The organism is Bartonella sp. LJL80 (assembly GCF_054871565.1).
Genome location: NZ_JBTXLM010000002.1, coordinates 1 through 230,686 on the forward strand (window position 1 = coordinate 1; position 230,686 = coordinate 230,686).

The 230,686-nt window shown below is 49.0% G+C and carries 200 protein-coding genes, 1 pseudogene and 1 riboswitch; of the genes and pseudogenes, 116 read left to right on the plus strand and 85 right to left on the minus strand.

The window, feature by feature from the left end; genetic code table 11:
* Window positions 1-385 precede the first annotated feature (385 nt).
* The 8 genes and pseudogenes from ACYSNS_RS04295 to ACYSNS_RS04330 all read left to right on the plus strand — a co-directional run bounded on the left by ACYSNS_RS04295 (window position 386) and on the right by ACYSNS_RS04330 (window position 6,252).
* The gene (locus ACYSNS_RS04295; RefSeq protein WP_461721916.1) at window positions 386-901 is read left to right on the plus strand and encodes an Hcp family type VI secretion system effector; all 516 of its coding nucleotides are present in this window, start codon (window positions 386-388) and stop codon (window positions 899-901) included.
* Between the two features lie 164 nt (window positions 902-1,065).
* Entirely contained in the window at window positions 1,066-3,336 is a 2,271-nt protein-coding gene (locus tag ACYSNS_RS04300) for a type VI secretion system Vgr family protein (RefSeq protein ID WP_461721917.1), read from the plus strand.
* 14 nt (window positions 3,337-3,350) lie between these two features.
* Window positions 3,351-3,404: pseudogene (locus ACYSNS_RS04305) on the plus strand (hypothetical protein); the annotation flags it as partial.
* A complete protein-coding gene (locus ACYSNS_RS04310; RefSeq protein ID WP_461722382.1) occupies window positions 3,390-3,725 on the plus strand; it encodes a PAAR domain-containing protein in 336 nt (111 codons plus the stop codon). The pseudogene ACYSNS_RS04305 and the gene ACYSNS_RS04310, both read left to right, overlap by 15 nt.
* Window positions 3,726-3,769: 44 nt before the next feature.
* Window positions 3,770-5,047, plus strand: coding sequence for a hypothetical protein (locus tag ACYSNS_RS04315; RefSeq protein WP_461721918.1), 1,278 nt, complete (start codon window positions 3,770-3,772; stop codon window positions 5,045-5,047).
* Entirely contained in the window at window positions 5,044-5,487 is a 444-nt protein-coding gene (locus ACYSNS_RS04320) for a hypothetical protein (RefSeq protein WP_461721919.1), read from the plus strand. Before ACYSNS_RS04315 ends, ACYSNS_RS04320 begins: the two co-directional genes overlap by 4 nt.
* 38 nt (window positions 5,488-5,525) lie before the next feature.
* On the plus strand, window positions 5,526-5,786 hold the full coding sequence (locus ACYSNS_RS04325; RefSeq protein ID WP_461721920.1) for a hypothetical protein: 261 nt from the start codon (window positions 5,526-5,528) through the stop codon (window positions 5,784-5,786).
* Between the two features lie 28 nt (window positions 5,787-5,814).
* Window positions 5,815-6,252, plus strand: a complete 438-nt coding sequence (locus tag ACYSNS_RS04330) for a hypothetical protein (RefSeq protein WP_461721921.1) — start codon at window positions 5,815-5,817, stop codon at window positions 6,250-6,252.
* A gap of 147 nt (window positions 6,253-6,399) precedes the next feature.
* Here ACYSNS_RS04330 and ACYSNS_RS04335 read toward each other — a convergent pair whose 3' ends face one another.
* Window positions 6,400-8,649: an ATP-binding cassette domain-containing protein gene (locus tag ACYSNS_RS04335; protein WP_461721922.1), complete on the minus strand. Its 2,250-nt coding sequence runs from the start codon at window positions 8,647-8,649 to the stop codon at window positions 6,400-6,402.
* 131 nt (window positions 8,650-8,780) lie between these two features.
* On the opposite strand from ACYSNS_RS04335, the gene ACYSNS_RS04340 reads away from it, so the two are divergent.
* Window positions 8,781-9,530, plus strand: coding sequence for a MerR family transcriptional regulator (locus ACYSNS_RS04340; RefSeq protein WP_461721923.1), 750 nt, complete (start codon window positions 8,781-8,783; stop codon window positions 9,528-9,530).
* Here ACYSNS_RS04340 and ACYSNS_RS04345 read toward each other — a convergent pair.
* The 8 genes from ACYSNS_RS04345 to ACYSNS_RS04380 all read right to left on the minus strand — a co-directional run bounded on the left by ACYSNS_RS04345 (window position 9,517) and on the right by ACYSNS_RS04380 (window position 17,799).
* Entirely contained in the window at window positions 9,517-10,458 is a 942-nt protein-coding gene (locus ACYSNS_RS04345) for a PLP-dependent cysteine synthase family protein (protein ID WP_461721924.1), read from the minus strand. The genes ACYSNS_RS04340 and ACYSNS_RS04345 overlap by 14 nt on opposite strands.
* A gap of 10 nt (window positions 10,459-10,468) precedes the next feature.
* On the minus strand, window positions 10,469-11,356 hold the full coding sequence (locus ACYSNS_RS04350) for an ABC transporter substrate-binding protein (protein ID WP_461722383.1): 888 nt from the start codon (window positions 11,354-11,356) through the stop codon (window positions 10,469-10,471).
* A 68-nt stretch (window positions 11,357-11,424) separates the two neighbouring features.
* Entirely contained in the window at window positions 11,425-12,375 is a 951-nt protein-coding gene (locus ACYSNS_RS04355; RefSeq protein ID WP_461721925.1) for an ABC transporter substrate-binding protein, read from the minus strand.
* Window positions 12,376-12,413: 38 nt separating this feature from the next.
* Complete coding sequence (locus ACYSNS_RS04360) at window positions 12,414-14,210, minus strand: amino acid ABC transporter permease/ATP-binding protein (protein ID WP_461721926.1); 1,797 nt, start codon at window positions 14,208-14,210, stop codon at window positions 12,414-12,416.
* Window positions 14,211-14,222: 12 nt separating this feature from the next.
* Window positions 14,223-14,792, minus strand: a complete 570-nt coding sequence (locus ACYSNS_RS04365; RefSeq protein ID WP_461721927.1) for a GNAT family N-acetyltransferase — start codon at window positions 14,790-14,792, stop codon at window positions 14,223-14,225.
* 13 nt (window positions 14,793-14,805) lie between these two features.
* On the minus strand, window positions 14,806-15,408 hold the full coding sequence (gene msuE / locus ACYSNS_RS04370; protein WP_461721928.1) for an FMN reductase: 603 nt from the start codon (window positions 15,406-15,408) through the stop codon (window positions 14,806-14,808).
* Window positions 15,409-15,434: 26 nt separating this feature from the next.
* The gene (locus tag ACYSNS_RS04375; RefSeq protein WP_461721929.1) at window positions 15,435-16,766 is read right to left on the minus strand and encodes an LLM class flavin-dependent oxidoreductase; all 1,332 of its coding nucleotides are present in this window, start codon (window positions 16,764-16,766) and stop codon (window positions 15,435-15,437) included.
* Between the two features lie 28 nt (window positions 16,767-16,794).
* Entirely contained in the window at window positions 16,795-17,799 is a 1,005-nt protein-coding gene (locus ACYSNS_RS04380) for an MsnO8 family LLM class oxidoreductase (protein WP_461721930.1), read from the minus strand.
* Window positions 17,800-18,024: 225 nt separating this feature from the next.
* Here ACYSNS_RS04380 and ACYSNS_RS04385 point away from each other — a divergent pair, with 225 nt between their 5' ends.
* Complete coding sequence (locus tag ACYSNS_RS04385) at window positions 18,025-18,369, plus strand: DUF3088 family protein (RefSeq protein ID WP_461721931.1); 345 nt, start codon at window positions 18,025-18,027, stop codon at window positions 18,367-18,369.
* 158 nt (window positions 18,370-18,527) lie between these two features.
* The gene (locus ACYSNS_RS04390) at window positions 18,528-19,475 is read left to right on the plus strand and encodes a HEPN domain-containing protein (protein ID WP_461721932.1); all 948 of its coding nucleotides are present in this window, start codon (window positions 18,528-18,530) and stop codon (window positions 19,473-19,475) included.
* 26 nt (window positions 19,476-19,501) lie between these two features.
* Here the strand turns inward: ACYSNS_RS04390 and ACYSNS_RS04395 are convergent, their stop codons facing one another.
* The 13 genes from ACYSNS_RS04395 to ACYSNS_RS04455 form a co-directional block, all read right to left on the minus strand.
* Window positions 19,502-21,163, minus strand: a complete 1,662-nt coding sequence (locus ACYSNS_RS04395) for an AAA family ATPase (protein WP_461721933.1) — start codon at window positions 21,161-21,163, stop codon at window positions 19,502-19,504.
* Window positions 21,164-21,204: 41 nt separating this feature from the next.
* A complete protein-coding gene (gene trhP, locus ACYSNS_RS04400) occupies window positions 21,205-22,542 on the minus strand; it encodes a prephenate-dependent tRNA uridine(34) hydroxylase TrhP (protein WP_461721934.1) in 1,338 nt (445 codons plus the stop codon).
* A gap of 181 nt (window positions 22,543-22,723) precedes the next feature.
* Window positions 22,724-23,731, minus strand: coding sequence for an ABC transporter ATP-binding protein (locus ACYSNS_RS04405; RefSeq protein WP_461721935.1), 1,008 nt, complete (start codon window positions 23,729-23,731; stop codon window positions 22,724-22,726).
* A gap of 1 nt (window position 23,732) precedes the next feature.
* Window positions 23,733-24,521 carry an ABC transporter permease gene (locus ACYSNS_RS04410; RefSeq protein WP_461721936.1) on the minus strand — a complete coding sequence of 263 codons (789 nt, stop codon included), beginning with the start codon at window positions 24,519-24,521 and terminating at the stop codon, window positions 23,733-23,735.
* Window positions 24,518-25,342, minus strand: coding sequence for an ABC transporter permease (locus ACYSNS_RS04415; protein WP_461721937.1), 825 nt, complete (start codon window positions 25,340-25,342; stop codon window positions 24,518-24,520). The genes ACYSNS_RS04410 and ACYSNS_RS04415 overlap by 4 nt, the downstream gene beginning before the upstream one ends.
* A complete protein-coding gene (locus ACYSNS_RS04420) occupies window positions 25,339-26,139 on the minus strand; it encodes an alkaline phosphatase family protein (RefSeq protein ID WP_461721938.1) in 801 nt (266 codons plus the stop codon). The genes ACYSNS_RS04415 and ACYSNS_RS04420 overlap by 4 nt, the downstream gene beginning before the upstream one ends.
* A gap of 56 nt (window positions 26,140-26,195) precedes the next feature.
* Window positions 26,196-27,257: an ABC transporter substrate-binding protein gene (locus tag ACYSNS_RS04425; RefSeq protein ID WP_461721939.1), complete on the minus strand. Its 1,062-nt coding sequence runs from the start codon at window positions 27,255-27,257 to the stop codon at window positions 26,196-26,198.
* A gap of 157 nt (window positions 27,258-27,414) precedes the next feature.
* Window positions 27,415-27,915, minus strand: coding sequence for a hypothetical protein (locus ACYSNS_RS04430; RefSeq protein WP_461721940.1), 501 nt, complete (start codon window positions 27,913-27,915; stop codon window positions 27,415-27,417).
* 164 nt (window positions 27,916-28,079) lie between these two features.
* The gene (locus ACYSNS_RS04435) at window positions 28,080-33,716 is read right to left on the minus strand and encodes an autotransporter outer membrane beta-barrel domain-containing protein (protein ID WP_461721941.1); all 5,637 of its coding nucleotides are present in this window, start codon (window positions 33,714-33,716) and stop codon (window positions 28,080-28,082) included.
* A 451-nt stretch (window positions 33,717-34,167) separates the two neighbouring features.
* A complete protein-coding gene (locus ACYSNS_RS04440) occupies window positions 34,168-35,193 on the minus strand; it encodes a sulfate/molybdate ABC transporter ATP-binding protein (protein WP_461721942.1) in 1,026 nt (341 codons plus the stop codon).
* A gap of 13 nt (window positions 35,194-35,206) precedes the next feature.
* Complete coding sequence (gene cysW, locus ACYSNS_RS04445; RefSeq protein WP_461721943.1) at window positions 35,207-36,085, minus strand: sulfate ABC transporter permease subunit CysW; 879 nt, start codon at window positions 36,083-36,085, stop codon at window positions 35,207-35,209.
* Window positions 36,072-36,944, minus strand: coding sequence for a sulfate ABC transporter permease subunit CysT (gene cysT / locus ACYSNS_RS04450; protein ID WP_461721944.1), 873 nt, complete (start codon window positions 36,942-36,944; stop codon window positions 36,072-36,074). Before cysT ends, cysW begins: the two co-directional genes overlap by 14 nt.
* Before the next feature lie 2 nt (window positions 36,945-36,946).
* Window positions 36,947-37,978 carry a sulfate ABC transporter substrate-binding protein gene (locus ACYSNS_RS04455; protein WP_461721945.1) on the minus strand — a complete coding sequence of 344 codons (1,032 nt, stop codon included), beginning with the start codon at window positions 37,976-37,978 and terminating at the stop codon, window positions 36,947-36,949.
* Between the two features lie 434 nt (window positions 37,979-38,412).
* Between ACYSNS_RS04455 and ACYSNS_RS04460 the strand changes: the two genes are divergently transcribed.
* From ACYSNS_RS04460 to ACYSNS_RS04485, 6 genes are all read left to right on the plus strand, one after another.
* Window positions 38,413-38,736, plus strand: a complete 324-nt coding sequence (locus ACYSNS_RS04460; protein WP_461722384.1) for an XdhC family protein — start codon at window positions 38,413-38,415, stop codon at window positions 38,734-38,736.
* Window positions 38,733-39,419: an XdhC family protein gene (locus ACYSNS_RS04465; protein ID WP_461721946.1), complete on the plus strand. Its 687-nt coding sequence runs from the start codon at window positions 38,733-38,735 to the stop codon at window positions 39,417-39,419. Before ACYSNS_RS04460 ends, ACYSNS_RS04465 begins: the two co-directional genes overlap by 4 nt.
* A gap of 9 nt (window positions 39,420-39,428) precedes the next feature.
* Window positions 39,429-41,057, plus strand: coding sequence for an NTP transferase domain-containing protein (locus ACYSNS_RS04470; RefSeq protein ID WP_461721947.1), 1,629 nt, complete (start codon window positions 39,429-39,431; stop codon window positions 41,055-41,057).
* 208 nt (window positions 41,058-41,265) lie between these two features.
* Complete coding sequence (locus tag ACYSNS_RS04475) at window positions 41,266-41,745, plus strand: (2Fe-2S)-binding protein (protein ID WP_461722385.1); 480 nt, start codon at window positions 41,266-41,268, stop codon at window positions 41,743-41,745.
* Window positions 41,742-44,015: a xanthine dehydrogenase family protein molybdopterin-binding subunit gene (locus ACYSNS_RS04480; protein ID WP_461721948.1), complete on the plus strand. Its 2,274-nt coding sequence runs from the start codon at window positions 41,742-41,744 to the stop codon at window positions 44,013-44,015. Before ACYSNS_RS04475 ends, ACYSNS_RS04480 begins: the two co-directional genes overlap by 4 nt.
* Before the next feature lie 13 nt (window positions 44,016-44,028).
* Entirely contained in the window at window positions 44,029-45,315 is a 1,287-nt protein-coding gene (locus ACYSNS_RS04485; RefSeq protein WP_461721949.1) for a c-type cytochrome, read from the plus strand.
* Here ACYSNS_RS04485 and ACYSNS_RS04490 read toward each other — a convergent pair.
* On the minus strand, window positions 45,309-46,202 hold the full coding sequence (locus tag ACYSNS_RS04490; protein WP_461721950.1) for a LysR substrate-binding domain-containing protein: 894 nt from the start codon (window positions 46,200-46,202) through the stop codon (window positions 45,309-45,311). The two genes, ACYSNS_RS04485 and ACYSNS_RS04490, sit on opposite strands and share 7 nt — an antisense overlap.
* Before the next feature lie 103 nt (window positions 46,203-46,305).
* On the opposite strand from ACYSNS_RS04490, the gene ACYSNS_RS04495 reads away from it, so the two are divergent.
* From ACYSNS_RS04495 to ACYSNS_RS04535, 9 genes are all read left to right on the plus strand, one after another.
* Window positions 46,306-47,295 (plus strand): aldo/keto reductase, encoded by a 990-nt coding sequence (locus ACYSNS_RS04495; protein WP_461721951.1) that lies wholly within the window; start codon window positions 46,306-46,308, stop codon window positions 47,293-47,295.
* 5 nt (window positions 47,296-47,300) lie between these two features.
* On the plus strand, window positions 47,301-47,777 hold the full coding sequence (locus ACYSNS_RS04500) for a (R)-mandelonitrile lyase (RefSeq protein WP_461721952.1): 477 nt from the start codon (window positions 47,301-47,303) through the stop codon (window positions 47,775-47,777).
* Window positions 47,778-47,781: 4 nt separating this feature from the next.
* Window positions 47,782-48,885: an alpha/beta hydrolase gene (locus ACYSNS_RS04505; RefSeq protein WP_461721953.1), complete on the plus strand. Its 1,104-nt coding sequence runs from the start codon at window positions 47,782-47,784 to the stop codon at window positions 48,883-48,885.
* Between the two features lie 32 nt (window positions 48,886-48,917).
* Window positions 48,918-49,322, plus strand: coding sequence for a carboxymuconolactone decarboxylase family protein (locus ACYSNS_RS04510; RefSeq protein ID WP_461721954.1), 405 nt, complete (start codon window positions 48,918-48,920; stop codon window positions 49,320-49,322).
* A complete protein-coding gene (locus ACYSNS_RS04515) occupies window positions 49,319-49,900 on the plus strand; it encodes a flavodoxin family protein (protein WP_461721955.1) in 582 nt (193 codons plus the stop codon). Before ACYSNS_RS04510 ends, ACYSNS_RS04515 begins: the two co-directional genes overlap by 4 nt.
* A 66-nt stretch (window positions 49,901-49,966) precedes the next feature.
* Window positions 49,967-50,608, plus strand: coding sequence for an NAD(P)H-binding protein (locus ACYSNS_RS04520; RefSeq protein ID WP_461721956.1), 642 nt, complete (start codon window positions 49,967-49,969; stop codon window positions 50,606-50,608).
* Between the two features lie 287 nt (window positions 50,609-50,895).
* The gene (locus ACYSNS_RS04525; protein WP_461721957.1) at window positions 50,896-51,345 is read left to right on the plus strand and encodes a (2Fe-2S)-binding protein; all 450 of its coding nucleotides are present in this window, start codon (window positions 50,896-50,898) and stop codon (window positions 51,343-51,345) included.
* A 13-nt stretch (window positions 51,346-51,358) separates the two neighbouring features.
* Window positions 51,359-53,602 carry a xanthine dehydrogenase family protein molybdopterin-binding subunit gene (locus ACYSNS_RS04530; RefSeq protein ID WP_461721958.1) on the plus strand — a complete coding sequence of 748 codons (2,244 nt, stop codon included), beginning with the start codon at window positions 51,359-51,361 and terminating at the stop codon, window positions 53,600-53,602.
* 39 nt (window positions 53,603-53,641) lie between these two features.
* Window positions 53,642-54,961, plus strand: a complete 1,320-nt coding sequence (locus tag ACYSNS_RS04535; RefSeq protein ID WP_461721959.1) for a c-type cytochrome — start codon at window positions 53,642-53,644, stop codon at window positions 54,959-54,961.
* Between the two features lie 24 nt (window positions 54,962-54,985).
* Here ACYSNS_RS04535 and ACYSNS_RS04540 read toward each other — a convergent pair whose 3' ends face one another.
* Both ACYSNS_RS04540 and mgtA read right to left on the minus strand, forming a co-directional pair.
* Window positions 54,986-55,702 (minus strand): MgtC/SapB family protein, encoded by a 717-nt coding sequence (locus ACYSNS_RS04540; protein WP_461721960.1) that lies wholly within the window; start codon window positions 55,700-55,702, stop codon window positions 54,986-54,988.
* A 246-nt stretch (window positions 55,703-55,948) separates the two neighbouring features.
* Complete coding sequence (gene mgtA / locus ACYSNS_RS04545; protein WP_461721961.1) at window positions 55,949-58,654, minus strand: magnesium-translocating P-type ATPase; 2,706 nt, start codon at window positions 58,652-58,654, stop codon at window positions 55,949-55,951.
* 441 nt (window positions 58,655-59,095) lie between these two features.
* On the opposite strand from mgtA, the gene ACYSNS_RS04550 reads away from it, so the two are divergent.
* From ACYSNS_RS04550 to ACYSNS_RS04560, 3 genes are all read left to right on the plus strand, one after another.
* A complete protein-coding gene (locus ACYSNS_RS04550; protein WP_461721962.1) occupies window positions 59,096-59,278 on the plus strand; it encodes a hypothetical protein in 183 nt (60 codons plus the stop codon).
* Window positions 59,279-59,342: 64 nt separating this feature from the next.
* Window positions 59,343-60,356 carry a sensor histidine kinase gene (locus ACYSNS_RS04555; RefSeq protein WP_461721963.1) on the plus strand — a complete coding sequence of 338 codons (1,014 nt, stop codon included), beginning with the start codon at window positions 59,343-59,345 and terminating at the stop codon, window positions 60,354-60,356.
* Window positions 60,346-60,963 carry a response regulator transcription factor gene (locus ACYSNS_RS04560; protein WP_461721964.1) on the plus strand — a complete coding sequence of 206 codons (618 nt, stop codon included), beginning with the start codon at window positions 60,346-60,348 and terminating at the stop codon, window positions 60,961-60,963. The genes ACYSNS_RS04555 and ACYSNS_RS04560 overlap by 11 nt, the downstream gene beginning before the upstream one ends.
* Before the next feature lie 111 nt (window positions 60,964-61,074).
* Here the strand turns inward: ACYSNS_RS04560 and ACYSNS_RS04565 are convergent, their stop codons facing one another.
* Window positions 61,075-61,689: a carboxymuconolactone decarboxylase family protein gene (locus ACYSNS_RS04565; RefSeq protein ID WP_461721965.1), complete on the minus strand. Its 615-nt coding sequence runs from the start codon at window positions 61,687-61,689 to the stop codon at window positions 61,075-61,077.
* A 300-nt stretch (window positions 61,690-61,989) separates the two neighbouring features.
* Between ACYSNS_RS04565 and ACYSNS_RS04570 the strand changes: the two genes are divergently transcribed.
* Together ACYSNS_RS04570 and ACYSNS_RS04575 are read left to right on the plus strand one after the other, a co-directional pair.
* Window positions 61,990-62,883 carry a LysR family transcriptional regulator gene (locus ACYSNS_RS04570; protein WP_461721966.1) on the plus strand — a complete coding sequence of 298 codons (894 nt, stop codon included), beginning with the start codon at window positions 61,990-61,992 and terminating at the stop codon, window positions 62,881-62,883.
* A gap of 137 nt (window positions 62,884-63,020) precedes the next feature.
* Window positions 63,021-63,782 carry a glucose 1-dehydrogenase gene (locus ACYSNS_RS04575; RefSeq protein ID WP_461721967.1) on the plus strand — a complete coding sequence of 254 codons (762 nt, stop codon included), beginning with the start codon at window positions 63,021-63,023 and terminating at the stop codon, window positions 63,780-63,782.
* A 202-nt stretch (window positions 63,783-63,984) separates the two neighbouring features.
* On the opposite strand, the gene ACYSNS_RS04580 is transcribed toward ACYSNS_RS04575, so the two are convergent.
* The 5 genes from ACYSNS_RS04580 to ACYSNS_RS04600 form a co-directional block, all read right to left on the minus strand.
* The gene (locus tag ACYSNS_RS04580) at window positions 63,985-65,316 is read right to left on the minus strand and encodes an ATP-binding protein (RefSeq protein WP_461721968.1); all 1,332 of its coding nucleotides are present in this window, start codon (window positions 65,314-65,316) and stop codon (window positions 63,985-63,987) included.
* Window positions 65,310-65,963, minus strand: coding sequence for a response regulator transcription factor (locus ACYSNS_RS04585; protein WP_461721969.1), 654 nt, complete (start codon window positions 65,961-65,963; stop codon window positions 65,310-65,312). Before ACYSNS_RS04585 ends, ACYSNS_RS04580 begins: the two co-directional genes overlap by 7 nt.
* 3 nt (window positions 65,964-65,966) lie before the next feature.
* Window positions 65,967-67,613 carry a phosphoethanolamine transferase gene (locus tag ACYSNS_RS04590; protein WP_461721970.1) on the minus strand — a complete coding sequence of 549 codons (1,647 nt, stop codon included), beginning with the start codon at window positions 67,611-67,613 and terminating at the stop codon, window positions 65,967-65,969.
* 8 nt (window positions 67,614-67,621) lie between these two features.
* Window positions 67,622-68,404, minus strand: a complete 783-nt coding sequence (locus tag ACYSNS_RS04595; RefSeq protein WP_461721971.1) for an acid phosphatase — start codon at window positions 68,402-68,404, stop codon at window positions 67,622-67,624.
* Window positions 68,405-68,597: 193 nt separating this feature from the next.
* The gene (locus ACYSNS_RS04600) at window positions 68,598-69,548 is read right to left on the minus strand and encodes a LysR substrate-binding domain-containing protein (RefSeq protein WP_461721972.1); all 951 of its coding nucleotides are present in this window, start codon (window positions 69,546-69,548) and stop codon (window positions 68,598-68,600) included.
* Between the two features lie 106 nt (window positions 69,549-69,654).
* On the opposite strand from ACYSNS_RS04600, the gene ACYSNS_RS04605 reads away from it, so the two are divergent.
* From ACYSNS_RS04605 to ACYSNS_RS04625, 5 genes are all read left to right on the plus strand, one after another.
* Window positions 69,655-70,824 (plus strand): M20 aminoacylase family protein, encoded by a 1,170-nt coding sequence (locus ACYSNS_RS04605; RefSeq protein WP_461721973.1) that lies wholly within the window; start codon window positions 69,655-69,657, stop codon window positions 70,822-70,824.
* A gap of 37 nt (window positions 70,825-70,861) precedes the next feature.
* Window positions 70,862-71,644, plus strand: a complete 783-nt coding sequence (locus ACYSNS_RS04610) for an ABC transporter substrate-binding protein (RefSeq protein ID WP_461721974.1) — start codon at window positions 70,862-70,864, stop codon at window positions 71,642-71,644.
* 130 nt (window positions 71,645-71,774) lie between these two features.
* Window positions 71,775-72,461 carry an ABC transporter permease gene (locus ACYSNS_RS04615; RefSeq protein ID WP_461722386.1) on the plus strand — a complete coding sequence of 229 codons (687 nt, stop codon included), beginning with the start codon at window positions 71,775-71,777 and terminating at the stop codon, window positions 72,459-72,461.
* Window positions 72,461-73,171 (plus strand): ABC transporter permease, encoded by a 711-nt coding sequence (locus tag ACYSNS_RS04620; RefSeq protein WP_461721975.1) that lies wholly within the window; start codon window positions 72,461-72,463, stop codon window positions 73,169-73,171. The genes ACYSNS_RS04615 and ACYSNS_RS04620 overlap by 1 nt, the downstream gene beginning before the upstream one ends.
* Window positions 73,172-73,322: 151 nt before the next feature.
* Entirely contained in the window at window positions 73,323-74,114 is a 792-nt protein-coding gene (locus ACYSNS_RS04625) for an ABC transporter ATP-binding protein (RefSeq protein WP_461721976.1), read from the plus strand.
* An 18-nt stretch (window positions 74,115-74,132) separates the two neighbouring features.
* On the opposite strand, the gene hutC is transcribed toward ACYSNS_RS04625, so the two are convergent.
* Together hutC and ACYSNS_RS04635 are read right to left on the minus strand one after the other, a co-directional pair.
* Window positions 74,133-74,879, minus strand: a complete 747-nt coding sequence (gene hutC / locus ACYSNS_RS04630; RefSeq protein WP_461721977.1) for a histidine utilization repressor — start codon at window positions 74,877-74,879, stop codon at window positions 74,133-74,135.
* A 77-nt stretch (window positions 74,880-74,956) separates the two neighbouring features.
* On the minus strand, window positions 74,957-76,303 hold the full coding sequence (locus tag ACYSNS_RS04635; protein ID WP_461721978.1) for a formimidoylglutamate deiminase: 1,347 nt from the start codon (window positions 76,301-76,303) through the stop codon (window positions 74,957-74,959).
* Window positions 76,304-76,392: 89 nt separating this feature from the next.
* On the opposite strand from ACYSNS_RS04635, the gene hutI reads away from it, so the two are divergent.
* The 6 genes from hutI to ACYSNS_RS04665 all read left to right on the plus strand — a co-directional run bounded on the left by hutI (window position 76,393) and on the right by ACYSNS_RS04665 (window position 83,841).
* The gene (hutI, locus tag ACYSNS_RS04640; RefSeq protein WP_461721979.1) at window positions 76,393-77,655 is read left to right on the plus strand and encodes an imidazolonepropionase; all 1,263 of its coding nucleotides are present in this window, start codon (window positions 76,393-76,395) and stop codon (window positions 77,653-77,655) included.
* Between the two features lie 33 nt (window positions 77,656-77,688).
* Window positions 77,689-79,224 carry a histidine ammonia-lyase gene (gene hutH, locus ACYSNS_RS04645; RefSeq protein WP_461721980.1) on the plus strand — a complete coding sequence of 512 codons (1,536 nt, stop codon included), beginning with the start codon at window positions 77,689-77,691 and terminating at the stop codon, window positions 79,222-79,224.
* 2 nt (window positions 79,225-79,226) lie between these two features.
* On the plus strand, window positions 79,227-80,015 hold the full coding sequence (gene hutG, locus ACYSNS_RS04650) for an N-formylglutamate deformylase (protein ID WP_461721981.1): 789 nt from the start codon (window positions 79,227-79,229) through the stop codon (window positions 80,013-80,015).
* Window positions 80,016-80,032: 17 nt separating this feature from the next.
* On the plus strand, window positions 80,033-81,712 hold the full coding sequence (gene hutU, locus ACYSNS_RS04655) for a urocanate hydratase (protein WP_461721982.1): 1,680 nt from the start codon (window positions 80,033-80,035) through the stop codon (window positions 81,710-81,712).
* A gap of 109 nt (window positions 81,713-81,821) precedes the next feature.
* Window positions 81,822-83,219 (plus strand): amino acid permease, encoded by a 1,398-nt coding sequence (locus ACYSNS_RS04660; protein ID WP_461721983.1) that lies wholly within the window; start codon window positions 81,822-81,824, stop codon window positions 83,217-83,219.
* 46 nt (window positions 83,220-83,265) lie between these two features.
* Window positions 83,266-83,841, plus strand: coding sequence for a HutD/Ves family protein (locus ACYSNS_RS04665; RefSeq protein WP_461721984.1), 576 nt, complete (start codon window positions 83,266-83,268; stop codon window positions 83,839-83,841).
* Window positions 83,842-83,894: 53 nt separating this feature from the next.
* Here the strand turns inward: ACYSNS_RS04665 and ACYSNS_RS04670 are convergent, their stop codons facing one another.
* Window positions 83,895-84,830 carry a LysR family transcriptional regulator gene (locus ACYSNS_RS04670; RefSeq protein WP_461721985.1) on the minus strand — a complete coding sequence of 312 codons (936 nt, stop codon included), beginning with the start codon at window positions 84,828-84,830 and terminating at the stop codon, window positions 83,895-83,897.
* 141 nt (window positions 84,831-84,971) lie between these two features.
* On the opposite strand from ACYSNS_RS04670, the gene ACYSNS_RS04675 reads away from it, so the two are divergent.
* Together ACYSNS_RS04675 and ACYSNS_RS04680 are read left to right on the plus strand one after the other, a co-directional pair.
* Window positions 84,972-86,108 carry an iron-containing alcohol dehydrogenase gene (locus ACYSNS_RS04675; RefSeq protein ID WP_461721986.1) on the plus strand — a complete coding sequence of 379 codons (1,137 nt, stop codon included), beginning with the start codon at window positions 84,972-84,974 and terminating at the stop codon, window positions 86,106-86,108.
* Between the two features lie 77 nt (window positions 86,109-86,185).
* Window positions 86,186-87,514 carry an MFS transporter gene (locus tag ACYSNS_RS04680; protein ID WP_461721987.1) on the plus strand — a complete coding sequence of 443 codons (1,329 nt, stop codon included), beginning with the start codon at window positions 86,186-86,188 and terminating at the stop codon, window positions 87,512-87,514.
* A 167-nt stretch (window positions 87,515-87,681) separates the two neighbouring features.
* On the opposite strand, the gene ptsP is transcribed toward ACYSNS_RS04680, so the two are convergent.
* Together ptsP and ACYSNS_RS04690 are read right to left on the minus strand one after the other, a co-directional pair.
* Window positions 87,682-89,949, minus strand: coding sequence for a phosphoenolpyruvate--protein phosphotransferase (gene ptsP / locus ACYSNS_RS04685; protein WP_461721988.1), 2,268 nt, complete (start codon window positions 89,947-89,949; stop codon window positions 87,682-87,684).
* Window positions 89,950-90,063: 114 nt separating this feature from the next.
* The gene (locus ACYSNS_RS04690; protein WP_461721989.1) at window positions 90,064-91,317 is read right to left on the minus strand and encodes an aspartate kinase; all 1,254 of its coding nucleotides are present in this window, start codon (window positions 91,315-91,317) and stop codon (window positions 90,064-90,066) included.
* 186 nt (window positions 91,318-91,503) lie between these two features.
* Between ACYSNS_RS04690 and ubiG the strand changes: the two genes are divergently transcribed.
* The gene (ubiG, locus tag ACYSNS_RS04695) at window positions 91,504-92,250 is read left to right on the plus strand and encodes a bifunctional 2-polyprenyl-6-hydroxyphenol methylase/3-demethylubiquinol 3-O-methyltransferase UbiG (RefSeq protein ID WP_461721990.1); all 747 of its coding nucleotides are present in this window, start codon (window positions 91,504-91,506) and stop codon (window positions 92,248-92,250) included.
* A 25-nt stretch (window positions 92,251-92,275) separates the two neighbouring features.
* On the opposite strand, the gene ACYSNS_RS04700 is transcribed toward ubiG, so the two are convergent.
* Genes ACYSNS_RS04700 through ACYSNS_RS04710 form a run of 3 tightly spaced genes read right to left on the minus strand, consistent with a single transcriptional unit; the run spans window position 92,276 to window position 93,725 of the window.
* Entirely contained in the window at window positions 92,276-92,701 is a 426-nt protein-coding gene (locus ACYSNS_RS04700; protein ID WP_461721991.1) for a DUF1178 family protein, read from the minus strand.
* Window positions 92,698-92,958 (minus strand): glutaredoxin 3, encoded by a 261-nt coding sequence (gene grxC / locus ACYSNS_RS04705; RefSeq protein ID WP_461721992.1) that lies wholly within the window; start codon window positions 92,956-92,958, stop codon window positions 92,698-92,700. The genes ACYSNS_RS04700 and grxC overlap by 4 nt, the downstream gene beginning before the upstream one ends.
* A gap of 44 nt (window positions 92,959-93,002) precedes the next feature.
* Window positions 93,003-93,725 carry a ComF family protein gene (locus ACYSNS_RS04710; protein WP_461722387.1) on the minus strand — a complete coding sequence of 241 codons (723 nt, stop codon included), beginning with the start codon at window positions 93,723-93,725 and terminating at the stop codon, window positions 93,003-93,005.
* Between the two features lie 171 nt (window positions 93,726-93,896).
* Between ACYSNS_RS04710 and ACYSNS_RS04715 the strand changes: the two genes are divergently transcribed.
* Complete coding sequence (locus ACYSNS_RS04715) at window positions 93,897-94,778, plus strand: methyltransferase domain-containing protein (RefSeq protein WP_461721993.1); 882 nt, start codon at window positions 93,897-93,899, stop codon at window positions 94,776-94,778.
* Window positions 94,779-94,841: 63 nt separating this feature from the next.
* Window positions 94,842-95,558: a glutathione S-transferase family protein gene (locus ACYSNS_RS04720; RefSeq protein ID WP_461721994.1), complete on the plus strand. Its 717-nt coding sequence runs from the start codon at window positions 94,842-94,844 to the stop codon at window positions 95,556-95,558.
* Between the two features lie 87 nt (window positions 95,559-95,645).
* Here ACYSNS_RS04720 and ACYSNS_RS04725 read toward each other — a convergent pair whose 3' ends face one another.
* From ACYSNS_RS04725 to ACYSNS_RS04750, 6 genes are all read right to left on the minus strand, one after another.
* Window positions 95,646-97,037, minus strand: a complete 1,392-nt coding sequence (locus ACYSNS_RS04725) for an L-cystine transporter (RefSeq protein ID WP_461721995.1) — start codon at window positions 97,035-97,037, stop codon at window positions 95,646-95,648.
* Window positions 97,038-97,190: 153 nt separating this feature from the next.
* A complete protein-coding gene (locus ACYSNS_RS04730) occupies window positions 97,191-97,448 on the minus strand; it encodes a hypothetical protein (RefSeq protein WP_461721996.1) in 258 nt (85 codons plus the stop codon).
* A 176-nt stretch (window positions 97,449-97,624) separates the two neighbouring features.
* Window positions 97,625-98,050 carry an 8-oxo-dGTP diphosphatase MutT gene (gene mutT / locus ACYSNS_RS04735; protein ID WP_461721997.1) on the minus strand — a complete coding sequence of 142 codons (426 nt, stop codon included), beginning with the start codon at window positions 98,048-98,050 and terminating at the stop codon, window positions 97,625-97,627.
* Window positions 98,047-98,838 (minus strand): GNAT family N-acetyltransferase, encoded by a 792-nt coding sequence (locus ACYSNS_RS04740; protein WP_461721998.1) that lies wholly within the window; start codon window positions 98,836-98,838, stop codon window positions 98,047-98,049. The genes mutT and ACYSNS_RS04740 overlap by 4 nt, the downstream gene beginning before the upstream one ends.
* Window positions 98,819-100,057, minus strand: a complete 1,239-nt coding sequence (argJ, locus tag ACYSNS_RS04745; protein ID WP_461721999.1) for a bifunctional glutamate N-acetyltransferase/amino-acid acetyltransferase ArgJ — start codon at window positions 100,055-100,057, stop codon at window positions 98,819-98,821. Before argJ ends, ACYSNS_RS04740 begins: the two co-directional genes overlap by 20 nt.
* A gap of 108 nt (window positions 100,058-100,165) precedes the next feature.
* Window positions 100,166-101,119 carry a peptidylprolyl isomerase gene (locus ACYSNS_RS04750; RefSeq protein WP_461722000.1) on the minus strand — a complete coding sequence of 318 codons (954 nt, stop codon included), beginning with the start codon at window positions 101,117-101,119 and terminating at the stop codon, window positions 100,166-100,168.
* A 426-nt stretch (window positions 101,120-101,545) separates the two neighbouring features.
* On the opposite strand from ACYSNS_RS04750, the gene secA reads away from it, so the two are divergent.
* The 3 genes from secA (at window position 101,546) to ACYSNS_RS04765 (ending at window position 106,425) form a co-directional block, all read left to right on the plus strand.
* Window positions 101,546-104,263: a preprotein translocase subunit SecA gene (gene secA, locus ACYSNS_RS04755; RefSeq protein ID WP_461722001.1), complete on the plus strand. Its 2,718-nt coding sequence runs from the start codon at window positions 101,546-101,548 to the stop codon at window positions 104,261-104,263.
* A 74-nt stretch (window positions 104,264-104,337) separates the two neighbouring features.
* Window positions 104,338-105,957 carry a phosphoethanolamine transferase gene (locus ACYSNS_RS04760; protein WP_461722002.1) on the plus strand — a complete coding sequence of 540 codons (1,620 nt, stop codon included), beginning with the start codon at window positions 104,338-104,340 and terminating at the stop codon, window positions 105,955-105,957.
* 51 nt (window positions 105,958-106,008) lie between these two features.
* Window positions 106,009-106,425 carry a Fur family transcriptional regulator gene (locus tag ACYSNS_RS04765; RefSeq protein ID WP_461722003.1) on the plus strand — a complete coding sequence of 139 codons (417 nt, stop codon included), beginning with the start codon at window positions 106,009-106,011 and terminating at the stop codon, window positions 106,423-106,425.
* A 21-nt stretch (window positions 106,426-106,446) separates the two neighbouring features.
* Here ACYSNS_RS04765 and ACYSNS_RS04770 read toward each other — a convergent pair whose 3' ends face one another.
* A complete protein-coding gene (locus ACYSNS_RS04770) occupies window positions 106,447-107,271 on the minus strand; it encodes a bifunctional allantoicase/(S)-ureidoglycine aminohydrolase (RefSeq protein ID WP_461722004.1) in 825 nt (274 codons plus the stop codon).
* Window positions 107,272-107,520: 249 nt separating this feature from the next.
* Here ACYSNS_RS04770 and prfA point away from each other — a divergent pair, with 249 nt between their 5' ends.
* On the plus strand, window positions 107,521-108,600 hold the full coding sequence (prfA, locus tag ACYSNS_RS04775; RefSeq protein ID WP_461722005.1) for a peptide chain release factor 1: 1,080 nt from the start codon (window positions 107,521-107,523) through the stop codon (window positions 108,598-108,600).
* Window positions 108,593-109,456 carry a peptide chain release factor N(5)-glutamine methyltransferase gene (prmC, locus tag ACYSNS_RS04780; RefSeq protein WP_461722006.1) on the plus strand — a complete coding sequence of 288 codons (864 nt, stop codon included), beginning with the start codon at window positions 108,593-108,595 and terminating at the stop codon, window positions 109,454-109,456. The genes prfA and prmC overlap by 8 nt, the downstream gene beginning before the upstream one ends.
* 312 nt (window positions 109,457-109,768) lie before the next feature.
* On the opposite strand, the gene ACYSNS_RS04785 is transcribed toward prmC, so the two are convergent.
* The gene (locus tag ACYSNS_RS04785) at window positions 109,769-110,797 is read right to left on the minus strand and encodes a trans-3-hydroxy-L-proline dehydratase (protein WP_461722007.1); all 1,029 of its coding nucleotides are present in this window, start codon (window positions 110,795-110,797) and stop codon (window positions 109,769-109,771) included.
* A gap of 186 nt (window positions 110,798-110,983) precedes the next feature.
* Here ACYSNS_RS04785 and ACYSNS_RS04790 point away from each other — a divergent pair, with 186 nt between their 5' ends.
* A complete protein-coding gene (locus tag ACYSNS_RS04790; RefSeq protein WP_461722008.1) occupies window positions 110,984-111,679 on the plus strand; it encodes a GntR family transcriptional regulator in 696 nt (231 codons plus the stop codon).
* 224 nt (window positions 111,680-111,903) lie between these two features.
* Here ACYSNS_RS04790 and ACYSNS_RS04795 read toward each other — a convergent pair whose 3' ends face one another.
* Both ACYSNS_RS04795 and ACYSNS_RS04800 read right to left on the minus strand, forming a co-directional pair.
* Window positions 111,904-118,827, minus strand: a complete 6,924-nt coding sequence (locus ACYSNS_RS04795) for an inverse autotransporter beta domain-containing protein (RefSeq protein WP_461722009.1) — start codon at window positions 118,825-118,827, stop codon at window positions 111,904-111,906.
* A gap of 205 nt (window positions 118,828-119,032) precedes the next feature.
* Window positions 119,033-120,247: an MFS transporter gene (locus ACYSNS_RS04800; protein ID WP_461722010.1), complete on the minus strand. Its 1,215-nt coding sequence runs from the start codon at window positions 120,245-120,247 to the stop codon at window positions 119,033-119,035.
* 553 nt (window positions 120,248-120,800) lie between these two features.
* A riboswitch (cobalamin riboswitch) is annotated at window positions 120,801-121,008 on the plus strand.
* Between the two features lie 338 nt (window positions 121,009-121,346).
* Here ACYSNS_RS04800 and nrdH point away from each other — a divergent pair.
* The 4 genes from nrdH to nrdF are packed head-to-tail and all read left to right on the plus strand — an operon-like array spanning window position 121,347 to window position 125,085.
* Entirely contained in the window at window positions 121,347-121,568 is a 222-nt protein-coding gene (gene nrdH, locus ACYSNS_RS04805) for a glutaredoxin-like protein NrdH (RefSeq protein ID WP_461722011.1), read from the plus strand.
* Between the two features lies 1 nt (window position 121,569).
* On the plus strand, window positions 121,570-121,965 hold the full coding sequence (nrdI, locus tag ACYSNS_RS04810) for a class Ib ribonucleoside-diphosphate reductase assembly flavoprotein NrdI (protein WP_461722012.1): 396 nt from the start codon (window positions 121,570-121,572) through the stop codon (window positions 121,963-121,965).
* Window positions 121,950-124,100 (plus strand): class 1b ribonucleoside-diphosphate reductase subunit alpha, encoded by a 2,151-nt coding sequence (gene nrdE, locus ACYSNS_RS04815; protein ID WP_461722013.1) that lies wholly within the window; start codon window positions 121,950-121,952, stop codon window positions 124,098-124,100. Before nrdI ends, nrdE begins: the two co-directional genes overlap by 16 nt.
* 10 nt (window positions 124,101-124,110) lie before the next feature.
* Complete coding sequence (nrdF, locus tag ACYSNS_RS04820; RefSeq protein ID WP_461722014.1) at window positions 124,111-125,085, plus strand: class 1b ribonucleoside-diphosphate reductase subunit beta; 975 nt, start codon at window positions 124,111-124,113, stop codon at window positions 125,083-125,085.
* Between the two features lie 54 nt (window positions 125,086-125,139).
* Here the strand turns inward: nrdF and nadC are convergent, their stop codons facing one another.
* From nadC to ACYSNS_RS04840, 4 genes are all read right to left on the minus strand, one after another.
* Window positions 125,140-125,991 (minus strand): carboxylating nicotinate-nucleotide diphosphorylase, encoded by an 852-nt coding sequence (gene nadC / locus ACYSNS_RS04825; RefSeq protein WP_461722015.1) that lies wholly within the window; start codon window positions 125,989-125,991, stop codon window positions 125,140-125,142.
* A gap of 19 nt (window positions 125,992-126,010) precedes the next feature.
* The gene (locus ACYSNS_RS04830) at window positions 126,011-127,543 is read right to left on the minus strand and encodes an L-aspartate oxidase (RefSeq protein ID WP_461722016.1); all 1,533 of its coding nucleotides are present in this window, start codon (window positions 127,541-127,543) and stop codon (window positions 126,011-126,013) included.
* On the minus strand, window positions 127,540-128,508 hold the full coding sequence (nadA, locus tag ACYSNS_RS04835) for a quinolinate synthase NadA (protein ID WP_461722017.1): 969 nt from the start codon (window positions 128,506-128,508) through the stop codon (window positions 127,540-127,542). Before nadA ends, ACYSNS_RS04830 begins: the two co-directional genes overlap by 4 nt.
* 65 nt (window positions 128,509-128,573) lie before the next feature.
* Window positions 128,574-129,467 (minus strand): NUDIX hydrolase, encoded by an 894-nt coding sequence (locus ACYSNS_RS04840; protein WP_461722018.1) that lies wholly within the window; start codon window positions 129,465-129,467, stop codon window positions 128,574-128,576.
* Window positions 129,468-129,840: 373 nt separating this feature from the next.
* Between ACYSNS_RS04840 and ACYSNS_RS04845 the strand changes: the two genes are divergently transcribed.
* The 3 genes from ACYSNS_RS04845 to ACYSNS_RS04855 all read left to right on the plus strand — a co-directional run bounded on the left by ACYSNS_RS04845 (window position 129,841) and on the right by ACYSNS_RS04855 (window position 133,422).
* Window positions 129,841-131,373, plus strand: a complete 1,533-nt coding sequence (locus ACYSNS_RS04845; protein ID WP_461722019.1) for a class I SAM-dependent methyltransferase — start codon at window positions 129,841-129,843, stop codon at window positions 131,371-131,373.
* A gap of 197 nt (window positions 131,374-131,570) precedes the next feature.
* The gene (locus ACYSNS_RS04850; protein ID WP_461722020.1) at window positions 131,571-132,386 is read left to right on the plus strand and encodes a UDP-2,3-diacylglucosamine diphosphatase; all 816 of its coding nucleotides are present in this window, start codon (window positions 131,571-131,573) and stop codon (window positions 132,384-132,386) included.
* Window positions 132,387-132,390: 4 nt separating this feature from the next.
* Window positions 132,391-133,422, plus strand: coding sequence for a glycosyltransferase family 4 protein (locus ACYSNS_RS04855; protein WP_461722021.1), 1,032 nt, complete (start codon window positions 132,391-132,393; stop codon window positions 133,420-133,422).
* Window positions 133,423-133,518: 96 nt separating this feature from the next.
* Here the strand turns inward: ACYSNS_RS04855 and ACYSNS_RS04860 are convergent, their stop codons facing one another.
* The 7 genes from ACYSNS_RS04860 to ACYSNS_RS04890 all read right to left on the minus strand — a co-directional run bounded on the left by ACYSNS_RS04860 (window position 133,519) and on the right by ACYSNS_RS04890 (window position 144,428).
* Window positions 133,519-133,824, minus strand: coding sequence for a hypothetical protein (locus tag ACYSNS_RS04860; RefSeq protein ID WP_461722022.1), 306 nt, complete (start codon window positions 133,822-133,824; stop codon window positions 133,519-133,521).
* Window positions 133,825-134,102: 278 nt separating this feature from the next.
* On the minus strand, window positions 134,103-135,593 hold the full coding sequence (locus ACYSNS_RS04865) for a UdgX family uracil-DNA binding protein (protein WP_461722023.1): 1,491 nt from the start codon (window positions 135,591-135,593) through the stop codon (window positions 134,103-134,105).
* On the minus strand, window positions 135,535-136,764 hold the full coding sequence (locus tag ACYSNS_RS04870; protein WP_461722024.1) for a putative DNA modification/repair radical SAM protein: 1,230 nt from the start codon (window positions 136,762-136,764) through the stop codon (window positions 135,535-135,537). The genes ACYSNS_RS04865 and ACYSNS_RS04870 overlap by 59 nt, the downstream gene beginning before the upstream one ends.
* Before the next feature lie 141 nt (window positions 136,765-136,905).
* Window positions 136,906-138,264 carry a Na+/H+ antiporter NhaA gene (gene nhaA / locus ACYSNS_RS04875; RefSeq protein WP_461722025.1) on the minus strand — a complete coding sequence of 453 codons (1,359 nt, stop codon included), beginning with the start codon at window positions 138,262-138,264 and terminating at the stop codon, window positions 136,906-136,908.
* A 532-nt stretch (window positions 138,265-138,796) separates the two neighbouring features.
* On the minus strand, window positions 138,797-140,491 hold the full coding sequence (locus tag ACYSNS_RS04880) for a hypothetical protein (RefSeq protein ID WP_461722026.1): 1,695 nt from the start codon (window positions 140,489-140,491) through the stop codon (window positions 138,797-138,799).
* Between the two features lie 16 nt (window positions 140,492-140,507).
* Window positions 140,508-142,559: a hypothetical protein gene (locus ACYSNS_RS04885; protein WP_461722027.1), complete on the minus strand. Its 2,052-nt coding sequence runs from the start codon at window positions 142,557-142,559 to the stop codon at window positions 140,508-140,510.
* Window positions 142,560-142,715: 156 nt separating this feature from the next.
* Window positions 142,716-144,428, minus strand: coding sequence for a SulP family inorganic anion transporter (locus ACYSNS_RS04890; protein WP_461722028.1), 1,713 nt, complete (start codon window positions 144,426-144,428; stop codon window positions 142,716-142,718).
* Between the two features lie 134 nt (window positions 144,429-144,562).
* Here ACYSNS_RS04890 and ACYSNS_RS04895 point away from each other — a divergent pair, with 134 nt between their 5' ends.
* The 12 genes from ACYSNS_RS04895 to ACYSNS_RS04950 all read left to right on the plus strand — a co-directional run bounded on the left by ACYSNS_RS04895 (window position 144,563) and on the right by ACYSNS_RS04950 (window position 156,326).
* Window positions 144,563-145,987: an MFS transporter gene (locus ACYSNS_RS04895; protein ID WP_461722029.1), complete on the plus strand. Its 1,425-nt coding sequence runs from the start codon at window positions 144,563-144,565 to the stop codon at window positions 145,985-145,987.
* 77 nt (window positions 145,988-146,064) lie between these two features.
* Window positions 146,065-147,837 carry an SLC13 family permease gene (locus tag ACYSNS_RS04900; protein WP_461722030.1) on the plus strand — a complete coding sequence of 591 codons (1,773 nt, stop codon included), beginning with the start codon at window positions 146,065-146,067 and terminating at the stop codon, window positions 147,835-147,837.
* Window positions 147,834-148,979 (plus strand): FUSC family protein, encoded by a 1,146-nt coding sequence (locus ACYSNS_RS04905; RefSeq protein ID WP_461722031.1) that lies wholly within the window; start codon window positions 147,834-147,836, stop codon window positions 148,977-148,979. The genes ACYSNS_RS04900 and ACYSNS_RS04905 overlap by 4 nt, the downstream gene beginning before the upstream one ends.
* 105 nt (window positions 148,980-149,084) lie before the next feature.
* Window positions 149,085-149,756 carry a tetratricopeptide repeat protein gene (locus ACYSNS_RS04910; RefSeq protein WP_461722032.1) on the plus strand — a complete coding sequence of 224 codons (672 nt, stop codon included), beginning with the start codon at window positions 149,085-149,087 and terminating at the stop codon, window positions 149,754-149,756.
* A 3-nt stretch (window positions 149,757-149,759) separates the two neighbouring features.
* Window positions 149,760-151,187 (plus strand): ribosome biogenesis GTPase Der, encoded by a 1,428-nt coding sequence (der, locus tag ACYSNS_RS04915; RefSeq protein ID WP_461722033.1) that lies wholly within the window; start codon window positions 149,760-149,762, stop codon window positions 151,185-151,187.
* A gap of 455 nt (window positions 151,188-151,642) precedes the next feature.
* Window positions 151,643-152,905 (plus strand): cell wall hydrolase, encoded by a 1,263-nt coding sequence (locus ACYSNS_RS04920; RefSeq protein WP_461722034.1) that lies wholly within the window; start codon window positions 151,643-151,645, stop codon window positions 152,903-152,905.
* Between the two features lie 244 nt (window positions 152,906-153,149).
* Window positions 153,150-153,569 carry an AtpZ/AtpI family protein gene (locus tag ACYSNS_RS04925; RefSeq protein WP_461722035.1) on the plus strand — a complete coding sequence of 140 codons (420 nt, stop codon included), beginning with the start codon at window positions 153,150-153,152 and terminating at the stop codon, window positions 153,567-153,569.
* An 11-nt stretch (window positions 153,570-153,580) separates the two neighbouring features.
* Window positions 153,581-154,339 (plus strand): F0F1 ATP synthase subunit A, encoded by a 759-nt coding sequence (locus ACYSNS_RS04930; RefSeq protein WP_461722036.1) that lies wholly within the window; start codon window positions 153,581-153,583, stop codon window positions 154,337-154,339.
* A gap of 57 nt (window positions 154,340-154,396) precedes the next feature.
* Window positions 154,397-154,627 (plus strand): F0F1 ATP synthase subunit C, encoded by a 231-nt coding sequence (locus ACYSNS_RS04935; RefSeq protein ID WP_461722037.1) that lies wholly within the window; start codon window positions 154,397-154,399, stop codon window positions 154,625-154,627.
* A 169-nt stretch (window positions 154,628-154,796) separates the two neighbouring features.
* A complete protein-coding gene (locus ACYSNS_RS04940) occupies window positions 154,797-155,363 on the plus strand; it encodes a F0F1 ATP synthase subunit B (RefSeq protein WP_461722038.1) in 567 nt (188 codons plus the stop codon).
* Window positions 155,364-155,375: 12 nt separating this feature from the next.
* Window positions 155,376-155,855, plus strand: a complete 480-nt coding sequence (locus ACYSNS_RS04945) for a F0F1 ATP synthase subunit B (RefSeq protein ID WP_461722039.1) — start codon at window positions 155,376-155,378, stop codon at window positions 155,853-155,855.
* A 192-nt stretch (window positions 155,856-156,047) separates the two neighbouring features.
* Entirely contained in the window at window positions 156,048-156,326 is a 279-nt protein-coding gene (locus tag ACYSNS_RS04950) for a YodC family protein (protein ID WP_461722040.1), read from the plus strand.
* A gap of 125 nt (window positions 156,327-156,451) precedes the next feature.
* Here ACYSNS_RS04950 and ACYSNS_RS04955 read toward each other — a convergent pair whose 3' ends face one another.
* The 5 genes from ACYSNS_RS04955 to ACYSNS_RS04975 all read right to left on the minus strand — a co-directional run bounded on the left by ACYSNS_RS04955 (window position 156,452) and on the right by ACYSNS_RS04975 (window position 163,960).
* Window positions 156,452-157,363, minus strand: coding sequence for a bestrophin family protein (locus tag ACYSNS_RS04955; RefSeq protein WP_461722041.1), 912 nt, complete (start codon window positions 157,361-157,363; stop codon window positions 156,452-156,454).
* 400 nt (window positions 157,364-157,763) lie between these two features.
* Window positions 157,764-160,058 carry a glycine--tRNA ligase subunit beta gene (gene glyS / locus ACYSNS_RS04960; RefSeq protein WP_461722042.1) on the minus strand — a complete coding sequence of 765 codons (2,295 nt, stop codon included), beginning with the start codon at window positions 160,056-160,058 and terminating at the stop codon, window positions 157,764-157,766.
* Window positions 160,058-161,002 (minus strand): glycine--tRNA ligase subunit alpha, encoded by a 945-nt coding sequence (locus ACYSNS_RS04965; RefSeq protein ID WP_461722043.1) that lies wholly within the window; start codon window positions 161,000-161,002, stop codon window positions 160,058-160,060. The genes glyS and ACYSNS_RS04965 overlap by 1 nt, the downstream gene beginning before the upstream one ends.
* Window positions 161,003-161,169: 167 nt before the next feature.
* Window positions 161,170-162,918, minus strand: coding sequence for a tetratricopeptide repeat protein (locus tag ACYSNS_RS04970; protein WP_461722044.1), 1,749 nt, complete (start codon window positions 162,916-162,918; stop codon window positions 161,170-161,172).
* 106 nt (window positions 162,919-163,024) lie between these two features.
* The gene (locus ACYSNS_RS04975) at window positions 163,025-163,960 is read right to left on the minus strand and encodes a polyprenyl synthetase family protein (RefSeq protein ID WP_461722388.1); all 936 of its coding nucleotides are present in this window, start codon (window positions 163,958-163,960) and stop codon (window positions 163,025-163,027) included.
* 256 nt (window positions 163,961-164,216) lie between these two features.
* Between ACYSNS_RS04975 and ACYSNS_RS04980 the strand changes: the two genes are divergently transcribed.
* The 6 genes from ACYSNS_RS04980 to moaB all read left to right on the plus strand — a co-directional run bounded on the left by ACYSNS_RS04980 (window position 164,217) and on the right by moaB (window position 167,998).
* Window positions 164,217-164,441: a putative signal transducing protein gene (locus tag ACYSNS_RS04980; RefSeq protein ID WP_461722045.1), complete on the plus strand. Its 225-nt coding sequence runs from the start codon at window positions 164,217-164,219 to the stop codon at window positions 164,439-164,441.
* On the plus strand, window positions 164,434-165,219 hold the full coding sequence (locus ACYSNS_RS04985; RefSeq protein ID WP_461722046.1) for a tRNA1(Val) (adenine(37)-N6)-methyltransferase: 786 nt from the start codon (window positions 164,434-164,436) through the stop codon (window positions 165,217-165,219). The genes ACYSNS_RS04980 and ACYSNS_RS04985 overlap by 8 nt, the downstream gene beginning before the upstream one ends.
* A gap of 89 nt (window positions 165,220-165,308) precedes the next feature.
* Window positions 165,309-166,160 (plus strand): S49 family peptidase, encoded by an 852-nt coding sequence (locus ACYSNS_RS04990; RefSeq protein WP_461722047.1) that lies wholly within the window; start codon window positions 165,309-165,311, stop codon window positions 166,158-166,160.
* Window positions 166,161-166,356: 196 nt separating this feature from the next.
* On the plus strand, window positions 166,357-166,542 hold the full coding sequence (locus tag ACYSNS_RS04995) for a hypothetical protein (protein ID WP_461722048.1): 186 nt from the start codon (window positions 166,357-166,359) through the stop codon (window positions 166,540-166,542).
* A 2-nt stretch (window positions 166,543-166,544) separates the two neighbouring features.
* On the plus strand, window positions 166,545-167,471 hold the full coding sequence (locus ACYSNS_RS05000) for a 4-(cytidine 5'-diphospho)-2-C-methyl-D-erythritol kinase (protein WP_461722049.1): 927 nt from the start codon (window positions 166,545-166,547) through the stop codon (window positions 167,469-167,471).
* Window positions 167,468-167,998: a molybdenum cofactor biosynthesis protein B gene (gene moaB / locus ACYSNS_RS05005; RefSeq protein WP_461722050.1), complete on the plus strand. Its 531-nt coding sequence runs from the start codon at window positions 167,468-167,470 to the stop codon at window positions 167,996-167,998. Before ACYSNS_RS05000 ends, moaB begins: the two co-directional genes overlap by 4 nt.
* A 132-nt stretch (window positions 167,999-168,130) precedes the next feature.
* On the opposite strand, the gene ACYSNS_RS05010 is transcribed toward moaB, so the two are convergent.
* Window positions 168,131-168,637, minus strand: a complete 507-nt coding sequence (locus tag ACYSNS_RS05010; protein WP_461722051.1) for a hypothetical protein — start codon at window positions 168,635-168,637, stop codon at window positions 168,131-168,133.
* A gap of 135 nt (window positions 168,638-168,772) precedes the next feature.
* Between ACYSNS_RS05010 and ACYSNS_RS05015 the strand changes: the two genes are divergently transcribed.
* From ACYSNS_RS05015 to ACYSNS_RS05050, 8 genes are all read left to right on the plus strand, one after another.
* A complete protein-coding gene (locus ACYSNS_RS05015) occupies window positions 168,773-169,924 on the plus strand; it encodes a PA0069 family radical SAM protein (RefSeq protein ID WP_461722389.1) in 1,152 nt (383 codons plus the stop codon).
* Between the two features lie 173 nt (window positions 169,925-170,097).
* Window positions 170,098-170,769, plus strand: coding sequence for a ribonuclease HII (locus ACYSNS_RS05020; RefSeq protein ID WP_461722052.1), 672 nt, complete (start codon window positions 170,098-170,100; stop codon window positions 170,767-170,769).
* Complete coding sequence (locus ACYSNS_RS05025; protein WP_461722053.1) at window positions 170,766-171,725, plus strand: L-threonylcarbamoyladenylate synthase; 960 nt, start codon at window positions 170,766-170,768, stop codon at window positions 171,723-171,725. Before ACYSNS_RS05020 ends, ACYSNS_RS05025 begins: the two co-directional genes overlap by 4 nt.
* Before the next feature lie 4 nt (window positions 171,726-171,729).
* On the plus strand, window positions 171,730-173,139 hold the full coding sequence (locus ACYSNS_RS05030) for an FAD-binding oxidoreductase (RefSeq protein ID WP_461722054.1): 1,410 nt from the start codon (window positions 171,730-171,732) through the stop codon (window positions 173,137-173,139).
* Window positions 173,140-173,287: 148 nt separating this feature from the next.
* On the plus strand, window positions 173,288-173,830 hold the full coding sequence (locus ACYSNS_RS05035; protein ID WP_461722390.1) for a DUF6101 family protein: 543 nt from the start codon (window positions 173,288-173,290) through the stop codon (window positions 173,828-173,830).
* Between the two features lie 85 nt (window positions 173,831-173,915).
* Window positions 173,916-174,323: a GNAT family N-acetyltransferase gene (locus ACYSNS_RS05040; protein ID WP_461722055.1), complete on the plus strand. Its 408-nt coding sequence runs from the start codon at window positions 173,916-173,918 to the stop codon at window positions 174,321-174,323.
* 3 nt (window positions 174,324-174,326) lie between these two features.
* Window positions 174,327-174,887: a YcxB family protein gene (locus ACYSNS_RS05045; protein ID WP_461722056.1), complete on the plus strand. Its 561-nt coding sequence runs from the start codon at window positions 174,327-174,329 to the stop codon at window positions 174,885-174,887.
* Complete coding sequence (locus ACYSNS_RS05050) at window positions 174,888-175,433, plus strand: YcxB family protein (RefSeq protein ID WP_461722057.1); 546 nt, start codon at window positions 174,888-174,890, stop codon at window positions 175,431-175,433.
* 39 nt (window positions 175,434-175,472) lie between these two features.
* Here the strand turns inward: ACYSNS_RS05050 and purD are convergent, their stop codons facing one another.
* On the minus strand, window positions 175,473-176,750 hold the full coding sequence (purD, locus tag ACYSNS_RS05055) for a phosphoribosylamine--glycine ligase (RefSeq protein WP_461722058.1): 1,278 nt from the start codon (window positions 176,748-176,750) through the stop codon (window positions 175,473-175,475).
* 91 nt (window positions 176,751-176,841) lie between these two features.
* On the opposite strand from purD, the gene ubiA reads away from it, so the two are divergent.
* Entirely contained in the window at window positions 176,842-177,858 is a 1,017-nt protein-coding gene (gene ubiA, locus ACYSNS_RS05060) for a 4-hydroxybenzoate octaprenyltransferase (RefSeq protein WP_461722059.1), read from the plus strand.
* 342 nt (window positions 177,859-178,200) lie between these two features.
* Here the strand turns inward: ubiA and pdxH are convergent, their stop codons facing one another.
* Window positions 178,201-178,824 carry a pyridoxamine 5'-phosphate oxidase gene (gene pdxH / locus ACYSNS_RS05065; RefSeq protein WP_461722060.1) on the minus strand — a complete coding sequence of 208 codons (624 nt, stop codon included), beginning with the start codon at window positions 178,822-178,824 and terminating at the stop codon, window positions 178,201-178,203.
* A gap of 11 nt (window positions 178,825-178,835) precedes the next feature.
* Between pdxH and ACYSNS_RS05070 the strand changes: the two genes are divergently transcribed.
* The 3 genes from ACYSNS_RS05070 (at window position 178,836) to ACYSNS_RS05080 (ending at window position 181,064) form a co-directional block, all read left to right on the plus strand.
* Entirely contained in the window at window positions 178,836-179,354 is a 519-nt protein-coding gene (locus ACYSNS_RS05070; protein WP_461722061.1) for an RT0821/Lpp0805 family surface protein, read from the plus strand.
* Window positions 179,355-179,625: 271 nt separating this feature from the next.
* Window positions 179,626-180,549 carry a DnaJ C-terminal domain-containing protein gene (locus ACYSNS_RS05075; RefSeq protein WP_461722062.1) on the plus strand — a complete coding sequence of 308 codons (924 nt, stop codon included), beginning with the start codon at window positions 179,626-179,628 and terminating at the stop codon, window positions 180,547-180,549.
* 26 nt (window positions 180,550-180,575) lie between these two features.
* On the plus strand, window positions 180,576-181,064 hold the full coding sequence (locus tag ACYSNS_RS05080; RefSeq protein WP_461722063.1) for a copper chaperone PCu(A)C: 489 nt from the start codon (window positions 180,576-180,578) through the stop codon (window positions 181,062-181,064).
* A 26-nt stretch (window positions 181,065-181,090) separates the two neighbouring features.
* On the opposite strand, the gene hemA is transcribed toward ACYSNS_RS05080, so the two are convergent.
* Complete coding sequence (gene hemA, locus ACYSNS_RS05085; protein WP_461722064.1) at window positions 181,091-182,332, minus strand: 5-aminolevulinate synthase; 1,242 nt, start codon at window positions 182,330-182,332, stop codon at window positions 181,091-181,093.
* Window positions 182,333-182,376: 44 nt separating this feature from the next.
* Complete coding sequence (hemB, locus tag ACYSNS_RS05090) at window positions 182,377-183,351, minus strand: porphobilinogen synthase (protein WP_461722065.1); 975 nt, start codon at window positions 183,349-183,351, stop codon at window positions 182,377-182,379.
* 285 nt (window positions 183,352-183,636) lie between these two features.
* Between hemB and fabI the strand changes: the two genes are divergently transcribed.
* Together fabI and ACYSNS_RS05100 are read left to right on the plus strand one after the other, a co-directional pair.
* Entirely contained in the window at window positions 183,637-184,455 is an 819-nt protein-coding gene (fabI, locus tag ACYSNS_RS05095; RefSeq protein ID WP_461722066.1) for an enoyl-ACP reductase FabI, read from the plus strand.
* A 4-nt stretch (window positions 184,456-184,459) separates the two neighbouring features.
* Complete coding sequence (locus tag ACYSNS_RS05100) at window positions 184,460-185,053, plus strand: histidine phosphatase family protein (RefSeq protein WP_461722067.1); 594 nt, start codon at window positions 184,460-184,462, stop codon at window positions 185,051-185,053.
* Window positions 185,054-185,284: 231 nt separating this feature from the next.
* Here ACYSNS_RS05100 and ACYSNS_RS05105 read toward each other — a convergent pair whose 3' ends face one another.
* On the minus strand, window positions 185,285-185,539 hold the full coding sequence (locus tag ACYSNS_RS05105) for a DUF1344 domain-containing protein (protein WP_461722068.1): 255 nt from the start codon (window positions 185,537-185,539) through the stop codon (window positions 185,285-185,287).
* A 457-nt stretch (window positions 185,540-185,996) separates the two neighbouring features.
* On the opposite strand from ACYSNS_RS05105, the gene aroC reads away from it, so the two are divergent.
* The 3 genes from aroC to ACYSNS_RS05120 are packed head-to-tail and all read left to right on the plus strand — an operon-like array spanning window position 185,997 to window position 188,476.
* A complete protein-coding gene (gene aroC / locus ACYSNS_RS05110) occupies window positions 185,997-187,091 on the plus strand; it encodes a chorismate synthase (protein ID WP_461722069.1) in 1,095 nt (364 codons plus the stop codon).
* A 10-nt stretch (window positions 187,092-187,101) separates the two neighbouring features.
* Window positions 187,102-188,214: a 3,4-dihydroxy-2-butanone-4-phosphate synthase gene (ribB, locus tag ACYSNS_RS05115; RefSeq protein WP_461722070.1), complete on the plus strand. Its 1,113-nt coding sequence runs from the start codon at window positions 187,102-187,104 to the stop codon at window positions 188,212-188,214.
* Window positions 188,215-188,221: 7 nt separating this feature from the next.
* Window positions 188,222-188,476, plus strand: a complete 255-nt coding sequence (locus ACYSNS_RS05120) for an exodeoxyribonuclease VII small subunit (protein WP_461722071.1) — start codon at window positions 188,222-188,224, stop codon at window positions 188,474-188,476.
* A gap of 144 nt (window positions 188,477-188,620) precedes the next feature.
* Here the strand turns inward: ACYSNS_RS05120 and ACYSNS_RS05125 are convergent, their stop codons facing one another.
* A complete protein-coding gene (locus tag ACYSNS_RS05125; RefSeq protein WP_461722072.1) occupies window positions 188,621-189,100 on the minus strand; it encodes a DedA family protein in 480 nt (159 codons plus the stop codon).
* Between the two features lie 459 nt (window positions 189,101-189,559).
* On the opposite strand from ACYSNS_RS05125, the gene dxs reads away from it, so the two are divergent.
* The 3 genes from dxs to ACYSNS_RS05140 are packed head-to-tail and all read left to right on the plus strand — an operon-like array spanning window position 189,560 to window position 193,480.
* On the plus strand, window positions 189,560-191,482 hold the full coding sequence (gene dxs / locus ACYSNS_RS05130; protein ID WP_461722073.1) for a 1-deoxy-D-xylulose-5-phosphate synthase: 1,923 nt from the start codon (window positions 189,560-189,562) through the stop codon (window positions 191,480-191,482).
* Between the two features lies 1 nt (window position 191,483).
* The gene (locus tag ACYSNS_RS05135) at window positions 191,484-192,230 is read left to right on the plus strand and encodes a TlyA family RNA methyltransferase (RefSeq protein WP_461722074.1); all 747 of its coding nucleotides are present in this window, start codon (window positions 191,484-191,486) and stop codon (window positions 192,228-192,230) included.
* Window positions 192,227-193,480, plus strand: a complete 1,254-nt coding sequence (locus tag ACYSNS_RS05140; protein ID WP_461722075.1) for a class I SAM-dependent RNA methyltransferase — start codon at window positions 192,227-192,229, stop codon at window positions 193,478-193,480. The genes ACYSNS_RS05135 and ACYSNS_RS05140 overlap by 4 nt, the downstream gene beginning before the upstream one ends.
* A 103-nt stretch (window positions 193,481-193,583) precedes the next feature.
* On the opposite strand, the gene ACYSNS_RS05145 is transcribed toward ACYSNS_RS05140, so the two are convergent.
* From ACYSNS_RS05145 to ACYSNS_RS05160, 4 genes are all read right to left on the minus strand, one after another.
* Entirely contained in the window at window positions 193,584-194,807 is a 1,224-nt protein-coding gene (locus tag ACYSNS_RS05145) for a YeeE/YedE family protein (RefSeq protein WP_461722076.1), read from the minus strand.
* Between the two features lie 92 nt (window positions 194,808-194,899).
* A complete protein-coding gene (locus ACYSNS_RS05150; protein ID WP_461722077.1) occupies window positions 194,900-195,700 on the minus strand; it encodes a penicillin-binding transpeptidase domain-containing protein in 801 nt (266 codons plus the stop codon).
* Window positions 195,701-195,853: 153 nt separating this feature from the next.
* Window positions 195,854-197,266 (minus strand): metalloprotease TldD, encoded by a 1,413-nt coding sequence (gene tldD, locus ACYSNS_RS05155; protein WP_461722078.1) that lies wholly within the window; start codon window positions 197,264-197,266, stop codon window positions 195,854-195,856.
* A gap of 111 nt (window positions 197,267-197,377) precedes the next feature.
* A complete protein-coding gene (locus tag ACYSNS_RS05160) occupies window positions 197,378-197,869 on the minus strand; it encodes an invasion associated locus B family protein (RefSeq protein ID WP_461722391.1) in 492 nt (163 codons plus the stop codon).
* Between the two features lie 350 nt (window positions 197,870-198,219).
* On the opposite strand from ACYSNS_RS05160, the gene ACYSNS_RS05165 reads away from it, so the two are divergent.
* The 6 genes from ACYSNS_RS05165 to rnhA all read left to right on the plus strand — a co-directional run bounded on the left by ACYSNS_RS05165 (window position 198,220) and on the right by rnhA (window position 203,506).
* Window positions 198,220-199,695: a cbb3-type cytochrome c oxidase subunit I gene (locus ACYSNS_RS05165; protein ID WP_461722079.1), complete on the plus strand. Its 1,476-nt coding sequence runs from the start codon at window positions 198,220-198,222 to the stop codon at window positions 199,693-199,695.
* Window positions 199,696-199,921: 226 nt separating this feature from the next.
* Window positions 199,922-200,866: a heme o synthase gene (locus ACYSNS_RS05170; RefSeq protein WP_461722080.1), complete on the plus strand. Its 945-nt coding sequence runs from the start codon at window positions 199,922-199,924 to the stop codon at window positions 200,864-200,866.
* Window positions 200,867-200,868: 2 nt separating this feature from the next.
* Window positions 200,869-201,018, plus strand: a complete 150-nt coding sequence (locus tag ACYSNS_RS05175) for a hypothetical protein (RefSeq protein WP_461722081.1) — start codon at window positions 200,869-200,871, stop codon at window positions 201,016-201,018.
* A 24-nt stretch (window positions 201,019-201,042) separates the two neighbouring features.
* On the plus strand, window positions 201,043-202,098 hold the full coding sequence (ispH, locus tag ACYSNS_RS05180; protein ID WP_461722082.1) for a 4-hydroxy-3-methylbut-2-enyl diphosphate reductase: 1,056 nt from the start codon (window positions 201,043-201,045) through the stop codon (window positions 202,096-202,098).
* Window positions 202,098-203,057, plus strand: a complete 960-nt coding sequence (locus tag ACYSNS_RS05185; RefSeq protein WP_461722083.1) for a homoserine kinase — start codon at window positions 202,098-202,100, stop codon at window positions 203,055-203,057. Before ispH ends, ACYSNS_RS05185 begins: the two co-directional genes overlap by 1 nt.
* 2 nt (window positions 203,058-203,059) lie before the next feature.
* A complete protein-coding gene (rnhA, locus tag ACYSNS_RS05190) occupies window positions 203,060-203,506 on the plus strand; it encodes a ribonuclease HI (RefSeq protein WP_461722084.1) in 447 nt (148 codons plus the stop codon).
* An 85-nt stretch (window positions 203,507-203,591) separates the two neighbouring features.
* On the opposite strand, the gene ACYSNS_RS05195 is transcribed toward rnhA, so the two are convergent.
* On the minus strand, window positions 203,592-204,413 hold the full coding sequence (locus tag ACYSNS_RS05195; RefSeq protein WP_461722085.1) for a protein-disulfide reductase DsbD domain-containing protein: 822 nt from the start codon (window positions 204,411-204,413) through the stop codon (window positions 203,592-203,594).
* A 119-nt stretch (window positions 204,414-204,532) separates the two neighbouring features.
* Between ACYSNS_RS05195 and ACYSNS_RS05200 the strand changes: the two genes are divergently transcribed.
* Window positions 204,533-205,117: a YqgE/AlgH family protein gene (locus tag ACYSNS_RS05200; protein WP_461722086.1), complete on the plus strand. Its 585-nt coding sequence runs from the start codon at window positions 204,533-204,535 to the stop codon at window positions 205,115-205,117.
* Between the two features lie 205 nt (window positions 205,118-205,322).
* Here ACYSNS_RS05200 and ACYSNS_RS05205 read toward each other — a convergent pair whose 3' ends face one another.
* From ACYSNS_RS05205 to thrC, 4 genes are all read right to left on the minus strand, one after another.
* Complete coding sequence (locus ACYSNS_RS05205) at window positions 205,323-208,169, minus strand: EAL domain-containing protein (protein ID WP_461722392.1); 2,847 nt, start codon at window positions 208,167-208,169, stop codon at window positions 205,323-205,325.
* A gap of 35 nt (window positions 208,170-208,204) precedes the next feature.
* Window positions 208,205-208,834: a GNAT family N-acetyltransferase gene (locus tag ACYSNS_RS05210; protein ID WP_461722087.1), complete on the minus strand. Its 630-nt coding sequence runs from the start codon at window positions 208,832-208,834 to the stop codon at window positions 208,205-208,207.
* Between the two features lie 25 nt (window positions 208,835-208,859).
* On the minus strand, window positions 208,860-210,143 hold the full coding sequence (locus ACYSNS_RS05215; RefSeq protein WP_461722088.1) for a M16 family metallopeptidase: 1,284 nt from the start codon (window positions 210,141-210,143) through the stop codon (window positions 208,860-208,862).
* An 82-nt stretch (window positions 210,144-210,225) separates the two neighbouring features.
* Window positions 210,226-211,623 carry a threonine synthase gene (gene thrC, locus ACYSNS_RS05220; protein WP_461722089.1) on the minus strand — a complete coding sequence of 466 codons (1,398 nt, stop codon included), beginning with the start codon at window positions 211,621-211,623 and terminating at the stop codon, window positions 210,226-210,228.
* Between the two features lie 192 nt (window positions 211,624-211,815).
* On the opposite strand from thrC, the gene ACYSNS_RS05225 reads away from it, so the two are divergent.
* Window positions 211,816-212,358 (plus strand): hypothetical protein, encoded by a 543-nt coding sequence (locus ACYSNS_RS05225; RefSeq protein ID WP_461722090.1) that lies wholly within the window; start codon window positions 211,816-211,818, stop codon window positions 212,356-212,358.
* 45 nt (window positions 212,359-212,403) lie between these two features.
* Window positions 212,404-213,255 (plus strand): nitrilase-related carbon-nitrogen hydrolase, encoded by an 852-nt coding sequence (locus ACYSNS_RS05230; RefSeq protein ID WP_461722091.1) that lies wholly within the window; start codon window positions 212,404-212,406, stop codon window positions 213,253-213,255.
* Between the two features lie 11 nt (window positions 213,256-213,266).
* Here the strand turns inward: ACYSNS_RS05230 and ACYSNS_RS05235 are convergent, their stop codons facing one another.
* Window positions 213,267-213,959, minus strand: a complete 693-nt coding sequence (locus ACYSNS_RS05235; RefSeq protein WP_461722092.1) for an HAD family hydrolase — start codon at window positions 213,957-213,959, stop codon at window positions 213,267-213,269.
* A gap of 389 nt (window positions 213,960-214,348) precedes the next feature.
* Between ACYSNS_RS05235 and ACYSNS_RS05240 the strand changes: the two genes are divergently transcribed.
* The gene (locus ACYSNS_RS05240) at window positions 214,349-215,482 is read left to right on the plus strand and encodes a DNA methyltransferase (RefSeq protein WP_461722093.1); all 1,134 of its coding nucleotides are present in this window, start codon (window positions 214,349-214,351) and stop codon (window positions 215,480-215,482) included.
* A 225-nt stretch (window positions 215,483-215,707) separates the two neighbouring features.
* On the opposite strand, the gene mutY is transcribed toward ACYSNS_RS05240, so the two are convergent.
* Window positions 215,708-216,769, minus strand: a complete 1,062-nt coding sequence (gene mutY / locus ACYSNS_RS05245) for an A/G-specific adenine glycosylase (RefSeq protein ID WP_461722094.1) — start codon at window positions 216,767-216,769, stop codon at window positions 215,708-215,710.
* Between the two features lie 404 nt (window positions 216,770-217,173).
* A complete protein-coding gene (locus ACYSNS_RS05250; protein ID WP_461722095.1) occupies window positions 217,174-218,496 on the minus strand; it encodes an MFS family transporter in 1,323 nt (440 codons plus the stop codon).
* A 291-nt stretch (window positions 218,497-218,787) separates the two neighbouring features.
* Between ACYSNS_RS05250 and ACYSNS_RS05255 the strand changes: the two genes are divergently transcribed.
* From ACYSNS_RS05255 to ACYSNS_RS05290, 8 genes are all read left to right on the plus strand, one after another.
* Entirely contained in the window at window positions 218,788-219,546 is a 759-nt protein-coding gene (locus ACYSNS_RS05255; protein ID WP_461722096.1) for a glycosyltransferase family 25 protein, read from the plus strand.
* Window positions 219,547-219,548: 2 nt separating this feature from the next.
* Complete coding sequence (locus tag ACYSNS_RS05260) at window positions 219,549-220,526, plus strand: NAD-dependent epimerase/dehydratase family protein (protein WP_461722393.1); 978 nt, start codon at window positions 219,549-219,551, stop codon at window positions 220,524-220,526.
* On the plus strand, window positions 220,523-221,044 hold the full coding sequence (locus ACYSNS_RS05265) for a DUF721 domain-containing protein (protein ID WP_461722097.1): 522 nt from the start codon (window positions 220,523-220,525) through the stop codon (window positions 221,042-221,044). Before ACYSNS_RS05260 ends, ACYSNS_RS05265 begins: the two co-directional genes overlap by 4 nt.
* A 104-nt stretch (window positions 221,045-221,148) precedes the next feature.
* Window positions 221,149-221,808 carry a DsbA family protein gene (locus tag ACYSNS_RS05270; RefSeq protein ID WP_461722098.1) on the plus strand — a complete coding sequence of 220 codons (660 nt, stop codon included), beginning with the start codon at window positions 221,149-221,151 and terminating at the stop codon, window positions 221,806-221,808.
* A gap of 74 nt (window positions 221,809-221,882) precedes the next feature.
* A complete protein-coding gene (gene smc, locus ACYSNS_RS05275) occupies window positions 221,883-225,341 on the plus strand; it encodes a chromosome segregation protein SMC (protein WP_461722099.1) in 3,459 nt (1,152 codons plus the stop codon).
* A 188-nt stretch (window positions 225,342-225,529) separates the two neighbouring features.
* Complete coding sequence (gene ppdK, locus ACYSNS_RS05280; protein WP_461722100.1) at window positions 225,530-228,190, plus strand: pyruvate, phosphate dikinase; 2,661 nt, start codon at window positions 225,530-225,532, stop codon at window positions 228,188-228,190.
* 22 nt (window positions 228,191-228,212) lie between these two features.
* Entirely contained in the window at window positions 228,213-228,965 is a 753-nt protein-coding gene (locus ACYSNS_RS05285; RefSeq protein ID WP_461722394.1) for a polysaccharide deacetylase family protein, read from the plus strand.
* A gap of 18 nt (window positions 228,966-228,983) precedes the next feature.
* Window positions 228,984-229,769 (plus strand): DUF1499 domain-containing protein, encoded by a 786-nt coding sequence (locus ACYSNS_RS05290; protein WP_461722101.1) that lies wholly within the window; start codon window positions 228,984-228,986, stop codon window positions 229,767-229,769.
* On the opposite strand, the gene ACYSNS_RS05295 is transcribed toward ACYSNS_RS05290, so the two are convergent.
* Window positions 229,754-230,659, minus strand: coding sequence for an MBL fold metallo-hydrolase (locus ACYSNS_RS05295; RefSeq protein ID WP_461722102.1), 906 nt, complete (start codon window positions 230,657-230,659; stop codon window positions 229,754-229,756). The genes ACYSNS_RS05290 and ACYSNS_RS05295 overlap by 16 nt on opposite strands.
* Window positions 230,660-230,686: the final 27 nt, after the last annotated feature.

Consider the following 230,686-nt stretch of genomic DNA (forward strand, 5'->3'; position numbering starts at 1 on the left):
ATATGGTGCCGTTTTTGGCATTGTGACTGCCACTTTTGGCAAAGTATTGGAATTGTTTGGTAATTCATGTGTTTTTGGTTGATTTTGTTGGTTTTTTACTGTTTTGAAATGCCAAAATTGGCATGATGAATGTTAAGTGTTGTTTTCAGTGAAGCTCTCGGCGTTTAAATAATAGCTTCTTGTTTCCAATGACTTGTGATTTATTTCGGCGTTTTTTGTCTGTTCTTCTCAAACTGGCATGGTTCCTGCTTTTTGATTGGTAGGTGGTGACACAGATGCTGCAGATCAATTGTGATTGCAGGATGTGTGTCAGACCACTCACAATGGGCTTTTGGGGAAAACCATTGGCCTGATGATCAAACAGTCATTTCTAAGGAAGCAAACCATGCCAACACCGGCCTATATTAAAATTGAAGGTGCAACCCAGGGTCTTATCACTCAAGGGGCGGCCACCGAAGACTCCATCGGCAACATCTGGCAGGAAGGCCATGAGGACGAGATTCTTGTTCAGGCGATCGACCATGTGATCACCATTCCACGTGATCCACAGTCGGGCCAGCCATCGGGACAACGCGTGCATAAGCCATTTAAGTTTACCTCGCCGCTCAATAAGGCAACGCCGTTGCTTTACAACGCGTTGACCTCGGGCGAGATGCTGACCACCTGCGAAGTGCATTGGTTCCGCACCAATACCTCTGGCAAGCAAGAGCACTTCTTCACCACTAAACTGACAGATGCGCTGATTGTCGATGTTGATTGTGACATGCCGCATTGTCAGGATCCCAAAAATGCCGACTTCACCCAGCTTGTGACGGTGTCGCTAAGCTATCGCAAGATCGAGTGGGAGCATGTGGTTGCAGGTACTTCGGGTGCCGACGACTGGAGATCACCGAAGGTTTAATTGGCAAGGCCAGCATCCGCGCAAAGGCGAACCTTTGCGCGGATGCTGCAATACTTTTTGCCCGATGTGATCGTCGCATAGGTTTGTGGGCAATGAATAGGCCCGACAATGAACAAGACCGGACAGGGTAAGATTATCCTTGATCCATGTCAGGAGAAGAATGAATGAGTGCCATACCGCAATTGCCTATACAGATGCAGGATCAGGATATTGCCTTTAGCTACTGGATGAACGAGGCGCAAAATGACAAGTTTGTTGTCACGGCCTTTGCGGTCGATGAAGCCGTCTTCGGCATGACACGTATTGAAGTGATGCTGTCATCGGATGATGATAATATCGATTTACAGAATCTGATGGATAGCCCCGGCACGCTGACGGTTCATCATAAATATCTTGAGACACTGCGTCACTTCTCCGGCGTTGTTGTGGAGGCCGAGCGGGGCGACAGCGGCCATCACCGCACGGCTTACCGTCTTGTGCTGATGCCAAGCCTTTATCGTTTGGACCATGGTTCTGATTGTCGTATCTTTCAGCAGAAAAAGGTCAGCGAGATTATCAAACAACTGTTCCAGGAACATGAGATCGAGAATGTGATCTGGGATGTTGATGATAGCGGCCATCAGACACGGGAATATTGTGTGCAGTATCGTGAGAGCCATCTGGCCTTCGTTGAGCGCATTCTGGCGGAAGAAGGCATGTTCTATTATTTTGAACATGGCAAGGAAGGCGAACTCAAGCTGATTGTGTCGGATAATCCCGCCAGTCCATCGGCTTGTCCTGGACAAAAGGAGATTGAATATAATGCACTTGCATCAGGGGCGGTGAAGGGCGTTTACTGTTCCTCGCTGACCTATCGCGAGAAGCTGCGTGCAACCACCATGGTGCAGCGTGACTATACGTTTAAGAACCCGGCCTATAATCAGGAACATAAAGAGCGCACCCCCAATCCCAATGGCGAGAAGAAGGATTACGAACTTTATGACTATCCCGGCCGCTACAAGGCCGATGCTGCGGGCAAACCCTTCACCCGTTATAAGCTCGAGGCAGCCCGCGTTGATGCCTCGCTTGCTTACGGCATCTCGAACGCTCCGCATTTGCTCACCGGCCATGCGGTTGATTTGCAAGAGCATCCAGACAAAAAGCTGAACCAGAACTGGCGTTTGCTGACCATCCGCCATGAAGGTGTGCAGCCACAGGCGTGGATGGAAGACGGGCAGGGCGCGCCGATGGCGGATACGGGTCTGGTGGCACCAGGCTTGCCGGGCACAGAGCTTTCCGGCCTTGCCTTTGGCACGACATCGTCGATGAGCCCCAATCTTCTTAAGCAGGCGCTGAGCCGTCGCATGAACTTAGCTGTGCAATCAAGTGAGGGGGAGGATGCCAAGCTTGCCACCACTTATGCCAATGCCTTTACAGCACAGCCGTCAAAACTTCCCTATCGAGCACCGCAGTCGGTCAAGCCGCTGATTGACGGCCCGCAGATTGCCATCGTTGTCGGCCCTCCGGGAGAAGAAATCTTTACCGACAAATATGGTCGTGTCAAAGTCCACTTCCCATGGGACCGCCACAAGGAACCCAATGCAGAAGACTCATCATGCTGGATCCGTGTGTCGATGAACTGGGGTGGCGGCAAATGGGGCCATGTGGCGCTCCCACGCATCGGCCACGAAGTCATCGTCGACTTCCTCGAGGGCGACCCCGATCAGCCGATTATTACCGGCAGGACTTATCATGAAGTGAATATGCCGCCCAATACGTTGCCAGAATTCAAAACACGTATGGTGCTGCAATCCAAAACCCACAAAGGTGACGGCTTTAATGAATTGCGCTTTGAAGATGAGAAAGGCGAAGAGGAAGTCTGGTTCCATGCTGAAAAGTATCATAATGCCGTTGTGAAAGATAATGAAACGTGGCTGATTGGTGCCAACCGTCATAAACGTGTGGACGGCTCACAATCGGAAAGTATTGGCGGTTCTAAAGATATTGAGGTGTCAGGCTCTCATACAGAAGCAATAGCTGGTTCCATGAGCCTGATGGTTGAGGGCTCTAAAAAGCATGAAGTGATTGGCGATGAAACGTCAATTGTGCATGGCGAGCAGGCTGACCTGACAAAAGGCAACTGGACCAAACGCGTTGAGCGCAATATCCGCATGGAGAGTGAAGCACATCAGCAATATAAGGCTCCGGGCACGATATTTGTCGATGCAGGCGATAAAGTTGTCTTGCGTGCGGGCTCGGTGATTTCGCTAAATGTTGGCGGCAATTTTATCCGCATTGATGACAGTGGTATTATCATTGAAGGCACGGTTGTTAACATCAATACGGGCGCGGGCTCACCAGCAAAAGGCATGGAGGTGCCGATGATTGAACCGCCGGAAGCCGACAAATATCAGGGCCCTTATGCTGAGCGCTATCAGCGGTCATTCAAGAAATAGGGTAGGATGAGGAGGTCTTTATCATGGGTTTACCTGCTGCAAGATTAGGCGACATAGGTTCTGGCCATAGTTGCCATTTTCCACCATCGCCTGCGGTTGAAGGTAGTCCGAATGTCATCATCAATGGGCGTCCTGCTGTGCGCAAGGGGGACGCTTATGCCGCTCATGGCTGTAATGTCTGTCCAGCCCCACCCCATGGCCGGAAACTGGCAAAGGGGTCACCAACGGTGTTCTTCAATGGCAAACAGGCGGGGCGCATTGGCGATCCGATTGATTGTGGCGGCGTTGATCAGACAGGCAGCCCCAATGTGTTTATTGGTGCATCCAGCCCTCCCGGTAGCCGAAAGCCTTTCCGTGAGAAATGCCCTTATGCCCATGAGGCAGAATGATGGGGGCAATGCAGTGGGTGCTCTGAGGCAGAAAGAATTATCCAATGAATGAAGATGATTTTAAAGTAAAATATTCAGATTCACCTTTTGCGCCTGATTGGGCACGTGATCCGGCCTTGCGAGCAAACAAAGGTACAGACTTAGATAAACCTATGCCACAAGCCGATGGTGCTGATCCTATATTGCATGATGGGCAAGCCAACAAGAATGGTGAAACGGCGAAGCCAACGTCTTCTGATGAACCATTCCGCCCAACGGTTGAACAGATTGAAGAAATTCTCTGGAAAGAGGCTGATGATGATGTGCGTGTTTATTGCATCATGGATGGCTATTGGGCAGAGGGGCTCTATGGGCGTCTTCTGAACAGCCCCGACATCTCATGGGCACATATGTTCCAGGGTGATGTTGCCACCCGCAATGTACAGCAGGCTCCGTTTATCATTGCGCTCAAGCGCGGGCATAAGCTGACCAAATGGCTCATAGAAGAAGGTTGGGGGCAAGGTTGGGGCATCTACTTCACTGCTTCCACGCATAAAGCACATCTGCTTTATGGCAACCCGCGCATTCACGACAAACGCTTTCTGCATTCCAATGAAGAGCAGCTGAAGCTTGGTAACCTCACACAAGGCCCCGAAGACCCCTTATGGAAAATGCGTCGTCATTTCAGACAGTTCTCTGACGTCTATCTCGAAAGCGAAAACAAAATCGTCGATTTTAGATATTATGATCCATGGGTGACAGGTATATTTATTAAAAATTGTAGCGTAACAGAAAAAAAGAAATTCTATGGTCCTGTATCTACTATTTCTTCAGATTTTTATGTCGATCGTCAACGTAAAGATATAGATTCAATTATGTGTATCTTTCATGAAAAGAAATATGAATTGATAGATATTCAGAATGAAACAACTTTATTAAAAAAGTTTACTGATAATGATATTAAAATAAAAAATATAATACATCATAATGGACTAAATACTATTCAAAATAACCTAATTGTTTCATTTGAGGATGCAGCTTTAGAAGCATTGTTGTTCAGTATGCGTGCAAAACTTAAAGATGAAAAATCATTAAGGAATTTTCGCACGGATGTTAGTGATGTTGGGATGAACCAGGTCTACGAAATTTGCAATCGGAATGATCTCATTCAAAGTAATTGTATATATGTGTCTCTTGTTTACGTCGGTGTTTTTGGAGTTGAAAGATTGGAAGTAAATATAAAAAAATGGCTAGTCGAAGGTGTTCAACCAAACATATTGCCAAGTGTACTTATCAATTTTGCACGATATTATGGAGCCAATTATAGGAAATTGAATGCATGACAGATGAATCTAATATTTCTACAAATGCTAACGAGCCTAATGAGGAATTACCAAGTGCAAAAGACGCAATTGAATCAATCATCAATTCACCAGACGACTTTGATGCATCAAATCCATATCCTCCAAAACCTGCAAAAGATATAAAAACAAAATGTAAAAAACCTCTTTTACTATTTGTTGGTGGAGCAGCCGACTTTATGATTAATGAGAATATGAAAAAAGTATATGAAAAATATAAAAATTTTGAATTATTTCATAATGATTATCAGCATATAGAGTATTGTTCACATACGGCATGGCCGACAAAGGCACAATATATAATCAACCTTTATGAAAAGAAATTCGGCGGAGTAATCTGTTTAGTGGGGCACTCGTGGGGGGATGTGCTGTGGTGCAAATCGCCCTTAAGATGCAGGAAGCAGGGCAAAGAGTTAAGTTGATTGTAACTTTAGATCCCATTGGAACATGGTCTGCAAGAATGAGTAAAGTCATTCATACTGACAAGAAAAAGGGAATTACAACGACAAAGATTCATAACTATGATGAATGGAAAAATTATTATATCGATTACAATGACAGCGACACCAAATATAAACGGTTTTTACCGATTGACCCCAATGGCGTTGCCATGAAAGGTGGTCCTATGATGAGAATTGATCAATCAAATGTGGTTAATCTAAGTACTGTTGGTAGAACAGGTTTTGAACATGCTTTGGCAAGAGATATGTTTTCTTATTAATATAACGATGTGGAGAACGTAGTATGCGATGGTTAATTATGATTTTTATAATGGTTTTTTAATAAGCTGTTCAAAAGAAAGATTTACGTTAAGAGAAGGATATAAGTTAGGGAATGTTATATCTTTAAGCACGCCAATGAAGGATGATTGCCAAAGATCGTCAAGTCAAGAAAAGTGCAAAGCCTATGTGACATGCAGCATACACGACATGATTAAAAGTAGAAAAATAAAACCCTATATCGATTTTCTTTCTGATGAGAATAGAAATAACAACCGTAAAAAATTAGAAATTCTTTTCTATCCAGATCTATATCCCGGAACCTATAAAAAAGTTTGGAATATAATTGGAGCGAATGATTTTCATCCTGAGCAAACACTTGAGAGAGAACGTATAGAAGCTGTAGCCATCATGAAACGGTGTGGGGCGGAAAATGGAATTGATGTTGATGCTATTTATCGGCAATAGCATATTCGGTGTACCGTTAAATTAGATTATTAGTTACGCTTGATCCAGTTGGAACCGTGTTGGCTCGTAAGAGTGGAGATAATGTTACTGATAAAAAAATGGCCACACCAAAAAAAATAAAAAATTGATAGGTCCTGATCCTAGTTTTTAAGCGACACTTTTGCGCAGCCATTGGGCAGTGAGGGAAGCACCGTTGTTGATTAGTCCATTTGGCGGCCCTTCATAAAGGAGTTTGCCGCCAAAGCGACCGCCTCCGGGGCCGATATCAATGATCCAGTCGCTTTGCGCAATCAATTGCAAATCGTGTTCAATAACAATCACGGTGTTGCCTTCGTCAACAATCTTGCGCAGTAAATGGAGCAGGTTATCAATATCTGCCATGTGCAAGCCGCTGCTGGGTTCATCCAGAAGATAGAGCTTATTTTGTGCTTCTAGACTGCTTGCAAGTTTCATTCGTTGTAATTCGCCACCTGAAAGCGTGCTCGTCGATTGGCCTAAGGTCATGTATCCCAAACCAACTTTTTGCAAAATGAATAGCTTTTGCGCTATTGCCGCGGAGTCGAAGAAAGCCACGGCTTCATCGCCGGTCATAGCTAAAATGTCTGAGATATTTTTACTTTGGTACGTATAGGCCAACGCTTCATTACTGTAACGTTTGCCCCTGCATTCTTCGCAGATTACGATAACAGGATCAGCGAATACCATATCTGCTTCAATGACGCCTTTCCCTTGACAATTTGGACACTGCCCGAGCGAATTGAAACTGAACATCGATGCTTTGACGCCGGTCTTATTGGCAAACTCCTCGCGGATAGAATCCATAATTCCGAGATAGGTTGCGAGATTGGAACGGTTTGAGATGCCAACCGGTTTTTGATCCAGTATTGTCGCGTCAGGATATTGCTGTGCAAGCTCGCCAAGGATCAGCGAGCTTTTTCCAGAACCGGAAACGCCCGTCACGGTTGTCAACGCGCCTACAGGTATGTTGACTGTTATATGGTCAAGATTGTTTAGTGTCGCATTGCGAACCGTAAGATATTTTTCTGTCACAAACACTTTTTCGGATAAAGTAAGCGGTTTCTGCAGCCATTGCGCGGTCACGGAGTGCTTGCACGATGGCAACTGCGCAAGCGATCCCTGATAAATCAGCTGGCCACCTCCAATGCCGGACGAAGGCCCGATATCGACGATTTCATCTGCCGCTTGAATGATAAGCGGTTCATGTTCCACGACAAGAACCGAATCTCCTTTGTCACGAAGCAATTTCAAAATTTTGATAATTTTATCTATGTCATGAGGATGCATCCCCGTACTTGGTTCGTCCAATATGTAGGTCATCCCGGTTAGGCTGCTGTTCAGATATTTAACCAGCTTTAACCGTTGGGCTTCACCACCGGACAACGTATCCGTGCGCCGATTGAGTGTTAGATATCCCAGACCAAGATCAACAATTTTATCCAATACCGGTGCAATTTCCGCTTTTAATGAGCGACCGATTGGACTGTCTACAGCATCAAGAAAACCGATAACGTCGATAATTTCCAGATCAAAGACGTCAGCGATATTGCGACCTGCTATTCGTGAATTGAGTGCGGCACTATTGAGCTTCTTTCCATGGCATTCCGGACATGGCGCAATAGACACAACTTTCTGAACGGCGCTTCTGACTGATAGGCTGGTTTTGGAGATATCTTTATTTAAGTATAACCTGTTGAAACGATCAACGATACCTTCATACCAAACACCACTCGGATCGTTTTCGATAATGACCTTCCGTCCAGAGCCATGGAGTAAATTAAACCATTCTTCCGGCGTATAGTCTTTCAGTGGTTTATCATTATCAAAAAAACCAGAATGGCCATATAAACGCCATTGCCAAGTGTTTCGCCCCCAAGGTTTGAAACGGATTGCACCGTCGTTGAGTGATTTGTTTTTATCCAATAAAGCATCTAGATCAAGCGTCACGGTTTCACCAATGCCCTTGCAAGTCGGGCACATGCCGCGCGGTGTGTTCGACGAATATGCGGTAGCAACACCGGCACTTGGTGTTCCACAACGCGAAAATAAAAGGCGCAAAAGTGGCGCGATATCGACTAGTGTTGCGACGGACGAGCGTGAACCGCCTGCGACTGGTTTTTGGTTGACCACGATAGAAGGGGTTAGATTTTCCATCAATGCGGCCTTAGGCCGTTCATAAAGGGGGAGTTTATGCCTGATATAGAGCGGGAAGGTATCATTTAGTTGACGTTGGGATTCTTTGGCTATCGTACCGAACACCAAGGATGATTTTCCTGAACCTGAAACACCGGTGAAAACGATAATCTTGTTCTTGGGAATGCTTATGTCAAAACCTTTCAGGTTGTTTTCTGCGGCGCCCTTTATTGTGATCGGTTGCATGACATGCGGCTCCATTCGCGTTGGGATTGAGTTTATTGATAGGCTTGCCAAATTGGCAAACTGGCTTGTAAACTTTGAAGCCGCTTTAAGGTCAACGTGCAAAATGATTGGAATGGGCAATGGCAGGCTCTATGAAGATAAGTGACGTTTCAAAATCACTGGGCATACCAGCTTCAACCTTGCGTTACTGGGATAAGGAGGGGCTTATTCGATTTGAACGTGACGAAGATAATAATTATCGCCGTTTTTCTTTTCAGACCATGTTGAATATATGCGAAATCATGTTACTTCGCAGTCTTGAGCTTCCATTGCCAGCAATCAAGTCTGCGGAAAAAGCAAATCCAGATCAGCTGCTGACGCTGCTTCAAGCCACAAAGATCGACCTTGAGAGCAAGTTGCGCTACTATGAGCGTGTTATTGCCAAAATCAAAAAGCGACAACAGAAATTTGAACAATTCAAACAACTGGAAACTGAACCGATCCGAGAAATTATAGGAAGAATTCCGTCCATTCATGCCTTTGATTTTCGCGATCAACAGATGGTTCAAATGTATCTTGATGATCCGAGCTTATCTGCCGATATCCTGAGGGAACGTTCGAAAAATGCTTTCCAATGTGGCCTTTTCGTCGATGATGAGCACCATCAAGGGAAGATCCTACGTGCAGGTGACAAAGGTGATAAACCCTATCTCTACGGCCTCTTGTGGATGAACCGCGCAGAACAAAGTAATGCCGACGAATTTCGAAAGGCTGCGCCGTATGGCCGGTGCAGGCAAGCCGAAGTTATCTGCAAATATCTGGTGTCGGCCCGCGCGGAAAATGGTGAGTATCGAAATTATTTTGAAGCTTGGATGGAGTTGGATGCGGTTAGCAGCGGCTGAGATAACGCTCACCGCTATCAGGCATGATGGCGACAATCAGCTTACCGGCATTTTCCGTGCGTTCAGCCAATAATGTCGCGGCATGCAGGATGGCACCTGAAGATACACCGACGAACACGCCTTCGTCGCGGACGAGGTGCAAAGCGGTTTGGCGGGCTTCTTGCGTCTCAACAGCGATAATTTCATCAACCATCTGGCGATTGAAATTTTTAGGGAGCGATTCATGCGGCACCTCGCTGACTTTATGAACACCGTCAATCTCATCGGGATAGGGGTTGTCATCAGTCGGTAAAGAGCTTTCCGCCGGTTCTGCTATGACTATCTTTATCGATGCTTTTCGCGATCGCAAAAATTGTCCGATACCTGAAGCTGTCCCACCTGTGCCCATGGCGCAAACCAGAATATCAACTTCGCCGTCGGTGTCGTGCCAGATTTCTGGACCCGTTGTTATAATATGTGCATTGGGATTAGCAGGATTCGCCAGTTGATCGATGAAAAATGCGGCTGGATTTTCTTCCTGAATGCGGTACGCAATTTTATCTAAGGCTTCGGGATCCATAAAAAATGCATTTTCAACGGTAACGATTTCAGCTCCATAGATTTTAAGAAGTTTGATCTTGTCCACGCTGATATTGTCACTCACATAAAACTTTGTGCGATAACCTTTAGCCGCAGCGACAGCAGCCATCGCGATACCGGTATTCCCGCTTGTTACGTCGACAATCGTATCACCTTTCTTCAGAAGTCCACGCTCTTCCGCATCCTGGATCATGCTGAAAGCCGCTCGATCTTTGATGCTTCCAGCAGGGTTCAAATATTCGATTTTAGCAACGATGCGGGCATTCAAATGTCGTTTTTGCGTGTAATTTCGTAATTCGAGCAAGGGCGTTTTGCCGATAAGTTCAGTTAGATTGTTGAAAATTCGCATCACGACTCCTTCAGTTCTCGGGCAAACCAGCGGGGTTTGTTTCAGCTTTTTGCAAAGCTTCATCCCCTAGGTGCCAACGGTCGAGTATTTTTTGGTAGGTGCCATCGGCGATAAGACCATTGATCGCAAGTGTAACTGGCTCAGCGAGTCCACTTCCCTTGCGTGTGACAACTGCAACGTCCGAACGGTCAGGCCAGCCGGCGCTTAACGTTCCAACACCGCGCAGATTGCCATCCCGCAATGACATATAAACAAGCTGGGCATTCGGCTGCACAATAACGTCAGCTCTGCCCGATTTTATGGCAAGAAGACTGGCAGCGCTATCATCGTAATATTGAAGGGCAATAGGTTGCAAACCAGCTGCCTGAACCTCATCGTTCCAACGCAGCAGAATGCGTTCCTGATTGGTCCCTGCACCGACGATGACACGCAGACCTGCAAGGTCTTTTGGTGCGCTGATTGATTGGATGGCACTGTCTTTTTTTACGTAAAACCCGTGTAGTCCCTGGCGGTAGGTAGAAAAATCATATTTCTTCTTACGGGCTTCGGTAACGCCGATATTGGCCATTGCCGCATCATATTTTCCAGATGTTAAACCTAGTGACCAGTCGATCCAGGTAATGGGGACGAGCTGCAAGTCGAGTCCTAGACTTTCGGCAATGGCAGAAGCAAAATCAGCCTCCGATCCAACCGGTGTTCGTGCATCTTGTGCATAGAATGAAAGAGGCGGATCGCTCGGTGCAACGGCGATAGTCAATTTACCTTTGGACACAAAAGGAAAGTCTTTCGGAAGGGCTTTGATGGCCGATTCATTTCTACCGACATGTATGCGGTTAAGCTGTTCGGGTGTTGTATCAAAAAATGGTTCAGCCTGTCCGTTTTGTGCCAATAGACTCATAGCTGTCAGAGAAAATGCTGCGAGTATGGAGTGCCATTTCTTCCAATATGTCGACATTGCCGCGCTCCTTATGGCTTAACCGGTTTTGGCAAACCGGGCGGATTGATCTGCGACTGCTCGACCGCTTCTTCCTGCAAGTTCCATCTTTGCAAAATCTTTCCGTAGGTTCCCTCAGTAATAAGATCATTTAAAATATCAGCCATCGGTTTGGTCAAAGCACTATCTTTCGGTAGGGCAACGGCAATTTCTGCTGTCAACGGCCAACCGCCATTAACTGTACCTACCAATCGGGTTTTGCCAGTCTTTGCCGCGATATAAGACTGCATGGCGTTTACGCTGAAAATGGCATCGGCTCGATCACTATCAAGAGCGAGCGTTTGCAAGGCTTTGTCGTCATAATACTGTACCTCCACAGGCTTCAGGCCGGCGGCGATGTTCTGTCGATCCCATTCCAACAGTATCTTTTCTTGATTGGTGCCCGCATCGGTAATAACCCGCAGCCCAGCAATGTCTTTTGCTTGTTTTATCTCCTTGATGGGACTTGAGTTTTTGACATAAATACCGATGACATCATGACGATAAGTCGCAAAATCAAACTTTTCCTTACGCTCTTCGGTAACGGTAATATTGGCAATGACAGCATCATATTTGCCGCTTGCCAGACCTAGCGGCCAATCCGCCCAGACGATTTCAACAACCTCTAGCTTTTTTCCCATGCGTTTGGCGATTGCCGATGCAAGGTCCATATCGAGACCAATCAAGGTTTTGGCATCCGTAGCATAATCATGCAAAGGCAAACTGCTCGATGTATTGGTGGCGATGGTGAAGGTATCCTTTTTTACAAAAGGTACCTTAGCAACTTCATCCACACGTTGTTGACTTGTTGTGGTCTCGGGGCGTCCTGCCTGCTCAGGTGTTTGATCAATATTCACGGGCGTGGCCCACGATGATTGGTTGAACAGCGTGCCTATTGCCAATATTCCTGCGGTTAAAATCTTGGTTTTTGGAAAAAAAATCATAGTAAATCTCCTGAGCGAACACGCATTTGTATCGTCGCTTATTGCAGCACTTTGTCGAGGAAGCTGCGTGTGCGTTCATGTCTTGTATGGTTGAAAATGTTATCAGGACTGCCTTTTTCGAGAATCCGACCGGCTTCCATGAAAATGACTGTATCGGCAATTTCGCGCGCAAATGCGATCTCATGGGTTACAACAATCAAGGTCGATCCGGTGCGGGCCAATTCCTTTATCACATCCAAAACTTCACCCACCAATTCGGGGTCAAGCGCAGATGTCGGCTCATCAAAAAGTAAAACACGCGGCCGCAATGCCAAAGCACGCGCAATGGCAACACGCTGTTGTTGCCCGCCTGAAAGCTGACGCGGATAGGCTTGTGCCTTGTCCAGAAGTCCTACCCGCGCCAGAAGATCAATGGCGTCCTGCACCGCTTGTTCACGCGGCTGTTTCTTCACCTGTATCGGCGCTTCAATAATATTTTCGAGAACGGTGAGATGAGGAAAGAGATTGAAATTCTGAAAAACCATCGCAATATCGGCGCGCTGTTTGAGTATATCTTTCTCTTTCAATTCAAACAATCTGTTGCCCTGCTTGCGATAACCTACAAGCTCGCCATCAACATCGATGAAACCGCCATCCACCCGCTCCAAATGGTTGATTGTGCGCAGCAGCGTAGACTTACCTGATCCTGACGGCCCTAGAATAGCCGTGACACTGCCAGCTTTGATATTGATATTGATGTCATCCAATACTTTGTTTGTACCGAAATATTTTGACACATTGTGGATGTTGACACGTGCACCATTACCGGAATGGATGTCGCCAAATCCATTATGCTGTGTGTGCAGTACGCCAGATTCTACCTCGCTTAGCCGTTTGGAAATGTGTACTTGATCGTCTTTGGAACGGCGGAGTAATTTTGCAAATGGCAGCGCTACAGGATTGCGAACGGCACCTCTGGAATAGTAGCGTTCAATGTAATATTGCGCGAGCGAAAGCACGGTCATGATGATAAGATACCAAACGGTTGCAACCATTAGCAGCGGGATGACCTCCAGATTGCGCCGGTAGATCACCTGTACCGTGTAAAACAGCTCGGGCAACGCCAAGACATAGACCATCGAGGTGCCCTTGGCCAAGCCTATGATTTCGTTAAAACCCGTTGGCAGGATAGACCGCATGGCCTGAGGTAACACGATACGGATTGCTTGCCGCTTTTTCGACAGGCCAAGGGAAGCGGCAGCTTCATGCTGGCCTTGATCGACAGAAAGAATACCACCCCGGACAATTTCGGCAAAAAAGGCCGATTGGTTCAAGGTCAAGCCGATAAATGCCGCGGCAAATGGTGTCAGAAGCGATACCATAGGATAATTAACCAGCACATCGCCATTAAACGGGTTGGCAATGCGAATGCTTTCATAGAGATAACCGAGATTATTGAGGATGAGTAGCAGCACAATCAAAGGCACGGAGCGCAACAACCAGATGTAAGACCATGAAAGGCCTGCCAGCAATGGCGATCGGGATACCCGCGCCAGAGCAAGGAGTGTGCCGAGAAAGGAACCTGAGATGGCGGCAAGTATCGTTAAAAGGATTGTGCGTCCAAGGCCGACAAGAACAGGCTCCGAGAAAAACCATTGTGCAAATACCGGCCAACCCCAACGCTCATTGGTAAGGATGGAAGATAGAATAAGCCCAATGACAATGACGGCGAAAACCGTTCCCGCCATACGCAGGGGATAGCGAGCGGGGACGACCTTGTAATCGGAATAATCTTGACTGTCGGTTTTACCGTGAAGGGAAATGTCCACAGCGGCCAGTTCAGTTGTCGTTGACATGGGCACGTTTCCTTATAAGGCCGGAAGCTGTAAGTGGCGTTCGGCGTGATTGTGCGTGGCTGCGCGCAGCAATTTTGCATTTTCGCTTTGTAAAACCAGATGCGTGATATCTTTCTCGAACGGCAAATGGCGATAGGCTTCCCAATCACCTTGCAGATCAAACAGGTTGGTATAGCCATGCTTTAGATAAAGCCCTACCGCTTCTGGCTGCCGAAAGCCTGTTGTAAGATAAAGCCGATGATATCCTTGCAAGGCGGCCTGATTTTCCAATTCAGCCAGAATTCGCGCGGCAAGACCCTGCCTTCGATAACGATCAGCAGTCCAAATGCGCTTTAACTCGGCTGTTTGTTGGTCGAAAAACTTGAACGCACCACCGCCAATCGTCTCATCCCCACGCATTAACAAAAGGAAATTGCCTGTTGGTGGAGAAAATGCCGCCGGTGGGTATCTGTCCAACTCGGCAGCTGCACCTTGTTCGTCATAAAACGTTCCATAGCGGCTGTCATATTCATGTAAAAGAGCATCACGAAGCGGCTTGGCTTTCGGGTCATCGGTCGTGGTATAAAGAAAATAATCGAGCATGTTGCATTCTCCTTTAGGCCACGACGCTGATGGGCGAAGCATCGAGACCCGACACATGTGTCGAAAAACGCGTTGGTTTATGCGCTTTTGGTGGCAGGAATGGCGCAAGCTGGCTGATGGCCTTATCAATGCGGAGCAGCAGATCGGCTGTTGCGATTTCACCGCTATCGTTAAAGTCGCGTGCGGCTGCATAAATGGCCGTTGGAAGACTATGTGCCATGAAAAATCCGAAGAGTGGCCGCAGCTGGTGTTCCACCATCAGCGCGTGGCGGTCTCCACCGCCAGAGGCCGCAAGCAGAATTGGCTTGCCATAAAGCAGCTCCGGTTCGATCAGGTCGATAAAATGCTTGAATAGGCCGGGATAGCTGCCCTTATAAACAGGGCTGCCAATGATAAGGGCATCGGCAGACGCCAATTCGTCAATGATGTTGCGTGCGCCAAGGGCAAGTTCGCAAGTACGCTGCGCTATGCCGAGCGACGGCCCGACATCGCTCATGTCGTAGAAAGTGACTTCAGCATCATAATGGCGCGCGGCCTTTTGTCCGATCTCGTGCAACAAAGCGCTGGTTTTTGAAGGCCTGCTCGTGCTGCCGGAAAAGGCAATAATCTTACTCATAACGGTAATTCCTTGTACAGCCTGTTTCAAGCGGCCTGAATGGCGCGCTGCGTTGCATAACGGTTTTGTGGAATGGAAAGCCCGAGGTTTTGCCGCAGTGTAGTTTCTGGCAAAATTCCATCAAAATAACCGCGCTTTTCAAGTCTTGGCAGTATTTCCGACGAAAAATCGTCGAAGCCCTGACCGCTGACCATCATCGTCAGGATGAAGCCGTCGGCTGCTCCACTTTCCACCCACTGGATGATCTGTTCGCTTACATCATCGTAAGTGCCGATAAAGTCGCCGCGTTGCGTTGTTTCATTTAGGGCAACATCACGCAGGGTAAGGTTTTTTTTGACCGCTTCCCGTTTGATACGGTCGGTCGTCGAACGGAAGCTGTTTTGACCAATGTCACCAATGTCTGGAAATGCACTGTCGAGATCGTATTGGCTGAAGTCGTGATGATCGAAATAGCGCCCGAGATAGGCAAGCGCATCATCAATATTGACGAGGTTCCTTATCGCCAGATACTTTTCTTCCGCTTCTTCTCTTGTGCGGCCCACAATGGGGTTGATGCCCGGGAAAATTTTCACGTCATTGGCAGACCGGCCATGCCCAATAGCGCTATCTTTAATGCGTTTAGCATAGACCTTGGCATCGTCAATATTCTGGATATGGGTGAAGACCGCTTCGGCATATTTCGACGCGAAGTTGATGCCGGATTCCGAGGCGCCCGCTTGGAAAATTACCGGTTCTCCCTGCGGCGAACGTTGAATGTTCAACGGCCCTTCAACCGAGAAAAACCGGCCTTGATGATCAACACGATGCATTTTTTCAGGCGTGAAAAATTGCCCCGTTTCGCGGTTGCGGATAAAGGCGTCATCTTCCCATGAAGACCACAGGCCTTGCACGACATCAATATATTCGCTGGCAATTTCATACCGCAAACTATGTTCAGGGTGGGGGCGGCCATAGTTTTTTGCCGTGCCCTCCAGCGGGGTTGTAACAATGTTCCAGGCTGCGCGGCCGCCGCTTAAAAGATCAAGCGAAGCAAACTGGCGTGCCACCGTGTAAGGGTCGCTATATGATGTCGAAACCGTGCCGCCAAGCCCGATTTTGGATGTGTGGCCTGCAATAAGGGACAGCAGGGTCAACGGCTCGAAGCGATTGAGGAAGTGCGGCAAGGACTTTTCGTTGATGTAAAGTCCGTCGGCAACAAAAACAAAGGCCAGTCCAACTGCTTCAGCACGTTTTGCAAGGTCTAGATTATATGCCAGATTAACACTGGCATCAGCCGGTACAGAGGGGTGCCGCCACGAGTTCATATGGCCGCCAGCACCGTGAAGCATAATCCCGAAATTGATTTTCTGTTTGGTCATGTCTTTGTCCTCATTCTTTGGGTTGCGGTCAGGCAGCAATCTTTTCTTGCGCAAAGGCGAGCGAGCCTATGGCGTCAATGCGTTCTTCGACACTTGTTGCTGGCAGCTCCAACATGAACTCGCCAATGCCATATTGACGATGCAAGGCTTGCAAGGTGCGGTTGACTGTTTCAGCCGTTCCCGCAATCACCTGCGTACGGTGCTGCTCGATGGTGTAATCCGAACGACCGGAAAGCCTGCCGAAATCCTCGGCTGCGGCTTGCGTGGTGAGTGAAAACGTTTTTCCATCTGAAAAGTGGATCTTATAGATAAAGATAGCGTCGGCACGTTCCTTGGCGTCTTTCTCGCTTCTGCCAACAACAGCAGCCAGCGCCAGTTGTGGCACGCCGCCGCCGGTGGCTTTGCGATAGGCGGTAACGGTGTTCTTCAACTTTTCGTCGCTGCCATTGAGATGCCCGGCATAACTTAACTGCCAGCCAAGACGGGCGGCAAGCTTCGCACTTTCAACGCTTGCGCCCAGCAGAAAAGCCCGCGCTTTGGTTTCCGTACGTGGTGTGGCGGCCAATCCTTGAAAACGCCCCTCGGACACTTCCTCTCCGCCTAGAAGCTGGTTAAGAAGCTCCACTTTTTCGTCAAAGGTAATGCGCGTTTCATCACCGAATTCGGCCTGCAAAGCCTTGGTGGCATGGGGCAGGCCGCCCGGTGTCTTGCCGATACCAAGGTCGACACGCCCCGGTGCCAAGGATGAAAGCACGTTGAAAACTTCGGCTACTTTATACGGGCTATAGTGCTGCAACATCACACCGCCGGAACCGATGCGGATATGTTTGGTTGCTGCAAGCAGATAGGCAACCAGAACCTCTGGCGCACTGGATGCAAATTCCTTGGAATGGTGATGCTCTGCCACCCAATAGCGTCGAAAACCTGCAGCCTCGGCGGCTTGCGCAGTTCTAACCGCATTGGCCAACGCATGGACGCCGCTTTTATCGGCTTCCAAAGGGCATTTATCCAAAAGGCTCAAATCATAAACCATGCGTGTTCTCCTGCCGTTTTATTGTGTGCCGCACAGGGCATCCGAAATATATTTTATAATTGGCGGATTTTGAGCGATTTGATAGCGTGGAAATTCTATTAAAAATGCATAAAGTAAAAAACATTTTCTGTTTTTTACCATTATTTAAATATCAAGGCTTATATGAACTTGCATTTAAAATGTATAAGATGAAATTTGGAGAATGAATTTCAAGGCGAGGCTGTCATGGCAAAAGATATTCTTTATTTATTACCTAGCGCATTTAAAGATGATAATATTCCCGACAAGATATTCTTTTGTCCGCACTGTCTGCCGGTGGAGGGCGCACTTTCTGTTTATAAAGACAAGCTGAACGATATCGATGTGCGTTATGCCGACTTTCCGCGCCCGCGCCAAGAGGTGATCGCCATTGCGGGCGAGGCGCATCAGGCGCTGCCATTGTTGATCCTGGGGAAGGGCCGCACCACCAGCCATAAGACAGGCGAGCATGATGGCCACCAGCTGGTTGCCGGAAGCGCGCCGATTTTGGCCGCATTGGCTGAACTTTACGGCATTCCGGTCAGCCACTGAAACAAGTGGCAATCAGGCATTAAAACTGCCGGTCGCATGTGCAGATCAGAAGTGCGAAAGCATAAAGCGGTGTGTAGCGTATTCAGCCATTGTTTTTCGCGGCAAGCTTATGCTTATATCAACGCATGATTTCAGATTTTGGATTCTTGGAAGAAAAGTTGAAACACTTGCCGCCGCGCAAACGGCGCGAGTTGACTTATATTGCCAAACTTCTGTTTGACGAATTTGAACGGGCGCAAGCGGAGCGCCTGCCACCTGACACACCGAAAGGTCGCATTCATAAACTGGTGCTGTATGGCTCATACGCCCGCGGTGGCTGGGTGGAAGACCGCATCAGCGGCTATTATTCAGATTATGATTTGCTGGTGGTGGTCAATCAGGAAGAATATGCCAAGCCCGATTACTGGTATGATGCAGAAGAACGACTGCTGCAAGAATCGACCATTACCAAGCGCATTAAAACGCCGGTGGAACTGATCGTCCATTCCATTTACGATGTTAACTGCCAGCTTAAGGTGGGGCGACCTTTCTTTCTGGATATTCTCCGTGATGGCATCATTCTTTATGAAGCCAACAGTGTTCCGTTCAGTAAACCCGGTGAAATGAGCGATGAGCTGAAACGCTCTGAATCGGTGAAATATTTCAATGAGTGGTATACCTCCTCACTAGCCATTTTTGACAATGCCAAATATTCATTGGCAAAAGCACTGCAAGAACGCAATGAAACCACCAAAACTGCCTTCCTTCGCAATGCTGCTTTTTTAGCGCATCAGGCGACAGAACGAATTTATCATTGTTTACTGCTGACGGTGAAGCTTTACAGCCCGAAGCTGCATAATATCGGGCGGTTACGCAATCTGGCAAACGAGGCGGCACCGGAGCTTATTGGCGTTTGGCCGCGTGACACGAAAATAGCGCGTTACAGATTCAACCTTCTGCTCCGCGCTTATGTTGAGGGGCGCTATTCGCCCCACTATTTCATTACACCGGAAGAACTTGAATGGCTTTTCTGTCGCATTGAATATTTACAGACAAAGGTCAAAGAAATCTGCGAAGCCCATCTAGCAATCGGTGCAAGTAAGCCTAGAAGCAGTGACGACGAGTAGGAATTTTATTTAATAATTACGGAAAACTAAACAGCTTTAATGGTTGGTAAAATAGCTTTTATAACCTTTACCAAAGCTGTATTTTGATCACTTTTTAAGGTTCGCATAAGCCAACTAAGGAAAGCGTCTTTACTACAACTTCTTAGAACAGACGCTGCATCTTTTATCAGACCCTTGTTGTCATATAGTTTTAAAACATCTGTTAAATTTCTATTTTTGATAGCTGTATCTAAATCATTTTTGAATTGCGAAATAACGTCATTAAGTTTCAAATCGTACGTTTGTTTTATTACATAATCTTCAATGTTATCGTCATTGCTTTTTTCAGATATATGAATATTCTTTAAATTGGCATGCAAATACCTATTGATATAGCGATTTACACTGAGTTTGATATTTTTTGTTTCTTTGATTCTTTCGAAGAGAAGGTTTGATAATTGTGCTAGTTTATCTTCCAATTCCTGACCATCGAAATTCTCATATTTCAGAATAGCACGACTGACTTCTGGCAATAAAATGATATTCTCAATTTCATTGACGGGAAGTGTATAAACACCCTTATCTTCTAAATATTTCATATCAGCATCATTACGGTGGTCATTATCAACCAATCCAGCACAGGTTATGCGTGTTAGACTAGGATTGGCCCTCATAGTGCTGACCGCATGTATGACCTCACCACATGAAGAACGTGTGATAACTGTCCATTCAGGATAACAACTTCTATAAAGCGCAATATCAAGGCTTTGTTGATCGCCTTCAACAAATAGAATTGGTTGTCGACTACCTAAAATTAAAGTTGTTAATTCTTCACTGAAACCGGTATTGTCAGGAACCTCTTCAATATTCCATGCTCGTGATGGCTGCGATCGATAATCACGAATAACAAGTTTTTTAGCAGACCTTAAAGCCGCGAATTCCAAATCATGCGTTATAAACAGAAAGGCGCAATCTGGTCGTATCGCTTCTAACTCATCCCAAAGTTTTGACATAATAGAGCGATGTATGTGTAATTCAGGTTCATCAATGATAATGAGTTGGCCTTCATTTGCGGCCAAAACCTGCCCAATCATGTAGAATAAAGAACGCTCCCCATCGCTCATTTCAGACGCGCTATATTTTAGTTCAGTATTAGGAACAACAACGTTGATGTCATCACCTGTTATATCAAGTTGTCTGTTAGGTAGTAAGCGTGACCAAATCCCTTCAAGAATTTCAAATTTTGTAAGCTGAGTATTTAAAGTATTTGGATTTTCGTTTTTTCTAGCTGACTTATGTGTCTTCAGTGCGACATTGTTTTGCTCTGCAAAAAGAACTTGTAATAACTTATCAAAATCATCAAGAAGAATTGTTGCTTCTTTATGATTCCATCTTTGAGATGCTCTGTAATTCATAAAGCTTGTAGAAATGTGTTCATTATCTATTCCAACAAATAGTTTATTTCTAGCTTCTTTTTCACCTAATTTTGGTACGTTAGGGTTTAAATTTATTGCTCGATGTGCAGATATTCGATGAGCAAGTGACCCCAATTGATTTTCTATGCTCACAGCCAACCTAGTTTTACCACTGCCATTAGCACCAACCATAATAACAGACTGTCCAAGTTCAACGTCTATTAGTTGATCAATAGTCTCAACAGAGTCTGCTGTAAAAGTAGGTACCTTAAATGTGATGGCTGCTTTTTCCATAATTTCCCCCTCAAATCTATTTTAGCAAACGACAAATATATTTAAACATACCGCATGAGAAGCGCGCAGTATAGGTTCACATCGTCAGGAATAGGAATGTAGACGATATGGCCGTCACCGGGGGCCACGTCTATGTCCTCATTCTTCTTATTCTTCAGCGTTTCAATGGTGAAGTTGATGTTGCCCTGCGGGGTCATCATTTCCACCTTGTCGTTCAGCGCAAAGCGGTTTTTCACGATCACTTCGGCCAAGCCGTTTTTACGCTCGCCAGTAAACTCGCCGACAAATTGCTGGCGGCCGGTGAGTGATGAACCTGTGGCATAATGCTGATATTCTTTGTGTTTATGGCGCTGCAAAAAGCCTTCGGTATAGCCACGGTGGGCCAGCGATTCCAAAACCACCATCAAATTATCATCAAACGGGCGGCCAGCCAGCGCATCGTCGATGGCCTTGCGATACACCTGTGCGGTACGCGCCACATAATAATGCGACTTGGTGCGGCCTTCAATTTTCAGCGAATGCACGCCAATTTCCACCAGCTTCTCAACATATTGCACGGCACGCAGGTCTTTTGAATTCATAATATAGGTGCCGTGTTCATCTTCAAACGCGGTCATTTCGGCTTCTGGCCGGTTGGCTTCATGCAGCACAAAAACCTTGTCGCTTGTGGCACCTTCACCTAAAGTCGGGGCATTCTCTTCCTCAACCGTTTCTTCTGCCTTGACGATCTCGCCAAGCTCGTTTTCCGTGCCTTCTTCCACACCGTATTTCCAGCGGCAGGCATTGGTGCAGGTGCCTTGGTTGGCATCACGGTGGTTGATATAGCCAGAAAGCAGGCAGCGGCCGGAATAGGCCATGCAAAGCGCGCCATGCACAAACACTTCCAGTTCAATTTCCGGCACATGCTCGCGGATTTCTTCAATTTCCTTCAACGACAATTCCCGCGAAAGGATGACGCGCGTCAGGCCCATTTGTTTCCAGAACTTCACTGTTGCCCAATTGACAGCATTGGACTGCACAGACAAATGGACATCCATATGCGGGAAGTTTTCCCGCACCAGCATAATCAAACCGGGGTCTGACATAATCAGTGCATCCGGCCCCATATCGACAACCGGCTTCAACTCGCTGACAAAGCTTTTCAGCTTGCTGTTATGTGGCGCGATATTGACCACGACATAAAACTTTTTGCCTTGCGCATGGGCTTCATCAATGCCGATTTTCAAGTTTTCAGCATGGTTGAACTCGTTATTGCGCACGCGCAAGCTATAGCGCGGCTGGCCGGCATAAACCGCATCTGCGCCATAGGCAAAGGCATAACGCATGGATTTCAGGGTGCCGGCAGGGCTTAACAGTTCTGTTTTATGGGATATCGACATTCTAACTCACGGGGATTCATTTTTGCCCGTTGTTTAGCAGAACTACACCCGCCCTTCAACCGTACGATACATGTCGTTTGCCGTGTCCGCAAAGGCACAGCTAACACGCATCTGGTAGTAGGCCATATCCGCTTAATCCAATTATGCCTGACCTTGAACCATTATGCATCGATGCAGCGGTTCACTGCACCGGCAAATGGTGGATATCCCGTTGCTCGCAAGACAATATAATCTTGCTGCCCTGTTGCGGCTGGCGCAGATCAAACCGGTTGATACGGTCATAGCGCAATTCCAGATCGCAATACCGGATATTGGTGCGCAGAAGCTGACCCATAATCTGCACATCCATAACTTCGCCTTCCAATGTCAAAGCGGCATTTTCGTCTGTGCCCTCGCGGAAGCTGGCGGGGTGGATGACCAAAGCATCCTTATGGTTCTGTCCCGTCAGGCGCGTTGCATGATGGGCTGGTATGATATTGGCATCGCCAAGAAAACCAGCAACAAAAAGGTTTTTCGGCCGATAGAAGATATTTTGCGCTGTGTCGCTTTGCATGATCTCACCGCGATCAAGAATGGAGATACGGTCTCCCAGCATGAGCGCTTCTTCCTGATCGTGGGTGACAAGGATAGCCGTGAGGCCAAACTGGCGCTGCATACGCTTGAGGTCTTGTTGCAGTTTTTTTCGTATTTGCGCATCCAATGCCGATAGTGGCTCATCAAGTAAAAGCAGCTTCGGCTCTAGAATAAGCGCGCGCGCTAAAGCCACACGTTGTCTTTGCCCACCCGACAAGTTGGCGGGCAGGGCGTTGGCGTGTTCTGTCATGGCGGTCATATCAAGCATGCGATCAACTTGGTCGATAATCTGCGCCCTTGGGGTTTTCTTTTGCTTTAACCCGAATGCCAGATTTTCGCGTACCGTCATGTTGGGAAAAAGCGCGTAATGCTGAAACACCATTGCAAGGTCGCGGTCTTTCGGTTGTAGCAAGTCAAGCCGTTTGCCCGCCATGGTTATGGTGCCGCCCGATATGGGCTGTAAACCGGCAATACTGCGCAGCAACGTTGTTTTGCCGCAGCCCGATGGCCCAAGCAGCACATGAAATTCACCTTCGGCAATATCAAGATTGATATTGTCCAGAATAGTTTTTTCGCCATAGCGCGAATTGAGATGTTCGATAATAAGGCCCGACATGTCAAGCGCTCCTTGATAAGCGTTGTTTGATAAAAAGGGTTACTGCCGTCATGAAAAGCAGGAAGCAGAAATAAAGCAGTGTCATTGCGCTGGAGAGGCGTCCGCTATCGGCGCGATGGGCGTAGATGTATATCTGCAATGTTTCAAACTGACCGCCGACCAACAAATTGGCATAGACAAATTCGCCCATCAATATGCTGAAATTGAGCAATACAGCCAATAGCAATGCTGGCAGGATAAGCGGAATGATGACCTTTGCAAAAATTGCTTCGTCCGATGCGCCCGTAAGGCGTCCGGCATCAAGATAGTCTTTTACCGTAATGCCGTTCAGGGCGTTTTTTGTCGACACATAGAGCATTGGAAAGCAGATCGGCACATAGGCAAAAACCAATATCCACAATGTGCCATTGATCTGCAAAGGTGGCACGGAAAAGATTTTTAGATAGCCGACAACGAGCACCACAGCCGGCACGGCATAAGGCAGGATAACAAGGCGTGCAAGCCAGCGGTCCAACGCTGGCCAATAGACATGGCCAACCAAAACTGCCGGAATGATAAGCACGATCGAAAGCGCTATGGCAAGACCTGCTACGGCGACACTGCGCAGCAAAGCCGCTTGGAACCTTGGCTCATAGACCACTTCGGTCAACCATGACGATGTAAAGCCTGTTGGCAATATGGTTTGTGACCATTGAGTGGATACGGCATTGATTGCCAGTGCCAAAAGCGGCAACAACATCAGACCGGTTAATACAAGAATGGACGATTTGGCCAGAAAAGATTGTTTCATTTCATCGTCCTCTGGCCTTTGATCAATTGGCTGATGCCGATGGGTACGAGCAGCAGAACGAGCAGGCAAACCGATAGAGCATTGGCAAGGCCGGGATTTGCAAACACATCACCGGCCACAAGCTCGCCGATGCGTACCGTTACAATACGCGCCGATGTGCCGATAAGCGTAAAAGCAGTTGCATAAGTGCCCATGGCGTTGGCAAACAGCAAAATGGCAACAGCAATCAACTGTCGTGAAACAACAGGCAGTCCTATTGCCCGCCAGAAGCGGAACTTTGATGTTCCGATAAGGTGCGCTGCTTCCTGAATGTCGGGTGACAGTGAAATAATGACAGGCAGAATAAGTACAATGCCAAGCGATATTTGAAAGAAGGAGTAAGTAAGAATAAGACCGCCGAAGCTGTAAATGTTGATTTCATCGACCAAGCCAAGATTGATGAGCGCCTGTGTCAGGATGCCGTTGACACCCAAAAGAATTATGAAGGCCATAACGGCGGGTACGCCGGCGAAGTTTGCGCCGAGATTGGCAAGTGCCGTCGCGATATTCTGCGAGCGGGCGGATGCAGCCCTCAGGCTGATGCAGATGGGAATTGCAAAAGCCATGCCGATGAGTGTGGTAAGAATTGAAAGTTGTATCGTGCTGATAAAAGAGTTTAAGTAAAATTTTGAACTAAGGATACGCGTATAAAATGCCAGACGGTCGCTATGATGACCTATCGAGCCGGCAAACACACTGAAAAGCGGCAAACCGATAATAACGGCCAAAAACAGCAGAAGGGGGAGTGCATAAAGCCGCATATATTTTGGTGCGCCAATCACATTATATTCCCTTCAAAAGGTGCCATATGGGTGCTTTCGATGCCCAAAAGCTGACAACATAGATCGGCGATCTGTGTTTGGGAAAAAAGAGAGGGGTCGGAAAGCTTGAAGCCGAATGTATAAAACGGCACTTCCGATTCAGACGGCAGCGGGCCGGCATGGTTTCCATCGTCACCCATGCCGTGATCAGCGGTGACGATGATCTTATAACCATCTTCCAGCCATTGCGGCATGTATTGCGCCAGAAGGTCTGCCGCATTGCGCGCCTTGTTGCGATAGGACGGCGAGTTGCCGCCGTTTTTATGGCCGCTATCGTCGATATTCATAGGGTGCAGCAACAAAAAATGTGGTGAGAACCGGTCAAGCAGCGTCTGCGCGTCGGCAAACAAGTGACTGTCGGGATAGGTATCCTCCCAATAGAACATGCCGTGTTGGATTGCGCTATTTCCGTTGATTAAGAGGCGGTCTTTTTGCGGATTGAATGGGGAAGAGACATATAATTCGCTGACCCAATGATAGGCTGCCGCCGCCGTAACCAGACCGGCCTGACGGGCGAGTGAAAAAACGCTTTCTCCATTGGAGCGACGATTGATAGTGTTGCTGACAACACCGTGGTCAACAGGCGTTCGCCCTGTCAAAATGGTTTCATAGAGGGGACGGGATATGGCAGGCAGTTCGCTTTGCAGCTTGAAAACATGGCCGCGCTCCTGACGTACCATCGCTTCAGGATAACCGAGGCATTCGCGCGCCGTATCGTAACGCAATCCATCCAGAACAATAAGAATGACTTTTGACATGATTTGACCTTTTCAGGAGCTGGATGGCGGCTTAATCCATCCACCCCATTTTTGCTTTACATCTCGGACATAACGTTTTCTTGCCATAGCTGGCTGATGCCGGGTGCTGTCTTTTGCCAAAGCGGAGAGTTGATTGGTCGGGCAGCTTTGTATTGTTCCGAAGGGAGCATTTTTGCCGCGGCATCTTCTGGCAGTTTAATATGATCAATACGGATAGGACGGGCATAGCCACGCGCCAAATTGATTTGTCCATCATCCGATAGGATATATTCCCGCGCAAATTTTGCAGCGTTGGGATGCTTGGCATATTTATTGATAACTGTTGCATAGCCAGACGTAACCGAACCGTCGGATGGAATGATCACTGTGTATTTGCCATTCCCGACCATGTCGCGATAGTTGAGCGCGTTAAAATCCCAAAGTGCGGCCACCTGTATCTCGCCGCGTTCCATGCTTGCCGGTGTAACCGAGTTGGACAAAAGCCGTCCCTGTTTGGCGAGGTCTGCAAACAGTGCAATACCGGGTTCGAGGTTGTCTTCGCCGCCACCCATGGCGATTGCCGCGGCTAGAATGCTCGCATTCTCCTGCGCACCGCTGCCAACCTTATTGATGGAAAACTTGTAATTGCCTTTACGGATATCGGCCCAGCTTTTAGGCGGATTTGGCAAGTCGCTTGCAACGATAAATGCGATTGTGCCGGTATATCCAAGGACCCATTTTCCCTCAGGGTCTTTTGCCCAATCGGGGATCTGTTCCCATGTCGAGGGCTTGTAAGGCATGACCAGATCACGCGATGCGGCTATCGGCCCGAATTCAATACCGACATCGCCAATATCGGCAGATGCATTTTCTTTTTCGTTCTCAAATTTTGAAAGCTCTTCAGCGGAACTCATATCGGTATCGAAGTGAGCGATGCCATACTTGGTTTTTAGATCCGCCCACGTACCTTTCCAATTTGCCCAACTGTCGGGCATTCCAACAGAATTGACAGTTCCTTCCTTCTTTGCAGCTTCAACAAGCGCAGAAACGTCGGCACGGGTAACCGTGTTGAAGGCGCATAAAACTGCCAATGAGGTCAAAGAAAGTCGTGCGAAAAAGCCGGTTTTGGTGCGTAGCATTATCAATCCCTTGGTTGAAAATGACGCCGCGGCTAAGAGTCGGGCGGCGCCGATAGGCACCGCTTCGCATTTTTATGTTACACTTATTTGAATGAATTGTTTCAGTTTTATGAAGGAAAGATTGCGGTTCGATTGGTTTGCTTCGAAAAACTCCCGCCTATTCGTATAGATACGCCCATTGGAGCAGTGCCTGGCGCTGCCTGCGGCGACAAGAAAAATCATCCGGATCACAGTTTTTTTTGATCTGTGCAACATGCCGGTTCATTAATCGCCACCGTTTTATTTGACGTTTATCTTCTGTTTCCAATCGCCGTCCTAAAAAATAGCGGCAGTACCACTGGAACCATCCACGTGGGTCGTCTTCGTAAATCCATCCCTTTTGACGCCAATAAGATAAAGGTTTTCCGGCCAATACACCGTAATAGTTCAATTCGGCATTGCGTCCTTCAGGTGATAATTTTGCCTCGTCAAACCAGTCTTTTGGAAATTCGTCTTTGCAATCCGTCATATATTTCCCACCCATTACCCCCATTTGCAACATTTGCTTCGGCGTAAGGTAAGGCTTGAAATCAGGGTCGAAGTCTTCACCTTGGGCGCATGTCAGTTTGTATTTGTAACCTTTTTGCATTTTATCGTTGACGGTGATCCATTGAACCATGATGGGCTCCCATATCTTTGTGTTCCAGTAGAAGATGATCTTAATGATCAAAAAGGCAAGGTCTTATCCATCCTATCACACAGCAAGAAGCGCATGTATCAATAGCAGCTGAATGCGATGCGGCGATTGAGAGGATGCTTGTTCGGTTGCGTTCGGGTAGGCTATTAGAAACGTGCGCGTAAACCCAAAGTCCCGTTTAAGCTATAGTTGCTATCGGGATTGTCGAATGCGCTTTTGACGTTTGCTTCGCCATAAAGAGACCATTTATCTGCTTGCCAATTATAGCTTCCACCAAGGCTTAAGCCAGCTTGGAAATCATCATTCGTGTTACGAAAAGACGTTCTTGATACCTCGACTTCGGTCCCATCAAGAAACTCATAATAAAGGTTGACCACACCGTATAAAGACATCCTCCGATCATCACCTGCTGTGGTGCGCCAAGCGCTGTTTTTTGAAACTGCAATCCCGGTACGACTTTCGAGACTATCGCCATTTTTCAGCGACACTTTCGTGTTCAGGCCATCGCGGAAACTATCGAAGTCAACCGTGGAATAGGATAATTGCACTTGCGGGATAATTGCCCACGCCCCTGTCAGGTCATACTGATGGCCAGCTTCGATCGAAAAGCCGTATCCGAATCCTTGTTTCCCATCGACATCCGATAAAGTGTAACTATGTGAGTTGAAGTCCGTTTCAAACCATGTCGCTTGCGATTGCAAATCCATATAGCTCCCATCAAAGCCATACCATGTTGCCGCGAACCCGAAGCCGTAGCCACTGGATTCAACTTTGCCTCTACCGTCATCCGAATGAATGTCAGCTTCGGCGCGACCATAATGGAACATGAATGATCCAATAAGGCTGCCACGCATGCTTTCGCTCAAAACACCGTCCAGTCCCGCCTGCATACGCCACAAATCCAGATCATAATTTTGCTGTGTCGTTGATTTGTCAGGCGACGCTTTGCCGGTACTTCCTTCCATACGACCCCAAAAACCGCGATGTTCGATGAATTTGGATGCTTGTTCGCTGGGGCTTTGACCAGCATTGCTGCTATCGGACACACCATCTGCCCAAAAACGATTACCGACGCGCTGCTGCAAAGTCGACAACCTGTTTAATGACATCAAAACTTGCGGATAGGCTTCGTAAAGCGGTGTTGATGGTCCATAAGACGGCTTGTTTACGGAACCGTCGCCACCATCATGACCGCCGTTGGTGCTACCTCCGCCGTCAGACCCACCGCCGCCATCGACTACATATTCGCCTGAGCGCAGATACCAATCGGATGCGTTATCACTATCTCCGTAAACGTCCTTCCCGCTCGAATTTTTCGCCGTTCCACGATAGAGCAGATAGGCATAAGCGGTATCTGAACCCGCCACGGCCATGACCCCATCACCGCGCTGATAACCTCTACCCCAACCGGAACCAATCGTAAAATTTCCTTGATTTGTGGTCGCACCGTTGATGGCATCAATCAGCTTGATACCGTCTTTGTTGGTTATCGCACTTGTGGTACCGGGTATCAGATCTTCAATGTAGAGCGTCGTCGTTCCCGTCACCGTCCCGCCATCAATGATCAACCTGTCGGAAGATGATCCATCACCACCGAGTTGTGTATTCATTCTTATGGATCCACCTTGGCCGTGATAATCACCGATAACAGTAAGCCTATCGTCATAACCGTTTCTTCCGCTACGACTTAAGTCGATCAAACCACTATTGATGAATGTGGTTTGTCCATTCGTGCTTGATATCGTCTGGTGATCGTTGCTGCCACCATAGAAAGATTGATTGATGACCAGCGTGCTTCCTGCCTGCAAATCAACATTAAGCCCGTTTGTTCCGACCATGTCATCGACAAGCGTAAATTCGGTGCCGGATTGGAACCGGATTGTACGCCAGTTATTGCCAATATTCGTGCCACGGCTGATATCGTCGGCACTAAAGGACCCACCACGCATTTGTGTGTTTGCAATCGTCAGCGTGTTGTTTTTGCCGCTTCCCGCCAAGGCGTGGCTGAATTTTGTGGTATCAAGCGCACCAGTTATAAGCGCTTGATCCCCATCACCACCACCAAGATCAAAGCCACCATCCCAGCTGCCTCCTGACCATGTAAGTTGATCTCGGCCGTCGCCCGCCTGCAACAGGCCGCGCACATGCATATCCGCATTGGTGAAGAGATATGTGTCGCCCAGATCACTTCCCTGAATAGCCAATGTGTTTGAAGAATTGGCAAGAATACTGCCACTATTGATGAAAGTGATCCCTTTCGATGCGGTTAAGGCACGATTGGACAAATCAACGAGCAGGGCATTGCCACTTCGCGATTCAATGGTTCCGGCATTATGCGCTCGTGACGCAGTACCAGCGAGCCATCCAATACCTGTAGCTGTTTCGTCCATACGTATCGTTGAAACATTCACAACCTCACCGGATGTATTGGTGCGCAATCCTGTCGCGCTATCGGAAACGTTGATTGTGTAGCCGCTCCCCACCACAGTGTTTGATCCTAGAACAGGATCTGACAAAGCGGCAGAACGGAAGTCATAACCGACACCAGCCGAGCCGACATTAATCGTGACCTTGGAGTTTTGTGTGACGTTGTTTTCGTCTGTGTATTGTGTCACCAAGCCAACAGCGGTGCGAATACCAGAACCGCTGCCCAACACATCAATCGTTGTATCCTTGAAGGCAATAAAGGCGGCATAATTGGGATCGCTGGACGTCATATTATTTTCAACGCCATTTCCTGTGCCGCCAGCGCCCACTGTAATGTGGTCGACGCCAAGCACGATACCTTTGGCATCAGCACCCATCAACACACCATGCGCCGAACCGTTGACACTAATTTCACCTTGGCTTCCGGATGCATTCAGAAACGCGTTATTTTCCAAAAAAATTCCGGCTGTTCCATCCTCTACGGTAATGCGGCTCTTGTTGATAATGTTAGCCGCTGTATCGCGCCCTGCAACGCCCTCGACATGAAGACCAATTCCGTTTGAAACTATAATGTCGGCATTGTTTTCCAAGCGTCCGCCTTCAATTACATGGATACCCGTAGCATTGATGCCATTACTTAACGAGATCGAACCCTGGTTGATCAAAAGTCCACTATTTCGCGTGATGAAACCGGTAACGTTTTCGGCATTGCTATCGATTTTGGCATAATTGACCAGTTTGGTCGTACTGTCTTCCCCGCTGGCATAGCTGGTGTCGAGTTTATGGTAACGACCATCAACCACACCGCCGACAGCACCGTTTCCCTGCAAATAGATTTCGCGCTCGACGCTATTGTCGCTTATTTGTCCGAATGCGCCGCCATTAATGTAAACACCGATGGCGTCTGCGCCTGCTACCGTCAAACGTGCATCCTTGGTCAGGATATTGGTTTGGGTACCATCTGCAAGGCGTCCAGCGCCTTCCAATATAACGGAACCTTGAGCGGTGGCACTTAATTGTTCGCCATTTCCTTCAAAAGTTGCACCGCCATCCAGACGGAATAACACTGAATCCGTCGTGGATACATCCATCAACTTCGTAGCATTAACGATCTTGCTTTCGGCGCCATAGATATAAAATCCGATTTGTCTTTCACCGCCGATAAATTGCGGGGTGGCACCTGCATTTACATTGGCAAATCCGCCATTGCTTACATAAACGCCAATGGCGCCATCGCCTGAAAGGCTGATCTTGCCATCAATGTCGGCATAAGCATAATGACTGTCATCCTGCCTTCCTTCGACCCAAACACCATAGTTGCGCAAAAGCGTATCGCCCTGCGTAGCTCCCGCTACATTGATCACGCTATCCTCAGTCAATGTTACCTTCGCACTTCTGTTCGCTCCGTCAACATCAAGAGAGGCAACATAAACCCCGATACCGTTACGACCATTCAGGCTGATTGTTCCATTATTCGCGACCGTATTCACATTGCCGTTGTTAATGGCCAGAAGCCCATAATTGCGCGCACCATCAGTTTCCTGGCCCAGCGCCGTTGCAACATCGCCATTGATGGAAATAGTACCATTATTGACCACGTTCAAAAGTGCGGAATCGTCGATCGCTGCCATAGCTATGGCATTTTGCATTTTTGTTCCGATAATGATGGAACCATTATTGATGGCGCTGGCATTTTCCGATGCCATGATACCGTAGAATTCAGCATTGTTGCGATTGCTGGTGTCAACCGTTGCTTCTGGATTGCTGGAATCATATTGGGCCGACCTGCCTATATAGATCGTACCATCGCTATTGTTGGTGAATTGGGAATATTGATAGCTTATGGCAACGCCGATATAGCGGCCATTCAATCCGTCATTATTGACGCCGACATTGATGATGCCATTGTTTGTACCAAAGCCGACGAGACGTAGATACATTCCGTTGCTATAGGCAAAGTTTATATCTGGCGTACGATTTGCCGCAACATTGATAATGCCGTTATTGGTGATATTTCCGCCGTAATAAGCCTCGACACCGGAACCATAGGCAAATTCTGTGCTATCGATAGTTGTATCTTCAGCATAAGTTTTGCGATAGGCCGCATTGATAACGCCATTATTCGTACCGATAGAATCCTGGACTAGAATGACAGTAGAGTTGCCACGGGCCGATACGATCCCGCCAGCCTCGATTTCTGCAATGCTATTAGCGCCTTCTGCTACCATGGCGCCGGTTTTTTCTCCGGAGTCAAACAGAACTTCCAGCTCGCCGCCACTTTTCACAACGATCTTTCCACCATTGCTGGCATACATGGCCCGAGTATCGCCGTTTGCTTGAAAGATATCATCATCGGCAGGAATGTCGTATCCGGGGCCGGTGACCGGTATTTTTTGCTCGGTCGGCTGTGCGGCAGCGAAAGCGGCATCATAGGCCGCCTGACTTTTGAGGGCGGTATATTGTGGGTCCTGTAAAGCGTCGACAAGCTCGCTATTATAGGCGATCAAATCTTGCGTGGTTTGCAATATGCGTGTTTGTCCGCGATAGTCGGTAAAACTATGGGGAAAAACAGGAACACTGATTTCATTTTGTATGGTTTGCGGGGTGATGGCATAAGCACGTGACTCGAACGAATTGCGGGACTGCCATTCAACGACACTTCCGACACCATCTGCCCAGGTCAGATTGGAATCTTTTAGTGTGAGATAGGTTGTTTGTGGAGCGCCACCCGCGTAATTGCCCTTATAGTCGTCAAGAGCCACGGTCAGATGACCACCGTTTTCTGCTTTACCGAAACCCGATTGTATATATTGATCGCTGTTGACCGCTTGGGTGACAATGACACTGCTATCGCCCCAATCCGAAACTTGGAAAGACGAATTGGTATAGACATTGACAGTCAAAGCAACGCCACCGCTATCAACGACGTTGATAACGCCGTTGGCCGAGCCTATATCGAGCTTCGTCTGCCCCTGCGCACTCGGGTCATAGGTCGAAAGCTTGTCGATGCCGGTAATACCGCTATTGCCAATTTTTATGCCGGAAAGATCGCCCGTGATTGTCAGGTTTTCACCGGAGCCGGATACAAGTGCCGCGCCAGCATAATGGTCACTCGTTTGCGGATTGAAGGTGTCATTGCTGACAGTACAATTGTTGCCGGTTGCCGCGGTACCTCCCGTCCAATTGGCCCCCATATTACATGATGATGCGGCATGGGCATAAAATGACATCGATGTCGATAGAAGTAATGTAAGGGACATAATTGCCAAGACGTTGCAAGCCGACTTATTCCGCACGTCTAACCGTGTTTGTGCATCAACCGTGATGTGCAAAGCCTTCGGCTTTTCAATATCCATTCTATATTCCCGCATTTACATTGCCCAAGTAACCAGCTGGCATGGAGCGGTTATGCTGCACGATATCATTAGGTTTTGATAGGAATATCTGCAAAAACCCGCTATGCTCAGGCTTTGCATGAATTGGGGTATATAGATACACTTCATCCATCCTTTTTAACCCCAGATGTGATGCCCCGCCGCATACTGAACTGTCGTAACATCGTAAAGAGATAAAAACAAGCTGACGAAAAGTCACATCCCAACGTTTTTTTCAGTGTTATTCTGCAGGGTTATTTCACTGAGTTCATGTCGGGCCATTTGCCTAGATGAGAAATTCTTCAAGCAAATGGTTTTTACATCGCGGAAGGGAAAACAGACCAGCAAGGAAATCTAACGCGTTAGACTTTGGCCGTCATAACGCATTTCGTCTTGCATAACATTGACTTATCAAAGAAAGATTTTTGTCGGATCAGAACAATTTCCAATATCGCGGACGGAAGCGTATGGTATCGCCTGTTTTAAACTTGCGATCCAAATTCAATTCTATTTCACATTGATTACCATCTTGCATGCGCAATTCCGCACGGCGCGTGCCACCGACACGACGTTGAGCCGCTAGTGTTCCTTGTAGCCCCGGTTCATCTGCGTCGAGCAATATGATGTCATGTGGTCGAAAATGCAGGTTTTGTCCCCTTGTCATCTCCGGTGCATCAAGTCCGGTTGGAGCGCCGTTATACAGAATTTTTCCATCTACACAATTGATCGGCAAACGACTGGATTCACCAATAAACTTATAGACGAAAGCACTAAGGGGGTCGTCGTAAATCTGATCAGCTGTTCCGATCTGCTCAATCTTTCCTTTGCTCATCACCACAACGCGATCTGACAATTCGAGCGCTTCTTCCTGATCATGGGTTACAAAAACTGTTGTGTGGCCGGTCTGCTCGTGAAGCTCACGCAGCCATTGGCGTAATTCGCGTCTGACCTGCGCATCAAGTGCACCAAAAGGCTCGTCGAGCAATAGCACACGCGGCTCTATTGCCAATGCACGCGCTAATGCCACACGTTGCCTCTGTCCCCCGGAAAGCTGGTGCGGATAACGTTTTTCAAGGCCGCTAAGTTGTACAAGATCAAGAAGTTCCAGTGCGCGTTTCTTGATATCCGTTTTGGAAGGGCGTGTAGCAGATGGCCTCACCTTAAGACCGAAGCCGATATTCTCCGCGATTGTCATATGTTTGAAAAGCGCGTAATGCTGAAAAACAAAACCGACATTCCGTTGCTTGACTGGATGGTGGGAGGCATCTTCACCAGCAAAGAAAATGGCACCATCCGATGGAAAATCCAATCCTGCAATAAGACGTAGCAAAGTCGTTTTTCCGGATCCCGAAGGGCCAAGCAAACCGATCAGCTCACCGGATTGAATATCAAGAGAGATGTCATGAAGGGCGCTCGCTCCACCGAATTCTTTCGAAATATTTTTAATTTGAACATCCATGGAAAAGCTTCCCTTAATGCGCCGATCTGGCACTGCGGCTATAGATCTTTTCAAGCAGCGTTTTTATGATCAGTGTTACAAGAGCGAGGCAAGCTAGAAGCGATGCTACTGCAAAGGCTGCCGCGTAATTGTCGTAATAAAGAATTTCCACTTGTAGCGGCATGGTTACGGTTTCGCCGCGCAATTTTCCTGACACCAGTGCAACCGCACCAAATTCACCCATCGCACGCGCATTGCAGAGCAATATGCCATAAAGCAGCCCCCAGCGAATGTTTGGCAAAGTAACATAAAGAAAGGTTTTAAAACCGCTTGCGCCAAGCGAGAGTGCGGCCTCTTCATCGCCGGTTCCTTGATCTTGCATAAGCGGTATCAGTTCTCGCGCGACAAAAGGGAAGGTAACAAATAATGTTGCCAGCACGACCCCAGGAACCGCAAAAAGAATTTGAAACCCATCAGCGCGTAACCAGTTGCTGAAAGATTGTGGGAAAAACTCCAGAAACCAACTTTGCGGACCAAACAACAATACAAGTGCGAGGCCGGCCACAACGGGTGATACGGAAAAAGGCAGATCAATAAGCGTAATCAAAAATGTTTTGCCACGAAACTCAAATTTCGTGATCGCCCAAGCGGCAAATATGCCGAAAACAGTGTTGATCGGTACCGAGACAAGGGCAACGATCAAGGTAAGTTTGATGGAAGAGAGGGATTCCGGATCACGGATGCTGTCGAAGAAGAAACTCCAGCCAAATCGCAAAGCCTCATAAAAAATGAGGATAACAGGCATAAACAGGACTAGTGCCAAGAACAACAAGACAATCAGTATAGCGCCAAAACGGACAAAGGGTGTTTCGCCCGCAGGATCAGCGAATAAGCGGCGTTTAGGCTTGTCCATAACGCCTCCTGTTCCAACTTTGCAAAAGATTGATCATCAACAAAACACAAAAAGACAACAGGAGAAGCATGACGCCGATCGTAGCAGCATTTGCATAACGGTTGGGCGACGTTCCTTCGAGTTGAATGACAATCATCAATGGAGCGATTTCTGTTTTAAAAGGCAGGTTGGCTGCAATAAAAATAACCGAACCATATTCACCAATAGCGCGTCCAAATGCTAACGCAAAACCCGTTAGCACTGACGGCAGAACTGCTGGCAAAATTATTTTGCAGAATGTTGTCAGTCGGCCAGCGCCGAGGCTTGCTGCGGCCTCTTCAACTTCACGATCAAGTTCGCTAAGCGCCGGCTGGATACTGCGCACAACGAAGGGCAAACCTATAAAGACAAGTGCAATGATGATGCCGGTAGGCGTATAGGCGATAGCAATGTTGTATTTCGCAAAAATTGCCCCGATCCAACCGTTTTTGGCATAAAGCGCAGTCAATGACAGTCCGGCAACTGCGGTGGGCAATGCAAAAGGCAAATCTATACTGGCATCAACGAAACGTTTTCCCGGAAAATCATAGCGGATAAGAACCCAAGCAACAAGAAATCCAAATATGACATTAATGATCGCGGCGGTTAAAGCCGTCCACAGACTCAACCAAACCGCTAGAAATATCCGCTCATTGGTCAGGATAGCGCCTATTTCGTGCCACGATAACGAAGCAGACTTAATAAAGATTCCGGCCAAAGGAATGAGAATAAGAAGGCTGAGATAGCTCACAGTGATGCCAAAACTCAGACCGAAACCGGGAAGCACGCTCGGTGCTTTCCAGTTCCTCAAGTGCTTGCCAGAATCTCTGCCTGCCTGCATTACTAGCGCCCTTGCGCGTATATCTGATCGAAGAAACCACCGTCACCGAAAAACTCCGGTTGGACTTTTCGCCAACCGCCAAAATCGTCGATCGTCACGAGTTTGACATTGGGAAAGCGTTTCAACAAGGCTGGATCAACCAAATCAGGATTGGATGGCCTATAGTTGTTCTTGGCGGCTATGGTCTGCCCCTCAGCGCTGTAGAGATAGTCGAGATAGGCTGTTGCGAGCTTGCGTGTACCGTTGGCATCGACATTGACATCAACCAGCGCAACCGGCGGCTCGGCAAGAATGGAGATTGATGGGACAACAATGTCAAAAGCATCGTTTCCTTCCTCGGCCAATGACAGAAGGGCTTCATTTTCCCAAGCGAGAAGGACGTCACCCATACCGCGCCGCACAAATGTCATCGTCGCCCCGCGCGCACCGGTATCGAGTACAGGAACATGCTTATAGAGATCACGCACATAGTCACGTGCTTTTGTTTCATCACCCGGATATTTTTCCTGCGCCCACGCAAGTGCTGCCAACAGGTTCCAACGCGCGCCACCGGATGTCTTGGGGTTTGGCGTTATGACCTCGACATTTTCGCGTACGAGGTCATCCCAGTCCTTGATGTTTTTAGGATTTCCCTTGCGAACAAGAAAGACAATCGTAGATGTGTAAGGCGCATTGTTGTGGGGAAATGTCCCACGCCAATCGCTTCGGATTTTTTTGGTTTCATCTGCAATGGCATTAATATCCGCCTCTAATGCCAATGTGACGACATCAGCGTTCAGGCCATCGATAACGGTGCGTGCTTGAGCACCGGAACCACCGTGAGTTGCCCTTAATGTAATGTCTTCGCCGGTTTCTTTTTTCCAATGTGCTTTGAATGCATCATTATATTCACGGTAGAGTTCTCTTGTCGGATCGTAAGACACATTTGTCAGTGTGGATTGTGAAGATGCCGTAAAGCTGTACAAAATTGAAACTGCAGCAAGCAATCCGGTTACGGTGCGTCTATTGAAAAATCCCATTGCGCGTCCTTTCATTTTATACCCTCAGATTAACAGTGGTAGAATAAAACAAAACGATAATCCTACTAATTTTATCGGATTAATAAAAATAATTTTCCGAAAGAAAAATCAGTTTAAAGACTATGCAATATACTCCACCCTCTGTTGACCCGACTGCAATAAACAAAACGTCTTTTTTATTTTTTTATCCATTTAGCATATTTGTTGGTAGCCGGGCAATGATCCATGTCATACGCTGAGAGAGGTAGGGTGTGGTTTCTAAATTCTGTCGCCTAAAACCGGTATGGTTTTCAGAGTGGATAGATAACGAAAGCGCGAAAAAGTGATGCGGTATTCTACCATCCAGGGAATTGTCTATTCGTTTTGCTGTGGTAAACCGGTGTCATGAAAACTTTTAAAATATATTTCCACACAGCCGAAAGATCTAAACCAGGCGAGGTTTCTTCATGATGCAGCGCCAATCCGTAGATGCTTTGGAAACCGCGGTGCAATGGCGGCAAAATGGCGATGAAGTTGCTTTGGCAACGGTCATAGAAACTTGGGGTTCGGCGCCAAGAAAAGCGGGAGCACATCTTGCTATCAATGCAAACGGTGATTTTATGGGATCTGTGTCAGGTGGCTGTGTGGAGGCAGAGGTTATTGCACAAGCATTGGACGTTCTGAAGTCGGGCCATTCGACGGTGCTCGAATTCGAGGTTGCCGACCAAACCGCATGGAAGGTTGGGCTTTCATGCGGCGGCACGATAAAAATACTGGTCGAGTGTGTAAAATGATAACACTTTCGGATATCGAGCGCTTAAATCTTTTGCGCCTTCAACGGCGTCCGGTTTTTGTTGTGCACGATTTCGCCCATGATTTAAGCACGGTCTACGCAGAAGACGATGTACTGCCCGATAATCTCATTCCGTTTTTGAACGATGTGAAACGCAAAGGGCAGGCAACCTTATTAAAAAGTGGCGGATTAGATTATTTTATCACGCCCTATTTGCCCTTACCGCGCATTATAATTGTAGGTGCAGTCCACATTGCACAGTTTTTAGCTCCCATGGCACGTCAATGTGGCTACGATCTCGTTGTATTGGACCCTCGGCAGGGATTTGCATCGTCGACAAGGTTTCCCGATACGCTTCTCGCGCCTGTTTGGCCGATAGAATATTTCGGCCAACATCCCATTGATCCCTATGATGCACTGGTTGCGTTGACCCATAATCCGGATATAGATGATGAAGCCATTATCCATGCCATAACCAATAATGCATTCTATATTGGCGCTCTCGGTAGCCGCAAAACCCATGCAAAAAGACGTGAACGTCTTGAGCAGGCTGGTTTGTCGGTAACGCAACTCGACACTATTCACGCGCCGATCGGTCTGGATATAGCGGCGGTTACGCCGCAAGAAATAGCCGTTGCGATTGTGGCCGAAGTCATCCAGTGCTGGCGAAAGCCGAAGGATTAGGCGAGGAAGATGATGGAATTTGGCATGGTAGGGCTGTCGCAAGCCGAAGGGCTTTATCTGGCCCATACATTGCAAACCAATGGACATCCGATCAAAAAAGGTACGGTCCTTGCTCAGTCGCATCTTCATGAATTGGCTCAAGCAGGCATTCATGAAGTTTACGCAGGCATTTTGCCAGAAAGCGAAGTCGACGAAAATGAAGCCGCGCAGTTTTTATCTCCGTTTTTGGCCAATGGTTTTCGGCCTTCGCGCGCGGCAACCGGTCGGGTAAATTTTCATGCTCAAACAGCCGGGCTATTTGCTGTCGATAAAACAATCGTTGATGGTTTTAATGCGATTGATCCGGCGTTAACCCTCGCAACCATTCGCCCTGATACCGCCGTTCTTGATGATGAAATGGTGGCGACATTAAAAATCATCCCGATGTCCGTTGAAAAACGCGTGTTGTATCGCGCCGCGGAATATTTGGAGAATAGGACTCTCTATCGGCTCGCGCCGTTTATAGCGCATGAAGTGAGCTTGTTTGAAACTGTCTTGAGTGATGGAAAGGCGACGCTACAGGAAAAAACCGTAGATGTTTTGAAGCAACGGTTGTTTGCATCCGCAAGCCAATTAAAAGAGGTGCACACGGTTTCCCATGATCCCGATGAATTGGCCCAAGCTTTGCAGCGCAGTGCAGGCGCGGTGACGCATTCGCCGCGGCTGATGATTATCTACGGTGCATCGGCCGTTATCGACGATAATGACGTTATTCCATCAGCGATACGTAAGGCTGGCGGCATAGTGATCAGGGTCGGTATGCCGGTTGAGCCAGGAAATCTCCTTGTTATAGGCAAGATAGGCGATATTTGGGTTATCGGAGCGCCGGGCTGCTCGCGCAGCATAGCGTTCAACGGTTTGGATATTGTACTTCATCGACTATTGGCAGGGCAAAATATCAGCACATCGATGGTGGCGCAAATGGGGGTAGGAGGGCTTTTGAACACACAGAAAGCGCGCTTGCGCGTGCAGAAGGAAACACCTCCTGAAAATATTCGCGTTGCAGCCATCATACTGGCAGCAGGCGGTTCCACGCGCATTGGCAATCCTGCCCGCCACAAGTTATTAGCAAAATTGAATGGTGAAACACTCATTCATCGGGTCACTTCTTCGGCTCTGCAAAGTCAGTGCGCACAAGTCACACTTGTAACGGGATATCGTCATGCTGATATTGCGGCGGCAGTGGCCGATCTCCCCATCGGCAATGTCATCAATCCGGCCTATCAAAATGGCATGGCGGGTTCGATCGTCGTCGGGGTTGACGCGACCGATCTGTCTAAGGCATCAGGTATTTTAATCATGCTCGGCGATATGCCGACCATCACATCGGTGATGATCAACCGGTTGATCGATGTTTTCGTTGAACATAGGGGGCAAGCCATTATTCGAGCTGTTTATGCTGGAAAACGTGGCAATCCCGTTATACTGCCGAAGGTCATGCGGGATGATCTGATGCAGCTGCGCGGTGATGTCGGCGCGCGCGCTTTAATTGAAAAGGCAGATTTACCGATCATTGATGTCGATATCGGAGAAGCGGCGCATATTGATGTTGATACAGCCGATGCGGTTGCAAAAATTGGCGCGGTTTTTGACGTCTGAAGAAAAACGCGATTGCGCGATCAATATGATTTTACTTGTTCGTGATCGATCGTAGCGATAACCTTGCAATATGGTGTTTAAAGCTAGAACGGCCCGATGCAGGCTCGTTCCCGAATCCATCATGAAAAATCAAATAAGATTGAAGGTTCTGACTGTTTCATAACGGTGAGCTGCTATGGAACGGGCTGAACGATCGCAGGAATTTATGATGATTGTTACAATAAATGGTGTTGCAAAGAATTTCGATAATATCGATGGGAATACGCCGCTTCTTTATGTTTTAAGAAACGATATGGAGTTGAACGGCGCCAAGTTTGGTTGTGGCCTGGGCGAGTGTGGCGCTTGTACCGTTTTGATTGAAGGCAAGGCGGCGCGTTCTTGCCAGATACCGATTGCAACATGTGCCGATAAAAACATCGTCACGTTGGAAGGTCTGGCCGGCAAAAATGGCAACCATCTCCATCCGATTCAACAAGCCTTTATCGAAGAGCAAGCAGCACAATGTGGATATTGTACCAATGGTATGATCATGACGCTCGCAGCTTTGTTTCAGCGTAATCCGCAGGCCGATGAAGAAACAATCAAGAATGAGTTGGCTTTCAACCTGTGCCGATGCGGTTCCCATATTGAGGTGCTGCGCGCAGCCAAACGTGCCAAAGAGCTGATTGCCGCTGGAGCAGGCCAATGAAAACGCTGAATACGACACGCCGCCGCTTTTTACAATTGGGTGGAATTCTTTTGGTCAGTAACGCTTTACCGACCATTTTCCAGCAGGGAAAAGCCTTGGCCGCTGACGCTTCGACAACAGCCAGTCTTGATATTCCATTGGATAGGGTCAGCAGCTTTATTGCAATCGGCGCGGATGGAAAGGTTACTGCGTTCAATGGCCATGTCGATTTGGGAACGGGCACGCGAACCGCCTTGGCACAAATTATCGCCGACGAGTTATCGGTTGATTTTGCAGATGTGACAATGGTGCTGGGGGATACAGCGCGTACGCCAGATCAGGGCCCGACCATTGCCAGTGCCACCATCCAGGTATCCTCTATTCCCATGCGTCAGGCGGCCGCGCAGGTTAAGCAACTTTTACTGAAATTTGCCAGTGAATCCCTTAAAATGCCAATCGGACAATTAACCGCGAAGAATGGCCGTGTTATCAGCAGTGACGGAAGCGGGGCTGACGTTGGCTATGGCGAGTTGATTACTGGCAAAGATTTGATGTTGCCGTTGGATGACAAGATCACGTTGACAACCGACTATCATTACATTGGCAAACCGGTTAATCGCGTTGATATCCCCGCTAAAGTGACAGGCGGCGCATCCTATGTGCATGATGTCAGGCTTCCGGGCATGTTGCATGGTCGGGTTGTACGTCCGCCTTTTGCCGGAGCTGACAGCAGCGCACCTTACGGCAATTCTTTGGTTTCCATTGATGAGAGCTCCATTGCACATATTGACGGTATCGTAAAACTGGTTGTCATCAAGGATTTCATAGGCATTGTTGCACAGCGCGAGGAACAGGCAATCGCTGCAATGCGCTCATTGAAGGTCACTTGGAAAGATTGGTATGAAATTCCCGATCTTTCGCCTGAAGGTTTGCATCAGACATTGATTGATGTGAAGAAAAATCCACGCCAGCTTCGTAAGGATGATGGTGCAGATCAGGCTTATGCGCAAGCAAAAGTCCAACTGGATAGAGACTATGTGTGGCCCTATCAGGCTCACGCATCCATCGGCCCTTCTTGTGCGGTTGCAGATTATACGGGTGACATTGTCACCGTTTGGTCGGGCACGCAAAATCCTCACGATCTGCGTAAAGACATCGCCCATTTGCTTGGCTTCGATGTGCATAACGTTATCATCCATCGTGAAGAGGCTTCAGGGTGTTATGGGCGCAATTGTGCCGATGACGTCAGTGCCGATGCTGTCTTACTGTCAAAGGCAGTGGGCAAACCAGTGCGTGTGCAGTTGATGCGCGAGCAGGAATTCGGATGGGAACCAAAAGGAACAGGCCAACTGATCCGCATTCGCGGTGGATTGGATGAAAGCCACAAAGTTACCGCCTATCATATGCGCACCTGTTATCCATCCAATAACGCAATCACACTGCCGCTTTTGCTTACCGGCGTTGTGCCCAATAAGGCTGATGTGCAGCAAATGGGCGACCGTACGGCAATTTGTCAGTATGAATACCCTAAGATGGATGTGGTTTGTGAGGATACGGCACCGATTGTCCGAGCATCATGGCTGCGGGGTGTTTCGGCTTTGCCGAATGTTTTTGCCCATGAATCTTGGATTGATGAAGCAGCCTATCTAGCGCAGGAAGATCCGATTGCTTATCGCTTGCGCTATCTACACGACCAGCGTGCCATCGACATGATAGAGGCGCTTAAAAAACGCGTTGATTGGCAAGACGGCCCGCGCTTTGCCAAAGGCCGGCAGGATGCTGAAACCGTATCGGGCCGTGGTTTTGCCTATGCCCGTTATTTCCATAGTAAATTTCCCGGATTTGGCGCTGCATGGGCTGCATGGGTTGTCGATCTTCAAGTCAATAAAATTAGCGGTCGCATCAAGATTGATAAGATATCGGTTGCCCATGACTGCGGCTTGATGATCAATCCTAACGGAGTGAAACATCAGGTTCATGGCAACATCATCCAATCAACTGGACGTATTTTAAAAGAATATGTCACCTTCAACAAAACTTCGGTCACTTCATTGGAATGGGGGGGCTACCCGATCCTGCGCTTCGACGAATTGCCGGAGATTGATATTCTTCTGCTTGATCGCCCGCAAGAACCCTCAATGGGGGCTGGAGAATCGGCGTCGGTACCAAGTGCGGCCGCCATTGCCAATGCTGTCTTTGATGCGGTGGGTATACGCCTGACGGAGGTTCCCTTTACGCCGGATCGTGTCTTGAAAGCTTTACACGACAGCAGTCAAGATAGCCGCGGTTGATAGGGGTGATGTAATGAATAAGTTTAAAAAAATAATATTTTCAGGACTTGGCATAGCCGTTATTGCTGTGGGGGCCGGTCTTGCGTTAAGTCATCAATCCGTTCTTGAACCCATCACTTCAGTCGATAAATCAGCGTTTTCGCCTGAACTCATTGCTAAGGGGAAGACACTTTACGATCTGGGCGATTGTACCGTTTGTCATACGAAAAAAGGCGGAACAGTCAACGCTGGTGGTTTCGCTTTCGTCACGCCGATGGGGACAATCTATTCGACAAATATCACACCGGATCCGACCTATGGTATTGGTCGTTGGTCGTTTGCCGCTTTTGAACGGGCAATGCGTGAAGGGGTCAACCAGCAGGGCGAATACCTTTATCCTGCTTTTCCTTATACATCATTTACCCATACCAGTGACACGGATTTGAGGGCGCTTTATGCGTATTTGATGACGCGTGAACCTGTTGCTGAAGCCGCACCTGCTACGGATATGATGTTTCCATTCAGCATCCGGCGCGGCATGTATTTATGGAATATGGTTTTTCTCGACAAGGGTGAGTTGCAACCCGTGTCTGATAAGTCTGAAAACTGGAACCGCGGACGGTACCTAGCAGAAAGTCTTGGCCATTGCAGTGCCTGCCATACGCCAAGAAATTTTGCGCAGGCGGAAAAAGGCGGAAAAAATCATCTTGGCGGCGGTGTTGCTGAAGGTTGGCTTGCTCCTGCTTTGAATGGAACATCGCCCGCACCCAACCAATGGACAAAAACGGATTTTCTCGATTACATGAAGAGTGGTTTTTCAGCACGTCATGGTGTTGCAGCGGGGCCAATGGGGCCGGTTGTCGCTGAAGGTCTATCCCAAATCAGCGAAGCAGATCGCGAAGCTATCGCAGATTATCTGGTGTCATTCCAGCCAAACGGCCAACGCGACGAAAATGGGCTGCATATAGCTAGGCAAGAACACGAAACCGAATTATCTGTCGATGATTTGGGTGCGCGTATCTTTACCGGTTCTTGTATGGCCTGCCATGCGCAGAGCCAAGGTGCACAACTTTATGGCACGCGTCCCTCACTGGCTTTAAATACGCATTTTTACGTTGATGACCCGAACAATGTCATTCGTGTTGTTCTCAACGGTATTCAAAAACCGGCAACGGAAGATATCGGTACAATGCCCGCGTTCAAATACAATTTGAACAATGAGCAAATCAGCGCGGTGTTGAACTATGTTCGACAAAATTATGCACAGAGACCGGCTTGGAAAGACTTGGAAAAGAAAGTGGAAACACTGCGAAATCAATAGGTTTGTTTAAAACGCAGTGCATCCACAACAAGAGAAAGAGCCGGAGACAACTGTTTCCGGTTCGGGTAATACAGGTGATATCCGGTAAAGGGTGCACACCAGTTTTCCAACACACGGATGAGGTCGCCGCGTTCGATATATGGTCTCACATAATCTTCTGGCATGTAGGTAAGCCCATGGCCGCTCAACGCCGCGTGAAGCCGGAGACTGAGATTGTTGAACGTTAGTTGCCCGGCAACTCTAACGCGTATCTCACGATCATCTTTGTCAAATTCCCACTGGAATAGGCCGCCTGTTGTACTTGATCGCATATTGATGCAATTGTGATGGACAAGGTCTTGCGGCGTTTGCGGCTTTTTATATCGCGTAAAATACTCCGGAGAACCGACCACAGCCATTTCCATATCACGGCCGATCTTGACCGCAAGCATATCCTTATCAATCTGTTCGCCCAATCGCACACCGGCATCGAAACGGTCTTGAACAATATTGATTAATCCATAATCAACGATGATTTCGATGTTGATATCCGGGTGCTGCCTTAAAAAACTGTCTAACGCCGGTTGCAATATGGTCACTGCGGCATGTTCCCCAGCGGAAATGCGCACCGTGCCAGCCGGCCGTTCGCGCAATTGTTTGAGGTTGACAATTTCAGCCGCGATATCGTCAAAACGAGGTTCAAGCGTTGCCAGAAGTTTTTCCCCTATTTCGGTTGGCGCTACGCTTCTTGTTGTTCGCGTAAGCAACCGTAAGCCCATTCGCTCTTCCAATGCTTTAACCGTTTGGCTGAGCGCCGATTGCGATATGCCCATCTTGGCAGCGGCTTTGGTAAAGCTTTTTACCCGTGCAACAAGCGCAAAAGCAGCCAGATCATTGTAGTTTTCCATGCTTATTCATTAGTCCTGCTTATAAGCCCAATCATATTATTGCATATAATAATGGGTGGGAAAAGGCACTAGATTATAGGCAGTTAACGAATTGAGGTAAAAAATGAAAAAACGTTTGTTAGGTGCAAGTGGTCTTGAAGTCTCTTCTTTGGGACTTGGTTGTATGGGGCTTAGCCATGGTTATGGGCCGCAAACCGAACGGTCGCAAGCTATAGCGCTCATTCGCGCGGCCTATGAAAAAGGTGTCACTTTTTTTGATACTGCCGAAGTTTACGGCCCCTATGTCAACGAGGATGTAGTCGGTGAGGCTTTGGAACCGTTTAGGGATGAGGTTGTAATTGCGACCAAGTTTGGATTTACATTTGGTGATGACAACAAGCAACAAATATTAAATAGCCGCCCTGACCATATTTTGCAGGTAGTGGACCAGTCATTGAAGCGGTTGCGGACAGATGTCATCGATCTTTATTATCAACACCGTGTCGATCCCGATGTACCGATTGAGGACGTTGCCGGTACGATCAAGGATTTGATCAAAGCCGGAAAAGTCAAGCACTTCGGGCTTTCCGAGGCAGGTTGCGAAACAATCAAGCGTGCCCATGCGGTACAACCCGTTGCAGCATTGCAAAGTGAATATTCAATGTGGTGGCGGGAGCCGGAAAAAGAAATTTTGCCGCTGTTGCAGGAACTTCAAATTGGCTTTGTTCCGTTCAGTCCGCTTGGCAAGGGTTTTTTAACGGGTACGATTGCGGCAAAAACCACATTTGGCCAGGATGATTTTCGTTCTGTCGTTCCACGGTTCTCTCCGCAAGCACTGGAGGCCAACCAGGGATTGATTGATGTTGTGAAGACCATCGCGAATGATTTGGATGCGACGCCTGCGCAAATTGCTCTCAGCTGGTTGTTGCATCAGAAGCCATGGATTGTGCCGATCCCAGGTACGACGAAGCTTTCCCGTCTGGATGAAAATTTAAAGGCCAGCGAAATCAATCTGACGGCACAAGCACTGGAAAAAATCCATACAGCGCTTGAACATATCACCATTCAAGGGGACCGATACCCGCCTGCACTTCAAGCACGGGTAGGGCGCTAAAGCTGATGAAAAGTGCAATAGCCGGTTTAGCTTTATTATTTGGCGCAACAACAGATAGTTTTGCGGATGATTTAATCATCTCAAATACTGGCTCACAGGAACCGGTTATTGCCTCGTCTGATCATTTTACCGGGCGCGCTTGGGTTGATGGTGGCTTTAAGCGCGCCGATCCGTCGCGTATAGGCGGTGGTATTGTCACGTTTGAACCTTCAGCGCGCACCGCATGGCACACTCATCCATTAGGGCAGACGCTCTTCGTGACTGCCGGTGTGGGGCTGGTTCAGGAATGGGGAAAGCAGGTTCACAGGATCAAAACCGGCGATGTCGTATTCATCCCGCCAAATGTGAAGCATTGGCACGGTGCAAGCCGAGGAAGTGGCATGACCCATATTGCCGTTGCAGAAGCGTTGAACGGTCAAACAGTGGCGTGGCTGGAACATGTCGATGATGAACAATACCGGCGAGCAAACATTGAGGAATAGAAAAATGGCAAATGTAAATACAGCTATGAAAAGACGTGAATTTTTAGGAGCATCTGCGGCCGCGTTAACGGGCGCCTTGGCCGCAAATGCGGTTTCCGCAGCGGTCGCTGTCGCCCAAACGGCACCTGTGCCAATTAAAACAGAGCCAATGGTTATCGGCTATAAAAGTGACAAGATCACGATTGAACGCGTACGCTATACCGCGCGCAATACGCAAACGGAAATTGTGGCCAATTTATTCAAGCCGGCTGGCTTCAGCAATACTAAAAAATATGCCGCCATTGTTGTCGTCCATCCTAATGGTGGCGTTAAAGAACAAACGGCAGGTCTTTATGCGGCTCATTTGGCTGAGTTGGGCTTCATAACACTCGCATATGATTCAACTTATCAGGGTGAAAGCAGTGGCCTACCGCGCTTGATGGAAAATCCGCCCCAGAGAGTAGATAATATCAGCGATGCTATCGATTACGTCTCAACGCTATCATTCGTCGATCCAGAACGTGTCGGAGTGTTGGGTATCTGTGCCGGTGGCGGATATGCGATGAGCGCCACCCAGACAGATCTGCGCATTAAAGCGGTTGCAACGATCAGTATGTTTGATATGGGCGAAGCCCGTCGTGAAGCCATGGGTGCGCTTTCTTATGATGCCCGTATGGCGAGACTGAAGGAGGCTGCGGACGAACGTAGCAAAGAAGCCAATGGCGGTGTGCCAAGACTGATCAATATTGTACCGGATTCGCCCGAAGCATTTACTGATACGACACCTGTTTCCTATCGTCAGGGCTATGAATACTACCGTACGCCGGAGCGGGCCTTGCATCCCAATTCCCCCAATCGCTATGTGTTTTCAAGTTTGCCGCAACAGATGGCTTTTTTCCCATTTAGCCAGATCGAAACCATTTCACCTCGCCCTATTCTAGTGATAGCCGGCTCGGAGGCGGATAGTAAGTTCTGGAGCGATAAAGCCTTTGAAAAGGCGAAAGAACCCAAAGAACGCTTTGTTGTGGAAGGTGCTACCCATATCGATATGTATGACCGGATGCAGTTTGTCACGCCTGCGGTGGAACGGTTGAATAGGTATTTCTCGCATTATTTGCAAATGAGCTGATTTTGCCATCACCGTAAGAAGGAATATGCCAAATGGTAGGAAAAACGGTCGCGCTTGCTACATCGGTGCTTTTGTCAATCTCAACCATACAGTCTGTGAAAGCGGAAGAACAAAACCCGCAACCGACAAGGGCGCAGATGTTGATGGGCCAGACCGCACCCAAATTCGCCGATTTAACGGACAAGGTTCTTTACGGTGACATATGGGAACGGCCTGAACTTTCAAAGCGCGATCGCAGTCTTATAACCGTAGCGGCTCTAATCGCAATGAATAGGCCTGAGCAATTACGATCCCACCTGAATGTTGCGCGCCAAAACGGTGTAACCGAGGCAGAACTGGTCGAAACAATAACACATCTAGCCTTTTATTCGGGCTGGCCGAATTCCGTGACAGCAGTCGGCGTTGCCCGTGAAGTTTTTGCGCAGGATCAACAATGAAATCCAATAAAAGACAATTTCTCAAAGCGTTGGCTTCTCTGCCATTCTTGAGCGCAGCCCCTGCCACGATAGCCGAGTCCAGACTAACGAAAAATATGACAAAAATTTTGATTGTAAGTTATTCGCGTACAGGAAATACGGCTGTTATAGCCAATCACATTCAAAACAGGCTGGGCTGCGATAGTATTGAGCTCAAAGCCAATCCAGACTATCCCGATGATTATGATCAAACGGTTGCGCAAGTCCGTGCGGAAAATGCCCGGGACTTCAGTCCACCGCTGAAAGATAATCTACCGGATCTATCATCATATGATACGATTATCCTTGGATCGCCTGTTTGGGCTAGCCGGCTTGCCTTGCCGGTCAAAACCTTCTTGAGGGAACATGATCTTAGCGGGAAGAAAATTTGTCCGTTTGTTACTTACATTGTTAGCAGCCGTGGTGGTGAATGCCGCGAACAAATCCTGTCTATGCAACCAAATTCTAGTGTCGGAACCTTGCTGACGGTGCTTGGTGAAGACGCCGCTAATGCCGAAAAAGATATTGCGGCTTGGCTTCTGCAAAATGCCCTAGTGTGACCATTTAAGGCTGAATTTATTTCCAGTCTCTGTTGAGCAGTTGATTCATATTGAAAGGTTAAACCAATGAATATTCTTATCCTTGGTGCAGCAGGGCAGATCGCGCGTATTTTAACCCAAGACCTGCTTAGACAAACCGACCATAGGTTGAAGCTTTACGCACGTAATGCATCACGCAGGCTTAAGCTCAGTGATCCTTCGCGGGATGAGCTCTATGACGGCGATTTTCTTGATGCGACAGCATTGCTGAACGCTATGCATGATGTTGATATTGTATACATAAATGACATGGGCACCATTGCTGCAACACAGATGATCGTAGAAACCATGCAAGCCGCCGGTGTCGAAAGGGTTATTGCGGCTTCAATTCTGGGTATTTACGACGAAGTCGGAGGTGCCTTTAGAAACTGGAACAATAGTATGATCGGGGGAGCGGGTACGGAGCGACAAGCACGGTCGGCAGAGGTTCTCGAAAACTCCAACCTGGATTATACATTGTTACGCTTGACTTGGCTTTATAATGATGAAGACAATCGTCGTTACAGCCTGACGCAAAAGGGTGAACCATTTATCGGCGCACAGGTAACGCGACAGGCTGTAAGTCAGCTTATCGTCGATATCATAGAATGTCCTGACCGTCGCTTTAGTCGCAGCAGCATCGGCGTAAGCGAACCCGATACCGATTGGCCAAAGCCCTCTTTTTATTGATCGCATTGAAAATATCTCTCAAAATACAAAACAGCTTGCGTTAAGGGGATCGCGATTGTTCTACACCGTTCATGACCAACCACCAATGCTTGTTATGCCTCCTATCGGTTTATGAAATGATGAACGTCATCAACTATTGAATTTCCTTCATAACGACATGTTGAATGCCATGGCTTTTCTTTTGTGCGATAATAATTATTGAGGTCAATGTTGAAGAGGTGGACGCCTTTTCTATCTCATAACCATGAGAGCGACAAACGCTCAATTTGCAATACAGGGTGGAGCTTATGAATATAAATGTAAATGGTATCGACCATCAACTAGATGTAACGCCGGATACACCTCTACTGTGGGTTTTGCGTGACTATCTCGGTTTGACAGGCACAAAGTTTGGTTGTGGGCTTGCACAGTGCGGCGCATGTAATGTGCTTATCAACGGCACGCTCTCACGCTCCTGCGTTGTGCCAGTCGGGACGATTATGGGACAAAAGGTAACAACGATCGAGGCGATCGAACAAGACCCGATCGGCAAACGCGTTGTCGCAGCATGGATTGAAGAGCAGGTTCCACAATGCGGGTATTGCCAGTCAGGCCAAGTGTTGACAGCGACTGCTTTATTAAAAGAAAAAGCTTCTCCCACCGATGATGATATTGAAAACGCTATGATAAACTTATGTCGGTGCGGCACTTATAACGCCATGAAGGCGGCGATCAAGCGCGCTGCCAAAGCTGCGTGAAGGAGCAATGGACATGGCGCATTCAGATAACGAAAATCTTTTACTGTCAGATTATCAAAAATTACCTTTCAAAGTCTCTCGACGGTCCTTTCTGGGTGGGACAGCGGCAGCTTTTATCCTTGGTATTGCCCTGCCGAAAAATATTGCCCGTGCGCAGTCAGATGGCGCCACCGTTGTGCCAGGACGTAATGTTTCAGCTTTCCTGAAGATTGATAACAATGGTTCCATCCATTTTCAGTGCCCTTTTATCGAGGGTGGGCAGGGGATTTATACCGGAATGGCGCAAATCGTTGGCGAAGAACTGGATGCCGACCCCGCAACCTTTATCGTTGAATGTGCACCGCCCGGTGCAGATTATCTTGTGATGAATGGCGGCGGTATGCGTATTACCGGCGGTAGCATGTCGGTACGGACTAGCTACGATACCATGCGCAAACTTGGTGCTTATGCGCGTCATATGTTGCTTGATGCGGCTTCACGCATTTGGGGCGTTGATATCGCGACCTTAACCACGCAACCGGGCAAGGTATTGCATGCTGCATCTGCCAGAGAGCTGACTTATGGTGAATTGGCAGAATCTGCGGCTTCTAGCCCTATACCGAGCGATGTAACCGTGAAAGACCCATCAACATTTCGCTGGATTGGAAAGCCCGTCAGGCGGTTGGACGTAGCGGAAAAGGCGACTGGAAAAGCTGTCTATTCCATTGATGTCAAAGTGGATGGTATGCTTTATGCAGCTGTTCAACATGCGCCGCGTTTTGGCATGCAGCCTGGGACTATTCGCAATAGCGAACATATCAAGGGGCAGACTGGCATTCGCCTTGTTAAGGTTCTGGATGGTGCTGTCGGCGTTGTTGCAGATCATTGGTGGCAAGCAAAAAAAGCTGCTGAAAGTTTGCAAATCGACTGGTTGGAGCCTGAAAAATCCGCCAAACATGCCATGCCCGCAGACTACTCTACTGAACAATTCCGCAGGATGGCAATCGATACCAGAGAGGCCGGCCTTGAAGCGGAAAAGCATGGCGACCCCGACAAAGAACTTTCAGCAGCAGCGAAAATTGTCGAGGCTGTCTATGATGCACCTTACATTCTTCATGCACAACTGGAGCCACCATCTTGCACAGCGCGCTTTAACCGCGATGGAACATTGGAATTGTGGATGCCAAATCAGGCGCCGGAAACCTTTCAAAAAGCCGCCGCTGACACTGCCGGTCTGCCGGTAGAGAAGGTGATGATCCACTCCCCCCTGATCGGCGGGTTCTTTGGCAGACATTTTTTATATTCTTTTGGCGGGAATCCTTTTCCGCAAGCAATTGCTCTCGCCAAGGCTGCCGGACGACCAGTAAAGTTGATCTGGTCGCGAGAAGAAGAGTTCTTACGGGATACGCATCGCCCGATGGGCATTGCCCGTTTTAAAGCTGGCTTGGATGCCCAAGGTGTACCGATGGCACTGCGTGCCGATGTGATCGGTGAAGGTCCCGGCTTCTCGATGAGTGGTCGTCCATCCGCTACAGCCATTGACCCAAATGGCGTAGAGGGCATGGTTGACAAGCCTTATGCAATTGCCGATCGGGCCATATATCAGATACCGCTGCCGCATGTGCCGACTATTGGTTATTGGCGTTCGGTAGGCCACTCTATGAATGATTTTCTCTATGAAACATTCTTTGACGAAATGGCCGATGCTGGCAAGAATGATCCATATGCTTTGCGTCTCTCATTGCTTGGAAAAAGCCCGCGGCATAAAAAACTTCTAGAGGCGGTTGGTGCCCTTTCGGGTGGATGGAAACGCGGGCCCTATAGAGCAGAGGACGGAACGACGCGGGCCAGAGGCGTAGCAATGGCTTCCCCTTTTGGGACGGAGGTGGCAACAATCGCAGAAGTATCGCGTGAAAACGGAAAGATTGTTGTTCATAATGTCTGGATTGCGATTGATCCAGGGAGCATCGTCAATCCGGCAATTATCGAGGCGCAGATGAATTCGGCTGTAGCGATCGGCCTATCGATAACGCTGTTTGAAGAGGTCATTTATGAAAACGGTATGCCGACGGCGCGGAACTATGACCGTTATCCAATTTTGACATTGGCTGATATGCCTGCCGTTCATGTCAAAATTATCGAAAGCGGAGAAAAGATGGGCGGTATCGGCGAGCCGGGTGTGCCAGGCGTTCCACCTGCGGTCGTCAATGCACTCGCCGCACTGACAGGAAAAAGAGCACGGCGTTTGCCCCTATCTCGGATGAATTATGATCAATAGCAACGACCGGTATTCAGCTATGGGAGGCGAGGAACAACAGTGAAAAAATTATCGGTTATATTGATCATTCTACTGGTCGTAGCAGGTGCTGCCTATTGGTATGCGGCAACGATACCTGCTTCACCATTTGATGAAGCCTTAGTTGCGGCGGAACCGACAGAAGTCGCTAAAAACGAATATATTGTGCGGCTCGCAGACTGTGTGGCCTGCCACACTACGGAAAGCGGAGCGCCCTTTTCCGGCGGTTTAGCCATGGGTTCGCCTTTGGGTAAAATCTATTCAACAAATATAACGCCGGATAAAGAAACCGGTATTGGCAATTTCAGCCTTGCTCAATTTGACAATGCAGTGCGGCGCGGTGTTGGAGCGGATGGCCGCCGTCTATATCCTGCTATGCCCTATCCGTCTTATGCCAAATTAACGGATGCGGACATCAAGGCTCTTTATCGCTACTTTATGGATGAGGTACCAGCCGTCAAACAAGTCAATCAAAAGACGGAGATACCTTGGCCGTTGAATATTCGCTGGCCCATTGCTTATTGGAATTTGTTATTCGCTGCAAAAGCTCAATATGAAAACAGGTCTGACAAGAATGAACAGTGGAACCGTGGTGCCTATCTTGTACAGGGAGCGGGGCATTGTGGTAGCTGCCATACACCCCGTGGTCTAGCCTTTCAAGAAAAAGCCTACGATGATCGTGACGCTAATTTCCTCTCCGGTGCCTTGTTGGATGGATGGTATGCGCCAAGTCTGCGTAACGATGACAATACCGGTTTGGGACGCTGGAGTGAGGGCGATATTGTTGCCTATCTCAAGCAGGGTAGAAATGCCCATGGTGTGGTGTTCGGCTCGATGACGGATGCTTTCAACAATTCGACCCAGTTTATGACCGATAATGATCTTGCAAGCATTGCGCATTATTTGAAGTCGCTTCCCGGTGACGAAAAGCGCGATGGTGCAAAATGGCAATATTCCGAAAAGATTGTCGGTGAGCCGGATGCAGGCCATAAGATCTACCGCAATAAGTGTAGTTTCTGTCACGGTGTCGATGGAAAAGGCAGGGGAGAATGGCTGCCGCCTGTGACTGGTACAAGCGCGGTCCTCGCTGCACAGAATGCGTCGATCATCAATATTACGCTTAACGGTTCGCCACGCCTTGTCGCGGACGGATTGGCTGATTCCTACCGTATGCCGCCGTTTCGCGATCAATTGAGTGATAAGGATATAGCCGATGTATTGAGTTACATTCGTACGTCTTGGGGACATGATCGCGCCATGGTAACAGCAGAAGATGTCAAAGCGTTGCGTGCCCGTACCGATCCCGCCAGCGCAAATGTGCATATTTTGCAGATGCGTTAAATCTTGGCGATGGAAAGCAGCGTATTACTCTCGGGTGCTGCTTTCCCAATTGGCGTGATACACATCCTTGCGCTTTTCGAGCGCGTCTACGACAGCCTCGATTTCCTTTTTATCAATAGCGGTACTGATGAGCGTGGCAACCAGTTCAACACGGTCATCGGATAAATCGAAGAACTCGACATCGCTGACAGGGTATTGTGCCTTTTCAAGCATATCAACAACCAATTCACGCAACATCGGCGCTGCTTTGCGTTGTACACTTAAACGAATTTCGAATGTTGATTCCCCGGTTTCTTCATTGATAGGAATACGGTTGATTGCATTGACCAGACGCCGCAGAAAAGTATTCCCGAAGATAACGAAAACTGTCAGAAGGGCAGCTTCTGCCAACATGTTTCCGCCGGCACAGCAACCAACGGCGGCAGAACACCACAGTGTTGCGGCAGTATTCAATCCGCGAACATTCATGCCTTCTTTCATAATGACACCGGCACCCAGGAAACCGATGCCGGAAACGACGTAGGAAATCACGCGCACGGCTTCTGCATTGCCCGCCATTCGCTGACCAAGGTCGACAAAAGCGGCAGCACCGACTGCCACAAGGACATTTGTACGCAGTCCGGCGGTGCGCTGACGGTATTGACGTTCAGCACCTATCAAAGTGCCCAGAATAAAAGCAGTGCACATTGAAAATGCCGTGTCCACAAAGGCCAACAGGGAAAAATTCTGTATGAATTGCACGGTGCAGCCTTTCTTATCGTCTTAGCAGTTTGATGGCTTGCTTTTCCAACAAGCGACAGAAAGAAAAAATCGTTGGCAGATAATGTCTGCCGCAGCGATATGAAACAAATATGTACAGGCTGATTTGTCGTATCTTTCGTGCGCTAGAGAATAGGGTGGATGCAGCAAGACGTATCGGGAAATCAGTAAGGGAGTAGGGCGCTTTTGACGCCCCACTCCATTTCAAAAAGGCTCGAAGCCTGTTCATCAGAACCACTGGCCGAACTTTTTGATATAAAACGTCTTCATGCCTTGGGCGACACAGCAATAGGCAAACAGTGTTGCAACAAGCCAAGGGAAATAAGACCAAGGTAGCGGTTGTAACCCGATGAAGTGACCAAGCGGTGAAAATGGAATGTAAATCCCAACCACCATCACCAGCCCAGTCATTAACATAACAGGCAGGGCCGCCGTGCTTTGAATGAAAGGTATCTTCTGGGTGCGAAGCATATGGACAACGAGCGTTTGTGACAAAAGACCTTCAATAAACCAACCGGATTGAAACAATGACTGCATTTCGGGTGTGTTGGCCGCGAAGACAAACCACATCAAGGCAAAGGTTGTTATATCGAAAATCGAAGAGGTCGGGCCGATGAACAACATAAACCGGCCGATGTTGCGCGCACTCCATTTGCGTGGTTTTGCCAGAAACTCTTTATCCATTTTATCCCAAGGCAACGATAGTTGAGAAATATCGTAGAGTAAGTTCTGCAAGAGAAGATGGATAGCAAGCATAGGCAGAAACGGAATGAAGGCACTGGCGACCAGAACGGAAAACACATTGCCGAAATTCGAGCTTGCCGTCATATTAAGATACTTCATAATGTTGCCGAAGGTTTCGCGTCCTTTGATGACCCCTTCTTCCAGCACCATCAGGCTTTTTTCCAATAAGATGATATCAGCGGATTCCTTGGCAATATCGGCACCACTATCCACCGAAATACCAACATCTGCATCGCGCAATGCCGGCGCATCATTGATGCCATCACCCAGAAAACCAACCGTGTGACCATTGGCTTGCAAGGCTTTAAGCACTTTCGATTTTTGTAAGGGTGATAGTTTGGCAAAAACCGTACGCTGTTCCACTTCCTGTTGCAATTGCTGTTCGGTCATCGCCTCGACGTCGCGCCCCAATAGGGCTTCACCAGGCTCAAGCCCAACCTCGCGGCATACTTTAGCTGTTACGATGGCATTATCACCCGTCAAGACCTTTACACCGACGCCATTTTCGCGCAGGGCGGCAATAGCAGGGCGGGCAGTCTCTTTCGGTGGGTCGAGAAAGGTAAGAAAGCCCTCGATGATAAGGTCCTTCTCAAAAGCGGCGCTATAAAGCTCCGCTTTTTCGTCGCCACCGAGCGCTTTTGATGCAACAATCAGAACGCGAAAGCCGTCTTCGTTGTAATGCTGCGACAACGCCAAGAGCTTCTTTTTTGTCGGCGCATCAAGCTTTTGTACCTGGTTGCCCTCGCGCACGCCCACTGAAACTGCGAGCATTTCCTCAACAGCGCCTTTGCATACCAGAAGATGTTGGTTTTCCGTGTCTTCCAGAATGATGGAAAGACGCCGCCGCTGGAAATCAAAAGGTATCTCATCAATTTTGCGATAGGCACGAATTGCGGTATTATGGTTGAACCTTTCACCCAAATGAACGACAGCCTGATCCATGAGGTTGCGCATACCGCTTTGATGAAATGAGTTAAGCCATGCAAGCTCAAAAACACGGTCATTTGTTTTCCCTTCGAAATCGACATGGTGCTCAAGAATGATTTTATCTTGGGTCAATGTTCCGGTTTTATCGGTGCAAAGAATATCCATGGCACCAAAATTCTGAATTGCGTTGAGCCGTTTGACGACCACTTTGCGCCGCGCCATGGAAACTGCGCCTTTTGCAAGATTGGAGGAGACAATCAATGGCAACATTTCGGGCGTTAAGCCAACAGCCACGGCAACAGCAAACAAAAAAGCCTCAAGCCAGTCGCCTTTGGTTAGTCCGTTCACGAGAAAAACAATCGGCACCATCACCAGCATGAAGCGGATAAGCAACCAGCTGACGGAATTGACACCGCGGTCGAACGCGGTTTGTGCCCGCGAGCCGACGATAGATTTAGCCAGTGAACCGAAATATGTCCGTGGTCCTGTAGAAACAACCAAGGCCCGCGCTGTACCGCTAACCACATTTGTGCCCATCAGACAAATATTGGGAAGATCCAACAGATCCATTTGGTCTTTTACCGCACTTCCGGCGTGTTTTTCAGCCACGGCACCCAAAGTGTCGTATTTTTCGACGGGCAACGCTTCTCCGGTTAATACCGCTTGCGATACAAAAAGATCGCGTGAATCGATCAACCGGATATCTGCGGGGATCATATCGCCGGCAGATAGCTTCACAATGTCTCCGGCTACAAGTTCACGCATCGGGATTTCATGCTGTACTGGCTCTGCACTGTTATTGTCACGACGAAAAACAGTTGCAGTTGTGCGCACCATTGCTTTTAAGGCTTCGGCGGCTTTGTTGGAACGATATTCTTGCCAGAAGCGTAGTAGACCGCTGATTAACACCATGGTGACAACAATGATAACACCGGTCAGGTCAGTTTCTTCACCTGCGCGATATGGCAACCAGAAATCCGTAAAAAACTGTATTGCAGCCAGCATCATTAACACGCCGATAAACGGGTTTTTGAAAGCGATCAAAAGCTGCACAAAGGCATGCGGTGGACGATCATGGGCAACTTCATTCGGGCCGTCATGCGCCAGTCTGGCCGCTGCATCCGGTGTTGTCAGGCCGTCGAGGCTTGCACTGACATTGAGAAGACTGGTTTCCAGATTATTCTGTGCTTCTCGCACAACACGCATGGAAAGCGAGTTTTTTTTCAGCTGGGTGGAGGGATTTGTAGCGTTGGGATTGCTCATGGCAATATACTCCTGTCGCATAAAAACAGCGACAGGAATAATGATAAAGGACTATGCCACTATCATTATAACTGCGCTGTTTGTTCTGCCTAAAGTCTTTCTGGTGTTATGAATTTCAAACGGCTGACAACACGGGCAAGTGGTGTCAGCCCTAATACTGGAAGGATCGTCCATGCTTGCCTCCTATTGTTGCGGGTTGTTTGTCGTTGGTAAGGTTAGAACTTTTGTCTGGAAGACAGGAGCCTATCTCGCATTGCGAAGGCCTGAAGACAATTATCTATTTTGGTATCAATGATATACCAAAGTATAGGTTTTCTATGCCTGTGTACAATTGCCAAGCGAGCCTGGATGGCCGATGATTATTATAGGCATCAAATGGTCGCGCAATTGCGTGAAGGCCGTATCAAACCAATTTTATCGAAAGAGTGGAGGTTTAGATCAATGATGGATAAAGCTATAGCCACCATTTCCAATGAAACCATATTCATTCTAGTTGTTGGCCTTTTCGGCTTTATGACAATCATGCGCGCGTTTATCTTGCGGTGGTCAAGCGCCGCCTTGATCGCTGAAAACAATGATGGACAATTATCCGATGAGCAGGATAATGCATTAGCCCATCCATGATCACCAAAGGAACAGTCTGCTGAATTTCCGCACCATCCTGAAAATTCTGGTTTTAATCGTCATCTTGGCGTCGATATTTGTCTTTGATACATTATCGCGTTTGGAAATTGCTGCGGCCGTTTTTTACATCACCGTCATACTCGTGGGCGCGCGTTTTACCTCTATACGCGGTGTCGTCGTTCTTTGCATCCTATGCACAGTGCTGACAATTCTGTCGTTTCTTCTGACAAAGACAGGCGTTTTTGAAGCCGGCCTTATTAATTGCGTGATAGCTTTAGTGGCCTTGTATTTAACAACCTATATCGTGTTGCGGACCCAAACAGCTGAAAAACGCGCAATCCATGCCACCCAACAGATGACGCGCATGGCGCGCATACAAAGTTTGGGAGAATTGACGGCTTCTATTGCTCATGAAATCAATCAGCCTCTGGCGGCAACAACAGCCAGCGCAGATGCGTGTCGCAATTGGCTTGTCCGCGATAGGCCCGATGTTGATAGGGCCATTCAAGCCCTGGAGCGTATCAGTCGCGAAACGCGTAGGGCGTCAGATGTCATTGAAAGAGTGCGCCGGCTATCCAAAAATGAAATCACGCAAAAAGAAATCGTCAATCTAAACGACATTGTGGCGGAAACGGTTGCGCTTTCAAAGGCACTCCTAGAGCATCACGATATTGAGTTGACATGGAACCGTGCCGACGAACTCCTCATCGTTGAGGCAGACCGTGTGCAATTGATGCAGGTTATTGGCAATCTGTTTTTAAACGCCATTGAAGCATTGCAACCACGTATCGTCGCTGATCGGTACGTGACCATAAAAACCTATAAGCAAAACTCAAAAGCCTATGTCAGAATGACTGATACAGGAATTGGCCTGAGTGACAGTGATTTGAAACATATTTTCGACGCATTCTGGACCAAGCGCGAAGGTGGTACGGGATTAGGGTTGACGTTATGCCGCGCTATTGTTGAAGCGCATAAAGGTCTTATCACCGCCAGCGCCAATCCTCATGGGGGCGCAATCTTTGAATTGATATTGCCCTGTTTATCTGAGAATGAGAGCCGTCGCCATGGAAGCTAAAATTGTCTACATTATCGATGACGATGTTTCCGTGCGCGAAGCACTGGCCGACCTTTTGGCATCTGTCGATATTGCGACACAAAGTTTCGAAAATATCGAGGCTTTCTTGCAGGCAGAAAAACAGGCAGCGATATCCTGTCTTGTTCTTGATGTACGCATGCCGGGACAAAGCGGTATGGATTTTCATCATCAAATGAAAGAGAGCGGTATTGAAATTCCAGTCATCTTCATCACCGGACACGGTGATATCCCTATGTCCGTCGCTGCAATCAAGCGTGGAGCCATCGATTTTTTAACCAAACCATTTCGCGAACAGGATATCCTTGAGGCAATACACCGTGGCTTGAAAGCCAGCCAATACCTTGCGAGGCAAAAAGGCCAAAGAATCCGCATAGAAAAGAAATATGATGCACTCAACGCTGGTGAAAAAGCGGTCATGGCCTTGCTGGTCAAGGGATATATGAATAAGCAGATAGCGGCAGAACTCAACGTCAGTGAGATAACCGTCAAGGTCCGCCGCTCTAATGTGATGCAGAAGATGAAGGCCAAGTCTTTTGCCGAACTTATTCGGATGGGCATCGCTATGGAAACAGCAGGTGAGAGTTGACGGCAATGGATGCGTGTAGCGTTTTAATGACCGCAGACTACACGCATCAATCCTTTATCTTATCACGCCTATTTAACCGAGGACGGGTTTCTTATAAACTGTTTGGCAATGCTAAAGCTGGTTCAGGACAGTTTCCGCCCGAGTGCCGACGTCCGCGCCAAGTTTCTCATTCAGGATAGATACGATCTGCCGCAACTGATCTCTACTGAGACCCGTATTTAAACCAATTCCGTAATGGCTTTGCAGTTGCGACTCCAGACCGGGCAATGTCGCCAAAATGGCGATGGTCGCCACTTCACGCGTTTGGTAATCCAATACATCGCGCGCAAAAATATCACCGAAGAGATGGCTTTTCAAAAATTGATCGATGATGGGGGCAAATGTGTAAAGTGGACCGGAGACTGGTTGCCCGACCACCTTGGTTTGGATTTCGGTCCCTAATTCCAGCATCGACACGTTTGGTGCAATGGGTGAGGCATCTAGGCCTTGCTTGTCTGACTTGCCGGCTGCCTGCCGCGTTTCCAGAACCTGCATCAGGGCGGTCAAACCATTCAGGCTGCGCGGGAAACCGGCATAAGCGTAGGTCTGAACCAGCGCTTCCTTGACTTCGTTGACGGCGACACCTTCGTCCAAGGCTTCGTTAAGAGCGGTCTTAAGATTTGTAATGTCGCCGATGGCGGTAAACGCAACAATGGGAATGATGTTTTTTTGTGTTGTGTTCAGCATTGTAACACCTTCTGTCTTTGAAAAAGCTGGATAGGAAAAAATAATAAAGAAGAGCACCAAGATATTTTTTGCTGCTGCACGCTTGCAGAAAGTCATGCCAATTGCTCCTCTGTTTTGTCATGTCCAATAGGGCAGCGGTTGAGCTGTTTCATATTGTTCGTGTGTTAAGTCATGACGGATATTTAACGACGAACATGATCGTCTTTAAAGAGCGTTATTCAGCAAGGTGCTATGAATGTCATTCATGAATGGCCGTGATATAGTCGCGCCATATTTTGTATGTGATGCAGGACAAACCTTATGTTGCGCGAAAATATTCATGATTTGATGTCTTTTTTTATTGTCGCTCAAGAAAAAAGCTTCACCCGGGCCGCAAGCAGAATAGGCGTTTCACAGTCTGCTTTGAGCCATGCCATGCGTGCGCTGGAGCAAAGGCTTGGCATGCGCCTTCTCACCCGTACGACGAGAAACGTATCGCCGACGGAAGCTGGAGAGCGATTGATAGAAGAACTTGCGCCTATGGTAGAGATAATGCAGCAAAAGCTTGATGCATTAAATAGTGCGAGCGATCAACCCCGCGGCAAGATCCGGCTCACTACCGTAGACTATGCCGCGACCTATGTTCTTTGGCCTAAATTGCGTAAGTTTCTGCGCGATTATCCCGAAATCGAAGTCGAGGTTTGTATTGATTACGGGCTAACGGACATCGTCGAAGGTCGTTTCGATGCCGGTATAAGATTGGGTGAACATCTGGCAAAGGATATGATCGCGGTGCGTATCGGGCCAGACCTTCGTATGGCGGTTGTTGCCGCACCATCCTATTTCGAGACGCACGAAAAGCCAAAAAGTCTGCATGACTTAACCGAACATGATTGTATCAATCTCCGCCTTCCGACATCTGGAGGTCTCTATCCATGGGAATTCGACATAGACGAGCGCGCTGTCAAAGTCAGGCCGAAGGGACGATTGATATTCAACACCTATCCGCATTTGCTGCAAGCAGCGCGCGATGGTTTTGGCTTGGCCTATGTGCCAGAAGAAGAGGTGCTTGCCGACATTTCTGCCGGAAAACTGGTAAGAGTCCTTGATGAATTCTGTCTACCATTTCCCGGCTATTACCTTTATTATCCCAGCCGCCGCCATCATGCCCATGCGTTTCATTTGCTCATAGATGCTTTGCGTCATCGTGACTGAAATCTGCGTTGAAAAAATTAAATCAAAGCGCATTCATGTCTGTTGTTTATAGCAACAATGAGCGAGGACTACCTAATCCATCATCCTGTCTGGCTATATATTTGCTGCAGCAATCACAAAAAGAGAAAGTAGCTAACATGACAAAAGAGTTTGAAGGCAAAGTCGCTTTGGTAACAGGTGGTGCGATGGGGATGGGCTTTGCTACAGCAGCCCTTTTTGCAAAGAAGGGTGCTTCGGTGGCATTGGCCGATAAAGACATTGTTGCAGCCAAAGCCGCAGCGGATGCGCTCAATCAGCAAGGCTACAACGCTATCGCGATCGCATGCGATGTTGCGGATGAAGAGCAAGCAAGTGCTATGGTTGCTGAAACAGTCACGCAATTTGGTCGTCTTGATGCTGCCTACAATAATGCTGGCATACAATGCCCGATGAATGAAACGGCAGATGTTCCCGCCGTCGACTTCGACAGAACCATACGTGTCAATCTGCGCGGCGTTTGGACAGCAATGAAACACGAATTGCGTGTCATGCGTGCGCAGGGAAGTGGGGCTATTGTAAACTGTTCTTCATTGGGCGGGCTTGTGGGGTTGCCTGACAGGGCTGCCTATCATGCATCAAAATTCGGCGTTATTGGTTTGACCAAAAGTGCTGCACTCGAATATGCCGCGCGCAACATACGGATCAATGCCGTTTGTCCCGGCATTATAGAAACCCCGATGGTTGCCGATATGTTGGAAACGCAAACAGACGCACTGGAGGCGCTGATTAAGCTCCAACCGATTGGCCGTCTTGGGAGGGCCGAAGAGGTTGCAGCCGCCGTCGTTTGGCTCTGTAGTGCTGAGGCAAGCTTTATCATCGGGCACGCTCTTGCTGTCGATGGCGGATACACTGTGCCTTAGCGGCAGCACCTCTTCATTGAAATGATATGGCACGATTGAACGCTTTTCGACCTGATGCTATCCGGCCGGCGCGTCTCAAGTTTTTGATTTGTCGCGGTATCTTATCCGATTGATGATTTACATCGATCGGGAACCGCTCTAAACAGCAAAGAGATGCGCGAAAGAAAGTGAAAAGCAAACATTCACTGTGGTAAAACGCTCGCTATCTTATGTTTATCGTGACCTGAAAACCTTGATCACTCCCCGCTCGCGGCGAAGCGTAGTCAACCTCGATATTCATTGAACTTGTGAGCGCCTGAACGATAGAGAGGCCCAAACCCGAGCCTTCTCTGCTATCATCTCCGCGATAAAAGCGCTGTCCCAGAAGTTGCAAACGTGTTTCTGGGACCACGTCACAATCATTTGCAATCGTAATTCTATCTTGATCAATAATGACCGAAACTTCGGTGGATTGCGGGCTGTAATTCAAGGCATTCTCGAGCAGATTGCGGATGATGATACCAAAGGCGTCGCCGTTCAACCTTCTGTTTAAAGTGGTGACATTAAATGTGGTCTGCAAACGCCCTTTTGCCATATTGGCACGGCTGAAATCTTCAATCACGGCATGAATATAAGGAATGAGATCTACCATTCCTTCGCTGGCGCCAACCTGCGCATCGGCGCGGGCGAGCTGCAAAAGCTTTTCGCTTAAGCGGCGCAGCCGTTGCAAAGACGTTTCCACTTCCAGAGCCCGGTTGTGATAGCGTTTTGGTATTTCTTCGATCAACACCTGGGTGTGGGCGAGCGCCGCTGCAATAGGTGTACGGATCTCATGGGCGCTATTTGAGGTAAATGACCGTTCAGATTCCAATGCAGCTTTTAGTCTGCCAAGCAAACTATTGACGGAACTGATAATGGGTAGAAATTCGTCCGGCATGGTGGCAGGCTCGATTGCCTGCATATTGCCTGTATCTTTTTCTGCAATACTTTCACTTAACCGTTGGATTGGGCGAAGTTGTCTTTTCAACAAAAATCCGATAGCAAAAACGCTGAGTGGAATAAGCAGCAAAGCCGGAATAACCATGGCAGTCATGGCTTCTCTTGCAGCTTCACGTCGTTCAGAAAGTCTGTCGGCAACCTGTATGAGATAATCGCCATCACGGCTCATCAGAGAGTAGACACGCCATTTCGCGGTTTTGAAAAAACCTGTTTCAAGCGGTGCGCCATAGGCATGGGATGGCGCGTCTTCTGAACGCATTACCAGCTTTCCCGTTCGATCCAACACTTGATAGGTTGTATATTCCGAAGGCGTTGAATGGTTATCTGTTCTCACCAAGAGATCGGCATTATCTTCATTTTCGCGCACATCTGAAAGTGCCAAAGGCAACAGCCGTTCAGCTGTCACCTGCAACGTCCCGTCGAAAGATTCACCGTATTCTTCATACATGACGAAAGCGGCCATCGAGCAAGCGACGATCCAGAAAACCAGATTGGCACATGTCACCGAGATGATCAGGCGTTTCGTCAGACTTTTGCCACGAGGCGGCTTCAACACAGACTATATCCTCGACCATGATGGGTTTTGATACGGTTTTTTCCGATTTTCTTGCGTAACCGGCTTATATAAACTTCTACCGTATTGCTTTCGATTTCTGAACCGAAAGCATAGATTGTTTCTTCAATTTGTGCCTTTGTAACCAGCATATTGGGATGACGCGCCATGTGTTCGATAATGGCCCATTCACGGCCCGACAATTCCACTTCTCTTTCGGCAACATAAACACGTTTGTTGTCCATGTCGATTGTCATGTCATCGATAGAGGTTTCTGATTTTGCCTGTCCAACCATGCGCCGCGCTACTGCCCCCATGCGCGCTGTCAGCTCATGAAGATCAAATGGTTTGACCAGATAATCGTCGGCACCGCTATTCAAACCGTCAATCCGGTCACTAATCTGGTCGTGTGCTGTCAGGATGACAATCGGCGTCGCATTGTTTTCAGATCGCATTTTTTTCAAAAAATCAATGCCGCTGCCATCTGGAAGCCGCAAATCCAGAAGAATGAAGCTGTAGTCTGTGGTTGCTGCAGCCGAGTAGGCATCTTCAAGATTTTGTGCCCAATCGACAGCATGGTTTTGTTTCGTCATGTGGTCACGAACGGCACGCCCTAGGGACTTGTCATCTTCTATCAAAAGTACGCGCATTTTTTATCTATCCAGCGCCACATTGTTGGTCTTGCATTTGGCAAACATATCCAGCTTGCTGTCCTTAAGCGATGTCTTGACGTTCATCATCGTCAGAACCGAGGGAAACAGATTATCATGCGATAAGGGCTCAAAGCTTGAATCTTTCTTTACACAACTCATATCGGTTGCCATAGTAGCAGCGAAAGGCTTCGACATCCACAGCACGAAAGGGATATGTGTTTGCTGGCTGGGCGCGAGTGAATAGGGCATGCCGTGAAGATAGAGTCCGTTTTCACCCAGCGATTCACCATGATCCGACATATAGAACATGGCTCCGTCAACCTTTTCAGAACGGGCCTGCAATTTATCAATAATAGCGCTTAAAAAATAATCGGTATAAAGAATGGTATTGTCATAAGCGTTGCGGATCTCTTCAGGTTTGCATTTGCTGAATTCTAACCCGCGACAATCGGGTTGGAAACGTCGGAAAGCCTCAGGATAGCGTTTGAAATAAGCGGGCCCATGGCTGCCGAGCTGGTGAATGAACAGGACACTGTCTCCTTTGATGTTATCAAGCCAGCTGTCGAGTTTGTCCAGCATAATACCATCTTGGCATTCTCCATCAATGCAGAATTTGGGATCAGGAGAACCGTAGAAGGAAACCGTTTTAATTCGGTCTGATACGCCTTTGCTGCCTGTATTATTGTCCCACCATTCCACTGATACACCGGCTTTGGCCAAGACATCTGGCAAACTGCTGGTTGAAACCGCTTTTGCAACAGTGAAGTCGGATTTTGGGTAGGGTGAAAACATGCAAGGCAACGATTGTGCGGTTGCAGTGCCACAGCTTGTCGTATTCCCGAAGTAGATAACGTCGCGTTTCTTCAGTTCCGGGTTGGTTTCTTTTTCATAGCCTTGCAGGGAAAAATCTTCTGCACGGGCCGTTTCTCCAGCGACAACGATAGTTACCCGCGGGCGTGTCTCTCCGCCCAATGGGGGAATAAGTGTTGCATCAAGGCCGACTTGTTTGAAAACGAGTTTTTCGTCTTTATGCTGGTTAATCGCGTATTTAATGACGTTGCCGATGGGCAAAATGGGATTTACAACCCGCATCAGCTCGTTATGTTCGCGCAAAGTCGACATGAGCTGGCGCGAATTGATCAATACACAAAACACAGCCACCATCAGACAGGGAACAATAACGGCGAGATTATACATGGTCTTTTTTAATATAGGCCGGTGTTTCACCTTGACCCATAAAATCAAAAAACATGGAAGAAGGCCGGTAAGTAACAGATGCACGATCAGACCCGTCGTCATCAGGTTTCCCGCTTCGGCCGTCGTTGTTTCAACTGCGTTTGCAATCATATCTCGGTCGATGATTGTTCCGAATTGATCGGTGAACCAACTGGCAGCACTTCCAGCCGCAACAAGCAAAATAAGAAACGGCTTTGTTAGATATTTTACCGAAAACGTAACCGTCAAGGCAATAAATAAACATGTTATTGCTACGACGACAGCCAGAATCGGGCTATAGTCATAATGAAAAGCCTGTGCCAGTTTCATCCAGAATGTCTTGTTGAATACTGCGACGAGATAGATAGCCACGATGATGGCGAGCGGCGCGCTGCCAATGGATGGGCGATGCTTTAAAAAGGAACGGAACATGCTTTATCTCACAATGAGGTGGAAAGAGCCGCGGAATACGGCTTGACGTATTTTGGGGGGTATTTCTCGCAGCTCCGGTTTTGATAACCGGATGGCTTCAGCGACAGCATCTCTAGCTTTGCCGCTTTAAAGTCTTTTTGAAAGGCAGGAAGACGTTTGATACGGGCCAGGATCTTATCGGAATAGAACTCGTCCACTTCGACGGCACTGACGCTATGAACACCACAGATAACGCGGCTCTCCGCAATGGAGCGAGCATGCATATATATCGCGTCTTTCTTTTCTGGATAGTATTGCGCTAGTAATTTGGCCATTGTCCAGCCGACCATGGAATGACCGGATGGATAATCGTAACCGCTGGCACGCGTACAGGTCTCACCACCATAGAGGTGGAATGGGCGTGAAACTTTAAATTGTTTTTTTGATTTACGGACGAGACGCCCTGTATCTGCCAAGGCTTTCGTCAGCAATATTTTGAAATACGGCATATTTTCCGCATTCAAATCTCGCCCGGTTGCACAGCTGAACCCTTTGAGCACATCATCGGGTAAAGCTTCTGCGTCTATCACTGCCTGTTGCCAGCGAGGGCTGTCTTTGGACGCGCGCGTGTCGAGAAAAACAGCCTTGTCGTTGCGTTGTTCAGCGCTATCAATCGGAGGCGGTAAGACCGACAAAAGCATGTTTTGTTCGGCATAACGGTTCAAGTAACCATTGCCACTCAATAGGTAACCGCTGCAGAATAATGCTGCCAATATCAGCGCAGCAATTGTCAGCATTTTTGTTTTACCCATCGCCCGACTCCTATGTCTTGGCATGTCATAAAAACAAAAACTGACAGTCTCCTGAAACGGTCAAATAAACTGCTTGTTCACTTCTTGCAGGATTGGAAATATTTATCTGGATTTGGCAGGCTTATTGTCGATCTTACATGAAATAGAATGCGTTTTGTCGATGCCAAATGGGGCAAAACAACGATTACGATGATCAGCGTATCAATTTCGATTTTTGAAAAAATAATTGGTCGGTTTCAAGCTTGCTGCGTGATTTTTCAGCCAATACTGTATGAATACAGGCGATGAAAGTCCGTCCGCTTAAACCGGTCATGAAGTTTTTACGCGAGATTACGGCAAGCTTCATTGTGGTGAATTTCTGTTTTAACGAGAGGATTTTGAGGTTGGACTGTGGTTGTAAGTCGGCGAAAGTCTCAGGACACCATGTACACATATCGGCATGATTGACGAGGTTCTGTGACACCAAAATCGAATGCGCACGTGTTATCTGGTTTTCGTCAATAACCACGCCATGGCGATGAAAAACTTCATTTAACACATAGTTTTTCGTTTCAGGCGAATAGTTCAAGACCCATTTTTCATCCAATAGTTCATTCAGTGATTTTGCATTCTGCTTTGGGTGCCCATGTCTGAGCAATATTCCTGTTTGATACTGTAAAAAAGGTTCACTTGAAAATTCCGAAGCTGGAAAGCTGTGTTCAGGGTTGGCAATAACCATATCCATGGTGCCATTACGCAATAGCGGTAACGAAACCATGTTGAGGCTTTCATAAATTTCAAGCTGCACATGCGGCATACGCTGATTGAACAGAGTAATCACTGCGGGCAAAAAAGTGCAGGCCATCAAAGGCGCAACACCGATGCATAGGCGGTCTTCCGGTTGACCGCGCCGTATCCCCATTTCATTTTCCGCATGATGTAAATCATTCAGGATAACACGAGCATGTTGCAAAAGCGCGCTACCGTGCTCGGTGAATGACAGCCCCGTTGGCTTGCGGATAAACAAGGCCAATTGCTGTTCGTGTTCAAGCTCTTTCAAAGCGCGCGTTAAAGCCGGTTGCGATAAACCGAGCTTTCTGGCGGCTGCGCGTATACTCCCCATATCGGCTGTCGTCACAAGTGCTTGCAATTGGTGGATCTTCATTGAACCGCTCCGATAACTTATGGTTATAGGGATAATACATTTTTGTCTTACGGCAAACCCGAAAGTGTTCTAGCTTGGACTTTATAGAGATAGGGAGGTCTCGCGCATGCAAGCAAATGCCATGCTCACGCTGTTGGAAGATTTTTTGCCCCAAGCTGTGGCAATTCGCCACCATCTTCACGCCCATCCTGAATTGTCCTGCAAAGAGACAGATACAGCCGCTTATATTGCGGCCAAACTGGAAGAATGGGGTTATGAAGTCAGCCGTCATATCGGTGATACAGGTATCGTGGCATCGTTACACAACGGCAAGGGTAAAACAGTAGCGTTCAGGGCGGAACTTGATGCTTTGCCGATTCTGGAAGAAAACACGTTTGGATATTGTAGCCAGAATAAAGGTGTCATGCATGCTTGCGGTCACGATGGACATATGTCCATTCTGATGGCATCAGCGTGGTATCTAGCTCAAACGAAACACTTTAACGGTACTGTGCGGTTTATTTTTCAACCTGCGGAAGAGGACGGACAGGGCGCTGCCCGTATGATTGCAGATGGTCTGTTCGAGCGCTTCCCCTGCGATGCAATTTATGCGTTGCACAATCAACCGGGGGTGGATGCTGGACAATTTGGCTTATGCAAAGGCCCATTCATGGCTTCTGCATCCGAGGTATCCGTAAGGATCCATGGGCGTGAAGGGCACGGTGCGGTACCGGAGCTAACGATTGATCCAACGATTGTTTGCGCAACCATTATTTTGGCGCTGCAAACAATTGTGTCTCGCAATATTTCTCCAATGAAATCCGCCGTCATATCGGTTGGCAAAATTGAAGCGGGGACAGCATCGAATATTATTCCTGCCTATGCCGACATGTTATTGACGGTGCGTGCGCTCGATCCCGATATAGGCAGACTTCTCGAACACCGTATTCGCGAGGTCATCACCCAGCAGGCAGCGAGCTTCGGTGCCACAGCCGAAATGACGTATCGCACCGATTATCCGGCTTTAGTAAACGATGATGCAACGACGCGGATGGCCGAAGAGGTTGTTATCAAGCACTTTGGTAGCGAATGCCTCGTTGGCGATTTTTCGCCGATTATGGCCAGTGATGATTTTGCCTGCATGTTGGAAAAATGCCCAGGGACTTATATCTCGATAGGCAATGGCATCACCAGTGCTGCTTTGCATACGGCAAAATATGATTTCAACGATGATGCCCTGTTGAACGGTGCCGCGCTTTGGGTCCATCTCGCACAAACTTTACTGCAAGCAGAATGAGTTGAATAAATTGAGTAGCAGCAGAAGGGGAATGATAATGAAAAAAACCGGAATTCTATTGGCCAGCTTGATGATGTTGACGTCGCTCGCTTATGGTGCAGATCGAACCGGACAAACCATTCGTCTTGGTATTGATCCATCTTACCCACCACTCGATTATAAGCTGCCCGATGGCTCGCTGACAGGTTTTAGTGTTGATGTGATGAATGCCATCTGTACGCAAATGAAAGCAAATTGCGTCTGGGTTGAAATGAGCTTTGACGGTTTGATACCCGCCTTGCAAGCCCGCAAGGTTGATGCTGTGGCATCGTCACTGGTAATTACTGAAAAACGTGAGAAGCAAATAGCATTTACCGACAAGATCTCCAATTCGCCGTCAATATTGGTTGCCAAAAAGGGTGCCGCTTTGTTGCCAACAGCGGAGTCTTTGAAAGGTAAGCGTCTTGGAGTTGAACAAGGTTCTTCACAAGAAGCTTATGCTAAAGCAAAATGGCAGCGAGAGGGCGTTGAAATTGTCACTTACGCCAATCAGGATCTCGTCTACTCCGATCTGGTTTCGGGACGGATTGACGCCACGCTTGCCGCGTCAATTCAAGTGGATGTGGGCTTTCTGAAGAAGCCGATTGGTGCCGATTATGCAATTATGGGGCAGCCGCTTACCGATCCTGAATTTTTTGGACGTGGTTCTGGCATTGGTCTGCGCAAGAACGAACAGGAATTGCGTGATGATATAAATGCTGCACTCAATGAGATCATCAAAAATGGTATCTATAAGAAAATCAACGAGAAATACTTTGATTTCGATATGATGAATTATTGAATGACTAACGACTTTGGCGGCCTTTGAAGGCTATTGCCTTAAATATGCACGATTTGAACAACGGGATAGACCAACAAGAGTTTAGTTTTCTGGTTTCGTGTGCTGGAAAGTCATAGGGAGTAGGGTTGTGATGGTTCTGGATGGTTATGGCGGTCTTATCCTACGTGGAACAGTGACGACTGTGGAGCTGGCACTTTTGGCTCTCGCGGGTGCGCTGGTGCTGGGACTTTTAGGCGCAAGTTGTAAATTGGCCAAAGCTGCATGGCTGCGATTTCCTGCTGCGTGCTATACAACGCTCATCCGCGCCGTACCCGATCTTGTTATCATGCTGCTTTTGTTTTTCAGCCTGCAGATTTGGGTCAATGATGTAACGGATTGGCTGGGTGTCGGGCAGCTTGATATTGATCCCTTCAGTGCTGGCGTTATAACGCTTTCCTTTATCTATGGGGCTTATTTTACAGAAACGTTTCGTGGTGCGTTTCAAGCTGTTTCTTACGGCCAGCTCGAGGCAGGATACGCTTATGGAATGCGGCCGTTCAAAGTTTTTCGCCGTATCCTGTTTCCGTTGATGATGCGTCACGCTTTGCCAGGAATAACCAATAATTGGCAAATTTTGTTGAAAGCCACGGCACTTGTTTCGATCATCGGTCTTTCGGACATGGTCAAGGCTACACAGGATGCTGGCAAGGGAACGATGAATTTTTTCTTCTATAGTGTGGTTGCGGCCCTTATCTATCTTGGTCTGACAACGCTTTCCTATCTCATATTCATGTGGTTGGACCGGCGATATTCAGCCGGTATCCGGAGGACCGCATAATGTTGGATATCGTTCAGGAATATTGGCGCAATTACCTTTGGACGGATGGGTTCCAAATAACGGGTGTAGCCATGACGTTATGGTTGCTCGTTGTTTCACTTCTGGCTGGCTTCATTCTGTCTTTGCCACTGGCTATCGCACGGAGTTCGCGGAAACCATGGCTAAGGACTCCGGTGTGGTTATTTACCTATATCTTCCGCGGTACGCCGCTTTATATCCAATTGTTGATTTTTTATACTGGCGTCTACCATCTGGACTTCGTGCGTTCATCTGGCTTTCTATCGGGCATTTTTCGTGAGGGGATCTATTGCGCGATTTTAGCCTTCGTGCTCAGCACTTGTGCCTATACGACCGAGATATTTGCAGGTGCTATTCGATCCATGCCCCACGGTGAGATCGAAGCGGCTCATGCCTATGGCATGTCAGACTTCAAAACCTATTGCCGTATCATCTTGCCTTCCATTTTACGTCGTTCGCTGCCGGCCTATTCCAATGAGGTTATTTTAATGCTGCATTCCACGTCGGTGGCCTTTACCGCGACAGTGCCTGACATCTTGAAAATAGCGCGTGATGTCAATGCCGACACTTATCAGCCTTTTGCAGCCTTCGGTATTGCGGCGGTTCTTTACGCAACGATTACATTTTTTCTGGTCTTTGGTTTTAGAAGACTCGAAAGCCACTTTTTGCGATTTCAAAGGCGTAAGGCCTAGTCTTATGCAGGGATGAGAAAGACATATCCGGTTTAGCGAATAGAAGCGAATGAGGACTTATCGCCTTTCGTATGAACCAGAGTGGGCGCATACGACAGAATTGGCGATACGTCCATGAATGAACAATAACGGCGGAGGAGAAAAAGCCGATATGGGAAAAAAGAATGTTTCTGAAACCGTGGCGGTCAAGGTTAGCCAATTGCATAAAAATTATGCCGCATTGGAAGTGCTTAAAGGTGTGGATTTTGTCGCCCATGAAGGTGATGTTGTTACGATGATCGGGGCATCCGGATCGGGCAAAAGCACACTTTTGCGTTGTATCAACATGCTTGAATTGCCCAGTAGCGGCACCATTGAAGTCTTGGGGGAAACCATCAAGCTGCAACACAAAAAGGACGGTTATTTACACCCCGTTGACAAGCGCCAACTCGAGCGTGTTCGCACACGTCTTTCCATGGTTTTTCAAGGGTTCAATCTTTGGCAACATATGACAGTCTTGCAAAATGTCATCGAAGCGCCGATCCATGTTCTAGGCATGGCGCGCCATGAGGCAATTGACAAGGCTGAGCAGCTTTTGCACCGCGTCGGTCTTTATAGCCATAAAAACCAATATCCAGCATTTCTTTCTGGGGGGCAACAGCAGCGCGTCGCCATTGCACGTGCCTTGTGCATGGATCCGAAAGTTATGCTGTTCGATGAGCCGACATCAGCTCTTGATCCGGAACTTGTCGGCGAAGTGTTGAATGTCATTGGTGAGCTGGCAGATGAGGGGCGAACCATGATACTGGTAACCCATGAGATGAAGTTTGCCCGTGATGTTTCAAGCAAAGTGATTTTTTTGCAAAAAGGAAAAATTGCTGAAGAGGGGACACCGGATCAAGTATTTTATCACGCTCAAAACGAGGCATGTAGACAATTCGTCTCACGGTCATTGTTGCACTGAAAAGCGATGGTGAACAGATCAATCCTGTGCAACAGCCGGGAGCCTATCAAGTGCGGGTTCAAATTGGGCAACGATAGAGTGTCTATTGCCCGCATAGAGCAACTTGACCGTCGTTACAATGCCATTGTGATTGCGGGTTAGACGTTCAACGAGAAGGCAGGCGTCACGCTCGGCAATTTGTAACATACGTGCTGCTTCCGTGTCGGCAGAAACAGCGGAAATGCGGTTGTCTGCGGCACTCCATGGCACCATATCGATCAGCCAGTTGCCAGGTGCAATCTCAGTGAAATCGGCGTTTTCAGCCTCGGGAACGGTTTGAAGATTGATAAGACGGCGCTCGAGGCAAAAGGGGCGTGCATTGGCAAGATGCAGACATTTGATGGCTAAGATCATTCCGCCCTGCATCAAGTCGAGCTTCTGTTGTTCTTCCGGCTTGGCTTTGCGCTTTTCCTGAGCGAGAATGGTCAAACTATAATCAAGCCCCATTGCAGCCACTTCTGTTGCAATCTCATTGATCGGCAAAATCGCTGACTGGCTTTGTGGAACACGAACAAAGGTGCCGGATTTCCGACGTCTTTCCACCATGCCAGCTGCAGCAAGCTGCGTCATCACCTTGTTGACAGTCATCCTTGAGCAGCCAAAATGTTTGGCGAGATCAACCTCAAACGGCAAACGGTGTCCGGGCAACCACCTGCCTGACAAAATATTATTCTGAATCTCGTTTAGAATACGCTGATGCAGCGTTTGATCTTCTCTGCGTGCCATTCCGCCATCTTATTCAATAAGATGGCGGCAAGCAAAGCTTGGTTGACGCAGATCACAACAAACATCGGCGTTGATCTCTATTTTCCAAACAGTGTGCGCATGGTTTGTTGGAATGCGGCTGCGATCTTCGCACGATCGCGATGTTGACCCTCTCTGACGATTTCACGCCCACCAATCCAAACACTGTCTACCGCCACATTGCCGTTGAATATCCAATTGTCCAGAATATCGTCATCGACAAGCCAGTCTTGTCCACGGCGACATAATGCGACGAAATCGGCGGGCTGACCGGTATGTAGTGTGCTTTCGGCACCCAAGGCCTGATTGCCGCCGCCAACCGCTTTGACATGAAGGTTGAGGCCGTTGGACTGTTCTGCCTTCGCGACAACATTGCGCATATGGTTTTTCAACCGTAGCGAATATTCCAGTTGCCGCAATTCCTGATCCACGGATATGCAGACATTCGAATCTGATCCAATGCCGAAGGCGCCACCCTGCTCGAGAAATTCCAAGCCGTTGAAAATACCGTCGCCCAGATTGCCTTCCGTCATCGGACATAGACCCGCGACAGCTCCCGTCAAAGCGGTATTTTTTGTTTCTTGCGCAGTCATATGCGTTGCATGGATCAGGCACCATTTGTTATCTACCGGCTGGTGTGCAAGCAACCATTCCACGGGGCGCTGTCCCGACCAGGCAAGACAGTCATCCACTTCTTTTATTTGCTCTGCAATATGGATGTGAATAGGGCCACCTTCTGCCATAGGCAGGATTGTGTCCAATTCTTCCGGTGTGACCGCGCGTAAACTGTGCGGTGCGATGCCGAGGACAGAACCGTCAAGGTGCTTAAGATGCTGCTTGCAGGATGTAAGCAGCTCGGCAAAGGTTTCTGCCGAATTGATAAAACGCTTTTGCCCGTCAATGGGATCAAGACCGCCAAATCCGGCATGGGCGTAGAATACAGGCAACAGTGTCAGCCTTATCGCTGTTTTTTCTGCGGCTGCAGCAATGCGGCTCGCCATTTCGCCGATATCGCTATATCGTTTGCCGGCAACATCGTGATGTAGATAATGGAATTCTCCAACGCGGGTAAACCCCGCTTCCAGCATTTCCATATAAAGCTGGCTGGCGACAGTTTCCAACTGCTCAGGCGTCATGGAAAGCGCCAGCCGATACATTTCCGTACGCCAGCTCCAAAAACTATCGGTCGCACTGCCGCGGCGCTCGGCAAAACCTGCCATAGCACGCTGAAAAGCATGGCTGTGAAGATTGGGCATACCGGCAATAAGCGCCTGATAATGGTGTTCATGGTCCGATAGTTTCGTATCGGCGGTGATGGACTGGATCATTCCGTGTTCTATACAAAGCGTGACATTGTGCTGCCACGCATCTCCCACCAAAACAGTATCGGAAAAAATTTTGTGCATTGCGTCCTCCAAGTCGCGCGCTTGACAAAAGGGGCTTGCCAAGACTTCCATTATGTATATACATTATAGCGTCATTCAGGGAGGCTGCAATGGAAAAATTCACGTCACATGCCAATTTCGAGCAGCTCGGGATAGGCCGGTTTCTGTTTAAAAATGCTCGTCTGATGACGATGGCGAGCGGCCAAACGGGCACTGGTATCGTGGACGATGGTGTGATCTACGTCGAAGACGGGATTATCGTTTATTGCGGACCTTCTTCAGGCTTAACGCCAGTTGCGGATGATGCGCATATTGTAGACTTGAAAAGGCGCTGGGTGTCGCCCGGACTTATTGATTGCCATACGCATATAATTTACGGCGGAAACCGCGCAAAAGAATTTGAAATGCGGCTTGAGGGCGCTTCCTATGAGGAAATAGCGCGTGCAGGCGGCGGTATTGCCTCCACCGTATCGGCCACAGCTTCGATGTCGGTGGAAGAGTTGGCAACGTCGGCTCTGCCTCGACTTGACCATTTGTTAAGTGAAGGCATCACGACCATTGAAATCAAATCCGGTTACGGACTTTCGATTGACGCGGAATTGAACATGCTTCGCGCGGCGCGAAAAATTGCCACTCTACGCCCCGTAAATGTCCTTACAACCTGTCTTGCTGCCCATGCCGTGTCGCCGCTCTATAAAAACCGTATGGACGACTATATTGACGATGTGGTGCTTCCGGTCATAGAGCAGGGGCATGCAGAGGGGCTTATTGATGCCGTTGATGGTTTTTGTGAAAATATTGCTTTTTCACCCGCACAGATAGAACGGGTATTCAAGAAGGCGAAAGAACTTGGATTGCCGGTGAAATTGCATGCAGAGCAATTGAGCAATCTTGGTGGTGCAAAGCTTGCAGCATCGTTTGGTGCCCTGTCGGCAGACCATCTGGAATATCTTGATGGGAATGGTGTTAAGGCCATGGCTGACGCTGGTACTGTGGCAGTCATCCTGCCGGGTGCTTTTTATACAATCCACGAAACTCAAAAGCCGCCTATCGCGCTCCTGCGCGCGGCAAAGGTGCCGATAGCATTGGCGACCGATTGTAACCCTGGTACGTCGCCATTGATGTCTTTACTGTTGACGATGAATATGGGTGCAACGCTTTTTGATATCAGGGTGGATGAATGTCTGACCGCCGTTACACGGGAGGCGGCGCGGGCTCTCGGCATTCTTGAATATTGCGGCACACTTGAAAAAGGTAAGCGCGCAGATTTTGCGGTTTGGGACATTGAGGAGCCTGCGGAGCTTGTCTATCGCATCGGCTTTAATCCGCTGCATACACGTTATCGGTCTTCAGCGCCGTTTCCCAAAAAATAACTTTAATGCCGGCAATTGCCGAGGGAGGATATTATGAAACATATTTTAAAGCCTGGACACGTTTCGCTTGATATTTTGGAGGATGTCTATTGGCATGGGGCTTTATGCAAGCTTGATCCTGCAACCAGTGTCGCGATCGAAAAAGGTGCTGCCCGCATTGCTGAGATCGCTGCGGGAAACGAACCGGTCTATGGCGTGAATACCGGTTTCGGTAAGCTTGCTTCGATCAAGATTGATGCGGCTGATGTGGCAACGCTTCAGAGGAATCTCATCCTGTCGCATTGTTGTGGTGTAGGCGCACCGCTTGCCGAAAATATAGTTCGGCTGATTATGACGCTCAAGCTTATTTCTCTTGGTCGCGGCGCTTCAGGTGTGAGAGCGGAATTGATCGCCCTGATCGAAGCAATGCTGGAACAAGGCGTTATTCCGGTTATCCCTGAAAAGGGGTCTGTCGGTGCCTCAGGCGATCTCGCGCCTCTAGCACATATGGCCGCTGTTTTGATGGGGGAAGGTGAGGCATTCTATCAAAATGAGCGTTTGAGCGGCGCTGAGGCATTGGCAAAGGCTGGGTTGAAACCTGTTGTGTTGCAAGCAAAAGAGGGCTTGGCCCTCATCAATGGGACGCAAACTTCGACCGCTCTTGCGCTTGCAGGTTTGTTTCGTGGTTACCGCGCGCTCTGCGGAGCGCTTTTGGCCGGGGCTATGTCAACCGATGCAGCGATGGGATCATCGGCGCCGTTCCATCCCGACATTCATACTCTGCGTGGCCACAAAGGGCAGATCGTCACCGCACAAAGCTTGCGTAGACTGCTTGATGGCTCGAAAATACGTGTCAGTCACCTCAATAATGACGAACGCGTTCAAGATCCCTATTGTATCCGTTGCCAGCCGCAAGTTGATGGCGCCTGTTATGATCTTCTCTCAGCGGCTGCAAAAACGCTGGTTATCGAAGCCAATGCCGTTACAGACAATCCTTTGGTATTGAGTGATAATACTGTGGTATCTGGTGGCAATTTCCATGCAGAACCTGTGGCTTTCGCCGCCGACCAGATTGCATTGGCGCTCTGCGAAATAGGTGCTATTGCGCAACGACGCATCGCATTGATGGTTGATCCAGCTTTATCTTATGGCTTACCGGCATTTCTGGCCAAAAAGCCGGGTCTCAATTCCGGCTTGATGATTGCTGAAGTGACATCTGCCGCTTTAATGTCGGAAAACAAGCAGATGGCGCATCCGGCCTCGGTTGATTCAACCCCGACTTCCGCCAATCAGGAAGACCATGTGTCCATGGCCTGCCATGGTGCGCGCCGCTTGCTCCAGATGAGCGACAATCTGTTTGCAATCATCGGCATTGAAACCATTGCTGCGGCACAGGGAATTGAATTCCGGGCACCGCTTGCAACAAGTCCGCTTTTGTCATCGGTTATTGAAAGATTGCGCAAAGATGTAGCGACGCTTGAAACCGACCGCTACATGGCACCGGATTTGGAAAAAGGCCAGAGACTGGTCGCAGAAGGCGCACTGCTCGATGTTCTTCCCGACGATGTTTTTAGCCATTTGGAGGTGTAGTCATGGATGTGTTCACCGTCAAACAAGGCAGGAGCCCGCTGATTTTGGCCTTTCCTCATACGGGCACGTTTGTTCCCGAGACTATCCATTCACAGTTGAATGAAAATGGCCGAATTCTTGCTGATACAGATTGGCATATTGACCGGCTCTACGATGGTCTGGTCGACGATGTGACAACTGTTCGCGCGCTTTTCCATCGCTATGTGATTGATGCCAATCGTGACCCCGCAGATGTCAGTCTCTATCCGGGACAAAACACCACATCGCTTGTGCCGACGACCGATTTCGATGGAAATCCGATCTGGTCGGAAAAGCCGGATGCTGCTGATATTGAAAAGCGTAAAGCCGCTTATCACGCGCCTTACCATGCTGCATTACAGGCCGAGATAGACCGTGTCAAAGCACTCCATGGTTTCGCGGTTCTTTATGACTGTCATTCAATCCGCTCCCACATTCCTTTTTTGTTTGAAGGAAAACTGCCAGATTTCAATGTCGGGACAAATGACGGTAAAACCGCGTCACCTTCTATCGAAAAGGCCGTTATGGCGGTTTTAGAAACCGCTCAACATTATGATCATGTTTTGAATGGCCGGTTTAAAGGGGGGTGGACGACACGCCACTATGGTGATCCGGCTAACCATGTTTACGCCATACAAATGGAACTCGCCCAGTCAACGCATTTGGAAACGGAAAAACCGCCTTTTGCTTACGATGCTACGAAGGCCACCGCTTTGCGTGCTCCTCTTAAAGCAATCCTTGAGGCCATTTTGGCCGATGTCAAAACACATTGAATTCCCGGGAGATGAAAATGAAAACAATTAATCCACGCCACAATATCCGTGAAGTAAAACCACCGGTCGGCAATGAAATTTCTGCAAAAAGCTGGCTGACAGAAGCCCCTTTGCGTATGCTTATGAACAACCTTCACCCCGATGTTGCAGAAAATCCGCATGAATTGGTGGTTTACGGCGGCATTGGACGAGCTGCCCGAACCTGGGCAGATTTTGACCGTATCGTCGAAACGTTGCGGTCGCTGGAGGATGATGAGACCTTGCTGGTACAATCCGGCAAGCCGGTCGGCGTGTTCCGTACCCACAAGGATGCGCCGCGCGTCCTGATTGCAAACTCGAACCTTGTTCCACATTGGGCGAACTGGAAGCATTTCAACGAGCTCGATAAAAAAGGCTTGATGATGTATGGGCAAATGACCGCTGGATCATGGATCTACATCGGTTCACAGGGCATTGTGCAGGGTACGTATGAAACATTTGTCGAGGCTGGCCGCCAGCATTATAATGGCGACCTCAAAGGCAAATGGGTGCTGACTGCAGGCCTTGGCGGTATGGGCGGTGCACAGCCGCTTGCAGCGGTCATGGCGGGCGCGTCTTGCTTGGCGATTGAATGCAATCCGGAGAGTATCGATTTCCGTCTACGCACCCGTTACGTTGATGAAAAAGCTGAAACACTTGACGAAGCCTTGGCAATGATTGACGAGTGGACATCAAAAGGCATCGCGAAATCAGTTGGATTGCTTGGTAACGCTGCCGAAATTCTTCCAGAAATGGTTCGCCGTGGCGTTCGGCCGGATATGGTAACGGACCAAACATCAGCACATGATCCAATCAATGGTTATGTGCCTATCGGCTGGACGATGGCCCAATGGAAAGAAAAGCGTGAATCCCATCCTGCGGAAGTCGAAAAAGCCGCAAGGGCATCGATGAAGGTGCACGTACAGGCTATGCTTGATTTCTGCCACGCGGGCATTCCTACCTTTGATTATGGCAATAATATACGGCAGATGGCCAAGGATGAAGGCTTGGAAAATGCTTTTGATTTTCCGGGCTTCGTACCTGCCTATATCAGGCCGCTTTTCTGCCGCGGTATCGGGCCCTTCCGTTGGGTTGCACTGTCGGGCGATCCCGAAGACATTTACAAGACAGACCAGAAAGTGAAGGAGCTGATGCCGGATGACAAGCATCTACACAATTGGTTGGATATGGCACGCGACCGGATTGCGTTTCAAGGTTTACCGGCCCGTATCTGCTGGGTCGGGCTGGGTGATCGGCATCGTCTCGGTCTTGCATTCAACGAAATGGTCAAAAATGGTGAATTGTCTGCTCCGATCGTTATTGGGCGCGATCATTTGGATTCCGGATCGGTAGCATCACCAAACCGCGAAACCGAGGCGATGAAGGATGGTTCGGATGCGGTATCGGATTGGCCGTTATTGAACGCTTTGTTAAATACCTCATCGGGCGCAACGTGGGTTTCACTTCACCACGGTGGTGGTGTCGGTATGGGCTTCAGCCAGCATTCTGGTATGGTTATCTGTTGTGACGGCAGCGACGATGCAGCAAAGCGGATCGAGCGGGTCTTATGGAATGATCCGGCAACCGGTGTCATGCGTCATGCCGATGCTGGTTATGATATTGCTATTGAATGCGCCAAGGAACACAATCTGCGGTTGCCCGCCATTTTGGGCAATTAACGTCAATGCTGGTAAAAAATGCAAGCCGTGGGACGGGAGATCTCAGGGCTTGCCTTGCAGTTCGGCAAATTTGGCCTTAACGGATAATATATAAACGGGAGGAATTGGGATGGATCGTCGAAGTTTAAAAAAGGGACTGAACAGGCGGCATGTATTTTTCATTGCGCTTGGTTCGGCCATTGGCACAGGTCTTTTTTATGGCTCGGCAGGCGCTATAAAATTGGCCGGACCTATCGTGCTACTGGCATATTGTATTGCCGGTGTCATGGCTTTTATGGTGATGCGCGCTTTGGGTGAAATGGCCTTGCGCAACCCGCTTCCCGGTTCTTTTGGTCGTTATGCCTCTGTTTACATTACTCCGCTTGCCGGTTTTCTTACGGGGTGGACCTATATTTTCGAAATGGCACTGGTTTGTCTTGCCGATATCACGGCTTTTGCCACTTACATGGCATTTTGGTATCCTGATGTATCACCGTGGATATGGACATTGGGTATTACGCTGATCATTACGGCGTTAAATCTGACAGCGGTAAAAATTTTCGGAGAAATGGAGTTCTGGCTGTCGGTCATAAAAATAGCAGCTATCATTGCGATGATCGTTGCCGGTATCGCCATCATCATCTTCGGCTTCGGAAGCTATTCCTCGGAATCTGTCGGCGTTCACAATCTATGGAGTCATGGCGGCTGGATGCCGAATGGATGGTTTGGTTTTATCGCTTCGTTCAGCGTTGTGGTTTTTGCTTTTGGCGGCATAGAGATTATCGGGCTTACCGCCGTTGAAACGCAAGACGCCGACCGCAACATCCCTAAGGCCATCAATGCTATCCCATTCCGCATATTGCTGTTTTATGTGATGACTTTGGCAATCCTGATGTCACTCTATCCTTGGAACCAGATTGGCCTGGAAGGAAGCCCATTTGTGACAATTTTTGAAAGCCTCGGGATTAAATATGCTGCCAATATCCTGAACATTGTTGTCATTACGGCTGCTATTTCAGCCATTAATAGCGATCTTTTCGGCGCTGGCCGCATGATGCATGGTTTGGCGCAGGAGGGACATGCCTTGAAGCATCTTACCCATGTTTCACAAAACGGTATCCCTGTACCAGCGGTATTAATCATGTTTCTCGTGCTGATTGCCGGTGTTGTGCTCAACTATTTTTATCACGATAAGCTTTTCTTTCTCATCGCTGCGATGGCAACATTTGCAACGGTTTTTGTTTGGCTCCTCATTTTGCTTTCGCAATTTTTCATGCGTTTAAAAATGTCAAAGACCGAAGTTGCTGCATTGAAATATCCGGTGCCGTTCTGGCCTGTTGGCCCCATCATTGCCATTCTGTTTATGGTCTTTATCATCGCACTTCTGGGAGTGTTTGAATCGACACGAGCGGCCCTTATCGTCGGTGCGATATGGATTGTATGGCTGACCGTCTGTTACTATGCCATTCAATATCTGGATAAGGATGGACGTTGGGTGTTAAAAAACAAGCGTCCGCCTGAATCGTGATTGATACAAAAGAGAAAACCGGTTGAACTGGATTTGAGGTTCCCTGATGCAATGGTTGAAAGCCGATCAATATAAAGTCATGCCGTGGAAAAACGGTGGCGGTACAACGCGCGAAATACTTCTCACACGCGATGAGCAGGGCGAGATGCAATGGCGTTTGAGTATCGCAACCATCGGTCAATCGGGGCCCTTCTCCTCGTTTCCCGATATCGACCGGACAATTGCTTTATTGGATGGTGATGAAGTCACGCTGAATATAGCAGAAGAGACCTCTATCGTTTTGAATGGTTCAAGTCAGCCTTTTGCATTTGCAGGCGAGGCAGCGGTTGATGCTGTGCTGAAAGGGGGCGAAACAACAGACCTGAATATCATGACGCGCAGATCGTCATGGAAGCATCAGATGGTGCGGATGGACATCACGCAAACAGAAGAATTTCTCAAAGATTGCGAACACATGTTTATCGTGTGTAATGATGATTTTCGTATTGAATGCAATTATCAGACAGAAACAGTATCGCGTTTCGATACCATCCTCATAGAGAAGGGCGATGTGTTGAAGCTACAGCCTTCCAAGGAGGTTGGAACATTATTCGTCATCGCTGTATATTCGCAAAAACACTAAGTTTGGACAACCATAAATAGACATCTCGTCCGGCCGCCATAGACGATATATTTTTAGGACGCTGACCTGATCATATCATACATGAATTCAGATGCGGCGGGTGAGAGCGTTATATTGAGTTTGGTAACGATCTCATAAGGCTCACTTTTTGATTTCAGCCGAAAGGGCATAGCTTTTGCCATGCCGCTATCAATAAAAAAATCGGCGACGTCTTTGGATAGCAAGGCAATGTAATTTGGATCGGATTGTATTAAAGCCATGGTTGTGAAGGCGGAACGTGTTTCAACCAGTGTTTTGGGAAAGGCGATGCCTTCCAGCCTATATTCCTGTTCCAGCGACATGCGCATCGGCATTTGCGATGTGTAGACAATCCAACGCGAGTGCGACAAATCTTGCAGCGATAAGCCCTCTACGCTCAACAAAGGGTGAGAAGGGTGCGCTATAACGGCGAGGGTTTCCTCATAAAAGGCAAAGCAATTATAGAGTTGCGGCAAGCTTGCAACAGAGCTGCGACCGATGAAAAGATCGATATAGCCGTTGTCTAAAAGGCGAAACAGTTCAATGCTTGTGTCCTCGATAATCTCGAAAGAGGTATTTGGATGCTTTGCTAGAAAGGCTTTCACAAAATGGGTAACGATAGGAACCGCCCCCATAATTGTACCGATTCTGATACGGCTCCAATGCTCTTTAGAAAGGTTTTCGAGTTCATCCTGCAGGTTCCCAGCCTGGGTTAGAATGGCTCTTGCATAACGAATAACGCATTCCCCGGCCATGGTTGCATGCATTCCCCGATTGGTACGGTTAAACAATTGCTGTTCTAAAATATCTTCTATTTCCTGAAGAGCCTTTGTTGCACGGGGTTGGCTCATACCGGTCTTGGCTGCCGCCTGCTTCAGGGAACCGCAGTCGGCAATCTTTGTCATCAACATAAGCTGACGAAGCGAGAGACGCTGCGTTAAGATGCGGTATTTGCCTGTTTTGGTATCCATAAAAGTTATACCCATATCGCAAAAAAGCGGATTTACGCACCATTTCAGCGCTCATAACATGCATTCATAGCGGTGAGGATGCCACTAAGGCAATATCTCCAATCTCACAATTTACTTTCCTGAATATCAAAGGAGTACCGCATGGGCCTGATCAATTATGTCACCAGAATCCAGTTTGGATATGGTTCACTGGCGACACTTAAAGACGAGGTAGAACTGGCATCAATAAAACGTCCTCTGCTTATCACCGATAAAGGGGTACGTCAGTTGGGGGTGGAGGAAAAGCTTGAGACTTGTCTGCAAGCAAAATTTGCAGCTGTTTATGATGATACGCCCGGTAATCCGACCGAAGCAGCAGTCAGGAACGCACAGCGCTGTTTTAAAGAAATGGAAGCCGACGGAATTATCGCCATTGGCGGTGGCTCGGCGATTGATCTGGCCAAAGCGGTAGCGATTGCCGCTGCCCATTCAGGGCCGCTCAGAGATTTTGCTGCGATTGAAGGCGGCGCCAACAATATCACATCCAGAACATACCCGGTGATAGCCATTCCGACAACTGCCGGAACAGGAAGTGAAGTTGGTCGAGGCGCCATCATCATTCTGGATGATGGCCGTAAGGTTGGTTTGCTTTCGCCCTACATCATACCGAAAGCTGCTATTTGCGATCCTGAATTGACACTTAGTTTGCCGGCTGGATTGACCGCCGCCACGGGTATGGATGCAATTTCACATTGCATTGAGACCTATTTGGCTCCTGCATTTAATCCACCGGCAGACGGAATAGCGCTTGAAGGACTGCGGCGGGGCTGGAGCCATATAAAAACTGCCACCGAACATCCATACGATAGAGATGCAAGGCTCAATATGATGATTGCATCGACAATGGGGGCCATGGCTTTCCAAAAGGGATTGGGCTGCGTGCACAGCCTTAGCCATTCCCTTGGCGGTGTTAATCCCAAGCTTCACCATGGCACATTGAATGCTATCTTTCTACCGGCCGTGCTGACATTCAATCGACAGGCTTCAAGCGCTATCGCAGAACATAAGTTCGACCGTTTGGCGAGAGCGATGGAACTGCCGTCTGCCGCCCATGTGGAAGCTGCAATTATAGATGTGACACAGGCCCTAGGGTTGCCAACCAAGCTTTCACAATTGGAAGTAGAGTCAAATCTCTTTCCGGCGATTATCAATGGCGCGTTAAAAGATCATAGCCATCAAACGAACCCGAGAGAGGCATCAGCGCGGGATTATGAGGAGATGTTGAACAGTTCGATCTGACAGGGGAAGGCGGGGAGGACCGTTCGCGTTTTATAAATCAAAACTGCAACAAGCCCCTTATGGGGAAGGGAGGGAATATGAACAATGCTGAACAAACGGCGCAAGCAAAAATAGCAAAAGACACACTCATTTCCGATAAAGATCGGCGAAAGGCGCTTTTCGGCAGTGCGGTTGGTTCTACCATTGAATGGTATGATTACTTTCTCTACGGGACAATGTCTGCCACAGTTTTCGGGCATATGTTTTTTCCCAGTGAAGATCCGGTTGTCAGTCAATTGCTCGCACTTACATCTTTTGCGCTGGCTTTTTTGATTAGACCTATTGGCGGCATTTTCTTTTCGCATATTGGCGACAGGATAGGTCGCAAGAAAACGCTTGCGATCACCCTTTCACTGATGGGATTATCAACCGTTGCCATGGGGCTATTGCCCACCTATGAAAGCATCGGTGTTCTGGCTCCGATACTGCTTACCATACTGCGTTTGTTACAAGGTGTTGCTCTGGGTGGCGAATGGGGTGGCGGTGTTTTACTCGCCGTTGAATATTCACCGCCCAAAAAACGTGGTTTGTTTGGTGCTGTACCACAAACAGGCGCAGTGCTTGGTTTAGCTTTGGGAAATGCGATTACCTCGCTTCTAAGCTATGTCTTTTCCGAACAGGCTTTTTTGGATTACGGTTGGCGCATACCATTTATCCTGTCGATTGTTCTTGTCGTGATAGGCATGTGGATCCGAAATTCGATTGATGAAACACCATCGTTCAAGCGGGTTTTAGCGGCCAACAAGACCAGTCGCATTCCCTTGTTTGACACATTTAAAACCCATAAACGGGAGGTTTTCGTTGCGATAGGAGCCAAAGTTGTCGAAACGTCGACTTTCTTTCTTTATGCGACATTTACGATCTCCTATCTGGTGGGCTTGGGTTATGAGCGCACAACAGTTTTGAGTATCGTGCTTGTATCGGCTGTTTTTGCTTTCCCAATGATGCTCATATTTGGGGCTCTATCAGATCGTGTTGGACGCAAGACCGTTTTTGTCGGAGGTACGCTGGCGCTCATCCTATGGGTTTATCCATATTTCTGGTTGCTCAATCAAGGATCGCTGAGCTTTACCTTCTTGGCTATATTTGTCGGCTTGGCGATTATCTGGCCAACCTATGGTGCGATGATCGGCACAGTGCTTGCGGAGGCTTTTCCAGCGGATATACGCTATACCGGAATGTCACTCGGCTATCAGCTGGGCGCCGCCATTGTGGGAGGGCCGATGCCGTTGATCGCGACAGCTTTGTTGGCACTTTATGGCGGAAGCTACATACCGATTGTCGTCTTCCTTGTCGGTTGTGGTGCGATCTCCTTATTGGCCATGGCCTTTACCAAAGACCGTACTGGTGCCGATCTTGACGATTGAACAGTCCTGCCACTGTTTGCACTGTGGATGCGGCTTCCACTTTTCGCTACACGCTTTTATAACAAGAGAGACAGGTCTGCAGCAGCAGACTTGTTTCAGAAACTCGTAGTTGAATTGAACATGCAATGCGCAGCCGAGTTGTGCAGTCATCATTGAAAGACCGCATATTACAAGGAGACGTTATTATCCTCGGCATAATGCAATAGCCAATGGCGCAGAGTATCTGTTTGGTTCTTTTGCAGTTCCGCTAAAAGTGCTTGTTGCAAATCGCCCATATCCAATCCAAGCAGCATCGCTTTAATGGGGCCGATTGCCGCTGGTGCCATCGAGATACGCGTAAAACCGAGCCCAAGTAACGCCAGCGCTAATAATGGCTTTCCTGCCATTTCACCGCACAAAGTCACCGGTGTGTTATTTCGCTCACCCGCTTCGATGATTGTACGCAACGCGCGCAGGAAAGGCGCGGAGAGCTGGTCGAAACGGTTCGACATTTCCGAATTTCCGCGGTCGATCGCCATCATAAACTGGAACAGATCATTCGAACCAACCGACACAAAGTCCACGGTCTGCATCAGTTCATCAAGCTGGAACAAGAGAGCCGGTACTTCTATCATGGCACCAAGTTTTAAACGCGTTGGCAATGCATGGCCGAAGCGCGATAGATATGCCATTTCCCGATCAATTAATTGACGCGTGCGGTGAATCTCAGCAACTTCGGTGACCATAGGAAGCATGATGCGCAATTCGCGTCCGCCTGACGCTTTTAGAAATGCACGCAACTGTGTTCGCATCAAAGCCGGTTTATCGAGGGTCAAACGGATAGCGCGCCATCCAAGGGCGGGATTTTCCTCATGTCCCTTGCTGCGGAAATACGGCAGCACCTTATCACCACCAATGTCGAGCGTCCGAAATGTTACCGGCTTGTCGCCAATTTCCTTATAGACATTGCGATAAAGCTTCTCCTGCTCCTGCGCCCGCGGAAAGGTCGACGCTATCATGAACTGCAATTCCGTCCGGAAAAGGCCGATGCCTTCCGCACCGGATTCATCGAGTTGCGGCAAATCGACCAATAAACCGGCATTAATAAGCAGTGTGATCGGCACACCATCTTTCGTTACCGCCGGAACATCACGAAGATCGCGATAGAGCTTTTGACGACGCGCGCGAAAGCGTGCCTTTTCCGCATAGGCTTTCTCGACATCGACGATCGGCCGCAGATAAACCTTGCCGTCATCGCCATCAAGAATAAGCGGATCGCCGTTTTCTGACAGCGAAACGATGCCTTTCGCTTGCCCGACAACCGGAACAGACATTGCGCGGGCAACAATCGCCACATGGCTTGTTGCGGCGCCATCCTCTAACACGAGGCCACGAATACGCTCACGGGGGTAATCGAGAAGTTCGGCAGCACCCATGGACCGCGCAACAATAATTGCATCTTTTGGCAGGGCCGCAGCTATGGTTTCACGCGTGCGCCCCATCAATTGATGCAACAGGCGATTGGCAAGGTCATCAAAATCCGACAAACGTTCCCGCAGATAAGGGTCTGTCAGATGGATCATGCGGGCGCGTGTGTCGCTCTGTACTTTCTCGACTGCCGCCTCAGCCGTCAATCCATTGCTGATTGCCTCTTCAAGACGGCGTACCCAACCGCGATCATTGGCAAACATGCGATAGGCCTCAAGGACGTCACGATGCTCGCCCTCGATAGCGACATCGCTTCGTGACAGCATATTATCAATAGAGAGACGAAGCGATCCGATTGCTTTGGAAAGCTTATCAAGCTCGGCCTGACTGTTCTCGTTGAACAGATTGGTCACGACAATGCGCGGCTCATGCAAAACCACATGGCCAAGGCCGATACCATCATTCAGCGATTGTCCCGTCAAGGTAAATGGCCTGCGCATATCCACGTCGACATTGGCGCGCGCAATACGAGGCAAATCGCCAGCGGCAATCATTTCTGCCAGCACCATGGCAACGGTTTCCAGCGCTTCCACTTCATCGTCACTGTACCCGCGCTGATTGCGGTTTTGTACCACAAGTACGCCCAATGTGCGCCCGGCGCGTAAGATCGGAACGCCTAAGAATGATGAATAGATTTCTTCACCCGTCTCAGGAAGATAGGCGAAAGCCGGATGTTTCTGAGCGTCAGTCAGGTTAAGCGGCCTTGCTGTGGCAGCAATGGTGCCAACAAGGCCTTGTCCGAGGCGCAACTGTGAAAGGTGGACGGCTTCGGGGTTCAAACCTTGTGTCGCATACAGTTCCAACATCCCGTCAGAGCGCAGGACATAGAACGAGCAGACCTCGGCCACCATGTTTTGAGCAATTTCACGGACGATACGATCCAGTCGCGCCTGCGGTTCCATGGCTTCGGCCATGAACTCGCGCAAACGTTTCAATATGACTCTGGGGCCTACATGGGTCTCCCGCATTCTGGATCGATTCTCCCATTTTGAAAGTTCAATTTAGCGCCGTTTTATAGGAAGGCCAAGCTTTTGACCAAAATTTTGTTTTTTTTAGGCGCGTGATCGAACAATCGACAAGTATTATCCTTTATCCAAGCCATAAACCGCATGCAGCGTGCGTACTGCCAATTCAGTATAGGCACTGTCTATGAGGATGGAAATTTTGATTTCAGATGTGGTGATAGCCTGAATGTTGATGCCTTTTTCCGCAAGCGCCTTAAACGCTGTTGCAGCAACGCCTGCATGGCTGCGCATGCCGATACCGATAACAGAGACTTTGGCAAGGTCGCTTTCAGATTGAATGACATCAAAACCGATTTCGGCGCGATTTTTTTCCAAAATCGCCACGGCCTTCTGAACATCAGCTGAAGGCACGGTAAAGGTCATATCGGTCTTTGAGCCATCTTCCGATATATTCTGAACAATCATATCAACATTGACATGCTCTTCAGCAAGCGGACCGAAAATAGCTGCCGATATGCCCGGGCGATCTGCCAGACGGCGAAGAGAGATTTGTGCCTCATCCTTGGCAAAAGCTATGCCTGTGACAACCTGTTGTTCCACGATTTCATCCTCGTCGCAAATGAGTGTTCCGGGGGGATTAATAGGGTCACCCATGCCCGGAGCATCGGGGTCCTCGAAACTTGAGCGTACGAACGTGCGTACCTTGTGCACCATCGCCAATTCCACCGAGCGAACCTGCAGGACTTTAGCACCCAAAGACGCCATTTCCAGCATTTCCTCAAAAGCGACTTTAGGCAAGCGCCTTGCTTTTGGTTCAACCCGCGGGTCGGTCGTGTAAACACCGTCGACATCAGTATAGATATCACAACGGTCAGCTTTGACGGCAGCAGCAATAGCAACTGCACTTGTATCCGAGCCGCCACGGCCCAACGTTGAAATGCGGTTGTCGGGTGAAAGCCCTTGAAAGCCTGCAACGACGGCAACCTGGCCCTCTTTGAAACGCTGGATCAAGAAAGAACCGTCAATGTCTGTTATGCGGGCTGCACCGTGGGCGTTGTCGGTACGGATAGGGATTTGCCAACCAAGCCAGGAACGGGCATTGACGCCCATCGACTGGAGTGTAATTGCCAATAGGCCAGCTGTCACCTGTTCACCCGAGGCCACAACCACATCATATTCACGGGCATCGTGCATTGGAGAGGCTTCGCGTGTCCAGCCAACCAGCTCATTGGTTTTGCCGGCCATTGCCGAAACAACAACCGCCACTTCGTTGCCGGCGTCAACTTCGCGTTTGACATGGCGTGCCACATTCCGGATGCGGTCGATATTGGCGACAGATGTTCCGCCGAATTTCATCACAATGCGCGCCATTTACACCACTCTTGCCTCTGGTTTTACACATTCTTTATGAAAGGCTCAAATGTCAGATTGAGCCGACATGCTGACATAGCCAATATCGCAGATTTACGCAAGACCGACGTCATCACGTTCATTTGCCTCTTGACTTTATGCGCTATCCGACAGACTTGATAGATTACGCGTTTTAAGGAGAGTGTCATGGCTGAAGCTGCACGCACCACGATTGATCAGGCAGAAATTGACCATTTTTCACGCATTGCTGCGGAATGGTGGAACCCACAGGGAAAATTTCGTCCGCTCCATAAATTTAACCCGACGCGTCTTTCCTATATCAAAGAAAAGATCTGCCTGGCTTTTGATCGTGACCCTAAGGAATCGCAACCGCTCAAAGGTTTGCGTTTGTTGGATATCGGTTGCGGTGGGGGGTTGCTCTGCGAGCCAATGGCCCGCCTTGGTGCCGATGTTGTTGGCGCTGATGCGTCACAAACCAACATTGAAGTGGCCAAAATCCATGCGGCCGAAAGTGGTGTAACGATTGATTACCGCGCAACGACTGCTGAAGCCTTGGCAGATGCCGGTGAACAATTCGACATTGTGCTGAATATGGAAGTTGTGGAGCATGTTGCTGATGTCAATCTATTCATGTCGGCAAGCGCGCGCATGGTAAAGCCGCAGGGATTGATGTTCTTGGCAACATTGAACCGGACATGGAAAGCGTGGGGCTTGGCAATTATCGGTGCTGAATATGTTCTGCGCTGGCTACCTAAGGGCACGCATGATTATGAAAAGTTCCTCAAGCCGGAGGAACTGAAAGAGGAACTGACGAAGAGCGGTTTAACGGTCATAGACGAGTTGGGTGTTACGTATAACCCACTCAACGATAGCTGGAACCGGTCACAGGATATGGATGTGAACTATATGCTTTTGGCACGCCGGTTAAAATAGAAAGCGTCAGCCACAATCCCCGAATTCAGTTTTCATCTTCAGGCAGGGTGGGAAGAGGTAAAACCTCCACACCATCTTCGACAAGGGCTGAAACATCCTCAATGCTGGCCTCACCATAGATAGCGCGCGGGTCTACTTCACCAAAATGGATACGGCGCGCTTCCTCGGCAAAATTGTCACCAACATAATCTGCGTTTTTGCGTATGTTTTTCGCCATTTCACGCATCTGCATAAGCGCTTTTCTCTGCTCTTCGTCCAAGCCGGTTCCCACTTGTTCGCGTTGGCGCGATGTGGAAACGGCCGGAGCCATCAGCAATTTATCAATTTTCAAAGATGCGCAAAGCGGACAGCTTAATAGGCCGTTTGCTCTTTGCTGATCGAAGTCATCATTGTTTCGAAACCAGCCATCGAATTCATGGGCTTTGTCACAATGAAGCGCGAACCTTATCATTCCTGTCCCCGCGCCAGCATAGGATCAAGTTTGCCGGCTTCTTCAAGTGCATAAAGGTCATCGCAACCGCCAATATGGGTTTCGCCAATAAATATTTGCGGAAATGTATTGCGACCATTCGATCGTTCCACCATCTCAGGACGCTTTTCACCCAGAGCGTCTATCTCGCTAAAGGCAACGCCTTTGCTTTTCAAAAGGGCAATTGCCCGAGTGCAATAGGGGCAATTGGGCCGCGTATAAATCGTTACATTGACCATGTTTATCTCCATTAACGGTTATATAGGCAGCTTTGTTTTCGCACTCAAGAGAAAGAACTTTCGGCGCCATCGGGCAGGACACGAGAAAATGTCAAAACATCCACCTGGCCCGCGCCTCCTCTCAACAATGCACGTGCAGCAGAGCGGACCGTAGCGCCGGTGGTGAATACATCATCAATCAAAACGATATGGCGGCCTTTTAGAATTTGGCGTTGGCGAGCTGGAACGATAAACGCCCCGCGGACATTGCGTTGCCGTTCCTTGGCATGCAGCCCGACCTGCTGACGTGTATGACGCCGCCTTATCAGTAATTCAGGGTGAAAAGGCAGGCTTTTTTTGCGCGCGACATGACGTCCCAATTCGGCTGCCTGATTATAGCTACGGCGCAGGAAGCGAATGAGATGCAAGGGCACGGGTACAATCATATCGCACGCAATAAGCAAATCACCGCCGGCGATTATCATCCAATCGGCCATTGAGGGAGCCAATTCTGCACGATCACCATACTTTAAACGGGTAACAAGACTTCTGGCTAGGCCGTTATGCACCACAGCTGAGCGCGCATGCGCGAAAGGCGGCGGCGATTGCATAGCCTCACCACTCAGGAAACCGTCGCCCGGGTCGTAGACAAAGGGTGTTCCCATGACAGGACAATAAGGTTTGGTGATAAACCGCAATTCGCTCCAGCACTGCGCACATATTGTACCATTGCTGGCGACAATGACACCGCAGCCCGGACAAGTTGGTGGAAAGAGCAGCCCCATCATTTGCTCGGAAAGTTTAAGCACATTTCCTCCGCTTGCATTTTCCTGCAGCACAAACGTATGTCAATGCGCTATTTGACGGGAAGTGGCGCGACTTGTCAAAGCTATTCTGCGGGCAGGGTATTCTATTTATTTCGATTGACGGCGGGAACGGAATGACGCAAAAAAACAGCTATGTCCAATCCGATAATTTTTGACCACGATATTATTGAACAATTTCGCCAACGCGCTTTCAAACGCCATGGCAAAAGTGCTGATTTTTTATTGAACTATATTGCTCAAGATTTGCAGGAAAGACTGCAAACGGTTGACAGGCAGTTTCTACGCGCTGTCGATCTGCACGGTCATACCGGCGCGGCTGTTGGTGCCATGCAGAATTCCGGAAAAGTCAAGACGATTGAACGCGTCGAGACGCAATCAATTTTTGCCCAAGAAGGCCATAAATTTTACCAACGCGGACGCGAAATATTGGATTTGCCAACGCGTCATTTCGATCTCATCGTGTCACTGTTATCTCTCCATATGACCAATGATGTTCCGGGTGTTTTGACGCAGATTAAAAACAGTTTGAAGCCTGATGGTCTTTTTCTGGCGGTTATGCCCGGGGCAGGGACGCTCGGCGAATTGCGTGAAAGCCTATTGCAGGCAGAAACCGAGCTTTATGGCGGAGCGAGCCCGCGTGTGTATCCATTTGCCGACCTGCGTGATGCAGGCGCATTGTTACAGCGTGTTGGTTTTGCCATGCCTGTCAGCGATGTGGAAAGCCTGACCGTTCGTTATAATAACGTATTCGACCTTATGCGCGACGTACGTGCCATGGGGATGCAAAATTCCATGATCAATCGGTCACGTCGGCCGCTTACCAAAACATTTTTTATGCGTGTGGCCGAAATATATGCAGACCGATTCAGCGATCCCGATGGCAGGATACGTGCAAGCTTTTCCTTTATCTGGCTTTCCGGCTGGGCACCGGATGAAAGCCAGCAAAAACCGGCAAAGCCCGGTTCGGCGAAGGTGTCTTTGGCTGATGTGTTAGAGGGTAAGTCAAATTCTTAGATTTATAGTCGGTTACCAATACAAGCTGGGTTTTAGATGTAGCTGTTTTGAAAGGCACAGGACATGTTTCAACTGCACATTGCCAACAAGAACTATTCATCTTGGTCTTTGCGCGCATGGATATTGATGAAGCAACTCAATATCCCGTTTAACGAAAATCTGCACCCATTTTGCGGTGTGGCGACAAAACAGGAATTCCAACACTTCTCACCTTCGGCAACCGTACCTTGCCTTGTGGATGAAGATATAAAGGTCTGGGATTCGCTAGCCATTGCTGAATATCTGGCGGAAAGTGCACCTGAAGTGTGGCCGAAAGACAAGGCCGCACGCGCTTTTGCACGCTCGGCAGCAGCTGAAATGCACTCGTCTTTTTTTTATCTGCGCAATCAATGCTCGATGTCCTGCGGTGTTCGTATGGAATTGCGCGCTATTGATGCGGGTTTGAAAACCGATCTTGAGCGGCTGGAAGTCCTTTGGCAACAAGGGTTTGATGCTTTTGGCGGGCCATTTTTAGCTGGTGACCAGTTTTCCGCTGTTGACGCATTTTTCTGTCCGGTTGCTTTCCGTGTGCAAACCTATGGCTTATGCTTGGGCGATCGTGCGATGCAATATGTCAAACACTTGCTGGCTCTGCCTTCTATGTTGCAATGGTATGAGCAAGCATTGCAGGAAACGATGCGCGATGCAGACCATGATACATCGGTCTTATCTTTCGGAAAACTTCTCGACGATTTCCGTGAGACCGATGAGCTCGGGCGGTCTATTAACGAGATTTTATGATGTTAACGTAAAAATGGCCGCGGGTTAACCCGCGGCCATTCAAGCTGTTTGAAATGCCAAGCTTTTAAAAGCTTGCTTCGATCAGCGCTATGTATTGCTTAGCGCTTTGTCATCATCTGAATTGAAAATATCTTTATCGGTCTCGCCCAGAATCTGACTGGTGACAGTCCCAGCTGTCATCGCACCGTTGACGTTGAGCGCGGTACGCCCCATGTCGATTAATGGTTCGATAGAGATCAACAATGCAACAAGCGTGACTGGCAGCCCCATTGTTGGCAATACGATCAAGGCTGCAAAGGTTGCACCACCGCCAACACCGGCAACACCGATGGAACTTAGGGTGACAACACCTACAAGTGTTGCAATCCACATCGGATCCAGTGGATTGATACCGACTGTCGGTGCCACCATGACCGCCAACATGGCAGGGTAAAGCCCAGCGCAGCCATTTTGTCCGATAGTAGCCCCGAAGGATGCCGAGAAACTGGCGATTGCCTGCGGTACACCAAGGCGTTGGGTTTGCGCTTCAATGTTCATAGGAATGCTGGCAGCGCTGGAACGGCTGGTAAAGGCGAAGGTCAAAACCGGCATGACCTTGGCAAAAAAGCGGAATGGATTGATGCCGGAAAGACCAAGTAACACCCCATGAACGCCAAACATGATCGCCATACCGATATAGGAAGCAACGATAAATGCCAAAAGCTTTAAAATATCCTGCGCGTTGGACGTTGCAGCAACTTTTGTCATCAATGCCAATACGCCATAGGGTGTCAGTGCAATCACAAGGCGAACGAGCTTCATCACCCATGCTTGTAATGTGTCAATGGCTGAAACAACGCCCGTACCTTTTTCGGGATTATCTTTCATCAGACGAATGGCTGCGGCTCCAAGAAACGCTGCAAAAATAACGACACTGATGATCGATGTCGGATTGGCACCGGTCAGGTCGGCAAAGGGGTTCTTGGGTATGAAGGAAAGGATAAGCTGCGGCACGCTCATATCTGCGACCTTAGCCATATAATTGGTCTCAATGGCAGTCAAACGGGCGCTTTCGGCAGCACCTTGGACTAGTCCGTCGGCGGTCAGCCCAAAAAGATTGACCATCAGAACGCCCACAAGAGCGGAAATCAAGGTTGTGAAAAGAAGAAAGCCGATTGTCAGCGTGCTGATTTTACCCAAAGAGGATGCCGAATGCAGGCGCGCGACAGCAGAAAGAATTGACGCGAAAACCAGTGGCATAACAATCATCTGCAACAGTAATACGTAGCCGTTGCCAACAATATTGAACCATTCGATCGACGTTTTCAGCGTTGCATGTCCGTTGCCATAGATGGACTGCAATACGATGCCGAATACCACACCCACAACCAGACCAATAAGCACCCTGCGTGAGAGGCTCCAACCGGTTTTTACCGTCTGTGCCAGAAGCAGCAACAAAACGATAAATACCACTAAATTGGCAATAAACCCGAATGTCATCTTAAAATTCCGTTTCCGCCCAATCAGCTTGTGATTGGTCCAATGATGATATCAATCTCTATCGATTGGATATAGGGCAGCTAACCGACTATAACAAAGAATAATTTTCTATTGCAATATCGAACCGAGCAACTTTTTACTATAAAATGAAGATTATTGAGTATTTGTCGTTGTCGCCATTTGCGGAATTGCCGAGCGATGTATGGAGCCGGTCATTGTACTGCGATCGACATTATTTTCGAAAATGGATTGGCTGAACTGGGTATCATTTCTTTCTGCCAAAAGTGGAACGAGGATAAGACCCAACGCTACCGCAACAGACCCGAATAGAAGCACGATGCGCAAAATACCCGTTCCTGCAGAAGCAGAGCTGTTATGATTGGTCATGTCCACAAACTCTTGGTGACGCATTACAAAACTCCAGAGTTACCTATAGGTATTGTAGGGGCTAAACCATTAATAACAGATTAAGAAACTAAAGCGCTTTCCGACCTGATTTCATCAGGCCGGCGCGTCTCAAGCTATTGATTTGCGCGGAATCTTAACCAATTGACGATTCACATCAATCGGGAACCGCTCTAAGGGTTTTAAAGTGGTGATGACAGCAGCAGGTCTTTTAATATCGGGATGAGCGGCTTGTCTGCAGCTGGCATGGGATAGCTATCCAAATCATCAGCTCGTACCCATTTGATATTCTGCCCCTCACGCCCCTCAGGCACGCCCTGATAACGACGGCAAATATAAAGCGGCATGAGAAGATGAAATTCATCATAAGAATGGCTGGCAAAAGTTAAAGGTGCAAGGCATTCCTCTTTGACGATAATGCCCAGTTCTTCTTGCAATTCACGAATAAGCGACGCTTCCGGACTCTCACCCGGCTCGACTTTGCCGCCAGGAAATTCCCAAAGGCCAGCAAGCGACTTTCCTTCCGGCCGTTGGGCAAGCAATATCCGGTTGTCGCTATCTAAAAGAGCACAAGCGACCACCAAAAGAAGCGAGGGTTTTACTGTCAAGCTGATGGTCTCCAGAATTCATAATGATATATGGTTTCAAAACCAAAACCGCTATAAAGGCCCAGTGCTGCCATATTTTGTGTTTCCACTTGTAACCATATCGCGTTGGTGTTTCGTTTCGCGGTCGGGTCTATCAGGTAGGATATAAGTGCATTTAACGCGTTTTTTCCCATACCCTGTCCGCGTTTTTCGGGATGAATTGCAAAATCGAGAATACCGGCCTGTCCAAAATCACGCACCAAAAGCATGCTGCCAACGGCACCATCCCCTGTACTGAATTCTAAAAAGCTGGGTTGCCCTTTTATGCGGCTCAAGATGTTTCCAAGGGCTTCATCATATCGCCCATCACTGCCATGATTTGCATTGCTTGCGCGCACATAGTCTTCCAAAGACAATTCGCGCACCGCAACGTCTGACGGAGTGTCTGCTTTCGGCAGGTTCAATGTCATGACGGCAACGTCACTGGCTTTAGACCACCCATGTTGACGGATATGTTGAAACAAGGATGAAGGCGCCAATGGTGTCAGGCGCAGAGGACGTTTGAATGCACCGTGTTCAAAACAAAGCCGATCAATACGAGCAGCAATATTGTTTGCGTCGTCTGGATCAAGTGGCGTCACGGAATTAAGACGACCTGACGGGTGGTCGGGTGTTGCGCGTCTTACCCAGACGCCGTCATAGGTCTCTTCTGCTGCAGGCCACGCGCGTGCGCCTAAAGCTTCCAGCCTGCGTATGCGTGCCAAAAAGGCACTGTCACGAGTCTTCGGTTCAGCTTCTGTAGTCGCCATTGATCTCGACATATTCCTTTGTCAGGTCACATGACCATACGGTTGCACTGCCTTGCCCAAGCCCGATTTCAGCTTTGATGACAATATGCTGGCCTTTCATATAGTTTGAAGTTTCTTCCTCGCTATAATCCGGATCACGTTCCCCCTCGACGGCCAAACGATGTGGCCCAAACCATATTGCCAAACGGTCACGATCAGCTTCAACGCCGGCTTTGCCCACAGCCATAACGACGCGGCCCCAATTGGCATCTTCACCTGCGACGGCTGTTTTAACCAAAGGAGAATTGGCAATGGAAAGTGCAATTGTTTTTGCAGCTGCATCCGATGTCGCACCTTGCACATTCACTTCTATCAAATGACGCGCACCCTCACCATCGCAAACAACTTGAAGGGCAAGCTCATGCAGAACCTCATCAAGGGCCTGCGCAAAAACGGCATAACGGGGGTCACCTTTTTGGCAGAGGGGAGCAATATCGCCTTTTGCCTTGCCGGTGGCGAACAGAAGCAATGTGTCAGAGGTCGATGTGTCGCTATCAACCGTGATCGCATTGAATGTGCTTTGTACTTTGTCTGAGAGCATTGCCTGCAAAATATCCGACGCAATCGGCGCATCGGTGACGACGAATGACAACATCGTTGCCATGTCCGGTGCTATCATGCCCGCACCTTTGGCGATGCCGTTGATGAGAACCTTATTGCCACCGAACTTGACACACCGTGTTGCGACCTTGGGAAATGTATCGGTCGTCATGATTGCCTTTGCTGCTTCCAGCCAACTATCGGGCTGCGCCGATTTTACCATTTCGGGCAATAGCCCGACAAAGCGCGATGCATCCATTGGCTCGCCGATAACACCGGTGGACGCAAGGAAAATTTCGTTAGGCGTTGTATTTAAAGCAGCGGCAGCGGCTTTTGCCGTCGCATCGGTTGTAGCACGTCCCTTTTTACCGGTGAAAGCATTGGCATTGCCGGAATTGACGACAACACCGCGCGCTTTTCCATGGGAAAGCGCGTGTCGGCAATGATCAACCGGTGCGGAAGGGCATCGCGAGCGGGTGAAGACACCGGCAACATCGGCTGGTTCATCAAAGACCATCATAAGAAGATCTGTGCGGTTGCGATATTTGATGCCCGCTTGCATCGTTGCCATCCGTACACCCGCAAGGGTGGGTAATTGCTTGAATTCCTTGGGAGCGAGCGGCGAAACTTTGGCAACCATTGCACTGTCTTTCTTTTACAAGTTGCTGTTTTAAAATATTTAAAAGCCGGATAGCGCGTTCTGAGATAAAGAACAGCTACCCGGCCAAAGCTATCGGAGAAGATTGCCTTATTGGTCTTCTTCACCTTCGGGTGCTTCACCCGGCAGAGCCGATTCATCTTCATCCGGCATCTGCATCATTTTTGCGATGTCTTCATCTGGATATTTGATATCCATTTTTGCACGCAACGACTCGATGACCTCACGATAGCGGTCACGGGCGATCATGCTGCGTAAGGCATCTTTTACGTCGTCAAGCGCAGGTGGCTGCTTTTCACGACGGTCTTCAACTTTGATGATGTGCCAGCCAAACGGGCTTTCCACCGGTGTCTTGGTGTATTCACCAACTTTCAGCGAGAAGGCTGCATCTTCAAAAGGCTTAACCATCTGTCCGTGGCTGAAGTAGCCCAGATCACCACCCATGGCAGCGGAGCCATCGGTTGAGTCCTTTTTCGCGATATCTTCAAACTTTTCACCCTTTTCAAGGCGCTTGATGATGGCTTCGGCTTCTTCCTTGGTTTTTACAAGGATGTGGCGTGCATGGACTTCCTGCTCTTTCGGAAGCGCGGCGATTTCCTTGTCGTAGCGCGCCTTGATGTCTGCATCGCTGATCTTGTCGACAATCTTGTCTTTGAAATAGATCTGCTGAAGCACGTTTTCACGCATGACAGCCATACGCTTTTCATATTCCGGTGTCTTGTCCAACCCGTCCTTTACGGCCGCATCGGAAAGCGCTTTCATATCCACATAGATTTTAAGTACCGTTAGGCGACGCTGTTGGTCTGGCAGTCTAGCGAGACCGGGATCAATGTCATTGGCCATCGAGTCCAATTGTCCAGCAGTAATTTCCTTGCCATCAACAACCGCCATAACATGTGAAGGGTCAACTGGTTTTGCAGGCGCTGCTGCTGCACCATTCAGATCTGGCAGCTTCGGCTGCGCAGCATCCTGTGCCAAAGCACCAAGACTTGTGCTGACAAGTAAAGCCGATGTCAAAAACAGCATAGTGGATTTGAATTTCATAAAGATACTCCTTGAGAACGTTACGCGTTCTGGACTGAAAATTAGGCGGAACTTTGCTTTGTCATAGCATTTTGTTTGTAAAGTTGAAAAAATTGTTATCACTTTCACGTCAGAATGCACATGTTTTCTGTGTTATTTTCGCAATATCCGATTGTACATTGATATTTTCTACAAAAAAGTCGGTGCCGCCAATACGCGCAAATAAACATCTCCGTGGCCTGGATAAACCGCGCTGGAAACGTTGACAGGGGCGTTGCGGCCTCCTATCTCTGCTAACGTAAGGCAGGAAAACTGTGGTTTTGCTGCCATAAACACGTTTTCGCATAGGCTGCTTGTTGCATGAAGCAAAGCGGAGGTGTTAAAGCGTGTGGTTAAGTAAACGGGCGTCAATAAACGCCAGCAACAAAAGATCAGAAAGGACCAGAAATGGTCAGTTTAGGCGGCCTTGCGCGCAAATTATTCGGTTCGGCACATGAACGTCGCGTGAAAACCCTTCGACCCAAAGTCGCTGAAGTCAATGCGTTAGAAGAGCAGTTCCAAAAATTAAGTGACAGCGAGTTAAAGCAGAAGACGGAAGAATTCCGCAAGCGGCTGGCTGAAGGTGCGACAGTTGATTCGCTTCTGCCGGAGGCTTTCGCAACGGTGCGTGAAGCCGCCAAACGCGTTTATGGCATGCGTCCTTTCGATGTCCAGCTGATCGGCGGTATGGTGTTGAATGATCGTGGTATTGCTGAAATGCGCACCGGTGAAGGTAAGACGCTTATGGCAACCTTGCCGGTCTATCTCAATGCGTTGGAAGGCAAGGGTGTCCATGTCGTCACCGTCAACGACTATCTTGCCAGCCGCGACGCGGAAACCATGGGCAGAATTTACGGTTTCCTCGGTTTGACCACCGGTGTCATCGTCCATGATCTTGATAATGACGCACGGCGCGCCGCCTATGCCTGTGATATTACCTATGGCACCAATAACGAATTAGGGTTTGATTATCTGCGTGATAACATGACCTTTGACCGCAGCCAGATGGTTCAGCGCGGCCACCACTATGCCATCGTCGATGAAGTGGATTCAATCCTTATCGATGAAGCACGTACGCCGCTTATTATTTCCGGTCCGCTGGAGGACCGCACCGATTTTTATAATCTGATTGATACTTTCGTGCCGCCGCTCAAGCCGGAAGATTATGAAATTGACGAAAAGCAGAAGACGACGACTTTTACCGAAATCGGCACCGAAAAAGTCGAGAAAATGCTGGCGGATGCAGGGCATCTCAAGGGTGACGGGCTTTATGACATCGAAAATGTTGCGATTGTCCATCATATCAACAATGCATTGAAGGCGCACAAGCTTTTCACCCGTGATAAAGATTATATTGTTCGCAACGGCGAGATCGTCATCATTGACGAATTTACCGGCCGTATGATGCCGGGGCGTCGATATTCGGAAGGCCTTCATCAGGCATTGGAAGCCAAGGAGCATGTGGCCATCCAGCCGGAGAACCAAACACTGGCTTCGATTACATTTCAAAATTACTTCCGTATGTATAAAAAGCTTGCCGGTATGACGGGTACCGCTGCGACCGAAGCTGAAGAATTCGGCAATATTTATGGTCTGGAAGTTATTGAGATACCAACCAATCTACCGGTTCAGCGTATTGACGAAGATGATGAGGTTTACCGTACAGTTGAAGAAAAATATCGCGCCATTGTGCGTGATATTCGGGCAGCCTATGAAAAAGGGCAGCCAATTCTTGTCGGTACGACATCCATTGAGAAATCCGAGCAGCTGGCAGACCGTTTGCGTCAGGACGGTGTGACAGATTTTAAAGTTCTGAATGCGCGCTATCACGAGCAGGAAGCCTTTATCGTCGCTCAGGCCGGTGTGCCTGGCGCCGTCACCATCGCAACCAATATGGCTGGTCGCGGTACGGATATTCAGCTGGGCGGCAATGTTGAAATGCGCGTCCAACAGGAATTGAAAGATGTTCCCGAAGGGCCAGAGCGTGATGAAAAGATTGCTGCTATCAAGCAGGATGTTGCCCGTTTGAAGGAAAAGGCCCTCGCTGCCGGCGGTCTGTATGTTTTGGCAACAGAACGGCATGAAAGCCGCCGTATTGACAACCAGCTCCGTGGTCGTTCCGGTCGTCAAGGTGACCCGGGGCGTTCGAAATTTTATCTGTCGTTGCAAGACGATCTCATGCGCATTTTCGGGTCGAACCGTATGGATGGCATGTTGCAGAAATTGGGTCTGAAGGAAGATGAGGCGATCATTCATCCCTGGATCAATAAAGCGCTGGAAAAAGCACAGAAAAAAGTGGAAGCGCGTAACTTCGAAATCCGAAAAAATCTGCTCAAATATGATGATGTGATGAATGATCAGCGCAAAGTCATCTTCGAGCAGCGTATGGAAGTCATGGATGCTGAAGATCTGACGGAAACGGTCGATGAGATGCGCGCCGAAGTTGTCGAAGATCTGGTGGAAGCCCATATTCCTCCCGGCACCTATTCCGAGCAGTGGGATGCTACGGGGCTTCGTGACGAGTTGCGGCAGCTCTTCAATCTCGATTTGCCCGTTGACGAGTGGGCAAAGGAAGAAGGGATTGGCGAAGAGGAAGTCATGGAACGCGTATCGCAGGCCATGGAAAACCTCGCAAAAGAGCGGGCGGCAAATTATGGTCCGGAAATCATGGCCTATTTCCAAAAAGCCATGCTGCTTGAAACCATTGATACTTTATGGCGTGAACATCTGGTCAATCTGGATCACTTGCGTTCAGTTGTCGGTTTTCGTGGTTATGCCCAACGTGATCCGTTGAACGAATATAAGACGGAATCATTCGAGCTTTTCCAAACAATGCTCAATAGCCTGCGTCGTGATGTGGTTTCGAAATTGATGCGTTTTGAAATCGTTCAACAGCCGAGCGAACCCGAAAGCCTGCCTGAAATGCACGCGGAGCATCCGGATTTTGATGGTATGGATGAGGGCAACGATACAGTTCTTTTGGCGCGCGAACAGGAAAATACGGTTGTGGCGCCAGCTGAAAGAGATCCAAAGGATCCCACGACATGGGGAAAAGTGGGAAGAAATGAACCGTGCCCCTGCGGTTCGGGCAAGAAATACAAGCATTGTCACGGTTCTTTTGTGTAGAGCTTAAAATAATCGTCACATAAGCCTCGAAAATATGCGACAAAATCCCAATCAATTTTTGATTGGGATTTTTTATGCGTATCTACCGTCCTACTATGCCTAGCGGTTTGTTGTGTATCATTGTCGCCGCCTATCTGTTGTTTGTGACCAATCAGTCATTCTGGCAGCGAGCCCGCATCTATTTCGATGATCATCCGTCCAAAATCATCATTCTCGGTGCAATCTTGTTACTATGGTACATAGCCGGTATTACGGTGTTTTCCGTTCGTTATTTGCTCAAGCCATTATTGATATTTCTTGTTCTTGTGGCGGCAGGTGCTGGCTATTACACCGATACTTTCGGCATTATCATTGACCGCCATGTCATTGAAAGTACATTTTCTACAACAATGACGGAATCGTCGCATCTATTGACGACGCGCATGATCACCCACATCATCTTATACGGGCTTTTGCCTTCCCTTCTCATTATCTGGGTTAAGGTGAGCCATCGTCCGTTTTTCAAAAAGCTCGCTTATAATACAGCTTTGATCGTCGTTTGCCTGCTTGTTTCTATAGGGCTTCTATTTTCAGATTTTTCAAGTTTTGCAGCAATGTATCGTGCTGAAAGATCGATGATGATGGAAAAGCTTATGCCTGTTGCACCTTTGAAAAGTACAATTCAATATGCGGCAGATCAATTCCAGGAAAAAAATGCCGTTTTACAACCTTTGGGACGCGATGCCAAAAGCCTTCTGCCTGCGGATCCAAGCCGTAAAAAACGTCTGTTGGTCATTGTCGTGGGAGAGACCGCACGGGCCAAATCATTTTCGCTCGATGGCTATCAACGCGAGACCAATCCGGAATTGAAAAAGCGCGACATTATCTATTTCCCTCATACAACAAGTTGCGGGACGGAGACATCGGTATCGGTTCCTTGCATGTTTTCCATATATCCGCGAAAGAGTTATAGCGGTTATAAGGGAAAAAATACTGAGAACTTGATGGATGTCGTTGCCCATGCCGGTATTAAGGCGGTCTGGTGGGAAAACAATACCGGGTCAAAAGGTGTCGCCGACCGGATTGAGGAAAAAGCCTTTCAGGAAAGCAATAATCCAACCTATTGTACGAGCAAGGGCGAATGCCGTGATCAGATATTGGTGGATGCGCTGAAGGAAAAAATCTCGGCGATCAATCAGGACACAGTTCTTGTCCTACATACTTTAGGAAGTCATGGTCCAGCCTATTATCTTCGTTATCCAGCCGATAGCGCCGTTTTCAAACCGGATTGCCGAACCTCGGAATTTTCGGATTGCGAAAATGCGGAAATCGTCAATGCCTATGACAATTCCATTGTCTACACTGACCGTATATTGAGTGAGATTATAGATACGCTTTCAAACCAGAGTAATCGTCTGGATACATCGATGTTGTATATGTCAGACCATGGTGAATCATTGGGCGAAAATGGTCTTTATCTGCATGCCATGCCCTATGCGATAGCACCAGATGAGCAAACTGATATCCCCTTTATTGCCTGGTTTTCACAAGGCTTCGCCAAGGCTGGCGAGTTGAGTACACAATGCGTTGCTGACAATCGCGAAAAGAGTTATTCCCATGACAATCTGTTCCATACGGTTTTAGGTTTGATGGATATCAAAACATCGGTTTATGACAAGAAGCTCGATGTGTTTGCAGCTTGTCGCAACCAATGAATATTTCTTGAACCACTTGAAAGCAGACGGATTATCGGTTCTATAGACACGATGGAAAACAAACCGGATTATGAAAAAGAACTGCGCGATGCTGGCTTGCGGATAACGCGGCAGCGGCGGATAATTCTTGATCTTTTGACCAATACGCTTGATCATCCCAATGCATTCGAGATTTTTCAGCGCGCCAATCAAAAGGATGCCACAATCTCGCTTTCCACCGTTTATCGTACGATGAAAGCATTGGAAGAACGGGGTGCTATCCATCGTCATGCATTTGATGGCGGCCCATCGCGCTTTGAACAGGCAAGCGGTCAGCACCATGATCATCTCATCGATATAGAAAGCGGTGACGTTATCGAGTTTCGTTCCGACATCATAGAAAAACTACAGGAAGAAATCGCCCGTTCTCTGGGGTACGATATCGTCCACCATCGGCTGGAACTTTATGGAAAAAAGCGCCAGCCTTAAGCTTTATGCCGGCCCTAAAGGTTACAAATGCAGCCGTGCATGCCGGTTGATATCTTTATATAGAAGATAGCGGAAAGGTTCCGGACCGCCTGCATAACACGCCTGCGGACAAAAAGCGCGCAACCACATGAAGTCGCCATGCTCCACTTCAATCCATTGATCATTCAACTTATAAACGCCATGCCCTTGCAGCACGTAAAGCCCGTGCTCCATGACGTGGGTCTCCATAAAGGGGATTGAACCACCGGGCATAATGGTAACAATCGACATCGTCATGTCATAGCGTATATCGTTTGGATCCATCAATTTTGATGTCATCCATGTGCCCTCATGGCCGGGCAGGTTCGTCGGCACGATCTGGTCATCATGACTGAAAACGGCACTCGGCGCTTCCAACCCGTCAACGCGTTCAAAGCGCTTACGCACCCAATGGAACCGTGCTGTTTGCGTGCCGCGATTATGTAACGTCCATGCACTTCCCGCTGGTAGATAGGCAAACCCGCCGGTGGTGAGCTGATGCACTTTTTCGCAATAGTGTATTTCAAGACTTCCAGATGTCACAAATATCGCAGATTGCGCCTGTGTATTCGCTTCTGGTTTGATACTTCCACCGCCTGGTTCCACTTCGCCTATATATTGCGAAAAAGTTTCGGCAAAGCCGCTCAGTGGTCGGGCCAATACCCAAAAGCGTGCTTTATCCCAGAATGGTAGCGGTCCGGCTACAATGTCAGTCATGACGCCACGCGGCATAACCATGAACGCATCGGTAAAAATAGAACGCCCGCCCGCCAGCTGATGTTGCAGTGGCAAACCACCATCCGGTGCAGCATAATGCGATTTTTTCATGGAACTATCCTTGGTGACGAGATCGAGAAACATTAAGATCAGATTATCACCATAGTCAATTTGAACAATGGCATCCAGTTTGCAACCTCGATTTCAAGGCAAATGGGCTTAAGTTTTTGCGCCATGCGTTGTTTATGCAGATGTTTGCCATTGGCAAGATGCATTTGCTGCATTATCAGAGGGGAAAAAATCGGTTATGAATATGATCGGCTAATTTCAATCCGTTAAACAAACAGGCCCGTTAGACCCATGGTTGCTCTACCGCAAGATCGTATGAACCAGCTTGAAAAACGTTTCGAGATGATTGAAAGCCAGATGGCAAACAATCCGGATGCGGAAACCTATGTGAAGCTTGCGTCGGAATATTCTGAATTACAGCCTATTGTCGGCCCAATACGTGCGCTCAATGCCGCCCATCGCGAAGCCGCAGATCTTGAAGCCATGTTGGCTGACCATGGAACCGATGCTGAAATGCGTGTGCTTGCTGAAGACGAGTTGCCAACGATCAAACAAAAAATCGACGATCTCGAACAGGAAGTCCAGATATTGTTGCTGCCAAAGGATGCAGCAGATGAAAAAAGCGCTATTCTTGAAATCAGGGCAGGGACGGGCGGTTCAGAAGCTGCACTGTTCGCGGGTGACCTTTTCCGTATGTATGAACGTTATGCCAGTGGTCGCGGTTGGAAAGTGGAAATGGTTTCGGCCAGCGATGGCGATGTAGGTGGATATAAGGAGATCATTGCCACGGTTTCTGGAAAAGGTGTTTTTTCCAAATTGAAATTTGAGTCCGGTGTCCATCGTGTCCAGCGTGTGCCGGAGACCGAAGCCGGTGGCCGTATCCACACATCGGCGGCAACGGTGGCAGTTTTACCGGAGGCAGAGGATATTGACATTGAAATCCGTCAGGAAGATATCCGTATTGATACGATGCGCGCTTCGGGAGCTGGCGGTCAGCACGTCAACACAACCGATTCTGCGGTGCGCATTACCCACATTCCGACAGGAATCATGGTGGTTCAGGCAGAAAAATCACAACACCAGAACCGCGCTCGCGCCATGCAAATTCTTCGCGCCCGGTTGTTCGATATGGAACGCCAAAAGGCAGAAAGTGAACGTTCTGCCTCGCGGAAAAACCAGGTGGGATCAGGGGATCGCTCGGAACGTATTCGTACCTATAATTTCCCGCAGGGACGGGTGACCGATCATCGCATCAATCTGACATTGTATAAGCTTGATCGCGTTATGGAAGGCGAGCTTGACGAACTGATTGATGCATTGATCTCAGACCATCAGACGGCTTTGCTGACCGAGATGGGCGAAAATGGTTGATGTGACCACGCTTGCCGATGCAATCGGACGAACAAGAAGATTGCTGCGTGATTACAAATTGGAAAATGCTGATCTTGATGCGCGTCTATTGGTTGAATGGGCAACGCAAACGACCCGCAAGGATGCTCTCCTGACGCCGGAAAGGTTTCTACCGGAGGATCAAGTTGAAAAGCTTCATGTGGCGGTTGAAAAACGTCTTTCCGGCATGCCGGTTCATCGCATTTTGGGCGAGCGAGAATTTTACGGTATCCCGTTCACGCTTTCAGCAGATACATTGGAACCGCGGCCAGATACGGAAACCTTGGTTGATCTGATCCTACCTGTCATAGCAGAAGTTGCAATGACGAAGGGCCATGTCAGCCTTCTGGATATGGGAACGGGAACCGGTGCCATTGCGATTGCCATTCTAAAACACGCTTCGTTAGCGCGTGCCGTAGCAGTGGATATAGCCAAAGGGGCGTTGCAAACCGTGGTCGCCAACGCAAAAAATGCAGGCGTCGCTGATCGGCTGGCTGTTTGTGAGAGCGATTGGTTTGAGAATGTCACAGGACAGTTTGATGTCATCGTTTCCAATCCGCCCTATATACCGCAAGCCGATATTGCGAAACTTGACCGCGAGGTTCGTGACCACGATCCGCTGCGTGCTTTGGTCGGCGGGGAGGATGGTTTGGATTTTTATCGTGCGCTTGCAACACAAAGTGCACAATATTTGACAAAAACAGGACATATCGCCGTCGAGATAGGTATTGGGCAAGAGCGCGATGTCAGCGCGCTTTTCATGCAGTCAGGCTTCCGTTGCTTGGAAATCCGGCCAGATCTATCTGGCGTTACCCGTGCATTGCTGTTTGCGCGTTGAAGACGATCAAACAGTATATGTTGGACCAATTTTTTGACATGACGCTGTGCCAAAAGCGGGCTTGGTTGTTTTGTGTCCCTTGGGGATATAGATGATTTTGCCAATAATTTTGTCGAAGCGCTCTGAAAATATGATCATTCCCTTGGCTCTTCTCGTCTTTCTCGGCATAAGGCCTTATACTTTTCCTTCCTACTGACCAGGGTAGACCCTGCTGCTTGAAATAGATATGGATAGATTGGGCTGCATGATCATGTGTGATGCAGCCCTTAAAAATGCTGTAAACCTTGATAGAATAAGCGCCTGTATAGAATGCTAACGTGGCATCGGCCAGGTATCGGACAGTCTATAGCCTTGTTGGAAAGGATCGGATGGATCGACCATGAGTTGTTTTGTACCGATCACCCAAGCTCGCCCTGATATGATTGGTTTAATCGTCGGGGTACCATTCAAGACGGATGTGCCGGCGATACTGCAATGAAATTCGGTATCAAGCAGGGAAGTGCCAACAAAACGATCTCCGGTTTTCATCAAACCCTTTGCATGTAAAACTGCCATGCGTGCAGAACAGCCCGTGCCACAGGGAGACCGATCAATTTTTCCTGGACGGATAGCAACCGCATTTTTACCCCACAACACGCCATCTTTTTCAGTGACAGGCTCGGTTATCTGACAAAAAGAAATGTGGCTCCAATCATTATCAGGATGTTTGAACCCTAATTGTTCGTTGGCGGCTGCGGTGATTTTTACCCCCATATCAGCGATTTCTTTTGCCTGATCGGGTTGTAAACGTAGACCCATGTCGGCAGCATCAACAATGACAAAACTGTCCCCGCCATAGGCCGTATCAACCGTCAAAGTGCCGATACCCTCAACCTCTATTTTTGCATCAAGCTGTCCGGCAAAAGACGGAACATTAGTGATATGCACACGCTCGGCTTTACCATTACGGCATTCGGCGCGAACCTCGATAAGACCGCCGGGTGCCTCTAGCGTGAGATGCGTTTCCGGCTCTTGCATCGGAATAATGCCGGTGTCGAGCAGGACTGTCGAGACGCACATCGAGTTCGAGCCGGACATTGGCGGGGTGTCTGCCGGTTCCATAATGATCCAAGCCATTTGTGCTTTCGGATTTTTCGGCGGAACAAGCAGATTGACATGACGAAATACGCCGCCGCGCGGTTCATTGAGCACAAAATTGCGCAACGTCTCATCTGCGGCAATCCACCGTGATTGCTCCCAGATCGTTGCACCGGGTGGCGGCAGTACGCCCCCTACAATAACGTCGCCCACTTCGCCCTCTGCATGACAGCTGACAACATGTATGACTTTCGACGTCCGCATTGCTTTCCTCCCTTTAGGTCTCATATATATCGTATACGATATACAATAAATAAAATCGAACGTGTGTCAATGGCGATCAAATTGGTTACAGCCAACCATGAGGTGACAGATTTGCAAAGCTCCGCACTTGCGTTAAAAGTAAACCGAAAGCTCGATCCATTTTAAACAGCAACCCTAGGCGCACTTATGCCAGTCATGAAAATACAAGCACCTGATCTTGGGCAAGCGCCCGTTGCATCAGATGTCATCCTTGCCCATCTGCGCAAAGCGATTGCCGACGGAACGTTAGACGAAGGGGAACCCATCCGTCAGGATGATGTTGCCGCGCTTTTCAATGTCAGTAAAATACCGGTAAGAGAAGCTTTAAAGCGGCTAGAAGCGGAAGGACTCGTAGAATTCCGCCGCAACAAAGGAGCCATCGTTACCAAATTATCCGAGCCGGAAATTGCGCAAATCTTCGAACTACGAGCCATTTTGGAAGCGGCTGCGATCAAGCGTTCCGTGCCGAATATGAATGAGGAAACCTATCAAAAAGCATCATCTTACTGTGAGGCATTTGAGCATGAAACCGATGTTGCGCGGTGGTCGGAATTAAATTGGCACTTCCATAAAACGTTGTATGAAGACGCTGCTCGCCCCTATCTGATTGATGCCATCCGCACAACTTATGATCGTTTGGAGCGCTATTTGCGGGTACAGTTGACGCTTTCACATGGGAAACGCACGGCCGATAACGAGCATCGCCAGATACTTGCCGCGGTACGCGCACGTGATGTAAGCCTTGCAGAAACCTTGACCTATGATCACATCATGGACGCACGCCGTTCACTTCTCGATAATCTGCCGACCATCAAAAAAACTGACGAAACAAAACTGAAATAAACGGCGTTTCAGAAGGGTAGTGGCGAGGGTGGGCTGTCAAATTGCCGATTAAGGGCTTTTGGTTTGCTGGCGCTAACAATGTCTATGCACAAGCTTCCTCCAAGTTTTGCAACAAGATGGTTCCAGCCTGATCTATTGCGTGGCTTTTTATTAAAGCTCGATATTCTATTTGAAATATTGCACGATTCCTGATGCGATTTCCGCATGTGCGTGGATTTGAAGTTCTAAAGAATATTGATAATACGCATCTTGATCTTATCACTGATTTCTGGATAGCCACGTACGGTCGCAGTTGCCCATATGAAACCCAGACCGGTACCGCGTAGATAGGACGTTACGCGGCCAAATTCGTCACTATCGGACGATTTAGGGCTGAATATGCCGATCCCTAAGCCAATACCGGTCACTTTCCAGTCGACTGTAATGCCTTCGACTCTTTTGTTCCCGTCATAGACAGTCGCCGAAATCTCGACTGCTGATAACAGGCCGATGTCTAAAAACGGCGGCGGATCAATAGCAATTCGATAGGACGGTACAATGCTGACCGTGATATCCTGATAGATCGATGAATTAGACGGCAGGCTTGCCCTTAATGTCAAGCTGCCGGCTTTTTGTGTCGTCAAAACTGTCGTTACTTGACCGTTAATGTCGGTTACATCGGCATAGGATGAGAGATCACCCTCACCATTTCCGCCCACCACACTCCATTGTACCACTTGCCCGACGGCAGCCATGGCCCCGTCCAAGAGCTTGGCCTTGAGATTGATCGTTGCGCCTGTATTGACACTTGTGACATCTGCCATTGTGCTCAGTTGGTAATTGGGTGCGACTTTCAACGCTGGACTATTGATATAGACGGTAGGGTCAGATGCCAGCTGCGCACGGATGACCACCCTGGCAGACGCTGCCGACGGGCTGTAATTAACGCTCGCCGTACCGGTCGCTCCGGTTTGGGTTTGCGTCCTGTTAAGATCACTGTTCAAGCCACCTTCCAGAACCGACCATGCAATATCTTTTCCGCTGACACGGTTGCTGCCGTCATAAAGAGTGACGCTTTGTGGAGTGACATCTCCCGTTTTCAACTCCGTGGTCGCAGCACTGTAGATAAGACTGTAAGCAGGTTCGATAATGATGCCGAATGTAGCGTAAATAGACGGTTGCGAAGCCATTTCCGCGCGAACAATCACATCACCCGCGCCTAGAGCATTGAGTGTCGTCGCTGTTTTTCCATCATTATCTGTCGTGCCTCTAAGGGTGGTCAATTGCGCCTTACCGGTGCTGGCAGACATAATACTCCAGACAATATCTTCGCCCATTCCAACACCGGCACCGTCACGTAACAATGCCGAAAGGTTGACGCTTTGACCGGTTTTTGTCGTTCGTTGTTCACCGTCGAGCATGATGCGGAATTCGCTACCAACGGCGAAGACCAAATCTTTATACACGGAAGGGTCATCCATAAAGCTGACACGAATAATAACATCTCCACTGGTCGTCGGTGTGAATGTATTGATCACCCGACCATCCGCAGCAGTGATAGTCTGTTCCTGGCTGAAATTTCCCGAACCGGATAGAACTTGCCACTGCAAGGTCAAACCTTGCAGACTGGTGTTACCATCTTTCACATGGGCAGTGATGGAACTTGTTTCACCATTTCCCAAATTGGCAGGATTGGGTTTGAGCGTGATGGAAAAGCTTGGATTGATTGTGATTTCTAAACTGCGTGTCAGCGTGCTGTCCTCGTCTAGGGATGCTTTAAGCGTGACAGTGCCGCCTTTTGTTGCGGTAAAGATGGCAGTGGCTGTGCCGGTGACATTGGTGGCGGTACTATCCTGACTTATAAAGCCATAACCGGCATTATCGCCTGTCGTGTTAATATCCCAGTCGATCAGCTTGTTCTCTACCGGCGTTTGCCCATCTTTGACAATTGCCGTCAGAAGCGTTGTCGCATCATTATTCAATGTGCTGCTGGCAACAGTGAAGTCGAGGCTGTAACGCGGTTTGATGGTGATTATCTGTGTGGCTGTCACACTTGTCATATCTGCAAGCGTCGCACGCAGCAATACGGTTCCACCCGTTGTTGCTGTAAATATGGCCTCGGCGTTGCCGTTGGTGTCAGTTTGTGATGTGGACAGATTGAGTGTACCGCTTGCCTTGCCGCTTGCCGCTATAGACCAACGGATATCCTTATTGGCGACAAGGTTATCGCCATCCTTCAATAGAATGCGTATCGGCAAGGCTTGCATATTATCCATGATCGCACTTGATCCGCTTTCAAAAGTCAGCAGATAATGTGGTAAGATATCAAATTCTAAATCTTGTGCAGTCGAAAGGTCGTCACCGACATAGGCGCGCAGCTTCACATGCCCGGCTTTGAGCGCAATAAGCGTCGTCTGTGCCGTGCCTCCTTGTGCTGTCACAGAGCTCGTCTTGCTCAGTCGCGCTGCCTGCGTGTCACCCACGATTTCCCAATGAATTGTTGCCCCATCAAAGTCATTCTGACCATCTATCAGTGCAGCGGTGATGCTTAGGCTGTCACCGGTTTTAATGGTTGCGGTGGATGCTTCAAGACTTAGCGAAAAGCTAGGCGTGGCGGTAATCGATCGGGTGATTTTTATCGCTTCGTCATCGCCCATCTGTGCTTCGAACGTCAATGATCCCGATCGGGTCGGGGTGAAGACTGTTCGCGCACTGCCGTCCGTTGCAGTTTGACTTGTGGCAGGGAAAAAATTGCCGTCTCCGGTGCCTGCTATAACACCGAATTTGATCGATTTTCCCACTACAGCATTATTGCCATCAAAAAGGCTGACAGCCATGTCAGCCGCCACGCCGTTTGCAACGGTTTCAGGCATCGTTTTTATGCTTAAGGAATAGTCAGGGTGGATGGTGATGATGTAATCGGCATAGACATCGGGGTGGTCTGCCATGGCTACATGAACGGTGACGTCACCCGCTTTATTTGCCGTCAACATCGCCTGCGAAAGACCGGTATCTCCCGTCGTTTGACTTGAAATATCAAGACTGGCCAAACCTTCGCCCCCTGACAGGATTGACCAGTTAAGCTTTTTTGCTCCACCTGGCAGAGAACCGTTTTTCAACTTCGCTGTAAGCGCTACGGTATCACCGGTCTTGACGGTTTGTGTCAAATCCGAAAACGTCAAAGTAAAAGCATCTGTTGCCGTAATTGATACTTGCGCGACGATTGACGGCTGGCTTTCCATGGTTGCCTGAATAACGGTTATGCCGCCACCTTCCGGTGTATAGGTTGTGACTGCGCGTCCATTCATGGATGTCGCTGAACTTTGCGGGCTGACACTGCCGTGGCCGTCAAAGATCGTCCAGTTGATTGTTTCGCCCTCTATATAGCTATCCCCATCTCTCAAGGTGGCTGTCACCGAAGTCTCGGAGTCCGGTGCTATGGTTGATGCGGCCGGGCTCGCGGTCAAAAGGTAAACCGGTGTAATGTCAATAGAAGCTTGTGTTTTTATTGCCGGAAATGCGCCCATAGCTGCTTGCAAAGTCACCTTGCCACCACGCGTGGCGGTCAGTTGGTTTGTCGCAATGCCGTTGCTTTGGCTGGTGGATACGGGGGCTGCAAGTATCGCGCGTCCGCTTGTGTCATTGTCGCTGACGATCGACCAATTGATAATTGCATCTGGAACTTTGACGTCACCATCATTCACTTCCACTTCAAGCGTGACAATGCCTTTGTTATTGATGACGTTTGTCGAAGGGCGGAGTTTCAAACGATAATCCGGCGCTATGGTCACGTCCACATCCCTATAAATATCAGGGTGTGCGTCCAATGTTGCACGTATGGTCAATGTACCACCCTTTTGAGCCGTCAAAATCACATCTGTATGACCGCTTTCATTGGTATTGGTACGGTCGGCTTGCAGGATAGCCTGGCCTGTGGAGCCCGAAATGATTTGCCAGATAATGGCGGCGTTTGCGACAGGTTCGGGCCCATCATGGAGATTGGCTGAAAGTGTAACGTCACCGCCATTGTTGATGATGTCATGCGATGTTGCAAGCTCCAGCCGAAAGGCCGGCAGGATTGTGATGGTTGTTTCTGCAAAGATGGTCGGGTCTTCTGCCAAACTGACACGGATGATCACCGAACCTGAAGCCGCCGCTTGATAGTGCGCCCGCGACTGCCCTTTGGTGTCAGTGACAACATCGGCTGTCAAAACGCCCTTTAGCGGTGTAACGCTCCATACGAGATCGGTTGCGGCCATTTCCATGCCGCCATTGGTCAAGGTAGCGGTCAGTCCCGTCAGCGTTCCGGCTTTGATGGAACCTGCATCCGCTGTCAATACCAATTGATAGTCCATGACAACATCGGTCGTGATAATCTTGCTGAAAAATTCGGGCGAACCGGCATGAACTTTAAGGACGGCCTGTTTATCGGTCCCTGCCTGCCAACTGAGCATTGTTTCACCGTCGCTATCAGTATAACCGGTATTGGTCATGGTGCTGCCGCCGCCCGACATAAGTTCCAGCACCAGCGGTTGGTTGGAAACCGGCCTGGTTTTATTGGTCAGTTTTGCCATCATTTTGGCTTCCTGGCCAGGACTTACCTTTGTCATCAGCCGGTGGTTCAACTCAAATGCCGATACCACGTTGAAATGGATTTCCTGATTCAATGAGACCGGTGATGCTGCCGATACAAGCAGGCTTACAGCACTGTCGGACATTGCCGTATGATAACTTAATATCGCTTTCCCATCTGCATCAGTTGTTGCCGATGCCTTTTCAACGACGCCATTGCCACTGGCCAAAGCCAGCGTTAGTAATGTACCCTCAACTGGCAAGGGGCCATTCATCAAAGTCGCATTGAAGGTCACCGTCTCGTCGGGGTCGGGATTTGTATTGTCTATGTCCACACGCAAATCATAGGCAGATTGCACAGGAATGCTGATCTCTTTCACAAAGGAAAGAGTTGGTGCTTCAATTTTTAACTGCGTGTCCTTTTGACCGACAATATAGGTAAAGGATGCTTTTCCGGCGGTATTCGTCTTCAATTGAGTCGCCGATAATTCACCATCTCCGTTGCTTAATGATAAAACAAGGTCGAGGCCGGACATGCCAACGGAACCATTCTGCATTGTCACATTGAATGTCAGACTATCACCGGGTTTTGCGATGGCAGGCGTATAGCTATATGTCAGCAGGTAATCGTGTTGAAGTGTGAGGGTAAACTTCTGGGACAGCAATGTTACGCCATCCAATTCGGCTGATATCTGCATCTGTGCATCGGTTGCTCCTGCCCGCCATGTGAAGGTGGCGAAGCCTTGTGCATCTGTTCGCACGGTGTGCACTTCTATTGTACCATCACCTGATGTGATTTCGTATCGTAAGGTAGCGCCGGCTACGGAGGCATCGAAATTTTTCAACTGGATCTGGATTTCAACCAGATCGCCCGCATTTGGCTTTTCGGGGCTCATCCGCATGTTGAACTGATAAGCTGTTGGCGGCTCTTTCAGTGAAATTTTGATTGTTGCAGAGATTGCCGGATTGGAAGCAAGCCCAATCGTCAAAGTGTATTCGCCAATCGCCATTGCGGTTGTATCGATTGTCACACGAGCTTTGCCTTCAGCGGTTGTTATTTCATCTCCGCTGATTGCATTTTTCGCTTCAGGTGTCATCGACCAAGACAGCGCTTCGCCAGCAACAGCACTTGTGCCATCGTTTAATACCGCTTCGATGCCGATTTTGTCGCCTACAACCGGCGACATGTTGGAAGCGGATAGAGTAAAGCGATAGGTTGATGTATCTGGTTTTACAACAAGCTGGGCGAAATCGGATCGGGCATGTTGCCCGCGTTCATTTTCAATATTCACAGCAACAGCATAGCTGTTATTTCCTGCCTGCTGATATGCGGGAAGCAGAAAACGGCCTTCGGTCTGCGTGCCCGCGCGCAGAAAAGGCGCGCCGCTGCCCTCCCACGCAACTGCGGTGATGGCTGAAGCGGAGCGCGTCGTGAACGGGACTACAACTTCGCTGCCGGCTACTCCTTCAAACTGCGATCCACCGAGCTGCACCAAAAGTGGTTTGTCACGATATTCCAGAATAATCTTATTTTCACGGTCGACAAACTCATGACGGCTGCCGTGAACTGTGCGTAATTTGTTGACGTTGTCGGCCGAGAATTGCTCCTTCCAAGGAATGCCGAAACGATAGGTCATGCCCAATTTAATCCGTGTTTCGTTTTGGCCGCGTTCGGTTCGCTGCTGGCTTATAGATGAGGTAATTGCTGGAACCGGCGTATATTCCATGCCGTAGGACCACACCTTGGGGTCTTTTTCCAAGGTGTTCGAGCTGAAAACCCCAACCTGATCGCCCGACCATTGTGTGTAACTTCCGGTAAATGCGACCTGACGGTAAGACGGAAAATAGCCTTTGATACGAATATCCCAACCTTTGGCGGGCCTTTCCTCGACCATTGCATTGTCAAAATCAGGCGAGTCTTTCCAGCTGGATAGCGGTGTATAAAAATTGGTTGAAAGACGAAGCCAGTCATATTGTGCCTCGAATCCTACACCCGCGCGTTGATGGCTGCGGGTGAAGTCGTGGTCGTAGAATAGGTTATATCCCAGCATAAGGGGGCCGGCATCATATCCCTCAGCTTGTGGTGGAAGCGCCGAGGCAAAAGGAAACCAGCGCTGGCCAATGCCAATATTGCCAATCCAGCGTGTTTTATCTTCACTGTCCATCGAACGTAAGCCAAGTTGGGTAAACACCGTTGTGTAGCTGCCGTCGTAAAACGGCACCAATAGGTCTCCTTCACCATTGAATTTCCCGTCGCGATCAAAGCGAAAATTAAGACGTGCCTGTCCTTGATCGAAAAAACCTTCAAACAATTTTTCCGCACCGGAATTAGCCTGACTAAACCCAAAGCCCAAACCAAGATCAATCAATCGTTCGACAGGATCTCCCGATCGTTTTTGATCTTCCAGCGGCACTTCATCATCAATACCTATCGAATAGGGAGAAGCTGCATAATATCCGATGGATCCGCCATTATCTGCGAACAAACGGCTTTCGATTGGATTGGATTGGGAAGGAAACGTGCGAGCGTTGTCAAACGGACGTGTTTGCGCATAACCGGATTGCGCATAAAAGAGTGCAATCAGTATCAGACACAAACATACTCCCAACTGAATTGTTGTAACGGCGACGCCCCTTGCCGACCGTACACTTATGCCCCTCAATGTTCCAACCCTGACCACTGTTTATGCAATAATAGGTTGTATGATAAAGATTTATATCGTTTTTACAAGCTTAGCGTGTATTTTAGGGGAGACATACGTAAAAAATGCGGCGTTTTCTGTGTATAAGGGAGGCGTTTGTTCAAGCTTTTTCACGCTGGCGCAGCAACACGCAGAATATAAGCGAAACGAGCAGAAGAACGCTTGTAAAAGCAATGACAAGATTCCAGCCGCCATGAAACCAAAACCAGCCACCAAAGGCACCGATAAAACTGGAGCCGAGGTAGTAGAATAGAAGATAAAGTGCCGATGCGTGGCCTTTTGCTCCAACGGCAATGCGGCCTACCCAACCGCTGGCAACCGAATGGGCCGTAAAAAAGCCAATCGTAACAAGAATAATGCCGATGATAAAAAGGGGTAAACGTTCGCTTAGCGTAAAAAGCAGCCCAGCAAAGAGAATAGCCACGGCGACAAATAACAATGTGCTACGTGCATATCGATTGGTCAGACTACCTGCAATCGGAGACACGATCATGCCGGCTATATAACTGATAAAAATAAAGCCAATTTGTGTTGGTGAGAGGAAGAACGGTGCTCCACTCAGCCGAAAGCCGGTATAATTGAGGATGGCGACAAAAACACCGAAAATAAGGAAAATATAGAGAAACAGATAGAGCAGGCGTACAGAGCCGATATGCCCGATCCATGCCTGCAAATGGTGGTGAACATTGAAGCCGCGCCGCGCAACAAAATTTTGCGATAGCGGCAAGAGGAAATAAAATGCCACAGCGGCGCACAAATCAATAATACCGATGATCGCCAATGCCCATTGCCAATCGAACCATTCGATCAACACGCCCATGCCGACGCGCCCCATCATGCCGCCAAACGCTGTACCACCAACATATAGCCCCATAATTTTGCCTAATCCTGACGGGGCAATTTCTTCCGCCAGATAGGCCATGGCAACAGCCGGAACGCCTCCCAGAAGGATACCTTCCAATGCGCGGGCAATCAGCAGCCAATGCCAGTCGGGAGCAAAGGCTGCAGCAATATTGCAGCACGACGCACCAGCCATGGATATCGCCATGAGGCCACGCCGACCCAAGGCCTCTGAAAACGCGCTGGAGAGGAGAATTGAAAATGCGAGGAACCCGGTGGACAGTGAAAGCGCAAGCGAGCTTTGTGCCGGAGTGATGTGGTAATGGCTGGCAAAGGAAGGCAATAGGGGTTGAACGCAATAAAGCAGGGAAAAGGTTGCAAAACCGGCAAAAAACATGCCTATGCTGATACGCCGATATAAAGCTGTACCACTCTTTACGCCAATCTCAGCCTCGAAGGCTGTTGCGGACATCATCGGCTTTCTCCAATTATTTCTTCCCGCATATGTTATGCTTCGGGCTATATGATTTTTACGCAGTTGTGTATTCATATTGCCGATATGACGCGTCAATAATTCGTGAGCTGCGATTTTGGAAGCGTGTCCTCAAAAGTGTGAAACGCATCCGCGGGATAGACAATTCGCTGGATTGTCTATTTTTCCAGCTTCTATAAATATAAGACACGTTTGGAAAAGAAGCGTGTCCGCAAAACTTTGAAACGCATCCGCGGGATAGACAACCCATTCCGTTATGATTTTGTCGGTTGTTATGAACGCTCAATGCTGATCGAAAGAGCATGACTGGAAGCATCGGACACTCAGCCGGAGATAGCCGGTTTTTCGAGCAAATATGATGTGGCGATGGCAACGGAAAGGCATCTCTGAGCGCTGCCAAGCTTTGTTCTTCTCGCGCTATAGTCCGATCTTGTCAAGAGCATGAAAATTCGACGAAACACATGCATTCAACAATCGTCCGGTGAAAATGTTTGTATAGCAGTTGATTGATATTGACCTTAAACGAACAACATATACTATATCTAGTGTTCAAGGTTCTTTTTGATTCGATGTGAGTCAAAAAGCTAAGAGGGAATTCGGTTAGGATGTTTCCGGTGCCGAAGCTGCCCCCGCAACTGTGAATGGTGAGTGCAAGCCTCTATGCCACTGAAGTGGATGCTTTGGGAAGGCGGTTTGCATATGAAGCCATAAGCCAGGAGACCTGCCTTGGGTTAGAATGTCAACGGACGGGGTGTTCCGCTGTGGCTTTTGTCGGGTGGTCTTCATCTATGGCATTGCTGCTGCGCTTGTCCCGTCAAACTTCGGGAAGGAAGTTTATGCGCAGTAGAAAAATTATCCTTGGTCTTATACCCCAGTTTTCACGGGGTACATGAAGGCAACTTCAAAAAATCAGATCTACATTCCGATAGGTGTTCCAACCTGATAAAAGCGCTTGGTTTTCAGGGAGCGCAGCGCACAGTCCGCGCAAGCATTTTGGAGCTCTTCACACAACTGCACACATATAATCTGCCAAGGTGTCCCGGGGCGGAGCTTAGCCTTACTTCGTTTAAAGAGAGAAACAATGACAATCACCATCTATAGCAAACCGTCTTGTGTTCAATGCAATGCCACCTATCGCGCCATGGATAACAAGGGTCTTCCATATAATATTATCGACGTATCAGAAGATGCTGAGGCATTCTCTTATGTTCAGAGTCTTGGCTATCGTCAGGTGCCGGTTGTCGTTGCAGGTAAAGACCATTGGGCGGGTTTTCGGCCGGATATGATCAACCGGCTCGGCTGAAATGGGGCTACTGGTTTACTATTCGAGTGCCACCGGCAATACGCATCATTTTGTCGAGCAACTGGGCCAAAAATTGCTCCGGTTGGATAAAACTGCGGCCGCGCCCTTAATCAACGAACCTTATGTTCTTGTTGTGCCGACATATGCGGGTTCAGAGGGACAGGGCGCTGTACCGAAAACGGTTATTCGCTTTTTGAATGAACCGGAAAACCGGAAGTGGCTACGCGGCGTTATTGCCGGGGGTAATCGTAATTTTGGCTGGACATATGCACTGGCAGGAAAGGTCATTGCTGAAAAATGCAATGTGCCCTGCCTCTATCGTTTTGAACTGCGTGGAACGTCCGAGGATGTAAGCCTCGTGATACAGGGACTGGAAAATTTATGGAACCAAAACTAAACGGACATTCGGGAGATATGACGCCTCCGCAAGACTATCATTCACTCAATGCGATGCTCAATCTTTTCGATGAAAACGGTCGTATCCAGTTCGATCAGGATAAGATGGCGGCTCGCCAATATTTCCTGCAACATGTCAATCAAAATACCGTTTTCTTCCATAATCTAAAGGAAAAGCTCGATTATCTGGTGGATGAAGGTTATTATGAAAAAGCAGTTTTGGAACGCTATGATTTTGCCTTCATTAAAAAACTGTTCAAAAAGGCCTATGGGCTGAAGTTCCGCTTTCCCACATTTTTGGGCGCGTTCAAATATTATACCAGCTATACACTGAAGACCTTTGATGGAAAGCGCTATCTGGAGCGCTATGAAGACCGTGTCTGCATGGTGGCGCTAACCTTGGCACGCGGCGATAAAAAGCTAAGTGAAAAGCTCGTCGACGAGATCATGTCGGGGCGTTTCCAGCCCGCAACGCCGACATTTCTTAACGCTGGTAAACAACAACGTGGCGAACTTGTTTCGTGTTTTCTTCTCCGCGTGGAAGATAATATGGAATCCATTGGACGGGTGATCAATTCAGCGTTGCAGCTCTCAAAACGTGGTGGCGGTGTGGCTCTGTGTCTGACCAATCTGCGTGAAGCAGGGGCGCCGATAAAAAAGATTGAAAATCAGTCTTCTGGCGTTGTGCCGGTGATGAAACTGTTGGAAGATGCGTTTTCCTATGCAAACCAGTTGGGTGCCAGACAAGGCGCAGGTGCGGTTTATCTTAATGCGCATCATCCGGATATTATGCGTTTTCTTGATACCAAGCGCGAGAATGCTGATGAAAAAATCCGCATTAAAACGCTATCGCTAGGTGTTGTCATTCCAGACATCACCTTTGAATTGGCAAAAAACAATGAAGATATGTATTTGTTTTCGCCCTACGATGTCGAGCGTATCACGGGAAAAGCTTTCAGTGATATTGCGCTAAGCGAACACTACCGCGCTTTTGTGGACGATCCGCGTATTCGCAAAAAGAAAATCAGTGCGCGGGATTTTTTCCAAACGCTTGCTGAAATCCAGTTTGAATCGGGCTATCCGTATATTCTTTTCGAGGATACTGCCAATCGGGAAAATCCAATTGCCGGGCGTATCAATATGAGCAATTTGTGCTCGGAAATTTTGCAGGTCAATGCGCCAAGCATCATGAATGTCGATTTGAGCTACGCGCAAATCGGCAGCGATATATCCTGTAATCTTGGCTCGCTCAATATTGCAAAGACCATCGATTCACCCGATTTTGGCCAGACTGTCGAAACCGCTATCCGTGCTTTGACAGCGGTATCAGATATGAGTGACATCGAGTGTGTACCAACAATTGCCAAAGGCAATAAAGACAGCCATGCCATCGGTTTGGGGCAAATGAACCTGCATGGTTTTCTTGCACGGGAAAAGATCTTCTACGGCTCGCCAGAAGCGATTGATTTTACCAACATCTATTTTTGTGCAATCGCCTTTCATGCACTGCGCAGCTCCAATCTTATTGCCAAGGAAAGGCGGGAGAAATTCGTTGGTTTCGAGCAATCTGCCTATGCGGATGGCCGGTTCTTTGAGAAATATGTCAATCGGCAATGGCAGCCGCAAACCACACGGGTCAAAGCTCTTTTTGCTGATAAAAATATTCGCCTGCCATCGATGGATGATTGGCGGGAACTGAGCAAATCGGTTCAGAAATACGGGCTTTACAACCGTAACCTGCAGGCTGTGCCTCCGACCGGTTCCATTTCCTACATTAATCATGCAACTTCATCGATCCATCCGATTGTATCGAAAATCGAAATTCGCAAAGAAGGCAAGATAGGGCGTGTCTATTATCCTGCACCCTACATGACCAATGACAATCTTGCCTATTATCAGGACGCCTATGAGATTGGGCCGGAAAAAATCATTGATACCTATGCCGCGGCAACCCAGCATGTCGATCAGGGATTATCCTTGACGCTTTTCTTTCCCGATACGGCAACGACCCGCGATATAAACCGCGCACAGATTTACGCGTGGAAGAAGGGCATCAAGAGTATCTATTATATCCGGTTACGCCAGATGGCCTTAAGCGGAACCGAAGTTGAGACCTGCGTCTCCTGTAGTTTATAAGAGCAAAGACATGACAGTTAAATCGACCACCCGCCAGCCGATCACGGCAATCAATTGGAACCGTATTGAAGACGATAAGGATCTTGAGGTCTGGAACCGCCTGACTGGAAATTTCTGGCTTCCTGAAAAAATTCCGCTTTCCAATGATATTCCGTCATGGGGAAGTCTTACGCCGGAAGAGCAGAAACTGACGATCCGTGTTTTTACCGGATTGACGCTGCTTGATACAGTGCAGAATACCGTCGGAGCAATTTCGCTCTTGCCCGATGCGTTGACACAGCATGAAGAGGCCGTGTTGACCAATATAGCCTTTATGGAAGCCGTTCATGCGCGATCCTATTCCTCGATCTTTTCAACACTTTGCCTGACGCCCGATGTTGATGACGCCTATCGATGGTCAACCGAAAATGAGTATCTGCAAAAAAAGGCCTCGCTGATCCTCGATCACTATCGTGCGGATGATCCCCTAAAAAAGAAAATCGCTTCGGTGTTTTTAGAGGGATTTCTATTCTATTCCGGCTTTTATCTGCCAATGTATTGGTCAAGTCGGGCAAAACTCACCAATACCGCCGATCTTATTCGATTAATTATCCGTGACGAAGCGGTGCATGGCTACTATATCGGCTACAAGTTTCAACTCGGCTTTAAAACACTGCCGGTCGAAAAGCAGGAAGAGATCAAAGACTTTGCCTTTTCACTTCTGATGGATCTTTATGATATAGAAAGCAAATATACCGAACAGCTCTATGACGGTATCGGCTTGAGCGAAGATGTGAAGATGTTTTTGCATTATAATGCCAACAAAGCACTGATGAACCTTGGCTTTGAAGCCCTGTTTGCGCCTGAAAGCTGCAAGGTCAATCCGGCTATTCTGGCAGCACTTTCACCCAATTCTGACGAAAACCATGACTTCTTCTCTGGTTCTGGTTCTTCCTATGTTATTGGCAAGGCGGTTGCAACCGAGGATGCCGACTGGGACTTTTGACCATCAGCATGCGGTGATAATGTCGATCAGGGATGGCGGTTTTACGCCATCCTTTCAGCCGACGAAATCGAAACCAATGTCAAGGATAGGCGCACTATGGGTTATCCAGCCTGCTGAAATAAGGTCGACACCGCTTTCCGCAATCGCCGGCGCTGTTTGTGGTGTAATTCGTCCTGAAGCTTCCGTCAGCGCCCGTCCTGCAACACGTGTAACAGCCTGATGCAGCATATCTATTGTCATATTGTCCAATAAGATTGCATCCGCACCGGCTTTTAGCGCTTCGTCAAGTTGTTCCAGTGTGTCCACCTCGATTTCTATTTTCACCATATGGCCGCTATGGGTGCGGGCACGGTCCAACGCTGCGGTTATCCCGCCTGCAATCGCAATATGGTTGTCTTTAATCAGAAGAGCATCAGAAAGGGCGTAACGGTGGTTCATGCCGCCACCGGCACGCACGGCATATTTTTCCAGCATTCGCAAACCTGGTGTTGTTTTCCGCGTGCAAACAATCTGTGCTTTTGTATGGCGAATGGCGTTGGCAATCTGCCTTGTAACGCTGGCAATGCCGGATAGGTGGCTGATGAAATTCAGCGCCGTGCGTTCACCCGTTAAAATAGCGTGCGATGGGCCTTGCAGTATAGCGATTGTTTCTCCGACGTCGACTGTGTCGCCATCCTTTCGTAAGATTTCAAATGCCACTGAACGATCCAACAGGTTGAAAACTTGTGCGGCAATGCCAACACCTGCAACGACCCCATATTGGCGCGCAACCATAACAACCGTTGTATGATGGTCGTTTGGAATAACGGCATTGGTTGTGATATCGCCCGCAAGCCCTAAATCCTCAAGCAGTGCGTTGCGGATGATCGGCTCAGTCATGATAGCGGGAAGAGGGGATAAAACCATGTCAACGTCCTTTTTATTGCTATTTGACAACGCTATGATAAAGCATCTCTGCCTGCTGCAACGTTTGCGACCAGTCGGTAAAGCTTCTTTTTGCTTCCGGTGCTTGTGTCGGAAAATCGGAGCGGCAATGGGCGCCGCGCGATTCTTGCCGGTTATAGGCGCAAACGGCAATCATCAAAGCAATGATCGCCGGATTATCTGGAAATTCGGCTTTTTTATAGAGCTCCATGAGTTTGCAAATTGCATCCATCAGACCGCTGCCGTTTCTGATAATGCCAAGATGGCGTTGCATGATAGGCTGTACCGATTGCAATGCGTATTGTCTTGGTGCTTCAGGTAGTCCGAGCGTCGCATCGGCTAGACAATTCGACGGTATTTGGTTGTTGATTGTTTCGGCTGTCCGCATTGCCATAATGCATGCTTCAAGAAGCGAATTGCTGGCAAGCCGGTTGGCTCCATGCAAACCTGTTGACGATGTTTCACCAATAGCCCAAAGCCCGGCAATGCTGGTGCGGCCAAACGTATCCGTGGCGATACCCCCCATATGATAATGCTGTGCCGGGCATACCGGTATCGGCTGTCGTTGCGGGTCGATACCAGCCTGCCGACATGCTTTGTCAATGGAAGGAAAACGCTCTGCAAATGCTTTGTCTTTCAGTTGCCGGGCATCAAGAAATACGTGTTTGCCATTTTCAATCTCTTGCGCAATTTTCCGGGCGACGATATCGCGCGGGGCAAGATCTTCTCCGATTGTTTGGCTAAGGAACCTTTCTGATTGGCTGTTGATGAGAAACGCCCCTTCACCGCGTACGGCCTCGCTGATAAGCGTCCGCGGGCGGGATGCGGTATCCAGGGCGGTTGGGTGAAACTGGATAAATTCAAGATCGGCAAAACGCGCTCCGACGGCTGCCGCCAAGGCCAGTCCTTGGCCATAATTCTCGCTTGGATTGGTACTGTCGCCATAGAGGCCCCCAATACCGCCTGTCGCTAGAACAATATCATAGGCCGCAATATTGTGGCTTTGATCATGGGTCGAGAAATTAACGCCGCAAACCTTGCTATCTTTCACCAATAGACGGTCGACAATCGCATGTTCCAAAACAGTAATAGATGGTGTTTGCCGTATTTTTTGGCATAACACGTCTACGATAGCCCTTCCGGTTGCATCGCCATCGACGTGAAAAATACGATGATGGCTATGTGCAGCCTCCAAACCGAGATATGGCTCCCCTTTGTTATCGCTATCAAAGTGGACACCATAGGTTCGCAATGTTTCAATTGCTTGGGCGCTATGCGATAGAATATCACGGACAGCCTGTCTGTCACACAGTTCCCCACCGGCTGCCAACGTATCGTCTATGTGGGACTGAACATCGTCATCGGCACTCCAGGCGGCGGCAATTCCACCTTGGGCCAAACGGCTTGATGTTTCCATACCGAGGGTGGAGCGCGTCATCAGCAAGACTTTTCGCGGTGCCAGCTGCAACGACACAAGCATTCCTGCCAAACCACTGCCAACCACAATCACATCCGGTTGAAGCCTTTGGCTCATAGTGCCAACATCCGCTCGACCGCACGCCGCGCATTTACGGCAATAGCAGGATCGATTTTAATTTCATGGCGGTTCTGCTCAAGCGCTTCGCGGATATTGCGCAACGAAATACGTTTCATATGCGGACAAAGATTGCACGGCCGGATGAACTCGATATCAGGATGATTGACGGCTACATTATCACTCATCGAACATTCGGTGAGGAGAACAACTTGACCGTTGCTTTTTTCCCCCACATATTCCGACATATGGGCCGTGGACCCGGAAAAATCTGCGAGTTCTATGATGTTAGGTGGGCATTCCGGATGCGCTAAAATTTCCGCTTGCGGATAGCTGTGACGCAATTGTGCAATATCATCAGGCGTAAACTGCTCATGTACTTCACAATGCCCTTGCCATGTCAGAATTTCAACGCCGGTTTCGCGCGCAATGTTTTGGGCCAAATATTCATCGGGGATCATTAAAACGCGCGGTACATCCAATGCTTCGATGATGCGTTTGGCATTACCGGATGTGCAGCAAATATCCGATACGGCTTTTACCGCCGCGGATGTGTTGACATAGGTTACGACCGGAACGCCTGGATATTTTCTTCGTAGCTTGAGTACATCTCCAACCGTGATGGATTCTGCAAGCGAACAGCCCGCGCCCATTTCGGGAATGAGCACTGTTTTATCCGGATTAAGCAATTTCGCCGTTTCCGCCATGAAATGCACGCCTGCCATTATGATCACGTCGGCATCGACCGCTTCAGCTTCTCGCGCCAGCGCCAAACTGTCTCCGACGATATCGGCAACTCCATGATAGATTTCAGGTGTTTGATAATTATGCGCCAGAATAACGGCGTTGCGCTGTTGCTTCAGCCGCTGGATTGCCGCGATATCAGCGCGAAATCCCATCCATTCCGCTTTCGGTATAACCGCGCTAACCTTGGCATAAAGATCATCGATTGATGGCTGCAGCATAATATCCTCCTTTATACTCGTGAAGAGTATATCAAAGAATCTATTATACTCATAAAGAGATTATGTCAATCGCGTGCCAGTGGAAGTTTTGAACCCGCAAGTGCGCGTTCTTCCACGATAGCCTCACGATAGCGATAGAGCTTGGCTGGCCTTCCACCTGTCTCACTCTGTCGTTCGCCAGTTTCCTCGATCAATCCCTGTTGTTCTATCAGCCTGCGGAAGTTGGGTTTATGCAAACGTCGTCCGACTATAGCTTCCACTGTTTTTTGCAGATGCAATAGGGTGAACTCTTCCGGCACCAATTCAAATACCAGCGCGCGATATTTTATTTTTGCACGAAGCCGCGCAATAGCTGTAGCCAATATGCGTCGGTGATCAGCAAACATGGCTATGCCCGTTTCTAGTATGCCTCCTGCTTCCTGCACCAATCCCGCTTCATAAAGCAGTTCATAGCGTTGCAGGATCAAATCTTCATTCCATTCATAGCCTTCAAGGCCAAACAAAAACGCTATGCGCCGCTGCTTTAGCTCATATTCGGCTTTATCGCTATCAGCCCAGTGATTAAGTGCGTCAATAAGGTGTCCGGTGCAGGGATTTCGCGTTTCGCGACAGTCTTCCCAAGGAAAATGCTGATACCAGTCATGCCATTCGGTTTGTGTGCTCATTCCGGCTTGTTCGCGTACGAGACCCAGATAGCTGATGGATATGGTACGGATGTCGGGCCGCTCTGGGATACGATTACGATCAGCGAAAGTGTATAATTGCTCAAGAAAGCCGACAGGGTGTCCCGTCTGCTTGCCTATCCAGTCGCGAAGGCCGGATTGCAGGCTATGGTGGTTCAGCACGAAGGGGCCGGAGGGCAGGGCTCGTCCACCTTGGACGGTCATAACACGGGGATTATACTCTGTAACGGCTACAAGAACAGCTATCAATTCGGTTTGTGTTAATCCGGCAGTCATGGGATCGGCACTTGTCCTCTATGTATATATCTATTTTGCTTTTTTCGCGGAAACACTGAGACTTGGCAAGCAGAAATGTTTCGATATGTAGATATATGGTTTGCGTAATCCGATCCACTATCTGTGGAACTGTGATATGGACTATGATGAAATGTTAAGAATAGAAATCAGCCGAATGTTTTGGATATTCAGTTGTTCATTCATAATGAAATGTTAGATAGAGGCCCACTATATCTCTGTAAAATTTATGAATAAAATTCTATCCTTGCTATCGCCGCATCCATTTGATTGTTATAAATAACAGTCGCAGCCTATCTGACGCGGGCTTCTTTATTGATGAAGTGGTGTTGCAATACACTCTGGGGAGAATAATATGACGTTGAATTGGACCGATGGTTATGTTTCGGATATTGAATACATACCCGGCTTTTATTATGAACAGACACCTTCCCACATCAACGCGGTTTGTTATGTGAACGGCTTTGAACTACCGGTGCAGCCGGGTGAAGCTTTTGGCTACTGCGAGCTTGGGTGCGGACGGGGAGAAACATCATTGATGATTGCCGCTGCAAATCCCCATGCAGATGTCTGGGCATTTGACTTCAATCCGTCCCATATTGCAGAAGCCAGGCGCATGGCTAAAAACGGTGGGCTTTCCAACGTCCATTTTGGCGAAGAGTCCTTTAAGCAATTGGCTGAAGGAAAGCTGCCAGCCAATATGCCGATGTTTAACTACATTACATTGCACGGGGTATGGAGTTGGATCAATAATGAAAACCGCGCATATATTATACGTTTTCTTGACCGATATTTGAAACCCGGCGGTGTGGTTTACGTTTCGTATAACGCGCTTCCCGGTTGGTCGAATATCATTCCCTTGCGTAAGCTGTTATTCCTTTTGGCGGAAGATGAAATTGGAAAAAGCGACCAGCGCGCTTTGGGTGCGGTGGAAAAGCTCCGTGCGCTCGTCGGTGATAATGCGCGTTTTCTGCCCAAGGATTTTGTCGAAAAGATTTCTAAGAGCGGGTCTTATCTCAGCCATGAATATCTTAATGAAGATTGGGATCCAACCTTTCACGTCGATGTTGCAAGTGACCTTGCCGCAGCAAAACTAAGCTATTTCGGCACAGCAAATATTCTTGAGAATTTCGGAGAATTCTCCTTTACCCCCAGTCAGAATGACAAGCTTGTCAAAGCCTCGCCGGGGTCGGTTGAAACATTGAAGGATTACTTCCTTGATCGCACCTTTCGCCGCGATCTTTTCATAAAAGGCCCGCAGAGACTACCAGACAGGCGCGCAATCCAGCGCATCGAAGAGTGTGTCATAGAGCTTTGTATTTCGTCCGAAAATGTCAATTTCGATATCAACATACCGCTTGGACAGGCTAATCTGAACCGCGACCTTTATGAGCCGATTTTTGCTGCATTGAAAACAGGCCCAAAGCGCATTGGCGACTTGATGAAGCTTCCCGGTGTGCCCGAGACCAACCCCAATGCCCGCCAAATTTTGGGGGTGCTAATCGGGTCACAACAAGTCAAATTGACAATACCCGACGCAAACCGCCAGCCCAGTGCCAATATTCTCAGGTTTAATCAGGCTTACATCAATGCTTGCAGCCAGCAGGCACGCACAAATGCTACTCTGGCATGTGCGAATACGGGACAGGCAATACCACTCAGTCTATTCGAGATGCTGGCTTATGAGGCCATTATGCAGGGTGCTGAAACAACACTGGATACGTTGACAAGCCACATTGCTGATATTCTCAAAGAACGACAGGACAAGCTTATCCACGATAATAGAACCATCGAAACGAGAAGTGAAACGATTACATTTTTGAAACCGCATATCGAAAAAGTTATTAAAGTCTATATTCCGTTATGGAAAGCGCTTGGCGCGCTCTGATTTTTGATGGTCGTCCGGGGTCAGCACTGCCGTCGGCAACGATAAAATCGCGGCGTCTCAAACAAGAAATGGTCGTTTAGCTTTGGGGCGCACATACCCTGCATAAGCGAAACTGTCATATTTCTATCATCAAGCGGTCATGTCACTGTCACGTGAATCACGCATATTGCTATCCAAAAGAAGGATAGCAGATAGACATGGTAATACCTCAGTCGACCGTGCAGTCACCCAAGCGCTACAGAACGATATTTCTTTCCGATATCCATCTCGGATCACGTTCTGCCAAAGCAGCGTTTTTACTTGATTTTTTACGCCAGAATGAAGCAGAAACCATCTATCTCGTTGGAGATATTGTAGATGGATGGCGGCTGAAACGCAGCTGGTTTTGGCCACAGGAACACAATGATGTCGTTCAAAAGCTTTTGCGCCGCAGCCGCAAGGGTACACGTATCGTGTATATCGCAGGCAACCACGACGCTTTTCTACGAGATTTTCAGGGCACGCATTTTGGTGGTATCGAAGTGACCGATCGCGCCATGTTTGAAGCGGCAAACGGCCGTAAATATCTTGTCCTCCATGGCGATCAGTTTGATGTGGTGGTGCGTCATGCGCGTTTTATCGCTCTTATGGGCGATTGGGCTTATGATGCGGCACTGGGTTTCAATCTGGTTATGAATGCGATACGCCGCAAACTTGGCCTGCGTTACTGGTCATTTTCCGCATGGGCAAAATATCGTGTTAAAAAGGCTGTTAATTTCATTGGTGACTTTCAGAGTGTCGTGGCGGACGAAGCACGCCGCATGGGGGTAGACGGTGTGATTTGCGGCCATATCCATCATGCGACGATCGAAACAATCCACGAAATATCCTATATCAATACCGGTGATTGGGTGGAAAGTTGCACCGCAATCGTCGAACATGAGGATGGTCGGCTTGAGCTGATAGACTGGACAAATTCAGCTGATCAAACGGCCGATCGCGGCAATGTTGTAGCGCTTGCGAGTAGGGGATAGGCCAATGCGGGTCATTATCGTTACCGATGCTTGGCACCCGCAAGTCAATGGTGTTGTTCGGACATTGGAAAATCTCGTTGCAGGTTTGGCCGAGCGCGACGTTTCAGTAACGATCATATCGCCGGAAGATTATCGGTCGCTTCCCTGTCCGACCTATCCCGAAATTCGCTTGGCGCTTGTATCACCTTTTGCGCTGGCAAAGCGTATGGAAGCATTACAAGCCGATGCTGTGCACATTGCAACGGAAGGGCCACTGGGTTTTTGGGCACGCTGGATCTGCAAACGAAAAGGTTGGCGCTTTACCACCAGTTTTCACACGCGCTTTCCCGAATATCTGTCGGAAAGATTACCGGTTCCGCTTGGGCTAACTTACGCTTGGCTGCGTAGATTTCATAACGCCGCAGCAATGACCTTGGTGCCCACCCAATCAATCGAGACAATCTTGAAAGAGCGTGGTTTCCAACATTTGACCGTTTGGACCAGGGGCGTAGACCGTGCTATTTTTCATCCCCAACCACAAATAGACCTCGGGCTACCCAAGCCTATATTTCTGAGCGTTGGCAGGCTGGCAATAGAAAAAAATATCGAGGCTTTCCTGAAGCTCGATTTGCCGGGCACAAAGCTTATTGTTGGGGATGGACCGGATAAATCCAGATTGGAAGCCATGGCACCGGATGCGGTGTTTCTTGGGAAAAAACAGGGTAAGGAATTGGCTGAAATTTACGCTGGTTCGGATGTTTTTGTTTTTCCATCCAAAACCGATACATTCGGGCTTGTCATGCTAGAGGCCATGGCCAGTGGCCTTCCCGTGGCCGGATATCCGGTGCCGGGTGCAAGCGACATCATCGCCGTGAACGGTGCAGGCGTTTTATCTGAAGACTTGCAATATGCAGCCATGGCAGCATTGGGAAAGGGACGGATCGACCCCGACAAGGCTTTGGAAAACTTCACTTGGGGACGTTGTGTCGACATTTTCCGCCATACCCTTGTCTCGAAAGATCGGAAAGGTAAGCACAAGCCAAGTTATGCGGCCTAGCCTATCCAAAAGTATTGCAAAATACGCTTACCTGATTTGGCATACAAAAAAAGCCGACCTTTAAAGGTCGGCTTTTGTGCAATAATTAAATATAGATTACTGCTGGTTAGCAGGTGATCCGTCGCCGAAATGCGACATGTCGCTTTTTGGTAGGCTATGAACTGATAAACCTGAATTGGCGGCATGACCCGGAACATAACGGTTATCAACCGATCCGCCACCAAAACCATTCGCGCGTGTATAAGCGCGTGAATTTCCAGTAAGCGGTGTGCTCAATCCTGAATGGGCAGCTGTGCCGATAACATATGTGTTTTCAGGCGATCCGTCACCAAATGCATTACCGGCATAGGCGCTGCCAACACTCAACAAACCAGCAGCAGCAATCAAAAGTAATTTTTTCATTTTATTCTCTCCATTTCTATCAGCCGTTCCTTATCCAGGAAATAGCTTGCATCTAAAACTTGCGAGGTTGGAAACATGTTCCGTTCTCTTAAGTGTTTATTTGCTCTTTCGGGGGGACGAACTCAATTCACATTTTCATGTATCGATCACGGAAATGTTATAAAGAAAAAAATAAATAAAAACAGATTGTTATGAAGGTATTGTAAGGCAGCTCCCGGATTTTATGACAAACGCATCACCGGTTTGTGAGCGGTTTATTGACTATCGACTCGGCAATATCAACCGGTGTTTTCTACCGCGTATTTCAGCACGCGTGCAAAAGCTTCCTCTTGTTTGTTGCTCAAAACTTTATCTTGCAGGCGTAGAAGGTAAGAGGGATGGATTGTCGGAAGAATTGGCGGTAACTCTTCTGAGGTGATTATTTTTCCTTGCATTTCGGTCAAAGATTTATTGTTACCCGTGAGAGAAAAAAGTGCAGTTGCTCCCATTGTGACGATGAGTTTTGGTTTAACAAGCGCTATTTCTTGTAAAAGCCACCAGCGACAATGCTGAATTTCAGACCGGTTGGCGGTTTTATGCATACGCCTTTTGCCCCGCATCTCATATTTGAAATGCTTGACCGCATTAGTCAGATAGATATTGCTGCGGTCCAATCCCACTTGTTCACATGTACGGTTGAATAATTGGCCTGCCGGTCCAGAAAATGGTCGACCGATCAAGTCTTCCCGATCACCCGGCTGTTCGCCCACCACCATCAATTTTGCCGCGGCGTTTCCTTCACCACAAACTGCCTGGGTCGCATAACAGTGCAAAGGGCAGCGTTGACATTTTTGTATGTTTTGGTTGAGAACTGGCAACGTGTCAGCATTATTGCTGTCATTATCTTCCTGAACAGGCTGCTTTGCTAGACGCTGGTGGAAAAGTGGCGGTTGCATCGCCTGTTGTTCATGCATCTTTTTAACACGGGTTTCAGCACCGGCAATCATAGTGCCGATCATCGCGGTTTCAGGCAAGTTATGCCAGAATTTCTTCGGCATATGACTTTGCATGGTTTGGATTTTCATCCGCGCGGGATTGAAGATATGGCTGAAATAGGTTTTCCAAAGGTCTTCCGCGTCATCGTTTTGGTTTGGCTTGTTAGCAACTGCTGGCCCGATGGTAAGCTTTTGCTGCTCGAACCGCAAACTGCCTTTGGGGGTCAGGATTTGCCAATCCATGTCGCTGAACCGACGGCAGAAAAAGGGGGCTGCCCGCTCTACAATAAAATGGTCTGGTTCATACCAAGCGGTGAAATTGCGCCGCTCTCCAGCGCGCGGTGATTCTTTGAAACGTAAAAAGGCATGCATGTGATGGATGTCACGGCGAACGGATTTTTCGCGGGATAAAGCATCAGATACGTCCCGGTCATAAAGCTTTTGTAGCAATTGTTTGTCGGTCTGCAGCCGATAAAGCAAACGATAGAGTAAAGCAGGCGTGTCTTCACTGCTGTAACACAGCACCAATTCCGCCAAGGACAAAAAGCGCCGCGGTACTTCGATTGATCCACGTTTACTTAGCGTATCCGGCGGGGACTCTTGGTGGAATAGAGCTGATTGCGCGGATAAATTCCAGTCAATCTGTTCTGGCAGTATATCCCGCTCCAGCAGTTGGCGCGCATTATCGCGCCATTCATTGAAATCGGCCCGTTTTTGTAAGGAAACAATCTTCATATCAAAATAGACTAAGTTGATCGGGCGGCGGACGAAACCGGTCGATAAGGTTAGCGGCATCTAAAATACCTGCTGGCGTCCATTGATCGACTACGATAAATGGCTTGATCTTGCGCATCGGCAAATGAAAAGCTTTCAAATCTTCAAATGTCAGACGTTTGAACCGACGCGCAGTAAGGATACGTTTGACATTGCGCACACCCAATCCAGGAATACGCAGCAACATTTCCCGCTCGGCCCTATTAATGTCGACAGGAAACAGATGCCTGTTTTTAAGCGCCCATGATAATTTCGGATCGAAATCAAGATCAAGCATGCCGTTGCTGTCGTCAGATGTTAGTTCGCTCATCTCAAAGCCATAGAAACGAAACAACCAGTCGGCCTGATAAAGACGATGCTCTCGCAAAAGCGGCGGCTTTTTCACCGGCAAGATTTTAGATGCATCAGGTATCGGACTAAAGGCTGAATAATAAACACGTTTGAGTTGATAGCCCGAGTAAAGCCGCGCGCTCGATTGCAAAATCGTCGCGTCATTTGTGGCGTCTGCGCCAATAATCATTTGGGTCGATTGACCTGCCGGAGCGAACTTTTTGCGTTTTTTGGTCTGCAACGTCGGATCTTTGGCATCTTCAATATGCAGCCGGACATTGCCCATAGCTTGCCTTATGGTCAGCGGTTTTTTCTGCGGAGCAAGTTCAGCAATGCCTTGCTCGGTCGGAAGTTCAACATTGATAGAAAGCCGGTCTGCATAAAGCCCTGCTTCTTCGATAAGAGCAGGACTGGCTTCCGGAATGGTTTTGAGATGGATGTAACCGCCAAAGTGATGCACCAAACGCAATTCACGCGCTATGCGAACCATTTGTTCCATGGTGGCATCAGCCGAACGTATAATGCCTGATGAGAGAAACAAACCTTCAATATAATTTCGCCGATAAAATTCCAATGTCAGAAAAATGACTTCATCGGTCGTAAATCGCGCCCGCTCAACATTACTGGACGAGCGATTGATGCAATAGGCACAATCGTAAATGCAAAAATTGGTCAATAGAATTTTTAAAAGCGATACGCACCGGCCATCCGGTGTATAGGAATGGCAAATTCCCATATTTTCTGTCGACCCCAACCCCTTATTGGTCTGCGGCGCGCGCGTGGAACCGCTTGATGCGCAGGAAGCATCATATTTGGCCGCATCGGCAAGAATTGCCAGTTTTTCTTTCAATGTTTTCGCCATAAATGTTCACTATATGTTCCTGTCGAAAAAAGCAATATGGTGAGATCGCTGCACGAAAATATTATGATTTTTTGACCAAAATACGCCAATCAAGGCAATTGTGACATTGCCTTGTATCAAAACTGAGCAATCAATAGTCGATCAGCTGGGCGTATTTTTTGGTTTTTCCATTTGAAGATAAACAAGGCCATAGGCAAGCCCGGCTAGGGCGGATAAGCCAGAGCCACCAAGAACGCCGATTTTTGCTGCATTTAACTGGTTTGCATCGGTGAATGCCAGCATAGCGACGAAAATTGCCATAGTGAAACCGATACCTGCAAGGAAGCCTGCAAGCAGCAAGCCAGACCAAGTGACATGGGGGGGCAGACGGCAAAGGCCGGTTTTTACAGCAATGAAACTTGCCAGTAAGATACCGACCGGTTTGCCGATGAACAGACCGACTGCAACGCCAGATACAATCCATGCAGCCCCATCAGCAAAGAGGTCAAATCCGGAAAAGCTGACACCGGCATTGGCAAATGCAAAAATGGGCATAATGACGAAAGCAACCCAGGAGTGAAGGGCCATTTGAATACGTGTTACCGGTGGAACCATGTCGCGTTGCCCTTGCCGTAGCTCTTTCAAGGCCGCAGTGATATGACGAGGCGAATTGTGTTGTTGCACGTTTTGCAACGTTTCAAGCGCGGAAGAGATACGTGCGAGTGGTGACAGGCGGTGGCGGGGCACCAAGACCGGTGTTATCATTCCAAGGATGACGCCGGCGAGTGAGGGATGGGCACCAAGAACCATAAGCCCCCACCAGATGATGGCAGCTGGCAATATATAAAACCAAGCCGATGCAATGCCTATCCATTGGAAGAAAAATACAACGACAATACCAAAAATAGCGATTGCCGCGCCGTGAAACTCAAGACCGTTGGAATAGAAAACGGCAATGATGAGTACGGCAATAATATCGTCGATAATGGCGAGAGAAAGCAGGATGACCCTAAGGTTCGCTGGGATAGCTTTGCCGAGAAGGGCTAAAATGCCCACCGCAAAAGCAATATCAGTTGCTGTCGGAACAGCCCAGCCATGGGCACGCATCCCATCCACATTAAGAAATAGATAAATGAGGGCAGGCAGGCAGACGCCGCCGATTGCCGCGATAATAGGCAGCGTAGCTTGCTTTAAATCGGAAAGGGCGCCTTCGTGGATTTCACGGCGGATTTCCATTCCGGCGACGAGAAAAAATACGGTCATAAGACCGTCATTGACCCAGAAATGCAAATCCCGAAAAAATGAAAACGCGCCAATCTGGATACCGAAAGGCATGTGCCAGAATTGTGTATAGAGTGATGCGTAAGATGAGTTGGCGATCACAAGAGCCGCTGCCGCAGCAATTATCAAGACAAGACCGCTCATCGCTTCGATATGCAGAAAGCGTTCCACTGCTGAAACAGCACGCTCGGCGATAATAGTGGCACGATTAGGGAAATGGTTGGACTTCAAATTTTCCATAGGCAGGCTCCAAAGAGCTGGCGGCCCGACCAACTGATAACCTGCCCGTCAATTCGTTTGAAGGACACCCTGAAAATTATATAACAAAAATAGAGGGGACAATGCAAGGCATTCGCATTCAGTAGAAACGACGGCTATTGCTTCACATAGTGGCGCTGTCATGCAATGTTGAGCAGTAACGGTTTTGTATCGTGGTGGTAGAATTCGCGCCTTTGAGTGTTTCCAGAAAAAGTTGAATAACTTTTCGTGCCGTGAATACGATAAAACGATGAGTGAGAGTAAAACCAGGATTTAATCGAAAACGGGTTTACTCTAAAGCTCTCTCCGAAAAGTGTGAAGCGCATCCGTCGGAAAAACGGTTCACAGGATCGTTTTCTTATCCCAAGGCTATCAATAAAACGCAGTATAGAAATTGAATTGCAGCTTCGATCTGACCCTATCAGATCGAAATTCACTCTCACCAAAAGCTGTCGTTTATGCGGTTGTCAGAATGCCGCTTTCATCGCGGCATTCTGAAGGCGTAAGTCTTTGCTTACTGGTTTTTGACCACCAAATTGACTTTGTTGACTGCTGTAGCAAGATCATTTTGCAAGGCAGTTTCCAAGTCGGTCGCGGTTAGACCTTTTGCATCCTTGGCCCGAACGGATATGGTCAAAGTGCCCGGTTTTTTCGCAAACTCACCGAAAGCTGCTGAGATTTTCTGCGCTTCGTCATGATCCTTCAACAACATTTCAGGGCTCTTGGTCATAACGAGATAAAAGTCGTCATAAAGCTCCTGTTTCAGGTCGTGCTTGGTGTCATTGAGGCTTTGTGCCAGATAGGTGAAGAATTTATCGATAAAGCCGTAATCCGAATATCGCATATCGATTTCGGTGACGCCAATCTGTTCAGCCGCAGCCAATGCTAAATCCTTATCACCGGAAAAAAGGTTTGGATTGACATCAATCACCTTTGCTGACATTTCGCCAGAACCAATGCCCTTGGCATCAAAGGACATGGCGTTCAATGCAAGGGTCTGTCGACTGGAATTATAGGAAAAGTCGAGTTTCCCGGAAAGGTCCAGCGTGTTGAAGCCCATATTCTTCAAAAACTCTATATCCTTTTGCGGCATTTCAGCGGTATTGAGCGAAAGGCCGTCGAGCGAGACAAGCAGGCTTTCGGGGACTGGCTGATTCCATTCACGCGGTTTCAATTGGAAGGAATTGAGGCTTGCTTTTAGTTTGGGAAGGTCGATATCTGCCTTTTCGATTTCCGCGTCAACCGATGTAATCGCCGAGACTACAGCCACAACCAGAGCGTTACGTGCAGCTTTTTCAGCAGCCTCGTTACCCGATTTTTTCGCTTCAAGATAGGTTTTTGCCAATTCTTCGGGGAGGTCCTGCATCGGCCGCATTTTCAGGCCGGATGTTTTGAATTTCCCGAGCGCGAAATGGGCATTACGGTTTGTGCCCTCAAAAATATCAACGGCAATATCACCAAGTTCGACTGGCCCGATCACCGTGCGGCCAACGCCATCGGCATTGATTTTTCCTGCCATGATGGAATAGGCGTAGCCAATGTCGATGTCACGCGCTTCCATGGCGTTGCTCTTGCCCATCAGCCTTATTGTATTGCTATCATCAGCGGTAACGGCAGCTAAGCCGACATTGGTGCTCATACCCGCAACACCGATGGAACCGATATAACCGTTTTTGAAGCTTGAAAGCCAAAAGCCTTTAATATTGACCTTTTCAGATTCGCCGTTTTTGCCGGTCAATGACACCATCATATCAGGGGCGCTAACCGACGAAACAGCAACCCGCATCAATGCCTGCAAAACATGGGAGGTAATTGCGGTATCTTTGTCCTTTAATGATATGCCATTGAGTGTGATTTCAGGTATCTGCAAATGGACATTGTCGCGCGTAAGGTCGATATCATAAAGCGTGAAAGAACCGGGGAGGAATGAAACAGGCGGCCGGCCGGATATGGCACCGATTTTCAAAGATACTCCGGCAGGTACCGGCACAGTCACATTGGTAAGGTTGACCTTGCCGAGAATACTAACCTGAGAACTGTCGGCTTTAACACCGCGTTTGGCCATTTCACCCGAAACAAAGCTATCCAGATAGGGCTTGGCCATGTAGAAGCCGCCTACCGCCAGAATTGCCAGTATAACGACAAATCCGACAATATATGTCAGCCAGCGTTTGATTGTTGCCTTTAACCAGCCACCGAAATTGGCCATATCAATTCTTCCAGTCTTAATGTTGTGTATCTGCGCTTAAATCGATTTTCTCAAGCAATAAAAGCGGGTTGGATTCAGCCATAACGATGTCGAGCAGGCTCAAACCATTTTCAGATTTGGCTTTTGCATGAACGTTCAATGTTCCACCACTCTCGATGAAGTTTTGCAGGCCTTCACCAATTTGCTGCGATCTTTCTGCACCAAGAAACAGTGCAATTGCCATACGCGCCTGCATAGCCGCTTGACGGCGTTGTTCGGCAAAATCAGCCTGAGCCGTTTCATCCTGTTGTTTTGCATAACGGTTTAATATGCCATCAACATTGACTGACATGTCAATGTTTTGTGCCCTTAGCCCGATAGCCGCTGCGGCCATGGTCATAGAATTTTCTGAAAATAATGCTTCACTCGCATTGGACAAAGTGCCTTTGAAAACAACACTGCCCATATCCTGAAGCTTATAGGATAACTCCTTGATATCGAGCTGTTGGCTATCCTTGTTCCATGCGGCATCGAAGGTCATATCGGTGTTGATAACGTCGTATCCAAGCGACTTCCAGATTTCTGGTCCCGCCCCGGGAAGTGAAAAGAGCAAACTGTCATCAATATCGGAGGCAGGTGTTTGCATACCGTTCATGACAATGCGAAGGCTTGTTGGAATGGCTGCCAGCGCATAATCGGCATTAACGTCAAGTGAATCAAGCTTCATCTTGCCTGATGTTGTTGAATCCTCCTGCGTCTTGACATCAATATCCAACCCCTTGAGATGGATGTTTTTAAACCGCGGCACAAATGCCAAGCCGGAAACATCGGAAATGGCTTTATTGCGGGCTTTATCGGATGAGGTGGGGTCAATCGAAAGTGCATTCAGTTTTTTCAATGCGTCCATGGCTTCCGGGAAACGCATATCTTTAACAGCAAATTCCTGTAATTTGATATGCGCATCTTCGGTCGCTATGGCAAAACCCGCCATCGATGTGTTGAAGCCATTTTCCCCGTAGGAGAGGGCAAGGTTATCCGTGCTCATTGCAATTTCTTTATCTGCGATTTTTAATCCGTGAAATTGGATATCTGCAGCGCCGATTGCCGCCAATAACTGTAAAGCTTTTTCGCCCAATGCCGCCTGCTTGGCAGGATCCGAATTGACATCGGTATCCAAAGCGTCGAGCTCATTGCTAAATGTCAGCAGAGAAAAAGGCAGTAGACGTGTCGTAAAAGTCGTACCGGTTATTTGATCGACGGTGCCAATAATCGTCGGATCGTCAACATTCTCGATGGTAAACGCGATGTTATCTGCCGACCATGGTCCAACGATGCTTTTATAAGGATTTGTTTCGTCCAACGCTGTCGACTGTTTGGTGTAATAATTGATAAGGTTGGGCAAGGATATGTCCGCATTGACTGTCTTGCCGACTTTTGCAGAGATGGAGCGAATGCCATCGCGTTTGGCATTTTCTTCGCTATATTGGCTATCAAGCGCAGAACTTTCTATTGTGGAGGTTTTTACCACCCCCTGTTTCACATCGTCATAGGTGATAGCGTTATAGAGTACCTTTTGCTTGATCCCATTGGAGTCCTGTTCCATCGTCACAGACGGTATGGTCGCCTTTTTGATATCGATATCGGATATATCGAAAAGACTGTCTGCATTGGTTGCGCCAGACTTCGAACCGCTACCGGACGCCTGAGGCTTGACGGAATAACCTTCCAAAGTCACCAGAGGAATGAGGACCTTCGTTGTTTCCAATTGATAGCTGATATCTTTAAGGACCAGCTTTTTGCTTTTCAAACCTGATGATGCCACATCGCCGCTAATGGTAGAAATCGTGGTGTCGATGCCGTTGAACACTTTGGTTTTAATATCGTGGGCGACGAAACGCCCTTTCCAATCGACATCCAGCGAGGCGTAGCTGACACCATTGCGATGCAGAAATTTCACAACACGTTTTTGCGCCGACTGATTAAGATAGAAAAAAACGCCGCCGCAGACGATAGCGAGAATGACAAGGCCGATAATGATCTTCGGCAGAATGGATTTCTTCTCGGCTTTTTCTACGGTATGGGAACTCATCAAATCTCTTCCTGTCCTGATTAAAGCTGTCTGCTCGCATTGCTTATTAAAAACAAACACGACATTTTTCTGGCAAATATGCCAATAATATGTACGCGCTCTTTCATTTGGCCACGTTTATAAAGGATAGTTTTTTCTTTGTCGCGCAAATCCGTTTCATGAGCGGTCTTTATCGGCATATTTATTCACCGCTTTTTCCAGCGTTTTTTCAAAATGAACATGAGGCGGCTTGATGCCATGGGAGATGAGATCTTTAAGCACCTGCTGCGAAGCGCCGCTGATGACCAGTGTAATGTGACGGTTCCGGGCCTTGCCGGAAAGGCTTTCGATGGTGTTGGCACCGGTCGCATCAAGGAAAGGGACTTGCGAAAAATCTATGATCATTACGCGGTAATGATCGCCAATCCTATCCAATACGGAGCCAATGGAGGCAGCGGCGCCGAAAAAGAAAGCGCCGGAAATCCGATAGATGACAATGTCGCTATCCTTTTGTATGGCACCTTCATAATAGCTTGTATCCGGCTGCATTGTTCCATCGGCGCGATCTTCTCCGACCAATGGTATATCGGTCGTGACCATTGCTGTTTTTGACATACGATGAATGAATAAAAGTGCGCCAAGTGCAAAGCCGACGATGATTGCTTCGGTGACATCGCGGAAAACTGTCAGCAAAAATGTGGTCAGTAGAACGAGAGCATCCCCCGCCGATGCTCTTAGAAGCATGGCTATGGCGTGTTTTTCGATCATATTCCACGATACGATTGCTAAAATAGCGGCAAGGCAGGCAAGCGGGATATAATCCGCGAGCGGAGCTGCAACGACAAGAAAAAGCAAAAGAAAAACCGAATGCAGCATACCGGATATTGGACTGCGCGCACCTGCACGAATATTGGTTGCGGTGCGTGCAATGGCACCGGTTACGCATATGCCGGTAAAGAGTGCCGAAGCTATATTTCCAGCCCCCTGTGCCACAAGCTCGCAGTTGGAACGATGACGCCGTCCCGTCATGCCGTCGGCCACGACGGCTGATAAAAGCGATTCGATGGCTCCCAACAGGGTGAATGTTATGGCGTTGGGGAGCACATCCTGAATTTTTTGCAGGCTGAAATTAGGCAGTGTCGGCATTGGAAGCGATGACGGCATGGTGCCGAATTTGGAACCGATGGTGACAATATCGATGTTGAAAGCCGCTGTTAGGGTTCCGCCAATGACAATGGCAAACAACATTGCCGGCCAGTTGGGCCGAAACTTTTTCAAAACTGTGATGAAAATGATAGTCGCAAGGCAAAAGGCGACCGATAATGGACTAAATGTGGGCAGGTGATGCCAGATAACAGGCAATTTTTGCAGAATTGGCCCCGGTTCTGCCACTGAAAGCCGCAAGCCGAACATATTGATGAGCTGGCTTGAAAAAATAATGACTGCTATGCCAGCCGTAAAGCCGACCGTCACGGGATAGGGAATAAATTTTATGTAGGTGCCGAGCCGCAAATAGCCAAGCGCCATCAACATGATACCTGATAGAAGCGTGGCCAATAAAAGCCCGTCCATGCCATGCTGCTGCACAGTTGTTGCTACGACAATAATGAAGGCGCCGGCAGGGCCGCCAATCTGGAACCGGCTGCCGCCAAAGGCAGCAATGATAAAGCCGCCTATAATCGATGTGTAGAGACCTTGGGCTGGTGTTGCCCCCGATGCGATCGCGATTGCGATGGACAAGGGGAGTGCGATAATTGCCACGGTTAGTCCGGCGATGGCGTCGGCTCTGAAATCGGCAAGGCGGTAACCTTCCCGCCAGACTGTCACCAGTTTCGGTAAAAATTGTTCTGCAAATGATATCCGGTTTGCCGGTCGTTTTCGTCGCGCCATAGAGAAATCACAAAAAATTCAGAAGGATAAGCCGCGATAGTCATAGCATGTCAATACGCGACGGTCTACCATTCCGCCATCATCATGCATAAACGCTTACGCACGTTTGGCGACCATAAAACCAAGGGGTATCTATGACCGTCCAAAACCAGAATCAATTGACAAAAGATCGAAGAGGGCAATGGATTGCAGGATTGGTTGCAGCAGCGTTCTTTATGGAAAATTTGGATGCAACTGTTATAACCACGGCTTTGCCACAAATGGGCCTGACGTTTCAAACGGATCCTGTCAATATCAATATTGGTATTAGTGCTTACATGTTGACGCTGGGGGTCTTTATACCCGCAAGCGGATGGTTGACAGACCGTTATGGGTCGCGGCGTATGTTTTCGCTGGCTGTGCTGATTTTCACCTTCGCCTCGCTTTTATGCGGTTTATCCACCAATCTATCAATGTTTGTCGGATGCCGCGTTCTGCAAGGTGTGGGGGGCGCCATGATGGTGCCGGTGGGACGACTGGTTGTGTTGCGTCAGACACCGAAGGAACGTCTTGTGCAGGCGATAGCGCTGTTGACATGGCCGGGACTTGTTGCACCGGTTTTGGGGCCGCCCATTGGTGGGGTCATAGCGCAATACACCCATTGGAGTTTGATTTTCTACCTCAATATTCCCATCGGTTTGGCAATACTGGTTTTAAGCCTGAAACTTTTCCCCGATGAACGGGTGAGAGAACCAAAAGCTTTCGATCTGTCAGGTTTTTTATTGACGGGGCTGGGGTTGGCATTATTGCTTTTTGCGGCGGAAGAGATTGGCGGAAAAAACGGCATCACCATACAGGTGATTTCATGCTTCTGCGCTGGTTCGGTCATTCTTGCGCTCAGCGTATTGCACTTACAGCGGGCGAAAGCACCGCTGGTTGCATTGGACGCTCTACGGTATCGCACTTTCGCTGTTTCCGTTTATGGCGGAACAATTTTCCGTATGACGGCCAATGCCGTGGTTTTCATTTTGCCTTTGATGGCCCAGCTTGCAATGGGCTATACTCCAACACAGGCCGGTCTGCTTCTTATGCCGATATTCATTGGCAATCTTGCAATCAAACCGTTTACAACGCCGTTAATGCGCTATTTCGGTTTCAGGAATACTCTGATCTGTAATTGTATCCTGAATGCCTTGTTCCTTGCCTCTTATGGCTTATTCTCGGCGCAATCACCTTTATGGCTGATGATTGTGGTTTTGACGCTCAGTGGAGTATTCCGCTCCATCCAGTTTACGGCGCTCAACACGATCGCGTTTGCCGACGTCCCGTCAGACCGAATGAATGGCGCCAATACTTTGTTTTCAACAGTTTTCCAACTGGGCATAGGGTTGGGTATTGCCTTAGGCGCTATAAGCCTGCGTGCAGGTTCTGCGATAACCGGTTTGCCCCTTGAGGCATCGGTCGCACCGTTTCAGCTGGCACTTTATCTGGTAGCAATCCTGAGTATTTTTCCACTATGGGGCATTTTACGTTTGGAACATGGTGCAGGAGATCTTGTCGCCGGTCGTGCGAACAGGTAAATAGCAGCAAGCCAATATGGTCGCTTTCGGGAACAAAGCGTATGACAGCTCTAAAGACAGGGTAGGTGTCGCTTATAATGACAACAGATCAAATACTGGCTTTTTCCGTTATCGGATTGATGATGGCGGTGTTTATATGGGACCGCTTTCGCTACGATGTTGTCGCGGTGTGCGCTTTGCTGCTTTCATGTGCGGTTGGCATCGTTAGCCCTAAAGAAGCATTTGCCGGTTTTAGCGATGATATTGTAATCATCGTTGGCAGTGCTCTGCTTGTCAGTGCGGGCGTTGCCCGTTCTGGTGTCATGGAGCTGATAATCCAGCGCATCTGGCCAGATATCAAATCGGTCCGGATCCAGCTGATCTTTCTGGTTCTCATGGTGACGGTTCTCTCGGCATTTGTTAAAAACATCGGTGCCTTGGCGATCATGTTGCCGATCGCGTTTCAGTTCGCCCGTCGGTCCAATGTCTCTCCATCTGTCTTCCTGATGCCCATGGCTTTTGGCGCTCTTCTTGGCGGTTTGATGACACAAATCGGCACATCGCCCAATGTTGTCGTTTCCGCCATGCGTGAAAGGCTGGTGGGAGTGCCGTTTACGATGTTTGATTTTACGCCTGTCGGTGCGACGGTTGCAGCTGTGGGTGTGCTTTATCTGGTGTTCTTTTCTTGGCTTGTGCCTGTCCGTACCCGCTCCGATGGCGGTGCCGATGATGGTATCGCGATAAGGGATTACATTTCGGAAGCGCGTGTGGCCGCTAATTCGCCCGTTGTCGGAAAAAGCATTTCCGACCTGGTTAAGCCTTCGGCAGGCGATGTCATGGTTCTGCAGGTTATCCGCAACAAGAAGCCGATATCACCCCTGCCGGATTTTGTTCTATCTGAAGGCGATATGGTTTTGCTTGAGGGCACCCACACAGCACTCGATCTCGTCATCAATTCCGCTCGGCTCGAGCTTTCGACCGGTCGTGATATCTCCAGCGGCGATAAAGACAGCCAGCTCGACATCGTTGAGGCGGTTATAACCGATAACTCGCCTTTGATCGGTATTACCGCCAAGCGGCTGGCTTTGTTCGACCGTTACGATGTCAATCTGTTGGCGTTAAGCCGCCAGCATGAGCGCGTACGCGAACGCTTGGGGGAAATAGTTTTCCGTTTGGGTGATGTGGTGGTTTTGCAGGGCAGGGATGATATGATTCCCAATCTATTGCGCGAATTGAAGTGTCTCCCTTTGGCCAAACGCACCATTATGTTTGGCAATTTGCGCCGCGGCCTTGTTCCATTAGGTATCTTATTGGTGGCCATTTTGGCAACAGCCTTACAAATCGTGCCAGTTGCGCTGGCATTTTTTGCTGCTGCCGTGGCTATGGTGGTTTTTCGTGTCATACCCGGTCGCGATGTCTATCAGGCGCTTGACGGCAAAATACTCGTCATGCTTGCCGCCCTCATTCCCGTCAGTGAAGCGCTGGAAAAAACCGGTTGTACGGATATTATCGGGCATTGGCTAAGTGTTTTTGCCTCATCATTGCCGCCCTTTGGCGCATTGGCGGTCATTTTAGTCGCTGCCATGCTTGTGACACCTTTTCTCAATAATGCAGCTACCGTTATGGTTATGGCTCCGATTGCTTCCAGTTTTGCTGCTTCGCTCCATTATAAGCCCGAGGCGTTTTTGATGGCCGTGGCCATCGGTGCCGGCTGTGATTTTCTCACGCCGATCGGGCACCAATGCAATATGCTGGTTATGGGCCCCGGTGGTTACAGATTCAGTGACTATCCGCGTCTCGGTGCACCGCTATCGGTTTTGATTGCTGTGGTTTCCGTTCCGATGTTGATGTGGGTGTGGCCGCTACAATGATTGGTATGGCACTCTTAAAACTTAAACTCAAACAGGCGAAAAGCCAGGTTAAAGCCAGCTGGAAAGATGCCCTTTGCGCTGGTGTGGCCGCAGGCTTGGCGTGGTTTGTATCCGCGCATCTCTTGGGCCACGAACATCCCATCTATGCTGCTATGACGGCTTTGATTTGTCTGGCACCCGGCTTGCCGAGCCATGGGCGGCAGGCAATGTATGTGCTGACCGGCGTTCTGACGGGTGTGGTTGTCGGCGAATTGACGCTTTTATTGCCACCTATGCCGACAGAAGTTCGTATAGCTCTGGTGGGGTTTGCCGGGCTTACGCTTGCATCGGCTTATGCAATTGTGCCAGCCATCATCATTCAGGCTGGTATTTCGGCCGTCATGGTTTTTGCGCTTGGTGCAGATGTTGCCGGTTGGACGCGGGTCATTGACGTTGCGGTCGGTACATCGATCGGTCTGATTTTTAGTCAGGTTCTATTTACACCCGACCAGTTAAAAACATTGCGGCTGGCGGTTGAACGCTTTTTCAAGGAGCTTGCGTCGAATTTCACATTGGCTGCCGATGCGCTCGAAAAACGCAATACGACAGCCGCTATCCAAGCCATGAAAAGTTGCGGACGCACCCATGTGGCACTTGTCGGATTGATTGCGGCTATTGATGTCGCGCGTAACAATGCGCGTTGGACGCTGCGGGGTAGATTGTCCTCGCGCGAGGTGGCCTCTATGTCGGCGCGTTATGATCAATCCGGCATCCGACTCTACGCATCGTCACTCTTGTTTTGTGAAGCGATGGTCAGCGCGGTACGAAAACAACGCGAGCAGCCACCCGAATGGCTGGTTGATGCGCTACGGCTTGCCGCCACCAATTGCCGCTATCTTGCCGGTGAGGGCAAGGAAGGGGAAGACTTTGTGTTTCCCGACCGTTCATCGCGCGAGGAAGCGCCGATGACATGGCGCGAATGCGTGATCGATATTGAAATGGTAGAAAACACGCTGGCGCGTTTTTATAAAAGCAAAACCCGCAAAAGCAGACTTTCGGCATTCCGAAAAAAACAGATACTGGATGCCGTGCGGGCGGAGGTACAGGGCCGCAAGCCGGCAGATAATGTGGCTCTGGTCGAGGATATGGACAACAAACCATGAATTTCGCGAAAGCGGCCTCGGTGGCTTTTTTCTTGATTAGGGCTACCATCTTTGCAAAATTGTGCGTAAAAGCGCTCAAAAGCTAAATTTTTACAGGACAGACTGATGTCGGACGACAGTTTTATTCGTGAAGTCAATGAGGAACTCCGTCAGGAAAAGGCCAGGGCCTTGTGGGGCCGCTATGGCCCGATATTGATATTGGCAGCGGTTCTTCTGGTTTTGGCTACCGGTGCCTATCAGATTTTCAGTTATTGGCAGACAAGCAAAGCCGGAAAAATCGGCGATACCTACCTGTCCAGTCTGGATTTGGCGCAAGCGCAGAATTTCGACGAAGCGTTGAAAAAACTCGATGAAGTCCAAAACTCCGATTTTGGCGGCTATCCGACTTTAGCCGAACTGCGCAAGGCGTCGCTTGCGATGGAACAGGGTGATGCGGCAAAAGCCGTTGCGGGTTTTGATGCTGTTGCAGCAAACAAAAACGCACCTGAAATGTTGCAAAAGGTTGCCAAGGTGCGTGCGGCCTATATCCTTGTTGATAGCGGTACATTCGAAGATGTCGAAAAACGGGTCAAGGATATGGCCAATGATGTTGATTCGATGCGTATGTCTGCGCGCGAAGCGCTTGGTTTATCCGCTTATAAAGCAGGTAAGATAGATGATGCGGTTTATTATTTCCAAAAAATCGCCGATGAAGGTCTCGCAGGGACCAAAACAACAGAACGTGCACGCATGATGCTGGATATTATTCATGGCACTGGCCAGGCGGCAAAAGGATAAGTTATGGGTTTGACCATTGCCATTATCGGACGGCCGAATGTCGGCAAATCCACCTTGTTCAACCGTTTGGTCGGGCAGCGTTTGGCTTTGGTTGATGATACGCCCGGTGTCACGCGGGATCGTCGGATGCACGCAGCCAAGTTGCAAGACCTGCGATTTGATGTCATCGACACGGCGGGTCTTGAAGAAGCGACCAATGATTCGCTGGAAGGGCGCATGCGCGCGCAAACAAGAGCAGCAATCGAAGAAGCTGATCTCATCCTGTTTGTGCTCGACGCAAAAAGCGGCATGACACCGAGTGATCTCACCTTCGCCTCGCTTGTACGCAAATCGAGTAAACCGATTGTTCTGGTCGCCAACAAGGCGGAATCGAAAGAGGCGACGGCTGGCTTTTATGAGGCATGGTCCCTGGGACTTGGAGAACCGTGCCCGATTTCGGCAGAACACGGGTTGGGGATGTCCGATCTGCGTGACGCGATTGTGGAAGCTGTTGGTGAAGACAGAGCCTTTGAAAAAATTCGCGAGGAAGAGCGCGCACGCATAGAGCCAGCCTCCATTGGTGACGACATCGACGACCCCGAGGCTGAAGAGCCTACCTATGATGCGACAAAGCCGATCCGCATTGCAATTGCCGGTCGGCCAAATGCCGGAAAATCCACATTGATCAACACAATGGTGGGCCAGGACCGCTTGTTGACAGGGCCGGAAGCGGGCATCACCCGCGACTCTATCTCGGTTGATTGGGAATGGCGCGGCCGAAAGGTCAAACTCTTCGATACTGCTGGTTTGCGACGTAAGGCGAAGGTGCAGGAAAAGCTCGAAAAGCTGTCGGTCGCCGACACGTTGCGTGCTATTCGCTTTGCCGAGGTGGTTATCATTGTTCTTGATGCAACAATTCCGTTTGAAAAACAGGATTTGCAAATCGCCGATCTCGTCATCCGTGAAGGGCGTGCGCCCATCATCGTCTTCAATAAATGGGATTTGATTGAGGACCGTCAGGAAACATTGGCGGAACTTCATGAAAAATGCGCGCGGCTTTTGCCACAGGTTCGTGGTCTGCGCGCGGTGCCTATTTCCGGCGAGTTCGGGCAGGGGATAGATCGTTTGATGGAAAACATCGAATTGGTCCACCGTGTCTGGAACCGCCGTATATCGACCGGCAAGCTCAACCGTTGGCTTGAAGGTGTCATAGCGCACCATCCACCTCCGGCAGTGTCCGGCCGTCGCTTGAAGATAAAGTATATGACACAGGTGAAAACAAGACCGCCCGGTTTTGTCATTTCGTGTTCGCGACCAGATGCTATGCCGCAATCCTATTTGCGGTATCTTGCCAATGCCTTGCGCGATACTTTTGATATGCCAGGGGTGCCAATAAGGCTGTCCATGCGCACATCGGACAATCCATTTGCCGGCCGCGCTAAGAAACGCTAAGCTTGTAATGTCTATGGAAAAAAATGTACCGGGCCTTTTTGTAAAGCCCGGTACATTTTTGTTTTGATGATCGTTTTACTTCAGACCCGACAAGCGATCCGTCAGGCAGATTGATGTCTTCACACCTGAACATCAGCGTCGTAATAACATGTTTGCCCGGCATCAAAAGCTTGCAGGAATTGCTCATGTTTTTGCAAGAAAAAATGATAAAAAACACTGTTTTCCAATTTTTAAGATAGATTAATAAATATCAATGAGGATTTGTCGTGGAGCTATCAAAACCAGCATTTCAGCGTTAACCATTTCCTTTTGTTAATTAAAAATTAAGCAATAAAATCAACGAATAAGGCCATTTCTGTTAACCTTAAATAAAGGTTGATAGGCCATTCTGACGCCAGAGGAAAAGTTGTTTCCTTTTTGTTTTTGCGTAAGTGTATATGCGTTGGAGTGGTGTGGTGTTTGAAGTGTCTTTGATACCGTCTTTGCGCCGTCATGGTGACAAGGATCAGCGGCGTGAAACGCTTCGCACCGCATCCACCTATTATATGCCGGAGGGGCGGTTTTATGCCGCTCCGGTTATCTTGAAACAGAAAAAACGTAACCGTCATGTCTTGCCTGTTTTCCTTGGGCTTGGCCTTTCCGCGGTTTCGGTGTCATCATTACAAAAGCCGGAAACGGCCGAGCTGTTGGCGGAAAATACCACAGTATTTGCCCGCTCAACCGTTCAGGACAATTCAGTTATGCCTGAAGGCGTCGATCCGATGACAACGGCAAGTACAACTTTGTCGCAGCGTTATCAGGCATTGCCTTTGACGGCGGAAAATGCCGGTGGAAAGCTTGGTATCACCGATCCAAATCCGGATGAAAATCGTGTCAATCGCGATGAAAAAACAGCTGGCCTCAATACCCATGAAAGCAATGCACTTCCTGATCTTGCCAAGCCCAAAATGCAACGTGTATCGGTTCAGATGGCACCGCAGTCGAAAGGCGGCAAGCATCTTGCTTCGCTAACAGCGCCCCGTAATGGTAAAGCGCCGATGAAGGTTGCCATGGCCATTGTGCCGCCGCAAAAGAAAATAACCGCAAAGCTGCCGGTTCCCAAGGTGCTTGCGTCGCTGGTGACAAATGAACAGGCAGATGTGCTGGCTCTCGGCTATGCTCCTACGGCTGCCAAGGTTGATACCTCTCCATTTGATAGCGTGATGTCTGACACAAGAATCGAAGGGCAAGGAACAGGACGGTTCATACCTCCTATCGGCGAAAAAGACCATGCTTGGGCGGCAACACCTTTGCCCGCAGCTGCATTTTCGACCGGTGAACAAAAATGCCTGGCTGAGGCAGTCTACTTCGAAGCACGGGGAGAATCGGTCAAAGGGCAAGCAGCTGTTGCACAGGTGGTGTTGAACCGGGTTCGCAATCCTGCATATCCAAAATCGATTTGCGGCGTTGTTTATCAAAATACCAATTGGCGCAACCGTTGCCAGTTTTCATTTGCTTGCGACGGTAAGAAGCATCAAATTTCTGAAATACCGCAATGGACGGTTGCCCAGCAGGTTGCAAAGGCTGTTTCAGCGGGCCAGATATGGCTGCCCGAAGTCGGTTCTGCCACCCATTATCACGCAACCTATGTTCGTCCGCGTTGGGCCCGTTCCATGGTCAAGGTGGATAAGATCGGCTTGCATATTTTTTATCGGACCAAGGGCGGCGGTTGGAGTTAAAGTGGTTAGCCGGCAGGTTGTAGTAAAAATGTTTGGAAACAATGGCTTAAATAGATTTTTGCATGATGGGAAAAGCGCCTCAAAGCGCTTTTTTGGTTTGTGCGGTCTTTTTTCGTTTAACGCTCACGAAGATTCCTTTTGATCGAAGGGCTTTGGCCGCTTGACGAATGGCTCCAGTAACAATATGTTGCGCGCGACTTTAGAGGTCAGACCTTGACTTTGCTTTTGGATTAAGGGGCCAGCTATGGCGAAGGGTGATAAACCTGTTAAGCCGGAGAGGGGAGCCGAAGGACACGGGCAGAGTTCTGGTTCTCAGCCTTTGGATCTGGAAACCCGTCGCCGTAATTTGGAGACGGAGCTGGCACGTAAGGGCGTGCTGCGCAAGCCGGAGCCAGTGAGCCGGGAGGATGGGCCGCCCAAAGGGACGGCGCAGGCGGTAAAGCTGTCCAGTGAATTTCTGGCCGGTGTTATTGTCGGTGTTGTGTTGGGGCTCGGGTTTGATCAGCTGGTGGGGACATCACCATGGGGACTGATTATCTTTCTGTTCCTCGGTTTTGCTGCCGGTGTGTTGAATATATTGCGGTCTGTGGGGCATGTGCCTCCCAGTCAATTAGGGCAACGTGGCGCTTCGCGCCAAGATAAAGGGACCGACAGGTCCGAATAGACGAGGTTAAGGTGGCAGCACACGGTCCAGATCCTATCCATCAGTTCGAGGTTTCACGGCTGATCAACATTCCTGTCGGGAATATGGATCTGTCATTCACCAATGTATCGCTTTTCATGGTGGTGACAGTGGTTCTATCGGCAATATTCCTGTTTGCTTCATCGTCAAGCCGCGGGCTCATTCCGACGCGCATGCAGTCGGTTTCGGAAATTGCCTATGAGTTTGTTGCCAAAACACTGCGTGATTCGGCGGGCTCGCAAGGTATGCGGTTTTTCCCGTTGGTATTCTCGTTGTTCATTTTCATTCTTGTTGCCAACTTTATCGGTTTGTTTCCGTATTTTTACACCGTCACATCGCAAATCGCCATCACCTTCGCATTGGCCATGCTGGTTATTCTGACGGTTGTTGTTTACGGTTTTTTCAAGCACGGGTTGGGCTTTCTTAAACTGTTTGTACCCTCAGGTGTGCCGATCATCATCATTCCGCTGGTCACGTTGATCGAGGTTATTTCATTTTTGTCACGTCCGATCAGTCTTTCGGTTCGTTTGTTTGCCAACATGCTGGCTGGCCATATCACCTTGAAAGTATTTGCCGGTTTTGTTGTCTCAATGGTGGGGATGGGGGCTGTCGGTGTCGGCGGTTCGATTTTACCACTTATCATGACTGTGGCCATCACTGCCCTTGAAGTTCTTGTGGCGTTTCTTCAGGCTTATGTCTTTACCGTTTTGACCTGTATGTATCTCAATGATGCGGTGCATCCTGGACATTAATAACACTGGTGAAATCTCACCAAATAAAATTGCGAATTCGCTTTAAAGGAGAATGACATGGAATTAGCACTCGCAGCAAAATACATCGGCGCTGGTCTTGCCTGCTTTGGTATGGCTGGTACGGCTCTCGGTCTCGGCAACATTTTCGGTAGCTTCCTTTCGGGTGCACTTCGTAACCCGTCAGCAGCAGATAGCCAGTTTGGCCGTTTGGTATTCGGCTTCGCCGTGACAGAAGCTTTGGGCATCTTCTCATTGCTTATCGCTCTTTTGCTCCTGTTTGCTGTTTAATCTATTTTAAACGCGAATGCCTGTTGCGCTTGTCGCAACAGGCATTGCTGCCTGCTACCACATGGAAGCAGTGCTTAAACAAGAGTTGATAAATACCGGTTCTCTATGAGAGCTTAATGACTCGTAGGTTCTTTAAGAGCCCTAGTAGCCGATTGAAGGATAAGACAGGATGTTTATATCCAGCGCTTATGCACAAACTGCCGAAACACCGATTGAGCGTATCGAAGACGCGGTGCAGCACGCCGACCGTGTATTCCCACCGTTTGACTTTTCGCATTTCGGATCGCATCTATTTTGGCTTATCATCTGTTTCGGCCTGTTTTATTTCTTCATGTCACGGGTCATCGTTCCGCGTATTGGCGGGGTTATTGAAACCCGTCGGGACAGGATTGCTTCCGATTTCGATCAGGCAGCACGTATGAATCAGGAACGCGAAAGCGCAATTGAAGCCTATGAGCGTGAATTGGCCGAAGCGCGTTCCCGTGCCCATGCCATCGCCCAGACGGCCAATGAAGAGGCGAAGGCCAAAGCCGAGGCTGAGCGTAAGGCGACGGAAGCGAGCTTGGATAAAAAGCTTGCCGATGCTGAAAGCCGTATCGCCAAAATACGCGATAAAGCGATGCAGGATGTCGGAAGTATTGCAGAAGAAACCGCCGTTGAAATCGTGCGTGAATTGATTGGTTCATCGGTCAGTTCGTCGACAGCCAGTGCGGCTGTCAAAGCTGTCCGCAATTAAAGGAGCATTACGATGACAGATACATTTTGGGCTCTCATTGGTCTGCTTCTTTTTATTGCCATTCTGGTTGCCATTAAGATACCTGGAAAAACCGCGGCTTTTCTGGATGATCGTGCGCGCCGCATCAATGACGAGCTTGAAGAAGCCCGTCGCATGAGAGAAGAAGCCCAGCAGGTCTTGGCCGAGTATCAGCGCAAGCGCGCTGAGGCTGAAAAAGAGGCAGAAGATATTGTTGCCGCCGCCAAGCGTGAAGCTGCGTCACTTGCAGAAGAAGCCCGTAAAAAGACTGAAGATTATGTTGCCCGTCGCAACAAATTGGCGGAACAGAAGATCTCTCAGGCTGAAGCGGAAGCCGTATCTGCAGTCAGATCTTCAGCGGTTGATTTGGCTGTTGCAGCTGCTAGCGAAATCATCAATAGAGAGTTGGACGCTAAGAAGGCGGATAGTCTTATTAAGCTTTCGCTTAATGAAGTTAAAACTCGTATGAACTGAGTTTAGATGCCTACATAGTTTTCAAAAACCACGCTTTCAGCGTGGTTTTTTTTAACTCTATTTTTAGCATCTTGTCTTTATTTGATACAAAAGATTTCGCTTGTCATCAAACCTTCATCATCGTGTCACACTGATAGTTTAGCAACGTTTACGGAGCGGTCACGGTGTTTAATGTCGAACGAAGGTTCTCGAATGTCCGTGTTTGCCCATCATCCATTCCGTTCGGTTGTTGGAACCGGGCGGGCATTGTCCAGAGGAATAGACATGTATAAAGCAGGCGATATTGTTAAGTTGAAATCGGGCGGGCCTTCAATGACTGTTGATAAAATCAACAATAACAAGGTTTCATGTGTCTGGTTTAAAGATGAGCGTTTGAAAACAGCCGTTTTCCGCAAAGATACTTTGGAGCTGGTTGAAGGCGCAAAAAAGCCTGTAGCAAAATCAACGGCGAAAAACAGTGAAGGTCTTTAACAGCTATTTTTTTGAAAAATAGCCGTAAACGGACATTGTTTTTTTATCAGGAATATCGTCGTTTAAGCTGTATAAGCGATAAATGTTGAGGTATTCCGATCAAAAAGTCTTCCTGAGATAAGATTTTATCTCAGGACATAATTTATAGCGGCTGCCGGTTCTGGCATTGGTTTTTCAATAGCCGCGCAAATATCCCTTTCAATCATGACTGCCATTGCGTGAATGGGTAACGCGTTTTTAAGCTTGCCGAAAGGTTGTTCCAATTCATCGCTCAAAGCATCTAGACCAAAGAGCGTATAAGCGACCAGTAAGCTTGCCACCGGCGTCCACCAGCCCAATATATCCGTGAAGCCGAAGGGTATAAGAAAACAAAAAATATACGCGGTACGATGCAACAGCAAAGTGTAGGCGAATGGAACAGGCGTTGTATTAAGCCGTTCACATGCGGCTTGCGCTTCATTCAGCCTCTGCAGGCAGCCATCAAGCATCTGGAACTGGATATCACTCAGGCGGCTGCTTTTTTGTATTGCTGCTAGCCGACGAGCCATCTCATTGAGGATAAAAGATGGCTTGTTGTGGCTAAGCTCATAGCGCTCGATAAAATCAATGGGATATTCGGCCATGAGGGAAGGGATCGTCGTGCTGCCTTTAAGATGATTGACGAGGCTATGAGAAAAGCTCGAAGCCAATTCCAGTAAGACCTGTCGATTGTCCTTCCCATCGGTAAGAACATGCGTTTGACGGATAAGGTCGCGCGAGGACGAAACGATTTCCCCCCACACTTTACGCCCCTCCCACCAGCGGTCATAACAGGCATTGTTTCGGAAGCCGAGAAAGATCGATAGGGCAATACCCAGCATGGTGAAAGCAGTGGCATTGTTATAGGTCGGCACAATGTTGGGATAAAAGTGATGGGCTATAACGAGAGCGGTTGATAGCAGCAGAATGGCGATCAATTGTGGTGCGATGGTTGGCAATATGGAGCCTTGCAAAACAAAAAACAGCTGTAATATATTTGGACGTTGACGAATGATCATTTTGAAACTTCTGAATTGGAAGATATAGAGTTACGGTTTTGAAACGAAGCGTCATCGTTATGGCGATCATCCATATGCAAAGCAAGGTTGCTTTGTTCATTGGGCGAATGCATAAGCATTTTCGAGACCTCAAGCAAAAAGCGTGTAGCGACAAGCGGGAACCGCATCCACAGGTCAAACAGTCCACAGCACCGCTTTGAGCGCTTTTCGACCTGATTGCATCAGGCCAACGCGTCTCAAGCTTTTTATTTGTCGCGGTATCCTATCCGATTGATGTTTCACATCAATCGGGAACCGCTCTAGAGCAAATCTTCTTTTTTGGGGGCATAGATTTGCTCCAGATTTTTTATTTGTCGCATTGTCCAACGAAAAAGCTGAGTCAACTTTTTCTGGAAATGCTCTAAATCGCCAACTTCGAGAAATCAGCAACCCGACCGGTGACAGACCGGATGCGTTCGAGAAGCGCCAGCCTGTTAGCCCGCACCGCAGCATTATCATCATTGACAAGCACTTTATCGAAAAATGCATCAACTGGCTTGCGCAGAAGCGCCAGCGCGATCAAAGCACCGGAAAAATCAGCGGCGTCAATATGGGATTGTGCTTTGCTCTCTGCCTGTTTGATCGCTTCGAAAAGCAACTTTTCCTCAGCCTCAATGAACAAATCCGCATCCACCGTTTTAGCGATCGGGGTGGCCTTTTTCATTTCAGCTTCGAGAATATTGACGGCACGTTTTGTCCCCGCCAAAAGGTTTTCGCCATCATCGCCATTGATAAATGCGATCAGTGCTTCCACCCGCCGGGCAACCTGAAGCAAATCATCTGCATCGTTAGTCAAAACAGCGTCAATAGCATCATGGCGGGCACCTTCATCCTTCAGATAGACTTTCAGACGTTCGTGGAAGAAGGCTAGAAGGTCAATGAGAACAGGTTGCGTCTTATCGGCAATTTCGTGTTCCAGTTTCTTTTCTTCATTCTTCAACGCCAGTGAAACATCTTGTGCGCCATCGATATCTTTGGCCTGTTCTTCGTTAAGGCGTTGCTCAAATAACTCCAAGGCGCGTTCGACTGTATGACGAGAAAGCTGGGCAATCGCCTGCTGGAAAAGCGGCATTAAATTGATCGTCCAGTCGCGCGCCATAAGGAGGCGGATAACGCCGAGTGAAGCACGGCGCAACGCATAGGGATCCTTGGAGCCGGTGGGCTTTTCATCGATCAACCAGAAACCAACCAGAGTGTCGATTTTATCGGCCAATGCGACAGCGATAGCCACCGGTTCACGCGGAATGCGGTCTGTCGGGCCCTGGGGCTTATAATGATCTTCAATCGCTTCTGCTACTTTAGCATCTTCGCCTTGCAGCAATGCATATTTGCGACCCATAACGCCTTGTAATTCTGGAAATTCACCAACGGCTTCAGTCTGCAAATCAGCCTTTGCGAGAAGTGCGGCACGCTGAGCCAAATCTTCATCGGCATGTACCAATGGCGCGATGGTTTTCGCCAATGTGGCAATCCGCTCAACGCGTGCCCCTTGTGTCCCAAGTTTAGCGTGGAATGTCACCTTCAAATGGTCAAGCCGCGCCATGCGCTGATCGAGCGGTTTTTTAAGATCGAGGCCGAACTTTTCAGCCGACAATGTCAACCGTTCGATGTCAGGCAGATCATGCTGATCTGTTTGCCAGAAATATAGCGCATCAGACAAGCGTGCACGCACGACCTTGCCGTTGCCAAAGGCGATTTCTTTTCCATCATCACGGGCGATGATATTGGATACCAAAACAAAATGGTTGGAAAGCTTGCTGTCTTCGCCGTGTTTACGGGTAACAAAGCATTTTTGGTTGACGCGTATGGTCAACTGAATGATTTCAGGCGGAATGGCAAGAAACTCTTCCTCAAATTCCCCCATCAGAACGACCGGCCATTCCACAAGACCGGATACTTCATCAGCGAGGGCATCGTCCTCAACCAGTTCTAATCCCTTGGCAAAGCACAGGTTTCTTGCATCTGCGAGAATAATGTCTTTACGCCGTTCACCGTCGAGGATAACTTTTTCAGCTTCGAGGCGCGTGACATAGTCGTCAAAGCGTCGCACTTTGATCGGCTGACCGTCGCTGAGAAAGCGATGGCCATAGGTTAAGTTGTTGCTGTGAAGACCACCAACTTCAAAAGGAATAACTTCGGTCTCGCCCGTTTCCGGTCCAAAAACGCAAAGGATGTTCTGTAGTGGGCGCACCCATTTCAAAGCGTTGGCGTCAGACGATTGTTTGCCCCAACGCATCGATTTGGGCCATGGAAAATCACGCACAATATTGGGTATGATCTCTGCAATAATGTGTTCTGCGCTGCGTCCTTGTTTGATGATTTTTGCGACATAAAAATCACCTTTTTTAGGATCGCTTACAATTTCCGCTTCGCTGATATCGGAAAGACCGGCGGAGCGTAAAAATCCGGCAATGGCTTGTTCCGGCGCTTTGGTGCTTGGCCCTTTACGTTCTTCATGGACGTCTTTTGAGCGTGGTGTCAGGCCACGCAGATCCAGTGTCAGACGGCGCGGCGTCCAATATTCGCGTGCCGCTTCATAGGTCAAACCGGCATCGACCAATTGATTGGTGACAAGTTTTTTCAAGTCACCCGCAGCTTTTCGCTGCATGCGTGCGGGAATTTCCTCGCTGAAGAGTTCAAGAAGAAGATCGGGCATCAGGCTTCTCCGTTAAAATTTGCGCCACCGGCTTCGGTTAAAAGGAAAGCCTCTCCACAGCGGCGCGCCAGATCACGCACCCGCAAGATGTAGCTTTGTCTTTCCGTGACGGAGATGACGCCGCGTGCCTGCAATAAATTGAAAACATGGCTGGCTTTTATACACTGGTCATAGGCAGGCATGACACATAGGTGCAATCCACCAGCCGCATCGGGTGCGCCAGCGTCGAGAATAGCGGCACATTCGCGTTCGGCATCAATGAAGTGGCGGTGTAGGATATCCGTGTCGGCAAACTCGAAATTGAAACGGGAGTATTCCTGTTCTGCCTGCAGGAACACATCACCATAGCTGATACGATCCGCGCCTTCACCGCCGTTGAAATTAAGGTCATAGACATTGTCTACACCCTGAATATACATCGCCAAACGTTCCAAGCCGTAAGTCAGCTCGCCAGATACCGGTGAGCATTCAATACCGCAAACCTGCTGGAAGTAGGTAAATTGCGAAACTTCCATACCGTCACACCAGCATTCCCAACCAAGGCCCCAGGCACCCAGTGTCGGGCTTTCCCAGTCATCCTCGACAAAGCGGACATCGTGAAGCGTTGTATCTAGCCCGATAGCGCGTAACGAACCCAGGTAAAGATCCTGTAAATCCGGTGGTGACGGCTTCAACAGCACTTGAAATTGATAATAGTGCTGCAAACGGTTCGGGTTTTCGCCATATCGACCATCAGTCGGCCGACGGGAAGGCTGGACATAGGCCGCTTTCCAAGGTTTTGGCCCCAGCGAACGCAACGTTGTTGCGGGGTGGAATGTACCCGCTCCCACTTCCATGTCATAGGGCTGCAAAATAGCACAACCATATTGCGCCCAGTAATTCTGCAAGGTGAGAATGAGTCCTTGAAAAGAGCGTTTTGGATTTAGATGTTCGGGCAGGCTCACGGATTTACCCTTTGAAAGTTGATCAGAAAACAACCCGCAAATATATTTGCGGTCTTGGCAAAAGGTCTATTCTTTCAAGTGCTGATGGTCAAGGGAGGTGGCCGATCAAAACCGCAATATGCAAGCTTCGACCACCCTTTTGCCAAACATCTGTTTGTTCTATATCTTCAAGGTTGTCCGGCATCGGCTTTTTTATCATCTGCCGCAGCTGACGAAGTTTTGAGACCGGACTTCAGCTTTTGCTGTATTTTTTCCAGCTCTTCCGGTTCAGGTTTTCCTGCTATGGCATGGTTCCATTGAAACGTGGCTTCGAGCTTACGTCCTACCTGCCAGTAAGCATCTCCCAGATGATCGTTGATAGTTGGATCTTCAGGGCGCAACTTGATCGCGTTTTCAAGCGTTTTGACCGCATCATCATAACGCCCAAGTTTATAATAGGCCCAGCCAAGTGAATCGACGATGTAACCGTCCTGCGGTCGCAGATCGACTGCTTTTTTGACCATGTTCAAAGCTTCATCAAGCTTTTCATTGCGGTCGATCAGCGAATATCCAAGATAGTTCAACACCTGCGGCTGATTGGGAAACAGTTCAAGCGCCTTGCGGAAGTCCGGTTCCGCTTTGTCCCACTGTTTCAAACGTTCCTCGGCCATACCGCGCTGATAGAACATCAACCAATCTTCTTTTTGCGGCCGTTGAATCTGCGCGATTGCGCGATCCATAACACCTGCCGCTTTGTCAAATGCCTTGTCCTGCATGTAAATGCCGGCCAAGGCCATAGATATCCGCCGGTCTTCCGGAAATTCCTTTTCAAGCGCTGTTAAATGGGTGATCGCTTCGCTGTTTTCACCAGAGTCCGAGAGGCTGAGTGCCAAACGCAGTTCGGCATCGCGGAAATACGGAGACTTGGCTGGTACTTCGCGATAGAGCGCAATGGCGCGGTTGTGCTCTTCAAGTTTTGAAGAAATATCGGCCAATTGGAATAAAGTCGCATCGTTTTTGGGGCGCAAAGCCAAAGATAATTGCAGGAAGATGCGTGCAAATGCTTCTGCACCGCCACGATTGATGGCTGTGCCCAAATCATACAAGACTTCGCCTGCGCCTTCCTGAGGCGTTTTTACAAGCATGTCGATAGTACCGCCTTTTTCGACCTTTTGACGTATGTTCTTCAAGGCATCGCGGCCTGAAAGAAGCTTTTCGCCTTCACGCAAGGTTTTCAGCGCGTCTTCGCGCTGTTTGTTGCGCAGCTGAAATGAAGCATAGGCGACGATAACACGCTCATATGTATCGGGTGCGGCAACGCCACCCTGCTGGTCGTTGAGTGCCTGATTAAAATATCTCGCGGCTTCCTGTTTGCGGCCGGCAAGATCACTCATCAAAGCCAGATGATAGCTTAAGAAAAGGTCATACCAGACAGGGCCGAGAAGCTTTTTTACCTCGTCAATGGCTTGGGTGCGGTTGCCCCGCCCAAAGGTCGCCCATGCGCCCATCAGGCCGGCTGCAAGCGTATCCATATCCGATGGTTGGGTAAACTTCAGCTCGGTTTTGGCGCTATTGTAACTTTTCTTTATAAATGCATCGCTTGCCAATGTCAGCCTTACAAAACGGTCGACATCACTATTGCCTTTGAGTTTTCGCGCCTGTGCTACGGCCTCTTTGAAGTCGCCTACCGAAAGCAGCGTTAAAAGCATATCCTGTTGCATGGGGACATTGTCGGGTTCGTAGGCAAGCGCCTGTTTGAAATAGGCGACAGCAAGATCCATGTGGTTATCACTGCCTGCAACGCGTCCTGCAAGATAGGCACCGGCGAAAGAACCTGCCTCGGCTGCTTCCTCTTTTTTGGCTATGGCGGTCGATGTCATAAGCATCGTTCCCGCAGTCAAAAGCGCAATGAGGCGGGTTACTTTTGCACGCTGCATAGGCATGATCCTTTTCCACATTCAAATAGGCTAGCGATTCTTATAGGACATAATCGGCCAATTTGTGGAAAAATATCCTGATCTGTTGATAAATTTTGTGCGAAGCTTAATTGACGCGCGAAATACAAAAATCGATTACTTCAAGCAACGCATCCTTTTCTGTGCTGGGCCTGATCGGTGCCAAGGCAGATGACGCCTGGGCACCGTAGCTGCGTGCTTTAACAATCGTGTCGCTCAAACTATTATGCTTCTTCATGTAAGATAACGCCTGTTCAAGCGCTGCATCATCATTTTCGCCCGCTTCCAGAGACTGTTTCCAAAAAGCCTTTTCTTGCGCGTCGCCGCGTGCGTAGGCAAGGATGACCGGCATGGTGATTTTACCCTCGCGGAAATCATCGCCGGTATTTTTTCCAAGGTTCTCAGCATTGCCGCCGTAATCAAGCGCGTCATCAACGAGCTGGAACGCAAGACCGAGGGCTGTACCATAGTCACGAAGCGCGGCGCGCTCTTTTTCACCAAGACCTGCAATAATCGGCCCGACCTCTGCGGCAGCTGAAAAAAGTGCCGCTGTTTTGGCATTGATAACCTTGAGGTACTCTTCTTCGGTCGTTTCCATATGCTTGGCGGCAGCAAGCTGCATGACTTCGCCTTCCGCGATAACGGCGGCTGCATTGGCAAGCACGGACAGTGCATCCATGGAACCAACCTCAACCATCATCTTGAAGGCTTGCCCTAGCAGAAAATCTCCAACGAGAACACTGGCCTGATTGCCCCAGATCATCCGGGCTGTGGATTTGCCGCGGCGCATATCACTTTCATCAACCACATCGTCATGAAGAAGCGTTGCCGTGTGCATAAATTCGACAGAGGTTGCAAGTTTGACATGTCCTTCGCCGTCATAGCCAAACATGCGGGCAGAGGCCAAGGTCATCATCGGACGCAATCTTTTTCCGCCTGAAGAAATCAAATGGTTGGATACTTCCGGTATCATGTCGACATCAGAGCCAGCCATGGATAGAATCAATTGATTGACGCGGTCCATGTCGGTTTTGGTGAGATCAATCAGCGGCTGGACAGAAGCCTGACTGTTCAATGTCTGATCCGGTTTTTTAGCAGCAACCAATGCGTTCACTCCTACAGCAATCCTGTATTTTCGGCCGCACCATAAAGAAGCGCGTGCGTCGACTCAAGCGTTCTTACCGGTTTAGATACCGCGTTTCTAACAATATTTTGGGAAAATAGCTTTTTTCGACTGCGACCGGGTGCCGCAATCGGCTAAAATATGGCAAATAGAATGTATGATAGAATTGATACGCACCAATGATGTGGTTTTGCTTTCTTTTGCCGAAAGCCTCATGAAAGAGGCAGGCATTGTCTATTTCATTGCCGATGCCCACACAAGTATTGCAGAAGGCTCTATGGGCTTTATCCAGCGGCGCTTTTTGGTTGACCAAAAGCGCGCGGACGAGGCGATACAGATCCTCGTTGATGCCGGTCTTTCAGACGAGCTGCGCGATGCCTGACTTTTCAGCCGAAACACATACAATCGACGAATTTCACCGCGGTGGATTTCAACTGGTGCAGCCGCGTGCCAATGGCCACCGTGCGGGAATGGATGCCATGCTGCTTGCCGGTCTTGTGCCACAAGGTTTCAGCGGTCATCTGGTCGATCTGGGTGCAGGAGCGGGGGCTGCGGGGTTCGCGGTTGCGTCGCGTTGCGAGAATGCGAAAGTAACATTGGTCGAGCGGTCGGCCTTTATGATGGAATATGCAAGAAAAAGCTGTGCCTTGCCGCATAATCTTCTGCTCAGCAAACGCATGCAACTGTTGCAAGCCGATGTAACATTGCGGGGAAAGGAACGGTCGCTGGCTGGCTTGGGTGATAATGCCTTTGATTTTGCTATTATGAACCCGCCTTTCAATCTTGCCTCGGACCGCCGTACACCAGATGATATCAAGGCTGAGGCGCATGTTATGCCGAAAGATATGTTTGAAAACTGGTTGCGTACCGCGGCCGCGATCGTGAAACCGGGCGGTTATGTCGGCATGATTGCGCGCCCCCAATCGCTGGAAGAAATACTCGCCGCACTTGATGGCCGTTTCGGAGCGGTAAAACTTATTCCGCTGCATCCGCGGGTGGAATCGGCTGCCATCCGACTTCTCGTTCATGCAAAACGTGCAAGCCGCGCACCGCTGGCTTTATTGCCGCCGCTTATCATGCACCAAAATGGCGGCCATGAGTTTATGGAAAGGGTAGACGCGGTCAATAATGGGCGCGGCAGCCTTTGGGATGTTTTTTAACGAAATCTTGCGTTTTGCGAATTAGTTCTTAAATGCAATTCGGGCCTGTCTGATTGACAGGCATGGCATTTTTTCGAGGAGTTCAAGTTTTGGCCGGTTTTCTTAAGCGTTTCATTCCACGTCGGTTTCGTTCCAATGCGGTGGAAATACCGGTGGTAAGGTTGCAGGGTATGATTATGGACGCCTCGTCGCCTTTGCGCCAAACCTTGTCGCTTGGCTCTTGTGCTGCTTTGTTGGAAAAAGCCTTTGCCGATAAAGAGGCGCCAGCGGTTGCGATCGCTATCAATTCACCGGGTGGTTCACCGGTGCAATCCCGTCTGATCTTTCGCCGCATTCGCGATCTGGCAGAAGAGAAAAACAAGAAGGTACTGGTCTTTGTCGAAGATGTTGCTGCTTCCGGCGGTTATATGATTGCTTGCGCGGGCGACGAGATATTCGCAGACCCGTCTTCGATTGTCGGTTCCATCGGCGTGGTATCCTCTTCATTCGGTTTTCCGGAACTTCTCAAAAAGATCGGCGTTGAAAGACGTGTTTATACAGCGGGTAAAAACAAGGTGTCGCTTGATCCATTCCAACCGGAGAAAAAAGCCGATATCGATCATTTGAAAGCCTTGCAACTTGAAATCCATGAGACATTCATCGGCATGGTCAAAGAGCGGCGCGGGGCCAAACTGAGAGATGATGACACGTTGTTTACCGGAATGTTCTGGACTGGAACCAAGGGTAAAGAGCTTGGTCTCGTCGATGAGCTGGCCGACTTGCGCTCGGTTATCAAAAAGCGCTACGGCAAGGATGCCAAGATGAAGTTGATTTCGGCCTCGCGCGGGCTTTTGGGGCGCAAGGCTCCAGCCGGAATTTCCGCTTCGATTGTCGGGGCAGCGGTTGACGGTGTTGTAGCTTCTGCACAAGAACGCACATTATGGTCGCGTTATGGCCTTTAGAGCCGTTCCCGATTGATATGAATCATCAATCGAATAAGATACCGCGACAAATCAACAGCTTGAGACGCACCGGCCGGATAGCATCAGGTCGAAAAGCGCTCTAAAGGCTGATATTTATTTGGACTTATGTCGCATTTAGGCTTAATTTGGTCTCAATGACAGTTTAATGATAGTTGCGAAAGCAAAAGGACAGAAAATGGCTAGACTGATTATATATGGTCTGATTTGTGCAGCGGCACTTTATGCCTATCGCGCCTTTAAACGCGAATCGCAGCGTGTCGCCCAGCGTGTAAGACGGGCGGAAGCCGAAAGACAGAATGGGGCCAAGGGCACTTTGGTGCAGGACCCTAAAACCGGAGAATATTACGTCGAGCGTGATTAGACGTGAAGGGACCGGACAAAGGCGTAACGGATCTTGTTACGCCAATTAAAATCAATCTGGCGCTGCATGTTGTCGGGCAGCGGCCAGATGGCTACCACCTTCTTGAAAGTTTGGTGTATTTTAGCCTTGATGGCGATGTTCTAACATATCTTCCCGCACAAACGGACGGTTTTGAAATTGATGGCCCTTATGCCAGCGGGCTGTCAGCTGATGCTGACAATCTGGTCACGCAAGCGCGTCGTCTCTTGGCACATAAATTTCCTGAAAAAGCCCGTCCTTGTCTTCTTAAACTGACGAAAAACCTGCCCATCGCCTCAGGTGTCGGTGGAGGGTCTGGTGATGCCGCTGGTGTTCTTCAATTGTTGGGGCAGCAATGGAAGATAGATTGCGCGCAATCCACTTGGATGGAAATGGCCCTGACATTAGGCGCAGACGTGCCAATGTGCCTTTCTGTGTTACGCAGCCATACGCCGCTTTTTGTGCAAGGTGTCGGCGAGCGTCTGGGAAGACTAGATGATGCGTCATCAATCGCCTTGGTATTGGTCAATCATGGCCAGGAAATTTCAACGCCGGAAATTTTTAAAACGCTGCCGCGAAAAGATAATCCTGCGCTAGACCTTTTGCCCATGAAGTTGGACAGCGTTGACCATCTCATACAGTCTTTGCACAACACGCGTAATGACCTTTATCAACCCGCACTTACGATTGCCCCGGAGCTTGCAAACGTCTTGGCGTCGCTGAACAGGCATCATGCTTTGTTTTCGCGCATGTCCGGTTCTGGTGCCACATGCTTTGGTATCTATGCAGACATATATTCTGCCAAATCGGCGGCTGCCGCAATCCATGCAGAACAGCCGCATTGGTTTGTCAAAGCAGTGGAAACCGTTGGCAGCCGCCCCAAATCATCCAAAGAAGCGAACGCGAAATGAACACCATTGATGAAAACCTGACCTTTCAACCGCTCAATATCGCTGTTTTGACAATATCCGACACACGAAAAACATTGGATGACCGTTCCGGCGACATATTGGAAAAGCGTATCAAAGAAGCCGGACATCATCTGGCCATGCGTGCGATTGTGCGCGACGAGATTGCCGATATCAGGGCACAAGTCCAAGCTTTCGCAGATGATCCGGCAATCCAGATTATCATTACCACGGGCGGTACGGGTTTTACCGGTCGAGATATCACGCCTGAAGCAATCGAACCGTTATTCGAAAAGAAGATGGATGGCTTTTCCGTAATGTTTCATAAAGTATCTTTTGAAACGATCGGCATGGTCACGATCCAGTCACGTGCGACAGCCGGTCTTATCAATTCAACTTTTGTGTTTTGTCTGCCCGGGTCGACGGGGGCATGTAAAGATGCTTGGGACAATATCCTGAAAGGTGAGCTAGACAGCCGTCAGCAGCCGCATAATCTGGTTTTGTTGATGCCAAGGCTGAACGAACGTTAGAGACGCATTATTTTGATAGAAATGGATTGACGAGAGTGAATCCATTTTTGATTGAGGCATGGTTGCACTCTAACTTTTTGTTTTGTCGCATTATCCTGACACAAAAGTCTGTCAACTTTTGTTGGAAATGCGCTAATGGCTTTGTGCGGAAAGCATTTGGACTGGCAAACATATCGGTTTGAGCTTTTTTACCCAAATCGCTTGTTGGTTCTGACTGCTTTTTACGGCAGGCAGCGCGTCTTTGCGCACCAAGAGGCCGGCTGCGGACGGATTGTTCAAACCAAACAACCGACGCCATGATAAAATCCGTTGCGCCGAGATGTTTTGAAAGCATGCCGCTGCGCGTTCGGTTTCGATATGTCGTCTGACAATCTCTTTCCATTGGTCAAGCAATCGGTCGCCGGAATTTAGAAAAAGCAACCAAGGGCCTTTTGCCGATGCGACAATCTCAGATGTATCGGTTTCAATACGGTAGGTGCAGCCGGTATCATCGGCAATTTGCGACAGGTGTGGATGATTGTTTTCCGACCAAAGAACAACTTCACCGATAATGCCGAAGACAGCACCACTTACCAACATGGATAAAGTGTCGGCCAAAGGCGCAATAGTTTCATCACAGTGGATAAGGACGCTGATCATCACTTTTCCATAAATCAATTTTGAGCAAATGACATCTTGATTTTTGTTCTTGTTTTGTTCCGTGCGCAATGGTATTAAGCAAGAAGGATTTTTCTTTTGGATACGGCTGTGATTGATCAGACATTGGTAAAAGCCATGGCGCAAGCCGATGAAGCGGCCTTCGGCGACACAAAAAGCTGCGGTGCGAACCAGCTTATGCGTGATTGCGCCTTGCGCCTGCATGAAGATCGGGTGAAGGGGCGTGGCGCATCGCTTAATCCCGCCGGTCGGTTTGAAACATGTTCGGTGAGCCAATTTGATGATGGCTGGTATAATCTGGATGATATCACACCGTTAAAAACCGATGTTCAGATTGAGAAAGCACGCAGCATCATTACACAAAACCAGTCGCCGGATATTGCTTTTGATCGTTCGATCAATCCCTATCGCGGTTGTGAGCATGGCTGTATTTATTGTTTTGCCCGTCCTTCCCATTCTTATATGGGGCTTTCGGCCGGTGTGGATTTCGAAACAAAATTATTTGCCAAGCCGGATGCTGCAAAGCTTCTTGAACGTGAGCTTTCCAAGCCCGGTTATAAGCCCAAAACAATTGCAATCGGTACCAATACTGATCCCTATCAGCCGATTGAGAAAAAATGGAAAATCATGCGTGAGATATTGGAGGTGCTGGACCGGGCAAACCATCCGGTTGCGATTGTAACCAAGTCTGCGATGGTTGTGCGTGATGTGGATATTCTGGCAAAAATGGCAGAGAGGAAACTGGTGCGTGTCGCGCTATCTGTTACCACACTTGATAGCAGGCTGGCGCGGTCTATGGAACCGCGTGCCGCAACACCGCAACGCCGCCTTTCAGCAATCCGGCAATTGGCTGATGCGGGTGTTTCGGTATCTGTCATGGTTGCGCCGATTGTCCCCGGGCTTAATGATCACGAATTGGAAACAATTTTGGAAACGGCAAAAAAATATGGTGCGGTTGATGCTGGCTATGTCATGCTGCGCCTGCCTTACGAAGTCGCACCATTGTTCAAGGATTGGTTGCTACGCGAATATCCCGACCGTTACCGGCGCGTCATGCAGCTAACCCGCGATATGCGTGGCGGTAAGGATTATGATGCCGATTGGAAAAGCCGCATGACCGGTGATGGCCCTTTTGCGAAACTCATTGCGCGGCGGTTCCGTTTGGCACGTGAAAGATTGGGACTTGGAGAAAATCGGCTGAAAATGTCTTTTGAATCGTTTCAGCCTCCTCTTCCGCAATCCAAGCAGCTGTCATTATTTCCGATTTAGAGCGAGGCCATTTTGTGCTCGGTCATGAACGCTCTTTAAGTTTCTGTTTATTTTAAGTCATTTTCTATTTTCTGGGTTTGGCTTCTGTCATTTATCAGCGCCCACCGACTATTTTTTCCTTCTCATGAATAGTCGGACTTGCGGAAAATCGGTGGTGGTGCGAAAACGTTTCTATGTCTCGTAACACCACCGATTTGCCGTTGTTTTATGAATTGCCTTTACGGCCCGATTTTTCGGCTGAAACGCGCCTTTTGGCTGCGGGCTGCCGTTATGTCGCCGGGGTCGATGAGGTTGGGCGCGGCCCATTGGCAGGGCCAGTGGTGACTGCTGCCGTCATCTTAGATGCAGCGCATATTCCGGCAGGCTTGAATGATTCGAAGAAATTGTCGGCCAAAATGCGTGCAAGACTCTATGAAGAGATTCTGCAAAAAGCCATAGCGGTCTCGATTGCCAGTCTATCAGCTTCGGCGATAGATAGGACGGATATTCGCAAAGCGGCATTGGAGGCCATGCGCCGTTCGGTTGCAGGTCTTGCTATCCAGCCGCAATATGTGCTGGTCGATGGGCGAGATATTCCACCCGGCTTGCCTTGTTCGGCGGATGCTTTGATAAAAGGCGACCAGCGTTCTGTGTCAATCGCAGCAGCCTCCATCATTGCGAAAGTTGTTCGTGACCGGATGATGGAGCGCGCGGGAGTTGTCTATCCCGCTTACGGTTTCGAAAAACATGCGGGTTACGCCACAGTCATTCATCGCACCGCGATTGAACAAGAAGGGCCGGTCAAAGGTTTGCACCGTTATAGTTTTGCCCCGATAAAGGGCCGTTTTACGGTAAATCTGTCATGACGATCGTGCCACTTCATGAAAACTGCATTGAACAGGCAGTGACATTGCTGCACGCCGGATCGGTCGTGGCATTGCCGACTGAAACTGTTTACGGGCTTGCCGGTGACGCAACCAACGGCGATGCGGTAGCTTCCATTTTTGCAGTGAAAGGGCGTCCACAATTTAATCCGCTGATAGCCCATGTCAGTGACATGGCAATGGCGTCGACGATTGTTGATATTGACCCGTTATCGCAAGAATTGATGACGGCATTTTGGCCTGGCCCGTTGACTTTGGTATTGCCTTTGAAACCGGCGCATCCGATCCATCCCCTGACCACTGCGGGGCTTTCAACCTTGGCGATCAGGCAGCCTCAAGGGGTGTTTGCGGAAATCGTCCGCCGTCTCGGCCGTCCGCTTGCTGCGCCAAGTGCCAATCGTTCCGGACGTCTCAGCCCAACATCTGCTGAAGCGGTTTTTGAATCCCTTGGCGCGAGCGTGCCGCTCATCGTCGATGGGGGGGCCGCAATAGTCGGGGTGGAATCAACCATTATCAAGGTGGTCGATGATAAGGTATTTTTGTTGCGGCCCGGCGGTCTGGCTGCCGAAACGATTGAAGAATACATCGGTTTCAGCTTGACGCGAATGGATCAGCGTGCAGCCATTGAGGCACCGGGAATGTTAAAATCGCATTATGCACCTGACGCGCCGGTGCGTTTAAATGTCGGAGAACTTATCTCGGGTGAAGCGCTGTTGGGGTTTGGCCCGCATCGTATTGCCCATGCGGATCAGGCAGTAGCGTTTCTCAATTTAAGCGAAACGGGTGACCTCAAAGAGGCTGCCGCTCATCTTTTTCATTATTTGAAACAACTGGACCTGCCGTCGGTTACACGTATTGCTGTAGAGCCTATTCCGTTTGCAGGTTTGGGCGAAGCCATTAACGACCGCTTGCAAAGGGCAGCTGCGCCAAGGGGGTGAAAGAATGGATAAGAATCTTATCAGCCGTTTTGTTAATATTGTCGGGGCAAAACACGCTTTGATCGATGATGAACTTATTGCTCCCTATCTGACAGAAGAGCGGGGGCTTTATCACGGGCGTACGTCGCTGGTGTTACGGCCTTCTTCCACTCGGCAAGTCTCGGACATAATGAAATTGGCTTTCGAGACGGAAACACCGGTCGTGCCGCAGGGGGGCAATACTGGTCTTGTTGGCGCCCAGCAGCCTGATGAAACATCACAAAGCATCATCATTTCGATGGAGCGGATGAATAAAATACGCTCTATCGATATTGAGGGCAATCTCGCACTGGTGGAAGCCGGCGTCATCCTTCAAACGTTTCAAGCCAAAGCAGAAGAGGCAGGACGCTTTTTTCCCTTATCACTTGGCGCTGAAGGTTCGTGCCAGATCGGCGGTAATCTATCGTCCAATGCAGGGGGAACGGCCGTACTCGCCTATGGTAATACACGCGAACTTTGTCTCGGACTTGAGGTGGTTTTGCCAGATGGACGCATTCTTGATGATCTGCGTTTTGTCAAAAAAGACAATAGCGGCTATGATTTGAAGGATCTGTTTATTGGTGCAGAAGGTACGCTCGGCATCATCACCGCTGCGGTGATGAAATTGTTTCCCAAGCCGCAAGGCAAGGCCGTCGCTTTTGTCGGGTTAAAAAGTCCGCGTCATGCACTTGAGCTTCTGACCTTGGCGCAAAAGCGTGCCGGTTCGATGTTGACCGGCTTTGAGCTTATGGCGCGGATAGGCATGCAGATGACGCTGCAATATGCCCCGCAGATAAGGGCGCCGCTGACACAAGACCATGCTTGGTATGTTTTGATCGATCTTTCATCCGCCCATAGCGATGGTGAGGCGCAAACAATTCTTGAAAGCATTCTTGAAACTGCATTCGAGCAAACGCTGATCGAGGATGCAGCCATTGCGCAATCAATATCACAGCAAACAGATTTCTGGCGCTTGCGGGAAGATATGTCACCCGCCCAAAAACGCGAAGGCGGCTCGATCAAACATGATATTTCCGTGCCGGTTTCCTCTATACCGGATTTCATCGCTGAGGCTGCAGAGATCGTTGAGAGTATTGCGCCCGGTGCGCGTATTGTCTGTTTTGGCCATATGGGCGATGGCAACCTGCATTATAACGTATCGCAGCCCATTGGTGCGGATAAACAGACCTATCTCAATCTCTGGCCGATGATGAACCATCATATCCATACCTTGGTCATGCGTTATCATGGGGCATTTTCAGCCGAACATGGAATAGGACAGTTAAAGCGTGATGAGCTCATTGCATTTAAATCTCCCGTCGCCATTGCCATGATGAGAGGGATTAAGCAGCTTTTTGATCCCAAAAACATCATGAACCCCGGAAAAATCCTGTAAATATTGGTGAATATTGCCTTAAAGCGGCGTTTGCAATTCAATAACCAATAAACAAACCAAGAGTTTCTTAACCTAACCTTTTAACAAAGCGATTAGTAAAGCAGGTTAAGGTGGCCCCATGGTAACAGGAGCATTGGGGACAATTTTTATGGCCAATCAATGGGCTAATCAAGCAAAAGCAGGGCTGGAACTTCGTCTGGATCCCTGTCATCTACCACAGAACGTCGCATTTGTTGCACCCAAAACCGGTCATGCCATGGTGTGTTCGCTTAACGAGCGAGGGGCTTCGTTAACAGCGGATGACGCACTCGGGCAGTCTGGTTTATCGCGTTTGGTGCCAGCACACCATTTCAAAGGGGTAGCGGCACGTGCTGTTGAAACGGCATCGGGACATAAGGCCGTATCGCTCGAGCTACTCCATGAGGACAGCGAGGCTTGCATCCCGCTTCTGGTTTCACGCGATCTTGACGACGTGCTTCTAGATTGGCGCCTATGGGCTGATACTTATGATTTGCCGATGTTGCTGGTGAATGAGGAAGGCAATGCCATACCCGTTCGCGAGCGCTCACCTTTACAGCATTTCTTTGGCAAAAGCCCGCGCGAAGAGTTCCAGAAAAGTTTTCTTCTGCGTTGCCGTGGACGCTCTCTGGGCTTACGCCTCGTGATCGCCAATCAGGTTATGTTGGGTTAATAGTATTTTCATCCATAGAGCAGAATTTGCGGACATAGCGCAGCTCATCGCCGTCGAGAAATCGGCGGCGCAAATCTATCGGGCGGTGCCTGATTATGCGTGGATTGCGGAAGCAGCCGGTTTGGATGAACAAGCACATAATCACTTTATCGCTGAAGGTTTAGAGTGGGTTTGCCTCATTGACAGCCATATTATCGGATTTCTTGCTGCACAAAAATTTTCCCTGCGGTTGCATATCGTTGAATTATCGGTCGCTGCATCTTGCCAAAGGCGCGGCGCTGCCTCTGAATTGTTGGCATATGTCGAAGATTACGCATCGGACGAAGGATTTCACACGCTAAGTTTGACAACGTTTCGTGACGTTGCATTTTCGCGCAACCTCTATGAAAAGCACGGATTTCGCGTAAATGAAAATGACGACATCCAAATACCGGACAGGGAAAACCTGCTTTCCCACTTTCCCCGCATTTCGATGCTCAAAGGGCTTTCTTAAAACATGATGGCGGAAGATAACACCAGATCTGACTTTAGCCATGAAGCCTTTGGTCAGGATGTAGAACCCATGCAGCTCAAAAGATTCTTCCTTTTATATTTGTTGCGAACGTTCAAGATCGGTCGGTTCCTGAAATCAACATTGTTTATGACTTTAATAATGTTCGGTTTGATCCTGGTTAGTTTTTATCTGTTGAACAATTTCAGTCTGAGCGGCGTGGATCCTGTGGTCTTTATAACCACTTTTCTGATCGTATTTGCAGCAAGCTTTTCAGCCAATGGCTTTCTCCTATTTTTTATTCTTCCTGCACAAAACCTGAATGCGCGAAACGAGGACCGTTTTCTGCCCTGTGAATTACGATATCGTTGGAATGATGAAGCCATTGAGATAAGCGGCAAGTATCAAGAAACCTTATATCTTTGGGACGAAATGTTGGAAATAAGGGAGTTCGATAAGTTCTTCGCCTTAAAAGTCACTGCGACGAAACTTGTCGTGCTTCCAAAATCTACATTTGACAATCCACAGATAGAAAGCTTACGAGCTATTGCTGCCCGGAGGAAATAGATGACACGGCAACTGGTTTTCAAACTGGATGAAAAAGAGGCGGTTGATGCATTGAAGGCGCATTACCGGCTCAATACCCTTACGGGGAGAGTATTCCTGCGTCTATTTCTGCTTTGGTTGGTTTGTACGCTGCTTTTTTCAGGCATTCTTATTGCTATTGAGGGCGAGAATTGGTTCCACTACTGGGGTAATGCTCTGTTCAAAATTGCCGGTGTCTATGCGATGATCATACTGGCAATTTGGGCGTTGAACTATTTCGTCTTTATTCCGCACACGGCGCGTCGCGTTGTCAAAGGTGACAAGCAGATCGGGCTTCAACAAACTTGGATATGGGATGATCAGGCGGTAGCAATCCGCAGTTCCTATATAAAAGGCACGTATCCGTTCCGCCTGTTTTATAATTGGCGTGAATACCCCGAATTTATCGCGCTGTATATTTCAGCGCAAAAATTCAATATTTTGCCCAAACACGTCATGACTGACGAACAATTGGATGATCTAAGAACCATTTTTACAAGAGAGATCATCCGCCGCGACAAGCGCTGAAAACCTGCCAGCCATACGCTTTGGAACGGATGGAAAAGCTCAAGCGTCTTCCCGTTCAACTGCGCGCCAGCCGATGTCGCGACGGCAAAAGCCTTGTGGCCAGTCAATCATATCAACCGCGGCATAAGCCTTTTCCTGTGCCAGTTTGACGGTTTTCCCGATTGAGGTCACATTTAGAACACGACCGCCATTGGCAACAACTTCGCCGTTCTTGATCGTTGTTCCGGCATGGAACACCTTAACGTCAGGCAGGCTTTCTGCTTGGTCAATATTGCGGATGATGCTGCCTTTTTCAGGCTTGTCTGGATAGCCTTCAGCGGCAAGTACAATGGTCAATGCTTTTTCATCGGACCATTCAGGCTTTTGCCCGGCGAGCTTGCCATCCGCGCAGGCCATGAGCAAAGGCAACAAATCGCTTTTCAACCGCATCATCAAAACCTGACATTCAGGGTCACCAAAACGCACATTGAATTCGATCAATTCCGGTCCTTTATCGGTAATCATCAGGCCGACAAACAACACACCGCTAAACGGTGCACCTATGGCTTTCATACCACGCATTGTCGGTTCAACAATTTCAGACATCGTGCGGGCAACGATTTCGTCAGTCATGACGGGAGCAGGTGAATAAGCCCCCATGCCGCCGGTATTGGCTCCCGTATCGCCATCGCCCACCCGTTTATGGTCTTGAGCGGTGCCAAAAGGTATGGCCGCCTCACCATCACAAAGGCAGAAAAAGCTTGCCTCTTCACCGGCAAGATATGCTTCCACAACAACTTCTACGCCAGCCGCGCCAAAAGCGCCCTCAAAACAGGCATCGACCGCATCCAGCGCTTCTTCAACGCTCATCGCCACGACAACACCCTTGCCGGCGGCTAATCCATCGGCCTTGACGACAATGGGTGCGCCTTGCTCGCGAATATAAGCCTTTGCTTTGGGCGCATTGTTAAAGCGCTGATAGGCTCCCGTTGGAATGTTATTATTGCGGCATAGATCCTTGGTAAATCCTTTTGATCCCTCAAGCTGTGCTGCTTTTTCACTCGGGCCGAACACTTTTATGCCTGCTGCGCGCAGATGATCGGCAAGGCCCGCAACAAGCGGCGCCTCAGGCCCGACGACCACAAGATCGATGGCGTTATTTTTGCAAAATGCAATCACATCTTGCTGATTGCCAATATCAAGATCAACATTTTTAGCCAGTGTCGCTGTTCCAGGGTTTCCGGGGGCACAATAGAGCTTTTTGAGAAGGGGTGAGGCACTCATTTTCCACGCCAATGCATGTTCGCGTCCGCCCGAACCGATAAGAAGAACGTTCATTGCTTGCTCCTGTCGTCGAAGATGAGTAAATCAGATGCACTGTCATAGAAATGAAATGCCTTCGCTTCAAGGTAAAAGGTGGTCCGATCAGATGAAAAACACCAGAAATCTCGCCGCATCGCAAGCGGATATGGAGTCAGGCGTCCAAAAGCGCGGCACCCAGGGGCGCGTTATGGATGCGCCTTCGAACCATTGGGTTTACCGTTTTTTGCCACGTGTACTCTGGCCCTATGCCCAATTGGCACGTTGGGACCGCCCAATAGGCTGGAAATTACTGATGTGGCCGTGTTTCTGGTCAGTACCGATGGCATTTTCCGCTCATGCTGCATCGGAACTTGCTGTAAAACCCGGTTTGGCTCTCGCTATTTGGTATCTGTTTTTATTCTGGATCGGTGCTATGGCCATGCGTGGTGCAGGCTGCACTTGGAATGATCTGGTCGATCATAAAATCGACGATATGGTGGAACGGACACGATCACGCCCACTTCCTTCAGGTCAGGTTACCCGTTTTCAGGCCAAAGCATTTATGATCTTGCAATGCCTGATAGGCCTGTTGGTTTTGCTGCAATTCAATCTTTTCAGCATCGTGTTGGGTATATCATCCTTGGCGATTGTGGCGCTTTATCCGTTTATGAAACGGGTGACCGATTGGCCGCAATTCTTTTTGGGACTGGCATTTAATTGGGGCGCACTGATGGGGTGGGCGGCTGTATTTGGCCGTCTGGATTGGGCGCCGGTTTTGCTTTATGTCGGCGCTGTTTTGTGGACAATCGGTTATGACACGATTTATGCCCATCAGGACAAGGAAGATGACGCGATTGTTGGCGTGCGCTCGACCGCGCGGCTTTTCGGCGAGAAAACCGAACTGGCATTGGTCTTGCTCTATAGCGGTTTTCTCATTCTTGCTGCTATGGCATTCTATTGTGCCGGTGTGCCTTGGATTGCTTATTTTGGCCTTGTGGCGGCGGCAATCCATATGCTGGTACAAATCAAGATCATTGATATTGATAATGACGGGCAGTGCTTGCAATTGTTTAAATCAAATTCGACCGTTGGCGCACTAATTTTCTTAGGCTTAACGGCGGGCGCTGTATGGGGCATGTTTTAAAGGAGTTCACGAAAAGTGTGAAACGCACCCGCAGGATAAGAATTGCGGGAAAACAGCGGATTAGACAATGTCGATGATCCGATATCAGGAAAATTTGCTCGAGCCGGTTGGCAATCGGGTATTTCTTAAAAAGACTGAATGGCTTTTTCTTTCGGAAAATACGCAAGAAAAAATTTGAGAGTGAATCCACACTTCTATCGAAAACGGATTCACTCTGATGTGTTTTTAGAGCGCTTTTCGACCTGATTTCATCAGGCTGGCGCGTCTCAAGCTTGCGATCTGTCGCGGTATCTTATCCGATTGATAAACCACATCAATCGGGAACCGCTCTAGGTCTTGATCCTAGGGATAGAGTCGCTGCGTTTGCCAGATATCGCTTTGGTGATCATCTCGGGTAAATTGTACCCGGTCATGTAAGCGGAACGGCCGGTCGTGCCAGAATTCGATGGACACAGGTCGAATGCGGAAACCCGACCAATAGGGGGGGCGTGGGATGGCACCTATCGCATAACGGGCGGTATATTCAGCAACAGCTTTTTCCAAAGAAAAGCGGCTTTCCAGTGGGCGTGACTGTTTCGATGCCCAAGCGCCTATTCGGCTTCCACGGGCGCGGGATTGATAATAGGCATCCGCTTCTTCGTCGCTGACCACCTCTACCAGACCACGAACACGCACTTGTCGGCGCAGTGATTTCCAATGAAAACACAACGCTGCTTTCATCGAGCCCAAAATTTCCTGTCCTTTTTGACTCTCAAAGTTTGTATAAAAAACAAAGCCTTGCGCATCAAAGCCTTTTAGCAAAACCATGCGAACATCCGGTAAACCGTCCTTATCCACCGTGGCAACCGCCATTGCGTTCGGATCGTTTATTTCGCTTGCGGTTGCATCTTTCAGCCAGTCGGCAAAAAGCGCAAATGGTTCCTGTGCCTGGCTGAAGTCACCGCTTGTTAACGCTTTGTCTGTCATAATGCACCTGAATGTGTGTATTGCGTAAAATAACGTGTCGTCAAACTGCCCAACCGACACAGAAAAAGACTGGTATGAAAGCCTTTTCTCTTCCGAAAAGCCGGTTCGGTTCTCTATTCATTTTTGTCACGATCGTTTTGCCAATGCAAGGCTGTATCGTTGCCGGTTTCAAGGCCGATAAGGCCGATGCATCATTTAAACCGGATGCCTCCATTGTTACCGGTTCAATAGCGCCGACACCACAAGCCACGGTAAGCCCGGTGCAACAGTCAGATCAACTTGTGGTTCGCGATAAGATCAGCACACTCAATAAAGGCGAAATTGGAGCAGCCTCATTCAATTGGGAAAATGCTGTGACGGGAAGTGAAGGTGTGATTAGCCAGATTGCAGAGCGTAAAGCCAATGGGCGCTTATGCCGCAGTTTTCAGACCACACGCGCGGCCTATGACGGCGTTAATCTCTATCAAGGACAAGTTTGCCAAGTCGCTGATGATGTCTGGACGATGACCGCTTTCGATCTTGTGCAATAAGTCGTTCAAAATACATAAAAAAATCGAAGATCATCTGGTATTTTTTATTCGTGATAGGCATATAATGGGTAACCTGAAGCATGTTCTCGCAAAAGTGGCTAGGCTTTTGCGGTGAAAACATGCGGAAATTTGAACAGTTGAGGCATATGTTCGTGGACACTATAAATCACAATATGCTTTGCTGGCCTGCTTGATGAAGCGGGATGGAAATTTGCATTAAGCTGTACCATTGCTGTTTTGACACGCATGGACAACTGGAAAGAGGATAAATATGCGCGATCCCTATACGGTTCTCGGTGTGGCGCGCACCGCCAAACCGCAAGAGATTAAATCTGCATTTAGAAAATTGGCCAAACAATATCATCCTGATCACAATAAGGATGATGTGAAGGCAAAGGAAAAGTTTTCGGAAATCAACCAAGCCTATGAAATCATAGGCGATAAAGACAAAAAAGCCCAGTTTGACCGCGGCGAGATCGACGCGGAAGGAAAGCCTGTGTTTCAAGGCTATGGCGGCGGTGGCGGTCAAGGCTTTTCAGGTGGCCAAAGCCCTTTCGGCAATGGCGGTGAGCATTTCGACTTCCGTTCATCGGGCGGGGCCGGTGGCTTTGATGCCAGTGATATCTTCCGGGATCTTTTCGGTGGTGGCAACAAAGGCGGGTTTTCCGGCTTTGGCAATCGCGGGCGGGCAGAACCCCCACAACAAGGGGCTGATATCAAAGCTACGCTTTCTGTTTCATTGGAACAAATAGTCGGTGCCGATAAGGTTGAGGCTGTGTTCCCCAATGGTAAAAAGCTGAAGATAAAATTGCCCGCTTTTGTAGAAGATGGGCAGACGATCCGTCTTAAAGGGCAGGGCGAAGCTGTATCACGCGGAACACCGGGTGATGCCATGGTGACAATCCACATCAAAAAACATCCGCGTTTTCAAGTGGAAGGACGGGCTTTGCATCTCGATCTCCCGGTTGCTCTCAAGGATGCTGTTTTGGGCGCAAAGGAAGAAGTGGAAACCTTGGAAGGCCGTATCGCTCTGACAGTGCCGGCATGGTCTAGTTCCGACCGTGTTTTGCGGCTGAAAGGCAAGGGCTTGCCGTTGAAAAGCGGCGGCCGCGATGATCTGTTTGTTCATGTGCGTATCATGTTGCCTGAAGGCGGGGATGCGGCTTTGGAACAATTTTTCAAAGCACAGGCTTAAGCGGCTAGTTGAAGGGGGGCGTGAAGATGATTGGTTTAGCGACCAGAAACATCATAGGCACGCTCCTTCTCACATTATGCACTGCGATGCCGGCATGGGCGCAAAATTTCCAAAAAGGCGATATCGTTGTTGAAAGCCCTTGGTCGCAGGCAACGCCACCAATGTCGACGGTCGGTTCCGGTTATATGCTGATCCGCAATCTCGGTTTTGACGATGACGCGCTGATATCGGTGACGTCACCGGTTTCAGATCGCACAGAGTTTACCGAGAAAACGCCTAAAACCGGCAATCAACATCGGGTAAAGGGGCCAATCATCGTTCCATCGAATGGTGATGTTGAATTCGGGCCCGATGGTATCCACATCACATTTCATAATCTTAAAGAGCCCCTGCTTGAGGGCGAGATGATTCCGGCGGTTTTGCATTTCACAAGGTCTGGTGATGTTGCAGTGACATTTGTTATCGAACCTGCAAATGATGAACAGAATATGGATTCATCCCGTTCGCGCTATTAAGGGCAATGCGGGTAAAACGCTGCGTTTTATGCAGCGCATGTCGCCTCATTGCTTCGCGCAATAGCGAGCTCGTCCCATAATGTGTCCAGCGCATTGACCAGCTGTTCCATCATGTGATCATCATGAAACGGTGTTGCGGTGATCCTTAAACGTTCTGTACCTCGGGCAACCGTTGGGTAGTTGATCGGTTGAATATAAATGCCAAACCGCTCAAGCAATATCGTACTTAGCTTCCGGCACAAATCCGGTTCACCAACCATCACCGGCACGATATGGGAGGGGGCGTGAATGTAGGGCAAACACTTGTTGTGCAACATGGATTTTAATTTTTTGGCTCTTTCTTGGTGGCGCTGACGTAGTTTTTTACCATTTTCACCGCGCAGATCTTTGATACTTGCCAATGCACCGGCAGTAATTGATGGCGGCAGAGACGTTGTAAAGATAAAGCCGGAGGCATTGCTGCGCACCATGTCAATCAATGTGCGATTGGCGGCGATATAGCCGCCCATGCAGCCAAACGCCTTACCCAGAGTTGCCTGTATAATATCGATGTCATTAGCAACGCCCAATTGCTCCGCAACACCGGCACCAGTTTCACCATACATTCCGACGGCGTGAACCTCATCCAGATAGGTTAGCGCACCATAACGTTTTGCCAGAGTGATGATTTCGACAATCTTTCCAAAATCGCCATCCATCGAATACACGCTTTCAAAAGCGATAAGCTTCGGGGTGTCGAGCGGATATTGTTTTAATAGCTGTTCAAGATGGTCAAGGTCATTATGGCGGAAGATATGCTTGGCTGCTCCACTATGGCGAATGCCTTCAATCATCGAGGCGTGATTTTTTTCATCAGAAAATATAATGCAGTTAGGGAGAGCTTTGGTGACTGTTGAGATCGCCGCATCATTGGCAACATAACCGGATGAAAATAATAAAGCGGCATCCTTACCATGTAATGCTGCCAATTCCTGCTCCAGCAGGATATGATAATGTGTATTGCCCGATATATTGCGTGTGCCGCCAGCACCGGCGCCGGAGGTTTTCACCGCGTTGCAAATTGCGTCAACGACTACGGGATTGCAGCCTTGGCCGAGATAATCATTTGAACACCAAATCGTAACGGTTTTTTCTTTTCCTTCGTCATCGAAGAAAGTTGCCTGCGGAAAGGACGTTATATTGCGTTGCAAGTCTGCAAATACACGATAGCGTCCTTCTTTTTGCACCGCTTTGATATTGTCTTCAAATGCTTTGTCATAGTCAAACATGACGGATATCTTCTTTACCGGTTTTCGTGATGTTACGCTGTGTGTCAGCCTTGGGCCTTCAATAGCCGGGCCACATCACGCGCGAAATATGTGATGATAATGCTCGCTCCCGCGCGCTTGATGACGGTGAGGGATTCGATCATGGCAGATTGCTCATCCAAGGCGCCGGCACGGGCGGCAAATTTAATCGCCGCATATTCACCGCTCACCTGATAGGCAGCAATCGGCAGAGTGGTTTGGGCTTCAATATCTGCGATAATGTCGAGCGACGTACCGGCCGGTTTGATCATCAGGAAATCAGCACCCTCCTGTTCGTCGGCAAAGGATTCGCGTAGCGCCTCACGTCGGTTGGCAATGTCCATCTGATAGGTCTTCCGGTCGCCCTTCAAGGTCGAACCAGCCGCTTCGCGGAATGGACCATAAAAACTCGAAGCAAATTTTGCCGAGTAAGCCATAATTGGCACTTGGTGGTAGCCATGTGCGTCGAGGGCGCAGCGTATGGCCTGGATTTGGCCATCCATCATTGCAGACGGCGCAACAATATCAGCGCCAGCACGTGCGCAAACAACCGCCTGTAGGCCGAGATTTTCGATCGTTGCATCATTATCCAGATGGTCGTGATGAAAAACGCCGCAATGGCCATGCGTTGTATATTCACAAAAACAGTTATCTGAAATGACCAGCATTTCGGGGACAGCATTTTTAGCCGTACGGATCATGCGGGCAAGAAGGCCATCTTCACGCAAGCTGTCGCTTCCGGTATCATCCTTATGCTTGGATACGCCGAAAAGCAGGATAGCCCTGATGCCTTCACGGTAAAGTGTACGGACATGTTCATCCAGTTTTTTTTCAGGAATACGCGAGACACCGGGAAGGGCAGCAACGGGTATCTCTTCCTCAATTTCTTCTTCAACAAAAATCGGATAGATCAGCGTATCAAGATCAAGTTTCGTTTCATTGACCAAAGCCCGCAATTGGGGCGTACGACGCAAGCGACGCATACGGGTTACAGGAAACATGGCATTCTCCAGACGAAAGACGGATGGAATAACAACAACCGTTTCGATGGTTCAAGTTTCAAATGGGTTATAGGCTAAGCTTACACAACGCAAACTATAGAATCATCAATAAAAAACGCAACCGGTTTGCTGATGAAACGAGATGTTAATCGCAAAAGCCGCTTTTTCCTTGTATAGAAAGGGTGCTTTTTGGTGCAAAACAAACCAATTGCTTGAAGAAAAACCATAGCTATGTCATAGGGCAAGCTGAAAAGATTGATTTAAAGCAATAAAGAGGCAATGCCAATGGCTGACAGTAATGGTTTGTTGCGCGGCAAGCGTGGTTTGATCCTGGGTCTGGCGAATAATCGTTCAATAGCATGGGGGATTGCCAAGGCTGCCTCTGCTGCAGGTGCGGAACTGGCTTTCACCTATCAGGGTGAAGCAATGAAAAAACGTGTGGAGCCTCTGGCCGAAGAGCTCGGCGGTTTTGTCTGCGGCCATTGCGATGTCACAGATGGTGCGTCGATTGATGCGGTTTTTGCAGAAATCGAAAAGAAGTGGGGCAAGTTGGACTTTCTTGTTCATGCGATTGGCTTTTCGGACAAAGACGAGCTTACGGGCCGTTATGTCGATACAACAGAAGCCAATTTCAACATGACAATGAATATTTCGGTTTATTCATTGACGGCTGTGACCCAACGGGCAGAAAAATTGATGACCGATGGTGGCTCTGTTTTGACGCTGACCTATTACGGCGCTGAAAAAGTCATGCCCAATTACAATGTCATGGGTGTTGCAAAGGCTGCTTTGGAAGCCAGTGTGAAATATCTGGCGGTAGACCTTGGGCCAAAGAAAATCCGCGTTAACGCGGTTTCTGCCGGCCCTATCAAGACGCTAGCCGCTTCGGGTATCGGTGACTTCCGTTACATTCTGAAGTGGAATGAGTATAATGCACCGCTGCGTCGGACTGTAACCATTGACGAAGTTGGCGATTCAGCACTTTACTTCCTGTCTGATTTGTCGCGTTCTGTCACCGGTGAAGTGCATCACGTCGATTCAGGCTATCATGTGATCGGCATGAAGGCCGTCGATGCTCCGGATATGTCAGTTATAAAGGATTAATATCGTGTCGAAACGCCCGCTTATTTATTTTTCTCGTCATGGTCAGACGGATTGGAATGTCAGCAGGCGTATTCAAGGGCAGATTGATCGTGATATTACCGAGGTTGGCCGCGGGCAGGCGGCACGCAATGGACGCTTGCTGAAAGAGCTCATAGGCGAAGCCAAGGGCTTTGACTTTGTAGCAAGTCCGCTACGCCGTACGCGCGAAACCATGGATATTATCCGTACCCAAATGAGCTTGGACGTACCGGCTTATCGCACGGATCCGCAGTTGATGGAGCTGCATTTCGGTGATTGGCAGGGCTATACCGAAGATGAAATTGCAGAATTGCATCCCGATCAGATCGAAGCCCGCATCAAAGATAAATGGAATTTTGTCCCCCCGGGCGTAAAGGCGGAAAGCTATGCCATGCTTGCCAAACGCATCAAGGCTTGGGTTGATGCCGTTCAGGGCGATACGGTTTGTGTCACACATGGCGGATGCCTGCGTTCCATCTTGCACGTCTATGGCGGATTAAGCGAGGTGGAGGCAGCCAATATTTCGATAGAGCAAGATCGTATTCTGCGTTTCGACCAGCATGGTCTCGAATGGCTTTAAGATAAAGCGTCTAGCCAAAAGTGGAGATCGCATCCGCAAGTTAAACCGTTGACAGGATTGTTTAATATCCTTGCTTCTATCGCGTTAAAACAGATACTAGATGCATGTAAAGTGAATGAAATGAACAGCACCATGCATGAGATGCCGGCCGGATTACCGGACCGATTTTAAAAAAAAATAGCCCGCTTACGGCGGGCTTTTTTATTTGATTAACGTAGGTGCCGTGTCGGATCAGCTATCCTGTGGTTCAATATCCGTTACGTAGCGGTTGGCACCCTGTGCATCATAAAAAACTATTACCTTCATGCCTTCATTCAGCACCGAATAGTCAAACTCACCCGGTAAGCTATAGGTTTTTCCATTATCCAGAACGATGGTGTTTGCGTTTTCATCAATTGAGGTAATGGTGCCTTCCGCATCTTCAGCGCTGGCGAGAGCAGGGAAAAGGAATGCCATTACACAGCCAATGAGAGCCAATTTTCTCATATTCAGGGCCCTTTCAAATAAATCGATTTCGATGATTCATGCCATGGAATTGTGTCGAAACGATAGCCAATGGTCAACCGAAAACACTGTCATCCACCGGTTGTAAAACATTAGCAGGCTTTTTATCCATAGTATTCGACTGTGCAGAGACCATTTTGGCAAGGCCCAGAAAGAATTGGGCAGACAACCCGTCTCCATGCGTCGCAAAAACCTTAACGGTGGAACCACACCGCCTGACCTCTCTCTCCTAACCGGCTAAAAATTTTTGCACCGACGCAGTGAATTCAGGAGTTGTCACCGCGCCCGAGACCAATTGCAAAGCTTCGGTGCCAAGAAAGCCTATGGAAAACATCTATTATCAATCAAAATTGTTATGTTCTTTGATCTGGCTGTTTGACCAAGACACAAAAGGTCAATAAAACTTTATGAAAATAGCAAGACAGAATAGGCGCTTTTGATGTCGCATAATACTTTTGGACAATTGTTCCGCGTAACCACTTGGGGCGAGAGCCATGGCCCGGCGCTTGGATGCGTGATCGATGGTTGCCCGCCCGGTATTGTCTTTAGCGTAGCCGAAGTACAAGCCTATCTGGATAAGCGCAAGCCCGGCCAGTCCAAATATACGACTCAGCGTCGCGAGCCTGATCAGGTGAAAATCCTGTCAGGCGTTCTTCCATGTGACGATGATGCAAATCTTGTGACAACTGGAACACCTATATCCATGATGATCGAAAATACCGATCAACGTTCCAAGGATTATGGTGAAATTGCCCGCCAATATCGACCGGGGCATGCGGACTACACCTATGATGTCAAATATGGCATCAGGGATTATCGTGGTGGTGGCCGTTCATCGGCGCGTGAAACAGCCGCACGGGTGGCAGCAGGTGCCATTGCGCGTAAAATTGTTCCACATCTGGTTGTGCGCGCCGCTGTGACCGCCATTGGCCCGCTCGACATTGACCGCAGTCGTTGGGACTGGGATGAGGTCGAGCGCAATCCGTTTTTCACACCCGATCCTGTCGCGGCAGAACAGTTCGCAACCTATATGGATGGTTTGCGCAAAGCTGGCTCTTCCGTCGGGGCCATCGTCGAGGTGGTCGCAGAAAATGTACCGGCAGGTCTTGGTGCGCCAATTTATGGCAAGCTTGATCAGGATATCGCTTCGCTGCTCATGTCCATCAATGCCGTCAAAGCAGTCGAAATCGGCGAAGGATTTAACGCCGCCCGTTTGACGGGTGAAGAAAATGCCGATGAAATGCGTATGGGTAACGATGGAAGCCCCATTTTTCTTAGTAACCATGCAGGCGGTATCCTTGGTGGTATCTCTAGCGGACAGCCGATTATAGCGCGCTTTGCCGTCAAGCCGACGTCATCGATCCTTACGCCGCGCCATTCCATTGATGCTGATGGCAATAATGTCGATGTGGTGACCAAAGGGCGGCACGATCCCTGTGTGGGTATAAGGGCTGTACCGGTTGGTGAAGCGATGGTTGCTTGCGCCCTTGCCGATCATTATCTCAGACATAGGGGCCAGACAGGCCGGATTTGAAAGGAATACCATGACGTATAACCAGAAATCGGTTGTGGATGCCATACGCGCATTTGAACGTGGTGAAATTGTTGTCGTTACCGACGATGATGGGCGTGAAAATGAAGGTGATCTTATTGTGGCAGCGGTGCATTGCACACCAGAAAAGATGGCTTTTATAGTGCGTAACACATCGGGAATCGTGTGTGCGCCCATGCCGAAAGAAGAAGCCAAACGGCTGAACCTTGCGCCGATGGTTGCGGATAACGACTCGGCCCACCATACGGCTTTCACCGTAACGGTGGATTTCAGGCACGGCACAACAACGGGCATTTCTGCAGAAGACCGTACATTGACGGTGCGCAATCTTGCCAACCCGAATGTCAGTGGTGCAGACTTTGTGCGTCCGGGGCATATCTTTCCATTGATTGCGCGTGAAGGCGGAGTTTTGATGCGTTCGGGCCATACAGAAGCGGCTGTGGACTTATGTAAGCTTGCCAACCTGCCACCCATCGGCGTTATTGGTGAGCTGGTTAATGACGACGGAACGGTCAAACACGGCCCGGAAGTTACAGGGTTTGCGGCTGAACACGATTTGCATGTTGTGACTGTGGCAGATCTCATTGCTTATCGTCAGCGCAAGGAAACGCTGATCGAGCATGTGGATGAAATGCAAATTGAAACCTGCGCAGGACCGGCTGTCGCCCATAGCTATCAGCTGCCATGGGAGCCGATGCAGCATGTTGCGGTAGTCCTGGGGGATATTCGTGATGGAGAAAACATTCCTGTCCGCCTGCATCGTGAAAATGTCATCCATGACGTCTTCGGAAAAACGCAGGATGTCGAATCCATCTTGCGCCTCATGGTTGAAAAGGAAAAACGTGGCGTATTCGTTTATCTGCGCGAAGGTTCAGTCGGGGTAGGCCATCAGGGTGATATGCGTAATCGCGAAATGTCCATGGAAGGGCTCGAAACCCATGAACAGGCAGTTCAACGTGAAGAAGAATGGCGCCAGATTGGTTTGGGCGCGCAAATTCTCAAACATCTGGGTATCAGTTCTGTCATCCTCTATGCATCGCGCGAGCGCCATTATGTCGGCTTAGAAGGCTTTGGCATTCGTATTGCCAGAACAGATATTTTATGAGGGTCTTATGACACAGGAAACAGAAAATAACGACATTGCAGCCATGAGTTTCGAACAGGCGCTTGAACAATTGGAGCGCATTGTCGAAAATCTTGAACGCGGTGATGTCGCACTCGAACAGTCCATTCGCATCTATGAGCGTGGGGAAGCGTTGAAAAAGCATTGCGATACGTTGTTGAAGGCAGCGGAAAACAAGGTTGAAAAAATACGTCTTTCGCGTGAAGGACGCCCCGAAGGTGTTGAACCGCTTGATGCTGAATAGAAGAGAGCTGGTTGCTCTGTGTCTGTTTAGCAATAAGTGATGGCATAGAGTGCAGGGCTGTTCGTAGCCCTCGAGGCCGATACATCTGTCACAACCGCATTGATAGCGTGAAGAGAGGTTCGTATTGTCGATCGCGGTGGTGTTTTAGAAAAAATACTTGATCAGGTAAGGGCCGCCACCCCAAACAATTGTCCAGGCTGCTGCGCCGATGATATTGGCGCAAAGAAATTTTGGAAATGCCATACCGCCTGATCCGGCAATGAGACCGTTCAATTGACGTAGAATAACAATGAAGCGGGCAGTCACAACGAAAAAGAACCCACGTTTGTTAAGCATGTCTTGGAAATGCTCGAGACGTTCCGGTGTTAGTTTCACCCAATGCCCATAACGCAGAAGCAGTTTTTTCCCGCCGAAACGACCAATCGCATATCCCGTGCAATCACCCAAAACGCTTCCAACGAACGCGCAAATCAGCATGGTTGGCAGATTTAATTTTCCAGCCGCTGCCATGAGCGAGCCAACGATAAGGCCGCTTTCGCCCGGTACTGGCGCACCGAGTGATTCCAGAAATAACACAAAGAAATAGGCAAAAGCGCCATATTGCTCGATCAGATGTTCAATCATGTTTCAAAAAGTTCTTTTTTCGCGTGGCCGATTGGCGTCTAAAAGCTATAAGTGTCATGCAACGTTTGGGTTGCTGCAATGTCCTTATCACGGTGTAAAAAATAACATAAGGGCGTTTATTAATCGATCTGTTGCATGTGCAATACGGCTTTGTAATGCTTTCGGTGGGGGTGTCGTCGAAGTTTACCACATACCGCAGGGACACAAAAACAGCTTCAATCTGCTTGGTTCCAAAGCTCAATCGGGTATCCCTCCGCTTTTCGCTTTCCTTCGCGAACCTCTTTACGGTTTATGGTGCCATATCGTTTAAATGAGTAGGTCCTGACGCTGGTACGCATTTATCATCATATTTTGATGGAACTCTTATCACCTTTTACTGTTTTTTTTTAATAAAAGGTGCAAACTGGCTTCAAAAGCTGTAAACAACTGCGAATGTCTTGATAAGTTAAGGAAATTATTTTGTCCCGACCATCAACACCCTTGTTGGATCGTGTGCATTTGCCGCAGGATTTGCGCGCATTGCCTGAAAGCGATCTGGTGCAACTCGCCGATGAACTTCGTGCTGAAACCATTGATGCGGTTTCGGTTACGGGCGGTCATTTGGGGGCGGGATTGGGTGTTGTCGAACTGACAGTTGCGTTGCATTATGTTTTCAATACGCCGGACGATCGCATTATATGGGATGTGGGACATCAGGCCTATCCGCATAAGATTTTAACGGGACGCCGTGATAAAATCCGCACCTTACGTCAGGAAGGCGGACTATCAGGCTTTACCAAACGCAGCGAAAGCACCTACGACCCGTTTGGTGCCGGCCACTCGTCCACATCAATTTCGGCTGGTTTGGGCATGGCTGTCGCCAGCGCGCTCAAGCACGAAAACAAACGTAATGTCATTGCGGTCATTGGCGATGGTTCGATGTCGGCGGGTATGGCTTATGAAGCCATGAACAATGCCGGTGCTTTGGATGCACGACTGATTGTTATTTTGAACGATAATGACATGTCAATTGCACCGCCAACCGGCGCGATGAGCGCTTATCTCGCTCGCCTTGTTTCCAGTCCTGCCTATCGCAGTCTGCGCGAAAGAGCCAAAGCCCTAAGCAAGAAATTGCCGAAATTCTTCTGGGATAAAGCGCGCCGTTCTGAAGAGTTTGCTCGTGGCTTCCTCACCGGTGGCACATTGTTTGAAGAACTTGGATTTTACTATGTCGGGCCTATCGATGGGCATAATCTCGACCATCTTTTGCCGGTGTTAAAAAATGTGCGCGAACATCCTGATGGGCCGGTGCTCCTTCACGTGGTCACCCGTAAAGGAAAAGGCTACGCCCCTGCGGAAGCGGCAAGCGACAAATATCACGGTGTTAATCGTTTCGACGTTATCACCGGAAAGCAGGTCAAGGCGCAAAGCAATGCACCTTCCTACACCAAGGTATTTGCCAAAGCGTTGATTGAGGAAGCCAGTCATGACGACAAGATTGTCGGCGTTACAGCAGCGATGCCAACCGGCACAGGGCTTGATTCATTTGTCGAAAAATTTCCGGGTCGAATGTTTGATGTCGGCATTGCCGAGCAGCACGCGGTTACATTTGCGGCGGGTATGGCCTGCGAGGGCTATAAACCCTTTGTCGCCATCTATTCAACATTTTTGCAACGCGGCTATGACCAGATTGTCCACGATGTTTCAATCCAAAATCTTCCGGTGCGTTTCGCCATAGACCGGGCGGGCTTTGTCGGTGCCGATGGTTCCACCCATGCGGGAAGCTTTGACACGGGATTCCTTGTTTCACTGCCTGGTTTCGTGGTTATGGCACCTTCAGATGAAGCAGAGTTGATGCATATGGTACGCACGGCTGCCGCTTACGATCAGGGGCCAATATCATTCCGCTATCCGCGCGGTGAAGGCGTTGGCATGGATTTGCCCAAACGCGGTGAACTTTTGGAAATCGGTAAAGGTCGCATTCTGCGCGAGGGCAGCAAGGTGGCATTAATCGGTTTTGGAACGAGGCTGCAGGAAGCCTTGGCGGCTGCGGACGAATTGGCTGCCGCAGGCTTGTCAACTACCGTTGCAGACGCGCGCTTTGCCAAGCCGTTGGATGAAGATCTTATTCGCCGTCTAGCTCGCGAACACGAGGTTTTGGTTACGATTGAGGAAGGCGCCCAGGGTGGTTTTGGCGCGCAGGTTTTACAGTTTCTCGCCAAGGACGGTCTGCTCGATCGTGGCTTGAAAATTCGGACGCTGACATTGCCGGATGAATATTTACATCATGGCCCGCAAGACAAGGTTTTGTCACAAATCGGGCTGGACCGTCGCGGTATCGTCAATACTGTTTTCACTGCACTAGGCCGCGAAGCGCAGGTTGCGCCGCAAATACGGGCCTGATATGGCTGAAAAACAAAGGCTGGATGTCTTGTTGGTGGAAAAGGGTTTTTTTCCCACACGTTCGCGGGCTCGTGATGCCATTGCGCGTAAGACGGTCACAGTTGATGGTCGCGGCATGGAAAAAGCCGGTCAGCTGATTGCACCGGATAGTGATATTATTGTTTCTGATCCGGCCCGCCACTATGTTTCCCGCGCCGCTTTAAAACTACTTGCGGCATTCGAAGGATTTCCGCTGCGCAGCCAATCCATTAACGCGCTGGATATTGGTGCGTCGACCGGTGGCTTCACTCAGGTTTTGTTGGAGCGTGGTGCGCAACACATATTTGCGGTGGATGTCGGGCATGGCCAATTGGACGTAAGCCTGTTGGGCAATTCGTCCATTACGCTTTATGAAGGACTGAATGCGCGCGATCTGCAGCAACAGCACCTCAATGGCCGGGCAATAGGCCTTGTTGTATCAGATGTCAGCTTCATATCCTTGAAACTGGCCTTGCCACCGGCATTGTCCTTAGCTGAAAAAGGGGCACAGGCCGTGCTGCTTGTAAAGCCACAGTTTGAAGCGGGGCGTGAGGCGATAGGTAAGGGGGGGCTGCTGAAAGACCCCACTATTGCGCAAGATATAGCGCAGGATCTGTTCAACTGGCTTAACGGGCAGGCAGGATGGCAGGCCGTGGGTCTTTTACCTTCACCGATTGAAGGCGGAGACGGCAACAAGGAATTTCTGCTTTTCGGAGAAAAAACGCAATGAATGAAGAAGTGGTCATTGACCATATCGGTGCAGCGGGTGATGGCGTAGCTAAAACCGCTCATGGCGCTGTATACGTGCCTTTTACTTTGCCGGGCGAAGTTGCAAACATTGCTTTGCAGGAAAATCGTGGGATGGTAATGGCATTGAAAAGCCGTTCGCCACAACGGGTTGATCCTGCATGCAGGCATTTCGAGGATTGTGGAGGCTGCGTATTACAACATTGGCAGGATGAATCTTACCAGCACTGGAAACGATCTCTGGTGGTCAGTGCCCTTTCGGGCCGCGGTTTGGAATGTGAAACAGACGCGCTTGTACCCTGCGACCGACAGACACGGCGGCGAATGACCTTGACAGCACGGGTGACGTCTAAGGGACAGATTGTCGGATTTAACCGATATTCGTCCCACGATATCGTTGCGATCAATGAATGCCCGGTCTCGAGACCGGAACTTGTGGACAAATTGCCCGATATGCGTTCGCTTTGCGCTATCATGGCTAATCATGCAAAGGAAATGCATATCACAGTGACCGTTGCAGAAAATGGTTTTGATGTTGCTTTGAATGGCTGCCTGGTACCCGATGATGCAGTACGTCAACGTCTCGTTACCGAAGGTTTGCGGCAAAAACTTACCCGTCTTTCTGTGGAAGGGGAAATCATCGTCGAACGGGAAAAACCGCGTATTCATTTTGGATCCGTGGCTGTCGAACTGGCGGCGGGCGGTTTTTTACAGGCCACGGCTCAGGCTGAAGCCTTGATGGCAGACACCATTATGGCGGGTCTGAAAAAGACCAAGAATGCTGCCGATCTATTTTCTGGAGCAGGCAGTTTTACATTCCGCATGGCGGAAAAGATGAATGTCCATGCTGTCGAAAGTGATGGTGATGCACTTGCAAGCCTTGATCGTGCCATGCGTCGGGCAACAGGGCTTAAAACCATTACCCATGAAAAGCGTGATCTCTTCCGGCGGCCTTTGACGGCAAAAGAGCTGGAACAATTTGACGGTGTGGTTTTTGATCCGCCGCGTGCTGGTGCGGAAGAGCAGGCACGGGAATTGGCGAAAACAACTGTAGCACGTGTGGTTGCAGTGTCATGCAATCCTGTCACATTGGCGCGTGATCTTTCTATCCTTGTCGATGGCGGCTATAAAATCGAAAAAACTGTGCCTATTGACCAGTTTTTATGGTCGCCGCATGTGGAAACAGTGGTTATCTTGACAAAGCGCAAGCCCAAGCCGGGCTGGCGCCTGTAGAGCATTTCACAAAATCCATGACGCGGGTTGCAATGAAAATGCAACAGTAAAAAGACTTGGAGCGCGTATTGAGGCAGGCGAATGTCGGACGCGCTCCAATTATTCAGCGTGTGGTTATCTTGGGCGCACTTTCGACATTCTTGAAAAAGATTGGTCGCAGGGCGACGCCCACACTGTTGCCGACAAAGGCCGCGATCACCCAAAGCCAGCCATGAAGACTTCCAGAGGCGATACCGGAGAAATAGGCACCGATATTGCATCCAAACGCAATGCGTGCGCCATAACCCAGCAACAGGCCGCCGATAATGGCGGCAAAAAACGAACCAAGCGGCATCCGCAAAGTCGGGGCAAACCGGCCGGCAAGGGCCGCGGCGAGCATGGCGCCGGCAATGATCCCGAAATCCATCACCGATGTGACATTGGCAAAGACGCTCGAAACAAGGTTTTTGGCATTTGCGGGATTTTGCCAAAATGTCCAACCGGACACATCATAGCCGACTAAACCACTGATTTTGGCCCCCCAAATTGGAAAAGCACCAGCAATGCTCCATGGCTTACCGGAAATGACCAGTGTTGCAAAATTAAGAAGCGCCAAGGCAACACCACCCCATATTAAAGGCCATGGCCCACGCAAAAAGCGTTCAAAGCCGGAGTGTGTGGTCACCTCTTCTTGCTCTAAAGAGCCATGTTTGCGCCGTTCTATTATAACCGTAAGATAGGCTATTGCCGCAAACATAAGGAGTGAAACAACAATACCGATGGGCACGCCGAGGCTTGTTATCAAGGATACAGGCGGCAATGCCGGCACTGACGACCAAAAAGGCGCATGCGCTGTGGAAATCAAGGCGCCGATAATGAAGAACAATAGCACGATGAGCATACGTGCATTGCCACCGCCAGTGGTAAAAAGTACGCCCGATGCACAACCTCCACCCAATTGCATCCCGATGCCAAACATGAAAGCACCGATGATGACAGATACGCTAAGAGGAGCCAGTGAGCCGGTTACCGGACGTCCGAAAATTTCACCCAAGCCCAATGCAGGAAAAAACAGCAGCACCGCGATGGCAAGCATCAACATCTGCACCCGTAAGCCACGGCCTCGTCCTTCGGATATGAATACACGCCACGCGGAGGTGAAGCCGAATGCTGCATGATAAAGCGTAACCCCAAGTGCCGCCCCGACAATCAGCAGCAAGCCTTGCTGCATTCCATAGGCTATGGACAGCCATAGGGCACCAACCAGGATAAAAACAGAACTAAGAATTTTGGGAAGAGTAAGATAAGCGGACAGCTTTCGGGGCTGACCAGACACGACCGTGTACATGGCAGTTCCTTTCAAAGAAAACGGAAATCCATGCTAGACGGTTGCTGCCGGCTTCGTCCAGAGCAATGCGCGTTTTTCAACAGATAGACGGATTATTCCGGTATTTTCGCAATAAATTCCGGTAGTTCTGCAACAAACTTTGCGCGTAGCAAGACACCTGTGACATCTTTGTTTGGACTGAGCTGTTCGCCGTAATTGACAAAGACAATCTTGCGGCCATTCTTTTCCATCCAGCCGACGAACCAGCCAATACGATGTGGCTGGCCATCTATAGGCGTCTTGTTATAGCCGGTTGCACCGGTTTTACCATATAGGGTCCAACCATCAACGGTCTCATCCAAACGAAGAATAGTCTCGAGGAAGCTCTGTTCTTGTGGGGTAGCGCTGAAGGCACCTGTTGCAACTCTCGACACAAACCGTGATTGTTCGAGCGGCGAGATCTGCAAAGTGCCGTTGAGCCATGCCCGCTCCAAGCCCTTTTCCCCTTTTTGATCGGAGATGTCCTCATTGCCATAGCTAAACTTTTTAAGATATGCCGTCACATTGGCCGTTCCCAATTGATTGGTCAACAGTTGCGAATACCAAACAACGGAATAGCGCATCCAGCTTTTGGGCGTTTGTGGACCTTTCCAGGCCTCAATCCAATCTGGATAACCGGGTTTATAATCCCATTCAGGCTCGTCAGGGCTTTTAAGTATGCCCGCATCATAACCCATAATAGCCAGCGGTATTTTGAAGGTCGAGGCGGCTGTTGCTCGCTTGCTGCAATCACCGGTCTGATAGAACGGCTCTGCTTTATCCGCATCTTTTAAAAGCACGCAATCGGCCAAACCTGCCGTCGAATAAAGGCAGATTAAAGCAAATAGTGGTAAGCTGAAAAAACGATGTCTCACTTCATGAACCTCAATCTTTGGTCTTCAGGCGCTTGTAATGGAAGAATAATAAAATTGGCTGCCGAAGGTTTCGACTTCGTGCAGGATGAAGCAAATAGGAAGCTTACAAACAACAGGCACAATCCATCCGCTCTGTCGTTTAAAACGAGCCGATCAAACGGCCGTCCCGCCAATCGTCATATCGTTCATCCTTAAATGCGGTTGACCGACACCTACAGGAACGCTTTGACCGGCTTTGCCACACATGCCGATACCATTATCCAATTTAGGATCGTTCCCGATCATCGAGATGCGCTTCATGGCATCGGGACCATTACCAATCAATGTTGCACCTTTGATCGGTGCGCCGATTTTACCGTTTTCGACGCGATAGGCTTCCGTACATTCAAAAACGAATTTGCCGGACGTTATGTCGACCTGTCCGCCACCGAATGAAACGGCATAGATACCGTTTTTCAAGGATTGCAAAATTTCTTCCGGCGTATGTTGGCCGCCCAACATCATCGTATTGGTCATACGCGGCATGGGCGCATGTGCGTAGGATTCACGTCGCCCGTTTCCCGTTGCTTCCATCCCCATAAGTCTGGCATTGAGACGGTCTTGCATGAAGCCGACCAATTTGCCGTCTTCAATGAGAATATTGCGACCAGACGGTGTACCTTCATCGTCGACAGTTAAAGAGCCACGCCGCTCTGCAATCGTTCCGTCATCCACAACCGTCACGCCGTTAGCGGCGACCTGTTGGCCGAGAAGACCTGCAAAGGCAGATGTTTTCTTACGGTTGAAGTCACCTTCCAACCCATGTCCGACAGCTTCGTGCAGCATGACGCCAGGCCAACCATTGGCCAGCACAACATCAAATGTACCGGCCGGTGCGGCTTCGGCTTCCAGATTAACCAAAGCCATGCGCAAAGCCTCGTCTGCAGCATAATGCCAATTCTCCGATGTGATGAAACGGTCAAAGGTTTGACGGCCGCCACAACCATAAAAGCCGTTTTCAAGCCGGTCACCTTTGGCGGCCACAACCGAAACCGATAGTCGAACCAGCGGTCTTGTGTCACGCACAAGGTGGCCGTCTGCCCGCAATATTTCTACATGTTGCAGCGAACCGGCAAGTGAAACAGTAACCTGCCTTACCGTGTCGTTTTTCTCGCGTATATAGCGATCAATCTTTTCCAACAGCGCGACTTTTTCTTCAAAAGCTGGCGCATCAAGCGGGTTGGTTTCTGCGTAAAGTTTGGTATTTGTGCCGCGCGGCGCAGCACTATAAGTGCCGGAATAGCCACTGGTAACGGCTTTCGCCGCATCACTCGCCCGTTTCAATGCGGCTGCCGACAACTCGCCTGCATGGGCATAACCGGTCGCTTCACCGGCCACTGCACGCAGACCAAAACCACTATCTTGATGGAAGGAACCGTTTTTGAGGCGGCCATTATCGAATAACAGGGATTCACTTTCACGATATTCAAGAAATAATTCGCCGTCATCGGCGTTCTTCAAGGTTTCTTGAACCTGTGATTGGACATCATGAGCGCCAATGTCGAATTGGTCGATAAGCGATTTCATTGCGGCCGTCCTATCCGTTATTTGAATTCGATCGAAACTGTCTATTTTGATCACCAAAACCAAAACCGGTTCGCGGGAACCGGTTCTGCTCGCTTTGATGTTGAGGACAGCTTATTCCGTTGGCAACGCGCCATAAGCGTCTTTAAGGCCATTGAGGTCAATGAGGCCGCCTACGCCTTCTTCGGGCGTCGTAAAGATGAAATAGGTTGCCATTTTACCGTTAAGGAAGGCCTTCAAGTCTTCATCTTTAAGAAATGCTTCTGCTACGCAGTTGTCACCCAGACAACGGCGATATTCCATCTTGCCCATATCTTTGTTGTCGATCTTAATGCCGACACCAAGCCGCAACTCAACCCGAATAGGCACGAACACCCGCATCAATGTGCCCTGATTTTTCGGCAGCTTATACAAAGTCACGCGAAAGGTGATGTCGGGGCGATCTTGCGCGCGTACATTTTGCACCACTTCGCACTGTATATTGGGAGTACCGGGTGGTAGTGAGCAAATTTTTGTCCATGCGCCAAATGTCTTGGGCGCGGGAACATCTTGCTGGTTTGCCGCTTGCGCCCATGCCCCGCTGAGGGTGAGAAACCCAAGCGACATGACAAAAGCGGACATAACGCACGCACGTTTGAAGAATTGACGAAGTACCATAAAAACTCCTGCTCGAATCATCATGACGTTATCGCGCTTGCGCCTTCATGAAAAGTAAACTTGTGGTTCCAAACTCAAGCTTTCACAGCTCAGATGGTCTTTGCCACATTTTATGTCACCAGAACATGGCAAAAACGCGGAGATTTGGCCAAGCTTTTGTGCGTCGCTGGCATTTGAGGCCGTTTGTCGCATTGTTTCGCATTGAAAATGTTGATAAAGCAACAGCCAAATAGCTTGTCTGCCGGGATGACAAACCGTGTCTTCGGCAGATTGGGCGCATCAAAATACTGGCAGAGCGAATGTCTGAACATATGAAAACCGGTTTTGTTTCATCATTGATCCAATGCGATAGTAAAGCAATCGGCACGCTTTATCTTGTGCTGGCTATTGTTGCAGGTGTTATCGGAGCCGCCTTCTCCATTATTCTTCGTTTGGCGATGAATGGTGTTGATATTGAATTTTTAAATGGTGCATCGTCTTCAGACCCGGCGTTCTTGTCGTTTGTCAATATGGCGCATGCTCTGATTCTGGTATTCTTCATGGTTATGCCGGCGCTTATTGGCGGTTTTGCCAATTGGTTTGTACCTTTGTTGATCGGTACGCAAAATGTTGCGTTTCCTCGCCTGAACATGCTGGCCTTCATTTTGCTGCCGCTGTCAATTTTAGCAGCCTTTTCAGCAATCTTTTCTATAGGGAATGCAAATGTTTTTGCGGCACTGCTGCTTGCCAGCATTTATCTAGGATCGGTTTCGTTTGTGCTGACTTTCGTCAATTTCATCGCAACGATCATCACGATGCGTGCGCCTGGCATGTCCCTTGCCCATATGCCGATTTTTGTCTGGTCGGTACTCATTTCGGCATTCTTAGGCGTTATGTCGGTTCCGGCCATGCTTGCAGCACTAACGCAGCTTGTATTTAGTGGCGATTTTGGCAATGCGGAACTGCCAATGATGGTTTGGTTTTTCAGTCACCCTGAAATTTACGTGCTTCTTTTGCCCGCTTTCGGCATTGTCAGCCAGATATTTACAACTTTTTGCAACCGTCCGTTATGGATGGAAAAAGCAGTGGTTGCGGCAATGGTTGCTATTGGCACCATTGGCTTCGTACTGTGGAGCAATGATCTGTTTCAGGTTCATAAACCGCAAGCCATGGAACGCTATTTCTATGTGGCCCTGCCTTTGATTGCACTTCCAACAGGCTTCATTCTGTTAAGCTGGTTCATGACTTTGATTAAAAGCCGCTTTACGTTTCAAACACCGATGCTTTGGTCCGCTGGCTTCTTCTTCACCGTTCTTATGGGCTTGGTATCTGCTTTGCAGCTTGCTTTTTCGACCAGTGGAGTCAATGGTTTTGATAGCTCGGCTTTTGTGGCTCATTTCCACTATATTCTCTCATTGGGCGCAGTCTTTGCCATATTTGCGGGCTGGTATTACTGGTTGCCGAAGATGACAGGATTTTCCTGTCGTGCAGCCACGGCCAAGCTCCATTTCTGGATGATGTTCGTCGGCGTGAATGCGATTTTCCTTCCTCAACATTTGCGCCAATTGATCGATGGGGCGGTTTCAGGAATGCCCTTCATGGTGGCAGTTTCAAGCATCGGTGCAATTCTTGCGGGTTCCTCCGTGCTGGTATTTCTCTATGGCGTGTGTGAAACATTTATCCGACGTCAGAAGGCAACGCGCTCTCCATGGGGCGAAGGTGCGCAGACTTTGGAATGGCAGTTGCCTTCCCCACCCGAACAAGCTTGGGTTCGTGTACCGCGTATTTCCAGATGACATTTCAGTGGCCATATCCTATGGTCGCCGAAATGGTCCGGATGTGATATGAAGGGCAATCTTTGTAAAAGCTCTGTTTCTTATCACGATACCGGATATGGAGTTTGCCACGGTGGGATATGCGTTCAGTGAAAATGTTGTGGCTCATAAAAAGTCGTTTAGCCATTCCAGATATCGGCAAGTTCCATTGGTCAAAATATGCCTGCGATAAAAAGGTCGGTCAATAATGTCATTATCAGAGCATGTATCTGAGCCCCGAAATATGCAGCAGCCATCAGAGGCCAATGCAAATGATTACATGTCGCTGTTAAAACCGCGCGTTATGTCGCTGGTTGTTTTTACGGCACTGGTCGGCATGCTTGTAGCCCCTGTCTCAATCAACCCGGTTTTAGGCTTCCTCGCGATCCTGTGTATTGCCGTTGGCGGCGGTGCGTCCGGCGCACTGAATATGTGGTATGATGCCGATATCGACGCAATTATGAAGCGTACACAGAAACGGCCTATTCCAGCTGGCAAGATCAGCGGCGGTGAAGTCCTCGTCTTCGGTTTGGTGCTTTCGGCGCTTTCAGTTCTGACGATGGGCATATTCATCAACTGGTTTTCCGCCGCATTTCTGGCTTTTACCATTTTCTTTTATGTCGTGATTTATACAATGTGGTTGAAGCGCTCGACGCCGCAAAACATTGTTATTGGCGGTGCGTCAGGCGCATTCCCTCCGATGATCGGATGGGCCGCCGCTACCGGTACAATCAGTTGGGAAAGCATTGTGCTGTTTCTCATCATCTTCATGTGGACACCTCCGCATTTTTGGGCGCTTTCGCTATTCACAACGACAGATTATGGCGCTGCACGCGTGCCGATGATGCCAAATGTGCGCGGCGAGCGGTCAACCAAAAACCAGATATTCGTTTATGCTGTCATCATGGCGATTTGCGGTATAGCACCGTATTTTATGGGATTTGCCGGTGTCACCTATGGGGTTGTGTCAACAGTTCTAGGCATCATTTTCGTCTACCGTTCTTTCCAGCTTTGGAAAACGCAAACCAAGGAACAAACGCTTCCTTTTGCAAAAAAACTGTTTTTCTTCTCGCTTTTCTACCTCACCGCTTTATTTGCTGTGCTTCTGGTCGAATCGCTGGCAGCGCGGCTGATGGCCTTCTGGGGTATGTAAAAATGGATGATAACAAGATCGACATAGAGCAGTTGACATTGAGTGAAAGCCAGAAATTGGCGCAACGTCACCGCGCCAAGGGGCTGGCAATCGCACTTTTTCTTTTTGTGCTTCTTGTATATGCGGCCACAATGGCGCATGTGAGTGCCTGATAACGCAGACTTCAAGGGATAGGTATGGCTTTAAGACCACCATTGACGATACGCCTTTGCGGGCCACGCGGCTTTTGCGCTGGCGTTGACCGTGCCATACAAATCGTCGTCTTGGCGCTGAAAAAATATGGTGCACCGGTCTATGTAAGACACGAAATTGTTCACAATCGCTATGTGGTTGAAGGTTTGCAAGCGCGCGGTGCTGTGTTTGTGGAAGAGCTGGAAGAAATTCCAGCGGAACATCGTGGGCAGCCGGTCGTATTTTCAGCCCATGGTGTACCAAAATCGGTGCCGGAAGAAGCGCGGCAACACAATCTCTTTTATCTTGATGCCACATGTCCGCTTGTTTCAAAAGTCCATAAACAGGCTATGCGTCATCAACGCCACGGTCGCCATGTGATATTGATCGGCCATTCCGGTCATCCTGAAGTGATTGGCACGATGGGGCAGGTCGATGAAGGTGCGGTAACGCTGATTGAAACGGTTGAAGATGCGCTGCATTATCAGCCGGAAGATCCACAAGCGTTGGGTTTTGTCACGCAGACGACCTTGTCGGTGGAGGATACGGCCGGTATCCTCGAGGTTCTACAGCGTCGTTTTCCCGATATGCAAGCACCAGCCGCAGAATCGATTTGCTATGCCACAACCAATCGTCAGGATGCGGTTAAGGCTGCTGCACCGGGAAGTGATCTTTTTCTTATCGTTGGTGCGCCAAATTCCTCTAATTCTCGTCGACTGGTGGAAGTGGCAGAACGCTTTGGGGCAAAAAAATCCCTGCTTGTCCAGCGTGCTGACGAAATCGATTTTGATAAGACCGGCCACCTGGATGTTGTCAGTCTTTCGGCGGGTGCGTCTGCACCGGAAATTATTGTTGATGAAATTATTGCCGCTTTCAAACAACGTTACGAAGTCACGATCGAGCTTGCTGAAACCACGGTAGAGCATGAGACATTTCTGGTTAATCGCGAATTGCGCGACGTGGTTTTGACGACGCGTGACATGGCATTCGTCAACGGGAATGGTGCTCCTGACGACAATGAAGATTTCAACATAGTCGACCTGATAGCGGAGCAAAGGTAATGGCTGTCTATACCGATATCAATGAAGATGAATTGGCAGCCTTGCTAGCAGCATACTCCATTGGCGGTTTGCTTTCTTACCGCGGTATTGCCGAAGGCGTCGAGAATTCCAACTTCATGCTGCATACGGAGCAAGGCAGTTTCATCCTGACTTTGTATGAAAAGCGAGTTGCGAAAGACGATTTGCCATTTTTTCTTGGTCTGATGCAGCATCTCAGTGCAAAAGGCATTGCATGCCCGCAACCTGTTCTGCGCAATGACGGTGCGATGATCGGTGAATTGGCTGGCAGACCGGCAGCAATAATTACTTTTCTTGAGGGAATGTGGATGCGCAAACCCAACGCGCAGCATTGCCGCGAGGTGGGAAAAGGTCTGGCCGCACTGCATGTCGCGGGTGAAGACTTTGGTATGAGCCGCAAAAACAGCCTGTCAGTTGATGCATGGCGACCTTTATGGATGAATAGTCGTGCGCGCGCTGACGAGCTTTCTGTCGGCATTACTGCTGAAATTGATCAGGAAATTGATTGTCTTGAACAAGAATGGCCTGTTACTCTGCCTCATGGTATCATCCATGCAGATCTCTTTAACGATAACGTGTTCTTTCTCAATGACCACCTATCTGGCATTATAGATTTTTATTTCGCCTGCAGCGATTCCTTTGCTTATGATCTTGCTATCTGCCTCAATGCCTGGTGTTTCGAGCGTGATTTTTCTTACAATCTCACGAAAGGGCAGGGGATGTTACGCCACTACCGTGCTGTACGCCCGTTAAATAGTGAAGAGGTTGCTGCGATTCCGCTTTTGGCTCGCGGAGCTGCATTACGCTTTTTCCTAACGCGCCTTTATGATTGGTTCAATACGCCGGCCAACAGCCTTGTCGTCAAAAAAGACCCGATGGAATATTGGCGCAAACTCAACTTTTTCCGTGATGTGCACTCACCTTCAGAAATCGGGCTTTAAACGTGCAAAAGACGGTAAAAACTATTGAAATTTATACCGATGGTGCTTGTTCGGGTAATCCGGGGCCTGGGGGGTGGGGCGCCATTTTACGTTGGAACGGGCATGAACGCGAGCTTTATGGCGGCGAGCCGGATACGACCAATAATCGTATGGAATTGATGGCAGCGATCAGCGCTTTAAACGCTTTGAAAGAGCCTTGCTCAGTCGACCTCTATACAGATTCGGTTTATGTGCGCGATGGGATATCGGGTTGGATAGAAGGTTGGAAGCGGAACAACTGGCGCACCGCTGCCAAAAAACCGGTAAAAAATGCGGAATTATGGCAGGCACTCGATTTAGCAAGGGCACGCCACGAGGTGCGCTGGCACTGGGTTAAAGGGCATGCAGGGCATCCTGAAAATGAACGCGCAGACGAATTGGCCCGCAAGGGTGTGGCCGAGAATCGTTAGTCACTACTGCTTATGAGCCAAAAGTTTGACGCTTGTAGTTTGAACCGCTCAAATGCTTCAGGTATTAAGTGCAAAGCTTCATGACCTATTTTGCATCACCGGCAAGCGTGAATTGACCGCGTAGGGCTCCTTCATTCGATACGGCTATGTAAGTTATTTGATGAGGCTGTTGGGAGATATCGAATAAGATATCAGATGTGAAGCTTGTCACATTTTTGCCCTGACTTACAAGCTTGGGTATGCCGATTTGCATATCGCCGCCATCAAGAAAGAGTTCGGAAATGGGCATAGCGGCAGGATGTTTGATTATCACCTCCAACGCCTTACCATTCCTTATAGCGCTCAACACCAGATCGTCGCCCGCTTTATGTGGCAAATTGCTTTTGGCGAGGGTTAAAAGAGAAGCCGGCTCCCAATCAAGTGAATTATTACCATCACTGAAAGAGAAATTGACATTGAATGGGATGCATATCTTTTCGCATATGCCTAACGTAAGCGAACCACTCAGCTTGCTTTGGCCTTGGGTTTTATCGAGAGTGAAAGGCAGAAGAACATTGTTTTTATAGCCTATCGACCAATCACTGCCGGTTTGAAAGAGGTGCGGTGTCGGATAATCAATGCTGTAGGAAACATTTTGGTCGAACGTGAAGAATGGTGCCATGCCTGAATTACCGGGGTTTTGCCAGTAGGTTTTCCATCCCGGTTTCAGATGGATCACAATCACGCCTTCTCGTGTATCGGATTGAACGCTCCTGTCTAAAGCAATACGAACACGCCCGCCTTCCATTTCATGCCAAGCGGTCGCCACCAAATCGTCGCTCACCTCTGATCCAGCATTTGCAAATGGTGATACAATCATTGCAAAAAATGTCCAAAAACATAGCGATACAAAACGTTGCACTGTCATTCATCCTTGCCGGTCTTTTGCAATAAGCTGTTTTAAGACTTTTTCGACGAAAGTCCTATTTTCTTCTTGCACTTCGTTTATTCACGTTTAACCTTCTGTTTATGGAAAAAATGAGAGCGATGAAAAAACGTGATGGATTTTTAAACGGACATTTGCTTATCGCAATGCCGGGTATGGGCGATGAACGTTTCAACCGCACTGTTATTTATATCTGTGCCCATTCAGATGAAGGGGCCATGGGATTGGTACTCAATCAACGACAGGATATGGCGTTCCCCGATTTGCTTGTTCAATTGGGCATTATCAATCAAACACAGGCCATTCACCTTCCCGAGCCTGCAAAACTATTTCCCGTGCGCAATGGCGGTCCTGTGGATCGATCGCGCGGTTTTGTTCTCCATTCCGACGATTACGCGTGTAAAGACACAATACCCGTTACCGATAAAATCTGTTTGACCTCTACAACCGATATTTTAAAAGCAATCAGCATGGGTAGAGGCCCGCACCAAGCCATCATGGCGCTTGGTTATGCCGGTTGGGCTGGTGGACAACTTGAATCTGAAGTGGCCGCAAATGGCTGGCTGACAAGTCCCGTCGACCCGGATTTTCTGTTTACGGGTGATCTTGATCACCAGTATGAGCAAAGTCTGAAACGCATGGGCATTGACCCTACCTTTCTCGTCGCACAAGCCGGACATGCTTAAACAGACCTGATGCCGATCAGTATGACATGCACGGAATGACAAAGGCCTTTAGACGGAGGTTTTTCGTGCGATTAATATAGGCCGCAGCGCTGCTTGCAATCCTTAAAAAAACGCTGTGACCAATCGTTTAACCTATCGCGTTACGCCCATAAGCTGCGTCAGGATCAATGTTATCTGTCAGAGACTAAGCCATGTGAACAGTATTCTATCCGTAAGCCTTGGCTGTAGGATGCTTCATCACCAGAGTTATCAGGTCTTCTATGCCGACGGGTTCCGTGAAAACGATACTCTGTACGAATTCGCAGCCCTCATCTCTCAACAGAACGGCTTCTGTTTCCGTCTCGACACCTTCTGCAATCACTTTCAGCTCTAGATCGTGGGCCATACTGATGATGGATTTCAAGACGACTTTTTTCTTCGCGCTATCGACAGTCAAAAGTGAACGGTCAAGCTTGATCATGTCAAAGGGATAACGCACCAAGAACGCGAGAGAAGAATATCCCGTACCAAAATTATCCAAGGCCAGCCCAATCCCCAATGCTTTGATTTTTTCCAAGAGATTGGCCGACTGCTCAGGGTTTTCGATCAGGATGGCTTCTGACATCTCCAGCATCAAACGCCCTTTATTGATCGGGTTACGTACCAGTATGGAGCGCAACTCATTGACGAAATCTTGATGCACCATTTCAGCACTCGGCAAGTTGACCGATACGAAGAATGATTGCTTTGGGAAACGCTCCTGAATATGAGACAGGTCGCTAATGACACTCGTCATGGCAAACTGCGCCAGTGCCATAACCATATGTTCGCTTTCGGCAGCGTCGATAAAGTCGGGTGCGGCCAAATTGCCGTGCCGCGGATGGTGCCATTCCAGCATCGCTTCAAAGCCGACAATTTGACCGTCATTGAGGTCGAGAACAGGATGGTAAAGGACTTTGATTTCATTGCGCTGCAATGCGTAACGGATATCGTTGCTCATGCTGTTTCGTTCAAGACCGAGCGAACGGAAATTCGGCCTGAATGGCTCGATTCTGTTTCCGCCGGTTTTCTTGGCGTGGACCATTGCAAGCTCTGCATCGCTGAGAATATCTTCAGCATTCGAGCTGCCTTCCGTCCATGTCATAAGACCGATGGAAGCAGAAAGCTTTATTTCACGCTGCGAAAATAGAATAGGCGCTGCGACTGTTTTTTGTAACAGTTCGGCAAAGGCCGCGATTCTTGCCGGTTCAATCTGGCTTGTCAAAACAATGGCAAAACGGTCGGCAGATAGTCGCGATAGTGTATCTTGCGGAGTGATAAGGCGGCCAAGACGACGCGCAATGGTCAGCAGGAATGTATCACCCACCGACATACCGAATTGGTGATTAATGTCGCGGAAACCATCAAAATCAATAACAAAAACTGTGGGGCGAACCTGTTTGGCAGCCAGTGCCAGATTAACGTAATTCTGTAACCGGTCGAGAAAAAGCTGTTGGTTGGGTAGACCTGTCAGATTGTCGTGGATTGAATCCTGCAACAACCGTTCTTCAGCCTTTTTATGATCGGTAATATTAACGAGGGTTCCAACAACCCGAACAATTTCAGCGTCAGAGCCGATGACGGGTCGGGCACGCAGGGAGAACCAATGATAGTGGCCGTCGCCAGAACGTAGGCGGAAAATTTGGTCGATACGTCCCTTTCTCGTGTCGAGAATGATGTCAAGCACGGCACGGAAGCGGTCGCGGTCGTCACTGTGTAATACGCTAATCCAGTTTCGGATGGTGCCATTCAATTGGCTCGCGGCGGAACCAAGATAAGCGGTCAAATCAGGATTGACCACCACACGGTCGCGGCGAACATCCCAATCCCACACGACATCACCCGCTCCCATGACTGCTAATGCCTGCCGTTCCAAATCCGAGAACAGGCCTTGATGGAAGGCACCGGCCGAAAAAGCATGTTGCATGACAGTAAAGGCGATCAACAATACGATGAGTACCAGCCCTCCCGCCAGCGCAGGTTGCACAATATCATTATCAAGCTGGCCGGTGACACAGACATAGGCACCACAGAGCCAGAAGATGATGAGCAGCCATGTCGGTATCAGCATAATGGCGCGGTCATATCCACGAATGGAAAGATAACCGATAAGCAAGACACCGAGGACCGCTGTCAGGCCGAAGGATAGACGGGCAATGCCAGCCGCGCGCGTCGGGTCGTAGATGGCAAACGCACCAAGCCCGCAAAGCGCGATAATCCATGCTATCGCGCCATAGCTGAAATGATAATGCCAGCGGTTGAGATGCAGATAGGTAAAGAGAAAAATAAAGAGCGAGGCCGCAAGTGCGACTTCCGTTCCAGCGCGCCAGATCGGTTCTGTGCCCGGTGCGATGACGAAAAGCTTGTTGAGAAAGTTGAAGTCGATACCGATATAGGCAAGAACAGCCCATGCAACCGCCGCGGTAGCCGGAAACAGACCCGTGCCACGCACAACAAACAGGATGCTGAGAAGTAGTGCCAGAAGTCCCGAAATGCCCAGCAATATGCCGTGATAAAGGGTATAGGCGTTGATCGTATCCTTATAGGCTTCCGGTTCCCAAAGATATACCTGTGGCAGATTGGGCGAACCCAATTCGGCGACGAATGTGATGACGGCACCCGGATTGATGGTGATACGGAAAACATCGGAATCGGGGCTGGCCTGCCGGTCAAGTGCAAAGCCTTCACTCGGCGTGATTGATTGGATACGCACCGAGCCAAGATCCGGCCACAATAATCCGGAACCAGCCATACGATAATGCGGGGCGACGATAAGGCGATCAATCTGGTCATCGGTGGGATTGGCAATTGCAAAGACCGCCCAATTGCTTTGACCACGCTCGCCATTGCCCTGAACCTCAATACGGCGAACGATGCCATCCGGCCCCGGCGCGGTAGATGTCTGAAAAGTATTGCCCTGACTTTGGTGGATTTCCACCGCACGCGACAGGTCAAGCGCTGTATCTTGTGAAGATATTGCAACCGGTTCAATGGCCAGCGCCGGCATGGCCAGGCAGATAAGCCCCCATACCATAAAAACGATTACGCCGACGACCTTACCAAAACTCTTCACAACGCCTCACTTTCACCTGCCTGGATTGGCCATTCGGTTTCCAGCAGGGCATAGAGAACATGATCCTGCCATTCACCATGTATTTTAACATAGGCCTTTAAAAGTCCTTCTTTGGAAAAGCCACATTTTTCCAAAAGACGAATGGACCGCATATTTGTCGGAATAGAGGCAGCTTCCAGCCGATGCAACTTTAACTGTTGAAAGGCAAAATCGACCATCAATTCCAGACTGTCACGCATAAAACCCTGTCCGGCAAACTTTTCTCCACACCAATAGCCGATCTGTCCGCTTTGCACGACACCCCGACGGATGTTTCCCAAGCTTATTCCACCGATAAGATCATCAGTTTTGCTGTCAAAAGTGAAAAAAACATAATATTGACCGGTACGCCGACCTTCCATATAGCGCTCCAAATGCGCCTTGTAACGGTCTAAAGTGTGGGCGTCGCTTGGCCAAAGCGGCTCCCATGGTTCCAGAAATGCGCGACTTTGCGTGCGCAGCTTTGCCCATTCAATGTAATCATCCAGCAGGGGAAAGCGCAGATAGACCCGCTCCGTCTGCAAACTCGGAACCACATAGTTTTTTCGCGGTTCTTGCGGCTGCCGCCGGAAGGGCATTCTGAACATGCCGTTTCCTTTCTGCATTCACCGTTTAAAAACGCCGTCCGGTGCCAGAAGATAAGGCCGAAACCAAATCATCAAAGCCCATGAGTGGCCCGACGGGACCAACGGCAGTCAGTGTCGGTTTTGAATCGACAAACAAGCGCTCCGCCAAATCGGAAAGACGTTCAGGTGTGATCAATGACAACCGCTCCATCATCTCCGAAGTTGGAATAGGGCGGCCATAAAGCAGCATTTGCCGTGCTATCAAATGAGCTCGGCTCGACGGGCTTTCCCGCGACATCATCAAGTTGGCGCGATATTGTGCGCGCGCTCGGTCAAGCTCGGTGATATCGATTTTTTCGCTGGCTTTATAGAGCTCTTCCAGCACCACCGGAATGAGCTCTTCCAAACCATCCTGGCCGGTAGCAGCATGAACGCCAAACAGACCTGTATCGGAAAATCCCCAATGAAAGGCATAAATTGAATAACAAAGGCCACGCTTTTCCCGTACTTCTTGAAAAAGACGAGATGACATTCCGCCACCCAGAATAATCGAAAGAAGCTGAGAGGCATAAAAGTCGCGCATATGATACGCCCGCCCTTCGAAGCCTAATAGGACTTGCGCATCCATCAAATCACGATATTCGCGAAAATCTCCACCGACATAATTGGCCAGATCGGCCAAGGGTGCAGTTGAATGGGCACGAAATGTTCCAAGCCGACTTTCAATCTCACGCAGGAATGCATCGTGCTCTACTGCACCGGCCGCAACGATGATCATCCGGTCAGCGCTGTAGTGCTCGTTCAGAAAGCCGCGCAAATCGGCAGACGTAAAAGACTGTACCGTTTCCGGTGTGCCGAGGATCGGGCGACCAATGGTCTGGTGGCGAAAGGCTGTTTCGGTAAAATGATCGAAAACCACATCGTCAGGAACATCATGGGCTGCGCCGATTTCCTGTAGCACGACTTGCTTTTCCCGTTCGAGTTCATCCTCGTCGAAACGAGATGAGGTCATGATGTCTGCGAGAATATCGACAGCCAAAGGCATGTCATCTTTCAGAACACGTGCAAAATAGGCAGTGGTCTCCACGCTTGTTGCCGCATTGATTTCCCCACCGACATCTTCAATATCGGTGGCGATTTTATACGCAGTGCGGTTTTCCGTCCCCTTGAAGGCCATGTGCTCTAGCAGATGCGCCATGCCGTGCTGTTCAAAACGCTCATTGCGCGAACCGGACTTGACCCAGATGCCAAGTGCCACACTCTCGATCTGCGGCATGGTATGTGTGACGATAGTCAAACCATTACTCAAGCGGCTGATATCTACACCCATACTTCTATGACTCCTTTGTCTAACCCAATTGCTTCAGAAAACCATATTGCAGCGCATCTGTCTTTATAAAATGCGGCCAAGGTTAACAGGATGCACGCGATTTTGAAGAAATATAATCTTTGACGGCTTTTTCATCATTGGCAAGCACCTGAAAGCGTTCTTCTCGCTCCATAAGGCCGCCGAGCCATAGGGGAAGCTCCGGCTTGATGCCGCAGGCATCCTCGACCGCTTCCGGAAATTTTGCCGGATGGGCGGTTGCAAGCGTAATCATCGGTATATTGGCTTCCATATGCTCTCGCCCGACTTTGACAGCAATGGCCGTATGTGGATCGGCAAGGTAGCCGCTTTCTTTATAGAGCATGTTGATCATCTGTGCAGTCTCATTTTGCGTACTGCTTCCTGCCGCAAACAGGGCGCGGATGTGCTCCAGACGCTTTTCATCGACAGTAAATTGCCCCGATTGCTTGAGGTTTTCCATGGCATTACGGATCCACACCGGATCACGATCCCCGGTTTCAAACAACAGGCGTTCGAAATTGGATGAAACCTGAATATCCATGGATGGTGATGTTGTATGGATAATCGAGCGGGTTTCATAGACGCCCGTTTCCAGTGTGCGCGCCAATATGTCGTTATCATTCGTAGCTATGACCAGCCGTGCAATGGGTAAGCCCATTCGTGAGGCAACGAAGCCTGCGAAGATATCACCAAAATTGCCCGTGGGTACCGTGAAAGAAACAGCACGGTCAGGTGCGCCCAAAGAAATAGCAGTGGTAAAATAGTAGACGATCTGCGCCATAATGCGCGCCCAATTGATGGAATTGACGCCGGAAAGCGCCATACGGTCGCGAAAATTATGATCGTTGAACATGGCTTTGACCAATGCCTGACAATCATCAAAATTGCCTTCGATAGCCAAGGCATGGACATTGGCACTATGATTGCTTGTCATTTGGCGCTGTTGGACGGGCGAGACGCGGCCTTTTGGAAAAAGAATGAAAATATCACTGCGCTCACGACCGGCAAATGCCTCAATGGCGGCGCCGCCTGTATCACCCGATGTCGCGCCGATAACGGTAGCGCGCTGGTCTTTTTGGATCAATATATAGTCCATAAGGCGGCCTAAAAGCTGCATGGCAACATCTTTGAATGCCAATGTCGGGCCGTGGAACAACTCCATAATGAATTCATTTGGCCCTGTCTGCACCAAGGGGCAGGTGGCCGGATGACGAACACCTGCATAGGCTTCGTCAATCATATGTTCAAAAGCGGCGCGTTCAATATCACCTTCGGCAAAAGGCCAGAGGATTGTTTTGGCTATTGCAGCATAAGACTTGCCGCGCAAAGCCCGCAAGGCACCGGGAGAAAATTGCGGAAAATTGGCTGGAAGATACAGTCCGCCATCGCGCGCTAGTCCTGCCATAACCGTGTCCGAAAAGCCAAGAACCGGTGCATTCCCCCGTGTGCTGATATATTCCATTCAAAAACTCCTCGGCATTGGCTGCGGAAAATACTTAGATTTTCCGTCATTTTGACACTTTTGACGGCGATTTAATCGTCCTGTAATGAAAGCGGGCTTGCTAAATCTTGCAAAAAGCGAGAAAACAGCGGCGCGCTGAATTTATCAAGCGTTGATATAGAACAGGTTTACCACTCGAGGGAAGTCCACTTCATGGATAAAAAATCGATTTCGCGTTTTTCATTGGGTTTAGGCCTTTTTGTTGCTGCCGCAGCCGTATTGTCAGGCTGTGCCAATAAGGGGGCAGTGAAGCAACCGGTCGAGCCGCAAATTACCGAAGCACAATTGCGTGCCTATTGCCCTCTCGTTACATTGCGTGACGGTACCTCTTTCTACAATACGTATGATCGCGGTGGTAAAGATGATCCGACAAAGGTGATCTATCAGGCCGCAATCAGTGACGTGACACGTTCTTGCGATACGTCCGACACGACACTGACGATGAAAGTGGCAGCCGCTGGCCGCGTTGTTCCAGGCCCGATGTTCAAAGCCGGTACGATTACTATGCCAATCCGCGTCGTTATCATACAGGGCGACAGTGTGGTTTATTCCAAGTTGCATAAATATCCTGTCAAAATCAGCAACGGTTCTGAAGCAACCCAATTTATCTTCGTAGACGATCAGATTTCATTGCCGAAGCCAACATCGAAGAATATTCGCATCTATGTCGGCTATGATGAAGGCGCCCGGAAGTAACCAGAGATTGCGCCATCGCAACGATCTTACGATGGCCATTTGTGCTTGAAAGGCCGTCTGCTTGCCTGTCTGCAGCAGAATGATGGTGTTGACCGGCGCGGTCATTGCAACGACAAGGGGGATTCCATGGCGTGTGTAAAAATTGCCCTGGGGCAAATGCGAAGCGGGATTGATAAGAAAGCCAATATAGAGCAGGCATTGCGCATGGCAGCCGCGGCACAAGCTGCCGGCGCTAAAATCCTTGTCCTGCCTGAAGCTGCCCAGGTGTCCTTTGCCGCTGATCTTCCCTTGCAGGCTGAACCGCTGGATGGAGCTTTCGCATCCGCCATGCGGCAGGCTGCCATTGATGGCGATCTGCTTATTATTGCTGGCATGTTTCAACCAGCTGCCAATCAGCGGGTTAAAAATACCGTATTGCTTTTCGGGCATGGCGTTGAAGACACATACAACAAGGTTCATTTGTTTGATGCTTTCGGTGCCCGCGAATCAGATACGGTGGAAGCCGGCGACCACTATGTCGTTGTCAAAACGCCTTTCGGAACTATCGGCATTGCAACGTGTTTTGACCTGCGCTTCAGTGAGCAGTTTTCCACGCTGGCGAAAAGAGGGGCAGAGATCATTGCCGTGTGTGCTTCGTGGGGCGATGGGCCAGCTAAAGCTGAGCAATGGGATTTGTTGACAAGGGCCCGCGCTGCTGACGCCCAGTGCTGGGTTTTGGCATGCGGTCAGGCATGGCAGCCTCCGCAAGGAACGGCACCGTTAGGTATTGGACGTAGCGCGGTGATAGATCCGACCGGTATGGTGCGGGCACAGGCTGCCGCCGCACCGGAATTGTTGATAAGCGAGATAGACCTTTCTTTGGTACAAGAAATCCGCGCCCGCATTCCTATACTATGACATCAACGTTTTTACAGGTCTTTCCACTCGGCCATGGCTTGAATGACCGCCGGAAGGTCTGTGTGACGTGATATAACCGTTTCTGCACCAGCTTCCGTCAAAGCGTCTGCCAGCCCCGGATAGGCGTGGCTGCCTCCGGTAAAACCGATTACGCGCATGCCGGCAGACGTCGCGCCGTGGACGCCATGCACGGAATCTTCAATCACGATCGTATTTGCCGGAGTTGCCTTGTATTTATCGGCTGCGAAAAGATAAACATCCGGCGCAGGTTTGACCTTTTTGGTCCCAACTTCCGGTGCAGAGAAAATTTTACCTTCAAAAAGATCATAAAGGCCGACAATGGTGAGCATGCGTTCAACATTTTCACTTTTTGAATTGGAACAGATGCAGTAGGGATAGAGGGCCGCAACAGCTTCCACAGCATTACGTACACCATCAATTGCCTGCAATTCCGTTTCAATCCGTTCGCGGAAAATTTCCGCCACGCGGTCGATCAGACTTGCCGAGATAGGAAGCCCGGATTCACGTTCGATTTCTTTGAGAATGTCGACAAATACCAGACCGGCATAACGGTTGCCGAGTTCTTCAGCCGAAATTTCATGTCCTGCTTCGGTAAGCAATTGCGAACCGATTTGTGCAGCCAGAAATTCCGAATCTACCAATACCCCGTCACAATCAAAAATGACCAGATCAATTTGTGGCATATGCTTTCCCTGTATGCTTTCAGATTTATATCGCTGTTTGTAATCGCTTCAGCCCGTTAGGGCAAATCTTCATTATGATGAACGATAGATTTAATCTGACTCTTCGTTTTACCGAAATTCTTATCTGATAGGAGCAGGATAAAAAATTGATCCAGTGAATCACTTCTCCTACCGATGGCTTCACACTTTTCGGGAATTGCTCCAAATGCAAATCAGAAACGGTTTCATTGCTCAATATGCATAAAAAATCGGTCGATTTATGACTAGCCGTCGTTTTTATTCAGGCGTTTAACTTCATATTTACCCTATCCGGTAACCATAACAACAGTCGAGCCCTTGAGTCGTTTTGGTAATGGGGCAGTGTTTGAGTAAGTGTAGTCGAGTATCCCATGACCGCTGTACGTCTTGTAAAAGATCTTGTTACCGCTTCCCCAGAAGAAGCATGGCGCAACCAAATCCTCAAAGGCGATTGTGTTGCTGCCTTGGAAAAACTTCCAAGCCAGTCGGTCGACGCTATCTTTGCCGATCCGCCCTATAATTTGCAGCTTGAAGGTGCATTGCACCGTCCAGACCATACGCTGGTAGATGCGGTTGATGATGCTTGGGATCAGTTTGATAGTTTCGCAGCCTATGATGCGTTCACCCGGGCATGGCTCTTGGCTTGCCGGCGTGTTTTGAAACCGAATGGTACGATTTGGGTTATCGGCTCTTATCACAACATTTTCCGTGTTGGAACAGCGCTTCAGGATTTGGGCTTCTGGATGCTGAATGACATTATTTGGCGTAAAACCAATCCCATGCCGAATTTTCGCGGCAGACGGTTCCAAAATGCGCATGAGACGATGATCTGGGCCTCACGCGACCAGAAGGCAAAAAAATACACCTTTAATTACGAGGCCATGAAGGCTGCGAATGAAGATGTGCAAATGCGGTCGGACTGGTTGTTTCCCATCTGCACGGGTTCAGAACGGTTGAAAGACGATAACGGCCGTAAAATTCACCCGACACAAAAGCCGGAAGCGCTTTTGGCGCGTGTTATTATGTCGTCAACAAAGCCAGGTGATGTCATTCTCGATCCATTTTTTGGTTCAGGTACGACAGGCGCCGTGGCCAAACGGCTAGGCCGCGATTTCGTTGGTATTGAGCGCGAACAGTCTTACATTGATGCGGCGGTTGAGCGTATCAATGCTGTTGAACCGCTGGCAAAACCCGAACTTGCTATCCTTACCGGCAAGAGAGCGGAACCGCGTATCGCTTTTATCAGTCTGATCGAAGCTGGTCTGCTTAAACCCGGTACGGTTCTTCATGACAAAAAGAAGCAGCACTCCGCTATCATCCGTGCCGATGGTACGATTGTTTATGCGGGGGAAGCGGGTTCGATCCATATGATGGGACGCAAGGCACAAGCTTCAGAAAGCTGCAATGGTTGGACATTCTGGCATTTCGAAGAACAGGGCAAGTTAAGGCTTATTGACGAGCTTCGTCTGACGATTCGGGAACAAATGGCCCAAACCGGCGTTTAATAAATATAAGATCGGATAACCTCCAGTCTCCGATCTATTTCAAGCGTGTGCGAGAGCACACGCTTTTTTCATGAAGTTCGCAAATTTGCTATTTTTTCTGAAGCCCATAACTACAGTGGAGCATTTAACCATCTGAAGATGACGGTGAAACGTCACAATGTTTTCAGCCGGGTTTTGAAGCTCACATGCGCTTGTTACCGATGCTTTGCAGCTTTAGGGTTTGCGTTAGTGGTTTTTCTTAAAACGCAACGCTATTGCGGTTGTTATGGCCTTCTTCATGACCGTCGGCAAAGCTTCCTGTCCCAACATGTCCACCGGACACCACCAGCCATTTCCTGCTAATTTCTTATCGACATTTTTAGCCAGATATACATCCAAAGTGAGCGAGAAATGGGTGAATATATGATTGGCTTGGCCTTTTAACTGCCAGTCTGCCGCAAAAGGCGGCGTGCAAGGCATCTCATCATCGTCAGGGCCGAAACTATTCGGTATCTGGGTCATTCCACCCAAAAGTCCTTGATCATGACGCTTTTCAAGATAAACCTGATTGTCATCGCTGAGAGCCACAAAGGCCGCCCCCATGCGGGCTGGTCGCGCCTTCTTGGGGGCTTTGACGGGATAGTGTTCAGGCTGGTTTTCAGCTTTTGCCCCGCAGGATTGTTCAAGCGGGCATATAATGCAGGCCGGATTGCGCGGCGTGCAAATGGAAGACCCCAAATCCATCATTGCCTGAGCAAAATCTCCAGGCCGCTCTATCGGTGTGATTTCCTGGGTTTTCTCTTTGATTTCCACTTTCGCTTTGGGTAGGGGGGTATCAATTGTAAACAGTCTTGACACAACGCGTTCGACATTGCCGTCGACAACGGCGACAGAACGACTGAATGCAATAGCCGCTATGGCCGCCGATGTGTAATCGCCGATACCGGCAAGTGCCCGCAGTTTTTTTAAAGATTGTGGGAAAATCCCATCATATTCTTTGACGAGTTGGTCAGCGCATGCTTTCAGGTTGCGCGCGCGAGAATAATAGCCAAGCCCCGCCCATGCTTTCATGATCTCGTCTTGACTGGCTTTTGACAAAGAAAAGATATCAGGCCATTTTTTGAGGAATTTCTCGAAGTAGGGTTTAACCGCTTCAACGGTTGTCTGCTGCAGCATAATTTCCGAAAGCCATACGCGGTAGGGATCAGGCCTTATGCCTTTTGCCAACTCAACCGGTGTAACGCGCCAAGGCAGCACACGATGATGCCTGTCATACCAGGAAAGCAGATCTGTCGAAATTTTATGCATGCTGCTTCCAAGCATAAACACTGACAAAATGCAAAAGAAAAGGCAGCCGGCTTATCAGCGACTGCCTTTTTCTACCCAATTGATTGGGTGCCTGTTTATCGGTTGATGATATGGATTATAGCGTGTACCGAAAAGTGGGAACCGGTTTTCGGAAACATACACGCGGTAAAGCAAAGAGTTTAACGTGTACCGAAAAGTGGGAACCGGTTTTCGGAAACATACACGCGGTAAAGCAGAGAGTTTAACGTGTACCGAAAAGTGGGAACCGGTTTTCGGAAACATACACGCGGTAAAGCAAAGAGTTTAACGTGTACCGAAAAGTGGGAACGGGTTGCCGGATAACTACACGCGATAAAACAAACGCTTTATGCGTGTAGTCTGATTTCAATAGAACGCTACACGCATTAGTGGATGTCGTGTCCCTGTAAATATCCACCTTTTCTTGCATCTTTCATCACAAATGCACAGATGAGAGCAATCACCATCATCACGGTCACATACCAATAAAAGAAATTGTCCAAGCCTTTATCCTTGAACCAAAGTGCCACATATTCGGCTGAGCCGCCAAACAAGGCATTGGCCACCGCATAGGAAAAGCCGACACCAAGCGCGCGCACCGATGCAGGAAACATCTCTGCTTTCACAATACCGCTGATTGACGTGTAGAGGCAGGTAATAGCCAGCATTACAACGATCATTAAGAAAGCACCAAGCTGGCTATGTGTCGAGCCGATAAAGCCAAGGGCTGGTACGGTCAGAACAATCGACAATCCCGACCAGATGAGCAAAGACGTACGCGTGCCAATTTTATCGGCAAGCATTCCGAAAAGCGGTTGCATAACCATGAAGATGAACAACGCACCCAGCATCATCGCATTGGCTTCCTTCGGAGTGAAACCGGTCGTGGTTACCAAATATTTCTGCATATAGGTTGTGTAGGTATAAAACGTCAGTGATCCGCCAGATGTAAAGCCTACGACGAGCAAGAAAGCACGCGTGTGGTTTTTCAACAGGCTGATGAGACTGCCAGCTTCCACACTGTTTCGCGATTCCTTGGTGGACGTTTCATGTAGGGAGCGACGAAGATAAAAAGCGATAATGGCGGTGAATGCACCGATAACGAACGGCACGCGCCAGCCCCAAGCCTTGAGTTCAGCGTCGTCCAGGAACATTTCCAGTAGCACCACGACAAAGACAGCCAAGAGCTGCCCGCCGACCAGCGTGACATATTGGAAAGAGCTGAAAAACCCACGCCGACCTTTCAACGCCACTTCGCTCATATAGGTGGCAGTTGTTCCATATTCTCCGCCGACGGACAAACCCTGCATCATGCGCACGAGCAAAAGGAGGATGCCGGCCGCATTGCCCCAACTCGAATAGGTGGGTAGAAAAGCGATGATGAGAGATCCCACACACATCATGACAACGGATATCATCATGGATAGTTTCCGGCCATATCGGTCGGCAATCCGGCCAAAAATATAGCCACCGATGGGACGCATCAGAAATCCGATAAAAAATACACCGGCTGTTTTCAACAATGCCGCGACTTGATCATCTCCCGAAGGATAGAATTGATTGGCAAAATAAATCGAAGCAAAGGCATAGATATAAAAATCATACCATTCGACCAGATTGCCGGAAGCGCTGGCAATGATGGCAAATACCCTTTTACGCGTATCATGCGGATCGAGTGTTGGATTTGTTGTTGTTTGATTGTCCGCCATAGCAGCCTCCCAGTATGAATCGATGGGGAACCTTGCCGTAGCTTGGCCTGTGCGACTAATCACATGCTGGTGAAGAGTAGGAAAAGCAGCCGCTATCAGTTCAATTAAAGGTGATGACCTTAGCGTCAAAAGCCTGTATGTGCATACCGTCTGTAAAGACGTTTACTTTAATAAAACCACCCATTAGGGTCGCATTTTTAAGAAATTGGAGCTGCACCTTTTCGTTAGATATTTCATAAGCACATGAGAACCGTAAAAGAAACGCCAACATAGATTGCAAATGAGGAAACGGTGCATATACCTGTCTACATCATCAATCTTGATCGCTCAAAAGAGCGGCTCGAAGCCGTTTCAGCTTCAGCTACACAAGCAGGACTAAGCTATCAACGCGTACCAGCTGTCGATGGCAGCCAGGTGGATATCCAACATTGCGAACGAATAGATGAAAAGCGCTTTCGCCGTCGTCATGGAAAAAATCTGCTTCCGGGCGAGGTCGGTTGTTACCTTAGCCATCTTGACGCATTGTCGATTATTGCGAAAGGTGACGCAGCTTTCGCGGTTATTGTTGAAGACGACATCGCATTCGGACATGATTTTTCAGCAATTCTTTCATCGCTGACGACGATATCGGGATGGGACGTGATCAAATTTGCCAACCACCGAAACAGACTTTTTCATCGTGATATGTCGATTACAGACGATGTCAGTATCGGGCGTTTCCTGCATGGGCCGCTTGGCAGTTCGGCTGCTTACATGGTCACGCGGGAAGGTGCCGCAAAACTAGTGGCAAAGCTGCAGCCGATGAGCTTGCCCTATGATGTTGCATTGGAGCGGGGCTGGACGGGATACCGCTTGTTTTCGACAAACCGCAATATCGTACAGTTTTGCGATACGTCTGGCTCGACGATCACCCAAGGGCGTAAAAGTTATAAGAACAACCGATTGCCAAAATGGAAACGTATCGGTACATTTTTCTTTCGGTTGTCCGATTATATCCGACGCATGGTTTACGCTGTCATGCCGTCCGGTTTACGCCGTAAAGGGAACTGATGATGAAAGCAATTGTGACAGGTGTGGCAGGCTTTATCGGCTCTCATGTGGCGGCTGCGCTGCTGCAACAGGGGTGGAGCGTCATTGGGTTCGACAACCTCAACGATTATTATCCTGTAGTGCTTAAAAAAGCCCGTCTGGCGCGTATTGCCGATCATCCGCAGTTTCGATTTGCCAAGGTCGACATCGCCAATGGCAAGGCACTTTCTGATGCTATTGCCGATGATATGGATGCCGATGTCATCATACATCTTGCAGCGCAAGCAGGTGTCCGCTATTCGATCGAGAATCCTTCTGTCTACGTTTCGTCGAATGTGGAAGGGCAGGTAAGAATTTTTGAGCAGACCCTTGCCATGATCAAGCGTCCACCCATCGTCTATGCCAGCTCATCTTCTGTTTATGGCGCCAATACAAAAGTTCCTTTCTCCGAACAGGATCGGGTGGACAGTCCGGTATCGGTTTATGCTGCGACAAAACGTTCAGGCGAACTCTTGGCAGCGTCCTACGCCCATGTCCACGGTATAAAATCAACGGGCTTGCGCTTCTTTACCGTCTATGGCCCATGGGGTCGGCCAGATATGGCACCATGGCTATTTACCGATGCAATTCTTGCCGGCAGAACCATTAAACTGTTCAACTATGGCAAAATGCAGCGCGACTTTACCTATATCGATGACATCGTTTCTGGTGTTATCGCTGTAACGCAGCGCATTATTGAAAAGCCAGATCATACGGCTCAAGTCTATAATCTGGGTAACAACCAGCCGGTGGAGCTTATCGATTTTGTCGCGGCTATTGAAAATGCGACAAAATGTAAGGCGGTAACCGAACTTTGCCCGATGCCGCCAGCGGATGTGCCGCGGACCTACGCGGACATAACGCTTGCCGCAAAGGATTTAGGGTTTGCTCCGACGACCAAAATTACCGATGGTATAGCGGAATTTGTGGCTTGGTTTAACCAATATCGGCAGGCAGAATGAGCAGAAAACCTGGGAAAAGGCATTTTCGTTCTCTGGCCGAAACGGCTTCAATTTTGCTCGACCCCATTTTACGCAAACGCACCGGCCTGAATATCGAATTGATGGAAAACTGGCCGCAAATTGTTGGAGAGGCGACGGCGCAAAGCACTTTGCCGTTAAAAATCATATGGGCTCGACGCGCCAGTCAGGATGACCCGTTTCAGCCGGCAACGCTGGTTGTTGCGTGCGAAGGTTTTGCGGCAATGAAACTGCAGCATGAGAGCGGTGAAGTTATCCAACGTATCAACGCTTTTTTTGGCTATGTTGCGATCAATCGCTTGAAAATTGAACAACGTGCAGTACGGTTCGAATCTGTCAAGCCTGTTGCTCGGCCTCCGGTTGATGAACGGGACAAGGTTCTGATCACGCAATTGGCTGCCGGTGTCGAGGATGAAGGACTGCGTCGATCGCTGTGTGAACTGGGGCTGGCGGTGTTTGCCGAGAAGAACGCCATATCTAACAAAAAATTTAGTAAATAGATCAAGACAATGCCATAAGACTGGCTTATGTAGAAAATAGGCGGCTTTTGGCTGCATTTCTATCTATAAAGAAACATGACCAACAATAGAGAAAAGGTGTTGTTATGGTTGCCATGATGAACCGTCGTAGTCTTCTTAACCTTACTGCTGCTTTGAGTGTGGCAGCAACAGCTGGTTTAATATCCGTTCCGTCTTTTGCCGCGGGTGTAAAATCATCTGGTACAGTGGATATGGCCAAGCTGCTCGAGCCCGGAAAAGTGAAGGACATGGTAGAAGGTGATGCGAATGCGCCTGTAACCATCGTGGAATATGCGTCACTGACATGCAGCCATTGTGCTGATTTCTACAACACAACATTGCCCGAGATTCGTGAAAAATACATCAAAACCGGCAAAGCCCGTCTGATCTTCCGTGAATTTGCCTTTGATCCCCGCGCGACAGCTGGTTTCATGCTGGCGCGCTGTGCCCCTGAGGACCGTTATTTCCCGTTGGTTCAAGTATTGTTTGAAAAGCAGATGGAATGGGCAGCAGCGGCTGATGCACTTCCACCATTGAAGCAGATTGCCTCGATGGCCGGCCTTGATGAAAAAGCCTTTACGGCTTGTCTGCAAAATCAAACCGTCCTTGACGAGGTCAATAGCTCGTTTGAACGGGGAAAAGAGCTGGGTGTAACTGCAACACCGACATTTTTCATCAATGGAAACGAGTATGAAGGTGCATTGTCTGTGGAAGACATGTCTTCGGTTATCGATAGTTTTCTATAAGCGCAACATTATGTGCTAGAAAACGGGCGCAGCTTGTTGGCTGCGCCCGTTATGTTTTTGCGTAAGGTTTGTTCATGCAGTTTACCAAGCTGCGGCTTGTCGGTTTTAAATCCTTTGTGGAAGCCCAGGAGTTCGTAATTGAACGCGGGCTTACGGGCGTTGTTGGCCCCAATGGATGTGGCAAGTCCAACCTTGTGGAAGCTTTACGCTGGGTTATGGGCGAAAATTCCTATAAAAACATGCGTGCTTCGGGCATGGATGATGTGATTTTTTCCGGATCGGCCACCCGTCCGGCAAGAAACTCTGCCGAGGTTACGCTCTTTCTCGACAATCGTGATCACACTGCACCGGTTGCTTTTAATGAAGCCGATGAATTGCAGGTTTCGCGCCGTATCGAGCGCGAGGCTGGATCTGTCTATCGCATTAACGGTAAGGACGTCCGTGCCAAGGATGTACAACTATTATTCGCCGATCAGTCCACCGGTGCTCGGTCGCCTTCAATGGTGGGGCAGGGCCGTATCGGCGAGCTCATTCAGGCTAAACCGCAGGCGCGGCGGGCTTTGCTGGAAGAGGCCGCCGGTATTTCAGGTTTACATAGTCGCCGCCACGAAGCAGAATTGCGTTTGCGCGCGGCCGGGAATAATCTCGACCGGCTGGAGGATGTGGTTGGTGATTTATCGTCACGCATAGAAAGCTTGAAGCGTCAGGCCCGTCAGGCAAATAGGTTCAAGGCACTTTCATCCGATATACGTCAGGCTGAAGCCGGGCTTTTCTATCTGCGCTGGTCGGAAAGTAAGAGCCAGGAAATTGAAGCCGAGAGCGCGCTGAACGCCGCAACAGGTTTAGTGGCCGAAAAAGCGCAAGCGCATATGCGCGTGCAAAAAGCCCAAGAAAGTGGAAAGCTTGGTCTTCCCCCATTGCGTGAAGCGGCAGCCAAAGCATCGGCTGCACATCAGCGGCTCAATCTGGCTTTGCGACAATTGGAAGAAGAAGAAAACCGCAATCGTCAGCGCCAATCTGAGTTGATGCGTCGGCTTGAGCAATTGGCGGGTGATATTATGCGCGAGGAACAGCTTGCTGCAGACAACGCGCAAATGCTTGAACAGCTGGATGCGGAAGATGAAATTCTTCGTTTGGAAGCTGAAAATGCGCATGAAAGCGAGGCAGAGCTTGCAGCACGTTTGGAGGAGCTGGAGAGTATCCTTGCGGCGAGTGAGACCAAATCGGCAGAACTTACCCGAAAACGGGCACAAGCCGGTGCTGAAGCAACGCGCATCCACCAGCAGCTAAATGATCTGGCCGCACGTCGACAGCGCATTGACAGCAGCCGCGCAGATATTGACGGGCAAATTAAAGCCGTGCGTTTGCAATTGGATGAAGCCGCTAATCTGGAACATGCCGTGGCAACTTTGGAGGAAGCGGAAAGTCTTTTGGCCGAAAACCAGCATCTGGTGCAGGAAATGGAAGCTGTGGTTGAGGCGGCACGTCTTGCAGAAAACGCCGCGCGCCCCGTCGTCAATGATCGTCGTGATGCACTCAATGGCCTTGTCACCGAAGCGCGTACTCTCGAACAATTGGTAAAATCCATGACCTATGGAGATTACACGCCGGTTGTTGATGAAATCAGCGTCGACCAAGGGTTTGAAACGGCCTTAGGCGCAGCCTTGGGCGATGACCTTGAAGCTTCTGAAAATTCTGCGGCGCCGGTGTTTTGGCATGCAGCGGCTGCGGTTGCCACAGATCAGCAATTGCCAGAGGGTGTTGTCCCACTTTCCCGCTATGTGCGCGCGCCAGAAGCACTCCGTTCACGCCTGCTGCAGATTGGCGTGGTGGACAAGCAGGATGGCGAGCGTTTGCAATCCATGCTGCTGCCCGGCCAAAGGCTTGTAAGCCGGGAGGGAGCATTATGGCGTTGGGATGGTTTGCAGGCGCGTGCCGACGCTCCAACCGCCGCTGCCCAACGTCTGGCACAAAAAAACAGATTGATTGTGCTGGTGGATTTGATTGCGACTGCACGGGATAAGCTGGCGGAGGCGGAAAGCCTCTTGCAGCAGAAGGAAGCTTCGATCGAAGCAGCGCGTTTGCGTGAACGCGATTGCCGTCAAAACTTGCGCATCGCTCATGAAAAGCGCGATGAGGCACAAAAAATACTTGTCCAATTGGAGCGGCAAGTCGGTGAATGGCAATTGAAGCTTTCAGCTTTAGAAGAAAGCCGGAATCGTTTGCAAGCGGAAGCACAGGAACTGGATGTCCAATGCGCGGCAGCCGAAGAACAACAAACTATACTTCCTGATCTGGCAGCTTTTGACACGACATTGGAGCAGCTTAACAGCCAATTGGTTGCGGAACGCGCAGCGGTAGCAAATGCGTCGGCACAATTACAGGGCTGGAAACAAAGCGCTATGACGCGCCTGCGTCGTCTTGAAATGATTGCTGCTGAAAAGCGGAATTGGACCGTTCGTATCGAGAATGCAAAGACGCAGATCGAAGCCCTGCAAGCTCGCCGTGAAGAAGCCATGATTGAAGCGGAACACTTGGCCGACACGCCTGACGGACTGGAAGACAAACGCATTGCTTTGCTGGACGAAATTGGTAAAGCAGAAGCACAGGGCCATGAGATCATGGATCAATTGGCCAGTGCGGAAAACGCGCAAAGCATTCTGGACAAACAGGTTTCAGAAGCTTTTGCCGCTTTATCATCCAGCAGGGAGGAGCGCGCCCGTGCAGAAGAGCGGCTCAATGCGGCGACCGATCGGCGCAAGGATATCGAGACGCGTATCAGCGAGGCATTAAATTGCCCGGCGCATGAGACCTTGCAGCTGGCAGGACTTTCTCTTGGTGAAAAAATGCCTGACATCGGGGTTCTCGAACATCGGCTTGAGCGTTTACGTATTGAACGCGAAAGGTTGGGTGCTGTTAATCTACGCGCTGAAGAGGAAGAGCAGGAATTGCGTTCGCGTTACGATGCGATGACCGTTGAGCGCGATGATGTGTTAGAGGCGATCAAAAAGCTACGTGTCGCCATCCAGAGCCTGAACCGTGAAGGGCGTGAACGTCTTCTGGCAGCGTTCGAGAAAGTGAATAGCGAATTTCAACGGCTTTTCAGCCACCTTTTTGGCGGCGGTACGGCCGAGCTTCAACTGGTCGAATCCGATGATCCGCTCGATGCCGGTCTGGAAATTCTTGCTCGTCCGCCGGGTAAAAAGCCGCAGACAATGACGCTCTTGTCGGGTGGTGAGCAAGCTTTGACAGCGATGGCTTTGATTTTTGCTGTCTTTCTAACCAATCCGGCCCCTATTTGCGTTTTGGACGAAGTGGATGCGCCGCTTGATGACCATAATGTCGAGCGTTATTGCAATTTGATGGATGAAATGGCGGCTTCGACTGAAACACGTTTCGTTGTCATCACCCATAATCCTATCACCATGGCACGGATGAGCCGGCTTTTCGGCGTCACGATGGGAGAGCAAGGTGTCTCGCAGCTTGTTTCTGTAGATCTGCAAACTGCTGAACAACTACGCGATGCCGGCTAGGCTCGAGCACTCAACCTTTTGTTATTCAATCGATTTGACAGCTTTCAATAGAAAAATAGTGTTGGCGTTGTGCGCGTTGTCCTCTACATTTCAACGTGCCGAATAGGCGAGCATAGGGCATTTGCACGCTGTGCCGCTGTAAACGACTTTGACAAAGCCATAACGATGGTAACCGGAGGACATTGAAAATGACGAAATGGGTCTATAGTTTTGGCGATGGAAAAGCAGAGGGTTCGGCGAGCGATCGTAATCTTTTGGGAGGAAAAGGTGCCAATCTTGCCGAGATGAGCAGTCTGGGCCTTCCCGTTCCCCCCGGTTTCACGATTACGACCGAAGTTTGCACCTATTATTACCAAAATGGCAATGGTTACCCCGATACGTTGCAAGAAACCGTCAAAAAATCGCTCGCGCAAATCGGCCAACAAACCGGTCGCCGGTTCGGCGACGCCAAAAATCCGTTGCTTTTGTCCGTGCGCTCTGGTGCACGTGCATCCATGCCGGGCATGATGGATACGGTACTTAATCTCGGCCTTAATGATGAAACTGTTCGGGCAATTGCGCAGGAAGCCGGTGACGAACGTTTTGCATATGATAGCTACCGCCGGTTTATCCAAATGTATTCGGATGTCGTTCTTGGCGTCGATCATGCGTTTTTTGAGGAAATCCTTGATGATGCGAAAGCACGTCACGGTTATGATGTCGATACGCAAATGACGGCGGACGACTGGAAAGCCGTTATTGATGCCTATAAGGCATGTGTGGAAGAGGAACTGGGAGAGGCCTTCCCTCAAGATCCAGAAAAGCAGCTATGGGGTGCTATTGGCGCGGTTTTTTCAAGCTGGATGACTGCGCGCGCGATCACCTACCGCCGTTTACACAATATTCCAGAAAATTGGGGCACAGCGGTCAATGTGCAAGCCATGGTTTTCGGCAATATGGGAGAGGATTCGGCCACCGGTGTTGCTTTTACGCGTAATCCTTCGACAGGTGAGAATGAGCTTTATGGCGAATTTCTTGTCAACGCCCAAGGTGAGGACGTGGTTGCCGGTATCAGGACACCGCAGAATATTACAGAAGCCGCGCGAATAGCTGCCGGATCAGATAAGCCGTCACTTGAACAGATCATGCCGGAAGCCTTTGCGAGCTTCCGTGAAATTGCTGATAAACTCGAACGCCATTACCGTGACATGCAGGATCTCGAATTCACCATTGAAAAAGGCAAGCTCTGGATGCTGCAAACCCGATCAGGCAAACGGACGGCTAGGGCTGCCTTGAAAATGGCAGTGGAAATGGTTGAGGCAGGGCTTATCTCGCAGGAAGAGGCGATCTTACGCATAGAGCCTAAATCTCTTGATCAGCTTTTGCACCCGACACTGGATCCTAAGGCACCAAAAACCACGTTGGGGGTCGGTTTGCCGGCTTCGCCAGGTGCAGCAACCGGAGAAATCGTATTTTCATCTGAAGATGCAGAAGCGCTTTCAGCCGAAGGACGAAAAGCGATTCTTGTGCGCATTGAGACAAGCCCCGAAGATATTCATGGGATGCATGCAGCTGAAGGCATTTTGACCACGCGTGGCGGGATGACCAGCCACGCAGCCGTTGTTGCGCGCGGAATGGGCAAACCCTGTGTGTCAGGTGCCGGAAGCGTGCGGATTGACTATCGGGCCGGTGTTCTGACCGCAGCTGGTGAAAACTTTCACAAAGGTGACATCATCACCATCGATGGCGGAAACGGCCACATATACAAGGGCAGAGTAGCAATGTTGCAACCGGAATTATCCGGTGATTTTGCTAAACTGATGGGCTGGGCCGATGAAATGCGGCGTATGAAAGTGCGGGCAAATGCCGAAACGCCTGCGGATGCGCGGATGGCCCGTTCTTTCGGGGCTGAGGGTATTGGCCTTTGTCGCACCGAACATATGTTTTTTGCAGGTGAACGCATTGTTGCAATGCGCGAAATGATTTTAAGCGCTGATGAAAAAGGACGACGCAGTGCATTGGACAAATTATTGCCGATGCAGAAGTCGGATTTCGTTGAGTTGTTTGAGATTATGCACGGTCTTCCTGTCACTATCCGTCTTCTCGATCCGCCATTGCATGAATTTTTGCCGAAAACCGATGCTGAAATTGCCGATGTTGCAAAAGCGATGGGCATCCCGGCAGAGACCATAGTGGAGAGAGCGCATCAATTGCATGAGTTCAATCCTATGTTGGGATTGCGTGGCTGCCGCTTGGCGATAACCTACCCGGAAATTGCTGAAATGCAGGCGCGTGCTATTTTCGAAGCCGCAGCAGAAGCTGCAAAACGATCGGGTGCCGCGGTGATACCGGAGATCATGGTACCGCTGGTAGCGCTGAAGGCAGAGTTGGATTTCGTCAAGGAGCGTATTGACCATGTGGCAATGGATGTCATGAAAGAACAGGATATAAAAATTGAATACCTGGTCGGCACAATGATTGAATTGCCGCGGGCTGCACTTCGTGCGGCAGAAATTGCACAAACAGCACAATTTTTCTCTTTTGGTACCAATGACTTGACCCAGACAACTTTCGGTATCTCTCGTGATGATGCCGCACCGTTTTTGACAACCTATATGCAAAAAGGGCTTTTGGAGCAGGACCCATTTGTCTCAATCGACCGCGATGGTGTGGGTGAACTGATCGAAATAGCAGCATCGCGCGGACGATCTGAACGGCAATCTATCAAACTCGGTATCTGTGGTGAACATGGCGGCGACCCGCAATCGATCACGCTCTGCGAGGAAACCGGATTGGATTACGTTTCCTGCTCTCCATTCCGCGTGCCGATTGCCCGCCTTTCTGCCGCTCAAGCTGCTATCAGCCGCTGATTGGAACCGCTTGAAGATGAGTATGTCACTTATGCGTGTTTGTTTGGTATCGATAGCAATATTGGTTTCACCTGTCTTATGTCAGGCTGGAACGGTGGAGCCTGTATTGCACATTACAAAGGGGCCTGCATCGAAGCCGCAGGTCGCTTTGACGCTTGATCTCTGTATGGGCGATACGGACCATCGTATTTTTGACGTTCTCATCAATCGCAATATAAAAGCGACGTTTTTTGTGACAGCCAGATGGCTTCGTCGTAATGCGGATATCGTGGAAAAAATACGCTCCCGCCCTGATCTCTTCGAGGTTGCCAACCATGGCGCCAACCATATTCCGGCGATCGATAATCAACCTACAATCTATGGATTGAAAACAGCAGGCAGTTTGAAAGCTGTTTGCAATGAGGTTGATGGCGGCCAAAAGGCCTTAATTGCGGCTGGTTTTGCACCGTCCCGCTGGTACAGGGATGCGTCTGCGCGATATTCTCCAGATGCACTGAAATTGATTGGCAATATGGGCTACAAGATTGCCGGTTTTTCGCTCAATGCCGATATCGGGGCATCGCTTGCTGCAACGTCAGTTGAAAAACGTATTTCGACAGCAAAAAATGGCGATGTGATCATTGCACATATGAATCAGCCAAGGCGGCTTTCAGGTGAAGGTGTTGCCGAAGGGGTGATGGCGCTACAAGAAAAGGGATTTACGTTTATGAAATTGTCAGATGCAATTCCATCGGATAATACAGTGAAACAAGTGACGGATTGTGACGCTTTGTAGAAGCGCGGTTGAGGGGAAATGAGAAAGAAATATGTCCGTATGACCTCACGCGCTGCGGTCTGGTCGCCGCGCCTCGGTGGTTTTGCCCTTTTGGTTTTATTATTTTCCGTCGTCTTTCATCGTTTTTCTCTTATCCGGACGATGGACTTTATTGTACTTGCCACTCTTGCCGGTATTCTAGCGGTTTTATCGCTATTTCTTGCGATCAAAGGGCTTTCCGATCTTTGGTTGCGGGGCGATAAAGGCGGGCTGAAGTCCCTGAAAGGCATTGTCTTTGCGCTTTTGACCGCTACGCCGCTGGCGGCTTTTGGCATATTGTGGTTTATGATGCCGCCGATAAGCGATGTGTCGACCGATACAGATACGCCACCAGCCTTTATTGCCGGCACGCGGCCTGCCGATGCATTGCCGACCGCCAATTCGCTCACAGCCCAAGCTGGATTGCAAGCCGTTGAATGGCCGCAAATGTCCGGGCGGCGGTATGATGGGTCGCCTGACCGCATCCTGAAGTCCGTTCGCAATGTTATTGATTCACTTGGCTGGACATTCATCAAGCAAAAAGGTGTCGATGGTGAAGATGATGCGATCTTCGTCGAAGCACAGGCCAAGACTTTTTACCTCGGCTTTATCTCGGATATTGTGATCCGGCTTATTGACGAAGGCGATACAACCTTTGTCGATATGCGATCTGCATCGCGCTATCTACCGCGTGATTTTGGCGAAAATGCTGGTTTCATCACCACCTTTATGGATGCACTTGATACGGAGATGCTGTCTACCCCGATAGATCAGGATGCAGAATAGGAACCATTCAATCTCGCAACACCATCAGTTTTGACAAGTCCGCGTTCGACCAAGTCTTCGATATGGGCAAATACAGAAAGCGCTGCTGCCTTGTGTAATCTTGGATCGGTATCGCGATAGATGGCCTTAACAATGCTTTCTATATTGTGGTCGCCTTCGCAAATTCTTTGCAGAATTGCACATTCCCGCATTTTGCGATGCGCTTTCATGGCACGTACAAAATGATGTGGTTTATAAACGGCCCCGCCATGGCCCGGCAAATAAACCCGGTCGTCGCGCTTGAGCAATTTATCCAGCGATTGCATATAATCCTTCATTGAGCCATCCGGTGGCGCAACCACGGTTGTGGCCCATGCCATCACATGATCGCCCGAAAAGAGAATACCACTATTTTCAAGCGCGAACGCCGCGTGATTAGCCATATGTCCGGGAGTGGTCACACACGATAAAACCCACCCATCACCTTCGATACGCTCGTCATCTTTCAATGCAATGTCAGGCACAAAATCGCTCTGGCTGCTGGCATCAAGTGCTGTTTCCTCATCCGTTCCGCGTATGCGGGCCGCACGATAGGGGCCTTCAGCAACGATGATGGCGCCTGTAGCCTCGGAAAGCCGCTTCGCAAGGGGGGAATGATCCATATGGCAATGGGTGATAAAAATATGACTGATAGTATGGCCAGCAGTCGCACGCAGAAGATTTTTAAAATGCGCATCATCTTCCGGACCTGGATCGATGATCGCTAATGTGTCCGAGCCGATAATGTAACTATTGGTTCCGGTAAAGGTAAAGGGCGACGGATTGTGCACCGTCAAGCGGCGCACCTGTGGATTAAGGGTAACTGCCGTTCCATAGTCTGGGTCGAAATCCTTGACGAATGGAATAGGCATGGCAGGTTATCCTCAAGATGCAGGTTA

What these genes read in the sequence shown, in the direction of transcription:
- ACYSNS_RS04485 (WP_461721949.1), top strand. Translation starts at nt 44,029, where the DNA reads ATGAATAAGTTTAAAAAAATAATATTTTCAGGACTTGGCATAGCCGTT.
- cysT (WP_461721944.1), bottom strand. Translation starts at nt 36,944, where the DNA reads ATGCAGGCAGGCAGAGATTCTGGCAAGCACTTGAGGAACTGGAAAGCA.
- ACYSNS_RS05010 (WP_461722051.1), bottom strand. Translation starts at nt 168,637, where the DNA reads ATGATCAGCGTCCTTATCCACTGTGATGAAACTATTGCGCCTTTGGCC.
- ACYSNS_RS04600 (WP_461721972.1), bottom strand. Translation starts at nt 69,548, where the DNA reads ATGAAGATCCACCAATTGCAAGCACTTGTGACGACAGCCGATATGGGG.
- ACYSNS_RS04570 (WP_461721966.1), top strand. Translation starts at nt 61,990, where the DNA reads ATGTTGCGCGAAAATATTCATGATTTGATGTCTTTTTTTATTGTCGCT.
- ACYSNS_RS04430 (WP_461721940.1), bottom strand. Translation starts at nt 27,915, where the DNA reads ATGGTTCAATGGATCACCGTCAACGATAAAATGCAAAAAGGTTACAAA.
- nrdF (WP_461722014.1), top strand. Translation starts at nt 124,111, where the DNA reads ATGACAGTTAAATCGACCACCCGCCAGCCGATCACGGCAATCAATTGG.
- ACYSNS_RS04830 (WP_461722016.1), bottom strand. Translation starts at nt 127,543, where the DNA reads ATGAGCCAAAGGCTTCAACCGGATGTGATTGTGGTTGGCAGTGGTTTG.
- ACYSNS_RS05015 (WP_461722389.1), top strand. Translation starts at nt 168,773, where the DNA reads ATGGCGCAAGCCGATGAAGCGGCCTTCGGCGACACAAAAAGCTGCGGT.
- ACYSNS_RS04850 (WP_461722020.1), top strand. Translation starts at nt 131,571, where the DNA reads ATGGTAATACCTCAGTCGACCGTGCAGTCACCCAAGCGCTACAGAACG.
- moaB (WP_461722050.1), top strand. Translation starts at nt 167,468, where the DNA reads ATGAACACCATTGATGAAAACCTGACCTTTCAACCGCTCAATATCGCT.
- hutG (WP_461721981.1), top strand. Translation starts at nt 79,227, where the DNA reads ATGGATGTGTTCACCGTCAAACAAGGCAGGAGCCCGCTGATTTTGGCC.
- ACYSNS_RS04975 (WP_461722388.1), bottom strand. Translation starts at nt 163,960, where the DNA reads ATGGACCGCGTCAATCAATTGATTCTATCCATGGCTGGCTCTGATGTC.
- ACYSNS_RS04950 (WP_461722040.1), top strand. Translation starts at nt 156,048, where the DNA reads ATGTCCGTGTTTGCCCATCATCCATTCCGTTCGGTTGTTGGAACCGGG.
- ACYSNS_RS05285 (WP_461722394.1), top strand. Translation starts at nt 228,213, where the DNA reads ATGTCACTTATGCGTGTTTGTTTGGTATCGATAGCAATATTGGTTTCA.
- ACYSNS_RS04575 (WP_461721967.1), top strand. Translation starts at nt 63,021, where the DNA reads ATGACAAAAGAGTTTGAAGGCAAAGTCGCTTTGGTAACAGGTGGTGCG.
- ACYSNS_RS04335 (WP_461721922.1), bottom strand. Translation starts at nt 8,649, where the DNA reads ATGCAACCGATCACAATAAAGGGCGCCGCAGAAAACAACCTGAAAGGT.
- ACYSNS_RS04300 (WP_461721917.1), top strand. Translation starts at nt 1,066, where the DNA reads ATGAGTGCCATACCGCAATTGCCTATACAGATGCAGGATCAGGATATT.
- ACYSNS_RS04670 (WP_461721985.1), bottom strand. Translation starts at nt 84,830, where the DNA reads ATGGATACCAAAACAGGCAAATACCGCATCTTAACGCAGCGTCTCTCG.
- ACYSNS_RS04470 (WP_461721947.1), top strand. Translation starts at nt 39,429, where the DNA reads ATGATGGAATTTGGCATGGTAGGGCTGTCGCAAGCCGAAGGGCTTTAT.
- ppdK (WP_461722100.1), top strand. Translation starts at nt 225,530, where the DNA reads ATGACGAAATGGGTCTATAGTTTTGGCGATGGAAAAGCAGAGGGTTCG.
- ACYSNS_RS04845 (WP_461722019.1), top strand. Translation starts at nt 129,841, where the DNA reads ATGACGTTGAATTGGACCGATGGTTATGTTTCGGATATTGAATACATA.
- ACYSNS_RS04295 (WP_461721916.1), top strand. Translation starts at nt 386, where the DNA reads ATGCCAACACCGGCCTATATTAAAATTGAAGGTGCAACCCAGGGTCTT.
- glyS (WP_461722042.1), bottom strand. Translation starts at nt 160,058, where the DNA reads ATGCCCGATCTTCTTCTTGAACTCTTCAGCGAGGAAATTCCCGCACGC.
- nadC (WP_461722015.1), bottom strand. Translation starts at nt 125,991, where the DNA reads ATGGTTTTATCCCCTCTTCCCGCTATCATGACTGAGCCGATCATCCGC.
- ACYSNS_RS05035 (WP_461722390.1), top strand. Translation starts at nt 173,288, where the DNA reads ATGGCCAATCAATGGGCTAATCAAGCAAAAGCAGGGCTGGAACTTCGT.
- ACYSNS_RS04490 (WP_461721950.1), bottom strand. Translation starts at nt 46,202, where the DNA reads ATGGAAAACTACAATGATCTGGCTGCTTTTGCGCTTGTTGCACGGGTA.
- mgtA (WP_461721961.1), bottom strand. Translation starts at nt 58,654, where the DNA reads ATGAGCAATCCCAACGCTACAAATCCCTCCACCCAGCTGAAAAAAAAC.
- ACYSNS_RS05265 (WP_461722097.1), top strand. Translation starts at nt 220,523, where the DNA reads ATGAGCAGAAAACCTGGGAAAAGGCATTTTCGTTCTCTGGCCGAAACG.
- ACYSNS_RS04360 (WP_461721926.1), bottom strand. Translation starts at nt 14,210, where the DNA reads ATGTCAACGACAACTGAACTGGCCGCTGTGGACATTTCCCTTCACGGT.
- prmC (WP_461722006.1), top strand. Translation starts at nt 108,593, where the DNA reads ATGGTTGATGTGACCACGCTTGCCGATGCAATCGGACGAACAAGAAGA.
- prfA (WP_461722005.1), top strand. Translation starts at nt 107,521, where the DNA reads ATGGTTGCTCTACCGCAAGATCGTATGAACCAGCTTGAAAAACGTTTC.
- ACYSNS_RS04625 (WP_461721976.1), top strand. Translation starts at nt 73,323, where the DNA reads ATGGGAAAAAAGAATGTTTCTGAAACCGTGGCGGTCAAGGTTAGCCAA.
- ACYSNS_RS04330 (WP_461721921.1), top strand. Translation starts at nt 5,815, where the DNA reads ATGGTTAATTATGATTTTTATAATGGTTTTTTAATAAGCTGTTCAAAA.
- ACYSNS_RS04750 (WP_461722000.1), bottom strand. Translation starts at nt 101,119, where the DNA reads ATGAAATTCAAATCCACTATGCTGTTTTTGACATCGGCTTTACTTGTC.
- ACYSNS_RS04940 (WP_461722038.1), top strand. Translation starts at nt 154,797, where the DNA reads ATGTTTATATCCAGCGCTTATGCACAAACTGCCGAAACACCGATTGAG.
- ACYSNS_RS05025 (WP_461722053.1), top strand. Translation starts at nt 170,766, where the DNA reads ATGACGATCGTGCCACTTCATGAAAACTGCATTGAACAGGCAGTGACA.
- ACYSNS_RS04925 (WP_461722035.1), top strand. Translation starts at nt 153,150, where the DNA reads ATGGCGAAGGGTGATAAACCTGTTAAGCCGGAGAGGGGAGCCGAAGGA.
- ACYSNS_RS04790 (WP_461722008.1), top strand. Translation starts at nt 110,984, where the DNA reads ATGCCAGTCATGAAAATACAAGCACCTGATCTTGGGCAAGCGCCCGTT.
- ACYSNS_RS05205 (WP_461722392.1), bottom strand. Translation starts at nt 208,169, where the DNA reads ATGGTATGGGGGCTTATCTGCCTGGCCATGCCGGCGCTGGCCATTGAA.
- ACYSNS_RS04495 (WP_461721951.1), top strand. Translation starts at nt 46,306, where the DNA reads ATGAAAAAACGTTTGTTAGGTGCAAGTGGTCTTGAAGTCTCTTCTTTG.
- ACYSNS_RS04900 (WP_461722030.1), top strand. Translation starts at nt 146,065, where the DNA reads ATGACAACAGATCAAATACTGGCTTTTTCCGTTATCGGATTGATGATG.
- ACYSNS_RS04405 (WP_461721935.1), bottom strand. Translation starts at nt 23,731, where the DNA reads ATGTCGGGCCTTATTATCGAACATCTCAATTCGCGCTATGGCGAAAAA.
- ACYSNS_RS04340 (WP_461721923.1), top strand. Translation starts at nt 8,781, where the DNA reads ATGAAGATAAGTGACGTTTCAAAATCACTGGGCATACCAGCTTCAACC.
- ACYSNS_RS04730 (WP_461721996.1), bottom strand. Translation starts at nt 97,448, where the DNA reads ATGCGTCACCAAGAGTTTGTGGACATGACCAATCATAACAGCTCTGCT.
- ACYSNS_RS04680 (WP_461721987.1), top strand. Translation starts at nt 86,186, where the DNA reads ATGAACAATGCTGAACAAACGGCGCAAGCAAAAATAGCAAAAGACACA.
- ACYSNS_RS04425 (WP_461721939.1), bottom strand. Translation starts at nt 27,257, where the DNA reads ATGCTACGCACCAAAACCGGCTTTTTCGCACGACTTTCTTTGACCTCA.
- ACYSNS_RS04595 (WP_461721971.1), bottom strand. Translation starts at nt 68,404, where the DNA reads ATGGGTAAAACAAAAATGCTGACAATTGCTGCGCTGATATTGGCAGCA.
- ACYSNS_RS04870 (WP_461722024.1), bottom strand. Translation starts at nt 136,764, where the DNA reads ATGGCGAAAACATTGAAAGAAAAACTGGCAATTCTTGCCGATGCGGCC.
- ACYSNS_RS05075 (WP_461722062.1), top strand. Translation starts at nt 179,626, where the DNA reads ATGCGCGATCCCTATACGGTTCTCGGTGTGGCGCGCACCGCCAAACCG.
- hemA (WP_461722064.1), bottom strand. Translation starts at nt 182,332, where the DNA reads ATGTTTGACTATGACAAAGCATTTGAAGACAATATCAAAGCGGTGCAA.
- ACYSNS_RS04890 (WP_461722028.1), bottom strand. Translation starts at nt 144,428, where the DNA reads ATGGCGCGACGAAAACGACCGGCAAACCGGATATCATTTGCAGAACAA.
- ACYSNS_RS05215 (WP_461722088.1), bottom strand. Translation starts at nt 210,143, where the DNA reads ATGGGTGTAGATATCAGCCGCTTGAGTAATGGTTTGACTATCGTCACA.
- nrdI (WP_461722012.1), top strand. Translation starts at nt 121,570, where the DNA reads ATGGGGCTACTGGTTTACTATTCGAGTGCCACCGGCAATACGCATCAT.
- ACYSNS_RS04515 (WP_461721955.1), top strand. Translation starts at nt 49,319, where the DNA reads ATGAAATCCAATAAAAGACAATTTCTCAAAGCGTTGGCTTCTCTGCCA.
- ACYSNS_RS04355 (WP_461721925.1), bottom strand. Translation starts at nt 12,375, where the DNA reads ATGATTTTTTTTCCAAAAACCAAGATTTTAACCGCAGGAATATTGGCA.
- ACYSNS_RS04675 (WP_461721986.1), top strand. Translation starts at nt 84,972, where the DNA reads ATGGGCCTGATCAATTATGTCACCAGAATCCAGTTTGGATATGGTTCA.
- ACYSNS_RS04895 (WP_461722029.1), top strand. Translation starts at nt 144,563, where the DNA reads ATGACCGTCCAAAACCAGAATCAATTGACAAAAGATCGAAGAGGGCAA.
- ACYSNS_RS05140 (WP_461722075.1), top strand. Translation starts at nt 192,227, where the DNA reads ATGAATGAAGAAGTGGTCATTGACCATATCGGTGCAGCGGGTGATGGC.
- ACYSNS_RS04505 (WP_461721953.1), top strand. Translation starts at nt 47,782, where the DNA reads ATGGCAAATGTAAATACAGCTATGAAAAGACGTGAATTTTTAGGAGCA.
- ACYSNS_RS04620 (WP_461721975.1), top strand. Translation starts at nt 72,461, where the DNA reads ATGTTGGATATCGTTCAGGAATATTGGCGCAATTACCTTTGGACGGAT.
- purD (WP_461722058.1), bottom strand. Translation starts at nt 176,750, where the DNA reads ATGAACGTTCTTCTTATCGGTTCGGGCGGACGCGAACATGCATTGGCG.
- ACYSNS_RS04665 (WP_461721984.1), top strand. Translation starts at nt 83,266, where the DNA reads ATGCAATGGTTGAAAGCCGATCAATATAAAGTCATGCCGTGGAAAAAC.
- ACYSNS_RS05260 (WP_461722393.1), top strand. Translation starts at nt 219,549, where the DNA reads ATGAAAGCAATTGTGACAGGTGTGGCAGGCTTTATCGGCTCTCATGTG.
- ACYSNS_RS04510 (WP_461721954.1), top strand. Translation starts at nt 48,918, where the DNA reads ATGGTAGGAAAAACGGTCGCGCTTGCTACATCGGTGCTTTTGTCAATC.
- ACYSNS_RS05290 (WP_461722101.1), top strand. Translation starts at nt 228,984, where the DNA reads ATGAGAAAGAAATATGTCCGTATGACCTCACGCGCTGCGGTCTGGTCG.
- ACYSNS_RS04410 (WP_461721936.1), bottom strand. Translation starts at nt 24,521, where the DNA reads ATGAAACAATCTTTTCTGGCCAAATCGTCCATTCTTGTATTAACCGGT.
- ACYSNS_RS05165 (WP_461722079.1), top strand. Translation starts at nt 198,220, where the DNA reads ATGTCTGAACATATGAAAACCGGTTTTGTTTCATCATTGATCCAATGC.
- ACYSNS_RS05295 (WP_461722102.1), bottom strand. Translation starts at nt 230,659, where the DNA reads ATGCCTATTCCATTCGTCAAGGATTTCGACCCAGACTATGGAACGGCA.
- ubiG (WP_461721990.1), top strand. Translation starts at nt 91,504, where the DNA reads ATGGCTGAAGCTGCACGCACCACGATTGATCAGGCAGAAATTGACCAT.
- ACYSNS_RS05030 (WP_461722054.1), top strand. Translation starts at nt 171,730, where the DNA reads ATGGATAAGAATCTTATCAGCCGTTTTGTTAATATTGTCGGGGCAAAA.
- ACYSNS_RS04880 (WP_461722026.1), bottom strand. Translation starts at nt 140,491, where the DNA reads ATGGCCAATTTCGGTGGCTGGTTAAAGGCAACAATCAAACGCTGGCTG.
- thrC (WP_461722089.1), bottom strand. Translation starts at nt 211,623, where the DNA reads ATGGAATATATCAGCACACGGGGGAATGCACCGGTTCTTGGCTTTTCG.
- ubiA (WP_461722059.1), top strand. Translation starts at nt 176,842, where the DNA reads ATGAAAAACACCAGAAATCTCGCCGCATCGCAAGCGGATATGGAGTCA.
- ACYSNS_RS05045 (WP_461722056.1), top strand. Translation starts at nt 174,327, where the DNA reads ATGATGGCGGAAGATAACACCAGATCTGACTTTAGCCATGAAGCCTTT.
- ACYSNS_RS04955 (WP_461722041.1), bottom strand. Translation starts at nt 157,363, where the DNA reads ATGATCATTCGTCAACGTCCAAATATATTACAGCTGTTTTTTGTTTTG.
- mutY (WP_461722094.1), bottom strand. Translation starts at nt 216,769, where the DNA reads ATGCATAAAATTTCGACAGATCTGCTTTCCTGGTATGACAGGCATCAT.
- ACYSNS_RS04970 (WP_461722044.1), bottom strand. Translation starts at nt 162,918, where the DNA reads ATGCAGCGTGCAAAAGTAACCCGCCTCATTGCGCTTTTGACTGCGGGA.
- ACYSNS_RS05235 (WP_461722092.1), bottom strand. Translation starts at nt 213,959, where the DNA reads ATGCCACAAATTGATCTGGTCATTTTTGATTGTGACGGGGTATTGGTA.
- smc (WP_461722099.1), top strand. Translation starts at nt 221,883, where the DNA reads ATGCAGTTTACCAAGCTGCGGCTTGTCGGTTTTAAATCCTTTGTGGAA.
- fabI (WP_461722066.1), top strand. Translation starts at nt 183,637, where the DNA reads ATGGCTGACAGTAATGGTTTGTTGCGCGGCAAGCGTGGTTTGATCCTG.
- ACYSNS_RS04855 (WP_461722021.1), top strand. Translation starts at nt 132,391, where the DNA reads ATGCGGGTCATTATCGTTACCGATGCTTGGCACCCGCAAGTCAATGGT.
- ACYSNS_RS04560 (WP_461721964.1), top strand. Translation starts at nt 60,346, where the DNA reads ATGGAAGCTAAAATTGTCTACATTATCGATGACGATGTTTCCGTGCGC.
- ACYSNS_RS04605 (WP_461721973.1), top strand. Translation starts at nt 69,655, where the DNA reads ATGCAAGCAAATGCCATGCTCACGCTGTTGGAAGATTTTTTGCCCCAA.
- ACYSNS_RS04910 (WP_461722032.1), top strand. Translation starts at nt 149,085, where the DNA reads ATGTCGGACGACAGTTTTATTCGTGAAGTCAATGAGGAACTCCGTCAG.
- ACYSNS_RS05195 (WP_461722085.1), bottom strand. Translation starts at nt 204,413, where the DNA reads ATGACAGTGCAACGTTTTGTATCGCTATGTTTTTGGACATTTTTTGCA.
- ACYSNS_RS04770 (WP_461722004.1), bottom strand. Translation starts at nt 107,271, where the DNA reads ATGAAAAAATCGCATTATGCTGCACCGGATGGTGGTTTGCCACTGCAA.
- ACYSNS_RS04465 (WP_461721946.1), top strand. Translation starts at nt 38,733, where the DNA reads ATGATAACACTTTCGGATATCGAGCGCTTAAATCTTTTGCGCCTTCAA.
- ACYSNS_RS04740 (WP_461721998.1), bottom strand. Translation starts at nt 98,838, where the DNA reads ATGGCGACTACAGAAGCTGAACCGAAGACTCGTGACAGTGCCTTTTTG.
- ACYSNS_RS04760 (WP_461722002.1), top strand. Translation starts at nt 104,338, where the DNA reads ATGCGTATCTACCGTCCTACTATGCCTAGCGGTTTGTTGTGTATCATT.
- ACYSNS_RS04945 (WP_461722039.1), top strand. Translation starts at nt 155,376, where the DNA reads ATGACAGATACATTTTGGGCTCTCATTGGTCTGCTTCTTTTTATTGCC.
- ACYSNS_RS04460 (WP_461722384.1), top strand. Translation starts at nt 38,413, where the DNA reads ATGCAGCGCCAATCCGTAGATGCTTTGGAAACCGCGGTGCAATGGCGG.
- hutC (WP_461721977.1), bottom strand. Translation starts at nt 74,879, where the DNA reads ATGGCACGCAGAGAAGATCAAACGCTGCATCAGCGTATTCTAAACGAG.
- ACYSNS_RS05080 (WP_461722063.1), top strand. Translation starts at nt 180,576, where the DNA reads ATGATTGGTTTAGCGACCAGAAACATCATAGGCACGCTCCTTCTCACA.
- ACYSNS_RS04885 (WP_461722027.1), bottom strand. Translation starts at nt 142,559, where the DNA reads ATGAGTTCCCATACCGTAGAAAAAGCCGAGAAGAAATCCATTCTGCCG.
- ACYSNS_RS04935 (WP_461722037.1), top strand. Translation starts at nt 154,397, where the DNA reads ATGGAATTAGCACTCGCAGCAAAATACATCGGCGCTGGTCTTGCCTGC.
- hutH (WP_461721980.1), top strand. Translation starts at nt 77,689, where the DNA reads ATGAAACATATTTTAAAGCCTGGACACGTTTCGCTTGATATTTTGGAG.
- ACYSNS_RS05200 (WP_461722086.1), top strand. Translation starts at nt 204,533, where the DNA reads ATGAAAAAACGTGATGGATTTTTAAACGGACATTTGCTTATCGCAATG.
- ACYSNS_RS04860 (WP_461722022.1), bottom strand. Translation starts at nt 133,824, where the DNA reads ATGAAAAAATTACTTTTGATTGCTGCTGCTGGTTTGTTGAGTGTTGGC.
- ACYSNS_RS04980 (WP_461722045.1), top strand. Translation starts at nt 164,217, where the DNA reads ATGATAGAATTGATACGCACCAATGATGTGGTTTTGCTTTCTTTTGCC.
- ACYSNS_RS04905 (WP_461722031.1), top strand. Translation starts at nt 147,834, where the DNA reads ATGATTGGTATGGCACTCTTAAAACTTAAACTCAAACAGGCGAAAAGC.
- ACYSNS_RS05120 (WP_461722071.1), top strand. Translation starts at nt 188,222, where the DNA reads ATGACACAGGAAACAGAAAATAACGACATTGCAGCCATGAGTTTCGAA.
- ACYSNS_RS04635 (WP_461721978.1), bottom strand. Translation starts at nt 76,303, where the DNA reads ATGCACAAAATTTTTTCCGATACTGTTTTGGTGGGAGATGCGTGGCAG.
- ACYSNS_RS04615 (WP_461722386.1), top strand. Translation starts at nt 71,775, where the DNA reads ATGGTTCTGGATGGTTATGGCGGTCTTATCCTACGTGGAACAGTGACG.
- ACYSNS_RS04550 (WP_461721962.1), top strand. Translation starts at nt 59,096, where the DNA reads ATGATGGATAAAGCTATAGCCACCATTTCCAATGAAACCATATTCATT.
- ACYSNS_RS04800 (WP_461722010.1), bottom strand. Translation starts at nt 120,247, where the DNA reads ATGATGTCCGCAACAGCCTTCGAGGCTGAGATTGGCGTAAAGAGTGGT.
- ACYSNS_RS04710 (WP_461722387.1), bottom strand. Translation starts at nt 93,725, where the DNA reads ATGATGGGGCTGCTCTTTCCACCAACTTGTCCGGGCTGCGGTGTCATT.
- nhaA (WP_461722025.1), bottom strand. Translation starts at nt 138,264, where the DNA reads ATGGAAAATTTGAAGTCCAACCATTTCCCTAATCGTGCCACTATTATC.
- ACYSNS_RS04320 (WP_461721919.1), top strand. Translation starts at nt 5,044, where the DNA reads ATGACAGATGAATCTAATATTTCTACAAATGCTAACGAGCCTAATGAG.
- ACYSNS_RS04840 (WP_461722018.1), bottom strand. Translation starts at nt 129,467, where the DNA reads ATGACTGCCGGATTAACACAAACCGAATTGATAGCTGTTCTTGTAGCC.
- ribB (WP_461722070.1), top strand. Translation starts at nt 187,102, where the DNA reads ATGACGTATAACCAGAAATCGGTTGTGGATGCCATACGCGCATTTGAA.
- ACYSNS_RS05270 (WP_461722098.1), top strand. Translation starts at nt 221,149, where the DNA reads ATGGTTGCCATGATGAACCGTCGTAGTCTTCTTAACCTTACTGCTGCT.
- ACYSNS_RS04435 (WP_461721941.1), bottom strand. Translation starts at nt 33,716, where the DNA reads ATGGATATTGAAAAGCCGAAGGCTTTGCACATCACGGTTGATGCACAA.
- ACYSNS_RS04985 (WP_461722046.1), top strand. Translation starts at nt 164,434, where the DNA reads ATGCCTGACTTTTCAGCCGAAACACATACAATCGACGAATTTCACCGC.
- ACYSNS_RS05050 (WP_461722057.1), top strand. Translation starts at nt 174,888, where the DNA reads ATGACACGGCAACTGGTTTTCAAACTGGATGAAAAAGAGGCGGTTGAT.
- ACYSNS_RS04530 (WP_461721958.1), top strand. Translation starts at nt 51,359, where the DNA reads ATGGCGCATTCAGATAACGAAAATCTTTTACTGTCAGATTATCAAAAA.
- ACYSNS_RS04385 (WP_461721931.1), top strand. Translation starts at nt 18,025, where the DNA reads ATGGCAAAAGATATTCTTTATTTATTACCTAGCGCATTTAAAGATGAT.
- ACYSNS_RS04475 (WP_461722385.1), top strand. Translation starts at nt 41,266, where the DNA reads ATGATTGTTACAATAAATGGTGTTGCAAAGAATTTCGATAATATCGAT.
- ACYSNS_RS04715 (WP_461721993.1), top strand. Translation starts at nt 93,897, where the DNA reads ATGTCCAATCCGATAATTTTTGACCACGATATTATTGAACAATTTCGC.
- cysW (WP_461721943.1), bottom strand. Translation starts at nt 36,085, where the DNA reads ATGGACAAGCCTAAACGCCGCTTATTCGCTGATCCTGCGGGCGAAACA.
- ACYSNS_RS04520 (WP_461721956.1), top strand. Translation starts at nt 49,967, where the DNA reads ATGAATATTCTTATCCTTGGTGCAGCAGGGCAGATCGCGCGTATTTTA.
- ACYSNS_RS04480 (WP_461721948.1), top strand. Translation starts at nt 41,742, where the DNA reads ATGAAAACGCTGAATACGACACGCCGCCGCTTTTTACAATTGGGTGGA.
- ACYSNS_RS05175 (WP_461722081.1), top strand. Translation starts at nt 200,869, where the DNA reads ATGGATGATAACAAGATCGACATAGAGCAGTTGACATTGAGTGAAAGC.
- ACYSNS_RS04610 (WP_461721974.1), top strand. Translation starts at nt 70,862, where the DNA reads ATGAAAAAAACCGGAATTCTATTGGCCAGCTTGATGATGTTGACGTCG.
- nrdH (WP_461722011.1), top strand. Translation starts at nt 121,347, where the DNA reads ATGACAATCACCATCTATAGCAAACCGTCTTGTGTTCAATGCAATGCC.
- hutI (WP_461721979.1), top strand. Translation starts at nt 76,393, where the DNA reads ATGGAAAAATTCACGTCACATGCCAATTTCGAGCAGCTCGGGATAGGC.
- ACYSNS_RS04380 (WP_461721930.1), bottom strand. Translation starts at nt 17,799, where the DNA reads ATGGTTTATGATTTGAGCCTTTTGGATAAATGCCCTTTGGAAGCCGAT.
- ACYSNS_RS04995 (WP_461722048.1), top strand. Translation starts at nt 166,357, where the DNA reads ATGGCTAGACTGATTATATATGGTCTGATTTGTGCAGCGGCACTTTAT.
- ACYSNS_RS04345 (WP_461721924.1), bottom strand. Translation starts at nt 10,458, where the DNA reads ATGCGAATTTTCAACAATCTAACTGAACTTATCGGCAAAACGCCCTTG.
- ACYSNS_RS04865 (WP_461722023.1), bottom strand. Translation starts at nt 135,593, where the DNA reads ATGCCGCTAACCTTATCGACCGGTTTCGTCCGCCGCCCGATCAACTTA.
- secA (WP_461722001.1), top strand. Translation starts at nt 101,546, where the DNA reads ATGGTCAGTTTAGGCGGCCTTGCGCGCAAATTATTCGGTTCGGCACAT.
- ACYSNS_RS05105 (WP_461722068.1), bottom strand. Translation starts at nt 185,539, where the DNA reads ATGAGAAAATTGGCTCTCATTGGCTGTGTAATGGCATTCCTTTTCCCT.
- ACYSNS_RS04525 (WP_461721957.1), top strand. Translation starts at nt 50,896, where the DNA reads ATGAATATAAATGTAAATGGTATCGACCATCAACTAGATGTAACGCCG.
- ACYSNS_RS04720 (WP_461721994.1), top strand. Translation starts at nt 94,842, where the DNA reads ATGTTTCAACTGCACATTGCCAACAAGAACTATTCATCTTGGTCTTTG.
- ACYSNS_RS04765 (WP_461722003.1), top strand. Translation starts at nt 106,009, where the DNA reads ATGGAAAACAAACCGGATTATGAAAAAGAACTGCGCGATGCTGGCTTG.
- nrdE (WP_461722013.1), top strand. Translation starts at nt 121,950, where the DNA reads ATGGAACCAAAACTAAACGGACATTCGGGAGATATGACGCCTCCGCAA.
- ptsP (WP_461721988.1), bottom strand. Translation starts at nt 89,949, where the DNA reads ATGCGGGAGACCCATGTAGGCCCCAGAGTCATATTGAAACGTTTGCGC.
- ispH (WP_461722082.1), top strand. Translation starts at nt 201,043, where the DNA reads ATGGCTTTAAGACCACCATTGACGATACGCCTTTGCGGGCCACGCGGC.
- grxC (WP_461721992.1), bottom strand. Translation starts at nt 92,958, where the DNA reads ATGGTCAATGTAACGATTTATACGCGGCCCAATTGCCCCTATTGCACT.
- ACYSNS_RS05240 (WP_461722093.1), top strand. Translation starts at nt 214,349, where the DNA reads ATGACCGCTGTACGTCTTGTAAAAGATCTTGTTACCGCTTCCCCAGAA.
- ACYSNS_RS05170 (WP_461722080.1), top strand. Translation starts at nt 199,922, where the DNA reads ATGTCATTATCAGAGCATGTATCTGAGCCCCGAAATATGCAGCAGCCA.
- ACYSNS_RS05160 (WP_461722391.1), bottom strand. Translation starts at nt 197,869, where the DNA reads ATGTCGCTTGGGTTTCTCACCCTCAGCGGGGCATGGGCGCAAGCGGCA.
- ACYSNS_RS04325 (WP_461721920.1), top strand. Translation starts at nt 5,526, where the DNA reads ATGAGTAAAGTCATTCATACTGACAAGAAAAAGGGAATTACAACGACA.
- ACYSNS_RS05250 (WP_461722095.1), bottom strand. Translation starts at nt 218,496, where the DNA reads ATGGCGGACAATCAAACAACAACAAATCCAACACTCGATCCGCATGAT.
- ACYSNS_RS05070 (WP_461722061.1), top strand. Translation starts at nt 178,836, where the DNA reads ATGTGTGTATTGCGTAAAATAACGTGTCGTCAAACTGCCCAACCGACA.
- ACYSNS_RS04395 (WP_461721933.1), bottom strand. Translation starts at nt 21,163, where the DNA reads ATGGAAAAAGCAGCCATCACATTTAAGGTACCTACTTTTACAGCAGAC.
- ACYSNS_RS04350 (WP_461722383.1), bottom strand. Translation starts at nt 11,356, where the DNA reads ATGAGTCTATTGGCACAAAACGGACAGGCTGAACCATTTTTTGATACA.
- ACYSNS_RS04585 (WP_461721969.1), bottom strand. Translation starts at nt 65,963, where the DNA reads ATGCGCGTACTTTTGATAGAAGATGACAAGTCCCTAGGGCGTGCCGTT.
- ACYSNS_RS05020 (WP_461722052.1), top strand. Translation starts at nt 170,098, where the DNA reads ATGTCTCGTAACACCACCGATTTGCCGTTGTTTTATGAATTGCCTTTA.
- ACYSNS_RS04725 (WP_461721995.1), bottom strand. Translation starts at nt 97,037, where the DNA reads ATGACATTCGGGTTTATTGCCAATTTAGTGGTATTTATCGTTTTGTTG.
- der (WP_461722033.1), top strand. Translation starts at nt 149,760, where the DNA reads ATGGGTTTGACCATTGCCATTATCGGACGGCCGAATGTCGGCAAATCC.
- hutU (WP_461721982.1), top strand. Translation starts at nt 80,033, where the DNA reads ATGAAAACAATTAATCCACGCCACAATATCCGTGAAGTAAAACCACCG.
- ACYSNS_RS04420 (WP_461721938.1), bottom strand. Translation starts at nt 26,139, where the DNA reads ATGTCAAAAGTCATTCTTATTGTTCTGGATGGATTGCGTTACGATACG.
- ACYSNS_RS04315 (WP_461721918.1), top strand. Translation starts at nt 3,770, where the DNA reads ATGAATGAAGATGATTTTAAAGTAAAATATTCAGATTCACCTTTTGCG.
- ACYSNS_RS05125 (WP_461722072.1), bottom strand. Translation starts at nt 189,100, where the DNA reads ATGATTGAACATCTGATCGAGCAATATGGCGCTTTTGCCTATTTCTTT.
- ACYSNS_RS05185 (WP_461722083.1), top strand. Translation starts at nt 202,098, where the DNA reads ATGGCTGTCTATACCGATATCAATGAAGATGAATTGGCAGCCTTGCTA.
- ACYSNS_RS04565 (WP_461721965.1), bottom strand. Translation starts at nt 61,689, where the DNA reads ATGCTGAACACAACACAAAAAAACATCATTCCCATTGTTGCGTTTACC.
- nadA (WP_461722017.1), bottom strand. Translation starts at nt 128,508, where the DNA reads ATGCTGCAGCCATCAATCGATGATCTTTATGCCAAGGTTAGCGCGGTT.
- ACYSNS_RS04375 (WP_461721929.1), bottom strand. Translation starts at nt 16,766, where the DNA reads ATGACCAAACAGAAAATCAATTTCGGGATTATGCTTCACGGTGCTGGC.
- pdxH (WP_461722060.1), bottom strand. Translation starts at nt 178,824, where the DNA reads ATGACAGACAAAGCGTTAACAAGCGGTGACTTCAGCCAGGCACAGGAA.
- trhP (WP_461721934.1), bottom strand. Translation starts at nt 22,542, where the DNA reads ATGTCGATATCCCATAAAACAGAACTGTTAAGCCCTGCCGGCACCCTG.
- ACYSNS_RS04365 (WP_461721927.1), bottom strand. Translation starts at nt 14,792, where the DNA reads ATGCTCGATTATTTTCTTTATACCACGACCGATGACCCGAAAGCCAAG.
- ACYSNS_RS04785 (WP_461722007.1), bottom strand. Translation starts at nt 110,797, where the DNA reads ATGCGGACGTCGAAAGTCATACATGTTGTCAGCTGTCATGCAGAGGGC.
- ACYSNS_RS04455 (WP_461721945.1), bottom strand. Translation starts at nt 37,978, where the DNA reads ATGAAAGGACGCGCAATGGGATTTTTCAATAGACGCACCGTAACCGGA.
- ACYSNS_RS04590 (WP_461721970.1), bottom strand. Translation starts at nt 67,613, where the DNA reads ATGTTCCGTTCCTTTTTAAAGCATCGCCCATCCATTGGCAGCGCGCCG.
- ACYSNS_RS04700 (WP_461721991.1), bottom strand. Translation starts at nt 92,701, where the DNA reads ATGATAAGGTTCGCGCTTCATTGTGACAAAGCCCATGAATTCGATGGC.
- ACYSNS_RS04500 (WP_461721952.1), top strand. Translation starts at nt 47,301, where the DNA reads ATGAAAAGTGCAATAGCCGGTTTAGCTTTATTATTTGGCGCAACAACA.
- aroC (WP_461722069.1), top strand. Translation starts at nt 185,997, where the DNA reads ATGTCGCATAATACTTTTGGACAATTGTTCCGCGTAACCACTTGGGGC.
- ACYSNS_RS05210 (WP_461722087.1), bottom strand. Translation starts at nt 208,834, where the DNA reads ATGTTCAGAATGCCCTTCCGGCGGCAGCCGCAAGAACCGCGAAAAAAC.
- argJ (WP_461721999.1), bottom strand. Translation starts at nt 100,057, where the DNA reads ATGGTTGCCAAAGTTTCGCCGCTCGCTCCCAAGGAATTCAAGCAATTA.
- tldD (WP_461722078.1), bottom strand. Translation starts at nt 197,266, where the DNA reads ATGAAATCGCTTATCGACCAATTCGACATTGGCGCTCATGATGTCCAA.
- msuE (WP_461721928.1), bottom strand. Translation starts at nt 15,408, where the DNA reads ATGAGTAAGATTATTGCCTTTTCCGGCAGCACGAGCAGGCCTTCAAAA.
- ACYSNS_RS05145 (WP_461722076.1), bottom strand. Translation starts at nt 194,807, where the DNA reads ATGTACACGGTCGTGTCTGGTCAGCCCCGAAAGCTGTCCGCTTATCTT.
- ACYSNS_RS04440 (WP_461721942.1), bottom strand. Translation starts at nt 35,193, where the DNA reads ATGGATGTTCAAATTAAAAATATTTCGAAAGAATTCGGTGGAGCGAGC.
- ACYSNS_RS05225 (WP_461722090.1), top strand. Translation starts at nt 211,816, where the DNA reads ATGGATAAAAAATCGATTTCGCGTTTTTCATTGGGTTTAGGCCTTTTT.
- hemB (WP_461722065.1), bottom strand. Translation starts at nt 183,351, where the DNA reads ATGTTTCCTGTAACCCGTATGCGTCGCTTGCGTCGTACGCCCCAATTG.
- ACYSNS_RS04660 (WP_461721983.1), top strand. Translation starts at nt 81,822, where the DNA reads ATGGATCGTCGAAGTTTAAAAAAGGGACTGAACAGGCGGCATGTATTT.
- ACYSNS_RS05135 (WP_461722074.1), top strand. Translation starts at nt 191,484, where the DNA reads ATGGCTGAAAAACAAAGGCTGGATGTCTTGTTGGTGGAAAAGGGTTTT.
- ACYSNS_RS04690 (WP_461721989.1), bottom strand. Translation starts at nt 91,317, where the DNA reads ATGGCGCGCATTGTGATGAAATTCGGCGGAACATCTGTCGCCAATATC.